Origin of the sequence: Lysinibacillus sp. NPDC092081, assembly GCF_044755845.1 — a bacterium.
In the GTDB taxonomy this organism is placed as follows: Bacteria; Bacillota; Bacilli; order Bacillales_A; family Planococcaceae; genus Lysinibacillus.
On sequence record NZ_JBIVRU010000003.1, the window covers coordinates 173,014 to 348,798 of the forward strand.

At 36.3% G+C, this 175,785-nt stretch carries 157 protein-coding genes, 7 pseudogenes and 1 riboswitch (1 of these 165 only partly in view); of the genes and pseudogenes, 130 read left to right on the forward strand and 34 right to left on the reverse strand.

Annotated features, from left to right (window positions below; all coding sequences use genetic code 11):
* The 18 genes and pseudogenes from ACIQLB_RS08240 to ACIQLB_RS08325 form a co-directional block, all read left to right on the forward strand.
* Window positions 1-4,233 carry the 3' portion of a beta-ketoacyl synthase N-terminal-like domain-containing protein gene (locus ACIQLB_RS08240; RefSeq protein ID WP_400723606.1) on the forward strand. It extends 30 nt beyond the left edge of the window, so 4,233 of the gene's 4,263 nt are visible here — the last part of the coding sequence; its start codon lies beyond the left edge, outside the window; it ends in the stop codon at window positions 4,231-4,233.
* A 1-nt stretch (window position 4,234) separates the two neighbouring features.
* Window positions 4,235-4,483: an acyl carrier protein gene (locus ACIQLB_RS08245; RefSeq protein ID WP_400723608.1), complete on the forward strand. Its 249-nt coding sequence runs from the start codon at window positions 4,235-4,237 to the stop codon at window positions 4,481-4,483.
* Window positions 4,461-5,687: a beta-ketoacyl synthase N-terminal-like domain-containing protein gene (locus tag ACIQLB_RS08250; protein WP_400723611.1), complete on the forward strand. Its 1,227-nt coding sequence runs from the start codon at window positions 4,461-4,463 to the stop codon at window positions 5,685-5,687. The genes ACIQLB_RS08245 and ACIQLB_RS08250 overlap by 23 nt, the downstream gene beginning before the upstream one ends.
* Window positions 5,688-5,711: 24 nt before the next feature.
* Window positions 5,712-6,974 carry a hydroxymethylglutaryl-CoA synthase family protein gene (locus tag ACIQLB_RS08255; RefSeq protein ID WP_400723614.1) on the forward strand — a complete coding sequence of 421 codons (1,263 nt, stop codon included), beginning with the start codon at window positions 5,712-5,714 and terminating at the stop codon, window positions 6,972-6,974.
* Window positions 6,971-7,735, forward strand: coding sequence for an enoyl-CoA hydratase/isomerase (locus ACIQLB_RS08260; RefSeq protein ID WP_400723617.1), 765 nt, complete (start codon window positions 6,971-6,973; stop codon window positions 7,733-7,735). Before ACIQLB_RS08255 ends, ACIQLB_RS08260 begins: the two co-directional genes overlap by 4 nt.
* 414 nt (window positions 7,736-8,149) lie before the next feature.
* Window positions 8,150-18,304, forward strand: coding sequence for an SDR family NAD(P)-dependent oxidoreductase (locus ACIQLB_RS08265; protein ID WP_400723620.1), 10,155 nt, complete (start codon window positions 8,150-8,152; stop codon window positions 18,302-18,304).
* Between the two features lie 34 nt (window positions 18,305-18,338).
* A pseudogene (locus tag ACIQLB_RS08270) lies at window positions 18,339-23,231 on the forward strand (beta-ketoacyl synthase N-terminal-like domain-containing protein); the annotation flags it as partial.
* Between the two features lie 176 nt (window positions 23,232-23,407).
* Window positions 23,408-29,365 (forward strand): non-ribosomal peptide synthetase, encoded by a 5,958-nt coding sequence (locus ACIQLB_RS08275; protein ID WP_400723626.1) that lies wholly within the window; start codon window positions 23,408-23,410, stop codon window positions 29,363-29,365.
* Window positions 29,366-29,516: 151 nt separating this feature from the next.
* Window positions 29,517-30,197 carry an MBL fold metallo-hydrolase gene (locus tag ACIQLB_RS08280; protein ID WP_400723629.1) on the forward strand — a complete coding sequence of 227 codons (681 nt, stop codon included), beginning with the start codon at window positions 29,517-29,519 and terminating at the stop codon, window positions 30,195-30,197.
* Between the two features lie 176 nt (window positions 30,198-30,373).
* Entirely contained in the window at window positions 30,374-32,668 is a 2,295-nt protein-coding gene (gene fabD / locus ACIQLB_RS08285; RefSeq protein ID WP_400723631.1) for an ACP S-malonyltransferase, read from the forward strand.
* A 209-nt stretch (window positions 32,669-32,877) separates the two neighbouring features.
* Window positions 32,878-33,501 (forward strand): annotated as a pseudogene (locus ACIQLB_RS08290) (tRNA ligase subunit PheS family protein); the annotation flags it as partial.
* Window positions 33,502-33,634: 133 nt separating this feature from the next.
* Window positions 33,635-35,068: a DHA2 family efflux MFS transporter permease subunit gene (locus tag ACIQLB_RS08295; RefSeq protein ID WP_400723634.1), complete on the forward strand. Its 1,434-nt coding sequence runs from the start codon at window positions 33,635-33,637 to the stop codon at window positions 35,066-35,068.
* 213 nt (window positions 35,069-35,281) lie between these two features.
* Complete coding sequence (locus ACIQLB_RS08300) at window positions 35,282-35,611, forward strand: transposase family protein (RefSeq protein ID WP_400723637.1); 330 nt, start codon at window positions 35,282-35,284, stop codon at window positions 35,609-35,611.
* Window positions 35,592-35,858: a hypothetical protein gene (locus ACIQLB_RS08305; protein ID WP_400723640.1), complete on the forward strand. Its 267-nt coding sequence runs from the start codon at window positions 35,592-35,594 to the stop codon at window positions 35,856-35,858. The genes ACIQLB_RS08300 and ACIQLB_RS08305 overlap by 20 nt, the downstream gene beginning before the upstream one ends.
* Window positions 35,843-36,526: pseudogene (locus ACIQLB_RS08310) on the forward strand (transposase). The gene ACIQLB_RS08305 and the pseudogene ACIQLB_RS08310 overlap by 16 nt, the downstream one beginning before the upstream one ends.
* Window positions 36,527-37,282: 756 nt before the next feature.
* Complete coding sequence (locus ACIQLB_RS08315) at window positions 37,283-38,320, forward strand: serine hydrolase domain-containing protein (protein ID WP_400723643.1); 1,038 nt, start codon at window positions 37,283-37,285, stop codon at window positions 38,318-38,320.
* A gap of 22 nt (window positions 38,321-38,342) precedes the next feature.
* Window positions 38,343-38,762 (forward strand): GNAT family N-acetyltransferase, encoded by a 420-nt coding sequence (locus ACIQLB_RS08320; protein ID WP_400723646.1) that lies wholly within the window; start codon window positions 38,343-38,345, stop codon window positions 38,760-38,762.
* Between the two features lie 840 nt (window positions 38,763-39,602).
* Window positions 39,603-41,684, forward strand: a complete 2,082-nt coding sequence (locus ACIQLB_RS08325) for a serine hydrolase domain-containing protein (RefSeq protein ID WP_400723649.1) — start codon at window positions 39,603-39,605, stop codon at window positions 41,682-41,684.
* On the opposite strand, the gene ACIQLB_RS08330 is transcribed toward ACIQLB_RS08325, so the two are convergent.
* Window positions 41,685-41,984 (reverse strand): hypothetical protein, encoded by a 300-nt coding sequence (locus ACIQLB_RS08330; RefSeq protein ID WP_400724063.1) that lies wholly within the window; start codon window positions 41,982-41,984, stop codon window positions 41,685-41,687.
* Here ACIQLB_RS08330 and ACIQLB_RS08335 point away from each other — a divergent pair.
* On the forward strand, window positions 41,957-42,637 hold the full coding sequence (locus tag ACIQLB_RS08335; protein ID WP_400723652.1) for an IS3 family transposase: 681 nt from the start codon (window positions 41,957-41,959) through the stop codon (window positions 42,635-42,637). The two genes, ACIQLB_RS08330 and ACIQLB_RS08335, sit on opposite strands and share 28 nt — an antisense overlap.
* 116 nt (window positions 42,638-42,753) lie before the next feature.
* Here ACIQLB_RS08335 and ACIQLB_RS08340 read toward each other — a convergent pair whose 3' ends face one another.
* The 3 genes from ACIQLB_RS08340 to ACIQLB_RS08350 form a co-directional block, all read right to left on the reverse strand.
* Window positions 42,754-44,541 (reverse strand): response regulator, encoded by a 1,788-nt coding sequence (locus tag ACIQLB_RS08340; protein ID WP_400723655.1) that lies wholly within the window; start codon window positions 44,539-44,541, stop codon window positions 42,754-42,756.
* A gap of 114 nt (window positions 44,542-44,655) precedes the next feature.
* A complete protein-coding gene (locus ACIQLB_RS08345; RefSeq protein WP_400723658.1) occupies window positions 44,656-45,234 on the reverse strand; it encodes a sensor domain-containing protein in 579 nt (192 codons plus the stop codon).
* 203 nt (window positions 45,235-45,437) lie between these two features.
* The gene (locus ACIQLB_RS08350; RefSeq protein ID WP_400723661.1) at window positions 45,438-46,778 is read right to left on the reverse strand and encodes an erythromycin esterase family protein; all 1,341 of its coding nucleotides are present in this window, start codon (window positions 46,776-46,778) and stop codon (window positions 45,438-45,440) included.
* 421 nt (window positions 46,779-47,199) lie between these two features.
* Between ACIQLB_RS08350 and ACIQLB_RS08355 the strand changes: the two genes are divergently transcribed.
* Together ACIQLB_RS08355 and ACIQLB_RS08360 are read left to right on the forward strand one after the other, a co-directional pair.
* On the forward strand, window positions 47,200-49,329 hold the full coding sequence (locus tag ACIQLB_RS08355) for a type IA DNA topoisomerase (RefSeq protein WP_400723664.1): 2,130 nt from the start codon (window positions 47,200-47,202) through the stop codon (window positions 49,327-49,329).
* A gap of 269 nt (window positions 49,330-49,598) precedes the next feature.
* Window positions 49,599-50,444: a nucleotidyltransferase gene (locus tag ACIQLB_RS08360; protein WP_400723667.1), complete on the forward strand. Its 846-nt coding sequence runs from the start codon at window positions 49,599-49,601 to the stop codon at window positions 50,442-50,444.
* 205 nt (window positions 50,445-50,649) lie between these two features.
* On the opposite strand, the gene ACIQLB_RS08365 is transcribed toward ACIQLB_RS08360, so the two are convergent.
* Entirely contained in the window at window positions 50,650-51,162 is a 513-nt protein-coding gene (locus ACIQLB_RS08365) for a peroxiredoxin family protein (protein WP_400723670.1), read from the reverse strand.
* 380 nt (window positions 51,163-51,542) lie between these two features.
* On the opposite strand from ACIQLB_RS08365, the gene ACIQLB_RS08370 reads away from it, so the two are divergent.
* The 4 genes from ACIQLB_RS08370 (at window position 51,543) to ACIQLB_RS08385 (ending at window position 56,130) form a co-directional block, all read left to right on the forward strand.
* Window positions 51,543-51,989 carry a MarR family winged helix-turn-helix transcriptional regulator gene (locus tag ACIQLB_RS08370; RefSeq protein WP_400723673.1) on the forward strand — a complete coding sequence of 149 codons (447 nt, stop codon included), beginning with the start codon at window positions 51,543-51,545 and terminating at the stop codon, window positions 51,987-51,989.
* Between the two features lie 71 nt (window positions 51,990-52,060).
* Entirely contained in the window at window positions 52,061-53,824 is a 1,764-nt protein-coding gene (locus ACIQLB_RS08375) for an ABC transporter ATP-binding protein (RefSeq protein ID WP_400723676.1), read from the forward strand.
* The gene (locus ACIQLB_RS08380) at window positions 53,817-55,646 is read left to right on the forward strand and encodes an ABC transporter ATP-binding protein (RefSeq protein WP_400723679.1); all 1,830 of its coding nucleotides are present in this window, start codon (window positions 53,817-53,819) and stop codon (window positions 55,644-55,646) included. The genes ACIQLB_RS08375 and ACIQLB_RS08380 overlap by 8 nt, the downstream gene beginning before the upstream one ends.
* 226 nt (window positions 55,647-55,872) lie before the next feature.
* Window positions 55,873-56,130, forward strand: coding sequence for a hypothetical protein (locus tag ACIQLB_RS08385; protein WP_400724050.1), 258 nt, complete (start codon window positions 55,873-55,875; stop codon window positions 56,128-56,130).
* Between the two features lie 675 nt (window positions 56,131-56,805).
* Here ACIQLB_RS08385 and ACIQLB_RS08390 read toward each other — a convergent pair.
* From ACIQLB_RS08390 to ACIQLB_RS08400, 3 genes are all read right to left on the reverse strand, one after another.
* The gene (locus tag ACIQLB_RS08390; protein ID WP_400723682.1) at window positions 56,806-57,423 is read right to left on the reverse strand and encodes a sterol desaturase family protein; all 618 of its coding nucleotides are present in this window, start codon (window positions 57,421-57,423) and stop codon (window positions 56,806-56,808) included.
* 21 nt (window positions 57,424-57,444) lie between these two features.
* Window positions 57,445-58,128 (reverse strand): GntR family transcriptional regulator, encoded by a 684-nt coding sequence (locus ACIQLB_RS08395; RefSeq protein ID WP_400723685.1) that lies wholly within the window; start codon window positions 58,126-58,128, stop codon window positions 57,445-57,447.
* Window positions 58,129-58,667: 539 nt separating this feature from the next.
* The gene (locus ACIQLB_RS08400; RefSeq protein WP_400723688.1) at window positions 58,668-59,132 is read right to left on the reverse strand and encodes a CYTH domain-containing protein; all 465 of its coding nucleotides are present in this window, start codon (window positions 59,130-59,132) and stop codon (window positions 58,668-58,670) included.
* Between the two features lie 565 nt (window positions 59,133-59,697).
* On the opposite strand from ACIQLB_RS08400, the gene ACIQLB_RS08405 reads away from it, so the two are divergent.
* From ACIQLB_RS08405 to ACIQLB_RS08425, 5 genes are all read left to right on the forward strand, one after another.
* Window positions 59,698-60,876 (forward strand): M20 metallopeptidase family protein, encoded by a 1,179-nt coding sequence (locus ACIQLB_RS08405; protein ID WP_400723691.1) that lies wholly within the window; start codon window positions 59,698-59,700, stop codon window positions 60,874-60,876.
* Between the two features lie 108 nt (window positions 60,877-60,984).
* Window positions 60,985-62,010, forward strand: a complete 1,026-nt coding sequence (locus ACIQLB_RS08410; protein WP_400723694.1) for a methionine ABC transporter ATP-binding protein — start codon at window positions 60,985-60,987, stop codon at window positions 62,008-62,010.
* On the forward strand, window positions 62,007-62,660 hold the full coding sequence (locus ACIQLB_RS08415) for a methionine ABC transporter permease (protein WP_400723697.1): 654 nt from the start codon (window positions 62,007-62,009) through the stop codon (window positions 62,658-62,660). Before ACIQLB_RS08410 ends, ACIQLB_RS08415 begins: the two co-directional genes overlap by 4 nt.
* Before the next feature lie 18 nt (window positions 62,661-62,678).
* Complete coding sequence (locus ACIQLB_RS08420; RefSeq protein ID WP_400723700.1) at window positions 62,679-63,506, forward strand: MetQ/NlpA family ABC transporter substrate-binding protein; 828 nt, start codon at window positions 62,679-62,681, stop codon at window positions 63,504-63,506.
* Window positions 63,507-63,747: 241 nt separating this feature from the next.
* A complete protein-coding gene (locus ACIQLB_RS08425) occupies window positions 63,748-64,482 on the forward strand; it encodes a DUF2087 domain-containing protein (protein ID WP_400723703.1) in 735 nt (244 codons plus the stop codon).
* A 171-nt stretch (window positions 64,483-64,653) separates the two neighbouring features.
* On the opposite strand, the pseudogene ACIQLB_RS08430 reads toward ACIQLB_RS08425, so the two are convergent.
* The 4 genes and pseudogenes from ACIQLB_RS08430 to ACIQLB_RS08445 all read right to left on the reverse strand — a co-directional run.
* Window positions 64,654-64,808 (reverse strand): annotated as a pseudogene (locus tag ACIQLB_RS08430) (CatA-like O-acetyltransferase); the annotation flags it as partial.
* Window positions 64,809-64,875: 67 nt separating this feature from the next.
* Window positions 64,876-65,073 carry a hypothetical protein gene (locus ACIQLB_RS08435; protein WP_400724066.1) on the reverse strand — a complete coding sequence of 66 codons (198 nt, stop codon included), beginning with the start codon at window positions 65,071-65,073 and terminating at the stop codon, window positions 64,876-64,878.
* A pseudogene (locus ACIQLB_RS08440) lies at window positions 64,985-65,409 on the reverse strand (GrpB family protein). The gene ACIQLB_RS08435 and the pseudogene ACIQLB_RS08440 overlap by 89 nt, the downstream one beginning before the upstream one ends.
* 180 nt (window positions 65,410-65,589) lie before the next feature.
* Window positions 65,590-66,675: a helix-turn-helix transcriptional regulator gene (locus tag ACIQLB_RS08445; RefSeq protein WP_400724053.1), complete on the reverse strand. Its 1,086-nt coding sequence runs from the start codon at window positions 66,673-66,675 to the stop codon at window positions 65,590-65,592.
* Window positions 66,676-66,940: 265 nt separating this feature from the next.
* Between ACIQLB_RS08445 and ACIQLB_RS08450 the strand changes: the two genes are divergently transcribed.
* The 14 genes and pseudogenes from ACIQLB_RS08450 to ACIQLB_RS08515 all read left to right on the forward strand — a co-directional run bounded on the left by ACIQLB_RS08450 (window position 66,941) and on the right by ACIQLB_RS08515 (window position 78,040).
* Entirely contained in the window at window positions 66,941-68,599 is a 1,659-nt protein-coding gene (locus tag ACIQLB_RS08450) for a M28 family peptidase (protein WP_400723706.1), read from the forward strand.
* Window positions 68,600-68,835: 236 nt separating this feature from the next.
* Window positions 68,836-69,081, forward strand: a pseudogene (locus tag ACIQLB_RS08455) (LysR family transcriptional regulator substrate-binding protein); the annotation flags it as partial.
* Window positions 69,082-69,199: 118 nt separating this feature from the next.
* Complete coding sequence (locus ACIQLB_RS08460; protein ID WP_400723709.1) at window positions 69,200-69,943, forward strand: GNAT family N-acetyltransferase; 744 nt, start codon at window positions 69,200-69,202, stop codon at window positions 69,941-69,943.
* Between the two features lie 236 nt (window positions 69,944-70,179).
* Window positions 70,180-70,974, forward strand: coding sequence for a MerR family transcriptional regulator (locus ACIQLB_RS08465; RefSeq protein WP_400723712.1), 795 nt, complete (start codon window positions 70,180-70,182; stop codon window positions 70,972-70,974).
* Between the two features lie 81 nt (window positions 70,975-71,055).
* Entirely contained in the window at window positions 71,056-71,652 is a 597-nt protein-coding gene (locus ACIQLB_RS08470; RefSeq protein WP_400723715.1) for an NDxxF motif lipoprotein, read from the forward strand.
* Window positions 71,653-71,817: 165 nt separating this feature from the next.
* Window positions 71,818-72,660, forward strand: a complete 843-nt coding sequence (locus tag ACIQLB_RS08475; RefSeq protein ID WP_400723718.1) for a CPBP family intramembrane glutamic endopeptidase — start codon at window positions 71,818-71,820, stop codon at window positions 72,658-72,660.
* Between the two features lie 130 nt (window positions 72,661-72,790).
* A complete protein-coding gene (locus ACIQLB_RS08480) occupies window positions 72,791-73,309 on the forward strand; it encodes a DinB family protein (protein WP_400723721.1) in 519 nt (172 codons plus the stop codon).
* A 120-nt stretch (window positions 73,310-73,429) separates the two neighbouring features.
* A complete protein-coding gene (locus tag ACIQLB_RS08485) occupies window positions 73,430-73,816 on the forward strand; it encodes an Rrf2 family transcriptional regulator (RefSeq protein ID WP_400723724.1) in 387 nt (128 codons plus the stop codon).
* 185 nt (window positions 73,817-74,001) lie between these two features.
* Window positions 74,002-74,901, forward strand: a pseudogene (locus tag ACIQLB_RS08490) (NAD(P)/FAD-dependent oxidoreductase).
* Window positions 74,902-75,031: 130 nt separating this feature from the next.
* Window positions 75,032-75,346, forward strand: a complete 315-nt coding sequence (locus ACIQLB_RS08495) for a thioredoxin family protein (protein WP_400723727.1) — start codon at window positions 75,032-75,034, stop codon at window positions 75,344-75,346.
* 297 nt (window positions 75,347-75,643) lie between these two features.
* On the forward strand, window positions 75,644-75,853 hold the full coding sequence (locus tag ACIQLB_RS08500; RefSeq protein ID WP_400723730.1) for a hypothetical protein: 210 nt from the start codon (window positions 75,644-75,646) through the stop codon (window positions 75,851-75,853).
* 110 nt (window positions 75,854-75,963) lie between these two features.
* A complete protein-coding gene (locus tag ACIQLB_RS08505) occupies window positions 75,964-76,350 on the forward strand; it encodes an SET domain-containing protein (RefSeq protein ID WP_400723732.1) in 387 nt (128 codons plus the stop codon).
* A 311-nt stretch (window positions 76,351-76,661) separates the two neighbouring features.
* Entirely contained in the window at window positions 76,662-77,279 is a 618-nt protein-coding gene (locus tag ACIQLB_RS08510; protein WP_400723735.1) for a hypothetical protein, read from the forward strand.
* Between the two features lie 212 nt (window positions 77,280-77,491).
* On the forward strand, window positions 77,492-78,040 hold the full coding sequence (locus ACIQLB_RS08515; RefSeq protein WP_400723738.1) for a GNAT family N-acetyltransferase: 549 nt from the start codon (window positions 77,492-77,494) through the stop codon (window positions 78,038-78,040).
* A 90-nt stretch (window positions 78,041-78,130) separates the two neighbouring features.
* Here ACIQLB_RS08515 and ACIQLB_RS08520 read toward each other — a convergent pair whose 3' ends face one another.
* The gene (locus tag ACIQLB_RS08520; protein WP_400723741.1) at window positions 78,131-78,823 is read right to left on the reverse strand and encodes a M23 family metallopeptidase; all 693 of its coding nucleotides are present in this window, start codon (window positions 78,821-78,823) and stop codon (window positions 78,131-78,133) included.
* 474 nt (window positions 78,824-79,297) lie between these two features.
* Between ACIQLB_RS08520 and ACIQLB_RS08525 the strand changes: the two genes are divergently transcribed.
* Together ACIQLB_RS08525 and ACIQLB_RS08530 are read left to right on the forward strand one after the other, a co-directional pair.
* Window positions 79,298-79,486: a hypothetical protein gene (locus ACIQLB_RS08525; RefSeq protein ID WP_400723744.1), complete on the forward strand. Its 189-nt coding sequence runs from the start codon at window positions 79,298-79,300 to the stop codon at window positions 79,484-79,486.
* A 749-nt stretch (window positions 79,487-80,235) separates the two neighbouring features.
* Window positions 80,236-82,317, forward strand: a complete 2,082-nt coding sequence (locus ACIQLB_RS08530; RefSeq protein ID WP_400723747.1) for a serine hydrolase domain-containing protein — start codon at window positions 80,236-80,238, stop codon at window positions 82,315-82,317.
* Between the two features lie 417 nt (window positions 82,318-82,734).
* On the opposite strand, the gene ACIQLB_RS08535 is transcribed toward ACIQLB_RS08530, so the two are convergent.
* Window positions 82,735-83,688, reverse strand: coding sequence for a TRM11 family SAM-dependent methyltransferase (locus ACIQLB_RS08535; RefSeq protein WP_400723750.1), 954 nt, complete (start codon window positions 83,686-83,688; stop codon window positions 82,735-82,737).
* Window positions 83,689-83,947: 259 nt separating this feature from the next.
* Between ACIQLB_RS08535 and ACIQLB_RS08540 the strand changes: the two genes are divergently transcribed.
* Both ACIQLB_RS08540 and ACIQLB_RS08545 read left to right on the forward strand, forming a co-directional pair.
* Window positions 83,948-84,772 carry a DNA alkylation repair protein gene (locus ACIQLB_RS08540; protein WP_400723753.1) on the forward strand — a complete coding sequence of 275 codons (825 nt, stop codon included), beginning with the start codon at window positions 83,948-83,950 and terminating at the stop codon, window positions 84,770-84,772.
* A 370-nt stretch (window positions 84,773-85,142) separates the two neighbouring features.
* Complete coding sequence (locus ACIQLB_RS08545) at window positions 85,143-85,850, forward strand: DNA alkylation repair protein (protein WP_400723756.1); 708 nt, start codon at window positions 85,143-85,145, stop codon at window positions 85,848-85,850.
* 329 nt (window positions 85,851-86,179) lie between these two features.
* Here the strand turns inward: ACIQLB_RS08545 and ACIQLB_RS08550 are convergent, their stop codons facing one another.
* Entirely contained in the window at window positions 86,180-86,800 is a 621-nt protein-coding gene (locus ACIQLB_RS08550) for a TetR/AcrR family transcriptional regulator (RefSeq protein ID WP_400723759.1), read from the reverse strand.
* Window positions 86,801-87,091: 291 nt separating this feature from the next.
* On the opposite strand from ACIQLB_RS08550, the gene ACIQLB_RS08555 reads away from it, so the two are divergent.
* The 21 genes from ACIQLB_RS08555 (at window position 87,092) to ACIQLB_RS08655 (ending at window position 108,752) form a co-directional block, all read left to right on the forward strand.
* The gene (locus tag ACIQLB_RS08555; RefSeq protein ID WP_400723762.1) at window positions 87,092-87,844 is read left to right on the forward strand and encodes a glucose 1-dehydrogenase; all 753 of its coding nucleotides are present in this window, start codon (window positions 87,092-87,094) and stop codon (window positions 87,842-87,844) included.
* An 888-nt stretch (window positions 87,845-88,732) separates the two neighbouring features.
* The gene (locus tag ACIQLB_RS08560) at window positions 88,733-90,091 is read left to right on the forward strand and encodes an aspartate kinase (RefSeq protein WP_400723765.1); all 1,359 of its coding nucleotides are present in this window, start codon (window positions 88,733-88,735) and stop codon (window positions 90,089-90,091) included.
* Window positions 90,092-90,527: 436 nt separating this feature from the next.
* Window positions 90,528-90,710, forward strand: a complete 183-nt coding sequence (locus tag ACIQLB_RS08565) for a hypothetical protein (protein ID WP_049665861.1) — start codon at window positions 90,528-90,530, stop codon at window positions 90,708-90,710.
* Window positions 90,711-90,928: 218 nt separating this feature from the next.
* Window positions 90,929-91,612 carry an adenosylcobinamide amidohydrolase gene (locus ACIQLB_RS08570; protein ID WP_053596943.1) on the forward strand — a complete coding sequence of 228 codons (684 nt, stop codon included), beginning with the start codon at window positions 90,929-90,931 and terminating at the stop codon, window positions 91,610-91,612.
* On the forward strand, window positions 91,609-92,565 hold the full coding sequence (gene cbiB, locus ACIQLB_RS08575) for an adenosylcobinamide-phosphate synthase CbiB (RefSeq protein ID WP_400723769.1): 957 nt from the start codon (window positions 91,609-91,611) through the stop codon (window positions 92,563-92,565). Before ACIQLB_RS08570 ends, cbiB begins: the two co-directional genes overlap by 4 nt.
* Window positions 92,552-93,631, forward strand: coding sequence for a pyridoxal phosphate-dependent aminotransferase (locus ACIQLB_RS08580; protein WP_400723772.1), 1,080 nt, complete (start codon window positions 92,552-92,554; stop codon window positions 93,629-93,631). Before cbiB ends, ACIQLB_RS08580 begins: the two co-directional genes overlap by 14 nt.
* Before the next feature lie 2 nt (window positions 93,632-93,633).
* Entirely contained in the window at window positions 93,634-94,251 is a 618-nt protein-coding gene (locus ACIQLB_RS08585; protein WP_400723775.1) for a histidine phosphatase family protein, read from the forward strand.
* Between the two features lie 11 nt (window positions 94,252-94,262).
* Window positions 94,263-94,838, forward strand: a complete 576-nt coding sequence (locus tag ACIQLB_RS08590; protein ID WP_400723778.1) for a bifunctional adenosylcobinamide kinase/adenosylcobinamide-phosphate guanylyltransferase — start codon at window positions 94,263-94,265, stop codon at window positions 94,836-94,838.
* A 40-nt stretch (window positions 94,839-94,878) separates the two neighbouring features.
* On the forward strand, window positions 94,879-95,655 hold the full coding sequence (cobS, locus tag ACIQLB_RS08595; protein WP_400723781.1) for an adenosylcobinamide-GDP ribazoletransferase: 777 nt from the start codon (window positions 94,879-94,881) through the stop codon (window positions 95,653-95,655).
* On the forward strand, window positions 95,628-96,227 hold the full coding sequence (locus ACIQLB_RS08600) for a histidine phosphatase family protein (RefSeq protein ID WP_400723784.1): 600 nt from the start codon (window positions 95,628-95,630) through the stop codon (window positions 96,225-96,227). The genes cobS and ACIQLB_RS08600 overlap by 28 nt, the downstream gene beginning before the upstream one ends.
* Entirely contained in the window at window positions 96,176-96,568 is a 393-nt protein-coding gene (locus ACIQLB_RS08605) for a bifunctional adenosylcobinamide kinase/adenosylcobinamide-phosphate guanylyltransferase (protein WP_400723787.1), read from the forward strand. Before ACIQLB_RS08600 ends, ACIQLB_RS08605 begins: the two co-directional genes overlap by 52 nt.
* Before the next feature lie 159 nt (window positions 96,569-96,727).
* Window positions 96,728-97,222: an ECF transporter S component gene (locus ACIQLB_RS08610; RefSeq protein ID WP_400723790.1), complete on the forward strand. Its 495-nt coding sequence runs from the start codon at window positions 96,728-96,730 to the stop codon at window positions 97,220-97,222.
* Window positions 97,219-97,902 (forward strand): hypothetical protein, encoded by a 684-nt coding sequence (locus ACIQLB_RS08615; RefSeq protein ID WP_400723793.1) that lies wholly within the window; start codon window positions 97,219-97,221, stop codon window positions 97,900-97,902. Before ACIQLB_RS08610 ends, ACIQLB_RS08615 begins: the two co-directional genes overlap by 4 nt.
* A 110-nt stretch (window positions 97,903-98,012) precedes the next feature.
* Window positions 98,013-98,200: riboswitch (cobalamin riboswitch) on the forward strand.
* Window positions 98,201-98,361: 161 nt separating this feature from the next.
* Window positions 98,362-100,575 (forward strand): ribonucleoside-diphosphate reductase subunit alpha, encoded by a 2,214-nt coding sequence (locus tag ACIQLB_RS08620; protein ID WP_400723796.1) that lies wholly within the window; start codon window positions 98,362-98,364, stop codon window positions 100,573-100,575.
* Window positions 100,576-100,587: 12 nt separating this feature from the next.
* On the forward strand, window positions 100,588-101,628 hold the full coding sequence (locus tag ACIQLB_RS08625) for a ribonucleotide-diphosphate reductase subunit beta (protein ID WP_400723799.1): 1,041 nt from the start codon (window positions 100,588-100,590) through the stop codon (window positions 101,626-101,628).
* Between the two features lie 277 nt (window positions 101,629-101,905).
* The gene (locus tag ACIQLB_RS08630; protein ID WP_400723802.1) at window positions 101,906-103,639 is read left to right on the forward strand and encodes an ABC transporter ATP-binding protein; all 1,734 of its coding nucleotides are present in this window, start codon (window positions 101,906-101,908) and stop codon (window positions 103,637-103,639) included.
* Window positions 103,636-105,447 (forward strand): ABC transporter ATP-binding protein, encoded by a 1,812-nt coding sequence (locus ACIQLB_RS08635; RefSeq protein WP_400723805.1) that lies wholly within the window; start codon window positions 103,636-103,638, stop codon window positions 105,445-105,447. Before ACIQLB_RS08630 ends, ACIQLB_RS08635 begins: the two co-directional genes overlap by 4 nt.
* 126 nt (window positions 105,448-105,573) lie before the next feature.
* Window positions 105,574-106,563 (forward strand): alpha/beta hydrolase, encoded by a 990-nt coding sequence (locus ACIQLB_RS08640; RefSeq protein ID WP_400723808.1) that lies wholly within the window; start codon window positions 105,574-105,576, stop codon window positions 106,561-106,563.
* Window positions 106,563-107,234, forward strand: coding sequence for a response regulator transcription factor (locus tag ACIQLB_RS08645; protein ID WP_400723811.1), 672 nt, complete (start codon window positions 106,563-106,565; stop codon window positions 107,232-107,234). Before ACIQLB_RS08640 ends, ACIQLB_RS08645 begins: the two co-directional genes overlap by 1 nt.
* A complete protein-coding gene (locus ACIQLB_RS08650; RefSeq protein WP_400723813.1) occupies window positions 107,231-108,223 on the forward strand; it encodes a sensor histidine kinase in 993 nt (330 codons plus the stop codon). Before ACIQLB_RS08645 ends, ACIQLB_RS08650 begins: the two co-directional genes overlap by 4 nt.
* A gap of 79 nt (window positions 108,224-108,302) precedes the next feature.
* A complete protein-coding gene (locus ACIQLB_RS08655; RefSeq protein WP_400723816.1) occupies window positions 108,303-108,752 on the forward strand; it encodes a GNAT family N-acetyltransferase in 450 nt (149 codons plus the stop codon).
* A 186-nt stretch (window positions 108,753-108,938) separates the two neighbouring features.
* On the opposite strand, the gene ACIQLB_RS08660 is transcribed toward ACIQLB_RS08655, so the two are convergent.
* Complete coding sequence (locus ACIQLB_RS08660) at window positions 108,939-109,151, reverse strand: hypothetical protein (RefSeq protein WP_400723819.1); 213 nt, start codon at window positions 109,149-109,151, stop codon at window positions 108,939-108,941.
* A 646-nt stretch (window positions 109,152-109,797) separates the two neighbouring features.
* On the opposite strand from ACIQLB_RS08660, the gene ACIQLB_RS08665 reads away from it, so the two are divergent.
* On the forward strand, window positions 109,798-110,898 hold the full coding sequence (locus ACIQLB_RS08665; RefSeq protein WP_400723822.1) for a lactonase family protein: 1,101 nt from the start codon (window positions 109,798-109,800) through the stop codon (window positions 110,896-110,898).
* A 239-nt stretch (window positions 110,899-111,137) separates the two neighbouring features.
* Here the strand turns inward: ACIQLB_RS08665 and ACIQLB_RS08670 are convergent, their stop codons facing one another.
* Window positions 111,138-112,013 (reverse strand): LysR family transcriptional regulator, encoded by an 876-nt coding sequence (locus ACIQLB_RS08670; protein WP_400723825.1) that lies wholly within the window; start codon window positions 112,011-112,013, stop codon window positions 111,138-111,140.
* Window positions 112,014-112,157: 144 nt separating this feature from the next.
* Between ACIQLB_RS08670 and ACIQLB_RS08675 the strand changes: the two genes are divergently transcribed.
* The 13 genes from ACIQLB_RS08675 to ACIQLB_RS08735 all read left to right on the forward strand — a co-directional run bounded on the left by ACIQLB_RS08675 (window position 112,158) and on the right by ACIQLB_RS08735 (window position 122,282).
* Window positions 112,158-113,372 carry an MFS transporter gene (locus ACIQLB_RS08675; RefSeq protein WP_400723828.1) on the forward strand — a complete coding sequence of 405 codons (1,215 nt, stop codon included), beginning with the start codon at window positions 112,158-112,160 and terminating at the stop codon, window positions 113,370-113,372.
* Between the two features lie 142 nt (window positions 113,373-113,514).
* Window positions 113,515-114,522, forward strand: coding sequence for an ATP-binding cassette domain-containing protein (locus tag ACIQLB_RS08680; protein ID WP_400723831.1), 1,008 nt, complete (start codon window positions 113,515-113,517; stop codon window positions 114,520-114,522).
* Complete coding sequence (locus tag ACIQLB_RS08685) at window positions 114,519-115,307, forward strand: ABC transporter permease (RefSeq protein ID WP_400723834.1); 789 nt, start codon at window positions 114,519-114,521, stop codon at window positions 115,305-115,307. Before ACIQLB_RS08680 ends, ACIQLB_RS08685 begins: the two co-directional genes overlap by 4 nt.
* A gap of 175 nt (window positions 115,308-115,482) precedes the next feature.
* Window positions 115,483-115,869 carry an SRPBCC family protein gene (locus ACIQLB_RS08690; RefSeq protein ID WP_400723837.1) on the forward strand — a complete coding sequence of 129 codons (387 nt, stop codon included), beginning with the start codon at window positions 115,483-115,485 and terminating at the stop codon, window positions 115,867-115,869.
* Window positions 115,870-115,971: 102 nt separating this feature from the next.
* A complete protein-coding gene (locus tag ACIQLB_RS08695) occupies window positions 115,972-116,505 on the forward strand; it encodes a sigma-70 family RNA polymerase sigma factor (protein WP_400723840.1) in 534 nt (177 codons plus the stop codon).
* On the forward strand, window positions 116,489-117,373 hold the full coding sequence (locus ACIQLB_RS08700) for a hypothetical protein (RefSeq protein WP_400723843.1): 885 nt from the start codon (window positions 116,489-116,491) through the stop codon (window positions 117,371-117,373). Before ACIQLB_RS08695 ends, ACIQLB_RS08700 begins: the two co-directional genes overlap by 17 nt.
* A gap of 176 nt (window positions 117,374-117,549) precedes the next feature.
* Window positions 117,550-118,266 (forward strand): toast rack family protein, encoded by a 717-nt coding sequence (locus ACIQLB_RS08705; protein ID WP_400723846.1) that lies wholly within the window; start codon window positions 117,550-117,552, stop codon window positions 118,264-118,266.
* Between the two features lie 300 nt (window positions 118,267-118,566).
* Entirely contained in the window at window positions 118,567-119,160 is a 594-nt protein-coding gene (locus ACIQLB_RS08710; RefSeq protein WP_400723849.1) for a TetR/AcrR family transcriptional regulator, read from the forward strand.
* Window positions 119,161-119,195: 35 nt separating this feature from the next.
* Complete coding sequence (locus ACIQLB_RS08715) at window positions 119,196-119,414, forward strand: hypothetical protein (RefSeq protein ID WP_400723852.1); 219 nt, start codon at window positions 119,196-119,198, stop codon at window positions 119,412-119,414.
* A 20-nt stretch (window positions 119,415-119,434) separates the two neighbouring features.
* The gene (locus tag ACIQLB_RS08720; RefSeq protein ID WP_400723855.1) at window positions 119,435-119,683 is read left to right on the forward strand and encodes a hypothetical protein; all 249 of its coding nucleotides are present in this window, start codon (window positions 119,435-119,437) and stop codon (window positions 119,681-119,683) included.
* Window positions 119,684-120,038: 355 nt separating this feature from the next.
* On the forward strand, window positions 120,039-120,581 hold the full coding sequence (locus ACIQLB_RS08725; RefSeq protein WP_400723858.1) for a sigma-70 family RNA polymerase sigma factor: 543 nt from the start codon (window positions 120,039-120,041) through the stop codon (window positions 120,579-120,581).
* Window positions 120,565-121,671: a DUF4179 domain-containing protein gene (locus ACIQLB_RS08730; RefSeq protein WP_400723861.1), complete on the forward strand. Its 1,107-nt coding sequence runs from the start codon at window positions 120,565-120,567 to the stop codon at window positions 121,669-121,671. Before ACIQLB_RS08725 ends, ACIQLB_RS08730 begins: the two co-directional genes overlap by 17 nt.
* Before the next feature lie 86 nt (window positions 121,672-121,757).
* Entirely contained in the window at window positions 121,758-122,282 is a 525-nt protein-coding gene (locus tag ACIQLB_RS08735; protein ID WP_400723863.1) for a tubby C-terminal domain-like protein, read from the forward strand.
* Window positions 122,283-122,396: 114 nt separating this feature from the next.
* Here ACIQLB_RS08735 and ACIQLB_RS08740 read toward each other — a convergent pair whose 3' ends face one another.
* The 3 genes from ACIQLB_RS08740 to ACIQLB_RS08750 are packed head-to-tail and all read right to left on the reverse strand — an operon-like array spanning window position 122,397 to window position 126,248.
* Window positions 122,397-124,901 (reverse strand): ABC transporter permease, encoded by a 2,505-nt coding sequence (locus tag ACIQLB_RS08740; RefSeq protein ID WP_400723866.1) that lies wholly within the window; start codon window positions 124,899-124,901, stop codon window positions 122,397-122,399.
* Window positions 124,901-125,629: an ABC transporter ATP-binding protein gene (locus ACIQLB_RS08745; protein ID WP_400724056.1), complete on the reverse strand. Its 729-nt coding sequence runs from the start codon at window positions 125,627-125,629 to the stop codon at window positions 124,901-124,903. The genes ACIQLB_RS08740 and ACIQLB_RS08745 overlap by 1 nt, the downstream gene beginning before the upstream one ends.
* A 52-nt stretch (window positions 125,630-125,681) precedes the next feature.
* The gene (locus ACIQLB_RS08750) at window positions 125,682-126,248 is read right to left on the reverse strand and encodes a sigma-70 family RNA polymerase sigma factor (RefSeq protein ID WP_400724058.1); all 567 of its coding nucleotides are present in this window, start codon (window positions 126,246-126,248) and stop codon (window positions 125,682-125,684) included.
* Between the two features lie 498 nt (window positions 126,249-126,746).
* On the opposite strand from ACIQLB_RS08750, the gene ACIQLB_RS08755 reads away from it, so the two are divergent.
* The 10 genes from ACIQLB_RS08755 to ACIQLB_RS08800 all read left to right on the forward strand — a co-directional run bounded on the left by ACIQLB_RS08755 (window position 126,747) and on the right by ACIQLB_RS08800 (window position 137,665).
* Window positions 126,747-127,679, forward strand: a complete 933-nt coding sequence (locus ACIQLB_RS08755) for a DoxX-like family protein (RefSeq protein ID WP_400723869.1) — start codon at window positions 126,747-126,749, stop codon at window positions 127,677-127,679.
* Window positions 127,676-128,287 carry a DUF4166 domain-containing protein gene (locus tag ACIQLB_RS08760; RefSeq protein WP_400723872.1) on the forward strand — a complete coding sequence of 204 codons (612 nt, stop codon included), beginning with the start codon at window positions 127,676-127,678 and terminating at the stop codon, window positions 128,285-128,287. The genes ACIQLB_RS08755 and ACIQLB_RS08760 overlap by 4 nt, the downstream gene beginning before the upstream one ends.
* A complete protein-coding gene (locus ACIQLB_RS08765; RefSeq protein ID WP_400723875.1) occupies window positions 128,256-129,698 on the forward strand; it encodes a YndJ family protein in 1,443 nt (480 codons plus the stop codon). The genes ACIQLB_RS08760 and ACIQLB_RS08765 overlap by 32 nt, the downstream gene beginning before the upstream one ends.
* Before the next feature lie 163 nt (window positions 129,699-129,861).
* Entirely contained in the window at window positions 129,862-130,299 is a 438-nt protein-coding gene (locus tag ACIQLB_RS08770; protein ID WP_400723878.1) for a hypothetical protein, read from the forward strand.
* A gap of 270 nt (window positions 130,300-130,569) precedes the next feature.
* Window positions 130,570-132,252, forward strand: a complete 1,683-nt coding sequence (locus tag ACIQLB_RS08775) for a methyl-accepting chemotaxis protein (RefSeq protein WP_400723881.1) — start codon at window positions 130,570-130,572, stop codon at window positions 132,250-132,252.
* Between the two features lie 398 nt (window positions 132,253-132,650).
* Window positions 132,651-133,406, forward strand: coding sequence for a hypothetical protein (locus tag ACIQLB_RS08780; protein WP_400723884.1), 756 nt, complete (start codon window positions 132,651-132,653; stop codon window positions 133,404-133,406).
* Between the two features lie 196 nt (window positions 133,407-133,602).
* Window positions 133,603-135,249, forward strand: coding sequence for a right-handed parallel beta-helix repeat-containing protein (locus tag ACIQLB_RS08785; protein WP_400723887.1), 1,647 nt, complete (start codon window positions 133,603-133,605; stop codon window positions 135,247-135,249).
* Window positions 135,250-135,745: 496 nt separating this feature from the next.
* Window positions 135,746-135,937: a hypothetical protein gene (locus tag ACIQLB_RS08790; protein ID WP_400723889.1), complete on the forward strand. Its 192-nt coding sequence runs from the start codon at window positions 135,746-135,748 to the stop codon at window positions 135,935-135,937.
* A gap of 245 nt (window positions 135,938-136,182) precedes the next feature.
* On the forward strand, window positions 136,183-136,692 hold the full coding sequence (locus tag ACIQLB_RS08795) for an RNA polymerase sigma factor (RefSeq protein ID WP_400723892.1): 510 nt from the start codon (window positions 136,183-136,185) through the stop codon (window positions 136,690-136,692).
* A complete protein-coding gene (locus ACIQLB_RS08800; RefSeq protein WP_400723895.1) occupies window positions 136,676-137,665 on the forward strand; it encodes an anti sigma factor C-terminal domain-containing protein in 990 nt (329 codons plus the stop codon). Before ACIQLB_RS08795 ends, ACIQLB_RS08800 begins: the two co-directional genes overlap by 17 nt.
* A gap of 40 nt (window positions 137,666-137,705) precedes the next feature.
* Here the strand turns inward: ACIQLB_RS08800 and aac(6') are convergent, their stop codons facing one another.
* Window positions 137,706-138,140 (reverse strand): aminoglycoside 6'-N-acetyltransferase, encoded by a 435-nt coding sequence (gene aac(6'), locus ACIQLB_RS08805; protein WP_400723898.1) that lies wholly within the window; start codon window positions 138,138-138,140, stop codon window positions 137,706-137,708.
* Window positions 138,141-138,236: 96 nt separating this feature from the next.
* Here aac(6') and ACIQLB_RS08810 point away from each other — a divergent pair, with 96 nt between their 5' ends.
* From ACIQLB_RS08810 to ACIQLB_RS08850, 9 genes are all read left to right on the forward strand, one after another.
* Window positions 138,237-138,809 (forward strand): cysteine hydrolase family protein, encoded by a 573-nt coding sequence (locus ACIQLB_RS08810; RefSeq protein ID WP_400723900.1) that lies wholly within the window; start codon window positions 138,237-138,239, stop codon window positions 138,807-138,809.
* Entirely contained in the window at window positions 138,784-139,380 is a 597-nt protein-coding gene (locus ACIQLB_RS08815; protein WP_400723903.1) for a class I SAM-dependent methyltransferase, read from the forward strand. Before ACIQLB_RS08810 ends, ACIQLB_RS08815 begins: the two co-directional genes overlap by 26 nt.
* A gap of 24 nt (window positions 139,381-139,404) precedes the next feature.
* Entirely contained in the window at window positions 139,405-139,980 is a 576-nt protein-coding gene (locus tag ACIQLB_RS08820; protein WP_400723906.1) for a DNA-3-methyladenine glycosylase I, read from the forward strand.
* A complete protein-coding gene (locus ACIQLB_RS08825; RefSeq protein ID WP_400723909.1) occupies window positions 139,970-140,653 on the forward strand; it encodes a DUF1963 domain-containing protein in 684 nt (227 codons plus the stop codon). Before ACIQLB_RS08820 ends, ACIQLB_RS08825 begins: the two co-directional genes overlap by 11 nt.
* Before the next feature lie 98 nt (window positions 140,654-140,751).
* The gene (locus ACIQLB_RS08830) at window positions 140,752-140,952 is read left to right on the forward strand and encodes a hypothetical protein (protein ID WP_400723912.1); all 201 of its coding nucleotides are present in this window, start codon (window positions 140,752-140,754) and stop codon (window positions 140,950-140,952) included.
* A gap of 245 nt (window positions 140,953-141,197) precedes the next feature.
* Window positions 141,198-141,470, forward strand: coding sequence for a hypothetical protein (locus tag ACIQLB_RS08835; RefSeq protein WP_400723915.1), 273 nt, complete (start codon window positions 141,198-141,200; stop codon window positions 141,468-141,470).
* A 164-nt stretch (window positions 141,471-141,634) separates the two neighbouring features.
* Entirely contained in the window at window positions 141,635-142,030 is a 396-nt protein-coding gene (locus ACIQLB_RS08840; protein WP_400723918.1) for a hypothetical protein, read from the forward strand.
* 80 nt (window positions 142,031-142,110) lie between these two features.
* The gene (locus ACIQLB_RS08845; RefSeq protein ID WP_400724060.1) at window positions 142,111-142,731 is read left to right on the forward strand and encodes an NAD(P)-dependent oxidoreductase; all 621 of its coding nucleotides are present in this window, start codon (window positions 142,111-142,113) and stop codon (window positions 142,729-142,731) included.
* Window positions 142,732-143,404: 673 nt separating this feature from the next.
* Complete coding sequence (locus ACIQLB_RS08850; RefSeq protein WP_400723921.1) at window positions 143,405-143,941, forward strand: S16 family serine protease; 537 nt, start codon at window positions 143,405-143,407, stop codon at window positions 143,939-143,941.
* Window positions 143,942-144,079: 138 nt separating this feature from the next.
* Here ACIQLB_RS08850 and ACIQLB_RS08855 read toward each other — a convergent pair whose 3' ends face one another.
* On the reverse strand, window positions 144,080-144,418 hold the full coding sequence (locus ACIQLB_RS08855; protein ID WP_400723925.1) for a hypothetical protein: 339 nt from the start codon (window positions 144,416-144,418) through the stop codon (window positions 144,080-144,082).
* Between the two features lie 54 nt (window positions 144,419-144,472).
* Entirely contained in the window at window positions 144,473-144,664 is a 192-nt protein-coding gene (locus ACIQLB_RS08860; protein ID WP_400723928.1) for a hypothetical protein, read from the reverse strand.
* 307 nt (window positions 144,665-144,971) lie between these two features.
* Here ACIQLB_RS08860 and ACIQLB_RS08865 point away from each other — a divergent pair, with 307 nt between their 5' ends.
* Together ACIQLB_RS08865 and ACIQLB_RS08870 are read left to right on the forward strand one after the other, a co-directional pair.
* Complete coding sequence (locus ACIQLB_RS08865; RefSeq protein WP_400723931.1) at window positions 144,972-145,337, forward strand: hypothetical protein; 366 nt, start codon at window positions 144,972-144,974, stop codon at window positions 145,335-145,337.
* Window positions 145,324-145,962, forward strand: coding sequence for an O-methyltransferase (locus ACIQLB_RS08870; protein WP_400723934.1), 639 nt, complete (start codon window positions 145,324-145,326; stop codon window positions 145,960-145,962). Before ACIQLB_RS08865 ends, ACIQLB_RS08870 begins: the two co-directional genes overlap by 14 nt.
* A 74-nt stretch (window positions 145,963-146,036) precedes the next feature.
* Here ACIQLB_RS08870 and ACIQLB_RS08875 read toward each other — a convergent pair whose 3' ends face one another.
* From ACIQLB_RS08875 to ACIQLB_RS08890, 4 genes are all read right to left on the reverse strand, one after another.
* The gene (locus ACIQLB_RS08875; RefSeq protein ID WP_400723937.1) at window positions 146,037-146,258 is read right to left on the reverse strand and encodes a hypothetical protein; all 222 of its coding nucleotides are present in this window, start codon (window positions 146,256-146,258) and stop codon (window positions 146,037-146,039) included.
* A gap of 363 nt (window positions 146,259-146,621) precedes the next feature.
* Window positions 146,622-147,050, reverse strand: a complete 429-nt coding sequence (locus ACIQLB_RS08880; protein ID WP_400723940.1) for a GNAT family N-acetyltransferase — start codon at window positions 147,048-147,050, stop codon at window positions 146,622-146,624.
* A 338-nt stretch (window positions 147,051-147,388) separates the two neighbouring features.
* Window positions 147,389-147,721: a chaperone CsaA gene (gene csaA / locus ACIQLB_RS08885; protein WP_400723943.1), complete on the reverse strand. Its 333-nt coding sequence runs from the start codon at window positions 147,719-147,721 to the stop codon at window positions 147,389-147,391.
* A 12-nt stretch (window positions 147,722-147,733) separates the two neighbouring features.
* Window positions 147,734-148,264, reverse strand: a complete 531-nt coding sequence (locus tag ACIQLB_RS08890) for a hypothetical protein (protein WP_400723946.1) — start codon at window positions 148,262-148,264, stop codon at window positions 147,734-147,736.
* Window positions 148,265-148,447: 183 nt separating this feature from the next.
* On the opposite strand from ACIQLB_RS08890, the gene ACIQLB_RS08895 reads away from it, so the two are divergent.
* From ACIQLB_RS08895 to ACIQLB_RS08910, 4 genes are all read left to right on the forward strand, one after another.
* Entirely contained in the window at window positions 148,448-149,185 is a 738-nt protein-coding gene (locus ACIQLB_RS08895; RefSeq protein ID WP_400723949.1) for a polysaccharide deacetylase family protein, read from the forward strand.
* A 260-nt stretch (window positions 149,186-149,445) separates the two neighbouring features.
* Window positions 149,446-149,808, forward strand: coding sequence for an NUDIX domain-containing protein (locus tag ACIQLB_RS08900; RefSeq protein WP_400723951.1), 363 nt, complete (start codon window positions 149,446-149,448; stop codon window positions 149,806-149,808).
* A gap of 272 nt (window positions 149,809-150,080) precedes the next feature.
* Window positions 150,081-150,782, forward strand: a complete 702-nt coding sequence (locus ACIQLB_RS08905; RefSeq protein WP_400723954.1) for a Type 1 glutamine amidotransferase-like domain-containing protein — start codon at window positions 150,081-150,083, stop codon at window positions 150,780-150,782.
* 437 nt (window positions 150,783-151,219) lie between these two features.
* Window positions 151,220-151,510: a DUF5316 domain-containing protein gene (locus ACIQLB_RS08910; protein ID WP_400723957.1), complete on the forward strand. Its 291-nt coding sequence runs from the start codon at window positions 151,220-151,222 to the stop codon at window positions 151,508-151,510.
* A gap of 217 nt (window positions 151,511-151,727) precedes the next feature.
* Here the strand turns inward: ACIQLB_RS08910 and yjcZ are convergent, their stop codons facing one another.
* Window positions 151,728-151,925, reverse strand: a complete 198-nt coding sequence (gene yjcZ / locus ACIQLB_RS08915; RefSeq protein WP_400723960.1) for a sporulation protein YjcZ — start codon at window positions 151,923-151,925, stop codon at window positions 151,728-151,730.
* Between the two features lie 488 nt (window positions 151,926-152,413).
* Here yjcZ and ACIQLB_RS08920 point away from each other — a divergent pair, with 488 nt between their 5' ends.
* A complete protein-coding gene (locus ACIQLB_RS08920) occupies window positions 152,414-152,698 on the forward strand; it encodes a hypothetical protein (protein ID WP_400723963.1) in 285 nt (94 codons plus the stop codon).
* Between the two features lie 124 nt (window positions 152,699-152,822).
* On the opposite strand, the gene ACIQLB_RS08925 is transcribed toward ACIQLB_RS08920, so the two are convergent.
* From ACIQLB_RS08925 to ACIQLB_RS08940, 4 genes are all read right to left on the reverse strand, one after another.
* A complete protein-coding gene (locus ACIQLB_RS08925) occupies window positions 152,823-153,020 on the reverse strand; it encodes a hypothetical protein (protein ID WP_400723966.1) in 198 nt (65 codons plus the stop codon).
* A gap of 91 nt (window positions 153,021-153,111) precedes the next feature.
* On the reverse strand, window positions 153,112-153,420 hold the full coding sequence (locus tag ACIQLB_RS08930; RefSeq protein WP_400723969.1) for a DUF3784 domain-containing protein: 309 nt from the start codon (window positions 153,418-153,420) through the stop codon (window positions 153,112-153,114).
* A 490-nt stretch (window positions 153,421-153,910) separates the two neighbouring features.
* A complete protein-coding gene (locus ACIQLB_RS08935; RefSeq protein ID WP_400723972.1) occupies window positions 153,911-154,315 on the reverse strand; it encodes a hypothetical protein in 405 nt (134 codons plus the stop codon).
* A gap of 267 nt (window positions 154,316-154,582) precedes the next feature.
* The gene (locus tag ACIQLB_RS08940) at window positions 154,583-155,086 is read right to left on the reverse strand and encodes an NUDIX domain-containing protein (RefSeq protein WP_400723974.1); all 504 of its coding nucleotides are present in this window, start codon (window positions 155,084-155,086) and stop codon (window positions 154,583-154,585) included.
* Between the two features lie 452 nt (window positions 155,087-155,538).
* On the opposite strand from ACIQLB_RS08940, the gene ACIQLB_RS08945 reads away from it, so the two are divergent.
* Window positions 155,539-155,847: a hypothetical protein gene (locus ACIQLB_RS08945; RefSeq protein WP_400723976.1), complete on the forward strand. Its 309-nt coding sequence runs from the start codon at window positions 155,539-155,541 to the stop codon at window positions 155,845-155,847.
* A gap of 78 nt (window positions 155,848-155,925) precedes the next feature.
* Here ACIQLB_RS08945 and ACIQLB_RS08950 read toward each other — a convergent pair whose 3' ends face one another.
* Entirely contained in the window at window positions 155,926-156,834 is a 909-nt protein-coding gene (locus ACIQLB_RS08950; protein ID WP_400723978.1) for a LysR family transcriptional regulator, read from the reverse strand.
* Between the two features lie 505 nt (window positions 156,835-157,339).
* Between ACIQLB_RS08950 and ACIQLB_RS08955 the strand changes: the two genes are divergently transcribed.
* The 5 genes from ACIQLB_RS08955 to ACIQLB_RS08975 all read left to right on the forward strand — a co-directional run bounded on the left by ACIQLB_RS08955 (window position 157,340) and on the right by ACIQLB_RS08975 (window position 162,120).
* Window positions 157,340-158,551, forward strand: a complete 1,212-nt coding sequence (locus tag ACIQLB_RS08955; RefSeq protein ID WP_400723981.1) for an ABC transporter substrate-binding protein — start codon at window positions 157,340-157,342, stop codon at window positions 158,549-158,551.
* 93 nt (window positions 158,552-158,644) lie between these two features.
* Window positions 158,645-159,526: a branched-chain amino acid ABC transporter permease gene (locus ACIQLB_RS08960; RefSeq protein ID WP_400723984.1), complete on the forward strand. Its 882-nt coding sequence runs from the start codon at window positions 158,645-158,647 to the stop codon at window positions 159,524-159,526.
* 12 nt (window positions 159,527-159,538) lie between these two features.
* Window positions 159,539-160,591 (forward strand): branched-chain amino acid ABC transporter permease, encoded by a 1,053-nt coding sequence (locus ACIQLB_RS08965; RefSeq protein WP_400723987.1) that lies wholly within the window; start codon window positions 159,539-159,541, stop codon window positions 160,589-160,591.
* On the forward strand, window positions 160,584-161,381 hold the full coding sequence (locus ACIQLB_RS08970) for an ABC transporter ATP-binding protein (protein ID WP_400723990.1): 798 nt from the start codon (window positions 160,584-160,586) through the stop codon (window positions 161,379-161,381). Before ACIQLB_RS08965 ends, ACIQLB_RS08970 begins: the two co-directional genes overlap by 8 nt.
* On the forward strand, window positions 161,374-162,120 hold the full coding sequence (locus ACIQLB_RS08975; RefSeq protein ID WP_400723993.1) for an ABC transporter ATP-binding protein: 747 nt from the start codon (window positions 161,374-161,376) through the stop codon (window positions 162,118-162,120). The genes ACIQLB_RS08970 and ACIQLB_RS08975 overlap by 8 nt, the downstream gene beginning before the upstream one ends.
* A 106-nt stretch (window positions 162,121-162,226) precedes the next feature.
* Here the strand turns inward: ACIQLB_RS08975 and ACIQLB_RS08980 are convergent, their stop codons facing one another.
* Window positions 162,227-162,661: a PaaI family thioesterase gene (locus ACIQLB_RS08980; RefSeq protein WP_400723996.1), complete on the reverse strand. Its 435-nt coding sequence runs from the start codon at window positions 162,659-162,661 to the stop codon at window positions 162,227-162,229.
* A gap of 448 nt (window positions 162,662-163,109) precedes the next feature.
* Between ACIQLB_RS08980 and ACIQLB_RS08985 the strand changes: the two genes are divergently transcribed.
* The 15 genes from ACIQLB_RS08985 to paaX all read left to right on the forward strand — a co-directional run bounded on the left by ACIQLB_RS08985 (window position 163,110) and on the right by paaX (window position 175,676).
* On the forward strand, window positions 163,110-164,441 hold the full coding sequence (locus ACIQLB_RS08985; protein WP_400723999.1) for a phenylacetate--CoA ligase family protein: 1,332 nt from the start codon (window positions 163,110-163,112) through the stop codon (window positions 164,439-164,441).
* The gene (locus ACIQLB_RS08990; protein WP_400724002.1) at window positions 164,438-165,454 is read left to right on the forward strand and encodes an NAD(P)/FAD-dependent oxidoreductase; all 1,017 of its coding nucleotides are present in this window, start codon (window positions 164,438-164,440) and stop codon (window positions 165,452-165,454) included. Before ACIQLB_RS08985 ends, ACIQLB_RS08990 begins: the two co-directional genes overlap by 4 nt.
* A 28-nt stretch (window positions 165,455-165,482) precedes the next feature.
* Window positions 165,483-165,722 carry a ferredoxin gene (locus tag ACIQLB_RS08995; protein WP_370078728.1) on the forward strand — a complete coding sequence of 80 codons (240 nt, stop codon included), beginning with the start codon at window positions 165,483-165,485 and terminating at the stop codon, window positions 165,720-165,722.
* 69 nt (window positions 165,723-165,791) lie between these two features.
* A complete protein-coding gene (gene paaA, locus ACIQLB_RS09000) occupies window positions 165,792-166,745 on the forward strand; it encodes a 1,2-phenylacetyl-CoA epoxidase subunit PaaA (protein ID WP_400724005.1) in 954 nt (317 codons plus the stop codon).
* 23 nt (window positions 166,746-166,768) lie between these two features.
* Window positions 166,769-167,122, forward strand: coding sequence for a 1,2-phenylacetyl-CoA epoxidase subunit PaaB (gene paaB / locus ACIQLB_RS09005; protein WP_132358347.1), 354 nt, complete (start codon window positions 166,769-166,771; stop codon window positions 167,120-167,122).
* Window positions 167,115-167,915, forward strand: coding sequence for a 1,2-phenylacetyl-CoA epoxidase subunit PaaC (gene paaC / locus ACIQLB_RS09010; protein WP_400724008.1), 801 nt, complete (start codon window positions 167,115-167,117; stop codon window positions 167,913-167,915). The genes paaB and paaC overlap by 8 nt, the downstream gene beginning before the upstream one ends.
* Window positions 167,916-167,944: 29 nt before the next feature.
* Window positions 167,945-168,442, forward strand: a complete 498-nt coding sequence (paaD, locus tag ACIQLB_RS09015; RefSeq protein WP_400724011.1) for a 1,2-phenylacetyl-CoA epoxidase subunit PaaD — start codon at window positions 167,945-167,947, stop codon at window positions 168,440-168,442.
* A 19-nt stretch (window positions 168,443-168,461) separates the two neighbouring features.
* Window positions 168,462-168,764 (forward strand): EthD family reductase, encoded by a 303-nt coding sequence (locus ACIQLB_RS09020; protein WP_400724014.1) that lies wholly within the window; start codon window positions 168,462-168,464, stop codon window positions 168,762-168,764.
* Window positions 168,764-169,540: an enoyl-CoA hydratase/isomerase family protein gene (locus ACIQLB_RS09025; RefSeq protein ID WP_400724016.1), complete on the forward strand. Its 777-nt coding sequence runs from the start codon at window positions 168,764-168,766 to the stop codon at window positions 169,538-169,540. The genes ACIQLB_RS09020 and ACIQLB_RS09025 overlap by 1 nt, the downstream gene beginning before the upstream one ends.
* Window positions 169,541-169,542: 2 nt before the next feature.
* Window positions 169,543-170,316 (forward strand): enoyl-CoA hydratase-related protein, encoded by a 774-nt coding sequence (locus ACIQLB_RS09030; protein WP_400724019.1) that lies wholly within the window; start codon window positions 169,543-169,545, stop codon window positions 170,314-170,316.
* A 16-nt stretch (window positions 170,317-170,332) separates the two neighbouring features.
* Window positions 170,333-171,841 carry an aldehyde dehydrogenase family protein gene (locus ACIQLB_RS09035; RefSeq protein WP_400724022.1) on the forward strand — a complete coding sequence of 503 codons (1,509 nt, stop codon included), beginning with the start codon at window positions 170,333-170,335 and terminating at the stop codon, window positions 171,839-171,841.
* A 74-nt stretch (window positions 171,842-171,915) separates the two neighbouring features.
* A complete protein-coding gene (locus ACIQLB_RS09040) occupies window positions 171,916-172,785 on the forward strand; it encodes a 3-hydroxyacyl-CoA dehydrogenase (protein WP_400724025.1) in 870 nt (289 codons plus the stop codon).
* Window positions 172,782-173,984 (forward strand): acetyl-CoA C-acyltransferase, encoded by a 1,203-nt coding sequence (locus ACIQLB_RS09045; RefSeq protein WP_400724028.1) that lies wholly within the window; start codon window positions 172,782-172,784, stop codon window positions 173,982-173,984. The genes ACIQLB_RS09040 and ACIQLB_RS09045 overlap by 4 nt, the downstream gene beginning before the upstream one ends.
* A gap of 69 nt (window positions 173,985-174,053) precedes the next feature.
* Complete coding sequence (locus ACIQLB_RS09050; RefSeq protein ID WP_400724031.1) at window positions 174,054-174,830, forward strand: enoyl-CoA hydratase-related protein; 777 nt, start codon at window positions 174,054-174,056, stop codon at window positions 174,828-174,830.
* A 21-nt stretch (window positions 174,831-174,851) separates the two neighbouring features.
* Window positions 174,852-175,676 carry a phenylacetic acid degradation operon negative regulatory protein PaaX gene (paaX, locus tag ACIQLB_RS09055; protein WP_249072427.1) on the forward strand — a complete coding sequence of 275 codons (825 nt, stop codon included), beginning with the start codon at window positions 174,852-174,854 and terminating at the stop codon, window positions 175,674-175,676.
* The last annotated feature ends 109 nt before the right edge of the window (window positions 175,677-175,785 follow it).

Here is a 175,785-nt window from a genome sequence, read left to right on the forward strand (position 1 = left end):
CAGATAAAAGAAAGGTCTATAAATCAGGAGGAAGCAGCAAGGCAATTAGAATTACTTACCTTAAATAACAATCTGAATAGCATCCCTCCTTCTAATCCGAGAGATAATATTCTGCCAAAGGTCTACGCATTTAATGAATCAATTTTGAAAGATCATACTATTGATAATGAACAGGTTTTGATTGGAATGACTCATGGAAGTTTAGCGATAAATACTTTTTTTAATTTCTTTCCTGAGGAGACTAGCGTTAACCTTCATAAGCTTAATTTTATTAAGCCAATTGAAGTAAAGAGAGAACAACAAGTTGAAGTGCTAGTAAGCCCTATTAAAAAAGGATCTACCATTGACTTTCAAGTCATGTATCGTCATACACCAGACAATGAATGGGATTTAACAGCTATAGGAAGCTTACAAAAGGCTAGTTTTATGAACAAGGAAAAAGATGTAGAAAAAATAAAAAATTCATTGCAGGAAATTCAAAATTACGATTATATTTATGAATCTAATCCAACTGTACAGCTGGGAGATACCTTTAAGACGATTACTAGTCTTTATTCGACGAATGATCAAGTACTTACAAAAGTAGCTTTAAATCAAACATCTTTAGAGGAAGATCACAATTATATTCTACACCCTCTTATTATCCATAGTGCCTTCATTGCTGCAGCTCCTATATTGGGAGAAAATGCAGTTATGGATGGTTTTTTACCATTTGGTATTAAGGATATTAATCTTCACAAAATAGACAGTTTAGAGACTTGTTGGTTACATGTTAAGTTAGTAAGAAGTTCAGAAGAAATGTTGATTTTTGATACGGATGTCATTGATGATAATTCCCAGCTTGTTGCACAATTTCTAGGATGCTCAATAAAGCGACTTCGTTCTACAAACACAGACTACATAAAAAATCAAACATTGGAGTCTGAAAATTTATATGAAAGAGATCAGGGATCTTCTGCAATTCATGACCCGGAGGATGAGGAGAAAAAACTTTATATTTCTGAAGAAATTCAAATGTATTTAATGAATAAATTGAAAGAAATTGTGTCAGGTGATCTCAGTCTCTCCGACGTGAAAGTTAATCTAATGGATATGGGGTTGGAATCTTCAGAATTAGTTACGTTAGCGAAAGATATTGAGAATGAACTCAAAATTGAATTATATCCTACTTTATTTTTTGAATACCCCAACATTGAAGAGCTTGTAGAGTTCTTTTACCAAGAGCATAAAGAGCCATTCACTAAATATTTAGGTGTTTCTTCACAGAGTGTTAAAAGGAATATTCAAGACGTAACGAAGATCGTTTCTTCCGATTTAACAAAAGAATCCTCAGATTTTAAGGAGATCAATATGCAAACCTCAAAATCTGTAAATGAAAAAGTTCCTAATGACGATATTGCTATTATTGGAATGCACGGGGTGTTTGCAGAAGCTTCTGATTTACATCAGTATTGGGTAAATCTGCGTGATAAAAAAGACGTTATTAAGGAAATCCCTTTAGATCATTGGGATTATCGCCCTTGGTATGATTCAGACCCGGAGGTGAAAGATAAAACCTACTGTAAGTGGGGAAGTTTTATTGATGATGTCGATAAATTTGATGCCAGTTTTTTTAATATCTCACCTCGAGAGGCTGAATGGATGGATCCACAGCTTAGACTATTAATGCAAAGTATTTATGCTACAGGAGAAGATGCAGGGTATATTAATCGATTACGGGGAACGAATACAGGAGTATTTATTGGTGCTTGTTTTCATGACTATGCAGATAAAATTGCAGAAATGAATCTTTCTGTGGATCCCCATATGGGAACAGGGAATGCGACAACTGTGCTTTCTAATCGTATTTCTTTTGCATTTGATTTTAAGGGCCCTAGTCTCACGATGGACACTGCATGCTCCTCTTCATTGTTTGCTCTTCATTATGCTTGTCGATCTTTAAGAGATAGGGAATGTGATATGGCTTTTGTTGGAGGAGCCAATCTACTTCTTTCATCCTGGCATTATCGTTATTTTTGCAGTATTGGTGCTCTTTCACCTACAGGAAGGTGTCATACCTTTGATGAGGCTGCAGACGGCTATGTTCCAGGAGAATGTATTGCAAGTATGTTATTAAAGCCTTTAAAACAGGCAAAAAAGGATGGAGATCACATCTATGCGGTTATCAAAGGATCCGCTGCTTTGCATGGTGGATATACACCTTCACTAACAGCACCTAGTGTTGCCGGCGAAGAAAATGTTATTTTAAAAGCATGGGAAAACGCTGGAATAAACCCTGAAACTATAAGTTATATAGAGGCACATGGGACAGGCACTAGGCTAGGTGACCCGATCGAAATTAATAGTCTAAAAAAAGCATTTAAACGATTTACCGATAAAGAAAACTTCTGTGCAATAGGTTCCGCCAAAGCACATATTGGTCATGCTGAGGGTGCTGCTGGAATAGCAGGAATTTTAAAAGTTATTTTGCAGATGAAACAAAAAAAAATTCCCGCTATGCCAAAATTTAAAAAGTTGAACACTTATGTTCAACTAGATAAGTCAGCATTATATATAAATCAAGAGCTTAAAGAGTGGGAGAGTCCAGTTGGGGTACCAAGAAGAGCTGGTGTAAGTTCTTTTGGGTTTGCTGGTGCATATGCCCATGCTGTAATTGAGGAATTTATTCCCGAACAGGAGAAGCGATCCAAACTTAATGTAACATTAGGCAACCCAGCAATTATTGTATTGTCAGCAAAGAAAGAGGAAGGTCTTAAAGAAAAGGCACGGCAATTGTTAGAGACAATTCATAAACAAAAACTTTCTGATACGGATCTTTTTGATATAGCTTACACACTTCAAATAGAACGAGAACCAATGGAGCATCGACTTGCTCTAATAGTAGGGTCTATTAAAGAGTTGGAAGAAAAACTTAGGATATTTATTGAGGGACAGAGAAACATTGAATACGTTTATCGAGGGCAGGTCAAAGGAAATACGGAAGTAAAAATATTTACTGATGACGAAGATTTACAAGGAGCAATTGATTCTTGGATTGCCAAAAGAAAATATAGTAGACTTCTAGAACTATGGGTCAAAGGTATGGTGGTTGACTGGAAAAAACTTTATGGAAATATGAAGGTTCGTCATATTAATCTTCCTACCTATCCTTTTGCGAAAGAACGTTATTGGGTATCTGAAAAAAAAGAAAAAAATAATACAAATATAACAATAAGCATTGAACCATTAAGTCAGATAAAACCATCAGTTATTCAAAATCCATTGGTTTATCAATCTACTCAAGAATCAGAGCTTATAACTGTATCTAACAAATCAAACATGATTACTTTAGAACCCTTAATAAATAGTTGTAATAGTACTTCCGATTTTGTAAAACGGACTGAACAACAAGTCACATTATCCTCAGCAAACGGTGTATTAACGCCATTAGAAAATAAACAAGAATTTAAGCAGATAAATCCTACTTCCTCGAAGATCTCAATCTTAGAGGAAGAATTGGCAAAAAGCCTGGCAGAGATTCTTTATATGCAGAGGGGTGATATTAATTTGGGCGATAAATTTATTGATGTTGGATTAGATTCAATAACCGGAGTGAACTGGATAAAAGAGATTAATAAGAAGTACCAAACTTCCCTTCCGACAACAAAAGTTTATGATTATCCTACTATTTATGAATTTGCCAAATTTTTGGAGGGAGAGGTGAATGGAAATGGGAACCAACGATCTAATGATTCAACGGATTTAACTTTATATCAAAGTTCCACGGAAGATAAATCTTTAAATAATGATCCAAAATTAAATAATTCACTCACGAATCATTCTAATGATAGATTTAAAAATCTGAATTATCATAATAATATAAAATTTATAGAAGAAGAGTTAGTCATAAGTTTAGCAGAAGTACTATATATGCAGCGAAGCGATGTTGATTTAGATGATAAATTTATTAATATGGGTTTGGATTCAATAACTGGTGTTAGTTGGATACGAGAGATTAATAAAAAATATAATACCTCTGTTTCAACGACGAAAGTTTACGATTACCCGACTATTCGAGAATTTGCTAAGTTTTTAGATACAGAACTTAATCAAAAACTAAAATTTCTAAATGAAACTATGTTGGACTATTCTTCTCTTACCCTTGATAAGGTACTTCAACAAGTAGAATTAGGAGAGTTGGACATTGAACAGGCTGAGCAATTACTAAAGCATATTAATGTAAAGGAGAATTGAAATGAACAAAGAAGCTATTTTTAATATAATCATCCGTAATAGTCGTGAGGTAATTCCTGAATTGGAGGGTTATAATTTTAAGCCGAGTGATAGACTAGTGGACTTAGGGGCTAATTCCATTGATCGTGCTGAAATTGTCATGATGACTATTGAAGCTTTATCAATGCGAATTCCAAAGGTAGCGTTGGCTGGTGCGAACAATATTGGGGAATTGGTAGATTTAATCTATGAAAAGTTACAATCAGTCTGAAATTGTTATTACTGGTGTTGGTATCACTTCAGCCATTGGACAAGGCAAAAAAGCTTTTGCCCAATCATTAATGCAGGGAGATCATAAGTTTAGTCATATGCAACGTCCAGGACGCCAAAAAGATTCGGCATTTTTAGGTGCGGAAATTTCCGCAATGTCTTATCCGGAACAATTCTCTAAACGGTTGTTGCGATCAACATCTTTGACCGGGAAGGTGGCTATAGTTACTCTACATGAAGCTTGGCAAGATGCTAAATTAGATGAGGTTGAACCTACTCGTATAGGACTAGTTATTGGTGGATCAAATATTCAGCAACGGGAGTTACTACAGACTTTTGAGAATTATAAAGACCGGGCCCATTTTGTACGTCCAACTTATGGCTTATCTTTTATGGATAGTGATTTATGTGGATTTTGTACAGAACAATTTGGAATTCAAGGTTTTGCATATACAGTCGGAGGAGCATCTGCAAGTGGTCAAGTGGCCATTCTACAGGCGATACAGGCACTACAAACTAATCAAATCGATGTTTGTATCGCTATGGGTGCCTTAATGGATCTATCTTACTTGGAATGTCAAGCTTTACGATCATTGGGAGCAATGGGTTCTGATCGATATGCAGATGCTCCAGAGCTGGCTTGTCGCCCCTTTGATAAAAATAGGGATGGTTTTATTTTTGGGGAATCTTGCGGTGTGGTAGTACTAGAACGAATAGATACCGCTATGAAACGTAAAGTAAAACCTTACAGTGTTATCTCAGGTTGGGCTGTCGGTATGGATGGTAATCGGAACCCTAATCCATCGTATGAGGGTGAGATGCAAGTGATAAACAAGGTATTAGAGAAAGCAATGATATATTCAAAGGATATCGATTATATTAATCCACATGGTACTGGCTCGGGGATTGGAGACGAAATTGAGCTCAAAGCGATTCGAGACTCTGGGCTTTCACATGCTTATATAAATGCAACTAAATCAATTGCTGGGCATGGATTAAGTGCCGCAGGAGCTGTAGAAGCAATTGCCACTATTTTACAAATGAAAGAGGCAAGACTTCATCCTAATAGAAATTTAGATGATCCCCTTGACCCTTCATATAACTGGGTAGGGAGTCAATCTAAACCCCATATCATTAAAAATGCCTTGAGTTTATCAATTGGATTTGGGGGGATTAATACAGCCATTTGTTTACAGTCGATATAATACCTAGATAAAAGGAGAATAGATATGGTTTCTGTTGGAATTGAAGCAATGAATATTTTTGGCGGAACAGCGTATGTGGATGTAATGCAATTAGCAAAGCATCGGCAATTGGACACTTCAAGATTTGAGAATTTATTAATGAAAGAAAAAGCTGTAGCATTACCATATGAAGATCCAGTCACTTTTGCGGTTAATGCAGCTAAACCTATAATAGATGCTCTTTCTGAAGCTGAAAAAGATCGTATTGAAATGTTGATTACTTGCACTGAGTCAGGTATTGACTTTGGTAAGTCATTAAGTACTTATGTTCACCACTATTTGGGGTTAAATCGAAATTGTCGATTATTTGAATTAAAACAAGCTTGTTACTCAGGGACTGCTGGATTCCAGATGGCTATCAATTTTATTTTATCTCAAGTTTCTCCTGGTGCCAAAGTATTGGTAGTTGCGACTGATATCTCTCGCTTCGTGTTAGCTGAAGCAGGTGATGCTTTAAATATGGATTGGTCATATGCCGAACCAAGCGGTGGTGCAGGAGCAGTAGCCCTATTGGTTAGTGAAAAACCGTATATCTTTAAAGTGGATGTAGGAGCAAATGGATACTATGGGTATGAAGTTATGGATAATTGTCGCCCTATTCCAGACAGCGAAGCGGGAAATGCGGATTTATCGTTATTATCTTATTTGGATTGCTGTGAGCAAACTTTCCTTGAATATCAGAAAAGAGTTGAGGGTGTAGATTATCAAAATACATTTCAGTATCTAGCTTTTCATACTCCCTTTGTAGGCATGGTTAAAGGTGCGCATCGTACTATGATGCGTGAAATGACTCAAACTAAGCCCGCAGAGATTGAAAAGGATTTTAATCAACGTGTAATGCCAGGTGCAAAGTATTGTCAACGCGTTGGAAATATTATGGGAGGTACGGTACTACTGTCCTTAGCGGGTATTATAGATAATGGCGTTTTTGATTCACCCAAACGAGTTGGGTGTTTTTCTTATGGTTCAGGGTGCTGCTCGGAGTTTTTTAGTGGAGTTGTCACTGCGCAAGGGCAACAATATCTAAAAAAAATGGAAATAAAACAGCATTTAGATAGACGCTATCAATTATCGATGGATGAGTATGACACTTTACTAACGGAGAATAGTGCAGTGAAATTTGGGACTCGAAATGTAAAAATGGATACCCAGTTCATTCCGGGATCACAGAATTTATATAAAGAATCAAAACGATTAGTTTTAGAGGAGATCTGTGAATTTCACCGTCAATATAGGTGGTTATCATGAGTTATGAAACCATCCGAGTTCGTTTTCAAGAACCGATTTGTTTTCTTCAATTCTACCGTCCAGGATCAAATAATACTATAAATGAGAAAATGATCGAAGAATGTCATCATGTATTAGATTTATGCGAGGAAACAATCACTGTTATAGTATTGGAAGGCTTAGAAGAATTCTTTTGTTTTGGTGCTGATTTTCAAGAAATATATGATAAAAGAAAATCTGAACAAGGACCTGAAAAAGATTCTAGTGCCCTGTATAATCTATGGTTTAGATTGGCGACCGGTCCAAATATAACGGTGTCTCACGTCCATGGAAAGACAAATGCGGGAGGGGTTGGTTTTGTAGCAGCTAGTGATGTGGTGATTGCCAACCAGTCGGCCAATTTTAGTTTGTCGGAATTACTATTTGGACTTTTTCCAGCTATCGTTTTACCGTTTTTGATTCGTCGAATTGGATACCAAAAAGCTAATTACATGACACTCATGACTAAACCCATATCCGCTCCAACGGCACAGGAATGGGGATTAGTCGATGTCCATGGAGTTCAAAGCGAGATCCTACTTCGTCAACATTTGCTACGGTTCAGACACATATCAAAAGATGCCATTAGAGCATATAAAGGCTATATGGCTGAACTATATGAACCGCTCTATCGATTCAAACCGCTATCCATTGCAGCTAATCAAAAATTATTTTCCGATGCCAGAAATTTAGAGAGTATTTCTAGATTTGTTCAATCAGGAAAACTTCCCTGGGAAGATTAATAGTTTCTTAATGTATGGAGCAACTTCCGGTACGACTTATCTAGTTTAAAGAAGCGAATAAAATGTCCTCTTGTATGGTACATGAGTGTTGAAGACAAATTGACTCTTATTACACAAGAGGACTCCATCTTAAAGCGAAATAACCTGAGAAACTATTATCCTCTAATAGTCAAACGAGGAACTAATTGGGTGTAATAAAAAATCGAACGAATAGATGTATGCAACGTTGTCACAAGCGTTTTTAGATCAATGTATATCACATCAGATTGGAAGGTTTATTTTTACGCTTTATCGAAGAGTACTCACTAAAAAATATTGAATAACTATGGAATGCTGTATGTATTACGAAAAATTCATCATCTTAAAAATGGGTAAACCATTTGATATATCAACATTTATTGAGGGAGGTTTGTAATGAACTCAAAAGAGATTCTCTATGCGCTAAAAACAGGGCAGATAACACCTAAAAAGGCAAAACAATTGTTGGAAATTAGTACGGTAAATATTACATCGGAGTTGACGTCTGTTACTGATGTGGTCAAGCCAGGGTCATCACCTCAAAAGGTAGTTGAAGTTCATGAGCTTGAACCCGGTATTGTTCAATTAACTATGCAAGATCATATTCATAAAAATACTCTTACAGAGAGATTAATTGAAGAACTGACTCAAGCTTTCGAATCGATCCAATCAAATCCAAATTATAAAGTAGTTATTTTAACTGGATATGACAATTATTTTGCAACAGGCGGAACCAAGGAGGGCTTATTAGCTATCTATGAAGGGAAAATAAAATGTACAGATACGAACATTTATAACCTTGCTTTGAACTGCAAGATTCCAGTGATAGCTGCAATTCAAGGTCATGCAATTGGTGCTGGTTGGTGTATGGGGATGTTTTGTGATTTTATTGTAATGAGTAAAGAAAGTGTCTATACGGCTAATTTTATGCAATATGGTTTTACTCCTGGTGCTGGTGCTACATTAATTTTTCCTGAAAAATTAGGAATTAGCTTAGCGCAAGAAATTCTATTTACTGGGAAAGAGTATCGTGGTGCGGAATTAGTAGAAAGAGGAGTTTCTTTTCCCATCCTATCGAGAAAAGAGGTATTACCTTATGCTATAGAATTGGCAAGAATGTTGTCCAAGACACCTAGAAATTCATTAATTGCTTTAAAACAACATATGTCTGAGTCTACCAAGATAAAGTTATTGGATATTGCAGAAAAAGAAATGAAGATGCACGAAACAACTTTTGTAAATCAAGAAGAAGTAAGAGAACGGATTGAGACATTATTCGATCACTCATCAGGAAGTAATAAATTCATTAAGGAAAAATTGTTGCCCCTAGATAAGGATGAAATAAACAAATCTACCTTTATTCCAAATAGTCATTCTTCTCAAGATTCTATTGCGATTATTGGTATGTCAGGACAATTTCCAAAATCTAAAACCTTAGATGAATTCTGGGATAATCAGGTTCAAGGAAAGGATTGCATTTCAGAAATACCTGCAATGCGATGGTCGGAAGAATTTTATAATGCTAATCCAAAGGCCCCGGGAAAAACCTATAGTAAGTGGATGGGCGTTTTGGAGGATATTGATAAGTTTGATCCTTTATTCTTTAACATTTCACCTGCGGAAGCAGAATTAATGGATCCACAACAACGTCTATTTTTAGAAAACTGTTGGAGTTCAATTGAAGACGCTGGTTTGAGCCCTTCTTCTTTATCTGGGAGTCGTTGTGGTGTTTTTGTAGGTTGTAGTAATGGGGACTATGTTCAATCTTTAGGTGAAAAAGGCTTAAATGCCCAAGGGCTTATGGGAGGGTCACTATCAATTTTAGCTGCACGAATCTCCTACTTTCTAAATTTAAAAGGTCCTTCTTTAGCTTTAGATACCGCTTGCTCTTCTTCGTTGGTAGCCATAGCAGAAGCTTGTAACAGCCTTATATTAGGAACTAGTGATCTTGCTTTAGCAGGTGGGGTATGTGTTATTACGAATCCATCGCTACATATTATGGCCAGTAAGGCAGGAATGTTATCTAGCGATGGTCGCTGTTTTACATTCGATGACCGTGCTAATGGGTTTGTACCGGGTGAAGGTGTAGGCGTTCTTTTACTGAAACGGCTCTCAGATGCAATTCGTGATAAGGACAACATATATGGAGTAATTCGTGGATGGGGGGTTAACCAAGACGGTAAAACAAATGGAATTACTGCTCCGAGTGTTAATTCCCAAGTTTGCTTAGAAAAAGAGGTGTTTGAAAAATTTAACATAAACCCTGAAACCATTTCACTAGTAGAAGCGCATGGAACTGGAACAAAATTAGGAGATCCTATAGAAGTAGAAGCTCTTACTGAATCATTTAGATCTTTTACTCAAAAGAAAGAATATTGTGCGTTGGGATCGGTAAAGAGTAGTATCGGTCATCTCTTGGCAGCTGCTGGAGTTGCAGGAGCAATTAAAGTATTGCTTGCAATGAAGCATAAAATGATTCCCCCTATGATTCATTTCGATAAGCTAAATGAGCATATTTTTTTAGAAAATAGTCCATTCTATATAAATAGTGAGTTACGACCGTGGGAGACAGAGCACATTAGTAGACCGCTACGTGCTAGTGTTAGTTCTTTCGGATTTAGCGGAACAAATGCTCATCTAGTGATTGAAGAATATATTTCTGAAAATAGTATTCCTAAAACGACTAAACTCGTTGATGACAATAACCCTATTTTATTTGTATTGTCTGCAAAGACTAAGGAGCAATTGCATGTTTACGCGGAAACTATGAGTAGTTTTATTGAATCACATACAGACGTAGATTTAATAAATCTGGCTTATACATTACAGGTGGGAAGGGATGCTATGGAGCATCGTTTAGCATTTGTAGCAGATTCCAGAGATACCTTAATGAAAAAGCTGAAAGGGTTTAAAGAAAATAATTTATCGACTGAGGTGCTAACTGGTCAAGTAATAAGGAATAAAAAGGTGAATAGCTTTGAAGATCATAGAGAAAATTTAGTAGATACCTATATTCAGGAGAAAAAACTCCAAGAACTTGCAGAATGTTGGGTTAGCGGTTTGAAAATAGAATGGGAAAATTTGTATTATAATATGGAAATTTGTCGTATTCACTTACCTTCTTATCCATTTGCTCGCGAAAAATACTGGATAGATAATATAAAACATACTGTGTCTCCTTGTATAGTTGGGATACGAAATGGGAACTGGAAATCTCTGCATCCCCTTCTTGACGCAAATATCTCGACAATAGAGGAAACACGATTTAATAAAGAGCTAAATGGCAATGAATTTTTCCTTGTAGATCATCAATTAGGTGGTTCTAAAGTATTGCCAGGAGCTGCTTATCTAGAAATGGTTCGTGCGGCGGGAGAGCTTTTATCAAATCGTTCCGTTCGTATTCTCTCAGATGTTATCTGGATAAGCCCAGTTATAGTAAACGATGATCCATTAGAATTATTTATAGGATTACATCCAAATAGTCAGCATATGAATTATAAGGTATATAGTATAAAAGGGACAGAAAAAATTATTCATTCATATGGTCAATTTTCATTTGAAACTACTCCGATACCAAATCAATTGGATCCAAGCATTGATGAAATCAAGAAACGTTGTCCAACTAAGCGAGATAAGATAGAAATCTATAAAGCATTTCAGGATATGGGGTTTAATTATGGACCTTCCTTCCAAGTTACAGAGGAGGTATTTGTTGGAGCAGGTGAAGTTCTTGCTAGACTGAGTCTTCCTGAAGAATATCGTGAGAGTTCTTCTGAATTTATTTTGCATCCTGCGCTGGTTGATGGAGCATTAAGAACCATTATGAGTTTAGCTGTAGAAGAGATAGGCATGAAACCAGAACTTGGTGTACCTTTTGCAATGGATAGCATGGAAATACTTAAACCAATAGCAAACGATTGCTATGCACATGCGACCATTTCTAAGGATGAAAATCAAAATAGTAAGTTCAATATAACAATACTTAATGAAGATGGGGAGCTGCTAGTTAGGATCTCTAATCTAGTTGTTAGGAAGTTTTCTCAATCTCCTGCATACCTTCATGCTAATGATGTGGATAAAGCAATGCTCTTCTTTCAGCCGGTTTGGGAAAAAGCACCTCTATTAGCTAGAAATACTTTATCAAAAGTAGAAGGTGTGAAATCTCTAATTATTTTTGACACTGAAGACAGTGTGAAGGAGGAGGTTCAAAGCAGTCTAATTACTAAAATATCTAGCAAAGAGACAGTTATTTTAGTAATTCCTGGAGAGTCCTACCAAAAGATAAATTCAGCAAAATATAGAATAAATCCTTGTAACGCTCGGGACTATGAATTATTGTTTAGTGATTTGAAGAATTCCGGAAGGGTTCCAAGCCATCTTTTGCATCTTTGGAATTATAAAACTGAAAATTTTGATATATGGGATGATAATTACCTTCGGGATGCTAACGTTCGTCTGGGTAACACTTTTGATAAAGGATTGTATTCTTTGATTTATCTATTCCAATCTATAACTAAATTGACACCGGAACTATCTACTACATGTCTATTTGTGTTTCCAGAAGGATATAGATTACCGCAGTGCGAGGTAGTCGCTGACTTTGCAAAATCACTTACTATGATTAATCATCGATTTAATTTGAAAACAGTTCAAGTTGACAAAAAACACCCTTTATTATACGCATCTTTACTAAAGGAGTTATTGTCAAAAGAAAATGCATCTGGTTCCGAAATTCGTTATAGAAATGATGAAAGGTTTGTTCGTGTTATTAAACCAGTTGAAGTTACCGACTCCGTATGTAATTCAGTTTCTTTAAAGACTAAAGGTGTATATTTAATTACTGGGGGATGCGGCGGTCTAGGCATGATTTTCGCAAGTTACTTGGCTGAAAATTATAAGGCTAAGATTATATTGACTGGTCGCTCAGAACTTACTCCTGAAATAATTAAAAAGATTGAAAAACTGAAAGAACTAGGCGGGGAAGCGCTTTATTGTAAAGCTGATGTTTCAAAATTCGATGAGGTAAAAGAAACGATGCAAACAATCCATAATAAATTTGGTGACTTGGATGGTGTTTTCCATAGTGCTGGAGGTGTTGACCAAACCTCTATTTTGGAAGCCGACAAAGAACTATTCGATTATGCATTGGGAGCAAAAGTATATGGGACCATTAATCTAGATTTGGCTACTCAGCATGAGAATCTAGACTTTTTTATTTTCTTCTCATCGCTATCTTCAGTTGTAGGTGATTTTGGATCTGGTAGTTATGCTACAGGTAATGGCTTTATGGATCGATACGCGGTATTCCGTGAACAGCTTTATCAAGAGGGTAGAAGGAAAGGTAAAACTATCTCCATTAATTGGCCCCTGTGGAAAGAGGGGGGGATGCAACTTCCTGAGAATGAAGAATCAGCCTTTTACTTTGATTATTCAGGTATGGGAGCCATAGATACAAAATTAGGTTTGAAAGCATTTGAAATAGCTCTAACAACAGGGTTGTCACAAGTTGTTCTTGCGTATGGTGATGCTGAGAAGATTAATAGAGTCTTAGGCATTAATCAAATGGATAAACAATTGGACTCTCAAAACGGTAGAAAAGGAAACCTTCCAATTGATACTCCAGTTTCAAAGTTACAATATGAAGAAACAATGCTTTTGAAAACCGAAAAGTATTTACAAAAATTATTTGCTAGTATTATAAAACTACCAGAAGAGCGAATAAATACTCAAATAGCATTTGAGCAATATGGTATAAACTCAATTGTCATTATGGAAATAAATAGTCGTTTAGAAAAAGATTTTCCTTCTCTTTCTAAAACTTTGTTATTTGAATATGAGTCATTACATGAACTAGCAAGGTACTTCGTAAACAATCATTCTAAACAATTAGAGAAAATATTCAGTATGTTTGAAAGCGAAGAAGAGAACAAGTCTACTTATATTACAAATGAAAAGTTCGACGAAGTACGTAATTCTACTCTATCTCATTCTAGTAAAATCCAAAGTCATTTAATAATAAATGAAGAAAAAACAAATCAAGAGAACAGTGGAGATATTGCTATAATCGGTTTGAGTGGGCGATATCCAATGGCTAATAATTTAGAAGAGATGTGGGAGAATTTAAAACAAGGAAAAGACTGTATATCGGAAATTCCTACAGAAAGATGGGACTATAGACGGTATTATAATTCGTCAAAAGATGCTGAAGGGCGTATCTACTCTAAGTGGGGTGGATTTGTAGCTGATGCGGACAAGTTTGATCCCTTATTCTTTTCTATATCGCCAAGGGAAGCGGAAGGAATGGATCCACAGGAACGAATATTCTTGGAGACTACATGGGAAACAGTAGAAGATGCAGGTTATACAAGAGAGATGCTGAACAAATCGAAAGTTGGCGTCTTCGTCGGAGTTATGTACGGCACATATAGTTTCCACGGTGCTGAGGAACTAGCAAAAGGAAATACAGTTATGGCAGGTGCTTCTTTTTCTTCAATAGCAAATCGGGTCTCATACTTCATGAACTTTAATGGTCCTAGCTTAGCAATTGACACAGCATGTTCATCATCGTTAGAAGCGATACGACAAGCATGTGAAAATATTAGAATGGGAAATTGCGAATTAGCCATAGCAGGAGGGGTAAACCTAACACTCCATCCATATAAATATTTACTTCTTTGTGATTCAGGTTTTCTTTCAACTGATGGAAGGTGTCGAAGCTTTGGAGAAGGAGGAGATGGATATGTTCCAGGTGAAGGTGTTGGCGCGGTATTATTGAAACCACTCAATAAAGCGATAGAGGATGGAGATCATATATATGGTGTGATTAAAGAGTTTTCTTCGAATCATGGCGGAAAGACCAACGGGTATACTGTTCCTAATCCTAAAGCTCAATCTGAACTGATCAAAGAGGCTATTGAAAAATCAAAAATTGACCCAAGAACAATCAGCTATATCGAGGCACATGGAACTGGTACAGCCTTAGGAGATCCAATAGAAATTGCGGGTCTTTGTAAAGCATTTGAAACTTACACTCAAGATAAGCAGTTTTGTTCCATTGGGTCTGTTAAATCTAACATCGGACACCTTGAATCAGCATCAGGTATTGCGTCATTAACTAAAGTATTACTTCAACTTAAATATAATCAGCTAGTACCATCTTTACATTCTAAAATACTGAATCCTAATATAATTTTTGAAACTACTCCATTTAATGTTCAGCAAGGACTTGCAGAATGGAAACGACCTATAATTAACGGACAAGAGGTCCTAAGACGTGCCGGTATTAGTAGTTTTGGAGCAGGTGGAACAAATGTGCACTTATTAGTTGAAGAATATAAATATGAACAACAGGTGTTTAATTCTCCACAGAATCCAACAATAATCGTATTGTCTGCAAAAAATAAAGAACGACTTCTGAAGAAAGTGGAACAACTGTTAGCTGCCATTCGAAAACAACAGCTTTGTGATACTAATTTGCCTGATATGGCTTACACACTTCAAGTAGGTCGAGAGGCGATGGAAGAGCGTTTTGCTCTCATTGTGGAATCAATTAAAGAGCTTGAAGAAAATCTAGAAAAGTTTTTGAAAGGGCAAGATGACATTGCAGGGTTATTCCAAGGAAAAGTCCAAGATACAAATAATTATTTATCTGATTTTGGAAAAACTGAACATAGACAAAAGCAAATAGAAGTGTGGATTGAAAAGGATGATTTTGAAAGGATTGTGCATGAGTGGCTCAAAGGTACAGAAATAGATTGGAACAAGTTATATGGTAAAGAGACACCTTGTCTCATAAGCCTTCCTACTTATCCATTTGAGAAGGAAAGATATTGGATCTCTAATACTGAAGTAAAAACAGATCCAGTAAGAATTGCATCTTCCCTTCACCCATTACTACACCAAAACACTTCAGATTTCTCTGAACAACGATTTAGTTCTTTATTTACGGGGCAAGAATTCTTTTTGAGAGACCATGTGGTTAAGGGAAGGAAGATTTTACCTGGTGTAGCTTATTTAGAGATGGCACGAGAAGCCATAGAGTTAGCTACAGGGAGTGAAAATAGTAAAACTAGTGTTCAAATAAAAAATGTGGTTTGGACACGAGCTATTGATGTAACTGATCAACCGACCGATGTCCATATTCGACTTTTGCCTGATGAGAATCAGGAAATTTTTTATGAAATTTATAGTGATTGTGAATGTGAAAATAAAGATTTAGTCGTTCATAGCCAAGGAACAGCCATGCTAAGTTCAATTGAAGGAGTACAATCTTTAGACCTTGAGGCTATATATGGAGAATTTATTGAGAGTAGCATCGCTCCTAGTGAATTGTACGAATTATTTAAAAAAATAGGAATTGATTATGGGTTAACACATCGTGGGATTAAGAAACTTTATGTGAAACCAGGAAAAGCGCTAGCGAAACTATCCTTGTCTTCCTCGATATCGGACACCTTAGATCAGTTTATCTTACATCCAGCTTTGTTGGATTCGGCATTCCACGCAACAATATGTTTATTACTGGAGACTGGTGATCTTCAAACCTCTATGCCCTATGCTCTTGAAGAGGTAGAAATATTAGGGAGATGCACTTCTGAGATGTGGGCTTTTATCCGTAGCAATAGTGACAGTAAGAATGGAGAAGTACTTAAATTCGATATAGAGTTATGTGATGAAAAAGGAAATATTCAGGTTAGAATAAAAGGATTATCTTCCAGAGTTGTAACAGATGTAGGCCGTATAAAAGGTGAGAAAAATACTTCTATCTCTAATACAGTAAATGAACCACTAGTTGGTCCAATTAAACTTACACCTGTTTGGGATGTATTTTCAGCTGAAAAGGATACAATCGACTACAATCCTTTGCAATCAGTAGTTATGATTGGTGGAACAATAGAAAATACACATGCTGTTCAAGACCTTTACCCAAAGGTCAACCGATTAGATATTCACTCTACAGATTCTATCGATGTAATAACAGAAAAATTAAAAGCACAAGACACAATTAATCATATTCTATGGGTTGCTCCTCATCGAAATCTAACTAATTTGAGAGATGATTCATTAATCAATGGACAACAAAAAGGCTCTTTACAAATTTTTAGGATAATCAAAGCTTTGCTTTGTTTAGGATACGGTGATAAAAATTTAGAATGGACTGTTATTACAACTAAATCTCAACCTATCTTTCCAGGTGAGACTATAAACCCTATACATGCGAGTATCCATGGGCTGATTGGAACTATGGCTAAAGAATATCCGCATTGGAGAGTTCGACTTATCGATTTAGAAGATGATCGTGAATGGCCAGTAAATGAAATTTTCGCTTTACCACCGGACCTTGAGGGGAATGCAAGTGTTTATCGAAATGCACAATGGCATAAACAACAATTGGTACCATTACAGTGTCCTTCGTCAAATAAGACGCTATATAGAAAAGGAGGGGTTTATGTCGTAATTGGGGGAGCTGGAGGCATTGGAGAGGCATGGAGTGAGTATATGATTCGTACGTATCAGGCACAGATTATTTGGATTGGTCGACGCCCGATAAATACAGACATTCAAGCAAAAATTGATAGGCTTGAAACATTAGGCTCTACGCCTCTTTATATTACAGCTGATGCTACAAATCGGGAATCTCTCCAGCGAGCTTACGAGAAAATAAAGGAACATTATTCACATATCCATGGGGTAATACATTCTGCCATTGTTTTAAGGGATCAAAGCTTAATGAAAATGGAAGAAGAACATTTCCAAGAAGCTCTTACAGCAAAAGTCAACGTGAGTGTGCGATTAGCTCAAATCTTCCGAGGAGAACCTTTAGATTTTGTTTTATTCTTCTCTTCTATCAATTCATTTAGCAAATTCCCAGGACAAAGCAACTATGCAGCAGGTTGTACATTTAAGGATGCTTTTGCTCACCAACTAGCTATTGAGTGGCCGTGTATAGTAAAAGTAATGAATTGGGGATACTGGGGCAGTTTGGGAATTGTTTCGTCGGAAGTCTATCAGGAACGAATGGCCCAATTGGGAATTGGCTCAATCGAACCTCCAGAGGCTATGGATGCTTTAGAAAGCCTTCTAGCAGGGACAGTTGATCAAATGGCATTAACTAATCTTACCCAGCCTATGAAGGGAATCAATTACGAGGAATCAGTTGTAGTGTACCCTGAAGATATTCCATTAAGTGTAAAGTATATTGAAAGACATTTCCCTAATATTGTGAAGGAGCAAAGTAGTAGTTCTCCTATTTGTTTATCAAACGGCAATAATACTGATGAATTGGAAAGTAAAGTAAAACTATTGTTGAAACAAACAGTATCTCAATTGTTCCAAGTTCCGAGTGAAGATTTGGATAATAATATTAGTCTTTATGACTATGGTCTTGATAAATACAATGTGACCGAATTTGTCACTAAACTTAATGAGGAATATAATCTTGAGCTAACACCAATGACAATCGTTGAATATTGTACTCTTAATAGTTTAGGGAAATATCTTTTAAAGGAGTACAAAGGTAGGATACAAGATGCTCTCCATATAATCAATTAAAATAAGGATTCAAACAGAAGGGGGGAGAAGGTAAATGAAAGACTTAGAAAAGCTTTTGTGTAAGCTTCTATTGGTTCAGCTTAAATCAATCGGACTATTTAAGCTGAACGAAAATGTGTTAACAGAATTTAAAGCAGAGATGAATTTTCAAGATATGTATAGTAGATGGCTTGATGAAAGTATTAGAATTTTAGATAGTAATCAGTATGTTAGATACAATAGTGCCTCTTCTACAGTGACAAATTTATTAATAGAGGAAAGAGAGAATGCGTGGGAAGAGTGGGAGCAACAGAAGGAAGGGTGGTTAAAAGATCCAAATATGACTGCTCAAGTAGTCTTAGTGGATACAACTCTTAGAGCTCTACCAAAAATTCTTCTAGGAAAGGTACGCGCCACTGATATTATATTTCCGAACTCCTCAATGGAATTAGTTGAAGGTATCTATAAAAATAATCCAGTTGCAGATTACTTTAATGATATACTTGCTAGTTGTGTTTTTACTTATATTCAAGAACGAGTAAGATTAGATTCGTCAACACAAATTCGAATTCTTGAAATTGGAGCCGGAACAGGCTCAACTAGTGCTAGAGTATTTCAAAAGCTTCAGCCATATCAAAAATATATAAAGGAATATTGCTATACAGATGTTTCAAAGGCTTTTCTCATGCATGCGGAAGAGGAATACGGCACAAACGTTCCTTACCTGACCTATGAACTCTTAAACATAGAAGTGCCTATCGCGGATCAGAATATCCGCGTAGGAAAATATGATATAGTCATTGCAGCGAATGTGTTACATGCCACTAAAAATATCAGAAAAGTATTACGGAATACAAAAGCTGTCCTAAAGAAAAAAGGTACCATCCTATTAAATGAAATGAGTGAAAATTCTTTATTTACACACTTGACATTTGGACTATTGGAGGGGTGGTGGTTGTATGAGGATTCAGAGTTTAGAATTCCAGGTGGGCCTGGATTAACACCGAACTCTTGGAAAAAAGCATTAGAAAGTGAAGGGTATAGGTCAGTCCTTTTTCCAGCACAGGATGCCCATGGGTTAGGGCAGCAGATTATTATTGCCGAGAGTGATGGTATAGTTCGACAAAAACAAGAATTGAATAGCTACCCTACAATTACCAATCCAATTAAGGAACCTTCTCTTGATAATGACTGTGTAACAATTCAAGGCGAAATTACACAGGACGTACTAAAAGAAGAGGCTACTGTGTTTATAAAAAATTTAGTAGGAAAAACATTGAAAATTCCAAGTCAAAAAATTAATTCTCGAGATCCTCTTGAAAAATACGGAGTAGATTCTATTCTTATCGTTAAAATGACCAATGCTCTACGTAACTCATTCAAAAATATTAGTAGTACAGTGTTTTTTGAGTACCGGTCAATTGACGAGCTAGTAGATTATTTAATAAGTACTGAGAAAGATTCATTGTCAATGCTTTTAGAGATTGAAGACCAAAAGATATCCGATATAGTTCCTAATAATCCGAATAAATCTATAATATCTCATCAAAATCCAGAGTCACAAAAATCTAATCGTTTTCTTCAATTCTCCCGTCAGAAATCCGAAGAATTACAAACCCAAAATTCCTCTATTCAAGATGTTGCCATAATTGGTCTATCGGGGAGATATCCAGAAGCAGATGATATTTATGAATTTTGGGGAAACTTAAAAAGAGGGGAAAATTGTATTACGGAAATTCCAAATGATCGTTGGAATTGGGAAGAGTACTTTAATAAGGAAAAAGGAAAAAGGGGATCGATTTATACAAAATGGGGTGGATTTGTTAAAGATATTGATAAATTTGATCCTTTATTTTTTCATATCGCTCCAAGAGAAGCTGAGTTGATGGATCCTCAAGAACGATTATTTTTACAAGAGGCTCATTCTAGTATTGAAGACGCAGGTTATACACCAGCATCTTTATGTAATAGTGGAAAAGTTGGTGTGTTTGTTGGAGTTATGAATGGCTACTACCCTTCAGGTAGTAACTTTTGGTCTATAGCGAATCGAGTTTCTTATCTTTTAGATTTCCAGGGTCCTAGCATAGCAGTTGATACAGCTTGCTCATCTTCTTTAACAGCAATTCACTTAGCCTTGGAAAGTATTTACACAGGGACGAGCGATTGTGCAATTGTAGGTGGGGTTAACCTAATTGTTAGTCCTGCACATTATTTGAGATTATCAGCGGCAACTATGCTTTCCACAAGTAATGAGTGTAAATCATTTGGGGATCAAGCTGATGGATTTGTAGATGGGGAAGGTATAGGAGCAATTGTTTTAAAGCCTTTACAAAAGGCAATTGCAGATAATGATCATATTTATGGAGTAATTAAGGGAAGTATGATTAACTCTGGAGGGAAAACAAATGGTTATACAGTGCCAAATCCTAATGCTCAGTGTGAGTTGGTCACAGAAGCACTGAAAAGGGCCAATGTACATCCCAGAACAATTAGTTATGTAGAAGCTCATGGTACTGGCACATCATTGGGAGACCCGATTGAAATTACTGGCTTAACAAAAGCCTTTCAGAAGGAAACAAAGGATTCCCAGTTCTGTGCAATAGGGTCGGTAAAATCTAATATTGGACATTGTGAAAGTGCTGCAGGAATTGTAGGACTTACTAAAGTATTACTACAACTAAAATATGGTCAATTAGTACCTTCCTTACATTCGAAAATATTGAACTCTCATATTGATTTTGATAATTCTCCATTCATAGTACAGCAGGAGCTTACAGACTGGAAACGCCCAATTGTAAATATAAATGGAGAATTAAGAGAGTACCCTAGAATTGCAAGTATTTCTTCCTTTGGAGCAGGTGGTGCTAACGCTCATTTAATTGTTACCGAGTATACTCATAATGAATCGTTAAAGCAGCAGTCTGTGATTGGTGACAGCTGTACACCTGCTGTTATTGTGTTGTCTGCTAAGAATAAGGATAGATTAAAAGCATATGCCAAAAATGTGATGAGATTTTTAGAAAATTCTTACCAAGAGGAACAACGCAAAAGCTTACAAGAAATAGCCTATACATTGCAAGTAGGCCGAGAAGCTTTTGAAGAGAGATTGGCGTTAGTAGTGTTTAACTTAAAAGAACTAATAGATAAGCTACACCTATATTGTGACGAGAAAAATCATATTGATAAGACTTATTATGGTAATGTAAGTGAATCAAAAAATCAATTGGATTTTTTAAGTGGAAAGACAGGACAGGAATTTATTAAGCTTGCTATTCGAGAGCAAGATTTTCATACAATTGCAAGCCTATGGGTAACAGGTGTAAACGTACAATGGGAGTTGTTGTATACTCATCAAAAACCGAAAAGAGTTTCTTTACCGACCTATCCTTTTGAGAAAAAACGATATTGGATTACGGAAGCTTTCGAGAGTCCTCTAGAAGATAGATCAAGGGTAGACGTTAGGCTAGGAGAATTTCTGGAAACAATTCCTTCCGAAATTAAAACAATAGATAATGAAATAATGTCTTTTTTAAATAGAACGGATAGTAACGGTGATTTTGTTTCGATGCAAAAGTTTCTAAGTGCAATGACACAACTTGAAGAAATGAGTCATTATATGTTGTTAAACGTTTTTCAAAGGATAGGTGTATTTCACGAAGCTGGAGAACAGTATTCAAAGTTTCAACTAAGAGACAAATTACAGATAAGCCCATATTATCAAAAACTCTTTGAAACATTATTGAGTATAACGGAAAAAGCAGGCTTCATTCGCTTTGAGAATGATATCATTTTCACTACTAATAAAATGACAAGCAATGAAGTGAGAGAAAATATAGCAAATCTAGAAGAGAAAGTGAGTCGGCTTATCGAAGCTTATCCTGAGATAGAGGATTATGCACTCTTATTGAAGAATTGTTTTGAGAATTACCATTCAATTCTTACAGCTAAAAAGGACTATAAGGAGGTTATGTTTTCTAATGGTTCTGGAGAGTTGTTAAAAAATATCTTTAATGGAAATTTAATTGCAAAATATTATGAAAGATTAACAGGACGTTTGATCACGAGCTATGTCAAGCAAAGAATTTCAAAAGATCCAGGAGCAAAAATTATAATACTTGAAATAGGAAGTGTATATGGAGCTCCTAGTCGTTTTGTATTGGATAATACTAAAGAATACCATCAAAATTTATCTTATATTTTTGCTAACAGTTCTAATGAGGTAGCAGCTTGGCAAAAACAACAATACGAAAAAGATTATCCTCATTTTAGTTATAAAGAGCTTAATATTGAAAACTCTTTGGAAAAACAGGATTTTAAAGTTAATGATATTGACTTGGTATTTGCTAACCATACATTATTTGCTACAAAGAATATTAGTACTACATTAAACCAAATTAAGCGATTACTAAAAACTAACGGTTTACTTTTTATTAATGAAATAACTCAAATAAAAGATTTCATCACCATGATTTTTGGTTTAGCGAGTCCTTGGTGGGACTCTGACGATGAAGATAACCGTTTGAATGGTTCACCATTGCTCAGCTTTACAAGATGGAGACAGTTACTAGAAGAGGTAGGATATAGGAGAGTCCGGATTGCAGGCCCGATTGGAGTAGATACGACTTTTCAGACTGTATTGATAGGAGAAAGCGATGGGCAAGTACTAGTTAAGGATCATAGCAGTTTAAAAAATGGAAGCGAGCAAATTTGTCAAGAAAATACAAATGTTGTTGCGTTGGAAAGTGATGAACCAAAAAACACATTCGAAAGTATGATTGCTGATATTTGGAAAGAGGTGTTAGGAGTCGAACAATTAAGTGTAGATGATAACTTCCAGAAAGTTGGTGGTGATTCGATCATGACCACTCAAATTATCTCAAGAGTAAAAAGTAATTTTCCATTTGAATTAAATTTAGAAAGGTTATTTGGAGTTTCTACCATTGCTGAAATGGCAGAAATTCTCGAACAAGAACTCATTGACAAAATTGAGGATTTGCCTGAAGAATTTATTAAAGAACAACTCGACATCTATTAAAAAAACATAATAATTGGAGATCCCTGAATAATGGCGCGTATATATCGTTGTCTATTCAGGGATCTTTAATATGCAAGGAGGAACTAACTATGTCCAACAATAATATTGTAGAACGAAGATCGAAACTCTCGCCAGAAAAATTGGCATTATTAGAAAAGCTAAAGGGTTCAAAGGCTTCAGTAAACCAATTGACTATTTCAAGTCGTTTAGAGACAAATAACATTCCCCTTTCTTTTGCGCAACAGAGATTATGGTTCTTGAATCAGCTAGTCCCTAATAGTCCTGCTTATAATGAAACTTTAGCTTTTCATCTATCAGGTAATGTGGATGTACAAATATTAGACAAAAGTATTAATGAAATTATTCGTCGTCATGAAAGCTTACGGACTATATTCAAAAGTATTAATGGGCAACCATATCAAGTCATTGAAACAATGGCAAATGTAACATTAAAAAATATAAATTTAATGGAGTTTGAAAAATCGGAAAGAGAATTGATATATGAAGAGATGGCAAAGGAAGAAGCGAGTTACATATTTGACTTGTCTAAAGGTCCGCTTCTACATGCTACATTGTTTCAACTGGATAATGATAAATACATTCTCTTACTAAATGTACACCATATTGTAATTGATGGCTGGTCGATGGGAGTTTTCTTGAAGGAGCTAGTGACATTTTATAAATCTTTCTTGAAAAATGAACCATCTCCGCTAGCTGAATTACCAATTCAATATGCTGACTTTTCCTCCTGGCAACGGAAGTGGTTACAAGGAAAAGAACTCGAGTCACAGCAAAGTTATTGGAGGGAAAAATTAGGGAAAGAAAAAGATGTTTTTGAATTACCAGCTGATAGAAGAAGACCACCGATACAAACATTCAATGGAAATAGATTGAAATTTCAATTACCATCGTTACTATCAAAATCAATTAAAGAACTAAGCGAACAAGAGAATGTTACTTTATTTATGGTAATGTTAACAGCTTTAAAAATTTTACTTCAACGATATACTAGTCAAGATAATGTAATCGTAGGTACTCCTATTGCCAATCGCAACAGGATTGAAATTGAAAATTTAATTGGTTTTTTTGTAAATACTTTAGTATTAAAAACTGAGTTCTCCGGAAATCCAAATTTTATAGAAGTCCTAAAGCAGGTCCGGGAGGTAGCCAATAGTGCATATATGCATCAAGATGTCCCATTTGAGGTATTGGTAGATGAATTACAACCTGAAAGAGACATGAGTAAAAATCCTCTCTTTCAGGTTTGCTTCGCCTTACAGAATTTCCCTTGGCCGACGGAATCAGTAATGTCGGAATTAGATTTTTCTTTTGAAAAACTTGAAATAGTTAATAATAATACTTCTAAGTTTGATCTTTGGATACAACTAGTTGATAAAAATCAGTTCCTAGAGATTGAAGTAGAGTATAATACCGATATTTTTGATGAGTCTACAGTTAGAAGAATTTTAAATAGCTATGAGATCCTTCTAGAAGGAATTGTAGAAAATCCCTATCAGAATATATCCCATCTGCCAATTTTGACTGCAGATGAGCATCAAAAGCTGTTAGTGGATTGGAATGATACGGCAGTTCAATATCCATTGAAAGATATGTGCCTTCACGAGCTAATACAGTTACAAGTTAAGAACACACCAAACTCTATAGCAGTGAGATTTGAGAAGGAACAACTTACTTATAAGGAGCTTGATCAACGAGCTAATCGATTGGCAAATTATCTAGTCAAAAAAGGTGTAGGACCGGAAATAGTCGTTGGCATTTGTATGGAGCGCTCATTAGAGATGATTGTTGGAATAGTAGGAATTCTAAAAGCAGGTGGTGCTTATGTACCTTTAGATCCTACAAATCCAAAGGAACGCTTAGCTTTTATGATGTCAGATGCTAATCCTCCATTAATTTTAACTCAAGAACGATTATTACCAATTCTTCCGGAACATGAATCACAAGTAATATGCCTTGATTCAGACTGGGGGAATATTGCTCAGGAGGAGGAGAATCCACTTGAAAATAGGGTTAACCATAATAATCTAGCTTATATCATTTATACATCAGGTTCTACTGGTAAGCCCAAGGGTGTTATGATTACGCATAAAGCAATTGTTAACAGAATTTTATGGATGCAAGAAACCTATCAAATAAATGAGAGTGATCGAGTTTTACAAAAGACTCCATTTAGTTTCGATGTTTCGGTGTGGGAGATTTTTTGGCCGCTTGTGACAGGTGCGTGTATGGTAGTAGCGCTTCCAGGAGGCCATAAAGATGCAAGTTACTTAGCTCGTATAATAACGGAGGAAGAGATTACAACTATTCATTTTGTTCCATCGATGCTTCAAGTATTCCTTGAAGAAAAAGATATTGAACGTTGTATTACATTAAAGCACGTAATTTGTAGTGGAGAAGCATTGTCCTATTCGACTCGAGTACAGTTTCATCAACTTTTTGACGTTGAATTGCATAACTTATATGGACCAACAGAAGCAGCGGTGGATGTTACCTCTTGGGTTTGCCGGAAAGAGAGTTCTCAGAAAGTAGTACCAATTGGTCGACCTATAGCGAATACACAGATTTATTTACTCGACAAGAATTTAAATCCTGTACCAGTAGGAGTGCCAGGTGAGTTGTTTATTGGTGGAGTACAATTAGCTCGCGGGTATTATAATCGACCAGAACTAACAGAAGAGAAATTTATCCCGAATATTTTTACCAAAGATACAGGTGAAAGGCTTTATAAAACAGGAGATTTGGCTCGCTATTTGCCAGATGGAAACTTAGAGTTTTTAGGTAGGATTGATTTCCAAGTTAAGGTGAGAGGTTTCCGTATTGAACTTGGTGAGATTGAAGCAGTTCTTGAAGAGCATCCAAAAGTACGAAAGGCTACTGTATTGGCCAGAGAAATAGAGAATGTACCAGAACATAAGCAACTTATAGCGTATGTAATGCCTGATCTGGAAATTGAAGAAAAAATAAGAAATATGAATAATGATGGATTACCTGCTGCTCAAGTTAAGGATTGGCAAAATGTTTTTGATAAGGCTTATGTAAATAATACAAAGTCAGAAGCTGATTTTAATATTACAAGTTGGAATAGCAGCTATACAGGGCTTCCTCTTCTAGAAGAAGAGATGCGTGAATGGGTCAACTTCACTGTTAAACGCATTCTATCTTTAAAACCAAAAAAGGTAATGGAAATAGGATGTGGTACAGGGTTACTCTTATCCCGAATTGCTCCACATTGTGAAACATATTTGGGAACGGATTTTTCAAAAACAGCCTTAGATTATATTGATGAGTTTTTGTTAAAGGATAGACAGGATTTAACTCATGTTCAGTTATTTGAAAAGAACGCAAATGATTTTAGTGATTTTAATAAAGGAGATTTTGATACCATTGTTCTCAATTCTGTAGTTCAGTATTTCCCTGATGCAAATTATTTATTGAACGTGTTGAGGAAGTCTGTAGAAGTTATAAAAGATACTGGTTCTATCTTTGTAGGAGATGTTCGTAGCCTACCTTTACTAGAGGTCTTTCATTCTGAAGTAGAACTAGAGAAAGTATCTTCTGGGTTATCTATAAATCAATTTAAGCAACGAGTACAGAAAAGGTTAGCTCAAGAACAGGAATTGGTTATTGATCCAGAGTTTTTCTTTGCTCTCCAAAAGGAATTTCCAGAAATTAGCTATGTTGATATTCAATTGAAGCGTGGCAGTTATCATAACGAATTGACGAAATACCGTTATGATGTCATTCTTCATATTCGCAAAAAGGTAGAATATATCAATGAAGTTTCATGGATAGATTGGCAAGAGGCAGATATACAGATAGAGGATATTCGTAAAAAACTAATAATGGATAAACCAAAGGTTATGGGTATCACCGGTATATTTAACTCACGTTTGAAATTAATTAATAATATGTTATCACAAATAACAAATAGTGATTATTCAGAGGACATTGGTAATATGAAATCAATGCTTAATCAGAACAAAGAAGGGAATGAAATGGATCCAGATGAATGGTACAAATTAGGAGGTGAACTGAATTATAATGTTGATGTTTCATGGGTTGGAGACCAAATAGATGGAAGTTATAAGGTTTTATATAAATATCAAGGAAAGGATGAAGATACAGTTATTGGTGAAAAACCCTATGTTAAGAGGGAATATGAACTAAAGGGGAGTTTAACCAATGAACCTTTAATGGATAGAATTGGTCATCAACTGACACCGGAACTAAGGAGTTATTTAAAAGAAAAGATTCCCGAATATATGATTCCATCATTTTTTATGTTTTTGAGACAATTTGAAATGAATTCAAATGGGAAACTAGACCGTGATGCATTGCCTGCACCAATTTACAAGGTACTAGAAGGAGGAGAAGAATTTGTACAACCAAGATCTTCAGTTGAAACTGTACTAGTTGAAGTCTGGACTGAAGTTTTAGGGTTAGATTACGTAGGTGTAACAAATAACTTTTTTGAACTCGGTGGCGATTCGATCCATAGTATTAGAGTTATTGCCAAAGCAAAACAAAAGGGAATTCAAATCACTCCTCAACAAGTATTTCAATATCAAACAATATCTGAGTTGGCAGAAGTTGTAGATTCAAATCGATTTGAGGAAATGGGAAGTTCGAATGAGAAAGGACTCGTTAGAGTAGATCCCCATAAGTTTGAGCAATTGCAAAAACAATTTCCAAGTTTGGAAGACGTTTATCCTCTTACTGCTATGCAAGAGAATATGCTCTTCCAACAATTGCACAATCCAAAGCCTGGACTGAACATGGTCCATCATATTTTTAATATAAAGGGAAATGATTTTAATATTTCAGCTTTTGAACAAGCGTGGCAAAGTGTTATTAAGAAGTTTCCTCCATTACGTACATCTTTTGTTTGGGATGACGTAGATGAGCCACTCCAAATTGTGCATAAGCAGGCTAATATTCAATTAGACAAAGAAGATTGGAGGAACCTTCTGCCATCTTCACAAGAGAAACGATTAAAGAAATATATTCAAGAACTTAGGGAAATAGGATTTGATCTAAGGAAGGCACCCCATGCCCGTTTAGCTTTGATTCAGGTAGCAGATGATCAACAATACTTTATATACGCTTTTAACTTAATGTTACAGGATGGCTGGAGTTTCCCTATCATTCTCAAAACATTATTTGCTTATTATAGGGCTTTTTCAAAAGGTGAAAAACTATATGTAGAGTCTAAAAAGGATTTTTCTTATCATGACTATATTTCATGGCAAAAAAGCCAAAATCTAAATGATGCTAAGTTATTTTGGAAAAATAATTTAAATTCTTCTCTTTCCTTGCCTTCGTTAGTAAAACATACGGATATTCATGAATCTGATGTTCAGGCTCCATATCTTCAAGAAAGGTTAATGATATCTGAGGAGGTAACAATAGGCCTATTATCCTTAGCGAAGAAGTACCGCCTTACATTGTATACCCTAATACAGGGAGCATGGGCATTATTGTTAAGTGAAAAAAGTGGTAGGAAGGACGTAGTATTTGGATCGATTTTTTCTGGACGTAGTAAAGGGTCTCAAGAAATTGAGCATGGTGTCGGACTATTTTTCAATATGCTTCCTATTCCAGTGCACTTAGAACCGAGCATTCCTTTATTAACTTGGCTACAAAATATACAAGTTAAAACAGTGGAAACAAGCAATTATGAGCATACACCGTTAAGAAAGATATATGAATGGTGCGGAAAAAGAAGAGACCATCTGTTATTTGATAGTTATCTTGTGAGCGAGCAGCTTCCTCAATTAATGTCCGCTGCAAAGGAATTTAATGATTTAGGAGGTACAATCACTGAAGGTTTAGCACAGACCGAACATCCATTAAGGGTGGAAATCCTTCTTCTCAATGAGCATAACTTAATAATAAATATAAATTACTACAGACAATACTTTAATTCTAGTGAAGTCTACGGCATTTTGCAGGATTTGCAGATTCTGTTGAAGGAGTTTATCTCTAATCCAGAGCAGAGTCTGAATAAGTTTTTAAATTTAATATAAATTAAAGGATTTTTTTGAGATAGTCTTGTTCAAGTGAGGATATCCTTTTATAGATGAATAAAGCAAATCAATTTGTATTTAATAAAGGCATCTGAGAAGACTTTTTACTGTTAAATAAAATAGTAATAAAGGTGTAATGGTGGTTTGTGAAATGGAAAAAATGTATGAAATATATAAATTAAAAGTAGGTTTTTCAAATCTAGTGAATTTCAGCTATATTATAATTGATACGGTCTCTAAGCAAGCAGCTATTGTAGACCCGGCTTGGGATTTAGAATTAATTACAAGGACATTTATTGAATTGGGAGTAGAACCAACAACAATTTTATTAACTCACTCTCACCATGATCATGTCAATATGGTTCAACCTTTAATGAAGAGATTTGACATGCAAGTTTATATGTCAGCAAAGGAAATCGAATACTATAACTTTAAATGTCGAAATTTAAATCCAATACAAGATTTAGAACGCATTTACGTAGGACAAACTCAGGTATCATGTCTATTGACACCCGGGCATACAGCTGGAGGGACTTGTTTTCTTTTAACTGATAGTTTGTTTACTGGAGATACAGTTTTTATTGAAGGGTGTGGAATTTGCGACACTGAAGGTGGTTCACCTGAACAAATGTTCGAAAGTATACAAAAGATTAAAAGAACGGTCAATCAAAATGTTCGCATTTTCCCAGGACATTCCTATGGTAAAGAACCGGGATATCCATTGAGTTACCTTTTGGAAAATAATATTTATTTTGCAATAGACAAAAAAGATCAGTTTATTAAATTTAGAATGCGTAAGAATCAAAAAAATCTCTTCAAGTTTAGATACTAAGTGCTTTTCTTTCATTGATAGCTTTGGGGTTTAACTTGTCTTTTCAGAAATGACGAATGAATAATCCGATTACTCATGAAATAGTAGTGAGTAGTCGGATTTTATTTTTAAAATGAAAATATTTAAGCTTCTGAAAAAATTAATTAATTAATTTTGTGATAAAGGGTGGTAGTAAAATGACAACATTCGTTTTTCCTGGTCAGGGATCTCAATATAAAGGGATGGGCGGAGAACTCTTTGATGAATTTCGAGAACTGACTAAAAAAGCAGATGAAATTTTAGGTTATTCGATTAAAAGCTTATGTTTAGAAGACTCTAATCAGCAGTTAAGCAAAACTCAATTTACACAACCTGCTTTATATGTAGTGAATGCCCTAAGTTATCTCAATAAAATACAGGAATCTGGGAAAAAACCACAGTATGTAGCGGGACATAGCTTAGGAGAATATAATGCACTTTTTGCAGCAGGGGTATTCGATTTTGAAACAGGGTTACGATTAGTAAAAAAGAGAGGAGAATTAATGAGCCAAGCCGTCAATGGTGGTATGGCTGCAGTATTAGGATTAGATATTGAACAAGTGCAACAGGTTCTTAAAGAGAATGGACTTCTAGGTATTGATATTGCAAACCAAAATACAAACTCTCAAATTGTAATTGCAGGACCAAATTCGGAAATCGAGAGAGCAGATTTGTTCTTTGAGAATGCCGGAGCAACAATGTATATTCCGTTAAATGTGAGCGGTGCTTTTCATTCGCGTTATATGGATAATGCTAAAAATGAATTCAGGGACTATATAGAACAATTCGACTTCTCTGAAATCAAAATACCTATTATTTCAAATGTTAACGCAAGACCATATAATCAATCAGACATTAAAGCAAATCTTATTAAACAAATTACACATTCTGTTAAATGGGCTGATAGCATTCACTATTTAATAAGATTAGGGGAAACAAAAATTGAAGAGATTGGACCTGGGAACGTTCTTACCAAGTTAATAGAAAAGATTCTAAAGGAAATACCTCCTATTGTAATATCCAAGGATGAAGAAAAGCAAGAGAATAAAGAAGAGCAACTAAATAAAGAAAATATACCTACACAACAAGGTGTAGAGAAACAAAATCTCAATATTACCGCGTCATCCTTAGGAGATATTGAATTTAAAACGGAATATAATCTTAAATACGCTTATTTGGCTGGGGCGATGTACAAAGGAATTTCATCAGAAAAGATGGTAATTAAACTAGGTAAAGCAGGGATGTTAGGTTTCTATGGAACTAATGGGATAAGCCTAGAAAGAATTGAAAGAGCTATTCAAATTATCCAACATGAACTAAATAATGGAGAGACTTACGGCATGAACTTACTACATACTCTTCTTGATACGGAAAAGGAGAATAAAATTGTAGACCTATTCCTAAAATATCAAGTACGGATTGTGGAGGCTTCATCCTATGTAAATATAACTCCAGCTCTAGTGAGATACCGTTTAAAAGGACTGGAACGCAAAAATGATGGCACTGTTATTTGTAATAATAAAATTATTGCCAAAGTATCTCGTCCAGAAGTTGCTAAAGCCTTTTTAAGTCCTGCTCCGAAACGGATTATCGAAAAAATGATCCAAGAAAATAAGATAACTCAGGAAGAAGTTGATATGTTAAAGGAAGTTCCGATGGCAGATGATTTATGTGTGGAGGCTGACTCTGGAGGACATACTGATCAGGGCGTAGCATATGCTTTAATGCCAGCTATGATTAGATTGAGAGATGAAATGATGAAAAAGTATGAATACAAGAAAAAAATAAGAATTGGAGCTGCTGGAGGAATTGGGACACCTGAAGCAGCAGCAGCAGCTTTTATACTAGGTGCTGGTTTTGTTGTCACAGGTTCCATTAATCAGTGCTCTGTCGAAGCTAATACTAGTGATACGGTGAAAGAGATGTTACAACAAGCGAATGTACAGGATACGGAATATGCTCCATCTGAAGATATGTTTGAAATGGGTGGGAAGGTTCAAGTATTAAAAAAGGGTCTATTTTTCCCAGCCAGAGCAAATCAGTTATATAACCTTTACCGTCAGTATAACTCCATAGATGAAATAGAGAAAAAAACAAAACAAACAATTCAAGAAAAATTTTTTAACCGGAGTTTTGAAGAAGTTTATGAAGAAGTAAAATCCTACAGTTGTCCCCAGGAAATTGGAAGAGCTGAACAAAATCCAAAATACAAAATGGCATTAATTTTTAAATGGTATTTCAAATATTCTGTTGATTTGGGATTAAATGGTATTAAAGAACATAAAGTTAATTATCAAATTCATTGTGGCCCTGCAATAGGAGCTTTTAATCAATGGGTAAAAGATACTCCCTTTGAGAATTGGAGGAATCGATACGTAGATCAAATCGGAGAAATGCTAATGGAAGAGACAGCCGATCTGCTGAATCAACGTATTAAGTTAATTATAGGATGAATTAAATAAATACTAATAATTCATTCTAATAAATCATATAGAAAATAAGCTGTTTTTACACAAGTATTTCAATATCATATTTTCAAAGCCCTTAATAATTTTTTTGGAGTTATTAAGGGCTCAAAAGTCCGCAAGCTACCTGAAAATACTTTTGGGGTTTGTCATCCCAATTACTCAATTTTTATTTGTAAATTTAGGGGGGAAATAATCGGATAATATACTCAGGTAAGAAAGGTATACTTACAAAAATATTGCGGGAATGGATAAATATTCTCAAGTAGAACGTCCATTATTAGGTGCCTTAGTTAACGAAGTGCGCGTGATCATTACAAAAAAATATTTGAAAAACAGAAGCTGCTAGAACGTGAAGAAATAGACCGCTAATTAGCGGCTGAAACAATTGATGTAACATTACCGGGTAAGCCTGTACGGATTGGAACCGGCATCCTCTTACAGCCGTAATTGAGGAAATTGAAGATTTATTCATAGGTCTGGGTTATTTGATAGCCGAAGGTCCTGAAGTTGAAAAAGATTATTACAATTTTGAAGCATTGAATTTTCAAAAAGGTCACCCTTCACTTGATATGCAAGATTCGTTTTATATTATAGAAGATATTTTATTACGTACCCATACGTCTTCTGTTCAAGTAAGAATACTTGAAAATCAACATGGTAATGCCCCTGCCAAAATCATTTGCCCAGGTAAAGTCTAATGTGGGTTTGCTTTTGGAATCGGAATTGAACGAATTGCTATACTGAGATATGGAATAGATGATATTCGTCATTTCTATACAAATGATATTAGGTTTTTACAACAATTTAGGGAGTTATAAAATAAAAACCTATTATAGAGATATTAATAGTATAGTATTCTTTTTTATGCCTACATTATAATTTTATAGATTCTAGCTTAAGTATAGAAATAGGGAATTGAATTGTGTCTTTTTAAAGGGAGGAGAATCATATTTGGAAGCAATACGTGAGTCAAACGAAAATGAACAGTTTAAAGCTTTTCCTATTTTAATTTCTTTTTTAATTGGTGGTTTTATTGGATTATTTAGTGAAACAGCACTAAATATCGCACTCAGTAATTTGATCCAAATTTTTAATATTACTTCAGCTAAGGCTCAGTGGTTAACAACCGGTTATCTATTAACACTTGGTACTTTAGCTCCTATTTCAGGATTTCTTATCCAGTGGTTTACAACTAGAAAGCTTTTCATTGTATCTCTTAGCTTCTCAATTATAGGTACACTTATAGCTGCACTTGCTCCCAATTTCGAAGTGCTTTTACTTGCGCGAGTAATTCAGGCAATTGGAAGTGGTATACTCCTACCGTTGATGATTAATACAATTTTAATCATTTTTCCATTAAATAAACGGGGGGCTGCTATGGGGATAGTGGGTCTTGTCATTATGTTTGCTCCTGCTATTAGTCCTACTATCGCTGGCTTACTTATCGAGAAACTCAATTGGCATTGGATATTCTGGTTGTCACTTCCTTTTTTATTAATAGCACTCGCTGGTGGAATTTTATTCGTGCAAAACGTAACAACTATTACTAAGCCAAAGATTGACATAGTGTCCATTCTATTATCAACTCTTGGTTTTGGAGGTATTGTTTTCGGATTTAGTAGTGCGGGATCTGATGGTTGGAGTAATATGATTGTAATAATTTCACTAGTTACAGGAATTGTGGCTCTTTTGCTTTTTGGTGTACGTCAACTATCTTTGGAACAGCCTATGATAAATCTAAAGACTTTTAAATATCCTATGTTTGTTATAGGGATACTAATGGTGTTTATATGTATGATGATTATTTTGTCTTCAATGCTACTTTTACCCTTATATCTTCAAATTGGGCTTGGTTTGTCTGCCTTTGCAACGGGTTTAATTTTACTTCCTGGTGGCATTCTTAATGGTATAATTTCACCGATTTCTGGCCGTTTATTTGATAAATATGGACCTAAGTATCTGGTCATCTCTGGTTTTATAATTATTATTGTTGTTCTATTGTTTTTCTCAAAAATAACAACAACATCATCTGAAGGCATAATCATCTTATTGCATACTTTTTTAATGATTGGAATTGCAATGGTTTTAATGCCTGCACAAACAAATGGATTAAATCAGCTCCCACGTCAATTTTATCCCGATGGAACGGCTATCGTTAATACTCTGCAACAAGTAGCTGGTGCTATTGGAACGGCCATTGCAGTAACTATTATGTCGAATGGACAACAGAATTACTTGAAAAGGGCAAAAGACCCTTCAGATTCAAGCGTTTTATCTGATGCTTTAACTGCAGGGGTTCAAAATGCTTTTATTTTTGCTGCAGTAATTGCTATTATTGGTTTAATTATTGCGTTTTTTATTAAATTTGTTAAAACAGAGCATTAGATGTTTTAATACTTCTTTATACAGGAGCCTAGATTATTCAGATGAAAGCCTGAAGAGATAATAAAACTATCTCTTCAGGCTTTTTGATTAAATAGGTTCTATAATATTTTTTTGGGTATTCACACAATTACACGCATAAAAAAAGCACAGATTCACTGATTTATATATACTTGATTTGTCGAGAAACAAGTAATAGTAAGGTGAACTGTGCAAATGAATTTTAACATGAATATACCTGGATTAAAAGATGTAGAGATTACGAAAGTAGAAGAGGTAGGCGATCGAATCGCATTGTATGTACAATTGCCAAAATGTACGCATCAATGTCCAATTTGTAAAAAAGAAACATCGAAGGTTCACGATTACCGTATACAAAAGATCAATCATTTAGAATGGTTTGAACGTTTAACTATTCTTTTTTATAAACGTCGTCGTTATGTTTGTAATTGTGGAAAGCGTTTCTCTGAAAAATCCCCTTTAGTAGATAAATATCAACGTTACTCAAAGGAATGGGATCCAAGTAGTGAGTATACGTGCTATTAAAGCAAAAACATTTAAAGAAGCTGCAGAAGTACTAGGCACATCGACCACGACGGTCATTCGCCGTTTTAAAAAGGTAGCGAATAAACAATTAGTAGAGGGTGTAAGTTTATCAAAAGTGATTGCGATTGATGAGTATAAAGGCGATACAGATGCAGGTACGTATCAGCTAATCATTGCGAATGTGGAGACGCGCGAACCAATGATATTTTACCGAATCGTAAAAAAGAAACAATTAAAAATTACTTAAGTCAGCATGGAGCAGACGTTGAAATAGTGGTCATGGATATGAATCCAAGTTTTAAAGCAGCTGTTCATCAAGCACTAGGTCGACCTGTTATTGTGGCAGACCGCTTTCATTTTAGCCGTTATATCTATTGGGCAATGGATGAAGTGCGCCGACAAGTACAAAAAGAACGGGACAAATACAATCGCACAAAGTGTAAACGTATGTGTCATGTATTTTATAAACGTGTATCTAAATTATCACCAAAACAACAGTGGTACTAACAGCGCTATACAGAAATGTCTGAAACATTAAAAGTAGCCCATGAATTAAAGGAAGCCTATTGTGAATGGTTTGATTGGGCAAAGACAAAGAATGATGTCATAGAAGTGAAGAAGCGATTACTAGCTTTTTACCGTAAGGTAGAAGAGACAAAATTACCAGCTTTCTTAAAAGCGATTCAAACATTGAAAAACTGGCAAGTAGAAATCTTAAGTAGCTTTAGTTTTGATTATTCCAACGGCTTCTTGGAAGGCATTAATAATAAAACAAAAGTGATGAACAAAAAACGTTGCTCAGCCTTTGCAGATTACTTATCCAAAGGTGAAGATTCTTTATATACACTGATACTTTTAAATGCTTCTGGGAATTGGGAAATTCATGCGTATGGGTACAAAGATTTTAGTAAGTGATATTTTAAATTGTTTAAAGTAAGATAGTAGTAAGGTATTTTACACTAAACTCAACTAATCTGATTAGTTGAGTTTTATGTTTATATATATAGCTACTAAAATATTTTAAAGAAGATGTGATGATTAATGGGGAAAATCGCTATTTTATTATATGGATAAGGTTGGTCAAACAATAATAAATATACTTCTAATATCCTTACAAACCTTGATATATAAAGGTGTAAGTGAGTTAGGTTTGTTTGACTTTTATATAGTATAAGTCAAAAGATTATTTGAAATAAAATTGAGGAGATTTATTATGGTTAAATTGCAACAGCTACCTGTAAATTAATAGACTTAGATTATAAAAGGATTGAAACTAAACTTGCGCGCGTTGCCAATCCAATAGCTTCATAATTGAAGAAGACTAGCCAAGCTAATTTAGCCTAGCTAGTCTTTTTTTCTATGTTTTAACAACCCATACCAGGGGAAAATGGTCTCCCTACTGGGAAAAACGGGCTCATACCTGGGGAAAATCGACGCCCTTCATTAAAACGCATTGGAAAGTTGACGGGGTCAAGCCCCACGAGCAGATACGTTCTACCCTGGCACTGCTATAATAAAACCATTTAAAAAATGGTCAACCAGAAGTATCTGGCTGACCTTATAATACGAACGGAGCAGGTTAGTTCAATATAAATTTATTTTACAAATAGATATAAGGGACCGTACGTTCGTGTTATAATTTATCTGATTATACTGACAAGGTGGATAATTTTGAAATTAAAGAACATCCACATTGAAGAACGAATGAAACATTATAATGTACAAGGTCTAAGTATCACATTGCTTGAGGGTGGTGAAATTAGTGGAACAGAAAATTACGGCTTATTAGAAGTGGAAAGCGATAGAAAAGTGAATGAAAATTCTATTTTTAGTGCGTGTTCAATTAGCAAGTTCTTAACAGGAATACTTGCTATGAAGCTAGTAGAGGAAGGACTTCTTGATTTAGATGATGATGTAAATGAAAGTCTTGTATCGTGGAAAGTACCAGAAAATGATTTTACTAAAAATAAAAAAGTGACATTAAGGAACTTACTAAGTCATCAATCTGGAATTAAAGACCCTGAAGGTAGTTATTATGAACTGAATTCGAAAATAGGGGTTCCTTCGATGATTGAATTATTAGAGGGGCAAACTCCATATTGTAAAACTCCTATTGACGTTAAGTGTGAACCAGAAAGTGAATTCCATTATTCGGATGCGGGTTTTTGTATCATTCAGCAACTGATAGAAGATGTTACTGAAAAACTGTTTCATAAAGTTATGAATGAGCAAATATTTGAACCATTAGGAATGGCAAATAGCCAATTCAATACAACAATGTTGGAAGTGGATAGACAAAATTTTTCTTGTGGTCACAACAAAAACGGTGAATTAGTAGATGGGAAATATCCTATATATCCTTATCCAGCGGCTTCTGGATTATGGACAACTTCTCTGAATTTAGCTGAATTAGTTCTTGAGTTAATGAATGCTGTAAAGGGAGAAAGCAAGGTTGGTATTTCGGAAAGTTTAGCAAAAGAAATGATAACCTCACAAAGAGGTAAAAGTTGGACTGGATTAGGTGTGTTTCTTGAAGGCTCAGAAAAAGAAATAGAAATTACATCACTTGGTTGGGGAGTGGGTTTTCAATGTATGATGGTGGCGTTTCCGTATTTAGAGAAAGGTGCGGTCATAATGACGAATGCAGAATTAGGTGTTCATCAAATGGAAGGTCTTATAGGAGAAATATATAAATCTCTTTTATCTTAAAAAGTGTTAAGGGAGGAGAAATATGCAGATAGCCTTAGCAAATCCAGCTCATATATCTGAAGTTGTATCGTTCTTCAATGAAAATTTAGAACGCAATAACAGTGCTGTCTATTCTGAAGAGTTTTTATGTCCTCTTGGGGTTAAAGCAGCCATAAGAAGAAAGCAAATGATAGTGGCAACAGTAGAAGGTCAAATAGTGGGGGCATTTCGGTTTTACCGAAAAAAAACACAAAACAAAATTTCTTTGTATCAATTTGCGATAAGCGAGGTTTATCGTGGTCAAGGGTTGTTAAAAAAGATGTTTAAAACGATAAATGATTTACCTATTGTTGCACTATGTCCGACTGATTCCGATTTTAATGAATATTATTATAAAACAGGTTGGAATTTACAAGAGCAGAGTGACGAGTTCAGAATCTGGGTTTTTAGTAACCCTAATTAAGTTTTGTGAACTTCTTCACTTAAAGTAACGGGTGCTTTACTTAAAGACCATTGAGCTGCTTGGACGGCTCTTTTGTACTAATGGTGCGGTTTAGTTGAATAAGAGTAGAGAAGTTTTTATGTCACATTTGGCACAAATTGTTAGTAATCCGTTTAGTAATCTGGTACAAAATCAGAAATAATCGCTAAAACAACAGACTTTTCTATTTTCAAATAATAAAGTAGTTTAATAATCAAGTTCTCTGATTATGATCATATTTAAGGAAGTTATTACCTTAAATATGATTTTTTATTTTATAAAAATTGGGGTTTATTTATGTATGGCAAAAAGAAAGAGTGGATGAACAGAAGAAAAGATGCATGTTATAAAAAGGAAGGAAGAGGTAAGGGGAATTTAAGTGAGTATACCCTTTGGCTAAATGTACAAGATTTCTCTCCTAATGAAATGTGACTAGATTAAATGCTTGGAAGACTAAAAGGCAACATGAGTTTTTTTAAAATTTGGAGAGATGAAATTCAACGAACTTGATTGGGCTGTAGCATTACATCATATAATTCCTTCTTCCTTCTCCAACTGCATAAATAGTGAATGATTCCCTCAAAGGCCGTATGAGACCATCTTTTTTACAATTAATAAATTTGTAAGAAATGAGTAAGAAAAAAGAGAAGATAGATTCTTACAATTAAAGTATAAGATAAAAGGAGGTATTAAATGAGTTATATATTAAAAACAAATCTGCTGACTTTTGCTTATGTATACTGCTAAACAAGGACTACAAGGGGCACATTTGTTCGAAATAAGCAATGAAATCGATTACTTATCTAAGGAGGCAATTCTTTTATGAAAAATAAATTATCTGGGGTGTTAGCTGCTACATTAGCGTTAACGATGAGCCTACCAACAGGAGCGATGGCGTCTTCTAGCAGTCAGACTACGGTTGTAGTTAGCCAAGAAGTTGCTAGCCAAGAACTGAAAAAGATTGTGGCAGAGAAGGCTACTCTACTCACGAAGTCCTATGAGACGACTAGCGTGCAGTATGCGCTAATTGATAATGGCAAACTTATTTTGTCGGGTCAGACAGGCAAGAACGATATGAAAGGGAAACAGCCACTGACCAAAGATACCTTATACGGGATTGGTTCAGTCAGTAAAATGTATGCAGCGGCAGCTGTGATGAAATTGGTCGACGAAGGAAAAGTCGATTTGGATGCTCCTGTCGTCCACTATGTTCCTGATTTCAAGATGAAGGATGAACGGTATAAACGCATTACGCCACGTATGCTGTTGAACCACTCCTCCGGCTTGCAAGGTACTGGGTATGGCAATACATTTTTATTCAAAGATAATGATACCTATGCCCATGATAACTTGTTGCAGCAATTGGCCAACCAGCAATTGAAGGCGGATCCTGGCGCGTTCTCTGTATACTGCAACGACGGTTTTACGCTAGCCGAGATTATGGTGGAAAGAGTCAGCGGTATGAGCTTTACCGAATTTATACATCAACGGTTTACAGAACCCTTAAAGCTAAATCATACGAAAACGCCGCAGGACAAATGGGAAGACGATAAGCGAGCTGGTCTTTATTTTCCAACGTTCCAAGGGCAGCTTCCTACTGAATCGGTGAATGTGATTGGTACGGGAGGGATCTCTTCCACAGCAGAAGATATGGTGCGATTCTCACAAATATTTATGGGACAGGAAAAAGGAATCCTCTCTGATAAGGCAGTCAAGGCGATGGAGCAAGAGGAATATAAAAAAGGAATGTGGCCAGGGGATGGAGATAATACCTTCAACTATGGTCTTGGCTGGGATAGTGTGAAACTATATCCATTTAGTGAATATGGGATAAAGGGCTTGGCTAAAGGCGGCGACACGGGACTGCAACATGCTTCACTGGTAGTCCTTCCTGAACAGAAGATGGCAGTGGCTGTGTTGTCATCAGGCGGTAGCAGCTCTACAAATCAACTGATGGCGACTGAATTACTGCTCGCAACCCTTAAAGAGAAGGGCACAATTAAGGATATCAAGCCGAACAAATCCTTTGGCAAGCCGGTCAAAGCCAAAATGCCTCAAGAAGTAGAAAAGAAAGCGGGTTTTTACGGCAATAGTTTCAGTCATTTCAAAATAGAAATTACGAAGAATGGAGAAGTGATCTTACCATCTAATCCAGAAGAAAAATATGTATATACTGCGAATGGAAGCTTTATTAATGAGACAGGTACCTCCAAGCTCAACTTCGTTACAGAGAAGAATAGACGAACATATTTGAAGGAGAGCACATTTATATCGTTGCCAGGTTTAGGGCAAACAGCGGCTACTCAATATTTAGCCGAGAAACTAGAAGACAATGTGCTATCGAAGGAAACCGCTGCCGGATGGGCGAAGCGGGAAGGCGTTAAGTTCTATCTCATAAACGAGAAATATAGTTCTGCTCAATATTTCCTACCAATGATGCTTACAACACAAATTAATCGCAATGAGGGTTTAGAGGGATATTGGAACGGCAGAAAAATTACAGGCCCAAATACGGCCGCACATCAGCTCCAGATCCCTGTGATGACAGGCCGTGATACGACGGAATCTCGTTTCTATACAGAAGGCGGTAATGAATATATGGAGATGTCCGGATTGTTATACGTAAGTGGATCCAACATAAAGCCACTTGATATAGGCCAATCATCCAAAGTTACGCTACAAGCAAATGGGCATGCGAGATGGTTTACGATCCCACAAGCGGTAGCCGGGAAAACGATGACTGTGGCGTTGCCATCGAAGAGTTCGTTCGCGGTGTATGATGAGAATGGTGTATGTGTCAATTTTACTGTTGTGAGTGGCAATAACAAAGTAAAACTACCGAAGAACGGAACGGTTGTATTTGCTGGAGCGCCGAATTCGGAATTTGCAATCACGTTGAACTAGCTACAATTCAAGAAGGATTTCAATAAAACCAGTACGACACCGAAAAGGTGTTTTGCTGGTTTTGTTTGTATTACGCATTATCTTTACAAAAAGGCTTACTGAAGCTATATAATATTGAAATTTCCAAATTTTATTTTGGTCGGCTGGATTACCGAAGATTAAAAGTAAAAAATTATCATTTGTTATGATTAGTTTGGGATTGAATGTAATCGCAACTCCATTGGCTTTATTTATGGGTGGAATGGCATCAGCCTCCCCGATCAGCACTACAAATGATTTTTGGGCAGGATTTCTCTTCATCCGTCATCAATCACAAAAAAGTACAGCGAATCATGAAGGAATTGGACTTAAAGTGTGTGAAATTCGTTCGTAAATCTCGTTATAAACCGTACAAGGGCAAGGTGGGCAAAGTCGCAAATAATCGATTAAACCGCCGTTTCAATACGCCAAACACTTTACAAAAACTGGTGACAGACGTAACAGAATTCAAGTGTACAGAAGATGAAAAACTTTATTTAAGTCCAATTATGGATCTCTATAATGGCGAAATTATTGGGTTTAGTATGTCTAAACGCCCAACATTGGATTTCGTATTAGAATCGCTATACCAAGTTCTGCCAATCATTCAGAACCAAGCTACATATCGTACAACGATTCATTCGGATCAGGGCTGGCATTATCAACATAATTCATGGGTGAAAACATTACGGCAAAATAAAATTTTCCAAAGCATGTCTCGCAAAGCGACGTGTGCAGACAATGCGGCGATGGAAAACTTCTTTGGCATACTCAAACAAGAGATGTATTACGGTGAGATATTATTCTCATATGAAGAATTGAAGAAGAAAATCGAACGATATATCGACTACTATAACAATGAACGTATTAAACAAAAACTGGCTGGCATGAGTCCAGTAAAATACCGAACTCAAGCCAGCCAATTAGCTACATAATAAAAACTCTACTTAAGGGGTTACTCCCCTGTGGAGCTAGCCTAATAAATTAGAGTTCGATAGAACTCTTTACTTAGGAATCCTCCACTTCTAAACGAAGTGAAAGTGGGGGTAGTTCAATCAATAATTCCAATTTCTAGAGCCTTGTGGACAGCTTCTTCCTTGTTACGCACTCCTAACTTTGAGTAAGCTGTTGAAGCATAGTTCCTGACCGTACCATTCGATAAATATAGCCTTGAAGCTATCGTATTGTATCGAAGTCCTTTTGCTACTAGCTGCAATATTTCTATCTCCCTAGCTGTTAGCTCATAAGCGGTTGCTTTTGATTGTGGTGTCTCTTTTTGCTCATCAAACTTCTCAAATATTTTGTGAGACATCCCCTGATCAATCAGTGTCCCACCTTTGTGAATAAGTCGGATCGTATTAGCTAGCTCCAACATTTCAATAGATTTGAGTAAAAAACCATCCGCACCGTTGCGAAGCGATTCTAACGCCTGTTCGGTATCTTGAAACGTTGTAAAAATCAATACGCGGATATGTGGCCATTGTTGCTTAATCTTTTTGGTTGCTTCGATTCCATCCATGTGCTGCATATCTAAATCCATAAGTATAACGTGGGGTTGAAGGCGCCCACACAAATCGATGGCTTGATTGCCATCCTCAGCCAAACCGACTACATTTAAATCTTCATATCTATCGAGTAGTGTCCTCAAACTTTCTCGAACAAATGGCTGGTCGTCTACAATTAACAAACGAATAAGTCCATCTTTTATTTCAATTTGTCGCGGTATGGTACATGTAACAAACATTCCTTCCTCTGGCTTTGTATATACAGACAAATGCCCCTGCAAATTCATTGCCCGTTCTTTCATCGCATTCATACCGAAGCCTTCCTGCCATTCTACATTTCCTTTTCCGTTATCTTGAACTTCTAACCTCGTATATTGTTGTTCAAACTGCAATGAAACTATAATTTCAGTCCCCTGACCATGACGTACTGCATTTGTAAGAGATTCTTGTAAGCAACGAATGAATGCGATCTTCGCTTGCTGAGACAGTTGATATTCCTCTCCGAATGTCCTAAAACTTACATTTACCTGAGCGTGCTCCTGAAATTCGGCTCCAAGATTTTGTAGAGATTGAATCAAGGAAGACGATTGACACGGAGAATCCATTTGATGTAGGTAACCTCTCACGTCCTCGATGCTTTTACGTCCCATTTCAAGCAAAGAATCTAGCCTCTGTATACCCATTTCAGTAGCAAGTTCGGTACGCAACGTTTCCATCCCCATAATAATAGAAGTATAAGCGTGACCAACTGTATCATGAAGCTCACTCGACAGTCTGTTCCGTTCTTCTGCCAGTGTAATGCGTTCAATCTGAGACATATATTGCTCAAGTACCGCGTTTTGTTTACGAATCGCTTCATTTTGCTTATGATTGACGATTAATAAATGGAAAGCGAAGCCCATTACATAAGCGAGTCCATAGTAGGTAACCAAAATCCAATAGCTATTACTTGGCGCAACCGCATAGAGAATTCCAGTTGTTATAAAAACTGTTGTTGGAGCTGTCCAATAATAGGACAAATGCTTACTATTCGCAGCAATTAGAAACACCGATATAAGAAATGTGATGTAAGCTTCCGGAAATAATGAGGTTAAATATATACATAGTCCACCATATAGCAGTATTTCTGTGAACAAATAATATTTATAATTGAATAGTAAGGTTACCCATGGAATCGAGAAGGCAACAACCTCCCAAAAAATAATAATCCAAAGTGGCAATGTTAAACTATCCGGAAAATCTAATGTGTTTATGGCGATAGAGATACTAGCAAGTATACGGACTCCTAACATAATCCAATCGTACCAAACCCAATACTTAACCATATCTAACAAGTCATTTACCCCCTAAATAGCCTACCTTTTTACTTCCTATATTATAAATTAATCCTTCATACATTGTTATAATTTTTAATTTTACACTACGATTCTCTCACAGAAGGCAAACTTCTATCGATTTAGTTGCCGAATCATGCTACGTGTATAGCCCCCAATTTTCTTTGTCAAACCATCTACTATTCTACTACTTATGGTGATAAATACTATACCCATAGACATTACAAAGAGTGACTTGGCAAAAGTATCTATCTGTATGAATATAATATTCATTTCGATGTAGCGATACAGTAGTGGTGCGAACAGCAACATAAGTGGCATTATATAAAAAATGGTTGCACAAATGAGACTAAAAATGCCAATCACAAATTTCTGCATTAACCAATAGACAGCAGACCAATTGCGACGATCGGTAAGCACTAATTTCACCTGAGCCCAGTTCGATGTATCTATTGTTATACTTCTATCATAAGAGTCTGTTGAAATATCTGTATAAATTTTCGTCTGTATGCGCTCGAATTGGATAAAAGGTGTAGTAGTCTGTAGTACGCGTATAACTAGTGGAATCCCAATTACCGTAAATGAAAGGGTGAAGCTGAATAGCAGAGCTATTAGATAAAAACAAAAATAAAACAATCCTGTAACGAAAGTTAGCAATAAAAAATAACCATTCTGGATGAATCTTGATTTCATAAAGTTCATCGCTCCTATCTATGTAATAACCGAATTGTACTGCTTTTTTTGTCATTCTCACTAGTGTAAAAGTGTCATATGACATTTCTAAATGATGCTAAAAAGGGGAGAGTAACCTACTTCTGGTTAAAAAAAGATGCTTTTATTAACCTCCACCAAACAATCCCGTTCTTGCAGATGCAAGAACGGATTGTTTTGTACTTTTATTTAATATGAGATGGACTTGTTTTTCGAATATGAAAAATAATATCAAATTGCTCAAGCAATGACTTATCAAAGTATGCCGATTCGTTCGGTACGAGTCGTCCCCCTATACTTAGTAATGGTCTTTTTGCTTTAACCCATTTCTCTGCTGGTCCTTTAAGGTGACGGTTATCCAATAAAAACATTTTATATGGTACTTTTCCGAGGATATAATTGAAACTATTTACATCTTGTGGAATCAGATCCGTTATAATCTTATCTGCGGTGTCGTTGTATAAGGTGAAATTCCCCTCCGTAGTTGTACTGCCAATTGTGACATAATTATTGTCTAAACGTTCCTTCAAATACTGCCCCGCAACATAAGGGTATAATTTCTCATCGATAATTCCTTTAGCTATATGAACATTGTGTCCCCATACCATCGTTTTACCACCCAATGTCTCTTGTGCCCACATTGCATGATCGGCCAAGTATTGCTCATGTAGCTTTAACATACTTGGATAGTCGTTAGGAATTAGCATTGTGGTAAATTTCTCTATTGCACTTGCCGTTGCTTTCGCCCAGATGTACTCGGGTGAAGCTATTTCTGTGTTGGCTTGCTTATTCTCATCTTTTAGTAATTGAGCTACTCTCTCAGCGTTTGCCTTGAACTTTTCTTTTATTTCAGGAGCAAGGTCCATATATTCCTGTGTACTTCCATTAAAAGCCGACAATTCTTTATAATTTTCTTCTACTTCTGCCAGCAAATCTGGTCGATGCAGCCTTACATAATCAATTACTTTATTAAAGCAACCTTGGTCCAACTCCTTTAAGTCGAGCCCAATAAATTGGATCTTTTTTTTATTGGATGGATCAGCATTATAATCTTTCATCCACTCAATCATGGCTATAATTTCATCAGTAGGATATAACAAGTTTAAAAATTCCCTAGGGTTTCCTTTTCCTGTTTGGATATATTCATTTAACTTTAAGCCGTTTCCCCAATCTTCTTCCATTGTGAAATTTGTAAAACCCATCTCAGTAACCAAATATTTCACAAGTCGAAACTTCATAGTGAAAATTTCAGAGCTTCCATGAGTATTCTCTCCTAATCCTACATATTGTGCGCTCCCAATCATCTTCTTAAGTGGTTTTAAATCCTCAAATGATTTTGACGGCTCTATCGTTTTTAATGGGTAAGCCTGTGATTGTATTGATTTAACTATATTTTTTTGGATTGATTGGCCTGAATTTTCGACTGCTACTTTTTCGACTGCTACTGTTTGAGCCTTTCCTACTTCTCCACATCCTGTGACTAATAAAGCTGTACTAACCATTGCAATTATTCTTTTCTTATTCATTTTTTTCCACCTCAATTGAATTATTTGTAAAAGCAAGATTGATTCATGTACTTGCACGAATCAATTGCCTTAATTCAATTGTTATCAATCCCATATCATATTTTCTAGTTACATATTGTCATAAGGTTAATTGACACAGGTCATAGGCTAATCATTACACTTTTGTACCATCGGCTATGACAACTCTGTAAAAATTGCACAAATTTTAATGAAGCTAGACGAAATCGATTGGCTTGCGACTGGAGATTTAAAATATTTGAAGGGTGCCTCTGGTACAAAGATTTTAGTAAGTGATATTTTAAATTGTTTAAAGTAAGATAGTAGTAAGGTATTTCACAATAAACTCAACTAATCTGATTAGTTGAGTTTTATGTTTTTATTAAAAAGCTACTAAAATATTTTAAAGAAGATGTGATGACTAATGGGGAAAATCGCTATTTTAGCTGAAAAACCATCTCAAGCAAGAGCTTATGCAGACGCATTTAAAATTAAACAAAAAGAGAAAATATTTATTGAATTGGAACCTTGTTCTACTTTTCCTGAAGGTGCAGTAATTACCTGGGCAGTTGGTCATCTTGTTGAATTAAAGGAACCAAAAGAATATCAAAAGGAATGGGAGAAATGGTCGCTTGAATCATTACCTATCATCCCACAAAAATTTGAAGATAAAGTTGTCTCTAAAATGTATTCCCAATTTAATGCAGTAAAAAAAATCTTTAGTGATCCGCAAGTAACAATGATTTATAACTGCTGTGATAGTGAACGTGAAGGTTCAAATATCTTCTACTCACTTTTAAAAATGACAAAAGTAAATAAGCCTGTTAAACGATTATGGATCAATTCATTAGAAGTTGAGGAAATTCGAAAAGGTTTTAATAATATGCAAAGTAATGAGCGTGATCTTCTCATGTACCAAGAAGCAAAAACACGTCAAATTAGCGATTGGTTAGTAGGTATGAACTGTAGTCGCCTATATACACTATTTTTACAAAAAAAGGGCTTTAAGGGTAGTATTTCTATCGGACGTGTGCAATCGCCAACCGTATACTTAATTTATAAAAGACAACAGGAAATCGAACATTTCAAGCCTGAAAGTTTTTATGAAATTGAAGGGGTTTTTAAAGCACAAAATGGTGTATATAAAGGAAAAGCAAAGTTAAAAACAAAAGAGTGTGCAGAGGCTGTGCAATTATTGCAACAACATGGGGTTGAACCGATGGATACAGGTCTAATTACGAGTGTAACGAACAAAACGAAGCGTATTGCACCACCCAAACTACATGCGTTATCAACATTACAAGCCTCCGCCAATAAACGTTGGAAATACAGTCCGTCGCATGTGTTGAAACTTACGCAATCACTTTATGAGAAAAAGCTCGTTTCTTACCCTCGTACCGATTCACAGCTCATTACACATAATGAATTTGTCTATTTAAATGAATCATTGGCAAAATATCAGCAGCTCGTGGGAAAGTCATTTAATGCGATAAATCGTGGGAATAACAAACGCTACGTCGACAGTGCCAACGTTGGGGAGCACTATGCTATTATTCCAACGAAAAAAGTGCCAACAGAAAAAGCATTACAATCAATGAATGCTGATGAACGAAATATTTATTTCGAAATAGTTAATACGACACTCGCCATGTTTCACCAAGATTATGAATACGATGAAAAAACGATACTAACGAATGTCAAAAATTTAGAGTTTAAAACGGTAGGGAAAACAGAACTTGTAAAAGGTTGGAAAGAATTGTTTTCAAGTGAAAAAGAGTTGCAGGAGCGGGAGAAGTCGTTACCTGTCGTATTCCAAGATGAGATGGTACAAAGTAAGGTTTCTATTCTAGAAGGCACGACATCGCCGCCTAGGCCTTATACAGAAGGGCAACTCATTACGATGATGAAAACATGTGGTAAATCAGTTGAGGATGAAGAGGAAATCGAGGTGCTGAAATCGATTGAAGGTATTGGTACAGAAGCAACTCGGAGTGGCATTATAGAGACGATTAAAAAGCATGGATTTATTGAAGTACGAAAAAACATAGTGAGCATTACGCCTAAAGGGGAGCTTTTATGTCGGGCAATTGAAGGAACATTACTTTCAAGTCCATCTATGACTGCAAAATGGGAAATTTACTTAAATAAAATTGGTCGTGGAGAAGGCTCTGCAAAACATTTTATTGAAAGCATAGGCAAGTTTGTTAATCAATTATTAGCGGAGGTACCTAAACAGTTAGAGTCACTTACAATTGAAGCTGAGCAGTTTAAACCAGATGCTGTGAAAGATATTGTGATGTGTCCGACATGTAAAGTAGGAAAAATAGGTTTGCGTAAAAGCTTTTACGGTTGTTCGAATTATAAAAATGGTTGTAAGCAAACGTTCCCAGGAAGGCTATTAGAAAAAAAACTAACTGAAAAGAACATTAATGATTTATGTAAGATTGGTAAAACAGCTGTGGTTAAAGGGTTTAAATCAAAGAATGGTAAACAATTTAATGCGTCACTCCGTTTGGTAGAAGGAAAAATTGAATTTGAGTTTAATGAAAAGTAAAAGCGAATACTTTAGCTGGAAGATGGAGTTTGCTGAAAAAAGGATTAAAAATTAAGTATAGTTTTTTGAAGGTTATTTCAACATAATGTACTTCCAAAATTTATCCTATTTTTATACGAAATAGGTATAATAATCAGATATTCAAAAAAATGACTATGTAATGTCGTTATTGAAATTTGTTTTTATTCGTTACAAGATAAAACCCACAGCGAGAAGCGTAGCATAATAGGTAGACTAAGTTACTATAAATCTTTAAAAGGAGATATGTGATGACTACTATTAGAGAAATTGGAAGCTTATGTGTTACTGATAGAGATGGCTACATTATTAACCATTCAGACTGGAATAAAATCAATCGAATTTTCCTTCCTGTGATATACGATGTGGTTAATACGTATTCCACTCATCTTCAAGATGGCTTACATAGTGTATACATAAGGGGATCCATTCCAAAAGGGATAGGTATTGAGGGCGTGGCTGACTTAGACACAATAGCGGTTACGAAGCAAAACCTTAATAAACCGCAGTTAAATCGGTTAAAAGAAGTAGAACAAGAATTAACTCAAAAACATACTTGTGTAGATGGTATTGAACTAAGTTTTTACTGCGTAGAAGATATTTTAAATACGTCATCTTTTTCAATAAGTAGTTTCATACTCAAAACCCATGGAATATGTGTGTTTGGAGAAGACTTGATACCTCAATTACCAAGATATAAAGCAAACGAAGCTTTAGCAAATGAGCACCTAATTCATTTACAAGGTCAAATTAAAAATGCCTGTGAAGATCTTCAAGATAATTCTGATATAGAGGATATTAAAGATTGTTGCAAGTGGATTATGAAAATTATAGTAAGAGCAGGACTTGCACTTGTCATAACCAAGGAAAATATATATACAAGGGATTTATACCCTGCTTATAAATTGTTTTTGGAACATTTTCCTGAAAAGGAAAAAGATATGAAAAAGGCACTTGAATATGCGATAACACCCATAATAGATACAAACGTATTGTTATCGTTTTTAAATGAATTTGGAACGTGGATGGTTAGTGAAGCTGATAAATGGCTACAATTCTATAATCCCAATAGAGAATTAAACATGAAACTATTATAACTTCCGAAATCGAATTCTCGTTAGCTGCCACAAATGGAATTAGTTTTGTTTTTTTAGCCTACAGACGAATTGATTCCACATGAAAAAAGGTAATCACATCATCATATGTGATTACCTTTTATATCATATTTACGATAAAAAAATCCATTTGAGATTGAACATTTTCTACTTATGTTCCTCTACTATCGCACCCGATCACTTTTGTTTATTGATTTGACTTTAAATTTTTTCCAATATATTGAACGATCTTGCGAAGTTCAGTAGATGATGGGCGTCCAAATGGACTTGTTTGTTTTTGTTGATATAGTAGTTGTCCATTTTCATCAACTAGGAAATAAGCTGGCTCTCCGTGCGTGCCATGATCCTCATATGGCGCATCTTCACCGTGATAAAATACATCGTATGCTTGTAATGTTTTTAACTCTTCATCAGCTAAGACGGTAAAAGTAAGGTTATGCTCATCAACCATTTTCTTTAAATTTTCCAACTGATCCGTTGAGATGGTAATTAGATGTATATTCTTGCCTTCAAAATAACTTTTGCTTTCCTCAAGCTCTTTTAAGTCATGAAGACAAACAGGACACCATGATCCTCTGAAAAAGATAATAAGATGCCAACTTTTATGCTGGCTTTGATGGGATACAAAAGAGAATTCCCCTCCATTCACTGCTGGAAGAGTGAAATCAGGTACTCTGTCACGCAAATTAAATGTAGACATACTTATCCTCCTTAAAATTGAAAATCTAATGACCACTTTGTATTATTTCCTATTTTAAATTAGATATGTAGAATGAAAAAAACATATACCAAAATTCCGAGGTTCATTGGAGGTAAATCTTCTTCTCTAACAATTTTTATGTCATTCGTTCTTTATTGAAATTTATTTATGTACCCAAGCACAATGTCATTGTTATTTTGACATTTATAAGCATACTTTATTGTTGGATTATTTAAAGACAATATGGCAAACTGAATACGAAGATAAATCTTAACATGATTCATTGGCACCTAAAGACATAAGTATCTTTACTATGGAGATGTTCCACCAGGAATGCTAATAAACTAGTTTTTAAATACGATAGTTAGGCCGTAGAAATATTGGAGGAAGAAAAATTGAGCAAAAGGAGATCAGTTGGATTAGAGTTGCGCACATTATCGCTTTTAATGAGAAGACAATTGGACCATACCCTAATGGAAAAAGATAATCTTACTGCCATGCACGGTTGGACGATTAGTTACCTTTACAAAAATCGAGATACAGATGTGTTTCAAAAAGATTTTGAACGAGAATTTTCTATTCGCAAATCAACAGCGTCTAGAATACTAAAATCCATGGAAAGTAATGGTTTGATTACTAGGCAAAATGTTCCCTACGATTCAAGATTAAAAAAAATTGTCTTAACAGAAGATGCGTGGAAAATACATGACAGTATCATGACTCGTAGAACAATGCTTGAACAAAAATTATTAACAGGTATCCGGGAAGAGCAACTTGAAGTTTTTTTTGAAGTGATGGATGCCATGAAAGAGAATCTGGAATCTTGATGAAGATGCTATTTTGAATTATTTTTCACTATATAGTTAGCGTGCTAACTAAATTGAGGGGGACTGCATACATGTTGAAAATATTTAAATACTTAAAACCAAAAGAATGGACGCTAATTGTAACCAGTATTGTGTTCATAGTAGGGCAAGTTTGGCTGGATTTGAAGTTGCCGGATTATATGGCTAAAATTACGACCCTTGTACAAACAGAGGGCAGTAAAACGAGCGATATATGGACCGCTGGAGGGAAGATGCTTTTATGTGCCCTTGGCAGTATGATTTTGGCAATCATTGTGGGCTATTTTGCGGCAAGGGTAGCAACGTCTCTTTCAAAGGAATTGCGAAAAGGAGTATTTAACAAAACTCTATCTTTCTCTGTGGAGGAGATTAATGGTTTTTCAATCGCAAGCCTAATTACTCGTTCTACTAATGATATAACGCAAATACAGCAAACTGTTGCTATGGGTCTTCAAGTTATGATCAAAGCTCCTATCCTTGCAACATGGGCTATTTTGAAGATCATGGGGAAAAGTTGGGAGTGGTCAGCGGCAACAGGGGTAGCTGTCATTGTTTTACTTATTTTGATAGGTAACCTAATCATCTTTGTGCTACCGAAATTTAAAGTCGTTCAAAAACTGACAGATAATCTTAACCGAGTAACAAGAGAAGGTTTAACTGGTATTCGTGTTGTTCATGCTTATAACGCACAAGGGTATCAGGAAGAAAAATTTGAAAAAGTAAATAACAATTTAACTGATACAAATCTTTTTGTGAACCGCCTTATGGCCCTTATGCAACCGGGGATGGGTCTGATTATGTCAGGTTTAACTCTTTCAATCTATTGGATTGGAGCGCATTTAATTAATAATGCAGCGGGTATGGATAGAATTGGTAAGTTTAGTGATATGGTCGTATTTTCATCTTATGCTATGCAGGTAGTTATGGCATTTATGCTATTATCAATGACATTCATTTTGCTACCGAGAGCAGCAGTATCTGCAGCACGTATTAATGAAGTACTAAATACACCTCAGACAATTATGGATGGAAAAATAAAATCGTCCCCTAAGGGAATCGAAGGTGAAATCGAACTGCGTAATGTTAGTTTTAAATATCCTGATGCAGAAGACTATGTTTTAAAGGATATTAGCTTTACAGCACATAAAGGCGAAACTGTTGCTTTTATCGGTTCTACGGGTAGTGGTAAGAGTACGCTAATTAATTTAATCCCAAGATTTTACGATGCTACTGAGGGAGAGGTATTAGTCGACGGCATTAATGTGAAAGAATATGCACAAGAAGCTCTTTATAATAAGCTTGGCTACGTTTCTCAAAAAGCCGTATTATTTTCAGGTACGGTAAAATCTAATGTTGCCTATGGTGATAACGGGCAGACTTCATCCACAGATGAGGAGATCAAAAAAGCGGTGGAAATTGCCCAAGGGCAAGAGTTTGTGGAGAAAATGGAAGGCGAATATGATGCAACTATTGCCCAAGGTGGTACAAATCTTTCAGGGGGACAAAAACAACGTCTTTCTATTGCAAGAGCTGTGAATAGATATCCAGAAATCTTTATTTTTGATGACTCGTTCTCTGCCCTAGATTATAAAACAGACCGTCAACTTCGTTCTACCTTGAAAAAAGAGACGAAAGGTGCAACTTCTTTGATTGTGGCACAGCGAATTGGAACGATTAAAGATGCTGATAAAATCATTGTTCTTGATGAAGGTAAAATCGTTGGTATGGGGAAACATAGTGAATTATTGAAAACTTGTAACACTTATCAGGAAATTGCCTATTCGCAGCTATCGAAGGAGGAGTTGGAAAATGAGTAATACACAAACAAATAAGCCCCGAAGAGGTCCCGGTGGTCCAGGTCATATGATGGCTCCTGGAGAAAAGCCAAAGAATTTTAAAAAGCCTATGGGAAAATTGATTGCTTATTGTAAACCTTATTTACCAACGATAATCTTTGCCATTGTATTGGCAATTGCAGGAACAATTTTCACGATCATTGGACCCAATAAGCTGAGTGAGATCACCGATTTGATAATAGATGGCATGCCTGGTGAAATTGATATTACGGCAATAGGAAAAATTGGTCTGTTACTTGCTATTTTGTATGGATTGAGCTTTATATTCAATTATATTCAGGCGTTTATTATGGCTACTATTACGCAGCGAGTTTCCAAAAGGTTACGTACAGATATTTCGAACAAAATCGATAGATTGCCGTTGAAATATTTTGACTCTACAACCTACGGAGATGTGTTAAGTCGTGTCACGAATGATGTAGATATGATTGGACAGTCTCTAAACCAAAGTATCGGTTCATTAGTGACAGCGGGAGTTATGTTCTTTGGATCTTTGATTATGATGTTCTCTATTAATGTGACGATGGCTCTTTCTGCCATTGCAGCAACTTTCGTTGGATTTATATTCATGACATTTATTATATCCAAATCCCGTAAGTACTTCGTACGCCAGCAGCAGGACCTTGGTAGAATAAATGGCCATATTGAAGAAATCTATTCAGGGCATAATGTCATGAAGGTTTATAACGGTGAAAAAGCGGCGACAGAAGAATTTAATGAAATCAATGAAAGTCTTTTTAATAGCGCTTGGCGAGCACAGTTTATGTCAGGGATGATGATGCCACTCATGATCTTCATTGGAAATTTAGGTTATGTTGTTGTGTGTGTAGTAGGTGCTGCATTAGTAGTGAAAGGTTCTATAACATTTGGTGTTATTGTTTCATTTATGGTGTATATCCGCTTATTTACGCAGCCGTTGTCTCAATTAGCACAGGCCGCTACAAGCTTGCAGTCAACTGCCGCAGCAAGCGAACGTGTATTTGAGTTCTTACAAGAAGAGGAGCTTCAAGATGAAAGTGATAAGAAAGTCACTTTAGATGCTAAAGATGTAAAAGGTAATGTAGAATTTAAAAACGTGAAGTTCGGATATACAAAAGAGAAACTTATTATTAAAGATTTTTCTGCTCATCTAGAAGCCGGTCAAAAAGTGGCCATTGTCGGACCTACTGGGGCTGGTAAAACAACGCTTGTTAATCTTCTCATGCGTTTCTATGAAATAGACAGTGGGGAAATCATGATTGAGGATGTATCGACTAAGTCAATCACTCGTAAAAATGTTCATGACTTATTTTGCATGGTGCTGCAAGATACTTGGCTTTTCGAAGGTACCATTAAGGAAAATATCATTTATAACAAAGAGCATGTAACCGATGAAAAAGTGGTTGCAGCTTGTAAGGCAGTAGGCTTACACCACTTTATTCGAACGCTGCCAAAAGGTTATGATACAGTTTTAAATGATAATACAAGTTTATCTGTAGGACAGAAACAGCTTATTACGATTGCAAGGGCAATGGTTAAAAAAGCACCATTGCTTATCTTAGATGAAGCAACAAGCTCCGTTGATACGCGTACGGAAGCACTGATTCAAAAAGCAATGGATAAATTGATGGTGGGCAGAACATCATTTGTTATTGCACATAGACTTTCAACAATTAAAAATGCAGATTTAATTTTAGTTATGAAAGACGGAGACATTATTGAAAGTGGTAATCATGAAGAACTGATTGCAGAAAAAGGATTCTATGCGGATCTATATAATAGTCAGTTTGAAGATGCTTCTTAAAATTGAATGCCATCTATTCGCTTTAGGCTACTAGGGCAGGGTGTAGCTTCGTGAATAACTAAGATTGATAATAATCACCTCGTTCCTTAGAGGTGATTTTTTTATTGGATATTTATGTTAAAATAGATTTAAATTTTGTGAAGAAATGTAGTTAAACTAACTACGCAGGATAGTTCAACAAGAGTTTAGGAATCAAATCAATAGAAAGAGACCAAAGGGGGTTACAATTTTGAACAAGAATATATTGGGAGTTTTATCAGTTTTGACCGTAGCAATAAGTATTATTTTTTTCTTTATAATCAGAGGACCTAACGCTAACTTAACTTTAGGTATAAGTGTGTTTACAGTGCTTTCTGTACTTGGCATTATCTTTGCTATCTTATCTAAAAAACTATGGTTTATTATTATAGGAATTTTGTTAAACGGCGCAGTGTTAGTATTCGTTTATTTTCTATTACTTGCAGTAGGGATTAGTGAGCCTTAAAAATTCCCTTCAAGAAAAGGGCGTGATTGTTGAATAAGCCCCACTTTTCTGATTCAATGTGTGCTAAAATTCCACAAGGATTAATAACGTATACATAAACAAACCTAATAACGTTCCCATATGCAAGTTTGGAAATACACCAAAAAGCCATGAATGTTGTGAAATCGACATTCGTGGCTTTTCTAATGAACATTGTTTATGCATTGTTTTTGCACTTTTGTTAAAAATCAGTCATAGCAAATGTTTTGAAGCATTTGAAGTAATGCTGCATCATCTTCTTAACTGCGCCTTATGCGATTATTACATTATCGAAGGAAGCAATTGAAATTAAACTGAAAGAAATAGCTTATGATAACACTCCTTTTTTAGAATCGTATCATAATTTACAGATACCAGAACGTGATTTTATATTAAAAGTTTTTCACTGTATTCAGCTTTAATTTATAAGTAACTATGCAGGTTAATTGAAGAAAATGTTTATTTTATTAATTAACAATAGATATAGTCGTACGAGGGAAAGAAGAAATACAATTTAACATTAGTTAAGGAGAACCTTATCATAAGTAAGTGAAGTTTAAATCCAATCATCAAATAACGATGATTGGATTTTTATCTTAAAGACAGAATAGGACTGAATATTTTACCTTGAAGGCATATTTTTTATAATTCTATTTGCTAGTCGCCACGTTTCTCTAGATTTTTAGCAGTTTTACTTTGAGCAACATCCTTTTGGTTTTTAAAGGTACCCATGAGAAAATCATAGGCGGGGTTCGTAACACCATACCAGTAATTTTCATTTTTGAAATGATGCCATAAATGAACCTTTTTCATCCAACGCCCCCATGGAGATATTGGCCGAAGGGGGCGATGGGCGATATAATGCTTCCACTCATAATATAATAAAAAGAGCATGATACCTGCAATAAATGCGTTTGTCATTATAAAGCTAGATGAAAGAATATAAAAAATCGCTGCTACAATTGCAATGTTTGGCACACTATACCATAAGGGTAAAAATAATAAATGTAATTCATTTGGATTTGAATGGTGGTCATAATGTAAGCGTTTAAGCATTTTTAACAAGAATGCATTCTTTGGTGGTTTCAGATGAAAAAGAAACCTGTGTGTAACATACTCAGCTAAGGAATACATAATCATTCCCAGAATAAAAGCACCCAAAATTCCGATAGAGGTTAAATGTAGAATCATAAATCCAAAGCTAATGAGGAATAGACAGGTCATGATTAATATATCAGGGTAGGAAAAATATTCTTTCAAATATTTCAATCTCATTTATCACGCCTCCAGTATTCTTTATTTTTTTCTATCTTTCCAGAGAGCTAAGCTTTTCGCCATTGTTGTCATAGACAACCTTTCCGCTTCCAGTGCATCTCCCTTTAATGCAGCTTTTAATAAGTCGTGGTAATAGTTGAAGGACAACTCACGATGATCTTTTACAGAAAAATATCTTTTCGCCATATCTATATAAATGGAATCGAAGCTATTTAAAATGAGTAGAAAGATTGGATTGACAGCAAGGCCGGCACACCTCTTTTGCAAATCCCAATCAAATGCTGCATAGCTTACTGCACTATCTTCAAGCTGCTCTAGATTGGCAAGGAGAGCAACTACTTTAGGTTGATTAAACGTAACAGCATTACGAATATAAGTCGGAGTCAAGGAACTTCTTAATTCTAATAAGTACATGATAAATTCATCTGTTATGATCGGATGATTCTCAACAATATTAACAAGTGTCGTTAGATTCCCTTCGCACCAATAATCATTAACAGTCGCAGGCATTCCTTTTTTTCCTGTTATCCACCCACCCCTTCCTAAACGTTGAAGTGCCTCCCGAATAGTTGGACGACCAACACCAAATTCTTTTGCAAGCTCTCTTTCCGGTGGTAAAGTACTTCCTACAGAATAAACACCAGCCAATATGGATCTAATTAATTCATTCTCAATTTTATCTGAGGAGCGTTCCTTTTCTTTCAAATCATCGTCTCCTTTGTTTTATGGTAATACAAATTAAAGTCAGTGGTAATACCAAAAATTATATATCAAATCTGAATTTTCTGTCAATAAAAAAGGGCGAATTTTTATAAATAGAATTATCAAACAACCCCTGAAATACATAGTAGGATGCATTATAAATTTAATTTATTTGAATCAAACAAGTACAACATATGATACAGGAACTAACCAATGGAACTAATTAATATAAAGAGGGAAGAGCATTAAATAAGGATACATAATGCTATTATCAATCTGGAATTATGGAATGAGGTGCTGTTCGATCTGAATGTAAATTGTGAGGGGGAAAGTGGCTTATTTCAGATCAAATGACTGATGTAGGACGATATATAGTCATTAATCGGTTGAAATAGTGGTTTATAGTCACTATATGATAAAAGGTTGATCTACAGCGATTTACGAAGCAAAACCATCTTATTAACAAGGCGGAGTGAATGTATGATTCGCCCTAAATGCTCTGAATTCGTATGAAAAAGTAAGTTATATAACTGAAAAAAACCTTAATGAATAAGGTCTCTCCAGATATTTTTGGTTTTATATTCTTTTGAGTGTGTAACTTCTTTTCCGAACCACGATGGAGGTGTGAATTCTTTTGCTTGTTGTTCGCTTTCGAATTCTATTTCGGCTACAACTAACTCTGGGTTTACAAAGATATCGATCATTAAATCGTGTCCTTTGTAATCGAAGAATCGTCGATACTTTTCTACACCAGGTTTTAATGCTAGGTTGTCTAAATCGATGAAAGCATCTTTGCTGATATTGAATTTGATTTCGTTTCGAATCATACCGCTTCCGCTTTTGTAGGACATATCAAATTTCTCGATACCCCCTTCCACCTGTTTTCGAATTCTTACTTCTTCAATCCCGTGCACCGTTAGGTAATTTTGATAAACTGTTTTTGTTTCAAACGGAATCATTCCCTTAGGAAGTTCACCGATTAAAAACTTGCGTTCAATTTCTTGCAAAATGATGACCTCCCAATATTAATTTATGGTTTCTATAACGGAACCTTTATGTATCTCAATTGAGAAATTATATATATGTATTGTAATCCATTATAAGCCAAAAATATTTTTAATTGATAGGCTCTGATAGAAGTTCCCTTAAAAATGTGGGTTTTCGACGATAAAAGTAGGCTTTGTTTGCTCGGAATCATAGAAAAGCCAAGAAACGTTAATTTACCAGTGTTTCTTGGCTTTTTTGTATTCCTAAATGATCAATTGGATTAAATTGTTTAATAAATCTGGTAACCCCTCAAATCGAACAAACTGCGTACGAAGTTGAGTGTAATAAGATGCAAGCCGAAATAAAACTGTTTGTAAAAGCTCGATAGGTAAAACTAATAATCACTTTATCACTGTAGAATAGACAGGCTTTTGCAGCCATCTTTTAATCAAGGCTAGGTGGCTGTTTCATTTAATGAATGAATATAAAATTAAAACATAGTTGACTTATTGGTTTTGTATGTTTAAAATCGTATTAATTGTTCGAATATATTGAATGATTAACTAATAGGAGGAGGGTTAAGGAATGACAATTGAAACACTGACAAAAGATTTGAGCGGATTATTTGAAGAGATTGTAGAAAATCGTCGCTATTTACATCAAAACCCAGAGCTTTCTTTTCAAGAAGAAAAAACATCTCACTTTATAGCGGATACATTAAAAAGTTATGGAATTTCTGTTCAGGAAAACGTTGGTGATAAAGGTGTAGTCGGATTTATTCAAGGTGGAGAGCCGGGAAAAACGATTGCATTTCGAGCAGATTTTGATGCATTACCGATCGAGGATCAAAAAGAAGTTACATATAAATCCACAGTGCCTGGCGTTATGCATGCCTGTGGACATGATGGGCATACAGCTGCCTTACTCGCTGTGGCAAAAGTTCTTCAAAAACATAAGGACAGTATTCGTGGAGCAGCTAAATTTATTTTCCAGCCAGCAGAAGAAAAGCCACCAGGTGGGGCGAAATTTATGATTGAAGATGGGGTTTTAGATGATGTAGATTATGTGTTCGGTGCCCATGTAGCGACAGATCTGCCTGTTGGTAAGCTATCAACCGCTTCAGGTGCAACAATGGCCTCAGTTGATGCTTTTACGATTCGGATTTTTGGGAAGGGCGGGCATGGAGCTCGACCACATGAAACGAAAGACTCCATTATTGCGGCAACTCATTTAGTTCAACATCTACAACAAATTGTTAGTCGTCGTATTAATCCAACAGAAGCGGCAGTTGTAACGGTTGGAAGTATACATGCTGGAAATGCCTTTAATGTAATTGCAGACTCTGCTGTATTAGAAGGAACCGTTCGTGCATTGAATAAAGATGTTCGTGCTCAGATAGAAAAGGAAATCCGAGCAATTTTAGAAGGGCTAAAGATTACTAATTATATAGAGTTTGAATTAGATTACCTACATGGTTATCCGGTACTTGTTAATCCAGTAGAAGAGGCTGCAATTGTGGAGCAATTCATAAAAGAGCAGTTTGGAGAGCGTGCTTTTATTCAGAAAGAACCGGTGTTAGGAGCGGAAGACTTTGCTTACTATTTACAAGAAAAACCTGGTAATTTCTTTTATGTAGGCGCTCATAATGAAGATCCAAATACACAATATCCTCATCATCATCCAAAATTTGATTTTGATGAACGAGCACTACTTAATACAGGGGAATTGTTCCTGAAAATTGCCAATCATTTCTTGATCGATTAATCTCTGAGAACTATGTCGATTAGAAAAATGTAAAATCGATACACTCACTTGATAGAATGAAGCCCATATTTTCTGTTTAGTAGTAAATGAATCTGGAGGAATGATACCTTGATTGTCTTTAAATATATCGTAAAAGAATTTTATCAAAAGAAAAAGAAAATAATCGCTTTAAATGATGTTTCTCTAGAAGTTCATAAAGGAGATATATTCGGAATTATTGGCTATAGTGGAGCAGGTAAAAGTACATTAATTCGGATGGTAAATGGCTTAGAAAATCCGACTTCTGGACAAATCATCGTAGACGGAAAGGATATTCAAACATTAAGTCCAAAGGAGAAAATTGTAAATAAGAAAAAGATTAGTATGATTTTTCAACATTTTAATTTACTTGAGTCAAAAATTGTTTTTGACAATGTCGCTTTGCCATTAAAACTACGAAATGAAAGTAAAGAACAAATCGATAGAAAAGTGAAGGAAATGCTTTCATTTGTAGGGTTAGAAGATAAAGTTAAAAATTATCCGAATCAACTTTCTGGAGGTCAGAAACAACGCGTTGGGATTGCGCGTGCACTTGTCACAAATCCTGAAATTTTATTATGCGATGAGGCAACCTCTGCACTCGATCCTAAAACGACAAAATCAATTTTAGCATTGTTAAAACGAATCAATGAACAGTTTAATATAACCATTCTATTAATTACACATGAGATGGAAGTTATTCGGGATCTTTGTAATAAAGTAGCTGTGATGGAAAATGGTCAATTAGTTGAGACAGGAAATGTTATTCAAGTGTTCGGTCAACCGAACGAACCGACTACTAAAGATTTTGTAGAAACGGTTATTCCAAATAAAATTCCAAAAGATTTATTAGATTTTTATCAAAAAAATCAACATACGTATACGTTATTACGGCTAAAGTTTTTAGGAGAAAATACGGCTAGTTCGTTATTATATCAACTAAATAAACGTTTTAATCATGTAGAAAGCAATATTGTCTTTGCCAATGTTACAGAACTAGAGGGAACTACCTTAGGCATCTTTACTATCGCTTTTTCTGCAAATGAGTCAATCATCCAAGAAATTAAAGCATTTATTAGAGAATTTAATGTCATCGTAGAGGATGTGAAAATATGAATCGGATTTCCCCTGATATTATTTGGCAGGCCATGATCGAAACCGTTTATATGGTTTCTGTATCATTATTAATTGGAACGTTATTAGGGTTACCACTTGCACTATTTCTAGTACTTACAAGGCCGAATGGTATTAAAGAAAATAAAATTGTTTATTTCATCTTAAATTCAATTATTAATATTATTCGTTCATTACCGTTTATTATTTTGCTCGTAGCGATCGTTCCGTTTACACGTTTAATTGTTGGAAAAACATATGGTACAGAGGCAGCGATTGTTCCGCTAATTATTTATATTGCGCCATTTATTGCACGATTAGTGGAAACATCTCTATTAGAAGTGAATCCTGGAATTATCGAATTAGCAAAATCATTAGGCGCAAAGCCTTTACAAATTGTACGACATTTTTTAATCCCTGAAGCACTTGCTTCTATTATATTAACGCTAACAACCGCAACAATTGGATTGATTGGAGCAACTGCGATGGCTGGTACGGTTGGGGGCGGTGGTATAGGGAATTTAGCCATATCATACGGTTATCAACGTTTTAATACATTTGTCATTATTTTAACTGTCGTTATTTTAATTATTATTGTGCAACTTATCCAATCACTCGGCAGTTATTTAGCAAAAAAAATTAGACATCAATAAAAAAGGGGTCATACGTTTATGAAAAAATATATTTCAGCATTTCTTCTATTATCGCTTGCCATTTTTTTAGTAGCTTGCGGAAATTCAGATTCTGATTCAAGCTCATCAGATAATAAGAAAACAATTAAAGTCGGCACGTCACCTGGGCCTTATAGTGAATTATTTTTAAAAGCTGTAAAGCCAATTTTAGAAGATAAAGGATATAAAGTAGAAGACACAGAATTTACAGATTTGCGACAAGCGGATGTTGCATTAGCAGATGGTGGCATAGATTTAAACGTGGACCAACATACAGCTTATATGAACAATTTCAATAAGGAAAGTGGCTCATCCCTTGTTTCTTTAACAGCTGTTCCAACAGTACCAGCAGCTTTATTCCCTGGTAAAAAGAAATCATTAGATGATGTTAAAAAAGGCGACGTAATTGGTATTCCACAAGATCCATCAAATGCAGCTCGTGCATATGCCATTCTACAAAAAGCAGGTTGGATAAAAATTAAAGAAGGTATAGATCCAATTCAAGCAACAGCACAAGATATCGTTGAAAATAAATATGAGTTAGAAATAAAAGAAATGGAATCAGCTCAAATCCCACGTACATTAGAAGACTTGGATTATGGTGTAATCCCAGGAAGTATCGTATTTTCTTCAGGAATTGATGCGAAAAATGCAATATTGCAAGAAGATGTTGTGAAAAATTACGAATTAGTAGCAGTAGTAGCTGAAAAAAATAAAGATACTGATTGGGCAAAAGCAGTAAAAGACGCCTATAATTCTCAAGAGTTTAAAAAGTACATGGATGAAAATAACAAAGATAACTATTGGTTTGTCCCAAAAAATGATTAATCCTATTGTAATCAGTATTTATTGCTAGAAATTCTCTAGTGCTAAAAGATTTTGTATAAAAAATCGATATGTCCATCGTTTCTTTTAAGATGCTTTACCTAGAGGAATCTATTTTGATTGATTATTGTCAAAATGGATTCTTCTTTTTTTTCATTAAAATAAACAAATCGTAATTTCGTTTACAAAAAATAAATTTATTATATATTGTTTATTAAATGATAAACACGGAGAGGTTTTGTTTATGAATATAAGTGATGTGACAATAGAGGAGTTATCAAAGGGATATGTAAGCACAGGTGATGGCTATGAGTGTATCTTTTGTAACGAAATATTTGATGTCGAAGAAGTGTTCAAAATAGATAATCGATTTTTTAGGGCTAAAAAAGCTATACAACTCCATATAGAGAATGAACATATCTCTGTGTTTGCAGCATTGCTTCAATTAGATAAGAAGTATACAGGGTTATCAGATATCCAAACCGAATTGCTGAAGCTATTTGCAACAGGGGCGCCAGATAAGGAAATTATTAATAGCACTTCTGCAAATAGCATTTCAACAATTCGACAACATCGATTTAAATTGAAAGAAAAAGAAAAACAAGCAAAAGTTTTTCTGGCTATTATGCAGGTATTAGAAACAACAAAAGTATACGAACCAATTCATAAGGGGGCAACACAGGTGGATGAGCGTTATGCGATTACAGTAGACGAGAAAGAAGAAGTACTAGCGACGTATTTTAAAAATGGCTTAGATGGTTCAATTGATAGTTTTCCAAGTAAGGAAAAACGAAAAATAATTTTACTGCAACATATTGTAACGAATTTTGCGGTAGGGCGTAAATATAATGAAAAAGAAGTAAATGAGATTTTAAAGCTTATTTATAGCGATTATGTATCCATAAGAAGATACTTAATTGAATATGGTTTCCTAGATCGAAGTGACGATTGTACAACGTATTGGGTAAAAGAGGTTTAAAGAACGAGCATAGATGATTTTTATTACCCGAATATTCCTAGAAATAACTTTTGTTGGTGCTATTTTTTCTTTTAATTTCTGTTTTATGGCGCAAAAATTTGGGTTATGAGAAAAATTACAAATTAGTAGTGGAAGTGAATTTTTGTTACATAAGGAGGGATTAGAAAAGCGTGCCGGATAAAATTTGAAGTTATTTTTTTTAATGTTTTTATAAAGAATGCTAATATCTATTTTTGACGTCATACTAAATGTTGTTTGTTGGGTAATATAATGCTCAAATATTCGTGTCGATGCCAGCTCTTTCGATCAATTTTATTGAAAATCATTATTATTTGCCTCCTGAATATTATTACTTTTTATTTAGGAGGCTATTTTCACTGTTTTTTTCATTCATTACACCCTGTCTGATAAAAAAATATATCTAATTTTTGGTACTAGACATCCTAAATCTTTATCATAGTAAAGAGGGCTTTCAAGGACAGCCATTAAATAAACATTACTATTAACGATCAGTCCAATACCACTTAATAGCATCTTTTTCAACGTTTTTAACAAAATCGTCTTTCCCGTCGCAATAGCCATCAATATCATTTGGATTCTGCTTGGCAAGTTGGCTCTTTAATTCCCCATACTGCCTACAAACTTCGGGATGCTCTCGAAGGTAATCTCTAAATGCTAAATGTCTTTCTATTTCTTCAATATTGTTATATTGAAAAGCGTGAATTTGGTGTGTGCGATGATCGCCACCTTTACGGAAATATCTTCTTCCGTTATCCCCAATTCACCCTTAACTTCGTATCCAATCTCTTGAAATTGCTTAGAAAATGAATCCAATTTATGAATATCATTGACTACTAGTAAGATATCAATAATTGGTTTTGCTTTTAAACCTGGAACTGATGTGCTTCCAATATGAAAACTATTCACCAATTCATCTTGAATGATAGTTAAGATCTAATGCATTGTCAATGATCTATTTGAAAACAAAGAATATTTTAATTTCCTCTACAAAGCAGATGATTCGTTTTTTCGTGGTGTTAAAATGAGCGATGAAGAGTTTGATAGCAACTCTTCACCACTCTAAAGGGGAGGGGAGGTAAGCAACGCTCAATCTTTAATTTGCGTTGCACTAATTAATGCTAAATATTGAGTATCCCCTAAACCGTACTGAGGGAAGAGATGCAGTAGGTTTCGCACGATTTCATTTTGAGATAGATGTTGATGTGTTTGAATATATTTTGTAATTTCATTGTCATTTTGCAGAAGTTCTAAATACAATTTGATCCCTTGATACAAAACTGGCATCAATTCTTCATCCGGCATACAGTGGTCTACTAACACTGCTTCATATATTTCATAATAGCTACCTAAAGTTATTTCAGTTTCTTGCACATCATATGTTTGCTCTCTCACCGCATGATAGTATATCGTTCCTTTGAATGATGTTTGTTCTAAATAAGCTAACACAGTTATTAAATTCATCTGACAGAACATTTCTTCACCAAACCAAAGAACGATATATTGATATTCTTTTGAAAATAAGGTCTTTTCAAGAGGTGCAACTGTAATAGCTTCGTAATCCTCAAGTGAGACTTGATGTCCTGCTGCTCGAACCTGTTTGAATGAGTCGCTAAAAATGGTTTTAAAGGTGTCGTGTACACACATTTCATTAAAAGGTGCATAATCGCTTTTCCCCATTAATTGCTGAGAACTGAATTCTTCGTACATATGTTGTCCATTTAAAATGTTCAATACTTCATGATCAAAATGTTCATCCACATGCTTTTGTAAATCTTCAATTCTTAATTTTTTTGAAATATCCATATCATAGCCCCTCGCTTCATTCATAGTGAGTTTCACATATGACTGCAATGGTTCAGGACTTAAACGGAATGCGTTAGGGCTAACTCCAAATATCTCCTTGAAAGCTCTGGAAAATGCCTCTTGGGATGAATAGCCATGCTTTAGCGCTATCTCAATGATCCTTTCATCTGTTTCACTAAGAGAGATTGAAGAAAGATAGGTTTTTCTAAGGGTTATATAGCGTTTTATGCTAATACCTGTTATTTGATGAAATTTAAAAGAACAGTAATAAGAAGAATAACCCATTACTTCACTTAGTTTCATCAGTGAAAACCCCTCAAACAGATGCTCTTCAATCCAATCAATCATATCTTGAATCATGTCGTTCATCATGTATCACTCCTAATTTTAATTATAGTGAAGAATTAAAAGGGGTTTTGATAGTAGTTGTGCTTTTTGAATGAACCGAATTGAATTCAACGATAAGGTGGAAATGATGTAATATCAAGAATTTTTTATGTAAAATCGAATTTGCCTTTAAGTTATTTCTTAGAGTGAATTTGGATGATTGGAAAATAAACTAAAAATAAAACATATGATATGTCTAGGTGCCATGAAATTCGGTGTTAAGAAAAAAGAATAAGGAGAGTAATAGGTGAAAAAAAGAAATTTGCTTATTTTTTCTATATTACTAGGATTGTTAACGCTATTTATAAGTTTTAGTCAATTTTTAAGTCCTTCTTCAGAAGAAATGGGGGAAACAGCTAAGGATTTTTCATCAGAACGAGCTCTTGATTATTTAAAAGACGTAGCAAAGGAACCGCATCCAATGGGCTCTCCTGCGAATAAAAGGGTAAGGGATTATATTGTCAAACAATTTCAAAATCTAGATATACCTGTTGAAATTCAATCGAAGCCAGTGAAGGATATTAGAGATGGGAAGTATGCTGCAAAAATAAGTGCTGGGACTGTTGAAAATATTATTGCGAAAATCCCGGGGACATCAGGAGATGACAATGCGATTTTATTAACAGCTCATTATGATTCTGTAACAGAGGCTCCTGGAGCGTCAGATGATGGTTATGGCGTTGTCACAATTATGGAGACAGCAAGAGCATTAAAACAAATGCCGGCACCTAGAAATACAATCTATTTTGTTCTAACAGACGGTGAGGAGCAGGGATTACTTGGAGCGAGTGCTTTTAAAGATCGAACGGATGTTTTGAATAAAGTAGGCGTAATGTTAAATTTCGAAGCAAGAGGCAATACAGGGGTACCAATTTTGTTTGAAACGAGTTCAAATGATTTAAAGTTAGTGCAATTGTATAAAGAGACCGTTCTATACCCCGTAGCTTACTCATTTGCTTCTGAAATGTATAGAAGAATGCCGAACGATACAGATTTTACTGAATTAAAAGTGACAAAAAAATTAGGCTATAATTTTGCGAATATGAATGGATTAGAGGCATATCATGCGGAGATAGATCGTGTGGAAAATAGTGATGAGGGAACAATTCGTCACTTTGGGAGCTATGTTTTTCCTTTAGTGAAAAAGTTTATGATGATGGATGCAAAAGAGTTTCAAGCCATAGAGGAAAGTAAAAGTGATGCAATTTACTTCCCACTAATGAAAAAGACATTAGTCGTGTATTCCGAAAAGGTTGTCATCCCATTGATGATTGTTTTACTTGTCTTAACAGCCGTAATATTCTTCTTCAGTTTTAAAAAGCGAGTGACACAGATTAAGGGGTTGGCTTTTAGTTTATTAGCGATGATGGGTAGTCTTGTTGCCATTTTCATCTTCTATTTTCTACTAATTCGTCTTTCAACAATTGTATTAATCGGTGAAATAAATGAATTTAATATGGTTATGTTTGGTGCTTATGATTCGACGATGCTTACGTTGATGCTCTTTTTCGCTATTGTGCTCTGTTTCTTCTTTGCGAAGTGGATTTCGAAAAAATGTGGTCTTGAGAATTTCGTGATGAGTACGCATGTATTATGGATTTTATTGGCTGTGATGACGAGTCTTACGTTCAAAGGTATTAGTTACGCATTTACAGTCCCGGCGATTATTAGTTTGCTGTTGATTTTACCAATTATATTAAAAGTGAATTGGGCGAAGGGAGTATACCATTATATAGTTGTTGCAGGATGGACAGTTCCAAGTATTTTATTACTTGCGCCAATTATGTATTTGATGTATGTTGCACAAACGATTAGTATAGCACCTATATTAGCTATTCTAACGGCAATCATTACATTCCCAATAGTAGCAATTGTGAATTGGTTAATGGCGGAAGATGAGGTATAGCCGAGTTTTATATAAAAAGAGGAGAAAAGCGACTTCGTTTTTCTCCTTTTCTTTGTGTGAGCAAAATCTGATTGTTAATGCATAGTAGTTACGCAGCTGGAAAACCCCACAACTTACATTGTTGACTTACATGTTAAATGATAATTTTTGATAGTGATTGAATAGGTTCTCTACTTTATCCTGAATAATTTGTTTTAATGATTCAGGACGGACTGATATAATTATTTTTTAAAGAAAACAACATTGAGCCAAATATTCGATTCGAAAATATGAACGAAAATTCTATTTTTTCGATGGTTGAGAATAATTTAGGTATAAGTATTTTACCAGAAATGATTATCCCTAAAGGATTATATTCCATAAAGGTCATACCACTTGAATTAGAACAAACTAGGACAATCGGTTTAGCCATTAGAAAGCCTAGTTCACCTGCAGTTAAAAAATTCGCTGAGATTACTGAGAATTGGGTAAAACGCACTTAAAAAACTTGATCTTCACGCTTTCTTAAGTGTTGTAAATCTCATTTCATTCCTCTCTTTTATATGTACAATAGGTAAAATAAGGATTATTAATAGAATTTCATTTTAGGGGGTTATAAGTATGCCTGTATTTTCACAAACGATAACTAACTATTGGAAATCGCAATTTTTAAACGGAGATGTTATTTACAACGATAAAGTCCTTTCAATCACCATCAATCCTGACCTGAGCGAAGATCATCGGGTCATGGTACTAGAAACAACTGACGGCCGGGTTATGACTGTAATGACGCCTGGGATAGCCGATAAGTTAGACCTTTTTAAAGTACACGAACTGTCTGTGTTGAACTTCCGTCAGAAATTAAAGGAAGCAGGAATCATACTACATGGAGCAGATAATATTTTTTATTTTTCAGAAGCTGAAAAGAACGTCTTGCTGCAAGAAAGTTTGGAAGGTACATTGCGTCAATTAACAGAACAAGATGATGAGATCTTCTCTGAGTTTGAGTCCTCTGCGTCGGAACAAGACTTGGATGATGCGTATGTGGAGTTGGATCATTGGGCGGTGTTCGGCTCTTTTGAGGAAAACAGATTAGTCTGTGCTGCCAGCATGTATCCTTGGGAAGAAGATACGCAAATTGCAGATCTTGGCGTACTGACTTTGACATCATTTAGAGGAAAAGGTCATGCTCGCAAAGTGGTGCGATCAATTAGCAAGTACGCTTTTAAGCAAGGTTACGAATCACAGTACAGATGCCAGCTTGATAATGAGGCTTCAACGTTCCTAGCTAAAGCGTCTGGTTTGACACTGTTTGGAAAATGGGATGTCATTTCTCCTGATTGCACTGTAGGAAAGTACCTGTAGGATAGGAACATTTAAAAATTTCTGGGCTTGCTTCGCACTCTTTTAATAAAAAATAAACCGATTTTTTCTGCATTGGGAAAAATCGGTTTATTTTTATAGGAATTGTAGTATCGTAGATTTTAGGTCAAAATGTTGGAGCTGTTGAATTTTCATTTTTATCATAAACCTATTTTATTATTTTTCGGAGAACTAGAAAAAGTTAAAAAGAATATAAAGCAATGGATAAGGAGAGTAGCATGTACACAATTGGGCAAGTAGCAAATTTTTTAGGTGTATCTCGAGATACGTTAAAATTTTATGAAGATAAGGAATTAGTAAAGCCAAAACAAAATATTGAGAATGGGTATAGAAAATATAGTCATTTTGATATTTATGATATAACAACAGTAAATTTCTATAGAGAAATTGATATTGAAATTAAAAAAATCCAGGAACTAAGAAAAAGTAAGAGTATTGCGGGAATACAATCATTATTAGAAGAGAAAGAACAAGAGGTTTTACGGGAAATTGAATATAAAAAACTTCTATTAAAGAAGCTTCGAATAGTAAAAGAAGATTGTGAGAAAATCAAGCAATTCTTAGGAAAATACATCGTTAAGGAAATGAAACCTTTAGAAATAAAGGGAGAAATAGAACATTTCACTGCGTATGATGAATACGACACTCTAAAAAACAATGCAGATAGCTTAAAAAAAGCAGTTACTCTCACATCTTTAAGAAGAGCCATCCATTTCAATGAAAATGGAATTTTAGAAGATAAGTTTATTATTGTAAGAAAAGTGGAGGACCTTGATGAAGAAATAGAAGGTGAAACGCTATCCCATCCAAAATGTTTTTATACAATTATTGAAGATGGAAGATGGTCAACAGGTGGAAAAAGTATTGATCATAATGTGGAAGAAAGTTTAAGAAAAGTAGCAATAGAAAAAGGGTATATACTTTTAGGGAAAGTTTATATAAATCTATTACTGGCCACATATGAAGATGGACTAGAAAGGGTATTTTTAGAGATTTATGCACCTATCAAGTGAGACTTACAAATCAAGTAAAAGGGGGGAATACCAATAACTTAGCAATACTAGAAAATCTGAAGGATTAAGAAGGAGATTAAAATGAAAAGATATACTTTATATCTATTACTGGCATTTACTGTTTTGATGTGTGCTTGTTCACACACAATGCCTAACGAAGAGGGCAATAAAGAAAGTAAAGAAAAATCCGTTAGCAATGTTACTGTAAAAATTCCAGACGACATATTTTATTCTAATAAAAAGAATGAAAATATTAGTGAAGATGAAATGAAAGTAAGTATAACAAAGTATATGGATTATAGTCATGTGATCGATAAAGAAATGGAAACAATTGTTTATAAATATGAGGACGCTACTGAATCTGATAAAGAAAAATTACATAAATTAATCGATGAAGGGGAAAAGAATGATGCAAATTTCAATGATTTTATTAGTAATAATAATATCCCTGATGATTATAAAGAACCTTCAAAGACACTCTATGAATTTGTTTCATCCATCAGGGAAACTTTAACACAATTTGACGAGGAAATTGTTGGAGCGGTTGAAAATGGTAGTTTGAAAGATATATCAGATTTTGCTTCAGAACATTTCACTAAAGCGAACGGAAGGCAGCAACAAAAAATCGAACAATTTTTGGACAAGAAAAATATTAAAACTACATATTTTGATGAATAGAAAGAATATATTTATTTGCCCTTCAAGACTTTGAAGGGTATTTTTTTTTCTTTCGCCGAATCTTATGGTGGTAAAAGTATTGACCTATGAGCAACTCCTAGGTTTAAGCTAAAAGTATTCTTAAAAAATCTTTTACGAAAATTTAGTTTGAAGCGGGGAATATGTATGAATAGAGAAAAGAAACTAAAAAAACCAGTAGCAAGTTTTATTCTACTAACCAATATTATTTTTTTGCCACTTTTTTGTCTTGTAGGAGCCATCAGTATATTGGGATTACCTAAATGGATTTTTGATGTCATGCTCTGTATTTCAGCCTGGTCCTCAACCTTTGCTTTCGCATTTTTATTTAAAAAGATCTATCCTGGACAAAGTTTGATGCAATTTGTAAAAGATAAATTCCACCATAAACTTAAGCTTTCTGTGATTCTTACTGCGATAATGATTCAAATCTTCATATTTTTGATGATTGTATTTCTCGTATGGAAAAATAGTGAAGTGAACTCTGTTTTTACTGTTTCTTCATGGGGAATGATGATCTATTTCTTCTTTAAAAACCTTTTTGCAGGGCCACTAGGAGAAGAGATAGGATGGAGAGGTTTCGCTCAAATGGAGCTCCAAAAGAAGTATTCACCATTACTGGCCTCCATCATCATAGGATTTTGGTGGGGGATGTGGCATTTGCCAATATGGTTTACTTCAGGGCTTATGGGCATGGATTTAATCAAATATATTTTATTCTTTATGATTTCACTCATATCCACTAAAATCGTCATGACAGCATTTTATAACTTAAATCAGAATCTAGTCATCCCCATCATTATCCACCAATTGTTTAATTTTTTTATTGGCATAATAAACGGCAACTTAATCGATTTACTTATGTATAATGCCATTTTTTATTTAGGTGCAGCAGTTTTAATCATCATTATAAATCCAAAGAACGTTTTGTATGGAATGGAAGAAATAACAAAAGACGAGTACCTAAAATCATCATCGTATTCAAATTAAGGCTTTTCACCATTACATGGGGTAGATTTATATTTTGTTTAGAATTTACATATTATTTCTAAATAGCAGGGTTTCCTTTGAGCTGCATGCTATAAATGGGTACATTTTGAAGAATACGGAGGAGAATTAGATGAAAAGAGAAAATTTGTTTGTCGTCCCCTTATCAGATTTTGAACCAGAGATTGGTCGATGGATATGGTGTTTGGAAGATGTTCGGCGAACGCTTTTAAAAAAAATATCAGATATAAGTCAGCAACAGCTCGATGCCAAATTAAACGGTCACTCAATCGGAGCGTTGTTATATCATATCGCATTAATCGAAGCAGACTGGCTCTATGAAGAGGTTCTTGGGGGTAAATGGAATCCAGAGATCCGTTCCTTATTTCCTCAAGAAGACCGTAATGAGGATGGCACCTTGAGCTACATATCGGAACAAACCTTAGACGAACATTTACATCGTCTACAATGTGTACGTGATGAACTGCTTTTCCATTTTCGTTCGATGGATTTAGAGGATTGGCGAGAATCTAGAAATCTCCTCCATTACGATGTCACGCCTGAGTGGGTTATTTACCATCTCCTCGAACACGAGGCGCATCATAGGGGACAGATTTTTCAAATGCTTTCCATTTTGAAGAGACAAAGTTAGCCACTATCTTTAGAAGATGGTTGATTCACCTCAAAATCAACATAAAGACACAAATATTGAAGTGGCACAAATTCGATGCTATTATAGATATGTAAAGTCTCTAATTGAGGTGGAAAATATATGAAATATTCTAAAGCTACAAATTATGCACTACACACAATGCTCTTTCTTGCAAAGGAGGCACCGAATAAACCAGTTGGTGTCCAACCATTAGCAGAGATGCAAAATGTTTCTCCTACGTATTTGTCTAAAATACTAACTAAGTTAGTAAAAGAGGGGATGATCAATTCTGTATCGGGTGCCAATGGAGGATATACTCTTAGTCAGAACTGGGAGGATATTTCATTTTTAGATATTATCCATGCAATTGAAGGCAAATCGTCATTATTTGATTGCTGTTTATATGACGACCCCAAGTGTGTCATAAAAGAAGTAATGCTATCCGCAGAAGAGAAGCTGGAAAACGAGTTAAGAAACAGAAAAATATCGGATCTAGTGAAAAAATAGTAGTGGATTTATAGTCCACCATTATTTTTTTGTTAATCGCGGATATAGAGAGTCTTTTAAGTCTGTGATTAATGTGACTAGTTAGCTTAGAAGCAATATAATTTAACATCTCAATTTGAGCCTTGAAGGCATGTTGGGTAGTGAAACAACATGTACTATATACTATTTATGGAGGCAAGTTATACATGAAGGAATTATTTGATTGTGCAGTTATCGGTGCAGGTGGCGCTGGGCTAAATGCTAGTTTGATTTTAGGAAGATCTCGTAAAAAAGTCGCGTTATTTGATAATGGAACAAATCGGAATCGTGTGACTCAGGAATCACATGGATTTCTTACGCGTGATGGGATTACACCAGCTGAGTTTAAAGAAGTAGCTTTGAATGATGTGAAAAAATACTCGTCAGTACATTATTATCAAAACACGGTTATCAATATTAAGAAGCAACCAAATGGCTTGTTTAAAATTGAGACGTTAGAAGATGGTGAGTATGTTGCTGAGAGAATTATATTGGCAACAGGTGTTCAAGAGGAATTTCCATCAATTCCGGATATTCGAAAGTATTATGGGAAAAGTTTATTTAGCTGCCCAACTTGTGATGGATGGGAATTAAGAGATCAACCTCTAATTATTATTTCTGAAAATGAAGAACAAACGCTTTTTAAAGGAAAGCTTGTTTACAATTGGTCAGAGGATTTGGTGATCGCCACAAATGGTCATGAACTTTCTGCTGCTACATTGAATGAACTACAAAGAAAAAATTTAACTGTCATTACTGAACCCATTCAAAATCTACTTGGTGAGGATGGTTATTTAAACAAAATCGTATTTAGTTCAGGACTTGAAATAGAAAGAATTGGAGGTTTTATAGTCCCTAACTTTGTACGTCCCAATCAATTTGCTTAGCAACTCGGTTGTCAATTAAATGAAAATGGTAGCATTGTAGTGGATGAGGTAGGCCATACGTCACAAAAAAATGTATATGTAGCGGGGGAGACAGCTAAATTAGGCCAGTCTTCAATAATAGTCGCTGCTGCTGAAGGTTATAAAGCGGCAATGGCAGTCGTTTTCGATAGTACCATCTAAAATTTTTTTGCATAATTAAGGATATTAAAGATCTTTAATGTGTAATAAAGAAGAGAGAGTAGGGGCTAATAATAAATAAAAGCATATTATAACTTCAAGATTTTTATTTTCACAAAGGAGGAAAAGAATTATGTCAATTGTTCAGGTAACAACAAAGGAAGAATTAAGAGAACAGTTAAAAACAAAAAAGATTGTGTTAATAAATTTTTGGGCTGAGTGGTGTGGCCCGTGTAAAATGTTCAAAGGTGTTCTGAAACAATTTAATGAAGAATTCAGTGGTAAGGTGAAAATTATAAGGGTGAATGTTGAAAATAGCCCAGATATTGCAGCGGAATATAAGGTAATGGGAATTCCACATTCTCGATTGATTATTCAGAATAAATTACATGAACCAATTATTGGATATGTACCTTTTGAAAAACTAAAACAGATGATTGGAATTTGATGTATGCAATTACGGTTGGATTACCAGAAGAATAGACCTATCTAGAGTCTTTCCGAATTTTGGGGAGGTGGAACCTGAAACATTAGAAATGACGAGCCAAAAATAACTTTTGGGGATTAGAAACCGTTGAGGCATCAATATTTGAAGGGAGACGTTAGATAACGATTTCTTGTATCTGTTTAATTGTGTACCAGTTCATGTTATAATAAGTAGCTTAAGGTAATTAAGACGTTCCTTATAATTGAACGGATGCCAAGAAAGCTTCCGCATAGAGATAAAATATAGAGGTGTAAGAGATTGAATAAAAATTGGACGATTGATAAAATTAAAGAATTTGTTGAGAATAATTCGGAAAGCAAGTTGCTAACGACAGAATATCACGGTTTTTCTCAAAAGTTACTGTTGAAATGTGCATGTGGTAGTAAATTTGAAAAAACATTTACAAAGTTTAAAAATAAACACCAACGTAAATGTGACGTCTGCCAACCACCAAAAGAGTCACGCTAAAAGTACAAATGATAAACGAAATGCTAAAATGTACTGGCTAATAAGAAGAGTTCAATGTTTAAATTAATAATAGCTAAAAATAATATTTTAAAGTGAGTAGGAGAACAAACATGATTGAAGTAAAAACATCTCAAATAAGTGATGGAGAATTCAATAGAGGAGTATTTGCTACATGTGATATCAAAAAAGGGGAGCTTTTTCACGAAGCACCTGTCATTTCTTATCCAAACGAACAGCATGAATACATTGAGCAAACCCTACTAGCTGATTACGCTTTTGAGTATGGGATCGGTCGAACTGCTATCCTTCTTGGATATGGGATGTTGTTTAACCATTCTTATGAACCGAATGCAACTTATGAGATTAATTTTGATAATCACACATTTGATTTCTTTGCTTACACGGATATCAAAGCAGGGGATGAAATTCTAATCAATTATAATGGCGACGTTGATGATAAAGAGCTACTATGGTTTGATCAGGAAAAAGAAGAGTAAAATAAATCGAAGCGTTGATCCAAAAAGGATTGACGCTTTTTTTGTTGAAATTATAGAACTAAGGTATAAGCTCGGATTTACTGATGAGGAATTTCTATTAGTGACGTGATATGTTAACAGTAAATAAGACCATCCCGACTGATGGTTTTTGACTTCTTCCGATTAATATATCAACCGTATGGGATGTACAGTGAATTAACTCCATAAATAAGGAATATTATTATTTATCATTACTATGGCGAATTTTCTGTAATAGTGAGACAGTATCTTTCAGCCTTTTAGAATGAAATTAAAAGAGGAGGGTTCATGATATGTCGCAAACCATCATACCTAGAGCTGCTGTGCGCGGGACAGCTTTTGGAGTTATCTTTATGGCATTTTTCGGTACTATGTGGGCGGGAATTGGAATTAGAGGATTGCAGGGCTGGGGGTTTCTCTGGCTGTTAATCTTATCCTTGTTGATTGGTCTTATCCTGCTTATTGGCGGAATCGTATTGATAATAAATTCAAAATGGCTATCAAACGAGATGGTGGAAGGCGATTCCCAACGTTGGAAACGAAAGAATATCTGGTTCGGTATTATTTTCGGTTTGGAAGGAGTGTTGATAGCCGCCGCTTCCGCAATTTGTGGATCGACCAATCATTTGGATTTGTTTATCCCTGTAATGGCTCTTATTGTCGGTGCGCATTTCTTTCCTCTAGCGCACCTTTTCCAGGTCAAGATCTATTATATTACGGGTTCACTTCTTTGTCTGATTTCGGCAATCACACTGTTTACTTTACCAGTAAAAGTTACCTGGGGTAATTATCAAATTATGGTATGGTGGACTTTTCTTGGTTTTAGCTCAGCCCTAATATTGTGGGGGACCGGGGTGGCAGTTTGGATTACAGGCCGTAGACTACTGAATAGGGCTGGGAAAGAAGCTTAGGTTTCTATCAGGTTTTAATGTAGCCTTTTTGAAAAAAATAAGTGAAAAAGAATCTATTTTTTTATTAAAATGGATTCTTTTTATTTGGCAGTTTTCTTAAAGATTGTTGCTATTCAACTATCGAAGCAGTTTAGTTTAATATGAAGGAGATTATTTCCTTATATCGAATATTCTATATAAGAATAGGAAGTATTTCTAGATGAGGTGTTCGATTGAATAAGATAAGAACTGAAACAGAAAGATTAGTTATTCGATTAATAGAAGAGGGAGATTATTCTTCTTGGCTTACCCAATATGAAAATCGTTTACCTTCTCAACATAAATACGATGAAGGTAAATTAGATATGAGCATCTGTACGAAAGAATGGTTTCGTGATTTAGTTACTAAACATCATCAGATGGCTGAGGATGACAAGGTATATGTATTTGGAGTGTTTAGAAAAGTAGATCATACTCATATTGGCTTTATAGACTTTTCGACAATTTTGAGGGAAGAATTTCAATGGGCCAGGTTTGGATATACAATTCATAACCACTTTTGGAGAAACGGTTACGGGAAAGAGGCTGTAAAGGCTGCCTTTGATCTAGCGTTTGAAAAATTAAATTATCATCGAATAGAAGCTCACATAAACCTAGATAATATAGCATCTATAAAGTTAGCAGAAAGTGTTGGAATGGTTTATGAATGCACAAGGAAAGGATTCATATACGAGGACGACAAATGGACTGATCAACTAGTTTACTTTATAAACGCAACATAAGCTTATTAAGGGGATGCCGTCAGGAAGATGCGGATTTACAACGCTAAACCCATTTTCCAGATGGTACCCCTTTATGCAGTTTTAATTTATTCATTTTTGAAATCTTATTCTATCCTTATTTGTTGGAATCCCATGATTTACTTTGTACCATATGCCATTTTTAAATATTTCGTATTGTTCAAAAGCAAAAGGCAATCCATTTGCAGTAGCTATGTCACTACTATCCATTAGTTGAAAATGCAAATGTGGCGCAAAGGAGTTACCTGAATGACCAACTCTACCAATAAATTCACCTTTTTTTACAAGCTGACCAGCTGAAACCTGAATTGACCCTGTTTGAAGATGGACTAATCCAGCATATACCTTGTCGGCACATTCCATAATGATGTAGTTGCCAGCAACTGATTGTATGTCATCTTTCTCTGGGTCGAAATAATGAGCATTTTTATAAGCGTTAGACAAATCTGAAAGCAATTTTGTTCGTGTTCGCTCTTTATAACCATCCTCTGCTTGGACAATGATCCCGTCGCAAGGAGCATATACTTCTTGCCCCCAACAATAATATTCATCTAAAGGAACCCCAAAAAGTAGATATTGCGCCAGACTAAGGCGATAGGCGGGCCAACCCTTTCTTTCCCAATCCACTTGTATAAAGTCATAAGCATATCTTGATCCAAATTTGTTTGTGCCGTGACTCGGAATTTTTGTCCCTGGCGTGTTAGGAGAGTGCCATTCTCCTCTCAAAGGAAACTCTACGATTATTGGCTCACACGCATCTATCATCTTATATCCCTCCTTCGTCTATTCTTTACCTACATTATTGAAAATGACTAGTGCTATATCATCTAATATTTCATTAGTTAAATCCAAAATTAGACCAAAATATAAACTGCTTGCACTTTTCTATATTCAGCGCCTATCTGGACAGTATATTGTTGATAACTCTAAGGCATACATCAAGGCTAAACCCTCGGTAATTGTTATTTTGCGCCTAACATGGTAGCCAGTGCAAGGGTATAAAATCGAATAGATGACCTGACTTGTATGAAATATTTTAATGTCATTCAAGTTGCCTTTAATACTTGCTAGGGGACAGTCCAGTCACCAAATCAAAGATAGCATAAAATGACAGGATGCGAAAATTAGTAAGGTTTAAACTATAAATAAAGAGTGAAAGCTTTGCTTAGGATAGTTTCAAAAAATAAATTAATTATCTGGAAGAACCTATCCAGGTGAGTTTGAAGGGGGGAAGAACCAATGAAGTACAAAATTAATGGTAATTTTAAAAAAAGGAAGAATAAGATTGGAAACCGCACGGATAATGAAATGCTTAAATTAAACAATCTAGAAATCAAAGGGAGACAGGGAGCTTGTGATTCAGACAATAACTATAAGAAAAAAAATAGCATAATGGATTATTGCTTGATGTACAGCAGAATCTATTAGCATTGGAATTAGCATAAAACTGGTTCTTCTTTACACGTTTCTTTGCGCGGTATGTATTGGGCTTCTGTGTAGTCCGATACCCCACCTGATTGGTTTATTAAACTAAAATTCCCTTCAATCTTTTATCAGCAAATGCAAAAACTTCATTATGAAAAAAGATGGATCAATTAAATGAGCCTTCTTCAACTAAAGTAAGTACTGAAGACAGGAATTCATTATTTATTTAGTTGGAGTGGAATATGCCGGGGGAGTCACCCCTTTATTGGATAACAATTGAAAACAAATGATAAAACCAAATAATGAATAACATACTTTATCTTGTTAACTATAGGGACTTTACTTCAAGATGGGATTCCACAGGGGTCCCATCTTTTTCTTAAGCCCCTTGGCTAAATGCACAATATTACTATTCTAATGGAAATGTGACAAGATTAAATGGTTGGAAGAATAAAAAGAACATGAGTTTTTTCAAATTCCCTCAAAAGCCATATGAGACAATCCTTTTTACAATTAATAAATTCGTAAGGAATGAGTAAGAAAAAAGAAAAAGTCGTTTCTTACAATTAAAGTACAAGATAAAAGAGGGTATTATTTCGGAAGGCCGCTACTATAAATTTTACCCTCTGTTTATTTATTTTTTCTTTGCTTTGGTTTTGCTTATGTATACAGCTAAACAATTACAACAAGGAGATACCTTTGTTCGAAATAAGCATTGAAATCAATCACTTTTCTAAGGGGGCAATTTTTTTATGAAAAATAAACTATCTGGGGTGTTAGCTGCTACATTAGCGTTAACGATGAGCCTACCAACAGGGGCGATGGCGTTTTCTAGCAGTCAGACTACGGTTGTAGCTAGCCAAGAAGCAGCTAGCCAAGAACTGAAGAAGATTGCGGCAGAGAAGGCTGCGCTACTTACGAAGTCGTATGAGACGACTAGCGTGCAGTATGCGCTAATTGATAATGGCAAACTTATTTTGTCGGGTCAGACAGGCAAGAACGATATAAAAGGGAAACAGCCGCTGACCAAAGATACCCTATACGGGATTGGTTCAATCAGTAAAATGTATACAGCGGCGGCTGTGATGAAATTGGTCGACGAAGGAAAAGTCGATTTGGATGCTCCTGTCGTCCACTATGTTGCTGATTTCAAGATGAACGATGAGCGTTACAAAAGCATTACGCCACGTATGCTGTTGAACCACTCCTCCGGCTTGCAAGGGACTATGTATAGTAATACATTTTTATTTAAAGATAATGATACCTATGGCCATGATAACTTGTTGCGGCAATTGTCCAACCAGCACTTGAAGGCGGATCCTGGCGCGTTCTCGGTATACTGTAGCGACGGCTTTTCGCTAGCTGAGATTATGGTGGAAAGAGTCAGCGGTATGAGCTTTACCGAATTTATACATCAACGATTTACAGAACCCTTAAAGCTAAATCATACGAAAACGCCGCTGGACAAATGGGAAGACGTTAAGCAGGCTGGACTTTATTTTCCAACATACCAAGGGCAGCTTCCTGCTGAATCGGTGAATGCGATTGCTACGGGAGGGATCTCTTCCACAGCAGAAGATATGGTGCGATTTTCACAATTATTTATGGGACAGGGAAAAGGGATCCTCTCTGAAAAGGCAGTCAAGGCGATGGAGCAAGAGGAATATAAAAAAGGAATGTGGCCGGGGGATGGAGATAATATTATCAACTATGGTCTTGGCTGGGATAGTGTAAAACTATATCCATTCAGTGAATATGGGATAAAGGGCTTGGCTAAAGGTGGCAACACAGCACTGCAACATGCTTCACTGGTCGTACTTCCTGAACAGAAGATGGCAGTGGCTGTGTTGTCATCCGGCGGTAGCAGCACTACAAATCAACTGGTGGCGACTGAATTACTGCTCGCTGCGCTTAAAGAGAAGGGCACAATTAAGGATATCAAGCCGAACAAATCCTTTGGCAAGTCGATCAAGGCCAAGATTCCTCAAGACGTAGCAAAGAAAGCGGGTTATTACGGTAATAGTTACAGTCATTTCAAAATAGAAATTACGAAGAATGGGGAACTGTTCTTACCAACTAATCCAGAAGAAAAATATGTATATACTGCGAATGGAAGCTTTATTAATGAGAAAGGTACCTCCAAGCTCAACTTCGTCACAGAGAAGAATAAACGAACATATTTGAGGGAGAGCACATTTATGTCTCTGCCAGGTTTAGGGCAAGAATTTGCTACTCACTATTTAGCCGAAAAACTAGAAGAAAACGTGCTATCGAAGGAAACAGCTGCCGCATGGGCGAAGCGGGAAGGAGTCAAGTTCTATCTCGTAAACGAGAAATATAGTTCTGCTCAATATCTCCTACCAATGATGCTTACAACACAAATTAATCGCAATGAAGGCCTAGAGGGCTATTGGGACGGCAGAAAAATTACAGGCCCAAACACGGCCGCGCATCAGCTCCAGATCCCTGTGATGGCAGGTCGTGATACGACTGAATCTCGTTTCTATATAGAACGCGGAAATGAATATATGGAGATGTCCGGATTGTTATACGTAAGTGGTACCAACTTAAAACCGCTTGAGGCAAGCCAATCATCCAAAGTTACGCTACAAGCAAATGGGCATGCGAGATGGTATACGATCCCGCAAGCGGTAGTAGAGAAAACGATGACAGTGGCGTTACCACCGAAGAGTTCGTTCGCGGTGTATGATGGTGAGGGAGTATGCGTCAATTTTACTGTTGTAAGCGGCAATAACAAAGTAAAACTGCCGAAGAACGGAACAGTTGTATTTGCTGGCGAGCCGAACTCGCAATTTGCAATTACGTTGAACTAACTACAATTTAAGAATTGAGTTTAATTACTTCTATAAATCTGGATATTCCGTTTATTAGTTTGTCGGCACTTGTACAAGGAATCTATAAATTCAATAGATTCCTTGTTTATTTATATATGGTTTCCCAAAAAAAGTCTTGATAAAGGTTTACTATAATTTTCTCTACACTTATAGTCTTAGTTTACACAAAAAAAGTAAACCTCCTCCGCTTCGCAGGCTGTGAGTAGGTTTACTTTCTTCTATTGCAAATCGCCTTGAAGCGATTGATCTTATTTATTTTATCACTTACCGACTACCACTCCAAAGAACGGAAAGAGCGTAGTCTAGTAAGTAGGAGATGAACGTCGTTTGGCTTTATTATGAGTCGACTTATGTACGCCTCTAAGCTGCGGATATAATGATTATTAGTACGTGTTTTTATTCACATAATAAAATTTGACGTAAAAACGATTGTTTTTTAGCAACGCATCGATCTTTTATAATAAAACCTGCATCTTCTATCATGTCATCAATTGTTTCAATAGTAACGACAACCACCTTATCGGCAATGCGTCGAGCATGTTTTATAATATTAAATTGATCTTCGGCTGAGATATGCGTAAATAAGTTATAGGGTAAATCAATTATGGCCACATCATAATGTTCCTTAACTTCGGATATTGGACCTAATGTAATGTTGCCTGTCAACCCAAAATAAGCGATGTTTTTTCTGGAACCCTGACAAACATGATAATTAATATCTCGCCCCTCAATATTAATCCCCATGGAAAGTGCCTCAATTACTACCGTCCCTATACCACAGCAAGGATCAATCGCACGAATATTTTGAGGCTGGGGAACTGCGATATTCGCAACAGTACGAGCTACTCTAGTACTAAGTGCCGTTGAATAACTGTGTGGTTTGTGTAAATGTTTATTCCAAATGGATTCACTCTTCATATGCTTTCCGAAATACCATATTCCATCAATTAAAATAAGGCCAAATACAATTTCAGGCTCATTTAGGTCTGGTTCGCCCTCCATGCAAAGTCCTACCTCGCGTTCTATCAATCGACGCTCTGGCAAATGAATTTTCTTCTCTTCACCTATATCCATACTATTTAAACAAACTACTTTATAAGTTGTTTCCTTTACTGTTAAATCCTTCACCAGTGTCTTGATGTTCTCTATGCTGTTTCCTTCATATAGCACTTCAAGTCTGTCTTGTATAAAAGGGCTTCGGCTTGGATCAATTTTAATATTGCTTATTAGATAGTTTGATTGGGTATCCAGATTAAAAAATGAACGCATCTCCATTCTGCACAGATCGTATTCATCAACATGATGTACATATGTGTATATAAATTTACTGTTATTTTGTTCGTTACTCAATTGATTATCATCCTTTTAAGTTGTTGTTCACTTGATTTCACTAACGTTCATAAAAAACAAATGAAGTTGTTTATTTGGTAATCGTATCATAGGTGTCTCTATCAAGCCACTCGATATCATTCGATTCACAATTATGCCGATTTTTAATTGAGTAGAGGGAATAGTGGAAATAATCTGCAAGGGGAAATAATATAAAAATAGACATCTATTCATTTCAAGAGGTCGGATTTTATGTCCCACAATAACAGGAGGGTGTTAAATGGTTGTAAAAGAAGATATTTTACATAGAAAGGGAGCTAGAAAGGCTAGTGATATCCCTAATGATGTTTTAATGTTGTTGAATCAAGGGAAAATAGAGAGTGTTAATTTGACGGAATGGCAAGCTGTTAACCATATTTCTTTAGTCAAAAATGTTCTACCATCAATAGGGCTAGAAGAAGAGTTAGAAATTATATTTACTGAAATAGAGAAGCAAAAAGTCGAAACGGGAATGAAGGCTATACGTTTAATAGGATCTTTATTAGATAAAGTCTTGATGGATGAGAGTGATATAAAAAAAGAGGAGCTAATCAAAATATGCGCTCATCACGTATCTGATAGTGTCCGATGTTGGGTAGCATTTATGAATAAAAACAACGATTATTCTTTAGAAGAGAAGCTGTTGTATATTCGACCTTTCGCAGCAGATCATCATTTTGGTGTACGAGAAATTGCTTGGATGTCAATAAGGGAGGACCTTGCAGCGAATATTGAAATCAGTGTAGACTTGTTAACAGAGTGGGCGAAAAGTGAAGATGACAACATTCGGAGGTTCAGTTTAGAATCCATTCGTCCTCGCGGAGTTTGGACAAAGCATATTGAAGTTTTAAAGGAAGAACCACAAATCGCACTTCCTATTTTAAATTTACTAAAATCAGATTCAGCAAAGTATGTTCAAGATTCTGTCGGCAACTGGTTAAATGATGCTAGTAAAACTCAACCAGAGTGGGTAGTAAACTTATGTGATGAATGGCAAAAAGAATCTCCGACTAAGGCAACTGAGAGAATTGTTAAAAAGGCTCAAAGAACAATAGTGAAAAGTTAGTTGGCTATTGAAAAATTACTATCGAGTTTTTGAAAGTTACATTGCTTTTGAAGAAGATTGCCAGAGAAGTCTATTTAGCATTGAATTTTCCACAATAACAATCATCAAGCCGAGCAAGCAAAAGGTATTAATCCTGTTGCTTGTTCATTTTGTGTTGCTTGATTGCTAAATATAATGTGTAGCTAATCGCTATAAACGAAGTTAAAGCCCCAGAGGATGTCACAGAATCATAAGGACTTATTTATGCGAGCATAAAACTAATTCCGGATGCAGTTATGCCAGGGCATAATTGATTTGTCTATAGGATAATGATTAAATATTTTTAATGGCAAAATATTTAAGTGAATACACCAAAAAGGAAGTGCCAAAAATGAATCTAGAAATGGTAATGCAGGAGCTTGAGGCTCTTGGCAAAGAACGAACTAAAAAAATGTATATATCCAATGGTGCACATGAGCCGCTTTTTGGCGTGGCAACAGGTGCAATGAAGCCAATAGCTAAGAAAATAAAAATAAATCACCCGTTAGCTGAAGAACTTTATGCCACAGGGAATTACGACGCGATGTACTTTGCAGGAATTATTGCAGATCCAAAAGCGATGACTATGTCAGATTTTGATCGTTGGATGGATTCGGCATATTTTTATATGCTGTCGGATTATGTGGTAGCAGTAACTTTAGCGGAAGCAAATATCGCACAAGAAGTTGCAGATAAATGGATCGCAAGTGGTGAAGAGCTGAGAATGTCAGCGGGCTGGAGTTGCTACTGTTGGCTTTTAGGGAATCGCTTAGACGATGAATTTTCCGAGAGCAAAATGGCCAACATGATTGAAATTGTAAAAAATACGATTCACGAATCACCAGAACGAACGAAATCTGCGATGAATAATTTTCTATACACTGTTGGGCTTTCGTATTTACCGCTCCATGAAGAGGCTGTCAAAATGGCAAAAGAAATAGGTCCAGTAGAAGTTAAACGGGATAAGAAAAAAAGTAGTGTCCTACATGCTTACGAGAGTATTCAAAAGGATGTAGATAAAGGGAGAATTGGTTTCAAACGCAAATATGTAAGATGTTAAACAATTTCCGTGCATCATGAGACGAGAGGGATTTATCAATGTGGAATGATGCCCTGTTAAATAATTAGAAGGGCTAGGGTTTATTACAATCGAGCCATCTTCAAAGTACACTAGCTATAGAAACCTTATTCTCCTATTAAAGGGAGCTATTTAAAGATTTTATTCTATAGAAAATCAAGGTATTAAGTGGGGAACAGGTTGGTAGGGAAATGCGATTTAGATGTATTATCTAATCTTGTTTTAAAAGAGAAATTCAAAATTATTTGAAATTCTCTTTTTTTATTTATATAGTTACTTTACTTTTGATACTAAAGGATGGTTTTACTATTTTATTTTCCAGAAGGAAGGTCAATATAAGGACCCTTCACTGTAATCCTCATTAGCTGAGTAGCCATAAATTTTGGTGAATAAGGCCTATCATTTTCTAACCACCAAACAATCACCTCAAGAAAGGCGGCAGCAAAATATCTGACAGCCATTTCACGTGGAACTGTAAGTTTGTTATCATCGGGCTGCATAGAATTTATCCCATTTGAGACAAAATCAATGATGATTTCCTTCAAACCTGAAGCGAAATAAGGAATGTCATTTTCAGTTAAAAACACTTTATATAATTTACTATTTAAAGAAATTTGCTCGAATAAATGCACAAATGTATCGTGTGGCTCCTCTGCATCTTTTGAAAAATCAAATTCTATCTTGTCATCAAAATTAACGTTAAGGCTGCTCATTAAATCATTCAATATTTCCTTTGTGCTTTGATAGAGTAGATCAAGTTTATCACTATAATGTAAATAAAATGTAGCGCGATTTAATGTCGCTCGCTCTGTAATATCTTGTACAGTAATCTTTTCATAGCCTCGTTCGTCAATTAATTCTACAAGTGCGTCCCTTAGTAATTGACGCGTCCTCATAACCCTAGGGTCCATTTTCTGTTTTTTATTCGACATTTTTAAGCTCCCTGTCTTATTTTTTCTATTTTTACAACACTAGCTATAAGTTCGTTGATAAAGCTTCGAATCTATGAAATGTGTTGTTTGCCCTTTTGAAGATGATGGATATACTTATATTAACGACACCATGTCGATAATACAACTAATTGTTAATATGTTCATGAATTAGTCATTATTTTTTTCAGTGGATGTCACAGAAATCGGAAAGGAGTTCTTTGTGTATACACAAAGCCGATTCCGGACGCATTTATGCCGAGGCAAAATTGATTTTAGAAAGGGAGTTTTAGTATGGGACGTTTAAATGGAAAAGTAGCCATTATTACAGGAGCAGCAATGGGGATGGGAGCTTCTGAAGCAAAATTATTTGCTCAAGAGGGAGCAAAAGTTATCGCAACAGATGTTCAAATAGAGGCATTGAACCAATTAGTAAAGGAAATTAAAGAAAGTGGCGGGGATGCTATAGGGATCCAACATAATGTGACATCTGAAGAGGAATGGAAGTCCGTCATTGCTGAAGCAGTGAAAATATATGGAAAAGTTGATGTACTTGTTAACAATGCAGGTGTTTCTTCACCAAAAACGATTGCCAACATGGAAATGGATGAATGGAATAAAATAATGGACATTAACTTAAATGGCTGCATTATTGGCATGAAATATGTAATTCCTGAAATGCAAAAAGTAGGTGGTGGCTCAATTATTAATATTTCATCCATTGGTGGAATTGTAGGTATGGCAGGTACTAGTCCATATACAGCTGCAAAAGGAGCACTTCGAGTACTATCAAAATCAGCTGCAATTGAATACGGAAAAGATAAAATTCGTGTAAATTCAGTACATCCAGGTATCATCGTAACCCCAATGACAGCACCAACGATGGAAGAAGGAGGAGGTCTTCCTTTCTATAAAACGTATACACAGCTTCCATACTTTGGTGAACCAGAGGATGTAGCCTATGGCGTTGTATTTTTAGCATCTGACGAATCACGCTTTATGACAGGTGCAGAATTAGTCATTGATGGTGGTTGGACAGCTATTTAATTAAGCTTGAGATAAAAACTAGGTTTCACATAGGATGTGAGCCTAGTTTTTTGTTATTTAAAAGACTATCTTCGTGACGAAGAGGACAAAGAATCGCTCAGGTATAAGAGAAACCTGAGCGGGCCACGCCAAAAACTGCTCAGATTCCTACGAATACAGCCTTACGCAAATCAAAGCAATCCCCGCATAAAACAGTTGGAAAATCAAAAAAAGAATTGCTTGACATCATTCTAAATAGCACAAACATCACAATTTTTTCTGCATATCATAATGGGGAAAGCGTTTTCTTCAATTAATATAGAAGAAAGGCACTACATTTTAATCAAGTTTGCTGAAAAACACTTGCTAATTTAAGTATGCACAAAAGCGACCTTTCATGATGTACACTTCGTCGCTAGGTTTTATTACGACTCTTGAAAAGAAGGGCATGAACTTGATTCGCTAATCAGCTTGGGATAGTCGTCCGAAGAGTTTCGACTTGTTGTAATAATGATCTACATCCTGCTGTTGGAGTGATACATCTTATTTTTATATAAGCAAAATTGTATATATTGAAATCCACATTTATATTCGTAAAGATGTGATTTGTTTTGTCATGTCAGATTTAGAATAAAAAATTAATTCTGTAAATTTGATGATTTCAGCTAGTTCAGACGAATATTTGTACGATTATAGGAAATTTACGAAAAAAATTTGCAAAAACCTTAACTATTTCATACGAAATCCGTATAATAAATCAAACAGTGTGAAAATTGTCCATTTTCTATCGATTAATTGCGTGAATTTTTTAAATTGTATTGACGTAGGGGGCGATAATTTGTACACTGTGTACATTCAATTGTTTTTCGGAGGAATACATTTAATTTAAAAAGTTAGGATTTGATGGTTATGATCGTATGTAAATTTGGTGGAACATCTGTAGCAAGCGCAGAACAAATTCAAAAAGTAGCAAACATTGTAAAATCTAATCCGGCGCGTAAAATCGTAGCCGTTTCTGCACCTGGGAAGCGTTCTGGTGACGATATAAAGGTAACTGATTTATTAATTAATTTAGCAATGGCAGCATTAAAAAATGAAGATATTGAAGAAGAATTGCAAATCGTTGTGCATCGCTTTATGGCGATTGCAGATGGTTTGGAGTTAGATTATACAATTTGTGACGTGATCGCTGAAGATTTGCGTGAACGTGTACAAGGCGATAAATCGAATGAAGAATTATTTATCGATAGCATCAAAGCGGCAGGGGAAGACAATAACGCGAAGCTAATCGCTACTTATTTTAATTCAATCGGTATGCCGGCGCGCTACGTAAGTCCAAAAGAGGGTTTGGTCGTCAATGATTTACCTGAACGCACGTATGCTTTACCAGAGGCATATGCAAATTTAGCGCCTCTAAAATATACCAAGGAAATTATTGTATTCCCAGGTTTCTTTGGTTACACTAAAGCGGGCATACTGCGTACATTTGACCGCGGTGGCTCTGATATTACAGGCTCTATTTTAGCAGCTGCTGTTGAAGCAGAGCTTTATGAAAACTTTACGGATGTGGATTGTGTGTTTTCCGCGAATCCGAAAGTTGTGAATGATCCAGTGGAAATTAAAGAAATTACGTATCGCGAAATGCGCGAATTATCCTATGCAGGCTTTTCCGTTTTCCATGATGAAGCGCTAATGCCTGTTTACAAGATTGGGGTGCCCGTTAACATAAAAAATACAAATAATCCATCAGCCCCAGGTACTCGTATCGTGCCAAGACGCTCTGTGACAGGACGTCCGGTTACTGGTATCTCGGCGGACAGTGGCTTTTCAACTTTATATGTGTCTAAATATTTGATGAATCGTGAAGTAGGCTTTGGCCGTAAGCTTCTACAAATTTTAGAAGATGAAAATATTTCATATGAACACACACCGTCTGGTTTAGACGATATTTCAGTCATTATGCGTTCAAATCAAATAACACTAGAAAATGAAGAACGAATTCTTTCTCGTGTGAAAAATGAGTTAAATGCGGATGATGTGCAAATGCGTCATGGTTTTTCTATGATTGTTATTGTAGGCGAAGGCATGCGTAATAACACAGGTCTAGCGGCACGTGCTGCAACTGCGATTTCAAAAACAGGTGCAAATATAGAGATGATTAATCAAGGTTCATCTGAAGTTAGTTTAGTATTCGGTGTACTACAAGAATATGAAAACCAAATTTTACAAGCACTTTATGGGGAATTTTTTGCACATGTGAGAGTGTAAGGAAATAAAGTGTAACCTTTAACTTCTTTCAGCAGAAGTCTTCCACCTTTATAGGTGGTGAGATGAATGCGGTTTTAAGTCACTTTTCAGCGGGTGCCCAAACATTCGCTGAAATAAGTTAAAGCCTCCGGCGGATGTCACGGAATCGGAAAGGAGTTCTTTGTGCAAGCACAAAGCCGATTCCGGACGCAATTATGCCGAGGCATAATTGATTAAGTGGGGATTCTTCATCCCCCTGAACGGGCAGTTAATGTCCTACCTAATTTCTTTGCTTTCGCTAAATGTTTGGGTAGAATTCTTGGTACCTGACGCTTAGCTTTCGGTACAGATAAATGACTGCCCGTTTACGGCGCTAATCCTTGAACTGGATTAGTGTTTTCTTTTTGTCGAGAATACGGTAAAATCGAGGGCGTATATTAGATTGGAGGTTTTTCTTTTGAAAAAATTATCGATTGGCATGTTTCTATCAATGATTGGCATACTATTTGTTTGTTTAACGATCATGGATATATTACCGTCCTCGACAAAAACAATGAAAATTGTCTATATCGGAATTGGCTGGGTATTTATCATCGCGGGATCCATTATTCGTTTTAAAACCTTAAAACAAAGGCAATAACGGAATATATCTCAAAATTGGATTGTGATAAAACACGGATTTGTGATACAATTTCAAAAAAATAAATAATTTGAGTATTATGAAGTTGTAATGCTGTACAAAATTCAAAAGGTTCAAATTTGAGATAGATCATTAATTTAAAAATGAACAGTACAAATTCTTCTTTGTAAGAATTTGTTTTTTTATTTTTTGTTATCCATTGAATAGGAGGCGAGATAATGCCAGTACTACGTAAGGATGATATTCATATTTCCGACCATTATGTTGCCGTCCAAACAGATTCACCGATGAAGGTCGTATCCTCGGCAGTACATAATCCGGGCTTTGGCTTTTATACACATTTGATGAATCGTTCAGTGCCCTATACATATGATGAACGCAAACCACAGGTAGAATTACAACGTTTTTTAAAGTCTGAGGGTTTTCCAATTGACAATACAGTTGCGATGATGACGGCTGTCTATGCCAGGTATGCAACAATTCGTGAGTTTACATATGAGGGAATTCATCTTGTCATAATGATTACGGCTGGTCTTGGCAATGCCGTCGATATTACGCGTGCCTTTCATCGTCAGGAGCAGTATCATGCTGGGACAATTAATACGTGGGTACTAATAAATGGGAGATTGTCGGATGAAGCTTTATTTCAGGCAATGATTTCTACGACAGAGGCAAAGGTCAAGGCACTTATGGATGAGGGCATAACAGATCCAACAACGGGTACACAAGCTACAGGTACTTCAACGGATAGCTTGTTGATTGCCTCGACAGAGGAAGGTGACTACCATCAATATGCAGGACCGATTACGATGCTAGGAAAAGTTATTGGCCACGGTGTTTATGAAACGATGCGTGAGGCTATTCAAAAATATAAAAAAGATAAAGAGGAGAATCCTATATGATGGTACTGATGATTGCCTGTATCATCGGGCTTGTTTTTGATTTAATTGTAGGGGATCCTCCTAAAATGCCTCATCCAGTACGCTGGATTGGGAAGCTCATTCAATCTCAAACAGAATTATGGAATAAAGGAAGAATGAGAAAATTCCGTGGCATGGTGATGGCGCTCGCTGTAGTTGGCACAACGATGTTTGTTGTGACGGCCATTATGCTACTAAGCTATCAGGTAAGTCTGCTATTTGGCATCTTGGTTGAGGGCTTATTAATTGGAATTGGACTAGCACAGCGTAGCTTGAAGGAAGCGGCGATGGCTGTTTATGAACCGCTCGTCAAAGGCGATTTTGCTGAAGCTCGCGTGAAGCTTTCTTGGATTGTCGGCCGTGATACGGAGAAACTTGACGAAGATGAGATTGTGCGTGGTGTTGTGGAAACGGTGTCAGAAAATACGAGTGATGGGGTAACAGCTCCTTTATTTTATGCCTTCTTATTTGGCGCAATAGGGTTATGGGGCTATAAGGCAGTCAATACGTTAGACTCTATGATCGGCTATAAAAACGAAAAGTATAAAGATTTTGGTATGTTTGCTGCCAAGCTAGACGATGTACTCAATTTTATACCAAGTCGATTAACTGGCTTATTGATGGTGCTAGGTACGAAAAATGAAACAACCGTATCTCTCGGTAAGCGCTTAAAACGTTGGGCACAGGATGCAAAAAAACATCCAAGTCCTAATAGTGGTTATTTAGAAGCAGCTACAGCTGTTCAATTAGGGGTACAGCTTGGTGGAAAAAATACATATCAGGGTGTCGTTTCTTATCGAGCAATAATGGGCGAGAAATTAGTTCCATTAACAAAAGAGCATATTGCAACGTCTGTGATTCATATGCGTATTGCGACCTTGCTCTTTACGCTTGTTATGTTAGCAGTGGAGGTGTTAATTTTTGCAATTACCTAATCACGGAGCAAATCCGCAAAATGTTTATCATCAGCTAGGGCTAAATATGCCCGAAAAGGTGTATGATTTTAGCGAAAATGTTAATTCGGCAGGGCCACCCCCGTTTGTTGAGGCCCGTTGGCGGACGTTTTATCCGCTTATTCAACGTTATCCAGATCCGGACGGTGAGCCGTTTTTATCAAAGGTGGCAGCTTTTCATGATGTGCAGAAAGATTCTATATTACTAGGTAACGGTGCATCCGAGCTTTTTAGTGTTCTAGTTAGACGCTACGCCAATAAGCGTGTTATTATCGTACATCCAACGTTTTCAGAATATGAACGAACTTTAACAGCAGCAGGCGCTGAAATTGTGCCTGTTATTGTAGAGGATTTTGTTCACTACACATTGCCGATGGAGCATCTGAAGCGTGAAATGGTGAACGCAGATGCTTTATATATTTGTACGCCGAACAATCCGACGGGGGTGCTTCCAAAGAAAGAGGAGCTTCTCGAATTAATCTCTCACGGTGCAAAGGTCCATTGTGAGCTTGTTATTGATGAGGCATTTATTGACTGGGTAGATGAAGCTTATTCATTGATCCAGCATGTGGTAGAAAACCCTCATCTGATCGTCGTTCGTTCGATGACAAAAATGTATGCGATCCCAGGGTTACGCCTTGGCTATTTAGTAGCAAGTCCGGTAATTGTTACTGAGCTAAAGAATATCCTACCGCATTGGAATTTGAATGCCTTTGCCCTTGTTATAGGTACAGGCTGTTTAGATGAACATGTATATTGTGAGCAAGCTATTGCCTATGCTAAACATCAACGGGAATCGCTGCAGAGCTATTTACAAGAAAATGGTTGTCAGGTGACGAATAGTGTAACGAATTATGTATGTTTTGCATTACCGAAAAATCAGCAAGCAGATACATTTTTTACATATTGTTTATCAAAGGGCGTCGTGCTCCGTCATACAAAAAACTTTATGGGCTTAAATGGTGAATGGTTCCGCATTGGGATTAAAGATATTACAGCTATGACGTATTTACAGAATTGTTTGCAAGCGTGGTTTAACGCAAATTAGGGGTGAGAAAGTTGACAACTTTTTATTTAGTGAGACATGGCGAAACGATGTGGAATAAAGAACATCGGCTACAGGGATGGTTAGATTCGCCATTATCCGAGAATGGTATTTTACATGCAGAAAAACTCCGAGATCATTTGGAAAATTTCTCTTTTACAGCTGCATTTAGCAGTTCAAGTGGCCGTGCTAAGGAAACGTTGCATATTCTTCTAGGTGATCGACAGCTTCCAATCAATTATGAGGATAATTTACGGGAGATTTTTTTAGGAGATTGGCAAGGACAAACAGTCGAGAACATTATGACTACGCATCGCCTTGATTATGAACTATATACCGATTATCCTGGACAATTCGTCGCAACCCATACGGAAAGCTTTGGTACGGTAACAGAACGAGCAATGTTTACGTTAAAGAAAATTGCAGAAAAATATCCCAAGAACAATATTTTAATTGTGTCCCATGCTATAACAATTAAATGCATCATTAACGCCATTTTAGGGCGAAGTATCAATCAGTTGTGGGCAGAACCATTTATTAATGGTACAAGTGTCACGATTATTGAACAAGTCGGATCGCAATGGCACGTTAAAGATATCGGGAACATTCAACATTTACAATAGGAGGCGTAACGATGCCACTGATTTTCATTACAGGGGGAGTACGCAGTGGTAAATCCCACTTTGCTGAAAAAGCGGCTGTTACTCACTATCAAACAGAGTTTAACCAAGCACAACAACTTATTTATATTGCTTCTGGAGTAGCGTTGGACCATGAGATGGAGAAGCGAATAGTGCGCCATCAGGCAGACAGACGTGCTCAAAACATTGAGTGGCTGACGATAGAAGCACCTTATGACATCGCAGGTACATTGCATAAACTGTCCGATGGAGATGTCGTGTTATGGGATTGTGTTACAACATGGCTGACGAATGCTTTTTACGAAGGTTTTGACACGGGAACTCCCTGTGTGGAACAACCTGGTTGTTTAGTGCAGAAGCTTGATAATTTAAAAAAGGCGATAGGGACGTTACTTGAGAAAAGGGTGACGTTTTTTATCGTCTCGAATGAATTATTCGATGAGCCCCCATATTCTAGCGAGGAAGTAGAATTATACCGACAAACGCTTGGGAGATTACATCAATGGTTCGTTTCTATAGCAGATGAGGCGTATGAAATAAATTATGGTGTCGTAAAGAAATGGAAATAATATATGACGCTTTGAAAATAAAAAGAAGGTAGGCAAGGCGATGAAAAATTTCTGGCATAGCATACAACTTGCGTTTCAATTTTTTACAGTTTTGCCGGTACATAAAGAAATTCCTTTAACTAAGGCAACTATAACAGGGATGTTCGCCTTTTTACCATGGATAGGGGCTCTTATGGGCACCGCAGTGGCAACGGTGATCTATAGTTTAACTGAATGGACGGCAAGCAGTGAGATCTTGCTTTCCTTTGTGATTATCGGACTATTTGCTTTATTTACGGGAGGTTTACATTTAGACGGTTTTATTGATATGGGGGATGCTTATTTTTCATATCGGGACCGTGAGAAGCGGCTTGAAATTTTAGATGATCCACGTGTTGGTGCATTTGGTGTGCTTTCTGTGCTATTTTTAGTGCTTAGTAAATTTGTCATACTGCATGAGCTATTCGTCCAGCATAAGTTAGCGCTGTGGATGCTAGTGTTTATTCCGTTATTAACACGAGTGGGCATGAGCTTTTATTTTATGTCGCTCAAGTGCTCAAAAGAAAAGGGGCTTGCCTACTTTTTTAAAACACATATTAAGCCGGGATTACTTATTTGCTTTATGCTTTTAACATTAGTTGTGGCGTATAGTAGCTTGTTGTTTGTCATAGGCTTCTCCATTGTTCCATTTGTGTTGATGGCTGTATTAGCGTTTGCCTTTTTAGTCTTTCGTCAATTTACAGTGCGCAACTTTGGTGGCGTTTCTGGGGATTTACTCGGTGCATCAATTGAAGGAATGGAGGTTGTGCTGTGGGTGACGTTGTTATTGTGCACTTAATGAGACATGCACCAACTAAGGAAAATTTGGAGAAGCGTTATATCGGCTGGACAGATTCTTCATTAGCTGATGCATCTTTACTGACTACAGTAGATCAAGATGTCACGAAGGTGTATGGTAGTGATTTGCTGCGCTGTAGGGAAACAGCTGCCCATTATTTTCCGAATGCAATATATGTGTCTGATAGGAGATTTCGAGAGTCGAACTTCGGTGAATTTGAAGGGCGAACATATGAGGACTTAAAAACGGATAGTCGTTATTGTGCATGGTTAGATGATCCCGTACAGTCACCGCCTCCAAAGGGGGAAGGCTTTGATGCTTTTTGTGCGCGTGTCATTGAAGGGTTTACTGAGTTACCAAAAGGTGAAGATGTTTATCATCTCGTTGTCCATGGTGGAGTGATTCGAGCACTTCTTGTAGAATTTGCACCGACTGAGCAATCTTTTTGGTCATATCAATCACCGCATGATAAAATGTTTTCTTTAACGTTTACAAGAAAGGCTTGGGGGGAGGGAGCGAGATGCATGTCTTTATCGGAGGAGCCTATAGTGGAAAAACCGACTATGTTATGAAATTGCTTGCAGGTCAAAAAGTTGAGCTAGTAGATGGCAATCTACCTGATGGCAGCCCAGCCTGTGATGTACTAGTTATTAAAAACATAGAGAAGTGGCTCGTGACACAAGATCTTGAGGAGGATGAACCCCTTGTCAAAACCATTTTGACAAGACTAAAGACTCTTGAAGAAAATTGTGCCGTCTATATAATAGTGACCGATATGGGACGTGGAGTTGTGCCAATGGAAAAACAGGCACGATTGTTGCGTGATACATGTGGACGTTTGTACCAGGCGTTATTTGCTGAAGCCGAACAAATCATACGCATTTGGTACGGTATCGGGGAACAAATCAAATAATATAGTTTTATAAAGTAGGCTTTTCATTAAAAGTTGGGGATGACATGATTGGGGTGAAAGCTGGCGACTCCTTGGGATTAGTCGGACGCACCTAGCTGGAATGGAAATCAACCCAACGTTTTAATGACGAGCCAAATATTAAAGGAATGAGGAAATGGGATGGATCGACAAAGATTGATGAAATTGACGCTCACTGCCATGGTAGCGGCAATTTGTGCAGTGGGTGCAGTCATTAAAATTCCAACATTTATTTCAACTGCAGCGCTTGACTCTGCACCTGCATTGTTGAGTGTTGTATTTTTATCTCCAGTATTAGCTGGGGTTGCGGGAGTCATTGGGCATTTTATTTCAGCCTTAACTACTGGCTTCCCCTATGGACCACTACATATTATTATCGCAGTAGAAATGTTTATGGTTGTATGGGTCTTTGGGGTTATGCATAAAAAAGGAATGCATTTCTGGAAATGGCCTGTGGCACTTATTTTAAATGGTGTCGTGGCACCTTTACCATTTTACTTTATCATTAGTCCGGCATTCTACTGGACGTCACTGACTAGCCTTCCATTGGCAACACTCATAAATTTAGTGATCGTTGCGGTTGCGATGCCAATTCTCTCAAAGGTGTTTGTGCGTAAGGAAGGTCGAGTCCATTGAGAAATGCAATAAAAATAGGTGAGCTATTTGCTACAACTGACAATGCCGCAGCCATTGGTGAAAAGCCACAAGATGTTGTGGCTGCTTCAGACAAACTAACGGCATACTTAACGGCACGTGTTACATTTTTAGAGCAGCTTGCTGCAAATGCTTTACCAAGCCATATTTTACTCGCTAATTTTTCAGGGGATGCTGCATGGTCTCGTTATGTGGCAGGCATTCAGCAGGTTTTTGATGAGGCTGGTCTTAGTTGTCCGCCAATAGACGGTAGCACAGAGTCCAATATGCCCACTTTACAATCAGGGTTGTCTGTAACGATGCTTGGTGAGCAACAGAAACGCACAGCAACTAAGCTTGAGCAACTAAGTTGGTACACCTATGGACTGCCACTTGTAGGCAATGAAGTCCTTGCACAGCCTGAAGATGTCGCACAGCTGCAACCCATTTTTCAGGCATGGAATGAGGAAATAGTGCAGCAAATATGGCCAGTTGGATCAAAAGGTCTGCAAGCAGAATTTACCCGACTTTTTGGCAAACAACAGGTCAAAAGTTCATTAGATGTTGAGAAATCGGCTGGTCCATGTGCAGTAGTTTTGCTAGGAATACAGCCAGAAAAAGAGCAGCAAGCACAAAAAAATTTTCCTAGAAATTTTGAAAAACTATGTAAAACTGCATTGTAATTGGGCTTGCTTCGAGAAAATGTAGCACTTTATAACGTGCAAGGGGCAAAACGCCTATTGCAACAATAAACACAATATGTTAGATTTGTTTAGGAGTTAAAACACAATATATAGTATTTTGGACAAGCGGTACCAATATGGTTTAAAAGGGAATTCGGAAAAAGAGTCATCTTAGGCCGAAGCTGTCCCCGCAACTGTAAATGCTGACAAATGATGATTAGGCCACTGTGAAGAACGGGAAGGCCATCGTTTGGAGGAAGCATGAGCCAGGAGACCTGCCGAGTTGTTCAAGACAGCAACACATTCTTCGGGGATTGAGAAGTGGAGGCGAAAGATTTGTTCACTTCTTTGTGTGCATGTCCTTCATTTCCATTTCCGATTTTACAGCGATCACGTAACCGATAAATGTTGCGTGATCGCTTTTTGTGTTGCTGTAGAAGGAAAGGGAGAGAATGTTACATGACAATTCAAATTGAACAGCAAATGACTAAGCTCAAGAAAAGTTACACGGAGGATGAACTCGAAAGTTTTGTAAGGTTATCGGATCGATGGCTACGAAAAAACGACAATGCCACATTTGAAGCATGGGCAGATGCGATGATTTTACAAACGCTTAGCCTCATTGATGAAGAGGAGCCATACTGGACATTTGTCGCAGCTCAAATTTATTTAGAAAAGTTATATGATCAATTTGCAATGCGCCGTGGTGTTTCAGTGAAGGATGTTTATAAAGTTTTCCCAGAACATTTAGCACACTATACAGAAGCTGGTTTGTATCATGAAAGTTTAACAACAAAGTATAGTGAGCAGGAGCTTCAGGAACTCGCTTCTTATTTAGAATCAAGTCGAGATGAGTTGTTTACGTATATTGGCTTAAAAACATTAATGGACCGCTATGTAGTCCGTGACTACACGAAAACACCAGTGGAGCTACCGCAGGAACGATGGATGGTCATTGCGATGACCCTGATGCAGGATGAAACAGAAAATCGTTTAGAAAAAGTACGTGAATCGTATTGGGCGATGAGTAATTTATATATGACTGTTGCCACACCAACATTATCGAATGCTGGTAAAACACATGGACAGCTATCTAGCTGCTTTATCGATACAGTAGATGATAGTTTACAAAGTATTTATGACACGAATACAGATGTCGCAACATTATCGAAGTACGGCGGTGGCATTGGTGTTTATATGGGCAAAATTCGTAGCCGAGGCTCATCTATTAAAGGCTTTAAAGGTGCATCAAGTGGCGTTTTACCATGGATTAAACAACTTAATAATACGGCGGTTTCAGTCGATCAGCTAGGTCAACGACAAGGAGCTATTGCTGTATACCTAGATATTTGGCATAAAGACGTCTTTACGTTTTTAGATTTACGCTTAAACAATGGGGATGAGCGTTTGCGTGCCCATGATATTTTCACAGGGCTGTGCTTACCGGATTTATTTATGGAAACTGTTGAGGCACGTGGGGAGTGGCATTTATTTGACCCACATGAAGTGCGAGAAATCATGGGCTACTCACTAGAGGATTACTACGATGAGAAAAAGGGTGACGGCTCTTTCCGTACTAAATATGCGGAATGTATCGCGAATCCATTGTTAAGTCGTGAAGTCGTACCAGCCATTGATATTATGAAGCGTATTATGCGCTCACAGCTTGAAACAGGCGTGCCTTTTATGTTCTATCGAGATGAAGTAAATCGTATGAATCCGAATAAGCATGAGGGGATGGTTTACAGCTCGAACCTGTGCACAGAAATTTTCCAAAATATGTCATCTACTGAATTTGAGTCTATTACCCTAGAGGATGATGTCATCGTAACACGTCGCAAGCCTGGAGATTTCGTGGTATGTAACTTATCATCTATTAATTTAGGTAGAGCTGTACCGGCTGGTGTTCTAGAACGATTGATCCCAGTTCAAGTACGTATGCTAGATAACGTTATTGCTCTTAATACAATTCCAGTAAAACAAGCAGAGCGTACGAACCTACGCTACCGTGGTATTGGACTTGGCACATTTGGCTGGCACCATTTATTAGCTTTGAAAGAAATTCAATGGGAGTCTGAGGAAGCTGTAGAATTTGCGGACAAGCTATATGAGGAAATTGCGTATTTAACGATTCGTGCTTCTAACGATTTGGCATGTGAAAAAGGAGCTTACCCATTATTTGAAGGCTCAGATTGGCATACGGGTGCGTATTTTGACAAACGTGGCTATGACAGTCATAAATGGAACGCGTTACGCGCCGCGGTTGCTGAAAAAGGTATGCGTAACGGCTATGTAATGGCGGTTGCACCGAACTCATCAACATCCATTTTAGCAGGTAGTACGGCTACGATTGATCCAATCTTCCAAAAGAGTTATTCGGAGGAGAAGAAGGATTACAAAATTCCAGTAACCGTACCTGATCTATCACCAGTGACGACTTGGTATTATAAATCTGCTTATTTCATCGATCAAAATTGGACAATCAAGCAAAATGCTGCACGAGCACGTCATATCGACCAAGGCATTTCACTTAATTTATATGTTCAAAATACGATTAAGGCGAAAGACTTACTAGCATTGCATATGAATGCTTGGGCGAGCGGTGTGAAAACGACTTATTATGTGCGCTCGACGTCTGTAGAATTGCTAGAATGTGAGTCTTGCGCGAGCTAGGAGGAAGTAACAATGACAACTATTACAAAACGACAAATTATGGATAAGGATGCACCGAACCGTTCAACAGGAATTGTCAACGGACGCTCTTCTAACATTTTAAACTGGGATGATGTCCGTTTTAGCTGGGCTTATCCAAAGTATAAAAAAATGCTAGGTAACTTCTGGACACCGTTTGAAATTAATATGAGCAATGATGTCAAACAGTTTCCAGGGCTATCAGCAGATGAACAGGAATCCTTTTTAAAAATCATTGGCTTGCTAGCACTATTAGACAGTGTACAAACAGATTTTGCTGGGAAAGTAGCAGATTATTTAACAGATTCAAGCTTAAATGCACTCATGATTATTTTAGCGCAGCAAGAGGTAATCCATAATCACTCTTATTCCTATGTGCTATCAAGTATTGTGAACAAAGATGAGCAGGATCGTACGTTTGATTTTTGGCGTACAGAGCCAGTGCTAGAGCGACGTAATGACTTCGTTATTAAGGGCTACCATGCATTTTCAGAGGAACCAACTGTTGAAAATATGCTAGAAGCGATTGTTTATGATGTGATTTTAGAAGGTTTATTCTTCTATTCTGGCTTCGCGTTCTTCTATCATTTAGCGCGCAATCAAAAAATGGTGGCCACGTCAACGATGATTAATTATATTAATCGCGATGAGCAGCTACATGTGGATTTATTTGTGAAGATTTATCAGGAGCTATTAGAGGAATATCCTGAATACGATACACCTGAACGAGCAGCTCGTGTCCAAGAGATCTTCCGTGAAGCCGTTCAGTTAGAAATCGATTGGGCCAATGAAGTAATTGGCGATAAAGTTGAAGGCCTCGATGTCGAAGATGTGCACGATTATGTACATTTCTATGCCAATGTACGCTGTAATCAGCTTGGCGTAGAGCGTCCATTTGAAGGCTATCGCAAAAATCCATTGAAGTGGGTTAAAGCATATGAAGATGTTGACTTAGGGAAAACCGATTTCTTCGAGCAACGTTCTCGTCAATATGTGAAGGTCAATGTAGAAGATAACGGCTTTGATGATTTGTAATGACGGATACACCTCAATGTTGAAATAACATTGAGGTGTTTTTTTGGTGTGAGTGATCGGATCAAGGGGGGGGAGATGCTCAGGTCAGAAGAGGAGAGGCACATCAAATAGGAAGAACTGCAAAGGAGCTTGAACAATTGCTACAGTTGCCAAAACCTACATAAATTATCATTCATGTCCCGAATATTACGAGACACGAAAAATTAAATTCCACTTGAGAATGATTTTCAGTTATAATTATTAATGATTGTGATTTAAATAGAACGGAGTCGAAAGAATGCAGGCAATTAAACAGTTAGGAGGGTTTTTAGGGCCCTATAAATTTTTTACCTTGATTGCACCATTATTAATGGTACTAGAGGTAACGATGGATTTACTTCAGCCAACGATTATGCAGCATATGATTGATACGGGTATTGCCAATGGCGACAATCCGTATGTGCTGAAAATGTTCGTCTGGATGCTGATGAGTGCGGTATTCGGACTTGTTGGTGGGATTGGCTGCTCCTATTATAGTTCGAAGGCAGCCATCCATTTTGCATCGGATGTTCGTCAGTCACTGTATGAAAAAATGATGACGTATTCGGCAAAGGAACGTGACGCTTTTACAACAGGGAAGCTTATTACGATTTTAACGAGTGATGTGGAAAGCGTTCAGCGTGCGTTTATGATGACATTGCGTATTTTTGTGCGGGGTCCTCTATTATTTATTGGAGCCGTCATTATTGTTTTTGTAACAGCACGTGAGCTATTTTCCATACTACTTATGATCGTGCCGATATTAATTATTGCGATGTACTTTTTCACAAAGTACTCAGGTGTCCTGTACCGTAGAGTGCAAGAGGCAATTGATGGTGTCAATACGAAGCTTCAGGAGAATTTAGCGGGGATTCGTGTCGTTAAGGCGTTCCGTCGAGAAACGCAACAGATTGAACAATTTGGTGGTCTTAATGATACGCTGACGAAACGCTTTATTACGGCTGAACAAATTGTTGGCGTGCTCGTGCCATTTACGATGTTCGTTGTCAATCTAGGAATTGTCGCAGCGCTTTGGCTAGGCGCTATTAAAGTAGAAGTCGGTACATTACAGGTTGGAGTCATTCTCGCCTTTATAAACTATTTAACGATTATTTTAAATGGATTGATGACTTCTAGCATGGTGCTAATGCAAATTGCACGTGCTATTCCTTCAGGGGAGCGTATCGTAGACGTCTTAAATAAAGAAGTAGCGGTCAAGGAAGCAGAAAATCCACTTACATCGCGAATTCAAGGAGCGATTGACTTTCACAATGTGAACTATCGTTATTATGAAACGGCTGAAGATGTACTGAAAAATATTACATTTTCCGTAAAGCCCGGGCAAACTGTTGGTCTTATCGGAAAAACAGGTAGTGGAAAATCAACGCTAGTCAAGCTTTTACCACGTTTATTTGACCCAACGAGTGGAGAAATACACTTGGATGGAAAGCCTCTAAAAGATTATGCATTATCCACTTTACGTAAACATATCGGCTTTACCTCCCAAAAAGCATTACTGTTCTCAGGTGCAATTGACAACAATATCCGTCTTGGTAAAGAGGATGCAACGTCAGAGGAATTACAGCAAGCTCTAGATGCAGCATGTGCTACTGAATTTGTGGACCGACTGGATAAAGGCTTAGCACATGAACTTTCACAGGGGGCCACAAATCTGTCTGGCGGTCAAAAGCAACGATTAACGTTAACACGTGCACTCGTAAGAAAGCCTGCCATTTTAGTGCTAGATGATACAACTTCTGCTCTTGATAGTGCCTCTGAAAAACATGTCCAACAAGCTATTAGCGATCAATATAATGACACAACGACGTTTATCGTAGCGTCTAAAATTGCTTCTATTCAACAGGCGGACCTGATTCTAGTATTAGAGGATGGTGAAATTGTTGGTCAAGGTACACATCAACAGTTATTGCGAAATAATAATCACTACCAAGCAATTTACGCTTCACAGCAAAAGGCTGGTGTACAACAATGAGTAAAAGTCAACCAAAGCAAATGAATTTTGGACGTGGGCCACGTATGGCTGGGCCAGCTGAAAAGGCTAGAAATCAAAAAGCCACGATCTCTCGTGTGTGGCACTATGTGAAACAGCAAAAAATAGGACTTTATTTCTCTATATTTTTTGTAGTAGCTTCAACATTTTTAAGCTTAGCAGGACCGTACTTAATCGGACATATCGTTGATGAATATATTATGAAAAAGGACATTGCTGGTACGATTCGTCTAGGTATTGTGCTTGCAGTTATCTATACTGCAGCGTCTATTTTTACGTGGCTACAAACGTATGTCATGATTCATGTAGCGATGAAAATAATTCGAACATTACGACTTGAACTGTTTAAAAAGCTACAAACGTTAACACTGAGATTTTTCGATCTGCGAGCACTCGGTGATTTAATGAGCCGTGTGACGAATGATATCGATAATTTAAATACGGCACTTGCACAAAGTGTGACACAAATCGTATCGTCGGTCCTAACGGTAATTGGTGTTAGTATTGCTATGTTCTCTCTTAGCTGGCAACTAGCAATCGTGACACTAATCATTATTCCGCTAATTGTTTTTACGACGAAGCAAATTGTCAAACGTAGTAGTAAAAACTATGCAGCACGTCAACGTGATTTAGGGAAGCTTAACGGTACTATTGAAGAAATGATTACGGGCGCAGAGGTTGTAACGCTTTTTGGAACAGAAAAACAAACGATTGAGACGTTCCATCAACAGAACGAAAGTCTCCGTAACTCGGCACAGCGAGCAGAAATTACTTCAGGTCTACTTGGTCCCATTAATAACTTTATGAATAACCTAGGTTTAGCTGTTGTTATTGGCACAGGGGCATTATTATCGGTAAAAGGGATCGTTTCAATTGGGGTTATCGCCGCATTTGTCACGTATACACGTCAATTTTTCCGTCCGCTGAATCAGCTGTCTAACCTTTTGAATACCTTCCAGTCGGCGATTGCTGGGGCAGAACGAGTCTTCGAAATTTTAGATGAAACTTCGGAAATAGCTGATAAAAAGCATGCCATTGATTGTCAAAGTTTAAAAGGGGATGTGTCATTTCAACAAGTATCCTTCAGCTATGTGCCAGAGAAGCCAGTACTGAAAAATATTAGCTTCCAAGCCAAGGCGGGTGAAACTATTGCACTTGTCGGTCCAACCGGATCAGGGAAAACAACGATTATCAATTTGTTAACTCGTTTTTATGATGTCGATGCAGGTGAAATTTTGATTGATGGTCACAATATCGAGGATTACAAAATGGCAACGATCCGTCAAAGAGTAGGTGTCGTACTACAGGATACCTATTTATTCTCTGGAACGATTCGTGAAAATATTCGTTTCGGTAAACTTGATGCTACAGATGAAGAGGTAGAAGAAGCGGCAAAAATCGCGAATGCCCATAACTTTATTAAATATTTACCAGCACAATATGATACACCTGTACAGGCAGGTGGGGCAAACTTAAGTCAAGGCCAACGACAATTATTAGCTATTGCCCGGGAAATTTTAGAAAATTCGGATATTTTAATTTTGGATGAAGCCACATCCAGTGTGGATACGCAAACAGAGGTCGATATTCAAAAAGGTCTGCAGCATTTAATGCAGGGTCGCACAAGCTTTGTCATTGCGCACCGTCTAAAAACAATCGAAAATGCTGACCAAATTCTTGTTATTCAACAAGGTGAAATTGTTGAGCAAGGTAATCACCATCAGCTCATGCAAAAAAAAGGTATCTATAGTAATCTCCAGCAAAAACTTTTGCTTGAGCAAGTAGAATAACATATAGAAGGCTGTCTATTAAGGTTGTAAAAACTTATTAGACAGTTTTTTTATTTTCTGCAAAAAATTTATGGGAAATTTATTTTTATTGTTTATCCTTTCATTATCAACTGAAAGGGGAATTATATGAAAAAAATGTTTAAGAAAATAGTCATCTACTTTATCGCGTTCATGCTTTTTGGACTAGTGGCGATATTCAGCTATCATCGATATCAGCTTAGTAAGGAATCCAAACTTTTGGATACTAAAGGAACACTTGTTGAGGTCGATCATCAAAAAATCAATGTTTACACTGAGGGAGATGGACAGGACACTTATGTGTTTATGGCAGGCTCAGGGATTGCGGCACCGATTTATGAAATGAAAGGGCTGTACAGTAAATTTTCTCAAGAACAGAAGATTGCTGTTATTGATAGAGCGGGATATGGTTATAGTGATGTCTCGAGTGACGAACGTGATATTGATACAATTTTAGCACAGACGAGAGAAGCGCTTCTGAAAAGTGGAAATAAGCCTCCTTATATATTAGTACCACATTCCATCTCGGGGGTTGAAGCGATATATTGGGCACAAAAATATCCTGATGAAATTAAGGGGATTATTGCGTTAGATATTGGTTTGCCAAGTCAGTATGTGGAGCATAAAATGGGAGTAGTCGATGTATGGACTGTTAGGGGAATGAATATGCTTACGAAATTGGGCGTACATCGATTAACACCTTCGAAAGTGTACAATCCAGAAGTAATGAAGCAATCATTTTTAACTGCGGAAGAAAAAGAAGTTTATAAAGCACTATCTTATAAACAATTTTTTAATGATGATATGAAAAATGAGCTACTACATGTGTATGAAAATAGTTTGAAATCAGAAAAGCTTCCGAAACCAAAAGACACACCGATATTATTAATAGATGCCATTGCTAAAAAAAATAAAGATTCGAAATTTACGAAGTACCACAGCCAGAAATATGCGGAATTTGCCGAGCAAATTAACATTTCGGAAGTGAGAGAATTAAGTGGTACTCATAGTATTTATTTATACAAACCTGATGAAATTTATAATCTTGCTATAAAATTTATGAAGACAAAAGTTGGCAACACAGAAAGGCCGAGGTAATGAAAGGATTTACGATTTTAATAGTAGAAGACGACCAAATGATTGGTGATTTGATGCAAAAAATACTACAACGTGAAGGTTACGACGTTGAATGGAAAACTGATGGACGAGAAATTATGAACATGATCCATCAAATCGATTTAGTCATAATGGACATTATGCTCCCAGGGGAAGATGGCTATCAGCTGACAAAAAACATTAAAAGCTTAGGCTTAAATATCCCCATTATTTTTCTTTCAGCTCGTAATGATATAGAGAGCAAGCTTCAAGGGTTAACAGTTGGTGAAGACTATATGACAAAACCATTTGATCCGAGAGAGCTTCTTTTAAGAATGCAGAAAATGCTAGAGCAGCAATATGGGACATTTACACAAATCCAGCATCTATTGATTGATATAGAGTATCGTAAATTATTTAAAAATAATATACATGATGAAATTTCATTAACAGCAATCGAGCGTAAAATCTTCTTTTATTTATTTGACAACAAGGATAGGGTGTTAACGAAGGATCATTTTTTTGACTACTTATGGCCGCTTGAAGATCGAAATCAAAATATCATCAATGTCCACATCAAAAAGATCAGATCGAAAATTCATGATTCATCAGGTACCATCCTACAAAATATTTACGGAGAAGGGTATCGAATAAATACCTACATAAAGAAATGACATTAAAAGCAAAATATCGATTATTATTATTTACTGCTATAGTCAGTGTTCCAATCGTATTATTAGGGATTAGTGTGTCGATGTCTATTATTTATGAATTCGCTTTTAAAACTAGAAATAAAGGCACTCCATTCCATGAATCTTTCGCCTATCCAACGATGCTTTTTGTGTTCTTCCTATCATTATGTTTGCTAGCATTTTTATTTTCGAAATCGATCAATACATTACTAACGAAAATTAATATGCTAAACAAAACGATTCGTGACTTAGCCAGTAATGAAAGAATACCGAGTACATTAGAGGTTGGTAGTGAGGATGAAATTGGACAGTTAATTCAGTCAGTTAATATACTAATTGAGCGAACTACTTATCGGGAATTAGAGCTTAAACAACAGCAGGAGCTACAAAAAGAGCTACTACAAAAGCTTAGACACGACATTAATACACCGTTAACAGCGATCCGTTTACAATTATTTTATCTAGAAGATACCCTTAAGGAACAACCAAAATTAGTGGAATCCTTGAATGAGCAAATTCAATATATCGCTAGCTTAACGAATGAATTTAATTTACAGTCCTTAGACACTTTGGAGAATTCGTATATCGTTACGGAAGAAGTGCAACTCACAATATTGTTAGAAACGATGATAAAAAAGTGGAGCTATTTATATCGAATGCAAAACATCGAATTAATCTATCATCTAGAGGATACTCATTTAGTATGGACGAGTAATGAGCTATGGCTACAACGAATGTTCGATAATGTGTTCCAAAACACTTTGAAACATTCAAAAGCTACAAAGCTCGAGATAACAATGAAAGATAATAAGATTTTCATGATGGATAACGGTATTGGCTTTGAACAAAATCGTTTAAGTGGGGGTCTAGGTTTGAAGATCATTGATGACATCGCTAGAATTCTTAAAGTAAGCTATTCACTCCATTCAAACGAAGAAGGAACATCATTTTGTTTTTCTATTTCAACCTAAAAACAACGGCTAGTATTCATCTAATTCATATCAGTAAAACATTATATAAAGCAGTAATAAAACTTGAGGAGGTAATGTAGTGAACCAACACAAAATGATAATTACTCAGTATAATCCCAAATACGATGAACAAACAGTGAAAATGTGGCGAGATAGTAAGGAACAGGCTATTGGTCAGAAAGAAATTCACAGCTTTGAAAGTCACGTTTATTTTTTAAATCATATATTATCTGAACAGTTTCAAATAGATTTAGCGTTAATTGATGAAAAAGTAGTTGGAATGATTGCCTATAATGAAAGGGAAATAAGCCAACTATATATTCATATAGATTATCAAGGAATCGGTATAGGTCATACATTACTAGAAAAAGTAAAAGCACAATCAAGTGGGAGATTAACATTATACACATTTGAAGTAAATGAAAATGCACAACGATTTTATGAAAAACACGGATTTGAAATCATAGGTAGAGGACATGAAAATGAAGAAAATTTAGCTGATATTCAATATGAATGGATAACCAAATAAATGATTATCAGGTGCTTTTATTACCGAAATATCAAACATAAAAAAAGAGTTGATTCTACACATTTTGTAGATTAACTCTATTTATGTTTTAACAGCAACAATCTTTTAGAAAGGCTGTCTTCAAAGCTTGTTGCTTCTAGTTTGACTATCTTCTACAACTAAGCCCCTGTTTAATAAGCCAATTTATCAATATTTTTTTCGCTTTTCTAGCCATAAGTGGAATTTGTTTAATAACTTAATACAAATGTAACCGTCCAAAATGGCGATTAGTAAAGCGATCAATAACATACTTATTCCAGTATGATCAAGCATAACAATCGGTTTAAGTAATCCAAAAATAAGCGATAAAAGAATAGGGATAGTTAAACCAACCAAAATACCAATAAAAATGGTATCCATATGTATACACCTCATTTAAAAATATCCTCTTTAAATCTTCCTTACTATTGCTTCAACTATAAGGACTTTAAATGTATCTAGAAATAATTTTGATTAAATTTCTAAAATAAAAAAGACGCGTTTCTAAATAAATGGCCTCAGAATTAAAATAAAACTTCTAATATCTCCCGGTAATAAAGAGGAATATGAATAAAGCTGACAAAAGTAACCCAAATAAAAATAGTAATATTCTTTTAAACCGTATTGAAGAAAGATTGAATATTAAATTAACTACTAACACGATTAAATCTGTCGCACCCGTAATAAATAACATTTCTATATCTTTATTTTTTGAGTATATTGCAGAATACATTAATATAAATCCAACCAATATCATCAATGACATCATTATTATAGCAATCAAGTTTGTCCGTCTACTCCTTGTTTATTTCATCAACAATACTAACAAAAAGCATATAATCAATTCACTGGGTAAATATGGATATAACTAAATACAACCTTTACAGAAGAAGGAAAACCAAAGTTCTTCATAAACTAAACTGCTTCGTAGTTGAATAGCAACAATATTTTCGAAAACAGCCTAAATAAAAGGGGGAATCGAAAACGTAAAAGAACCATATAGAACTATAAAAGGAGGAAAGTTTGAATGAACAAAAATTCCCCTGCAAGTGTAAGTATGGTTTACATGATGACGAATAATGAAGGCATGAATCAAGTCATTGCCTTTTACAGGGACACAAATGGAATGCTCGCCTTTGTAGGTGCCTATCCAACTAATGGAAGAGGTACTGGCATAAGGAAAGTCTCTGCTGCAACCCCAAACAACGGTGTCGATCCTCTGACGTCACAAGGAGCATTAACCTTATCCCGTGATGGTCGTTTTCTTCTCGCAGTGAACGCAGGCAGTCATAGTATCAGCAGTTTTATCATTAGTGACAGCGGTGTGCCCGTTCTCGTGGACGTGAAGCCATCGGGAGGTGCTCAGCCAAATAGTGTAGATGTGTTTGGTGATCTTGTCTATGTTGCCAATGTAGGGTATGCCGCAAATAATTTTGCATCTAACATCATGGGTTTTCGCATAGATGAACACGGGCGCCTTACTCCTATTTCTGGCTCCTCACGTTCTCTCAGCACTTTCAATGCCGAGCCCGCTCAGGTTCTTTTCACACATGATGGTAGTAAGCTCCTAGTAACCGAGTATACTTCAAACCGTCTTAGTGTTTTCAACGTAAATCAAAACGGTATGGTTACAAAACCAATCGTTAATGATTCTTATGGTGACGGTCCATTGGGTGCCTATTTTCTATCCTCTGGAATCCTCTTAGTTACTGAAGCAAGTTCAAATGCCCTGTCATCCTATTCAATGAGCAACGACGGGATTCTTCAAGTGATCAGTGGCTCTGTAACAAACGGATATAAAACAGCATGCTGGGTAATCACGACAAGAGATGAACGTTTCGCATTCATAACTAATACTTTAAGTGGCACTATTTCCACTTACCGGATCGGTAACGATGGAGCACTGTCAGTAGCAGGGCATATTACCAGTACACCGATAGGAACAACTCCAGGACTGCCAATGGATGTTGGTGTGAGTAAAGATGGACGGCATTTTTACACCCTGAACGGAAATCAGGGAACGGTCTTCGTATTTGCGATTCAAGAGGGTGGAAGTCTGGTTAGATTACAAGTTGCTGCATGGACTCAACTCCCTTATTTTGGATCACAAGGGTTAGCTGTTCTTTGATTTTAAGTTGGGTGATAAATTTAAAGTTAGGCAATAAATTAAAAAAGTTAGGTGATAAATTAAAGTTGGGTGATAAATTTTAAAAGTTAGGCGATAAATTAAAAAAGTTGGTGATAAATTAAAGTTAGGTGATAAATCATAAAATAGTTCCGATAAATCTTGGAATAGTTCCGATAAATCATAAAATAGTTCCGATAAATCACAGAATTGTTCCGATAAATTGCGAAGACCCTATCGAACTAGCTTTGTTCGATAGGGTCTTCCAACAATGATTCAATAACATGTTTTAATTGAAAGATAGAAGATTGTTGACTCTCGCTCTTCTTGTAAATAAAGACAGTCTCTATTACTTTATGTAACTGCGGCAAATCGTAATAGTGAATGTTGGAGTAGTTATAAAGGTCAATTAGTTTTGTATTTAACACAGCAATTGCATTGTCTATTTGTAGGAAATCAAGGATACTACTTACCGATTTTATTTCCTTCATCGTAAATGGAACTTGATTCTTTTTTAACCACTCTACCATCGCCCGAGTATACATACAGCCTCTGCTTAACACTAGTAGTGTGACAGGAGAACGTTTTTCAAAATCAATAATATGTGAATCGTTCGAAATGACTTCAAATGTTTCTGTTGCAATTATGTCATAGTTTAATTCAGGGTAGTGTTTAATAGGATTACTCGTCAGTGCACAATCCATTTCAGCAAGATGTATTTTTTCATTTAAGGAAGTGCTAGATTCCACAGTGAAATCGATGTCTAACGGAATATCATTTGTTTGTAAGGCATTCATAATGGATGCGCCATAAATTTTAATCGTTGTATGGGAAGTGCCTAGTGTAATTTTCGTATTCGTTTGTGCCGAACCAATCTCTTGTAAAAATTCATCGTACTCCTGTGTAATAAGCTTTAGAAATTTTAAATATTGTATCCCTACATTCGTAATCTTCAAGCCCTGCGGTGTACGCTTAAACACCTCGTGACCAATTTCAGCCTCCATTTTCTTCACTTTAGAGGTTAAGGCAGATTGAGTATAATTTGTATTTTCAGCGGATTTACTAAGATTTTGCCTCTCCAAAATTTCGATTTTTAATACTATTTCTTCTATGTTCATGTTGTTTGTCACACACCTATTAAATTTTTTGATAGTTACTATCATTTTTCTCTATTTTACGCATTCATTGGGCAGGCGTAAACTTTAGATACATAAAGTTATCCTACACAAATAAATCAGTGTAACGACAATGGAGGAATTTTTATGAATACATATTATAAATGGATCATCGTTTTAGTGGCTACTTTGTCCCAAACTGCGGCAACTTTTGTGACGTACGGCATGGGACCAATTGCCACATTTTATCAAATTGAATGGAATTTATCATCGCTCCAAACAGGTTTTATCGTTTCTGCCGTTAATATTGGCCCAATTTTTTCGATGATTATGTTCGGCTACTTGATGGATAAAAAAGGGGAGAAACAAATCATTGGTTGGGGCTCCATTTTATTAGGATTCTCAGCTTTACTACTCATGTTGGTCAATAATTATGCAGTGTTGTTATTTTTATTATTAATCGTGGGCGTATGGTACGGAAGTGCGCAAACAGGGGGCAGCACCGCAATTGTGAAATGGTTTCCAGATAAGCATCGTGGGCTAGCAATTGGCATTCGACAAACAGGCATCCCAATCGGTGGAGCCTTAGCATCTGTTATTCTGACATATATGTACCATCATTATAGCCTGACATCGGTACATCTTGTACAAGGCTTAGTAGCTATTGCAGGCGGACTGCTCTTTTTACTGAGCTATCAGGAGCCTAAAAATCGAGTAGCAGTAGCTGCAACCTCTGTCACTTTTAAAGAGAAGCTCGAAGCTATAAAAAATAATAAGGATTTATATCCAATCTACATTGTAGGAATTGTGATGATGACCCTACAAATGATACTTGTTGCCCATTTCATGAGTTATTTACATGAAGAAGGAGGTTATTCCTTAACAGCTGCGGGGCAGTATTTAAGCCTTGTATTACTCGGTGGGATGATTGGAAGGGTAGCCATTGCTTGGATTAGTGATCAATTTTTTGCGCAGAAGCGAGAATATTTATTAATGATCGTAATGGCTAGTGCAGTTATTCTGACTGTTATATTGCCATTTATGCTACATGCGAAAATTGTGATGCTATTATGTTGTTTCTTATTAGGCTTCGTAGCACTTGGCTGGTATTCATTGTTTATCGCCTGTGTGACAGAGCAATCGAATCCACATTATGTTGGTCTAACTGTGGGTGCAGCCTTGACGTTGAATCAGTTTTTTATTGTGATCGCTCCTTCATTATATGGTTTAATGGTAACGGCATTTTCAAGCTATCAAGTAGCATTGGATATTGTTGCATTAGTTGTCGCTCTTGGTGCAATGAATTTATATAGGACGACCAAAAATATGAAGAGTTCAAAAACAGCCGATCAAATTCAATGAATGACTTAAATTATTCGGTTCACATTCAGTTCACAAATTTGTTGTATTATCCGTTTATAGACAATTAATAAAATCTATAAAAGTTATTTTCATCTGTTTCATGAAAAATGAAACGATGGTAATAAGCGAAGGAGGAATTACAATGGGTAATGTGAATAGAATGAAAAGCTCGTTAACGAATAGTGAGTGGGCCATTGAAGCACATGGTCTCATGAAACATTTTGGAGAAAATCGTGCTGTTGATGGTGTCGATCTAAATGTACGTGCTGGCACTATCTATGGTGTACTTGGTCCTAACGGAGCAGGAAAGACTACCACTATCAGAATGCTTGCAACCTTACTAAGAGCAGATGCTGGGGCGGCACGAATATTCGGTTATGACATAGTGAAAGAACCACATATTGTACGTCAATTAATTGGAGTCACTGGTCAGTATGCTTCAGTTGACGAGTCACTTAGTGCAACGGAAAATTTGATCATCTTCTCTCGTTTGCTAGGATTGGGACGTACAGAGGCACGAAATAAAGCAGCTGAATTACTGGAAGAGTTCGGTTTATCAGAAGCTGCTAAACGTCCTTTGAAAAATTTCTCTGGCGGTATGCGTCGTCGCTTGGACTTGGCAGCAAGCCTTATCTCACAGCCACCATTGATTTTCTTAGATGAGCCGACTACAGGATTAGACCCTCGAACACGTAATCAAATGTGGGACACGATCCGTAGATTAGTAGATACAGGATCAACCGTCCTGTTAACGACACAGTATCTTCAAGAGGTTGATGAGCTGGCAGATCGACTTGCCGTTATAGATCATGGCCGAGTTGTTGCGGAGGGGACAGTCGATGAGCTAAAGGCATCTGTAGGTACATCATCTTTACATTTGAACATTCAAAATCCTCAGGAGATCCTAGTTGCTCGTGAAACCGTAGAACAAATACTCAAAGTAAAAACTACAGTTACACAGGATATCGGAAAGATTACTGCCCCGATGGCAAATGTTGACGCAGTTACTGATTTATTGATCGCACTTCGTCAAAAAGGAATACAACTTGATGAGTTCAGTGTACAAAAACCGACCTTAGATGAAGTGTTTTTGACAATTACCGGTGAGAATGTTCCCCAAGAACAGCAAGTAGAGGGGGAAAGAGTATGAAAAGTCAATTACTAAAGAAGCCGAGCTTCAATCAATCTTTAAGAAATTCGTTAACGATGGCCTATCGAGGTGTATTAAAAATTCGACGTACACCAGAGCAATTATTTGATGTAACGCTTCAGCCGATTATTTTCACGCTGATGTTCACCTACATTTTTGGGGGAGCCATTTCGGGGAATGTGCAAAACTATTTGCCAGTCATCATTCCAGGAATTCTCGTGCAAACGGTCATCACTACTTCAATCGTTACAGGAGTTCAATTGCGGGAAGATATGGATAAAGGAGTGTTCGACCGGTTTAAATCATTACCGATTGCACGTATTGCTCCACTAGCAGGGGCCCTATTGGCAGATACCATTCGTTATACAATAGCAACTGTACTTACTTTTACCATGGGATATATCATGGGATATCGACCAGAAGGTGGAGTGGGGTATGTTGTACTTGCGGGGCTTTTAGTTATTGTCTGTGCTTGGGCTATAAGCTGGATTTTTGCTTTCTTTGGTGTCATTGCGCGTACAGCTTCAAGTGTACAGGGAATATCCATGCTCGTACTGTTTCCACTGACATTTCTTTCTAACGCTTTTGTTCCAGCCGAGACCCTGCCAAATTTCTTGCAGTGGTTTGTGAAAATTAATCCAATTTCACATCTCGTCACGGCCGTTAGAGAACTTTCAAATTCGGGAGCAATAGGTTGGGATTTGTCAGCTTCACTTATTGGAGCGGCTATTGTTGTGGCAATCTTTGCGCCACTGACAGTTCGTGCTTATATGCGTAGAACATAAAAAAGTCTTTAAGTGTGTTTTGATCAAGCAATTGTCAAAACACGCTTTTTTATGGATTAATACGTAAAAGCAGAACAAAACCTAAATACAAGAATTAAAGTTGTAACTGTTGTCGATTCCTATAATAGGATAAAATAATAGAAAAAGACATGAATTCAGCAAACGGAGGAATGCGATGATGGATAAAGAAAAAAGTTCGATTTGGATTGATGCAACTATTGCTAAAGTTTGGCGGGCTGTCACAGAGGAGCAGCTGCTGACGCAATGGTACGCCCTAGATTCAACTTGGGAAATTCCTAAATTAGAGGCTGGAGAAGAGATAATTTTCTCGATAATGCCAGATGAACAAAATCAGCTTGCGGAAAAATTACCAATGGTGTTAACGATAAAAAATGTAACGCCGAATCGAGAGTTTTCGTTTTACTTAGGTGTAGAAGAAACACTGATTGCTATAGTATTAGAGGAAGAACAAAATGGCACCACGGTCACTTTTAATACGAGTGGCTACGAGGCTTCTCTCGCAAGCTTAAAAGCTTTAGTGGAGGGAAATGAAATCAGTTAACTTGTAAGTTTCATGGAAAATGTTATTTTTTCATGAAACTTTTTTATTGTTCATCAGTCTAACTGTAAATAATTTTTTGTAAAAGCAAAGGGGGCGAGCAAATTGTTAAAAGAACAGAAGGGCGCTCACTTAACTAGAGCTATGACAAAGTACGGAGATTATTTATTACGAGTTTGCTATACATATGTACAAGATTGGACAGTGGCAGAGGACTTGGTACAAGACACATTCGTTAAATACTATGAAAAAATGGAGCAATTTCGTGAAGAGTCTTCCGTCAAAACCTATTTATATCGAATTACGATTAACAATTGTCATAGTTATCTTTCAAGCTGGCGTTATAAAAAATTACAAGTCATTGATTATTGGAGCAAATTAAAGAGCCTTTCCAATAATCCTGAAAAAGAAGTATTGATGGGAGAGACGGATGCATTGTTAGTGGCATCGATTGAGAAACTCCCGACGAAATACAAAGATGTATTACTATTATTTCACTTTGCCGAATTTTCCTTAAAGGACGTTGCAGCTTTACTAAAGCTACCAGAAAATACGGTCAAAACACGATTAAGGCGAGCACGTCAAATGGTTGGCATCACGCTATTGGAGGAGGGATTCGAATATGGATCAGATTCGTAATGCCATCAATGAGATGTATAAGGATGGTAAGTTCTCTCATGAAAGTCATGTGAAAACGTTTCAAAAAATCAATCAAAAAACGAAGAGGCGAACACCATTAATGCCAATTATCCTAACAGTAGTCGTAACAGCTTGTCTGATCATCGGTTTAAAGATGATTCTTTTCCAACATGATATCCAATCAACGACGTCGACGGTTATCGATTCAAGTTTCTATCCAGAAAAGTCTGGAAGGGTGAAAGACTATAGCGTATTAACACAACCTTGGATGGTAGTAGGATTAGTGAGTTCTGTGTTCTTATTTATTTTTGCGATATTAGCATTCTTGAAAAAATGGTTTTGGCGAGTACTTCTATGTATCGTTATTATTATCGCCATTTTAGGGAATATGTCTGAACGAATTGGCTATCGTGTTTACGTACAAAATGAAGCGGAAATTCAAAGTACTGTAAAAATAGGACCATTCCATCCAGATACTGTTAAAATGAATAGTGCAATAACGATACAACAGTATAGAATTGGTTATTTTTCGGAGAATGGCTTTCAAGGTATTTCAATTTTCAAGCATGATGGAAAAGGCTATGCACTGGATCAATATATCCAGAGTGAACTAGATACAATGGTTGCTATTTATTTGAAAGACATCCACAATCTTGTTATTCCGTTACTTAACAATCATAACATTGAAAAATTAATAATAGACACTGGGACCGAGCGTATTGAGAAAGCAGTTGATTCGAATGATGCGCAATTAATATCAGTGCCTCTAAAATCAGAAATAGCTACTTCTCAATTGCTGATATATGCATTGGATCATGAAGGAAATACTTCTATTCTCTATAAAACTTCACGTATTTTCACCTATTAACAGCTGTCCCGTATGAATAGGATGCTTTCATACGGGGTTCATTTTTGACATATCCATGGAAGGAGTGCTCACTACGTCTTAGGTCTTAGAAGATTTTAAAGCGGAGGGTCGTTTTTATAAATGAAAATTCCTATATAATGAATTTATTGGAAGAATATATAGTGGGAGGAATTACATTGAAAAAATTTATGGGACTTGGTTTGGTTATAGGCGCCTCATTAATTGCGCTATCGGGGTGCAACTCAGTCATACCAGGTAAAACCAAAGATGAAACGATCTTAGTAGAAAAGGATAAAGCAGAAAAGTTAGATGTTGAATTACAACTTGGAATTGGAGAAATAACAGTAGAAAAAGGTGCCAAGGATTGGGTTGAAGGTACGGCTCAATATAATATTGAAAAACTTGCTCCAAAAGTAAAATATGACTTACGTGGCAAGACAGGAAAAGTATCGATTGACCATAAAGGCTCAACTAGCGTGCGTTTAGGGAAAATAAAAAATATATGGGATATTAAACTGAATGAAGATATTCCAATGGACCTCTCAATCGAAACGGGAGCGTCGGATGCAGAACTAGATTTACAAGGGTTGCAGCTGGAAAAATTAGATATTAACACGGGTGTTGGCGATCTTAAAGTAAATTTAGGTGGCGATTGGAAAAAAAGCTTCGAAACGAATATTGAAACGGGTGTTGGGCAAACTACGGTCATTTTACCATCAGAGGTTGGAGTAAAGCTTACGACAGAAAAAGGCATCGGCACATCAAATATTGAAGGCCTCATTTCTAAAGGAGAAGGGGTTTATGTAAACGAAGCGTATGACAAAGCAGATGTAAAAATAGAGGTTAATTCAGAAATTGGGGTTGGCGACATTACTTTCAAATTGGATAAATAAAGAAAAGTTTAGTAGGCTACTTTAGATGAAGTAGTCTACTTTTTTTTGTAGAAACATGGGTTACGGATAGATTGGAAAAGTGATGGGTAGAACGATATAAGTGCACGATAGAAGAGCCAAAGTCGTGGATAGAACGAATAAAATGCACGGTAGCAGAGCGAAAGTGACGGATTGAACGTCATTCCAACATTTGAGAAAGATCTTATTTTCAAATCTCTTGTTAAGAAATGGTATTAATGGTATCATGTGAATATATTATATGAATATTCGTATAATATATTCGTAAGGAGGTATATACCTATGGCGAGAGGAAAAAAAGTTTTTTCAGAAGAAGATAAATTTCTGATTAAAAGTAAATTGAAAGATGAGTGTATGGCATTTTGGATTTCTCAGGGTTATAAAGAAACGAGTATTGGTGCATTTTGTAAAAAAGCAGAAATATCAACGGGTACTTTTTATAATTTATATTCAAGTAAGGAAGAACTTTTTTTTGAAGTGTTATATGACATTCAAGAAACAATTTATGGGGATTTTATTAAACAAATTGAACAATGCCCTGAAAAGTTCGGTTTTGAAACAGCAATTATCCAACTTTACTATGAATACGAAAGCAAACCATTTCTTTATGACGTAAAAACAACCGATTTCACATCATTTTTTAGTAAACTATCGGAGGAAATGAAAGAAAAACTAACATTTGATAGTAGTGATCTTTTTCGTACTGCAATTAAACGGGCAAATCTTAAATTAAAAGTTTCTGAAAAGTTAGCATTTTCGACTTTCAGCGTACTTCTTTCTAGTATTGCAAGTAAAGAAGGAATTTCAAAGGAATGTGATCATTTTGCCGCATTTCAATTTATGACAAAGCAGTTAGTAGCAAGTATCTTTGAGTAGGGGCTCTATTTCAAATATACAATAGGAGGAGAGCAATGAGTTTATTTTGGGGTATTATAGACTTTCTTAAAGGAACAACACCTTTCTTTATCGTGTTTAACATCATTGTAGCAATCGTTCTGCTGATCTTAGGGTTTATTTTATTATCCAAGACGAAAAAGGTTATCGGGATGGTTTGTTTATCAATTTCATTGTTAGCTTTTTTGGGCGCTCTGTCCAATGCTTTGTTTTCTTACATCGTATTTAAAAATTAGGGAGAAAGAGGGATAAACAGATGTTAGACAAATTACTCAATATCATGGATGCGGCTTGTAAATGGGGAAATAAAAATCTGGAGACTTCTATTCAATTCCCTAAACCCCGTAAAAAGTCCATTATATTTAGCGCTGTTTCAAGTGGAATTATTAGTAGTGCAATCCTGGTGTATGGACTTTTTTTAAATAAAAAATGGATTTTGTTATTTGGTGGACTTGGAATAATAAGCAGTGTTTTTATCTATCGACAAAGTGTAAAAAACGATTAGATAAGAAATATAATCTTTTTGTATAATAGTGAAGTAGAGGTTGGATAAATGCATATTTTAATACTTAAAAGCGCGAGAAATCAACGTTTCTAAAATTGATTTCTCGCGCTTTTAGGTTTTGACCAGTTTTGTCCCAGCTTCTTTATATGGCTACAGGGTATAAATTAGGAAAATAAATGGTTTTTGTTCGAACTATAACATAAAATGTCGATTTTAGAGTGGAGGCTGGACGCCCCCAAGAAAGCGCCCAGTCGTAAGGAAATCAATTTCACGTTATATTAAAGAAAAAGAATTTTGTCAAAGTGAAACCTTTTGATAGAGATATTGACTCTAAGTATTGAAAGGAGGAAACAGCATGGAACATGACTTATCAATCGTCAAACAGGCTATTGCAGGGAATAAGGAAGCGTTTGAACAGTTACTCATTCTAGAGGAAGAAAAACTATTTTATACTGCGCTTTCTTATGTTGGCCAAAAAGAGGATGCGTTGGATGCTATTCAAGAAGCAGCGTGTAAAGCCTATCTAACCGTGCATCAGCTAAAGCATCCTGAATTTTTCTCCACATGGCTGTTTCGGATTTTAATACATGAGTGCTACCGGTTACTAAAAAAAGGGCAAAAAATCATTCCTTACGAAGAAAGTGAATTATTAAATCGTTTACAGGAGCAAGAAAAAGTTATTGCGAATCCAATTGATTTATCGGATGCTATACAACATTTGAGTCATTCTCAGCAAGTGGCCATCATCTTATTTTATTATCACGATTTACCGATTAAAGAAATTGCAGAAATAATGGAAAAGCCTGTTAGCACTATTAAAACGTATTTGCATCGTGGAAAAAAGCAATTAAAGCGAGAATTAGAAAGGAGTGCAACGTTAAATGAAAAAGCTATTTAATGAAAACGGACCCCTTCCAGAATTCCCTAGAGATGAGGTGCGATCAGCAATTACCAAAGGAATCCAACAAGCAGAGGAGCAAAAGAATATGAGTCAAGCCCCTATTCAAATGAAAAGAAAAAGTAAACGTAAACCATTATTATATGTAGCAAGTACGGCAGCCGCATTTAGTATTATGATAGGTTCTGCCGCGTATGTATCACCAACTTTCGCAAGCACATTATCACAGCTACCAATTGTCGGGTCGGTATTCAGTAATTCTGGCTTACCCGGGCTAAAACAGGCGAGTGAACAAGGGTTAACAAGTACTATTGGAGAAAAACATACAATTAACGGTATTTCCGTAACGATAAATGAAGTCCTTTATGACGCGTCTATTATTACGGTAGGACTTACAATTGATTCTGAAAAGCAATTAAGTGATTATTACTTAGGGGCAGGACCGAACTTTACTATTAATGGTAAAAATCCTAAAGTAAGTTCTGGTGGCTATGGTGAAAAAGTTGTAAGTCCAACTGTTCGTACAGGCATCGCAAGACTTGAAGTGAAGGAGGACATGCCGGATTCCTTTGAAATGGGCTTAACGTTAGAAGGTAAAGAAGGGGAAAAATGGGAATTCTCAGTTCCTGTTAAAAAGATTACGAATACTATTGATGTTCCAGTTAATCATCAGCAACAAGCAGAGGGCATTCAACTGGATGTGTCCAAAATTTCATTAAGTCCAACAGGTATAGCTCTTGATTATAAAGCTACTGAAAAGGGCACAATTGATAATCCACATATAGGGGCATCGTTTATAGAATTCCGTATGACAGATGAACATGGCAAGGAAATTACATCGCATTCTGGTGGGTCAGAAGGTCATTTCGATAATGGTGCATGGGACTTTAGTAGCACCAAGTCCTTTGCCCCGATTACAGACGATGTTCAAAAATTAATAATTACACCGTATTTAGTGATTCCTTCAGGTGGAGGCGGTGTATCAGTTGATGTAGCCGGGGTAGAAACAAAAATTCCATTTAAGAAACCATCTGTAAAAGAAGTGAAGTTCCAACCATTTACAGTCGAAGTTCCGTCACAACAAAAATAATCAGGTAAGCGCCAAATACAACCTTTGTATTTGGCGTTTATTTTATGTTAGTTTATAGAAAGCAACTGAATGAAGGAGCGAACGGATTGAAAATTTATACATATAAACAACCAGCGGCAATTGAGTCAACAGAGGCAGTAGCAATTGTAAATGAAGCGGGGGAAGTATCGTCTACTGTTCAACGAGTTTATTCGAATGGCTTGAAAAAGGCGTTTGACCGCACAATGGACTATCGCTATTTTGTGCGTTTCGATGTCAGCGATGTCGCTGGACAGCCTCTTTTTACATGTAAAAAGGTGTCGCGTCGTGGCCGAGTGCATTTTAAAGGGAAGGATTTTGTCACAGGAAAGGACTATATGATTGCCTATGATGGTTGGCAAATTATGATCCCTGATTTAATCATTACAGATGGCGTCCAAAAAATAAATCTGAACAAAGAGATGGAGGACTGGTCCGTATTTTCTCTAGATGATCAGCCAATTGCACGCTGGCAGGCTACTTTTCGTGAAACTCATTTTGAGATTACCCTGCAAATTGAAGACAACAGTCCAATACAGCATGAAGCCTTTTTTATTGCGATCGGACAGGCAGTGTTGTTTGTAGGAGCGTAAGATGTCGATAAATTTGAAAAAGTGTCTGATAAAATGAAAAAGTTGGGCGATAAAACTAAAAAATGGCTCGATAAATGAAAACAGACCCTCAGCTGCTTAGAGGGTCTGCTTCGTTTAAATATCAAGCATTTCATTCGCTAATTTTTTACGACTAATCCAGTAACCTTGTAGCGTAAAGACAATAAGTGTCGCGCCTAAAAAGACGATACTCGTAACACCTAATGTAACGAAGTCATAAGATCCTCCGTCAATCGTAAACATTAATTTTGTAAATAGAAGTCCAAGAAATGTCCCAACAGCCAGTCCATAAAGTACAAAGGATAACACTTGCGTCAAAATCAGCTTGATTAATCCTCCCGGTGAAAGACCTATAAGCCGCTGAATCGCATAATCGGCACGTTTTGAGTAAATGGAGTGAAGCAGTGTTTGCAATACGCCGAGACAAGTAGCAGAAATTAAAATAACAAAGACTCCAACAAAAAGGCTCCAGCGCTGGAAGGTCATTTCATCGTTTTGTTTGATAAATGTCTCTTTATCAGTAATTTTTAAAGCTGGCCAACGCTCTTGTAAGTATGAGAGATCAGCTAATGCCTGCTCTGTATCATCTGCTTCCACCATTATTTTTGTAATGATAGTTGAATCAGAAGATACTAAAAAAGAAGACCAATCCACAAATAAATCTATATATTTAGTATAAGAATCAAGAGCTACATCAATTACTAGCAATTCACCAATTGGCACATTTTGTTGAAGTGTTTCATCAAATGTCCCTGCCATTATACGATCACCAACTGCTAATTGATGTTTTCTAGCAAATCTTTCTGTAATGATCACTCCATTTTTCAAATCTCCTTTAACAGCATCAAGCTTTTTTAATTGGACGTATTTTTCAACATCAATGGCCTCGAAGTTACTACCTTCTTCCCAGCCATTTTCGCCTTCAAGCGCGATCCAAGGTGCTTCACTTCGTGCATAGGCATAGGCCACATTCGGCAATGCCTCAATATCTTTTATTAGATCCGGTGTAATGGTTGGGTCATTTAATTCATTATCGATTTTAATCGATGTTTCATATTGAGAGTTAATATACTCATAGGAGCTTTGCTGAGCAGATTTAAATAAAGAGCTACCAAATATTAAAATGACCATTAATCCGATAATACTAAGTATAATCGGCATATTTCTTCGTACCTGTGGCATAAGCTGCTGACACGCTAAGTATGCTTCTTTGCCGAGCGCAGTACGAATAGGCTTCAATGTAATTTTGAATAGTGCTGTAAAGAGGTATGGCATTATATAAAGGAAAATTCCACTGACGAGTAATGTGCCTATTAAAATCATAAGTGCACCTTGTCCACTATTCTTTCCAACTTGATAAGCATTTAAAAACAAGAATAGGGACATGAACGCAACGCCACTCACAACAATCGTTTTCCATTTTGTCCATCGTAAACTTAAATTTTCATTCTCTGTTGCGATTTGTAAAGGTAATAGACTTGAGCTTTTATGAACTTGCCATTGTGTGATTAGCTGTAGCAATAAAAAACTTACAATAGCAATCACCAACACAAAGATCATCGGTAAATCAGTTTTTGCATCTGGCATTTTCATCAAACTAATGAGCTGTGGTAACCAACTTTTTATTATCAATAAACTGACCGCTGTCCCCAGCAATACGCCAACGCCAATGATTGTAGATAATTGCAATTGTACAATGCGTCCTACTTGCTTGGTAGAGGCGCCAAGTGCACGAAATACCATAAGCTGTTCTTTAATTTTGTAAAATAATAGCTGGAACGTTGATAGTAGTAAAACACTTGAAATAAGTAATATAAAGAATGAAAGTACAATCATAAAAATGATTAATGCTTGTAAATTTCTCTTAAATTCATCATAGTCACTCATGACATCTACACGTAATGTTTCATCAAGTTGTTTCAAATCTGTACCAACTGCGGTAGCCATATTATCTTCCGTTTTAATGAGTGCAAACATACCGGCTGTTTGTGCATTACTATTATTCATCCAAGATTTCAACACATCATTTTGCATAAGGATAAAATTAGGACTATCTGTGCCTTTAAGGGGTGGAAGGACTTCTTGGATCGTAAAGCTACCTGTATTTGTTTCAACAGAGTCTCCAACCGTTTTATTGAAAGTAACATTTAGCGTATCGCCGACCTCTTTGTGAAAAAGACGTGCCACATTTTCGGTAATCACAACTTCGTTCGGGCCAAGATCGACATTAAAATGATAGCGGCTTTTCACTAAGTCGTCGTTTTCCACACCAACTGTATAAAATGATGTATTTTTCTCATTTTCAACATTTGTTTGAGCTAGTGACACACTCGAAACTTTTGTAACACCAGGCCTAGCTTCGAAATTTTCGATTTGCTGTGAAGTTAACAGCCTATTTTGCTCGGGGTTATAGCCAACCATTAAATCCATTTCTCCAAATTGTGCTTGTATGTCTTCTTTCATTTGACTATGGGCATTCCATATGTAAACACTCATTGTCATGACAAGGCAAATGGAAATGGTAATAATACTAATACTCGTTAATACATTGGCCCATGCTGCACGAAATAGCTTCAGAGCAATGGTACGCATCGTAAACATTACACATCACCTCTAGTAATCAGCTTGAACTTCGCTAAAATACAATCTAAATCCTTCGCTGTTTGCGTATTTTGATAGGAATCCACAATGGCACCATCATGGAAAAATAATACACGATCTGCATAAGTCGCAACATAAGGGTCATGTGTCACGAGTAACATGGTTTGATTCATATTTTTTTGCAAGTCTACTAACAGCTCTAAAATTTCATCAGTCGTATTCACATCCAATGCACCCGTCGGCTCATCTGCCAGCAATATTGGTGGGTTTGCAATAATAGCGCGGGCTATGGCGATTCGTTGCTTTTGACCACCAGAAAGCTCATTTGGTCGATGCTTTGACCATGCAGCTATATTAAGCTTTTCCATCATTTGCTGTACCCGTACTTTGATCTCTTTACTCGGTATATCATTGAGGATAAGAGGAAGCGCAATATTATCTTCAACTGATAAATCCTTCAACAGATGGAATGATTGGAAGATAAAGCCGATATTCTCTTTGCGGAATTTCGATGCTTTTGGCTCTTGATAAATATCATGCGCTTCCTTGCCAAATAAGAATAACGCACCTTCAGTCGGTTCATCGATGGCGCTAATCATATTGAGTAGTGTGCTTTTACCAGAACCGCTCGTCCCCATAATGGCAACCATTTCACCTTGATAAATCGTACAATGGATATTTTTCAATGCATTGACCGTATGATGCTTTTGTTGAAAGATTTTTGACATCCCTTCGATGCGTAACACTTCTGTTAAACGTCCTCCGGGGATTGGAATCGCATTAATAACTCCTTTCAACGGATTGAACCCATTCATCTATATATGCCCCCTTTAATTGTTGTCGTAAAGCTTGTAAGCCTCTGCGAATATGAGTTTTTACAGTGCCCTCAGGACATTGTAAAATCACTGCAATATCCTTTACCGAGTAGTCCTGATAAAAACGTAATAGTAAAGCCGTTTTGTATTTTTCCTCTAGCTTGCAGAGAGAATGCCATAAATCAAGTTCTTCTTCGATGTATGTAGGTGATGTACTATTGAGATCCTCTAATGTATGTGGTTCAACAAGCTGTACCGAGTTTTTCTTGGCAAGATAAGTTTTACAGCAATTAATAATAATGCGTATTAACCAGGTAGAAAAATATTGAGGGTCGTTTAATTTAGGTAAGCCCTCATATGCACGGATAATGGTTTGTTGAAAAACTTCTACGGCGTCATTTTCATTTTGGACATAAACATAGGCCATTCGATATAACTTATCTTGCTCCTGCTCTATAAGCTGGTAAAAGGCTTGCTCATCTCCGTTGTGTGCTAATTGTACTAATGATTCTTGCTTTGTAGTAATGAAAATCGCCTCCTTCCGACTATTAGACTTGGCAAACCATCACTTCGATTCAACTTTTTTTATTTTATGGAATTAAGTGGGTCATCACCAGAACGTGGGGGATGATTTCCGTTCCGACTGGGGGTGTCCGATGAGCCACTTTTGTTGTTGTTGTTGTTGTTGTTGTTGTCGCTTTGCTTTCGCACAGAAAACATCTGCTGAGCTCCAGGGTCTCGGGCCAATACGAAGTTGTTGTTCACGTAGGCGTTATCACAGGACGTAATGTTTTTAGCCTTCGTTCCTCTATCGCTAATGACAAAGAAGTAGCTCAGTCTCCACGCCAATCAACTTATATACAAGTGTCATCTCAAACTTATTGTGTTGTTCCAATTTAATAGATAAAGTCCAATTTATGGTGAAAAATTAATTTATTGCTATAATACCATTAATTAGAGTGGTGGTTATGGAAGTTTATAGAAAGTAAACCAAAATAACCGATAAGCTTGTTTTAAGGAGGAAATCTAGATGAAGAAAAAGCCTATTTATGTGGAGGTGGATATACGAGCATCCATCGACGAGGCTTGGAATTATACCCAAAATCCTAAGCTGCATGAGCAATGGGATTTACGTTTTACTTCTATTACATATATCGATAAAAAATTTCCTGAAGAACCTCAGCGCTTTACCTATGAAACGAAGGTGATGCCGGGCATATCAGTTAGTGGCTGGGGTGAGAGTAAAAGAGAGCATCATAAAAAAGATGGCACGAAAACATCCTCGTTACATTTTGGTACACCCAAAAAAATATCCCCAATCGCTGAGGGGAAAGGATACTGGCAGTATATTCCTAATGACAAGGGGCTTACATTTTTAACTAAGTATGACTATGATGTTCGCTACGGAAAACTAGGGAAATTATTTGATGGCGTGTTTCGTCCCGTAATGGGCTGGGCAACAGCTCTTAGTTTCGACGTTTTAAAAAGATGGCTTGAACAAGGAGAAAATCCTTTTTCACAGTATCGTCGCTTCTTTGTAACAATGCTCATTAGTGTGCTTTTTTGTTTTGTGTGGTTGTACCACGGTCTTGTACCGAAAATCATCGTACAACATCCAACTGAGGTGATGATGATTGAGGAATTACTAGGTGGGGATTATAGTCAGTTGAATGGATCAAATAACACTAGCCAAATAGTAAACTGGATTGGACTTGCAGAGATAATCTTTGCGCTTTGTTGGCTATTGCCTCGAGGAAAGCGTTTATTGTTTGGAGTGCAAATATTGCTATTTCCATTATTAACATTGGGTGCCGTTCTAGCAGATAAAACAATTGTTACTGCTCCATTTAATCCTGTAACACTTAATGTAGCATTATGGGTATTGTCCATTATCGGGTTGATTCTTAGTAAAGATATGCCTAGTGCCAAAAGCTGTAAACGAAAGCGAGGAGGAACAACATGACGATTTATCAAACTTTATTAGGCGAGGACTTTACTCGACTCCATCCAATGCTGCAGAAGCGTTATATGTTACCTGTAGATCAGCCTTTTTATGCTACTGGCGTGATGCATAAAATTGAGTCTGGTGCAAAGTGGCTGCGTCCTTTTTATGCGATAGCTACCAAAACTAAATTCCTGTTTCCTGAATCAGGCGACGATGTTCCATTCTCAATTTGTAATACTTGTCGAGTATTGCCAAGTGGAGAACTTGAAGTGTTATGGGAGCGTACTTTCAATTTTTCAAACAGAACTAGACATTTTGATGCGAGGATGACGATTGATCCAGTCCGAAAAATAGTCAAGGATTACTTAGGATCGCCAGCTCTTTTTTATTCAGATTTGCATTTTGCCTTGACACGTGAGGGGAAATTGGTCATTCGCTCTGGGGTTCAACGATTTGTAGTTTCCAAAATGGAATGTCCAATACCAAAAATATTAGAGGGGCGTGTTATCGTCGAGGAAGGATTTGATGACAAAAGGAATGTGTTTACGATTCATGTGTCCATCCATAATCCATTGATAGGGAGGCTAATGATGTATGCTGGAGAATTTACGCAACAATCTATGTAGTCCAGTCCTAGTATTAGGTCTTATACTGTCGGTCGTTTGTTATTTGTTTAGCCCGCAGCCTGAATATATGTTGCTACTCACAGTTGCACAGCTGATCTTTGTACCTGCGATGGTGAAAATGGTCATTCCCTTTAACAAAGCCGGCGATGCTATTATTGTCGCGATGATGCTTGCTATTACGATGCTACATTGGTGGTTTGAAGGTTGGATAGCAATCGTTCTCGTACTTATTTATGTTCTTTATACGGCGTTTATAGCTATACAAGGTGTGAAGCGATTTTTACAGCGAGGCTTTACAAACATGGCGGAGATATCAATTGACGTGGGGCTTATTTATATATTGATCGGTGGACTATGGTTTTTTGCTTTTATCGCAAACATCGATACAGGCTTTTCATCGTTAATAACGTGGTTAACAGCCATACATTTTCATTATTCAGCTTGTTTATTAGCTATTTCTATAGGTCTTTTTGGGCGAATACATAAGAGTAGTTGGTACAATGCAGTCGTTGTTATTTTATTGACAGGCCCGCTTCTTGTTGCAATAGGTATAACGTTCTCTACAATAATAGAAATTATTTCAGTGACACTTTATATCGTTGCGATTTACAGTTTATTTTTCCTTGCTCTAAAAACGAAACTTCCTCGTGGACAAGGTTTACTGTTACGCATTTCCTATGGGTCTCTATGTATCACGATATTATGGTCGTTTATATATGCATTTGGATATGTAGGGATACCAGAAATGCTAAAATTCCATGGATTAATGAATGGTATTTTCTTTGGTAGTGTAGGGGTACTAGCTTGGGCTATAGCTATTCCCGAAACTAAATTTCAACCATTTCATTTTCCAGTTAGCCAAATTAGGGGAAAATTGCGAGAACGAAAAGACCCGCACCCAGGTTTAGTCGATGCGCTTAGTGACTTTGTTGATACGACAAAGCTGCCACACATCATTCCACATTTTTATGAAGAAACCAATCAGTATCGTTTAATGGCATCTGTAAAGTGGAAAAGCTGGTTTAAACCGTTTGCTTTGATTTATCAATGCTTAAGTCGCTTCATGCAACAGTTAAATTTACCCTTCTCCAGTAAGCAAATTGAGATGACAGGAATGGTTGTTAAAGTAGATGAGCTACACGATGGACGTCTAGCTCCACGTGCATGGATTCGTAAAATAGACAAACAAACAACCTTTGTCGCAATCTATTCAAAGCATACAACAGGACAAACCACCTATATGAATATTGCACTTCCACTACCTTTTTCAACAATGATTGGGGTGTTACATTTATATGAAGATAATGGTGCTTTATATTTAACGAGTAATCACGATGGGGATGCTGGGATTTATTTAGCCATTAACCGTTTTTTATTTCAACTACCTTTACAGGAGCATTTTAAGATATAGGCAGAAGATGAAACAACACTAACAGCTGTGCACAAGATGCGTATTTTCGGTCTTCCTTTTTTAGAAATTAACTATCAAATAATAAGAGAATAGATCCTTATTGAAGGAATCTGCCTACCTTTACTAGAAGGTCATATAGACACAATAATAAAGGGGTGATTCGTTGCGATTAACTAAAGGGATTTCAGGTTTTAATGCAGACCATTTAATTGAACAGGATATGCGATCTTTCCAGTCGATGGTTTATCATTTAGTTACAAGTGAACAACGAGCAAAAGTTTTACAATTTATTGATCAGCCTCATTTTGTTTATATGCAAGCGGTGATTCAACTAGAAGATGAACGTTTGACGATACTTCATCAAAGACTGATGCCTTATATTGCGTTTGCTAAATTTGATGAAGAGCTAAGCTTTCAATTTTTAACAAAAGCTCAATTACACAAATATTTTCCGATGCGTAAATGCCTTACTGCCGATACATTAAACACATTGTTGACGCAAGATAAGGAGCTGCACAGTTTGTCTGAGGTGGAATGGAAATACATTTCATACTTTGATAGTGAAACAATCGGAGAAGTTATGTTTAATTATTGGGATTAATATTTAAATAGAAGGAACAGCTTACTTTTGAGGCTATTCCTTTTTTGCACCAAAAGCCCTACTTTGGGATTATTGGGGTAGTTCATATGTCTGAAAATTATGGCTTTTATAAACCGCTGAAAATTACATAAATATCAACTAGTTATTTCGTTTAATCTAGAAAAAATTCCAAATCAATCCAAACTTAGCTCAAGAGTGTTAGATTACTAATGGTGTGCAAATTATGACAGTGCACATTAGATTGCATTTGGAAAATAAGGAGAATTTGAAATGAATTTTAAGTCAATTAGTAAAAGAATCGTTTTTTCCTTCAGCATTGTAGTAGCAGTAGTGGTTTTATACATTGGTTACAATATTTATGCAGTCAACCAAAGCAACAACGCAACGGAACAAATTATTGATGAAGAAATGCAATTACTAATTACAGATTATGAGGAAGCCCAGACCATTGGGCTAAGAATCGCGGCAGCTAGAGGGTATATACTTTCTGGTGATGAAAAGTATAAGAAAATTTTTGAAGATAATGTTAAGCGTGCTGATGAGAATGAGAAACTACGTTTAGCAATATCAGAGACAGGTGATTTCAACAAATTTGCAGAAATGGCTAAAGAATGGAGCAGTTATGTTGAAAAAGAAGTTTTTACTGTTTATGACCAAGGCCAAATTGAACAAGCAACAAAAAATTTAGCAACTATGAGTGATAAGGCTACGGAAATACGTGAAGGCTTTGAGGGATTAGCTGAGCATCGTAAGCAATCGATTAATGCGACTGGTGCAGACATTGTCAGTGCAGGCGAGACTAAGCAGCTTACAGGTATAATCGTCGGTATTGTAATTGTTATTGTTTCCATCATGATTGCATTGTTAAGTGCTCGAAACATTTCAAAACCAATCATCACTTTGACAAATCGTATGCAACGAATTACTGAGGGTGATTTAAGTGAACCTGCACTTATTGTAAAATCAAAAGATGAAGTAGGTCAGCTGACAGCAGCGACTAATACGATGTCCGATATTTTGAACAGTTTATTAAAGCAAATTCAAACAGTCTCCAATGACGTAGCTGCGCATAGTGAAGAGCTTATGCAATCAGCAACAGAGGTGAAAACTGGTACGGAACAAATTGTCGACACAGTCACTGAAATCGCAAGTGGCACAGAAGTGCAGGCAAGTAATGCATCCGATGTAGCTACAACAATGACAGAATTCACATTGAAGATGACAGATGTCAATAATAGCAGTACGGATGTTCAGCAATATTCCCAAAATGTCATGGCTTTAACGAAAGAGGGTCAAGGTTTAATGGACGCATCTACTGAGCAAATGACATCCATTCATCATATTGTGAAGGATGCTGTATATAAGGTAGACGAACTAAGTAAACAAACACAGGACATTTCAAAAATCGTGGCAGTGATTCAGGATATTGCAGCACAAACGAATTTACTGGCGCTTAATGCAGCTATCGAAGCGGCCCGAGCAGGGGAGCATGGTAAAGGATTTGCGGTCGTTGCAGATGAGGTTCGTAAACTTGCTGAACAAGTAGCCATCTCAGTGGACGATATCACGGACATTGTACAAAAAATCCAACAAGAATCTAACATGGTGACATCTTCACTGGAAAACGGTTATCAAGAGGTTGAAAAAGGTACAATTCAAATTGCCTCTACAAATGATACATTCGGCCACATTGCAGAGGCAGTTTACTCGATGTCAACAAACATTGATAGCATGACGACAAAGCTAGAAGACATAGTACAAAACACTGTCAATATTAATAAATCAGTGGACGAAATTGCTACTGTATCAGAACAATCCGCTGCAGGCATACAAGAAACTTCTGCCACGATCGAACAAGCAGCAAGCTCGATGGATGAAATCAAAAACAGTTCATCCAATTTAGCGGACATGGCAGAGAAACTCAACGACCTCGTTGGGAAATTTAAATTGTAATTAAATTTATAAATACAATCAGCAAACGCTACAAACAAAAGCGGCTGACGAAACATCATTAAATTTAAGCACCGTTTGGATTTTGAGCAATTGTATTACTAATGAAAAGAATAATGAAAATCTGTTAAACCAGCAATTGACAAGAAAATTGTGATTGCTGGTTTTATTTTATGATGTGGTTAAGAAGGGAGGATGAAATCAGGAGATATTTTTACCAATTAAATGCTGGTGTCTCTTTTCTTATAAATAGAACTTAATAAAATTACTTCTTTAGTTTCTTCAAGATGAATTTTTTATTGGATATTTATGCTAAAATTAGCGTGAAGATTTTGAAGAAATTTGTGCATATGAACGGAACAGGCTGGAAGAACTTTCATTTGAATGTTGGAGGTTATTTAATGACAATAGACAAATTTTTAATGAATGTAAAAACATTGATAAAAATGTACTCAGAAGGACATCTTGGTGGAGAAACAATGCCTGAAGATGTTTTAATTGGCATTGTACCAAAAGAGGATTTACTTGAAGTATTAACGTTAGCTATGGCTTTAAATTATCAAAGAAACTCTTATACTCTGTGGGAATCCGTTGTTAAAGCTTATCAAGATGAAGTAACAAAGTGGATATTTGACCTCAAAATTGTGGTAAATAGCGACTTAAATGTCTTACGAGATGCATTACTCCTCCATCGTGTAGGTTTGCAACCAAATCGACATCCGGAGATTTGGCAACGTGTAGCAAAAGGAATTGTTAATTCTTCAGCACAAGGAAATGTACAAGGTCTTATCCAATCTGTTCAATATGATATTCATTCTTTGAAAGAATTGATGCAGAGTTCTCGAAAATCTGATTTTCCGTATCTTTCTGGGCCTAAAATCTTTAATTACTGGGTTTATGTTCTTGAGAGCTATACAGATATTCATTGGAAGTCGCGTGAACTTATTACAATAGCACCAGATACCCATATTTTGCAGGCTACTGTTAAATTAGGATTATGCCCTGAAGATGTATTAAATGGTAGTGCTGCTGATAGGAAAGTGGTTGCTAATGCTTGGGAAAGAGCGCTCAGTGGTACAGGAATTGCACCGATTGATGTCCATACACCTTTATGGCTATGGTCTCGAGCTGGATTTCCTTCGCTAGTAGATTCTTAATCATAATAATAGTGAGGCAGGCATCCTAATAGTTAAGCCTATTTTTTCTAACATTAAAGTTGACCAAAGGAATCCTTCTATCCGTATTACCAATTGTCGCTACACAGTACCGGTTCTAAATTATTTATACAAAATTGAATAATAGGAAGTTCAATGGGGATATAAATAAAATAAAACCGACAATAGGAGTGTAGAGATGGCGACACTTGTTGTAAAGAGAGGAATTATGCACCGATACCAAAGCATTGGGCAGGCGATTCAAGAGGCAGAGCCGGGGGATTTTATTGAAATCCGGGATGGGATATATGAAGAAAGCTTCGAAATTTCCAAAAGGCTGACACTTTATGGAGTGGGGAATGTGACCATTAAAGGTGGCGTGTTTATACGCTATCGGACACTTGTAAATATGCGAAATCTGCGTTTTACTCAAGGGCAGGGTATTTATGTAAAGGGAGATTTACAGCTAGAAAACTGTGTCATTGAGCAGCAAATGGTGCAGGCACAAGTGACCGTAAGCTTCGGTAGTTTAATGATGAAAAATGTTGATATTTTAGCGAGCCCTGTCAATCATTTTGGCTTACGTATTGATAATGGTTCGAGCGTTATTCTTGTGGATACGACTATCCAGCATCATGTAAAGGCTCAAATCTCTGTGCAAAAAAGTGATATCGCATTGACTAATTGTATGCTATTAGAAGGAAGAACGAATGGCATTTTTGCAATACAGGATGTAAAGATGGAGATGACGGATTGTGAAATTCATGGACATCAAAAGGCGCAAATTGTTGCAGCCTCCAGTTCAATTTCAATGACCAATACACTTATTCACCAAGGGCAAGATGTAGGGATGCAAGTTTTCGATAGCTCGAAACTAACGATGGATGGCTGTGAAATCAAGCAACATCAAGACACGCACCTAGTTGTTCATCAAAGTGAGTTGTTGGTGACGGATTCTATCTTTTCTGATGGAGCAGGGAATGGCCTTTATCTTGGCGAGAAAACTAAGGCAATATTGTATGATTGTAAGATCCATCGACATGGGAAGTCACAGTTGTTAATTGAAAATAGTAAAGCGGAGTTTCGTACATGTAGAATAGAAAAGGGAGAGGCAACAGGAGTTACGATTGTCAATGAAGCCGATGTATCCATGACAGAGTGTGATCTCCAAGAACACCCGCAATTTCACTTTATTATTGACTCAAGCGGTCTAAAGCTTAATCAGTGCATGATTCAATTTGGGCAGGCAGGTGGTATTTATGGCAATGATCACGCCAAGATTACGCTTCAGAACACAACAATTCGAGAGCTCAAAAGTCATCACCTTTATATAAATAATGCTCGACTATTTGCTGATAATTGTACTTTTGAACACATTAGCGGAAATGCGATTACTTGTATTGATACTATTTTTGAAGTTGCGAATAGTGAATTTAAAAACTGTTATGAAGGCCCATATGCAATAGTTTGGTCTGATAAGACAATGGGTCGTATTGAGCATTGTACGATTGATAAAGCAGATCGTCCATTTTTAGCGATGTCTAATCAATCTTTACTTGAGTTGGTTTACACAGATCTAACTGCTGTAAAAATACCGGCTATTGTACAGGGGAAGAGTCAGTTATTTATCGAAGGGTATACAAATGAGACAATATGGAAGACGGATGCATCGTCGAGAATAGTTTATTTGCCAGTCAATACTAGCGATAAGACAAAGCACGTTGTATTAAATCAAGCTAAAATAGACGATGTCCAAAAACTGGAGGGCGGATTGCAAATACCACTCGAAAATTTACAAAAATTTAACAAAACCCTTCTTAAGAATAATATTAATAAAACAGTGTAATAACCGAATAATAAAGTAGGATAAGTAGTTTCAATTATTTTGAAATTACTTTTTTTATGAAATCAAAGCACTGTAATAACGAGGGGAAAGGTATAATCAAGGTGAATACATATTAACAAAGTGAGTGTTCTATCCGCTGCCATTATTCATTACAATCTTAAGCATATTTTTATGTAAACGGTTTCTTATTGTGAATTATAAGCAATGACGAAGAATGCTATAATTCGACAAAAGGGCTTGTTATTTTTATAATAGAATTAATAGATAAAAAAATGGTTATAGACACTTCATTAGAAAATTATTGATTGGATAACAATGATTTTTTAGAGAGCTTAAATTATTATTAAATTAATGTAGATTTTGGATTGATAAAGTGCCATGTTCTATCCTGTAATCAGTAAAAATGGTTCATAAAATGGTTGTATTAGTTCGTTGTTTGAGAAATATGAATAATGATTGTAAAATAATAAATGGATGGATTAGAGGTGAAAAAAGTATGTTTGGACTTTCGAAAGAAGAAATTATGTTAATGCTTGAGAAGGTGGGATTAGAAGAGAAGCAAAAAAATGCAATTGCCGACATCATGCATCTTAACAATTTGCGAATTGAGCAACAACTTGCATTTATTATCCACCTAGTAATTGAAGAGCGCGAAAGAAATATTTCAAACAATACATATTTAAATTAATAAATGTTGAAGTATAAAAAATTTAACCTTTTGACATATTACATATCTTTTAGTACCCAAAATAAATGGACATTTAAAGTTTGTGTTCATGATATTTATTGTCGAAAAAAATATAAATCACAAGTGTGTAAAAAAAAGCACTTGTGATTTTTTTCTTTTTTGGCAATTAACTGTATACATTTTGGGGTTTAATTGGTTATATAGATGAGTTAACTACGAAATGGATATCCAAAAGTTGGTGAAGTATGAATAAAGAGTGGGAGCGTCTATTGCTTGCGCATGCAGAAGTCGTTTTCAAATATTTGATAAAAATAGGGGCTACAAAAGAAGATGCCGAGGACGTTATACAAGAAGCAATTATTAAAACAATTGAATGTTTGTCTACAATTCAACATGATAATTTACGAGCTTGGTTATTCAAGGTAGCCCTTAATCGTTACTATACGTTGTATAACAAGCAAAAGCGCGCAACATTAATCGGTGACAATGAAATCGAAAAATTAAAAATTGCATTAGATGATGTAGAGCAACATTATTTACAAAAAGAGCAAAATGTAAAGATTAATGAAGCCTTGGAGGGGCTACAGCCGTCATTTCAGCAATTACTTTTAATGAAATACGATATGGAATTGTCCTATAAAGAAATGGCTGCGATTCTCGCGGTGAGTGAGTCGCATGTAAAAACTTATTTACAGCGAGCTCGAAAAGCATTTAAAAAACAGTGGGAGGTGTTAGAAGATGGACAATCTTTTTAATACAGAAAAGATGACAAAAACAATGAAAAAAGCACAACGTTGCGCAACATGGAAAACGATCATCATCACTTTTTGCGTCATCATTGTGACATCATTTGCTGGGAAAATAGCTAATGATGTTATCACTGGATTTTTGCAAAGTCATGCACAGAATTATTTTTATACGCTACACCAAGTAGAAGGGGCAAATGAGTTTATTGGAACAACGAGGAATTACCCAGGCATTTTAGGAGGTGAAATGCATTATAAAACGTTTAAATACATTGAAGGTAAAATTGTTCCTACAGGAGATGATACATTTGGCTACGGTTTTTTACGAGATGAGGTACTTTATGAAGGTTCTAGTTCTCCGGTTCCATTTGGAACGAGCAACAGTGATGAAGATTTAGATGTTCAGCGTTACAATGAGCTAGGACAGCGTGAAATGTTGTTTTTCTATCCATTTTTAAATTATAAAAAGACACGCAATGATTTAGCATTGTTGCCTAAAATTGGTGACGATAAAATTATGGAAATCGCTTTATCTTTTGATAAAGGTTATACGATGCAAGAAGCACTTACAAAGCTGCCGAAAAATGTGACTACTACTTGGTTATGGGTAAAGGACGTGGATGAAGCAGCTGACAATACTGGTAAGATTGTAGAAAATGGAAAAGTTAAAGGAAGTTACAATTTGTTGCGAACAGAACAAGATGTATATGGTTTTTCACTTTTAAACGCAAATGGTGATGAAGAAGAGAACCCAGCTGAGCTATTTGTGCGTGCAATAAGTAGTGGTACTAGACAAAAATCAAGTTTACAAGATGAGTACAAACGGTTAGAAAAAGAAATTGGTGGTGCGGATAGTCTATCAGTAAAAGATCTTGTCATTTATGGGGCTGTCGTCACTGGGAATACGAAGACACTCGCAAGCTTACAAAATCTTGATTTTATTAAAGCATCTTCAATCGGAGTAATAACAGATAAGTATTGACATCTAAATAAGGTCATTCCATAGGGGGATGACCTCATTTTTATAATCCCTTCGTAAAACAAATAATGCGGTTAGCCTCTGTGAAACCTAGTTTAAGATGGACAGCTAGACTTTCGAGATTTTGTAATTCACAATCACTCGCAAATTCACTACATCCCTTACGTTTAGCCCACTGCTCGCAACTCTCGACAAGTAGCTTTGCAAAGCCATTCTGTCGATATGGTTCTTTTACGAAGAGTCCTTCTAAATAGCCGACTGGGCTTGAGTGAGTACCTTCAACATAATCTGTTCGAAGTTGACATTGTGCAAAACCAATTGCTTTATCATCCTCATAGGCAAGGAAAATAGCATCGTTTTCAGCATTAATTAGTTGCGCCATCTCCTCGCAAAATTCTTCTAACGTATGATTTGGCCAAAGTTGTAGTGCTAATAATGCTGCTGTTTGAACATCTTCTATGAGGGCTTGTTTAATCATATCGATTCTCCTTTTTAAAAAAATGGAAAAAATTGAAACTTTTTGTTTTTAAGAACGTAAAAATATCAGATAAAATAATACAGGGAGGTTAATATTTTGAAGCAAGCGTTAATACTTGATATTCAAAATGATTACCTTTTGCCTATCGCCAAGCATCAAATTGAGCCAACTTTAAATGGCATAAATGACCTGATAAAAAGCGCTGAAAAGTCAAATGTCCCTATCATCTATATTAGGAAAGTATTTGAGCGAACGCAAATACTTTCGAACCTTTTACGAAAATTCACTGCGTTAAAAGGCAGTAAAGGTGCTGAATTGGATGAACGACTAATAAGAGCCAAGGGTGCGTATTTTTCAAAAAAGAAAGCGGATGCATTTAGTAATCCCAGCTTAAGTACGTATTTAAATAATAATGACATAAAGGACTTAATAGTAACGGGCGTATTTATAGAAGGCTGTGTCACTGCAACAGTGGAAGGGGCTTTAGCTAGAAAATTTGCTGTAACTGTTGTGGAGGATGCAGTCGCAGGTGCTACAGATCAAAGTAAGGAAGCAGCCTTAACTAAGCTAGCTACACAGAACATCTTAATCCTTAGTTCGGAGCAGATTTTTAAAAGTGAAACTGACAAGGGGGAAATTTGCAATGACGCTTTTACAAAGATTAATTGAGCAAGCTAAGAAACCAAGAGGATTCGTAGGTTCACTGATGCTACGAATTATGAATAAGGCACATAGTGGTATGAATACTTGGCTAATGAAACAGGAAGCCATAAATGATGGCGATATTGTATTAGATATTGGATGTGGGGGTGGAAAAACACTGCAATCCTTATCGAAAATTAATCCTAGTGGTAAAATCTATGGTATAGACTTTTCTGCGCAGGCTGTCAAAGACTCTATAAAAACAAATCAAATGGATGTAGCAACTGGAAAAGTGATCGTGACGCAAGCTAGTGTGTCGAGCATTCCGTACTCAGATAAGTTTTTCGATACAATTACAGCATTCCAAACGCATTATTTTTGGCCAGACTTGGCAAATGATGTGAAGGAAGTATTTAGAGTGTTGAAGGACGATGGGAAGTTTATTATAATTTCGGAGCTCTATAAAATTAATTATCATATGAAAGCCTATAAAACGAAATCTGAAATCAAGCAGTTGTTTAAAAGTGTTGGGTTTCAAACCGTTACGATACGAGAAAACACACAAAAAGGATGGCTATGTATAACAGGGATTAAATGATACATAAAAATGGAGGATATATAAATGAAAAGATGTGAATGGGTCAAGCTAAATGAACCTTTATATGTTGAGTATCATGACAAGGAGTGGGGTATTCCCGTCTATGATGATCAGCATTTATTTGAAATGCTCTGTCTAGAAGGAGCACAAGCTGGACTTAGCTGGTGGACAATTTTACAAAAAAGGGAGGGCTACCGGGCAGCATTCGACCAATTCGATGTATCGAAAATCATTCTCTATACGGAAGACAAGCTACAGGAACTTCGTCAGGATTCTCGCATCGTTCGTAATAAGCTTAAAATTGCAAGTGTTGTGACGAATGCCCAAGCTTTTTTACGTATACAGGAGAAATATGGCTCCTTCTCTGACTATATTTGGGGCTTTGTGGATCATCAGCCGATCATCAATGAATGGTCGTCCATAGCAGATGTACCTGCTACAACAGAAATTAGTGAACGAATGAGCAAGCAATTAAAAAAAGACGGCTTTAAATTTGTTGGAAGTACGATTTGCTATTCATTTATGCAGGCAACAGGGATGGTGAATGATCATGTCGTAGATTGTTTTTGTCGCAGTGAGGGATCAGCTGATGAAAATTGATGAAATTAAGGCACAGCTAGTTAGACAGGCAACCATCTTTAAAACAGGTGGAGTTAGACCTACACATGACCTGCATGAAAGTTGGATTGGCTATGTAGGCTGGTCATTACCTGCGGAACAGTGGCCACAAGGGTTTCAGCCTCTTGCTACATTATTTTTAAGGGACCTTCCTTTTGTACCCGCATCTCTGCAGCATATCGAGCTGCTAACGTTATCTATCAATGAAGAAATATTTGATCACCTCATAGAAGATGATCTGAGTCGTTTTTTTGAAATAAGAGCATATACATCTCTAGAAGGCTTAATCCAACAAAATTGGCAGCATGACCGTATTCGCGCTTTCCCGCTTATTCCAAAACTTATTGAAAATGATTATCCGACATGGGATGGAGGAGGGATTCCATCTGATGTGGAGGATGAAATTTTGAGGTTAGAGCACGAGGAGGATGTTGAATACTTCGATGATATCGTAGAAGAAATATACGCTATTCATAAAATAGGTGGCTATCCAGCTTATTGCCAAAGTGGTCATGATTACGGTGAGGACTTTCCCTTTGTATTACAGATTGCCTCAGACGAGAAGGCGTATTTCAATATCGTCGATAATGGAAATTTCTATTTCTTTTTTAATCCAGCGCTAAATGAGTGGTGTGTGTATTGCGATTTTTATTAGCAGTGAAATCTATCTGGAATAAAAGAAGCAAATACAGCATAACTAAGATAGAAGTTACAGTTATACGTCCATTGATGACATGATTAGGAGGAATAATGATGAGGAGGCAAACATCTGAAATTAGAAAAATAAAGAAGGTGAAGAAAATGGAAAACAAAACAGTTATTAAGAGCGGTATTAGTTTTGGCTCGGTATTGGCCATTACTATTTCTTGGAGTGTAAATCATTCAATAATATGGGCAATCATACATGGTTGTTTAAGTTGGTTGTATGTAATTTATTACGCACTAATAAGATAAATGGTGATGAGCATGTGAAATCTATTCAGAGAAGCGGGATGAATGTGGAACCTGACGCTGTGCAATTGTTTAGAGGGAAATTGCATCGTATACATACAATAGTGAATGTGTGCTTCGTTCATAACTTTTGAGCATCTAGCATAAATAACTAAGTGCTCTTTTTTCGATGAAAAGCTCATATTAAGAAAGAATACTTACATCTTTCCACGTATCGTAGAAGAAAGGTTGATAGGATGACACATCAAGTGACCGCCACGAGCAATATTGATTGTACTGCTACAGGCGTTGATGAAATATTACAAAATGTAGCTTTTATATTATCTACTTTCGTAATATCTTGCCCATTATACAGAGATTTTGGTCCACCTTTCCAGCTTGTCAAAAGGCGTAATACCGCACGTCTTATTGAAAGCATTCAACGTTTCGTGCCACAAGCTATAGTTATAGATGTTGATTATCTTGGAGATGCATATGTAGGAAAATTAGAACCCGTTGTGAAAGTCATCGTAAACGAATAAATGACTAAGGTGGATTTTAACCTTTACCTTACACCAATTTGCCAGGCTATTTACATGTTAGCCTGGCAAATTTTAATAGCTATAAAATAAAACATAAATTTCAAAGTGGGATTAATTCATTAAGATAAGCGTATTCTATTAAAAAGAAGAAATGGAGAGAATGTATGAGAGGGTTAATAAAAGGCCTTTTTGTTATATTTTCCTTGATAATAATAACCGCAGCCTTGATTAAGTATAATAATCAGCCTTCATTTGAAAGACCCATAGTTCAAAAAAATCCCGATACAAATTATGCTGATGAAATTGGTGAAAAATTACAAAACACAAATTTTACACAAAAAATTATTGTAGCGTTACGAGCAGCAGGCTATTTCCCAGATAGTATGATCGGCTATTTAATTGAATCTCCGAATAATCAAGTAATCACTATACAATTACATAATTTAGATAAATTCGATAAAAGTACAGAAAGCGAAATCCAAAATATCGTCAACAGTATTGCAGAAAATAATGATTTTCAGTTGTTTATCGTTAATCTCAAACTTATTGATGTTCATTAGCAACGCTTAAGGATGGTTAGGGACCTCTAAATAGTTACAGGAAATTTATGTGCTATAATCTAAGAAAAGAGGTGATCATTCTGAGGATTTTAGTTTTAGGTGCCACTGGGCGCGTTGGTAGCCACATCGTTTCCCTAGCTTTACGAGATGAACATAGCGTCACAGCTTTAGTTCGTAACCCAAATAAGCTACAAATAAATGATGAAAATTTACATATTGTACAAGGAAATGTCTTAGAAAAACAAGATTTAAAAAATGTCATAGCGAATGTTGATGTTGTGATTAGTGCATTAAACACAGATGGCACAAATACATTAACTAAAAGTATGCCGCTAATCCTTGACGCTATGGAAAAAGAGCATGTGAAAAGAATTATAACTGTTGGAACAGCTGGTATTCTTCAAAGTCGTCTGACACCGAGTATTTTACGTTATCAATCGAGCGAATCAAAAAGAAGATCAACCTTTGCGGCAGAGGAGCATCATAAAGTCTATCATTTATTGAAAAAATCTGACACTGATTGGACAATCGTCTGTCCTACATACTTACCTGATGGTGAATACACAGGCACTTATCGTATCGAACAAGACTTTTTACCGGATGATGGGGTAGAAATATCTGTAGCAGATACCGCGGAGTTTGCCTATCAACAAATTCAGAGCAAAGAATATGTGAAAACGCGTGTAGGGATTGCTTACTGATTTCCTAAACAATTGTCTCTATAAGTATAAGAAGCGGATAAAAAGGGTCTGAAAAAAACCAATAAGATAGAATGTGCGTTAATCGAAATAGGATTAACGCTTTTTTTGTTGTAAGGAAATTATTAAATTTTGTGTTTGTGGATAACTAAAGCATGTATTCGAGGGGAATAAGTATGATGATAGAGCAATAGACGTGTTGGGGAATATAGGATATAGAAGACATTATCTATTAAGAAGGATTCTGAGGATATTTCTGGAATAAGTACACTAAGATATGGATTGTTTGAAAATAGGCGAATTAAAGTAGGAGTGAAGACTTATTTCGAATCGTAAAAGAAGTTTACCTTATATCGTGACTTTCCTTTTAATATTTCTCTATTATGGTATAGTTCTATTTTTGTATCTTCAAGATGTAATTGGTGGAATTACTTTTGTTGCTATACTTTTGATTAATTTTATCATCTTATTAATGGTTCGCATTTTATTTAGAAAAAAAATATATAAAAGAAAAATCACGCTCGCTACTTCCATAATGTTCTTGCTTTTTTGCTTCGAAATACCCCTTATATTTTATGAAGGAACTTCGCATGTCGCATACATATATACAGAGCCACTACATGCCAAAGGTACTGAAATCTATTTAATAGGGGTAAATAAAGTAGAATTTCAATTTATGGAGAGTATTCAATCTGTTGAAAATCTTTTAAATAAACAGCATGTTCCTTTTTTTAATGTAGCTGAAATTACGAATTTAGTTCTTTACGAGAGCAAAAATCAACAAATATTGAAGTGGCTTCATCTTCAAAAAAATGAAGTAGATCAAATGAAAGACAACGTAAACCATTATCTAGGTAAAGAAGATGTACGTATCAATGAATTTTTTTATCAGGATCGTATTGGAGGAAATAGTGCTGGGTTAGGGCTAGCATTAACAGGACTTATTATACGAGGCGATTTGCAAAACAATGTAGCAATTGCAGTTACTGGGGCAATAAACGAAACTGGTGAAGTATTACCGATAGGGGTACTAAAAGAAAAAATTCTAAGCGCAGAAAAATACGGTCTACCTTTTATGATGATTCCCACTAAAAATGCAGAAGAAGCAGAAGAGATTCAAAAGGAGCAAAATATCAATATGAAAATTTTGACTGTGTCTCATGTCGATGAAGCTGTTCAACTAATTAATGAGATGAACGATAAAACAAGATAAAAGTTGTTAGAATATTAATTGAGCATGGGAAAGGCGTCTAAAAACAAAAGTCTTTATCTTTTATTCCATAGACAAAAAAGGTCACCTTCAAAGTATAAAGGTGACCTTAACTTAAACATGTAGTCTCTTTTCAGTAAATCAGCCCTCAGATAGAACTAAATACCGTTTAACCACATTGTCATATTTCACGATTAAAACATCATCACGTTCTTTTACTGAACCCTCAGCATTAGTGGCATTAAATTGTATGTCACCAATATATTGATCTTCATTCATTTCAAGTTCATCGATCCATTCTATATTGGTCGCAAAAATGTTACCTTCCCATTGAAAAATATCTGCCTGGTTGTTCAACCTTAAAGCTTCAGCTGCGTCAGGTTTTCCAAAGGTAAAAGTATCTACTGCGACGGTTTCATTACAACCAACTAAAAACAAACTAAACAATACTACAAATAATAAACAGTCTTTCGTCTTCAATATATCACCCACTTCATTCAGTCGGGCTCAACTTTATTTACATTTACTTATGCATCATTTGATGTGGCATGAAAAGGAGTAATTTAATGCAAGAAGATCTCTTTCTACAATGGGTTCTCCACCTGCTTTTAGACACCTTTCACTTGCCAAATTAATTTCCTGTTGATTAAAAAAAGATTGCACCCCAGTTAAAAACACTATGCCAAAAACAAGTAATAGACCAAGTTTTAAAAATGGCCTTTTCATTTTATCGCTCCTTCTTTTAAACATGAAGTTCTATACATCAATACGATTGAATTCTTAACCCCTAGAAGTCACACAATTATTAATTACCGTTTTATGGTGATGGCTGTTATTTACAGTTTAATGGAAGAACAAAGGGAAGTACATATTACAAAATTCCTTAAAATGTTTAATGTTTCTGTTGTTAAAGTATGAAATCAGGAAACGGGAAATGAATAGAGAAGGTTTATTGACAAAACGTATACATTTGTATACACTGTAAATGTAATCGAGGTTGTATACAAATGTATACAACGAAAGGAGAATGAAAATGAGAAGTGAAAAATTTAAGGAATTTAGAGAAGAGGGACATCATCGTGGTGGACGTCACAGAGGAAGAGACGGCTCTCAACAACGTGGAGCTAAAACCTTCCGACGTGGAAGAGCTATTGCTTTTTTAGAGATGATGAATCTAAAGCGTGCAACGATTAAGCAACAATTGGAGCAACCAGAGTTTCAATCTATTCAGCCAATATTAGTGGGTGAATTAAAAGCCATTGATATGGTCATCAATGAGTTCATTCAATTATTTGAATTACATGAAAATGAAACAATGGCTACATCCGACAGTCAAGAAGATGATGAAACATCTTTAAATCATGAAGAGGAAGGGAAGAACCTGAATGAAAATAATTAATCATTACATTGATGCCGTGTTTCATAACGAAGACTCAATTTTAGAGGAGGTTATTACATCCATTCAAGAAAACGGAATGCCCGCCATTTCTGTTTCTGCTTCCTCTGGAAAACTTTTAACAATGCTTGTTTCGATGACAGGCGCTAAAAACATTCTTGAAGTAGGGGCTCTCGGTGGATATAGTGGAATTTGTCTAGCTAGAGGGTTCGACAGTGAAGGTAAATTAACTTCTCTTGAATTAGAGGAAAAATACGCACAGTTAGCTTACAGTAATTTATCAAAGGCAGGTTTTGGTGAACAAGTGACTTATATGACGGGACCTGCATTGCAAAGCCTTGAAAAGCTGGTGCAGGGTAATGAGCGATTTGATTTTTTCTTTATCGATGCTGATAAGGATAATTATGAAAACTATTTAAATTATTGTGTAAAGCTAGCAAATCCCGATGCTATTATCGTTACTGATAATGTCCTTGCTAATGGGAGTGTGGCAGATCCAAATGCCCAACCAAAACGTTATACGGAATTAATGAAGAAATTCAATGTAGCAGTAGCGAACCACCCTCAATTAGAGTCGATTATTATTCCAATTGGTGATGGTATGACACTTTCAAAAGTGAAGAAATAAGCACCATATTGATACGAGGAGGCACTGACGGACGAATGCATGTTAGTGCTTTTTTGCTTAATACTTTTCATAGCCTACAAATATAAATAATTGAGTACCCATCCGGCAATCCCAACTATAATGCCTACAATAATTAAGACAAGTCCATGCTTTTTCGCATGATAATCATTTCTTAAAACGATGCCCATACAAATGGCAATAATACCACAAAACAATTGAAAAAAGACAAGTGCAAACGAAACGTTTATCCAACCAATTAGTATGAGTAGGGATTCATAGCTTTTTTCAGTTTCCATATACATTCCTCTTTTCATGTTATGGATATATACCATTTTATTGGACAGTTTTATTAAAAATACATGATTTAAATTGAATATTATCAGTAGTAAAAAATTGGGGATCTACGATAAGTTGGGGGGCAATTAAAAAAAGACTAAAGTCGACCTTGTTGTAAGCTTGAATTCAGTCTAATTTCACATTTAACTTTTCTGATATGCTTCTAAGTATTTCAGTTTGTTCCTGCTGAATTTTAATGAATATAATTAAAATCCAAATGATAAAGGCAGCTGGAACAATGTAAAACATAAATATACCAAAAAGAGGTATATTTGTGTTTTACATCTCTTTTTTGAATAAAGTAGAGGGTTGGCCTCTGCTATTTACTTTAATTCTAAATGTAGTATTGGATAATGGCGACCTGAACTATCTGTTGGTTCTTCACTGACAATCGTGAAATCATTTTTCAAATAAAACATCTTTGCGTTTTCATTGTCTTTATTAACATCAACAGACCTTATATTAAAATCTCTAATAAGTTGTTGTATTATTTGTTTACCATAACCTTTTCCAATTTCAGCAGGTTCTAAAAATAGCATTTCTAAGTGCTGATTATGGGTACCTGAAAAACCAATCAATTCATTTTCTGCAAACCAAAGTCTCACATCAAGATGTGGGAAAAACATAGGAATTTCCTTTTTAATGTCTTCCTTATCTTTTAAACTTAAAAAATCATGGGTTTTGGTAACGGATCTATCCCAAAGATTTAGTATAGTTTCATAGTCATCAGTTGTTGTTTGTCTGTTTTTCATAATGTTCTCTCCTTATTCTCTTCATTATCACGCTCCTTTCTATTTTTTATTTGAAGATCTTAATGATGTAGCACCAATCAAAATAAATTTTCATTTTCTATGATCCTCTCGATTTAGGGGATTTGTTCTACTTATAATTTATATGTAACATGTGGTACTAGATGTTACAAAATAATAAAAGGGCCACACATTCGTGACCCTTAGTATCAAGTCAGGAGGTGTAAGGCTAAATTAGCTTTACATTATTAAATATATGATGTAGATGTAATATAAGTTAGTTTTGTGCCTGTGAAATAGATTCATTAAAAATTAAATTTTCAAATCATAAAATCCTAGACTTAACTAATTTTAGTGCCGTTTGGGACAGGCTGATCAGGAGATAATAGAATTACATCTCCTTCTACAGGAACGCCACCGATCACTAAAACTTCAGATTTAAAGCCTGCTACACGACGGGGAGGGAAATTAACGATTGCTACTACTTGCTTATTAATAATTCCTTCAGGCGTATAGCGTTTCGTAATTTGTGCAGAGGATTGCTTGATGCCAAAATCTTCTCCAAAATCAATTTTCATTTTAATAGCAGGAACCCTTGCTTTCGGAAGTTCCTCAGCTTGGATCACAGTACCAATTCTAATATCAAGATTCACAAAGTCTTCTATAGTTGCCATAAAAAATACTCCTTAATTTCCAATTTGTATAAACTCTTGTAAATTTTTTTCGATGAATTTATTTATTTTTTCTATAGTACTTGGATAAATATTTTCGAATATTGCATAAAGCGATTCAAATGATGCAAGAAGCTTTTTGTTTTGATTTAATTCATCTCGAGTGATTGAAAAATTCTCTAATGTAGTAGGGTGATTATGTCGTTTTAGTTCTTGTTCAATTTTCTCAAGGAGTAAAAGAAAGGGTTCATCATTAAAATACTTAAAACAGGCTTTGATCGCTGCCCAATTTTTAGGCTGAGCCATGAAATAAGCACTCCACCAATAGAATTCGATAAGAGATTTACTAATATGGTTATAATAAACATAAAACATAAATAATGCTCTTTGACCTTCTGTAAGTTCCTCATAAAAACGTTCTTTTACACCGATATTAGTTTCTTCGGACATTCTTACCTTATAAATCTTAATGAGTGGATCGAAACACCTTTGACTTAAACTGGAGCAATTAAAATCTAAATCCTCTTTCTTTACACTTATTATCAAAATAATCACACTCCTTCCAAATAATATAACATTTTGGCATAGGGATGTGCAGTGTTATTTACATACATTTTGGATTGTTATTGGTTTTGTATACAGTTAAAAGTAAAAAAATAAAAGCATCTTTTAGTTTAAACCTCAAATAATAATGATTAGAAATAATTATTATTTGCAGGAGGTGAAAACTTGAGGAAATATTATCTGCTAATCGCTTTATGCTTTTTCGGGGTATTTTTATTTTTTATCAATGAAAAATCCTTTGCAGACAAAGGAAGGAAGTATTACGAAGAAGCAGGTCAAATTTTGTGGGATATTAATACGGATGAAAAAGTGATCGCCCTAACCTTTGATGATGGTCCTCATAAAAAGTACACACCTGATATTTTAGATATATTAGACAAGTACAATGCTAAAGCCACATTCTTTATTGTGGGTGAAAATGCAGAAAAAAATCCTGAGCTTGCTTTACGTATACACGAAGAAGGTCACGAATTAGCCATTCACACATACACGCATCCTTTAAGGACGAATGTTTCTAATTTAATGAAAGAAATAAAACAAACACATGCAACAATTTATGGTATTACTGGTTATGTCCCTGTTTTATTTAGACCAGTAGAGGGCCAATACACGGATTCCATGATTGATGCAATAGCAAAAGAAGGGTATAAAGTTGTCATGTGGTCATGGCATTTAGATACATTTGATTGGAAAAATCTTGGAGAAAAGAAAATTGTCAATACTGTTTTAAAAGGTGCTAAGCCTGGAAGTGTCGTGTTATTTCATGACGGCGGTGGAAATCGTGAGCAAACTGTGAAAGCATTGAAAAAAATCTTACCTGAACTTGAAGACCAGGGATATAAATTTGTAACGATTTCTGAGCTTCTGGAGATTCAAAAGTTAAGTAATAAGGATGCAAAATAAATAGTGGCAGGGCTCAGTTCTTAATGTAATCTGGGCCTTGCTTTTTAGTATTATTGAACCCTTTGTATTTATATTGGAATAAATAATGTAAAATAAGGATGTTTGTGGTGATTTCAACTTTTAATGGACTGTGCTAATTTCTAGACCTTTAAATAATTTATGAAAAAGAACATTTAAGAAATCTACAACAAGGAATGAGGGTATCAATTATGAATGATTACATTAAAACGATGAGACAGTTGATTGGGCAGTAAACTCTATTGACTATTGGCTGTGGAGCAATAATTGAAGATGATAGGGGACGTATTCTTTTACAAAAAAGAATTGACGGTGATATTTGGGGAATCCCAGGAGGCATCTTGGAAATCGGAGAAACATTTGAAGAGACAGTTAAAAGGGAAGTCTTTGAAGAAACTAATCTTATTCTGAACAATATGACATTGTTTGGATTATATTCTGGTAAAAATGGTTTTGCAGAGTACTCAAACGGAGATAAAGTATTTAGTGTTCAGATAATTTTTTACTCAAGCGATTATAAAGGTACTTTACAAATCAATGATGAAAGTAGCGAATTGCACTTTTTATCGAGAAATGAAATACCAATCAATTATGCCTCGGCATAATTGCGTCCGGAATCAGCTTTGTGCTTGCACAAAGAACTCCTTTCCGATTCCGTGACATCCGCCGGAGGCTTTAACTTCTTTCAGCGGATGTTTGGACACCCGCTGAAAGAAGTTAATCTTAATCCTCATCAATCCTCATATATTAAGGATTGGTACAATGGTATACCTACACCAGTAATAAAATGAAAAAGTTTTTAATCTAATGGGTGCGTTTCCTCTAGAAGTTTTATATAATTTGAAAATACAGTATTTTCAAAAAAAAGGTGAAAAAGATGAAACAAATTATTACATTAGGAGGAGGGGGCTTTTCTATGGAGCCTCATAATCCTTTATTAGATACATATATTTTACAGCAGTCTAACAAAGCCAATCCTAAGATCTGCTTTGTTCCTACTGCAAGCGGAGACTCAGAAAATTATATTGCAAGATTTTATTCTTTCTTTAACGCTCAACAATGTATTCCGTCCCACTTATCACTGTTTTCTCCTCCTACGCGAGATTTAGAAAGCTTTATTATGGAAAAGGATATAATTTATGTTGGCGGAGGAAATACTAAAAACCTTTTAGCTTTGTGGAAAGAATGGTCGTTAGATAGCATTTTTAAGACTGCTTGGCATGAGGGAATCCTTTTAACAGGCATTAGTGCTGGCTCAATTTGTTGGTTTGAGGAAGGAATAACAGATTCATTTGGAGGAGATTTAGAGCCGATAACATGTTTAGGGTTTCTTCCAGGAAGTAATTGTCCTCATTATGATGGAGAAATTGATCGAAGACCAGCTTACCACAATTTAGTTAAAGCTAATAAGATATCATCCGGAATTGCTGTTGATGATGGAGTAGGCGTACATTTTATCGATCAAGAAATCCATAAAATCGTTAGTTCAAAACCTAATGGTAAAGCATATAGGGTCTCCTTGGAGAAAGATATCGATGAGCAAGAGCTAGCTGTAGAATTTTTAGGAAGTATTGATTAATAATAAATTACAATTAAAGACTGACGATGTAAATGAAAAAGGGAGTACAATAGAAAAATTTGATAGTTTAGCTAAAACGCTAAGATTTATTCAAGTAAGTTGTTAGATACTTTTTGAGAATCTTGTTTGTATTAGCACCACCTAAGATAAAGAAAACGCCGATAAAATCAACGTTTTCTTTATTTTTCACCATAGAAATTGCTGGAAGGGAATAGATTGGTCGATGATATCAAATGCTGCTTTTGTATTCCATTTTGTATTTTTTACATGAAGACTACTCGAAGAATACCGAGTAGCCCTCCTTTAAGGTAGTGACCCCTAATATTTGTAAAAGAGAGCTGTTTTTATATAGATATTTGTTGCAATGGGCTAAGCACATTAAAAAAGCGAAACAAAATATGTAATTAAACGTAAAATAAGGATAGGGGGGATATGGGGTGAAATATTTATTAATTGGTGTCTTCTTATCACTATGCGGTGTATTAATATCGATGATTTTGTGGGGAATGGAAAAGATATATTTAGTTTCAGGAACGGTTGGCTGTATTTTTATTGTCATTTCAATGGTTTTTTCAGGGTCCATGGTTAGTGGGGATAGGAATAGGGCAAACTTCGCTACCGAAACAACAGAACATCGGGACGAACGCAATAAAATTACTGTAAATTCCTTATACGTTGCATTACCAAATATTATTGTTGCGCTTTTATTTTATTATTTAAGTAAATGACATTGAATGGAAAGAAAAGTTGAACAATCTAAAATAAAAGGTCACTCGGACAAAAGTGACCTTTTTTGTTTTAACTGTAGTATGTTAGGCTGGTTAGTTATCATACTATTACTGGGTATATGATATTTAGCAAAAGAGGTTTTGAAAGTGATTAATTGTGACAATGATAAATAGCATTAACTTTATTATAAATCTGAATACTAAATTATTGGAAAATTTAATACATGAATGTTGTACCAACAATAATTAAAAGAATGAATAGAACTACAATTAAGGCGAATGCTGAACCATGGCCTCCGCCATGGCCTCCCCCATAGCCATAGTAACCACCGCCGCCGTATCCACCGCCGTAGCCGCCGCCACCGCCATAGCCTCCGTAACAACAGTTACCGTAATTTCCACCGTAATATCCCATAAAATATCCCTCCCTTCTACAGTCTATAATATGTTTAGGTGTAGAAAGGAGGGGAGGTATTCATCTTGGTTGTACTCAGTTTGAATTAAAAATCCCAAAAATTAATGATAAAGGAATTATTCAATTTTAATTTCTTTCAACAAGTGTTTTGGTAGCGAAAACAAGGCGTCAGCTACAGATGTTTTATGTAACGTAAGTGAAACGGCAGTTACAAATGTTTTATGTAACGTAAGTGAAACGGCAGTTACAAATGTCCTTTGACCGAAAGTGTAGCGACAGGTACAGAAGTCTCCCATCTCTGTAGGTGGTGAGATGATTATGTAGAGGCATAATTGATAAATGGAGCCACCTATGTAAAGTGTTCCTCGAAATTTTGAGGTTTCTTAGGAAATAAAATATGTAAGCAACATTTTTATAGAAAAATAATATTGAAACTATTACAAATTTCAATCGTATAAAATAAGGAAGGTTCTAGGAGGTGTTTTACTATGCCGTTTATTGGATGGGCTATTCTAACTTTTTCAATTGTATGTTACTTACCTTTCTTTATCTGGCTTTCTGCTAGTTATCTAAGTAATGGTGATCAATCGAAAAGAAAAAATAACTTTTGGTTATTATTGATGTCAGCTGGATTATTAAATTCTTTGAATACTTTCTTGTTTAAGATTCAAGATACATATTTTTTAGCAGTAACAGTCATCATTATTTTATTATCTAGCCTTTACATGTTGTTAATTGTTCGGAAGGATAAAAGAAAAGTATCGTTTAGGTAAATTAAAAGTGGTGGAATGATTACCGAAACGTTTGAGAAATTGTGCAACAGTGACATAATGAACGCAAACGATGATCCCCTTGAAGTAGACAATGTAAATTCCATTTCAACTTCAATGGGAATTTTTAAATTCTCCGACCTCGGTTTTTTAAAATTTTTTCTGTTTCAATACCTGCATTGAAAACAGACAATACCATAATAAAGAAAAATAGAGTTTGAATAAATCTATCTGCAGTTCCATATCCCAAATAATTCATAAATACAAGGATGACAAATAAGATAGCAGAAATAATGGGAGAACAAAGGCGTAATTTACGAGACATGTTATATCCTCCTTTTTACGTTAATGAAATCGCAATATAAGGTTAACATAAAAATGGATTGAAAAGTAAAAAAAGAGCCTGAGCAAGACTCTTATGAAAGTGGTTTATTAATTATTTGTTTCCAGAGCAAAGTGGCTACTGTACCTAGACATATACAAACGGCATATATAATACCACTAATGATACCCCAAAATTCTAATCCAAAAGGTAATAGAAAAGTAGCGATACCTACTATGTATGAGAAAACACCAAATAGCTTAGCTAGTTTATCTTTATCGCCATTAAAACTATCTTCTTGATAACCCGCAATAAGCCACAGTTCCTTTTTTACATGGATAAGATAACCCATAAAAGTAATAATTAAAGCAAGAACCATACAAGTAATATATCCACCAGTCATTTTTCGTCACCTCACTTATGTTAGTTCTAATAAATATACGAATATAACAAGAAAAGGTTTTCCAAATTATTACTGAAGGTGATGTATTAGATACTACAGTCAAATTAAACGATGGAACTACTAAAAATAATATAAGAGTGGCATTAATTAATCTAAAAAAGACTTTAGGGGAAGGTATGGAAAATCTCATCATACAAAATCAGAGATAATTCATCAGAAAATGCTTATATATTTATCAGTATAGGCATAAAAAATGAGGGGATTTGAATAACAATGAAAGAGAAGTAAATAAGGGTCACTTGAACCAAAGTGACCCTAAACCACAAACTAGGAGGGCAAAGCAAGGTTAGCTTTACACTACTATTAATATGCTTTGATAGTTATGTTTGTATAGTGATATGCCTGTGAATTAGATTGAAAAATAAAAGTTACAGGTAAACTTTTGAAATTATGTATAAGTGACATCTACTACATGTTCTCCTTATTTATTTTAACGTAATACAAGTAATAAGCATAGCAAGTATAAATAAAGGGCTATGAGACTAAAAAAGGAAACCTTGTTCATATAACCAAACATCGCTAATGCTAGAAGACCGAAGCCAAATAAATAAATCATCAAATCAAATGCTCTTGATTTGGCGTTTTGACGCATTACAATATTTCGTTCATCATTTTCCTCAATAAGATGTTCCTTCATTGTTTTCTTTTCATCTACCAATTTAGTGATGCCCGTACCTAATAGCATCACTCCACAAGATCCAACTCCTATTGGTACTAAAGCCATTCGAATAAAAGGTATGTTTAAAATTTCTGCGCCGACACCACCTAAAATGATAGCCGAAATTATAAGTAATGAACCAGCAATTATCACTGACCATAATAGCTTATTTTTCATTATTCGTTTTCTCCTTAGATAAAAAATGTCGAAATATCATAAGACTGAAGAGGAAATTTGATGAATTTGCATCTGAAACTCTAATTCCTAGAAATAATACGATTGCTCCAATATGTCTATAAGAATAATCCTTACTAAAAAAGTTTCATTAATGATGCTCATTACCAAACCTCCAAATAAAATAATAACAACACCTAGAAACCTATTAAATATCTCATGAATCTGCCTTTCATCTTAATAAAGTAAGAAGCTATAGCCTAATATAGCTTACAGATAAGAAGGTTTGTTACCTAAAGCTGCTTGTAATACTAAGTGTGCAAACTCATGGTCATTAATTACATAAGTTACCTCTTCCGGCTCAACCCAAATGCGTGAAATCGTTTCATGCTCTCGAAGAAATGGGAGACACTCTTGGATTTCCATACTATAAAACATTTGATAGCCGATTAAGGGGTACTTACTATCAGCATTGAATAAAGGGTTCTCTTCGTGACTGACTTCAATTGCACCAATATAGTTGATATGACCCTTTACATAGCCTTCTTCAAATGCCTCTCTATGGAATGCTTCTTCAGGTGTTTCTCCATTTTCTATATGACCTCCAGGAAAGTTAAATCCCCTTCCGTCTACATGAACTAACAAAACTTTTCCTTGATAAAAACAAACCCCATGTACACTTGTTACTTTACCGTAATCTTCAATACTTTTATTTTGAAGCCAAGTCAGTATAAGATGGTGTCCGCTCCAGTTTACATAAGTTTGGTTGTTCATCTGCATCCTTCCTGCCTACAAAAATCATTATATTTCCATTTTAGTTAATTAAAAGATGTGTGTATATTATAATTTTTAACTTAATAATTAAAAAAAACCTTCAGTAATAGTTCATATGTTCATATTCAGAAGGTCTATAAATAGATAATATTTCGAGCTGATTTATTTTTTTAGGGAGTCAAAGTAATTTGAATACACTTTTAGTGAACATCTACATCAATTGCTTCATCAAAGCGGAAGCTAAGAGTTAATGAATTACTGCTGTTATGAAGTGGATGTTTGGGATGCACCAACAGAACAAAAATACAAAAAGAGTCACATTTAACTAGATGTGGCTTTTTCTGATGCATCTAATAGCTATGAAGAAGTGCGATGGAGGCAATCTTAAAGCAAGCTGGTTAAGGTGCAGCCATGTTTGTCAATCAACTTTACGCAACGAAAGAGGTGGTACTATGCAATTAACAGATGGTACAAGGACATTTGATTCAGCAACGATCGATGAAGCTGCAAAAAAAATACAACGAGATGAGCAGGAGCGAGAGATGTTAAATGCTTTTGCTAGATATGCTTACCTTCGTTATAAGCAGATTCGAGATTGTGTAAACCCTCGTAAATGTAAATACATGAGGATTGAACAAGTGCGTGAACAATTAAAATCACCAGCCAAACTACGGAAAGTTAGCGGTCTATTCAATATTTCAGAAGAAGAAGTGCTTTACATTGTAGATTTTGTGAAAAAGTATTTGAAGTATGTTAAATAAATCTAAATCTCCCGGTCAAAAATTTCAACCGGGAGATAATTATTTTAAGCGCTAGTTTAAAATTCCTCATGTTTTTCATTAACTCTGGCGAATTGTTCTGTTGGATCGTAGATGAGTTTCATCTGTAAATAATTCTAGAAAATTCATTGCGTGCTTTGCTAAATATCGATCTTTTGACCAAACAATATTCGCTTTTGATTGGATATTGCAATTAGAAAATTGAATGATTCGAATACCGTGAATTGAAAATTTATCGAGACTCGTTTTTGGTAAAATCGTTACCCCCAAACCTTCACTTATTAAGGAAATAACCATCGCAATATCAATGCACTCACAAATAATATTAGGCTCGAAACCGTGACGTTTGAATTCATCGATTATAATGCGAAATGTACTACAACTACGATGACGATAAAACGAAAGAAACGGTATATCCTTTAAGTCTTCTATTTGAATGGGATTCGGTAAATTCCAATGTGCAGGTGTGGCAAGTACAAACTCTTCTAACTCTAACCCGATTGAAAAGAAATTATCATCTTCAATTGGTTGTTGCAGGATCGCTAAATCGATTTCTTTACTTACAAGACTTTTCGTTAGGAAAAATGTATCTCCTTCAATAATTTTGAAGCATAAATTAGGATATCTCTCATGCATCAACTTAATTTTTTCAGGTAGGTAAGATAAACAGGTTTGATCTGCCCCAATTGATAGTACCCCCTTTAACCCTTCTCCAACTTCTTTTATTTCTGAAATTGTATCTTCGAAATTAGCTAATAATGCTTTGCCTTTTTTATATAAAATCTTTCCTGGTTCAGTAAGCTCTAATGCTCTACCGTTTCGATCCAATAGTTTACAATTTAATTCTTTTTCCATAATTTTTAATTGATTGCTAAGCGGCGGTTGTGCCATATGCAATTTTTTGGCTGCTTTCGTAATTTGTTTTTCTTCAACAATCGTAATGAAATAATTTAATTGTCTTAAATCCATTAATCTCTCACCCCTATACTTAAAATTAAATAGTTTATGCAATTTGTATACTTATTCTGTATAGTAACATTTTTTCGCGTGTTTTCGATATATTTGTTAGATATTTCTGGTTTTTTAGTTAGATAATCTAGGGAAACCTAGAATTAGCAAGGATTTCGCGGATTATTAAATGGCATGTTCTTTATGGATTTTATATAACAATTAACGTACGAGTATATTAAAAACGTATATATATGAATTTTTAATATATATTTTTAGTATTTATCATTTATTAAAATACATGTTATTCTTTTGATTAACTGAAATCAGAAAATTCTGCTTAATGTAGCTTTTGATCTCCAAAAATCTATTTTTTCTTATTTATTTTTATTATTTTTAAAAATTAAAACATTACAGGTAATATCAGAGATGTTTATTTTTGTTACATCGGAGGGCTATACATACCGTCATTTAAAAGGGGATGCGGTTTCTATAGGTATAAAAATTATTAAGGGGTGTAGTGTTTATGAAAAAGACTTTATTGTCTCTTTTCCTATTGATGGGTGCACTATTGTTGGTGGCTTGTAGTTCATCATCAGATTCGGGGAGAAGTGATGCATCTTCCTCTAGTTCTGGTAGTGAAGCATCAGCAAATTCAATCAAAATAGCTGGAATCTTTTCTGCATCTGGTGGAGCAGCTGCTCTAGGGGAACCGGAAATGCAAACGCTGAAAATGTTAGTCGAACAAAAAAATGCGGATGGGGGAATTAACGGTCGAAAAATTGACTTAGTAACATATGATGATAAATCTGACCAAAATGAAGCCATTCTTGCAATGAAAAAAGCATTAACACAAGACAAGGTATCAATGGTTATCGGAGGGACAACAAGTGGTAACTCATTAGCGATGTTACCTTTGGCAGAGCAAAATCAAGTGCCTTACATTTCTGTTGCTGCTAGTAAACAAATTTATATGAATGAAAATGGACAAGCACGCCAATGGGTATTTAAAATGCCACAAGATGATCAACAAGCTGTGGAGCGGATTTTACAGTATTTAAAAGATAATAACTTAACGAAAGTTGCTTGGTTAAATGTTGCAAATTCTTTTGGAACTGGTGGTCATGAAGAGTTTGTTAAACACATGGCAAATTACGGTGTGGAATCAGTCATTGAAGATGAATTTGAAGCGACAGTCACAGATGCAAAGCCACTGTTAACTCGTGTCAAAAAAGCAAGTCCAGATGCAATAATTGTATGGGGAACCGTACAAGAGTCAGCAGTTGTCATAAAAAATATTCGTGAATTAGCACTAGATATACCAGTTCTTGCAAGTCATGGTGTTGCAACGGGCCAATTTATCGAAGTAGCAGGTAATGCAGCAAACGATGTGATATTACCAACGGGTAAATTATTAATTGCGGACAAATTAGAGGATTCAAATCCGCAAAAAGAATTATTAAAAGCGTATAACGAAGCTTTCACAGCGAAATACAATAAACCAGCAAGTACATTTGGTGCCTATGCAGCAGATGCCTTCTCGATTGCTACGAAAGCAATTGAAGCAAAAGGTAGTGATAGCGCTGCACTTCGAGATTACATTGAAAAAGAACTTGGTGAATATGTAGGTTTGACAGGTACTTTTAACATAACTGCGGATAATCATATGGGATTGAGTCCAGATAGTTTTGCTATGGTACGAATTGTTGATGGTAAATGGACATTAGAAGACAAATAAATAATACAAATGCAATGAACAGTGGTGTCTCTCTATCACTGTTCATTCATTTATGAGCTTAGTAACCCCGAAATGAATGGAGTGAAAGACATTATGGAAACATTTTCTCAAATGTTGCAATTATTATTCTCAGGCTTAACAATTGGAGCCATTTATGCATTGATTGCGGTTGGATTTGTCATTATTTATAACGTGACAGGCATACTTAATTTTGCACAAGGCGAATTTGCTATGTTTGGTGCTTTAATTAGTATTTCACTGGTGAAAGCTAATCTACCTTTATGGTTAGCTATTATTTTAAGTATCGTTATTGTGGCTGCGATTGGTGCTGTATTTGAACGAACAGCAATTCATACAGCCCGTAAATCATCCATGACAACACTAATAATCATTACAATCGGTGTATCGATTGCATTTCGAGGCATTGCGATTTTAATTTGGGGAACACAAGCCCAAACATTACCGCCGTTTACGGATAATACACCTATAAAATTTTTAGAAGCTGTTTTACTTCCACAAAATCTGTGGGCGATCGGCCTTTCTATCGTTATTTTAATCGTCATGATGTACTTCTTTAACTATACGTTTACAGGAAAATCATTAACAGCTTGTGTTGTAAATCCATTTGCTGCCCGCTTAATGGGAATCAATCCAAACAAAATGTCACTGCTGGCAGTTGTGGTAAGTGCTGGTGTGGGGGCTTTAGCCGGTACAGTTATCGCGCCAATTTCCGGTGCATCCTACGATATGGGGATGATGCTTGGCATTAAAGCGTTTGTTGCAGCAGTTGTTGGAGGTTTAACAAATGCCCCAGCTGCAATTGCTGGCGCCTTTCTAATTGGAATTATTGAAGCGTTTACAGAGGGGTTATGGTCATCTGGTTTAAAAGATGTAGTGTGTTTCTCATTATTGCTATTAATTTTATTTGTAAAACCAGAAGGTCTATTTGCGAAAGCTTCTGGAAAACGTGTATAGGGAGGTTCAACGATGAACAAAAAAAACTTAAAGTTAATCTATAATAACAGCTTAGTTGGGCCAAGTATTTTTTTCGCGCTACTATTTTGTATCCCGCTAGTTGGATCTAATTATACACTCGCTATTTTTACGATGATTGGATTTTATGCATTAGTATGTATAGGTTTAACGATGCTCACAGGCTATGCTGGACAAATTTCACTAGGACATGCGGCTTTTTATGGAATTGGTGCCTACACGTCTGCTTATATGACAGCTACATTAGGGTTATCTCCCTGGTTAGCGATATTGGTAGGTGCGCTCATTTCTGCGCTTGTTGCATTATTAATTGGCATTCCTACATTTAAGTTGAAAGGTTACTATTTAGCGTTAGCAACACTAGGGTTTGGAATTATTGTTTACACAGCATTTAAAGAATTAACCTCTATTACAGGGGGCTCGAATGGCTTCTTCGGTATACCGGCGATTCGGTTATTCGGCTTTGAATTTGTTACAGATCAAAGTTACTTCTATCTTATTTGGCTATTTGTTTTTATGGCGCTCATTTTCTCACGGAATATTATTCACTCAAGAATTGGGCGTGGCTTACGTTCAATTGAGGGGAGTGAGATTGCTGCAGATGCCGTTGGTGTAAATTTAATGAAATATAAACTACAAATTTTTGTGACAAGTGCTATTTTCACATCTATCTCTGGTTCACTATTAGCACATTATGTATCATTTATTAATCCGAATTTATTTACAGCCAATACCTCCATTTATTTTTTGATAATGGTTATTATCGGCGGATTAAATAATATTTGGGGTGCCGTTGTCGGTTCAGCTACTTACGTTCTACTTGGTGAACTATTAAAACATTTTGTACCAATAATGCTCCCTAACATTGGAGGGGAATTCGAAATCGTTTTCTTCGGTTTATTGCTAGTTTTAACATTGATTTATATGCCAAATGGCTTAGTTCCTCAATTTATGAAAATTGCTGGGAAGCTTAAGAAGAGAGAACACCCTGCACCAATAGCGTTCACAATCGATACACGAACTACAGGGGGTAAAACAAATGACTAACAAAGAGCTTATCTTAAGCGTAGAAAACTTAACGAAAGTATTTGGAGGTGTTGTTGCTGTAGACAATGTATCCTTCACTATTAATAAAGGTGAAATATTTGCAGTTATTGGTCCTAATGGCGCAGGGAAAACAACACTTTTCAATATGATAACAGGGGTATTACCAAGTTCGTCAGGGAATGTCTATTTCCAAGGTAAGCGGTTAACGAGAAAAAAGCCTTATCAAATTGCACAAGCAGGTGTGACAAGAACATTTCAGAACTTAGAAGTTTTCGATAATATGACCGTTATCGAGAATGTAATGACCGGTGCACATATTACGATGAAAACAAATATTTTAACGGCTGGATTACGTTTACCAACTGTCGTGAAAGAAGAAGTTTATACGATGGAGAGTGCATTACAATGTTTAAAAGATGTAGGTATTGCTGAGTTTGCCTATGAAATGTCCGATAAATTACCTTATGGGTGTCAACGACTTCTTGAAATTGCACGTGCAGCGATTTCAAAGCCTCAACTCATTTTATTAGATGAACCAATGGCAGGCCTGAATGCTGAGGAATCGAGGCAATTAGTCGAGGTTATTTTAAAAATGCGCGCAGATGGAATGACTTTTTTATTCGTCGAGCATGATATGGAAACCGTTATGTCTATTTCAGATCGTTTAGTTGTTGTCGATAACGGGGTCAAGATTGGAGAAGGTACACCAGAAGAGATTTACAAAAATCCAAAGGTTGTGGCAGCATACTTGGGCGATGATGAAGCGGAGGAAGGTGTGGTCTATGCTTAAAGTCGAAAAATTACATACTTATCACGGGCATTTACATGTTCTTGAAGGTATTGACTTTGAACTAGTAGAGGGAGAGTTATTATCGATAGTCGGATCAAATGGCGCAGGGAAAAGTACGCTCCTCGGTACATTAGCTGGTGTGTATTCACCGAGTGAAGGAAAAATAGCGTACAAAGGGTTAGATATTACGAAAGATGGTGTGCAAAAGACAGTCGCTAATGGGATATGTTTAGTGCCAGAACGAAGACAGATTTTTTCTTCATTATCTGTCAAGGATAATCTGATGCTAGGTGCTTATCACCGATATAGTAGAGATAAAAAAACTGTGCATCAAGACTATGAGGAAATTGTAGAATTATTTCCACGCTTAAAGCAAATGCTTAATCGCCCGGGGGGTTTACTTTCAGGTGGAGAACAGCAAATGGTGGCAATTGGGCGAGGTTTAATGGCCAAACCGAAAGTTTTGATGCTTGATGAGCCATCATTAGGACTCGCTCCTTTAATCGTCAAAGACATTATGACTATTTTACGTAGATTATGTGATGAGCGAGGTGTCACAATCATTTTAGTAGAGCAGAATGTGAAAGCGGCATTGAAGGTGGCCGATCGTGCATGCGTTTTAGCACATGGGAAAATGGCCATTTCAGGTACTGCACAAGCTCTGTTGAATGACCCGAAAATCCAAGAAGCATACTTCGGTAAAGCGCACACAACGTCGAAAGATATTATGCAAGTATAAAATAGCTTCATCGAGATTCCTCCTTGTTGTAACAAGTGAGGGATTTTACGATGTCAAAAAAGATGTGAGAAACCTACTTAACGCAGGCCACTCACATCTTTTCCTCTTATTCGATGAAATTGTCATTTTTACGATAAACCATTGCTTCCATTGTTGCACATAATTCATCGTTGCTCCAAACATCGGTCCGATACCAAGCTAAACGGTGTGTTTTTTTTACCTCTTCTGCGATAGCTGTTAGTTGCTGTCCTGCCAAACCTGCGCTCATGTAATGTATAGTATTCGTTACACCGACAGCTGTCTTGCCGTAAGAATTACTAGCTGCCGCAAAGGCGTAGTCGGCTAAAGAAAAAATAATGCCTCCATGTACAGTACCATGTGTATTGAGCATATGAGGTTTTGGAGAAAGTGTTACTTTTGCAAAGCCTGCTTTTAATTCAACTAATTCTATCCCTAAATAATTTGCGTATGGTTCTTTTGATAAAGCTTCAAAAATTTCATCATAATATTTTTCGTGTTGTTGTGCCTCGGTTAATGTCAATGTAAATCCCCCTTTATGAATAAAAATTTGTTTCACCATTCGTGTATATGTAAAATAGACGAAAATCATACATACAAATTGATAACGAATGGAATTAAAGTGAAATACAAAATTAATTTAACACCTATTATTAGGAAAGTAAACGTATTAACGTAGTTTTGTAGAATTATTTTGATTTTTCGGTTTATATTTGTGTATTTATTTAAATATCTCTTATTAATAGTGGATTTGAAGGAGAGCTTTACAAATTTCTTTTTGTATTTATGAATAAAAAGCATTTAAGATAAAACGTTAATAGGCGACTAATTAATCAACTTTAATTAGAGAAAATAAAATATATTGACAATTCGGACAAATTTGTTTATCTTAATATTAATTACGAAACTAAAACTCTCGTAAATTATTTGTTATATTAAATGAATTGTAATAGCATAAAGGGGGTTAGTAAATGTATCATCTAGAAATAGAAACAGCTTCAAGGGGAGAAATGGCAAGAATTCAGCTAGAGCGATTAATAGAAACAGTTGAAAAAGTTTATAATAATACACCTTTCTACAAGGAACAGTTTGATCAGCTTGGAGTTAAACCAGCTGATATTCAAAGTTTAGAAGATATTCGCAAATTGCCATTTACTAAAAAAGTAAATTTACGTGAGCAATATCCATTTAAACTTTTTGCAGTACCGATGGATGATGTAGTCCGCATTCATGGTTCTTCAGGTACTAGTGGAAAACCAACAATTGTTGGTTATACGAAAAATGATATCGATATGTGGTCGGGACTTTTAGCTCGCGCTATTGTTACCGCAGGGGGACTCAAATCAGATATCTTTCATAATGCTTACGGCTATGGTCTATTTACTGGTGGGATGGGTTTACACTACGGAGCCGAAACTTTAGGCGCAGCAGTTGTACCGGTCTCAGGTGGAAATACGGAGCGTCAAATTACATTAATTGAAGATTTTAAACCACGAGGCATCGCAGGGACACCTTCTTATATTCTAACCATCGCTGAAAAGATGGAGGAAATGGGAATTGATCCAACGACGAACGGGATTGAATATGGAATTTTTGGTGCAGAGCCTTGGTCAGAGGAAATGCGCCGTGCCATAGAGGATAAATTAAAAATTCGCGCGATGGATATTTATGGTTTAAGTGAAGTACTAGGTCCTGGCGTATCGATTGAATGCTATGAAGCGCAAGATGGTTTACATATAGCGGAAGATCATTTCTTCGTAGAAGTGATCGATCCAGATACATTAGAACCTGTAGTTGATGGAGAAGATGGGGAATTGGTTATTACTAGCTTAACAAAGGAAGCGCTTCCAATTATTCGTTATCGTACGGGTGATATTACTTCGATTACACGTGAAAAATGTAAATGTGGACGTACAACAATGCGGATGGCACGAGTTAAGGGACGTACAGATGATATGTTAATTATTCGTGGAGTCAATGTTTTTCCATCTGAAATCGAGCGTGAGTTATTGCAAATTGAAGGGTTGGCACCACATTATCAAATCCATTTATTGAAAAAAGGAAATATGGATGCGATCGAACTACATGTTGAGTTAACGCCAAAATTATACGAAAAAGTAGGAGGTGACCTCAACCATCCGCTTATACAATTACTGACAAAGGAGATCAAGCACGATTTAAAAAATGCCTGCTTAGTTTCCGTTAGTCTAGTCATTGAAAATAGTGGTGCTATTCCACGCTCTGTAGGAAAAGCAATTCGTGTCATTGATAGAAGAATGGAACAGAAGGAGGTTCTTCAATGATTGATACTGAGCAAATAAAAGATGTGACCATTATAGGTGGAGGGCCTGTTGGGATGTTTGCCGCCTTCTATGGTGGTATGCGCGGCATGAGCGTCAAGATTCTCGAAAGTCTTCCTCAGTTGGGCGGCCAGTTAGCTGCTCTTTATCCAGAAAAATATATTTATGATATAGCGGGTTTTCCGAAAATTCTCGCACAAGATCTTATCAATAATTTAAAAGAACAAATGAATACTTTCCCGGTGGATGTCTGTACGAATGAATCTGTACAAACTATCGAAAAAGATGAAAACGGTATTTTCAAAATTGTTACCACAAAGAGTACGCATTATTCTCGCACAATATTGATCACTGCTGGAAACGGTGCGTTTAAAGTTCGAAAGCTTGAATTAGATGAGAACGATAAGTATGCACAATGTAATTTACATTACTTCATTAATGATCTCAATGCATTTAAAGATCGCAACGTGATGGTGTTTGGTGGCGGCGATTCAGCAGTCGACTGGGCGATGATGCTAGAACCAATTGCTAAAAAGGTTTCTATTGTCCATAGACGGGATAAGTTTCGTGCGCATGAACATAGTGTAGAAAATTTAATGCAATCAACGGTTGAGGTCATTACACCTTATGTACCTGAAGAACTGATAGGGGAAGAGCACATTACACATGTCAAATTAAAGCATGCAAAAGATGAAACCATCCAACCAATCTATGGTGTCGATGATATTATCGTAAACTTTGGTTTTGTTTCGTCGTTAGGGGCCATTAAAAACTGGGGCTTGGAAATTAATAAAAATGCCATCGTCGTTAATTCACGTATGGAAACTAACATTCCAGGTATTTATGCGGCAGGTGATATTTGCACATATGATGGGAAAGTAAAGTTAATTGTTAGTGGGTTTGGAGAGGCACCTACTGCTATTAGTAACGCAAAAGTATATATTGATCCAACATCTAAAGTGCAACCATTGCATAGTACAAGTGTAATGGAAGAAAAAAAGAAACAACTTACCTAATGCTGTAGGTTGTGAAAGGAATGAGTGTATGGCGAAATTCACTAGAGTAGATCAAGATACATGTATTGCTTGTGGCGCATGTGGCGCATCTGCTCCGGATATTTTTGATTATAATGACGAAGGAATTGCCTTTGTTATTTTAGACAATAACCAAGGTTGTAAAGAAGTGCCGATAGATTTATATGATGATTTAGAGGATGCAATGGAAGGCTGCCCAACAGAATCAATTAAAGTAGCAAACGATAATAAGGTCTTGTTGGAAGTGTGATTTTTTTTGCTCTCCAACATAACATAATAGTAACGATTATCGAATAATAGTTATAAGGAGGTTTTTACGATGAGTGTCGTTACTCAAGTATCTGAACAACAATTACAAGAGCAATTTGAGGCGCGGATTGCTGCGGGTGAAAAGATTGAAGTAGATGATTGGATGCCGGAAGAGTATCGTTTGGCGTTAATCAAATTAATTTCGATGCATGGTATTAGTGAAATAATGGGTGCTCTTCCTGAGAAAGAATGGGTTCCAAAAGCTCCGACATTATATCGAAAGCTAGGGATTATGGCGAAGGTTCAAGATGAGATGGGACATGGTCAATTATTATTACGCGTAGCAGAAGATTTGCTAAAACCATATGGTAAAAATCGTGGCGATATAATGACTGATTTATTCGAAGGGCGTCTTAAGTTCCACAATGTATTCCATATGGAAACAAAATCATGGGGGGATGCGGGTTTAATTGGCTGGCTTGTAGATGGTGCTGCCATTATCTCACAAACGAACATGTTAGGTTCATCGTATGGTCCTTATGCACGTGCTTTACAACGTATTTGTGCAGAAGAAGTATTCCATGCACAACACGGTGAAGCCATTATTATGGCGTTGGCAGAAGGTACACCTGAACAACGTGCACTTGTGCAAGACGCGTTAAATCGCTGGTGGGAATCCCTATTATTTTTCTTTGGCCCAGCATCAAAGGACACAACAGGTTCTAGCAAACAAGATTTAACTATTAAATATAAAATTCGTGTCTTGACGAATGAAGAATTACGTCAAAGCTTCTTAACAAAATACGTTCCTCGTATTCAATCGTTAGGCTTAACTGTGCCAGATCCGACTTTGCACTTTGATGAAGCGCAAAATAAATGGATTTACCAAGAGCCAAACTGGGAATATTTCAAAAAAATCCAACGCAACGAAGGTCCATGTTCTCAAGAACGCTTAGCACTTCGTCGTTCATCATACGAAAATAACACATGGGTACGGGAAGCATTAACGGCTCTAGTAAATTAATGCTATAGAGAGGGGCTATCATCGTGGAAAAACAATCTTTCTATCAAGAATTCGAAGTATTTAGTAAACGAACACCAACATCACATTTCCAGCATCAATTTAGTCTTTTAGCACCGAATGGAGAAATGGCGCTAGTTATGGCACAGGAAAACTTTATGCGTCGTGAGCCTGTGGTCGACATTTGGGTAGTCAATCGTAAACATTTACACGGCCTAACCCAAGACAATAAACAAGCGCTACAACGACTAGACAATAAAGATTACCGTACAACAAAAGGCTACGGTTATTTAAAGAAAAAATGGCGTCACTATGAACAAGTCATGCTGGACGAAAAAGAAATTCTATCTTGGGGCGGGGGAGGGAAGAAAGATGACTAACGAAGTAACGCCTGAATATAAAAAGGCAGTCCTTACAGTACTGTATCAATTAGCGGATGATGATTATTTGTTTTCGTATCGCGGCTCTGAGTGGCTTGGGCTGGTGCCACATATTGAGGAAGATGTAGCATTCTCATCCATAACCCAAGATACAATGGGACACGCAAAATTATATTATACGCTTTTAGAAGAGCTTGGCGAAGGCACTGCAGATTCATTAGCACAGCTTCGACCAAAAGAGGAGCGCTGTAACAGTCTACTTGTAGAACGCCCGAATGGAGAAGGCTACTACAAAGAAGCACCGAATTATGATTGGGGATACGCAGTAGCACGTAATTTTGTCTATACAACGGCGAAAAAAGCGAAGATTGATGCACTCAAAGCGAGCAGCTATACACCAATCAAAGAAGTGGCTGTGAAAATTAGTACGGAACTTTATTATCATCAGATGCACTGGACAACGTGGTTTACGCAATTATGTACAGCAACAGAAGAATCACGTTCTCGTATGGTGGCGGCATTACAAGAAGTGATAAAGGATGCCGGTGATTTATTGTCATTGGGCAACACAGCTGAGCACATAACAGCATGTGAATTGATCGAGTCAGAAGCGGCCATAAAAGAACGTTGGTTGGCCATTGTAACTCCAACTTTTGAAGCAATAGAAATCGCAATACCTGTATTACCAGAACCAATCATCAATGGTCGCCACGGACAACATACTGATGATTTAACTTCGGCTATTGAAACAATGTCAGAGGTGTATCGATCTGATTTGGCGGCAAGCTGGTAACGATCTATTGCAAATAAAGGAGGATAACGATGACAACTACGGGTCTGCACGAAGCACACATCTATGAAGTACTCGATGCAGTGAAGGACCCTGAAATTGATACGGTGAGTATTATTGACCTTGGCATGATTGAGCGTGTGCAAGTGAATGATGGTCATGTACGTATTGAAGTGCTACCAACATTTTCAGGATGTCCTGCATTGACAATTATTCAACAAAATATAAAAAAAGCAGTCGAACAACTAGAAGACGTTCGGGAAGTGAGTGTCGTGTTTATCAATCATCCTACCTGGACTTCTGATCGTGTAACAGAAAAGGGACGAGAAGGACTAAAGCAATTTGGTATTGCACCACCACCTCGTTTTTTAAAAGAAGACGGCTCGTGGCATGTAGATTGCCCGTACTGTAGTTCTACCTATGTCACGCTTGAAAATATTTTTGGTCCAACAGCTTGTCGCAGTATTTTGTATTGCAAAAGCTGTAAGAATCCATTTGAAGCAATGAAAATAATTTCTACTTCCATGTAGACAAAGGAGCGTATTTAAGATGGCAAAATTAATCGCGTTATATAAACACCCTGTTGATAAGGTGGCATTTGATGAGCATTACGAAAAAGTTCATACACCAATTACTGCGAAAATACCAGGCTTACGTGAAATGAAAGTAACTAAATTTAATTCAACTCCGATGGGTACAGAAACACCGTATTACTTAATGTGTGAAATGACATATGATAGCCCAGAAGATTTAAAGAGTGGACTACGGTCACCAGAAGGGAAAGCATCGGGCAAAGATTTAATGAGCTTTGCGAGTGATATCGTCACATTAATCATCGGTGAAGATGCATAATGACAGATTTCACATTTATTGAAGTAATGATTGACAGTGGGATAGGGTATATCACCTTAAACCGCCCTCGCCAATACAATTCATTAAATCGTGCCATGGTACGAGAAATTATGCAGGCGATGGAATTGTTTGATCGTGACGAAGGCGTACAGGTCATCGTTTTAGCCGGAAATGGTAAAGCGTTTTCATCTGGTGCAGATATTGATGAAATGGCGGCAGACAACGCGGTTCGTTTAGAGCTATTAAATCAATTTGCTGATTGGGATCGCATCGGGCAAATTAAAAAGCCTATTATCGGTAGTGTAAAAGGATTCGTTTTCGGAGGTGGCTTTGAATTAGCCCTTTGTTGTGATGTATTAATCGCCGCAGAGGGCACAGAATTTAGCTTCCCTGAAATAAACCTTGGCGTTATGCCTGGGGCGGGTGGTACACAGCGCTTAACAAAATTAGTAGGGCGAACGAAAGCATTAGAGTGGATATGGAGCGCAGCAAGGATTACTGCGGATGAAGCGCTCGCATATGGCATCATCAACAAGGTTGTGCAACCAGAGATGTTAATAGAAGAAACACATAAAACAGCGATGATGCTCGCACAAAAACCTGCCCTCGCTTTACGTCTTATTAAAGAAGCTGTCAACAAAGCTGTGGACTACTCGCTCTATGAAGGGATGCAGTTTGAACGGAAAAATTTCTATTTATTATTCTCTTCAGAAGATCAAAAAGAAGGCATGCAAGCATTTGTTGAAAAACGTCAACCGAACTTTAAGGGGAGATAATTATGTTTGAAACCATTCAATACGAACTAAAAGAATCCGTAGCGTATATTTCATTAAATCGTCCCGACACATTAAATGCATTCACCGCACAGATGAATCATGAAATTCGTACTGCCGTCAAACAAGCATCATTAGATGATGAAGTACGTTGTATTGTACTTCGTGGTGAAGGACGCGCATTTTGTTCAGGTCAAGATCTTTCGGTTATTGGTGAAAATACAAAACTTGGTGATATTCTAACAGATTACTATGGCCCGATGGTTCAACAGTTACATAGCTGTGAAAAACCAATTATCGCAGCTGTGAATGGTGCAGCTGCAGGTGCTGGCTTTAGTTTAGCACTTGCTGCCGACTTCCGAATAATGTCGGAGAAATCTTTCTTTATGAATGCCTTTATCCATGTAGGATTAATTCCGGATTCTGGGAATTTATACTACTTAAAACGATTAGTTGGCGATGCTAAAGCACTTGAAATTTCTTTACTCGGTCAACGTATAAAAGCAGAGGAAGCCAAACAATTAGGTTTAACAACTGCTGTCTATAGCAATGAAACGTTTGAAGATGACGTGCATTCATTCGCGCAACAGATTGTCCAGTTACCGACAAAAGCAATAGGCCTTATTAAACGTAATATCAAGGCAGCAGAACACTTAAAGTTCGAAGACTTCCTTGTTTACGAAGCACAAAGCCAAAGTATTGCCGGAGCGACAGATGATCATCAAGAAGGTATGAAAGCATTTGCAGAAAAAAGACAGCCTCATTTTAATGGACAATAAAAAGGAGTGAATGATAATGACACAACAAGTACAAGAGAAAGTATTAGTGAAACGCGATTTTTATCATTTAATTATTAATGGTGAAAAGGTAGAGAGCAGTAATGGTGAGACATTCGAAACGATTAATCCTGCTACAGGTAAAGTCGTAGCGACTGTTGCAAAAGCTTCACAGGAAGACGCAGAGCGTGCAGTGCAAGCAGCTCGCCAAGCATTTGATTTCGGAAAATGGAAGCAATATCCTGTTAATCGTCGTGCACAGGTGCTCCATAAAATTGCTGCTATTATGCGCTCTCGCTTTAATGAAATTGTAGAGCTTGAGATGCTTGATACAGGGAAATCTCTTGGTACTGCGCAGGGCCAAGTAAACCAAGCAATAGAAGATTTCGAATTTTACGCAGGTGCGATTGTTGGCCATCGTGGAGTCGTAAATAATATGCCAGGTCAATTTCATAATTACACAGAAAAAGAGCCTGTCGGAGTATGTGCACAAATTGTTCCTTGGAATTACCCACTTATGATGGCTGCTTGGAAAATTGCCCCAGCCATTGCTGTTGGTTGTTCCGTTATTGTTAAACCAGCTTCTTTAACGCCTTTAACAGCGATCGTGTTAGGTGAAATTTGTTTAGAAGCAGGTGTACCAGCGGGGGTTGTCAACATTATTCCTGGTTCAGGTAAAGATGTAGGGAATTATTTAGTGGAGCATCAGCAAATCGATAAAGTTGCCTTCACAGGTTCCACGCCAGTCGGCAAAGGAATTATGGAAAAAGCTTCTCAAACATTAAAACGAGTTACATTAGAGCTAGGCGGGAAATCACCAAATCTAGTGTTTGAAGATGCTGATATTGATGCGGCGGTAGATGGTTCACTGTACGGCATTTTCTATAACTCAGGGCAATCTTGCGAGGCACGTTCACGCTTATACGTGCACAAAGACATTTATGATGAGTTTTTAGAGAAATTTGTTGCTAAAACAAAAGCAATTAAACTAGGTGATCCATTCGATAAAGGTACTCACATGGGGGCGATTATCGACCAAGATCAATTAAATACGATCGATGGCTATGTGAAATCTGCCATTGATGAGGGCGCAACCATTTTAACAGGTGGCAAAGTAGCGGCGGTAGAGGGCTTTGAAAATGGTTTCTGGTATGAGCCAACTATTATTACAGACGTAACGCAATCCATGAAAGTTGTGCGTGAAGAAATATTTGGTCCGGTAGTTGTTGTTATGCCATTTAGCGATGAAAAAGAAGCGATTCGACTAGCGAATGATTCAGAGTTCGGTTTAGGCTCAGCAGTTTGGTCTAAAGATGGGGCACGTGCTACTCGAGTTGCTAATCAAATCCAAGCGGGAATCGTAATGGTCAATTGCCCATTCTCTGCAATGCCAGGGACCCCTTTTGGCGGGTATAAGCAATCCGGTTTCGGACGTGAGCTATGTATCGAAACATTAGATTTATATACAGAGACGAAAAGTATCATTTCATATTATGGTAGCCGCCCACTAAATCCACTAGGCGTCTAACCACCACAAAAACCATATGCGATGAGATATCTTCACTCGTCGTATGTGGTTTTCACAATAAGGAGGTTGCTTTCATGAAAAAAATTATTGTCATCGGGTCAGGGGTTATGGGACGCGGTATTGCCTACGTTAGCGCAATCAGTGGCTTTGAAACAGCTATTGTAGACATTAACGAACAGGCGTTACAAAATGCTCAAAATGAAATTACATCCATTTTCGAAAAATCTGTTGGACGCGGAAAATTAACAGCGCAGCAAGTACATGAAGCAACATTACGTCTGACTTATGTGACAGATTTAGCTACTGTCGCAAATAAAGCAGACTTAATCATTGAAGCAGTACCCGAAAAAAGGGACATTAAACGGTCTGTCTTCGAGCAGATGGAACAGTTTGCTTCACCCCACTGTTTATTTGCCTCAAATACTTCAACGATGAGTCCAACAGAAATTGCTTCCTACGCAAAACGACCTGAACAAACTATTGCGATGCACTTTTTTAATCCTGTGCATAAAATGGAGCTCGTGGAGATTATTAGAGGTTTAGAAACTAGTGATGAAACAGTCCAAACCATTTGCGAAATTGCTGAACAAATGGGCAAACAAACGGTCGTCATCAATGAATTCCCAGGTTTTGTTACAAGTCGTATTAGTGCACTCGTAGGGAATGAAGCATTTTATATGTTACAGGAAGGCTTAGGTAGTCCAGAAGACATCGATAAAGCTATTAAACTAGGCTTAAATTATCCGATGGGACCGTTCGAATTGGTCGATTTAGTCGGTCTTGATGTACGTCTGAACAATTTACGATATTTACATGAAAAGCTCGGTGAAAAATACCGCCCAGCACCACTACTTGAACAATATGTACAAGCTGGACGTCTCGGTCGAAAGAGTGGAAAAGGGGTTTATGACTATAGTGAGCAAAAAGAGGTGGTGAAAAAATGACAGAAGTCGTAATTGTAGATGCTGTTCGTACACCAATTGGTCGTTATAAAGGTGCATTAAAAACTGTTCGGCCGGATGACTTAGCTGCGACTGTCATAAAGGCGCTTATAGAGCGTAACCCGAAAGTGCCAGTTAAACAAATTGAGGATGTTATTTTCGGAAATGCCAACCAAGCGGGAGAAGATAATCGAAACGTCGCCCGAATGGCTGCATTACTTGCTGAGCTACCAATTGAGGTCGGGGGAACTACCATTAATCGGCTTTGTGGTTCAGGCATGGATGCTATACATTTTGCAGCTCGAGCTATTAAGAGTGGTGAGGGCGATATTTTTATTGCCGGTGGTACGGAAAGTATGACACGTGCACCGTTTGTCATGGGGAAACCGGAAGTAGATTATCCGAGAGGCGATCAAAAGATGTTTGATACAACGATCGGCTGGCGTTTTACGAACCCAAAATTGCAAAGTATGTATGGAGCGGATACAATGCCTCAAACTGCTGAAAATGTTGCCAAACGTTTTCATATTAGTCGTGAGGAACAAGATGCATTTGCATTTGAAAGCCAACAACGTGCGAAAAAAGCGATTGCCACAAACCGTTTCGCAGAAGAAATCGTGCCTGTGTACGTGAAAGATAAAAAAGGAAATGAAATTATCGTGGATACAGATGAACATCCACGTCCCGATACAACGTTAGAAGCACTTGCTAAACTACGATCTATTTTTGAAAATGGGACTGTGACAGCCGGTAATGCTTCTGGAGTGAATGATGGTGCCTCGGCATTATTATTAATGAGTGCAGAAAAAGCAAAAGTGTTAGGTATAACACCATTAGCACGATATATAACAGGTGCTGTTGCAGGATTAGAGCCAGCTGTTATGGGTTTAGGCCCAATCTATTCTTCAAAAAAAGCATTACAACGCGCTGGCCTAACAACAAATGACATTGGTTTATACGAAATAAATGAAGCATTTGCTTCCCAAGCAATAGAATCCATTAAGCAGCTTGAACTAAATCCAGCACAAGTCAATGTCAACGGGGGCGCTATTGCATTTGGTCATCCACTAGGCGCAAGTGGTGCCCGAATAGTAACCACATTACTTTACGAGATGAAAAAACAAAACGTACAATATGGCCTTGCTTCAATGTGTATCGGTGTCGGGCAAGGGATTGCAACGATTATTGAAAATATAGAATGATCATTATAAACGGCACAAAAATGTGCCGTTTTTTTCGGAAAAAATCGAATGGAAAAGGAGAGTTTGCAAATGAAAAGTATTTCATTTAGAATAGAAAATTATATTGCTTATGTAACAATAAATCGTCCAGAGGTGTTAAATTGTTTTAACTATGATACTTTATTTCAACTGCAACAAGTAGTAGACGAATTACATATAGCTGAAAATGTCCGCGCTGTTATTTTTACAGGTGCGGGCGAAAAGGCATTTAGTGCGGGTGCAGATTTAAAAGAACGAAAAACATTAACAACGCAAGAAGTACGTCGGAACGTACGCGCAATTCGAGACGTGTTTAATAGCATAGCAAATTTACCACAACCAACTATTGCAGCAGTGAATGGGCATGCACTAGGTGGTGGATTTGAATGGTTATTAGCATGTGATTTTGCGATTGCAGTTAACGAGGCACTACTAGGTCTTACTGAAACAAGTTGGGCAATAATTCCTGGTGCAGGTGGTACGCAGCGATTACCACGATTAATCGGCGAAATGAAAGCAAAAGAAATGATTTTAACAGCAGCGAAAATTACAGCTACAGAGGCAGAAGCTCTAGGCATCATTTTAAAAGCAGTGCCACGAGAGGCGTTGCTGGACGAATGTGAATCACTCGCAATGCGAATTATGCAAAATGGCCCTGTCGCTGTTCGTCAAGCAAAATATGCCATTACACAAGGTATGAATACCGATTTACAAACGGGTCTTGCGATCGAATCAAAGGCATATGAGTTAGTCATTCCGACAGAAGATCGTCTCGAAGCTTTACAGGCGTTCAGCGAAAAAAGGCAACCTGCATTTCAAGGAAAATGAGTTAGAAAGTAGAGGGAGAGAATGGGCGCAAATACACAGTCTATGATTTTTACGCTCTATGGCGATTATATTATGCATTACGGTTCAAAAATTTGGATCGGTAGTTTGATTCGTTTATTAAAAGAATTCGGTCACACAGAGCAAAATGTACGCGTTTCTGTATCTAGAATGGTTAAGCAAGGATGGCTACAATCAGAAAAACGAGGGAATCGGAGTTATTATTTTTTAACAAAACGCGGTGAAATACGGATGCAAGAGGCAGCAAATCGTATTTTTAAATTAAAACCGACTCAATGGGATGGAAAATGGAGACTTTTAATGTACTCTATTCCGGAAGATAAGCGTCAAATTCGAGATGAATTACGTAAAGAGCTCTTATGGAGTGGATTTGGCTCCTTTTCGAATGGCTGTTGGATATCCCCAAATAATTTAGAAGAAGAGGTTAAACTCCTCATCCAAAAATATGATATTGCTAATCATGTAGACTTTTTTACAGCTGAATACATTGGCCCTCATGATCATGAAGCACTAATCGAAAAAAGCTGGTCGTTGGCTGAGATTGAGGCACGTTATGAGAAGTTTATGGATCAATATAGTAAGCAATATATTATTCATCAAAGTGCAATCTCAAGACAGGAAATGTCGGATGCCGAGTGTTTTGTAGAGCGTACAAATCTTGTTCATGAATATCGTAAATTTTTATTTATCGATCCAGGACTGCCCCAAGAATTATTACCGCCTATGTGGAGTGGAAATCATGCTGCGCTATTATTCCAAGAATATTATAATTTATTGGAAGGCCCTTCATGCCGTTTCTTTGAAGAAATATTCCATGCAGATAATTAAAAAATGAAAAAAGAGAGGCTGGGACATAACTAGCTTCAATTAGTGAGAAATCCGAATTTGAATGAATTCAAATTCGGATTTCTCTATTTTTTTATGTTGTCTCCAGATA

Coding starts and splice junctions, on each gene's coding strand:
- ACIQLB_RS08990 (WP_400724002.1), top strand. CDS start 164,438: ATGATTGATACTGAGCAAATAAAAGATGTGACCATTATAGGTGGAGGG.
- ACIQLB_RS08480 (WP_400723721.1), top strand. CDS start 72,791: ATGAAAAGAGAAAATTTGTTTGTCGTCCCCTTATCAGATTTTGAACCA.
- ACIQLB_RS08720 (WP_400723855.1), top strand. CDS start 119,435: ATGTTAGACAAATTACTCAATATCATGGATGCGGCTTGTAAATGGGGA.
- ACIQLB_RS08570 (WP_053596943.1), top strand. CDS start 90,929: ATGCCAGTACTACGTAAGGATGATATTCATATTTCCGACCATTATGTT.
- ACIQLB_RS08365 (WP_400723670.1), bottom strand. CDS start 51,162: ATGTCTACATTTAATTTGCGTGACAGAGTACCTGATTTCACTCTTCCA.
- ACIQLB_RS08320 (WP_400723646.1), top strand. CDS start 38,343: ATGCAGATAGCCTTAGCAAATCCAGCTCATATATCTGAAGTTGTATCG.
- ACIQLB_RS08690 (WP_400723837.1), top strand. CDS start 115,483: ATGATGGATAAAGAAAAAAGTTCGATTTGGATTGATGCAACTATTGCT.
- ACIQLB_RS08260 (WP_400723617.1), top strand. CDS start 6,971: ATGAGTTATGAAACCATCCGAGTTCGTTTTCAAGAACCGATTTGTTTT.
- ACIQLB_RS08550 (WP_400723759.1), bottom strand. CDS start 86,800: ATGTCGAATAAAAAACAGAAAATGGACCCTAGGGTTATGAGGACGCGT.
- ACIQLB_RS08740 (WP_400723866.1), bottom strand. CDS start 124,901: ATGTTTACGATGCGTACCATTGCTCTGAAGCTATTTCGTGCAGCATGG.
- ACIQLB_RS09040 (WP_400724025.1), top strand. CDS start 171,916: ATGAAAAAAATTATTGTCATCGGGTCAGGGGTTATGGGACGCGGTATT.
- paaC (WP_400724008.1), top strand. CDS start 167,115: ATGACTAACGAAGTAACGCCTGAATATAAAAAGGCAGTCCTTACAGTA.
- ACIQLB_RS08465 (WP_400723712.1), top strand. CDS start 70,180: ATGTACACAATTGGGCAAGTAGCAAATTTTTTAGGTGTATCTCGAGAT.
- ACIQLB_RS08280 (WP_400723629.1), top strand. CDS start 29,517: ATGGAAAAAATGTATGAAATATATAAATTAAAAGTAGGTTTTTCAAAT.
- ACIQLB_RS08905 (WP_400723954.1), top strand. CDS start 150,081: ATGAAACAAATTATTACATTAGGAGGAGGGGGCTTTTCTATGGAGCCT.
- ACIQLB_RS08935 (WP_400723972.1), bottom strand. CDS start 154,315: ATGAAAAATAAGCTATTATGGTCAGTGATAATTGCTGGTTCATTACTT.
- ACIQLB_RS08800 (WP_400723895.1), top strand. CDS start 136,676: ATGGACAATCTTTTTAATACAGAAAAGATGACAAAAACAATGAAAAAA.
- ACIQLB_RS08680 (WP_400723831.1), top strand. CDS start 113,515: ATGGGTAATGTGAATAGAATGAAAAGCTCGTTAACGAATAGTGAGTGG.
- ACIQLB_RS08660 (WP_400723819.1), bottom strand. CDS start 109,151: ATGGATACCATTTTTATTGGTATTTTGGTTGGTTTAACTATCCCTATT.
- ACIQLB_RS09030 (WP_400724019.1), top strand. CDS start 169,543: ATGTTTGAAACCATTCAATACGAACTAAAAGAATCCGTAGCGTATATT.
- ACIQLB_RS08665 (WP_400723822.1), top strand. CDS start 109,798: ATGAACAAAAATTCCCCTGCAAGTGTAAGTATGGTTTACATGATGACG.
- ACIQLB_RS08970 (WP_400723990.1), top strand. CDS start 160,584: ATGACTAACAAAGAGCTTATCTTAAGCGTAGAAAACTTAACGAAAGTA.
- ACIQLB_RS08755 (WP_400723869.1), top strand. CDS start 126,747: ATGAAGAAAAAGCCTATTTATGTGGAGGTGGATATACGAGCATCCATC.
- ACIQLB_RS08625 (WP_400723799.1), top strand. CDS start 100,588: ATGACAACTATTACAAAACGACAAATTATGGATAAGGATGCACCGAAC.
- ACIQLB_RS08555 (WP_400723762.1), top strand. CDS start 87,092: ATGGGACGTTTAAATGGAAAAGTAGCCATTATTACAGGAGCAGCAATG.
- ACIQLB_RS08420 (WP_400723700.1), top strand. CDS start 62,679: ATGAAAAAATATATTTCAGCATTTCTTCTATTATCGCTTGCCATTTTT.
- ACIQLB_RS08645 (WP_400723811.1), top strand. CDS start 106,563: ATGAAAGGATTTACGATTTTAATAGTAGAAGACGACCAAATGATTGGT.
- ACIQLB_RS08670 (WP_400723825.1), bottom strand. CDS start 112,013: ATGAACATAGAAGAAATAGTATTAAAAATCGAAATTTTGGAGAGGCAA.
- ACIQLB_RS08510 (WP_400723735.1), top strand. CDS start 76,662: ATGTCGCAAACCATCATACCTAGAGCTGCTGTGCGCGGGACAGCTTTT.
- ACIQLB_RS08470 (WP_400723715.1), top strand. CDS start 71,056: ATGAAAAGATATACTTTATATCTATTACTGGCATTTACTGTTTTGATG.
- ACIQLB_RS08560 (WP_400723765.1), top strand. CDS start 88,733: ATGATCGTATGTAAATTTGGTGGAACATCTGTAGCAAGCGCAGAACAA.
- ACIQLB_RS08590 (WP_400723778.1), top strand. CDS start 94,263: ATGCCACTGATTTTCATTACAGGGGGAGTACGCAGTGGTAAATCCCAC.
- ACIQLB_RS08715 (WP_400723852.1), top strand. CDS start 119,196: ATGAGTTTATTTTGGGGTATTATAGACTTTCTTAAAGGAACAACACCT.
- ACIQLB_RS08380 (WP_400723679.1), top strand. CDS start 53,817: ATGAGTAATACACAAACAAATAAGCCCCGAAGAGGTCCCGGTGGTCCA.
- ACIQLB_RS08880 (WP_400723940.1), bottom strand. CDS start 147,050: ATGAAAAACAGACAAACAACAACTGATGACTATGAAACTATACTAAAT.
- ACIQLB_RS09025 (WP_400724016.1), top strand. CDS start 168,764: ATGACAGATTTCACATTTATTGAAGTAATGATTGACAGTGGGATAGGG.
- ACIQLB_RS08375 (WP_400723676.1), top strand. CDS start 52,061: ATGTTGAAAATATTTAAATACTTAAAACCAAAAGAATGGACGCTAATT.
- cbiB (WP_400723769.1), top strand. CDS start 91,609: ATGATGGTACTGATGATTGCCTGTATCATCGGGCTTGTTTTTGATTTA.
- ACIQLB_RS08860 (WP_400723928.1), bottom strand. CDS start 144,664: ATGAAAAGGCCATTTTTAAAACTTGGTCTATTACTTGTTTTTGGCATA.
- ACIQLB_RS08330 (WP_400724063.1), bottom strand. CDS start 41,984: ATGAAGAGAAATCCTGCCCAAAAATCATTTGTAGTGCTGATCGGGGAG.
- ACIQLB_RS08965 (WP_400723987.1), top strand. CDS start 159,539: ATGAACAAAAAAAACTTAAAGTTAATCTATAATAACAGCTTAGTTGGG.
- ACIQLB_RS08630 (WP_400723802.1), top strand. CDS start 101,906: ATGCAGGCAATTAAACAGTTAGGAGGGTTTTTAGGGCCCTATAAATTT.
- ACIQLB_RS08685 (WP_400723834.1), top strand. CDS start 114,519: ATGAAAAGTCAATTACTAAAGAAGCCGAGCTTCAATCAATCTTTAAGA.
- ACIQLB_RS08325 (WP_400723649.1), top strand. CDS start 39,603: ATGAAAAATAAATTATCTGGGGTGTTAGCTGCTACATTAGCGTTAACG.
- ACIQLB_RS08745 (WP_400724056.1), bottom strand. CDS start 125,629: ATGTCAAAAATCTTTCAACAAAAGCATCATACGGTCAATGCATTGAAA.
- ACIQLB_RS08995 (WP_370078728.1), top strand. CDS start 165,483: ATGGCGAAATTCACTAGAGTAGATCAAGATACATGTATTGCTTGTGGC.
- ACIQLB_RS08920 (WP_400723963.1), top strand. CDS start 152,414: ATGCCGTTTATTGGATGGGCTATTCTAACTTTTTCAATTGTATGTTAC.
- ACIQLB_RS08840 (WP_400723918.1), top strand. CDS start 141,635: ATGAGAGGGTTAATAAAAGGCCTTTTTGTTATATTTTCCTTGATAATA.
- ACIQLB_RS08300 (WP_400723637.1), top strand. CDS start 35,282: ATGAATTTTAACATGAATATACCTGGATTAAAAGATGTAGAGATTACG.
- ACIQLB_RS08335 (WP_400723652.1), top strand. CDS start 41,957: ATGATTTTTGGGCAGGATTTCTCTTCATCCGTCATCAATCACAAAAAA.
- ACIQLB_RS08505 (WP_400723732.1), top strand. CDS start 75,964: ATGATTGAAGTAAAAACATCTCAAATAAGTGATGGAGAATTCAATAGA.
- ACIQLB_RS08790 (WP_400723889.1), top strand. CDS start 135,746: ATGTTTGGACTTTCGAAAGAAGAAATTATGTTAATGCTTGAGAAGGTG.
- ACIQLB_RS08620 (WP_400723796.1), top strand. CDS start 98,362: ATGACAATTCAAATTGAACAGCAAATGACTAAGCTCAAGAAAAGTTAC.
- ACIQLB_RS08545 (WP_400723756.1), top strand. CDS start 85,143: ATGAATCTAGAAATGGTAATGCAGGAGCTTGAGGCTCTTGGCAAAGAA.
- ACIQLB_RS08650 (WP_400723813.1), top strand. CDS start 107,231: ATGACATTAAAAGCAAAATATCGATTATTATTATTTACTGCTATAGTC.
- ACIQLB_RS08635 (WP_400723805.1), top strand. CDS start 103,636: ATGAGTAAAAGTCAACCAAAGCAAATGAATTTTGGACGTGGGCCACGT.
- ACIQLB_RS08975 (WP_400723993.1), top strand. CDS start 161,374: ATGCTTAAAGTCGAAAAATTACATACTTATCACGGGCATTTACATGTT.
- paaD (WP_400724011.1), top strand. CDS start 167,945: ATGACAACTACGGGTCTGCACGAAGCACACATCTATGAAGTACTCGAT.
- ACIQLB_RS08675 (WP_400723828.1), top strand. CDS start 112,158: ATGAATACATATTATAAATGGATCATCGTTTTAGTGGCTACTTTGTCC.
- ACIQLB_RS08360 (WP_400723667.1), top strand. CDS start 49,599: ATGACTACTATTAGAGAAATTGGAAGCTTATGTGTTACTGATAGAGAT.
- ACIQLB_RS08475 (WP_400723718.1), top strand. CDS start 71,818: ATGAATAGAGAAAAGAAACTAAAAAAACCAGTAGCAAGTTTTATTCTA.
- ACIQLB_RS08530 (WP_400723747.1), top strand. CDS start 80,236: ATGAAAAATAAACTATCTGGGGTGTTAGCTGCTACATTAGCGTTAACG.
- ACIQLB_RS08265 (WP_400723620.1), top strand. CDS start 8,150: ATGAACTCAAAAGAGATTCTCTATGCGCTAAAAACAGGGCAGATAACA.
- ACIQLB_RS09045 (WP_400724028.1), top strand. CDS start 172,782: ATGACAGAAGTCGTAATTGTAGATGCTGTTCGTACACCAATTGGTCGT.
- ACIQLB_RS08540 (WP_400723753.1), top strand. CDS start 83,948: ATGGTTGTAAAAGAAGATATTTTACATAGAAAGGGAGCTAGAAAGGCT.
- ACIQLB_RS08245 (WP_400723608.1), top strand. CDS start 4,235: ATGAACAAAGAAGCTATTTTTAATATAATCATCCGTAATAGTCGTGAG.
- ACIQLB_RS08445 (WP_400724053.1), bottom strand. CDS start 66,675: ATGAACGACATGATTCAAGATATGATTGATTGGATTGAAGAGCATCTG.
- ACIQLB_RS08830 (WP_400723912.1), top strand. CDS start 140,752: ATGAGGAGGCAAACATCTGAAATTAGAAAAATAAAGAAGGTGAAGAAA.
- ACIQLB_RS08275 (WP_400723626.1), top strand. CDS start 23,408: ATGTCCAACAATAATATTGTAGAACGAAGATCGAAACTCTCGCCAGAA.
- paaA (WP_400724005.1), top strand. CDS start 165,792: ATGAGTGTCGTTACTCAAGTATCTGAACAACAATTACAAGAGCAATTT.
- ACIQLB_RS08435 (WP_400724066.1), bottom strand. CDS start 65,073: ATGATATTGATGGCTATTGCGACGGGAAAGACGATTTTGTTAAAAACG.
- csaA (WP_400723943.1), bottom strand. CDS start 147,721: ATGGCAACTATAGAAGACTTTGTGAATCTTGATATTAGAATTGGTACT.
- ACIQLB_RS08415 (WP_400723697.1), top strand. CDS start 62,007: ATGAATCGGATTTCCCCTGATATTATTTGGCAGGCCATGATCGAAACC.
- ACIQLB_RS08605 (WP_400723787.1), top strand. CDS start 96,176: ATGCATGTCTTTATCGGAGGAGCCTATAGTGGAAAAACCGACTATGTT.
- ACIQLB_RS08255 (WP_400723614.1), top strand. CDS start 5,712: ATGGTTTCTGTTGGAATTGAAGCAATGAATATTTTTGGCGGAACAGCG.
- yjcZ (WP_400723960.1), bottom strand. CDS start 151,925: ATGGGATATTACGGTGGAAATTACGGTAACTGTTGTTACGGAGGCTAT.
- ACIQLB_RS08820 (WP_400723906.1), top strand. CDS start 139,405: ATGAAAAGATGTGAATGGGTCAAGCTAAATGAACCTTTATATGTTGAG.
- ACIQLB_RS08710 (WP_400723849.1), top strand. CDS start 118,567: ATGGCGAGAGGAAAAAAAGTTTTTTCAGAAGAAGATAAATTTCTGATT.
- ACIQLB_RS08850 (WP_400723921.1), top strand. CDS start 143,405: ATGGAGAGTATTCAATCTGTTGAAAATCTTTTAAATAAACAGCATGTT.
- ACIQLB_RS09050 (WP_400724031.1), top strand. CDS start 174,054: ATGAAAAGTATTTCATTTAGAATAGAAAATTATATTGCTTATGTAACA.
- ACIQLB_RS08250 (WP_400723611.1), top strand. CDS start 4,461: ATGAAAAGTTACAATCAGTCTGAAATTGTTATTACTGGTGTTGGTATC.
- ACIQLB_RS08785 (WP_400723887.1), top strand. CDS start 133,603: ATGGCGACACTTGTTGTAAAGAGAGGAATTATGCACCGATACCAAAGC.
- ACIQLB_RS08960 (WP_400723984.1), top strand. CDS start 158,645: ATGGAAACATTTTCTCAAATGTTGCAATTATTATTCTCAGGCTTAACA.
- ACIQLB_RS08345 (WP_400723658.1), bottom strand. CDS start 45,234: ATGAAATCAAGATTCATCCAGAATGGTTATTTTTTATTGCTAACTTTC.
- ACIQLB_RS08985 (WP_400723999.1), top strand. CDS start 163,110: ATGTATCATCTAGAAATAGAAACAGCTTCAAGGGGAGAAATGGCAAGA.
- ACIQLB_RS08765 (WP_400723875.1), top strand. CDS start 128,256: ATGCTGGAGAATTTACGCAACAATCTATGTAGTCCAGTCCTAGTATTA.
- ACIQLB_RS08870 (WP_400723934.1), top strand. CDS start 145,324: ATGAAAATAATTAATCATTACATTGATGCCGTGTTTCATAACGAAGAC.
- ACIQLB_RS08825 (WP_400723909.1), top strand. CDS start 139,970: ATGAAAATTGATGAAATTAAGGCACAGCTAGTTAGACAGGCAACCATC.
- ACIQLB_RS08350 (WP_400723661.1), bottom strand. CDS start 46,778: ATGAATAAGAAAAGAATAATTGCAATGGTTAGTACAGCTTTATTAGTC.
- ACIQLB_RS08760 (WP_400723872.1), top strand. CDS start 127,676: ATGACGATTTATCAAACTTTATTAGGCGAGGACTTTACTCGACTCCAT.
- ACIQLB_RS08520 (WP_400723741.1), bottom strand. CDS start 78,823: ATGATAGATGCGTGTGAGCCAATAATCGTAGAGTTTCCTTTGAGAGGA.
- ACIQLB_RS08930 (WP_400723969.1), bottom strand. CDS start 153,420: ATGACTGGTGGATATATTACTTGTATGGTTCTTGCTTTAATTATTACT.
- ACIQLB_RS08610 (WP_400723790.1), top strand. CDS start 96,728: ATGGATCGACAAAGATTGATGAAATTGACGCTCACTGCCATGGTAGCG.
- ACIQLB_RS08700 (WP_400723843.1), top strand. CDS start 116,489: ATGGATCAGATTCGTAATGCCATCAATGAGATGTATAAGGATGGTAAG.
- ACIQLB_RS08780 (WP_400723884.1), top strand. CDS start 132,651: ATGACAATAGACAAATTTTTAATGAATGTAAAAACATTGATAAAAATG.
- ACIQLB_RS08925 (WP_400723966.1), bottom strand. CDS start 153,020: ATGTCTCGTAAATTACGCCTTTGTTCTCCCATTATTTCTGCTATCTTA.
- ACIQLB_RS08405 (WP_400723691.1), top strand. CDS start 59,698: ATGACAATTGAAACACTGACAAAAGATTTGAGCGGATTATTTGAAGAG.
- ACIQLB_RS08495 (WP_400723727.1), top strand. CDS start 75,032: ATGTCAATTGTTCAGGTAACAACAAAGGAAGAATTAAGAGAACAGTTA.
- ACIQLB_RS08485 (WP_400723724.1), top strand. CDS start 73,430: ATGAAATATTCTAAAGCTACAAATTATGCACTACACACAATGCTCTTT.
- ACIQLB_RS08815 (WP_400723903.1), top strand. CDS start 138,784: ATGACGCTTTTACAAAGATTAATTGAGCAAGCTAAGAAACCAAGAGGA.
- ACIQLB_RS08730 (WP_400723861.1), top strand. CDS start 120,565: ATGAAAAAGCTATTTAATGAAAACGGACCCCTTCCAGAATTCCCTAGA.
- ACIQLB_RS08390 (WP_400723682.1), bottom strand. CDS start 57,423: ATGAGATTGAAATATTTGAAAGAATATTTTTCCTACCCTGATATATTA.
- ACIQLB_RS08525 (WP_400723744.1), top strand. CDS start 79,298: ATGAAGTACAAAATTAATGGTAATTTTAAAAAAAGGAAGAATAAGATT.
- ACIQLB_RS09020 (WP_400724014.1), top strand. CDS start 168,462: ATGGCAAAATTAATCGCGTTATATAAACACCCTGTTGATAAGGTGGCA.
- ACIQLB_RS08865 (WP_400723931.1), top strand. CDS start 144,972: ATGAGAAGTGAAAAATTTAAGGAATTTAGAGAAGAGGGACATCATCGT.
- ACIQLB_RS09035 (WP_400724022.1), top strand. CDS start 170,333: ATGACACAACAAGTACAAGAGAAAGTATTAGTGAAACGCGATTTTTAT.
- ACIQLB_RS08725 (WP_400723858.1), top strand. CDS start 120,039: ATGGAACATGACTTATCAATCGTCAAACAGGCTATTGCAGGGAATAAG.
- ACIQLB_RS08425 (WP_400723703.1), top strand. CDS start 63,748: ATGAATATAAGTGATGTGACAATAGAGGAGTTATCAAAGGGATATGTA.
- cobS (WP_400723781.1), top strand. CDS start 94,879: ATGAAAAATTTCTGGCATAGCATACAACTTGCGTTTCAATTTTTTACA.
- ACIQLB_RS08955 (WP_400723981.1), top strand. CDS start 157,340: ATGAAAAAGACTTTATTGTCTCTTTTCCTATTGATGGGTGCACTATTG.
- ACIQLB_RS08640 (WP_400723808.1), top strand. CDS start 105,574: ATGAAAAAAATGTTTAAGAAAATAGTCATCTACTTTATCGCGTTCATG.
- ACIQLB_RS08875 (WP_400723937.1), bottom strand. CDS start 146,258: ATGGAAACTGAAAAAAGCTATGAATCCCTACTCATACTAATTGGTTGG.
- paaX (WP_249072427.1), top strand. CDS start 174,852: ATGGGCGCAAATACACAGTCTATGATTTTTACGCTCTATGGCGATTAT.
- ACIQLB_RS08775 (WP_400723881.1), top strand. CDS start 130,570: ATGAATTTTAAGTCAATTAGTAAAAGAATCGTTTTTTCCTTCAGCATT.
- ACIQLB_RS08795 (WP_400723892.1), top strand. CDS start 136,183: ATGAATAAAGAGTGGGAGCGTCTATTGCTTGCGCATGCAGAAGTCGTT.
- ACIQLB_RS08950 (WP_400723978.1), bottom strand. CDS start 156,834: ATGGATTTAAGACAATTAAATTATTTCATTACGATTGTTGAAGAAAAA.
- fabD (WP_400723631.1), top strand. CDS start 30,374: ATGACAACATTCGTTTTTCCTGGTCAGGGATCTCAATATAAAGGGATG.
- ACIQLB_RS08945 (WP_400723976.1), top strand. CDS start 155,539: ATGCAATTAACAGATGGTACAAGGACATTTGATTCAGCAACGATCGAT.
- ACIQLB_RS08940 (WP_400723974.1), bottom strand. CDS start 155,086: ATGAACAACCAAACTTATGTAAACTGGAGCGGACACCATCTTATACTG.
- ACIQLB_RS08460 (WP_400723709.1), top strand. CDS start 69,200: ATGCCTGTATTTTCACAAACGATAACTAACTATTGGAAATCGCAATTT.
- ACIQLB_RS08355 (WP_400723664.1), top strand. CDS start 47,200: ATGGGGAAAATCGCTATTTTAGCTGAAAAACCATCTCAAGCAAGAGCT.